Below are 168,843 nucleotides of genomic sequence, written 5' to 3' on the forward strand. Positions count from 1 at the left end.
CCCCTACCCCTTCGCCTCTGTATACGCGCGGCCGTCGACTTCTCATTGGGGCCCTGCGTCGGGAAGTCTTGCCCCCCCTGGAAGGAGCGCGGGGGTTTTGTCCTGTCCCCCAACCCCAGCCCGGCCCCCGCCACGAGCGCACGTCAGATCCGCGCCCCGTGGTCCCCCGGGGTGTCGTCGTGGACGATCAGCGGGTCGCCCTCGAGCCCGCTGCCGGGCGGCGGGGTCGGGTCCTCGACCTCGGGGTTCGCGTCGTCGGCGTCCAGCAGGACGTCGTCCGTCGCGGCCGGGGACTCGACCGGGTCCCACGCGGGGGTCTCGGGACCGGTCCACGTGGGCGTCTCGCCCTCCGTGCTCAGCGCGACGGGCGCGAAGGCGGGCGGCTGCTGGTCGGCCGCGGGCGACACGGGCTCGACGTCGGCGACCACCGGCACGGAGTCGATGACCGGCACGTCCGCGGTCGTCGCGGCCGGCTCGGGCGGCAGCTCCGGCGAGTCGTCCTTGCGCGCGGCGGCGAACACGGCGGTCGTCGCGGCGGCGACCCCCACCCCGACGGCGGCGGCGACCTTGCCGGACACCCCGGCCTTGCCGGAGTCGCTCCCGGTCATCGCGGCGTCGGCGGTCGTCGGTCGGACGTCGGCACCCTCGTTGACGGACCCGCGCCACGCACCCGTCGCGCGGCCCTCGGACTCGATGAACGCCTTGAAGCGCTCGAGGTCGCCCTCGGCCTGCTTCTCGACGATGTCGAGGCGGTCGCCGATCTTCTCGACGAGACCCTCGGGCTCGTACTCGAGGTGCAGGTGCACGTGCGTGCTCGTCGGGCCGGCGGGCTCGAACGTCACGGAGCCGGCGTTCGTCGCACCCTCGGTCGCAGCCCACGCGACCTTGCGGTCGGGCACCTGCTCGAGGATCCGCGCCTCCCACTCGCGCCGGACACCGGCGATCTCCGCGACCCACTGCAGGCGCTCGTCGGTGAGCTGCGTGACGGACTGCACCCCGCTCATGAAGTGCGGGAACTCCTCGAACTGCGTCCACTGGGCGTAGGCGACGCTGACCGGCACGTCGACCACGACCGACCTCTCCACGACCGTCGTCATGACTCTCCCTCCGTCGGCACGGACGGGGCGGCGTCGCCCCGTGCTCGCGGTCCCCAGGATCGCCCGGGACGCGGCTTCCCGCGCGCGGAGCGCAGGCCGGCTCCTCGGCGCCCGAACCGTCGTCGCGTGGCCGCGCGGTGGGCGGCACCGCAGTCGTCGGGACGCGCGTCCCGCACCCGCGGGCACGGCGCGTGCGCGGGCGTCGACAACGCGGTCGGCCCCCGACCGCCACACTGTGCGCGTGACCGACCTGCGACCCACGGCCGACGCGGCCCCGCCTGCCCGGACCACGCACCCGAGTGCACCGACAGACGTCGAGCGTGCCGGAGCGACCTCTGCCCCGGTGGCCGGGAGCGGTCAGCGCCCGATCGCCCTGCCCCTGATCCAGACCGTGGCGACGGCGGTCGCCGCGGCCGTGGTGGATCGCCTCGTCGGCGTCATCCAGGCGGTGACGCACGCCGGGCCCGGTCTGACGATCCCCGTGTTCTGGGGGCTGCTGCTCGTCGCGCTCGTCGGCGTGGGCACGCTCACCCGCGTGGGGTCCCCGCTCACCCTCCGGCCGCTGCCCCGGGTCGTGTGGGCGGTGCTCGTCGTCGCTGTGGGGTGGACGGCGTCGCTCGCCTCCCACGTCGCGCTCCTGCGGTACGCGGACGGCGCCCTCAGTGGCGGTGTCGTCGAGCTCTGGCTCTGGGGGCTGTCCTTCGGCGTGGTGGCGGCCGTCCTCAGCGCGCACCGCGCGCTGCTGCTGTGGGCGCTCACGGTCATCGTCGCCGCGTCGGTCGCGGTCGCGCTGCTGGGTCCCGGGGAGGCACCGGCGCCGGCCGGCGCGCGTGCGACGGTGACGAGCTCGAGCCGCTGAGCCGCAGACCTCCGGACCCTCGACGCCCTGGTGGGCGCGGCGGCGGGCTCAGCGGCGCCGGAGCCGGCGGCGCTGCGCGTCCGCGTACAGCCGGGCCCGGCGGTTGCCGCCGCGGCGCGCGATCGCGTCGAGCAGCGCCGTCAGGGAGCGTTCGACGGCCGCGGCGTCCGGGTCCCAGCCGCGCCGCTCGCACTCCTCGAGCCACTCGACCGCCGACCGGTGACCCCGTTCGGCGTTGCACCGGCGGCACGCCGCGACCTCGTTCTCGAGCCACGACGGCCCACCCTTGGCCCGCGGCACGAGGTGCTCCCGGGTCGGTGCGACCAGCCCGGTGAACGGCCGGCCGCACCACACGCAGTGCGCGCCGTCCCGGTCGATCGCGAGGCGCAGCCGCTCGGCGGCCCCCGGCTGGTGCCGGCCCTCGACGGTCATGGGCCGACGCTACGGGGCGGCCCCGACCTCCGCAGGGCCGGGACGTCACCACCTGCCACCCGCCCGCCCCGCCACCGGCGCCCAGTCAGGCCCCGCCACCGGCGCCCGGTCGGGCCGCCCGGCGACGCGCCCTCGGGTGCCGCTGGTGAGGAGCCGGGGACGACGACGGACCGCCCGGCCCGGCGCGCTGCTCGCGTGCCGGACCGGGCGGCCCTGGGTCGTGCGGTGGTGCTGGTCGTGCGCGGCGGGCCCCCGTCGGTCTGCGGCAGGGGGCTCGCCGGCGTCAGTCGCGCGGCTTGCCGAACCCGGTCGCCGCGAGCCCCGCCTCGGCGGCCCGCATCGACGGGCCGGACGAGTCGAGCCGCCAGTCGTTCGTGGTGCGCCCCTCGCCCTCGCCACCGGAGGTGACGGCCAGGCTGAACCAGCCGATGCCGATGATGTCGGCGTTCTCCGGGCGGCCGATGCCCTCGAACAGGCTCGTGATCCACTTCGCCTTGTTGCCGCCCTCCTCGGTCGCCCCGATCTCCGCGAGGAAGATCGGCTTCTCCGGGGCCGCGGCGCGGAGCAGCGGGAGCGTCTGGCCGTACGTGTCGTCGAACGTCGGCTGCGGGTCGCCCGGGCGGTAGTAGCCCGACATGCCGATCCAGTCGACGTACTCGTCACCGGGGTAGAAGGCGACCGGGTCCGGCTGGCTCGGGATCTTGTTGACGCGGTTCGGGGCCCAGAGCCACGCGACGTACTGGTTCGCGCCCTCCTGGGTGAAGATGTCGTGCACGTGCCGCCACATCTGCACGTACTCGCCCCTCTTGTTCCCGTTGATGCCCTTGCCGTCCCACCCACGGACCTCGGACCACGGGTACCAGGTCCCGTTCATCTCGTGGTTGAAGCGCAGGACGAGCGGGAGGCCGGTCGCGGCGATGTCGCGGGCGTACTTGCGCAGGTACTCGTCGTGCTTGCCGTTGATGATCGAGCCGAGCGAGTACTCCGGCGCCTCCGCGGAGATCGCGCCGACCTGGCTCTGGCTCTCCCAGGTGAGCAGCGGGATCTGGCCGCGGCTCCACGCCTCCTGGACGGCGTCCGGGCGGAAGTCGGTGTCCCACGACTGGAAGTAGCCGCTGACGTCGGCGTTGCGGTTCACGGCAGCCTGCACGCCGTTGAACTCGCCGTAGTCGAACGGGCTCTGCGTCGTGTAGAGGCCGAACAGCTGGCTCGCCGCGACGATGTCCGCCTTGGTCATCGACGCGGTGACCGGCGGTGCCTGGTAGCCCTTGGGGTTCTGCACCTTGTAGTTGAGCTCGCCGAGCTGCTTCTTCAGGTCCGCGATCTGCGCCGTGGTGACCTTGCTCGCGGCGTTCTGGCGCTCGCGCGTAGCCTTGAGCGTGCCGTTGACGAGGTTCGCGGCGTCCTGCTGCTTCGCGGCCTCGGACTCGGCGCGGCCCAGCTCCTGCTGCGTCTGCTCGAGCTTCGCCTCGAGCTCGGTGATCTGCTTCTTCAGGTCCTCCGCGCGAGCGAGCTGGACCTTGTCACCGGCCTGGGGGCGCGGCGCGGTGAGCTTCGCCTCCATCTCCTCGAGCTGGGAGCTGAGGTCGCGCGAGCGCGCCTGCTCCGTCTGGAGGGCGACCTCGGTCGCGCTCGGCCCGTTCCACACGTACTGACCCTGCGGCGACAGCAGCGCGACGGCGCCGACCGCAAGAAGTGAGACGGTGATCACAGAAGCGAGCACGCGATGGCGGCGCGTGAACTTGAACGGATAGTCGGAAAACATCTGCGGGTGCCTCCACGGCGATGGTCTTCACGGCGCGCCCGGGAATGCTGTCCGGACTGCGTGCGGGTCGTGAGCACGGGTGCTCGTCGGGCGTGAGCGCAGTCGCACGGGTGTGCGGCCGTCGCGTTCGACATCGCCGTGGAGCCCCTCCCGGGGTCCCGGCCGTGCCGGAGCGCGACGTCCGTGTCGCTGTGCGTGTCCTGCTCCAGCACGGTGACACCGTGCTGACCTGCGACGATGGGTGAGAGACAGCGTCGTCGCGGGCTACCGGGGCCGTGGGGGTGTTTCCGTGCCGGGTCGCCCTGCCCGGTCGTGCGGCGGCGACCGCGCCAGACGGCCCAACCTCGGCGCCGGCGTGCGGCCCCGAACTCGGTTCCCCCCGGAAGCCCTGTGCGGTAGGCCCTCATGGTGCACAGGAATCACTCGAAAGAGCAAGAACCCTGCACGGATCACGGTCGTATATCCGAATTGCCCGGGTGCACGCCAGTCACGGCCGGTGCGCACCAGCGTCGCATTGGTCCGCTTTCTGGGACTGGATTAACACGATCAGCGGACGTACGCTCGTCGAGTCCACGAAAAGGCAAACCTGCCGCAAGGCAGCGACGCAAAGCCATGGGGCCCACGCGGTCCGCCAGGCTGCCGAACGACAGGGGATCCCCGTGCAACGCCGCCTCCCGGGGCAGGGCCGTGCCGTGCCCGCGCCCAGCTCCACCACCCGAGCCCGCGCCACCCGCTCCGGCGCGACCGGTGCCGCTCGTCGCCGCACCGCACGCGCGGTCCTGGCCACCGCTGCTCTCGCGGGGCTGCTCACGGCCGCCGCAGTGGCGCCGTCAGCCGCCGCCAGCCGCCAGGTCGTCGAGCCGAGCCCCACGGCGTCGCCCACGCCCTCGCCGACGCCGAGCCCGACGCCGACGCCGACGGCCCTGCCCACGCCCGGACCCACCGCCGAGCCGACGCCCGGCCCGACGCCGGAGCCGACGCTCAGCCCCACCCCCTGGCCGTCCACCGAGCCCACCCCCGACGCGTCGCCCCGGCCCGGGGCCGCGAACGACTGGGCCGAGGACGCCCTGACCCCCGACGACGGCCTGCTGTTCGGGGCGTCGGTCGCGAAGGGCACCCACGCGAGCGTCGACGCCGCCGTCTCGGCGTTCGAGGCCGGCATCGGGCGCAAGCTCGACGTGCACCGCTGGTACGCCCTGTGGGACGAGCTGCCGTCGACGCCGCTGGCGACGACCGTCCAGCGCGGCCGCACGCCGCTGCTCTCGGTGTCCTCGAAGCGGATCGACGGCACCAAGATCTCGTGGGTCGCGGTCGCGAGCGGCGCCCACGACGCGCAGATCGTCCAGCACGCCCAGGCCGTCAAGGCGCTGCGCGTCCCGATGTACGTGTCGTTCCAGCACGAGCCCGACTACTCCCCCGGCTTCGGCGACCCGGCCGACTACCGTGCCGCGTTCCGCCACTACGTCGAGGTGTTCCGCGCGCAGGGCGTGACCAACGCCGTGTGGACGTGGATCGTGACGCCGACGCCCTTCGCGCCCTCCGCGGCGGTGAGCGCCGACGCGCTCTACCCCGGCGACGACGTCGTCGACCAGGTCGCGCTCGACGCCTACAACTGGTTCGGGTGCTCGTCGAACGGGCAGGCGGCGTGGTCGTCGATGTCGCGCGCCGCGTCGGCGTTCCGGGCGTTCGGGCAGGCGCACGGCAAGCCGCTCGTGATCGCGGAGTGGGGCTCGGTCGAGGACCCCGCGGTGCCCGGCCGCAAGGCCGCGTGGCTGCGCGAGTCGATGGCGACCCTCGAGTCGTGGCCCGAGGTCACGGCGGTCCTGTACTTCCACCACCACGGCAGCTGCTCGTGGTTCGTCGACTCGACGCAGAGCGCGCTCGAGGCGTTCGCGGACGTCGCCGACTCCCCCGCGGCGCACACGCGGGCGTCGGCGTTCCTGCAGACGTCGACGACGCACGGGACGGCGCCCCTCACGGTCACGTTCGACGCGTCCCGCTCGTCGGGCGCCGGCGGTGGCGCCGGCGAGCACCTCGCGAGCTGGTCGCTCGCGTACGGCGACGGGACCACGGAGAGCGGCGCGGGGGCGCCGCCGGCGGCGCTCACGCACGTGTACGGGCCGGGCGACCGCAGCGCGCGCCTCACGGTGACCGACACGGCGGGCGGCACGAGCACCGACTCCGTCGCGATCACCGCGGCGGAGCCGCCGACGGGGACGCTCGACCAGAAGGACGTCACAGACACCTCGGCGTCGCTCTACGCCTGGGTCGACCTGCACGGGTACGCGGGCAGCGTGCGCTTCCAGTACGGGCGGACGCTCGAGTACCTCGGGGGCGACTCGACGGTCGCCGTGCCGGCCGTCTCCTACGTGAAGACCACGAGCCAGCCCGTCGCCGGGCTCCAACCGGGCACGACGTACTACTGGAAGGCGACCCTCACGTCGCCGGCCGGCACCACCGAGCTGACCCGGACCTTCGAGACCGCGGGCGCGCCGACGTCGTCGAACCAGTTCACCGCGAGCTCGACGGCGACGTCGACGACGTTCAAGGCGCAGGTGCACCCGCACCGGCTCACGACGACGGCCTGGATCGAGTGGGGCCCGACGACCGCGCTCGGCGCGTCCTCGCCGGCGACGACGCTGACCGCGCTCACGTACGAGAAGACGATCGCGAGCGACGTCGTGACGGGGCTGGCCCCGCGCACGACGTACTACTACCGGGTCGTCGCGCGGAACTCGCTGGGCACGCTGTACGGGCCGGTGCGCTCGTTCACGACGCCGCGCTGAGCAGGGTCAGCGGGCTCAGCGGGGCCGCAGCTGGCTCGCCGGCACGATCTCGGACGCCTGCGACGCGCTCGACCAGCGCAGCTGGATGGTCGCGTCGAGCCGGTCGTCGAAGTACTCGAGCCGCACGGGGACGGCCCGCCCCGCGGTCAGCGCGACGGTCCCGGTGTCGACGCGCGGTGCGTGCCGCGTCCACTGGTCGATGACGAGCCGCCCGTCGACCCACAGCCGGACGCCGTCGTCGCTCGTCGTCGCGAACGTGTACGTCTGGGTGTAGCGGGGCACGACCGAGCCGGTCCACCGCACCGAGAACGTGTCCGCACCGATCCCGGCGACGGGCGCGGCGGCACCCCAGCGGAAGCCGACCGTCGGGTCGACCCGGGTGACCGTCGTGCCGGTGAGGTCGGCGTTGTCGAAGTACGTGCCGAGCAGCCCGCGCTGGGTGAGGGTCGCCGTCAGGGTCGTCGCCGTCGCGGGGGTCCGCCAGACCCGGTCGGCCGCGGTCGAGCCGTCCGACCAGCGGTCGAGCACGTACGGGGCGCCCTGCGCGTCGGCCTGCGCCGGCACACCGAGCCGCAGGTCGAAGCCTGCCCACGAGGTCAGCGTCGTCGGCCCCGTGACGGCCTGCCCGTTGACGGTGAGCGTCCGGCCGGCGGGCGAGGTCGCGAGCGTCACGGCGACCTTCTGCGGCTGGAGGTCGCGCGTGACGGTCGTGGTGACGCCCTGCGTGTCCGTCGCGGTCAGGCTGACCCGCAGGTAGCTGTTGGCCGCGGCAGCGAGGTCCTCGGGCCCCGGCGCGACGAACGAGACGTCGTTGCCGGTCACGGGCCCGAGGAACGGGTGCGTGTGCTGGTCGTGAACCCGCACGATCGTCCAGCTGAGCCGCGACGCGGGCAGCGTGCCGTCCTGGGCGTCCGCCCCCGAGCCGCTCAGGCGGTAGGTGCCGCCGACCGTGAACGTCGCGCCCGCCGCCGGCGAGGTGATCGTCGCGGTCGGCGCGGTGTTCCCCGAGCTGATCCGCACGGTCACGGGGGCGGACGTCCCCCCGGCCGCGTCCCGGACGCGCAGCGTCGCCGTCCACGTGCCGGCCGCGTACGTGTGCCGGACGGTCGGGCTCGTCGTCGTCGCGTCGGCCGTGCCGTCCCCGAACGACCACAGGTACGTGAGCGTGCCGCCGTCGGGGTCGCTGCTGCGCGACCCGTCGAGCGTGGTCGCGAGCGGTGCCGCGCCGGTCGCCGGGGACGCCGACACGACCGCCGTCGGGACGCGGTTCGCCGTGCCCGTGTACGCGATCCGCCGGATCTCGCCGCCGTTCGCGTAGGTCGTGTAGTACAGCGCCTGGCTGCCGGCGTACGGCCCGAACTCCAGGTGCACCGCGCCGCCGAGCCCTGTCGCCAGGTCCGTGCGGGTGCCGCCGACGAGCATCATGATCTTGCCGCAGACGTAGTCCGCGAACAGGTACGCCGAGTCGTACGCGGCCGGCCAGGCACCGTTCGGCACGAACGCCCCGCCGGTGATCGAGCCGCAGCCCGTCGGGCGGCCGTAGTCGTGGACCGGGTTGGTCATCCCCGCGGGGAGCGGCCCGCCGCAGCTCGTCGTCGAGCCCGTCTGCGCGCAGTGCCCCTCACGCACCGGCCACCCGTAGTCGGCGCCCGCGGTCCCGAGGTCGATCTCCTCCCACGAGTTCTGGCCGACGTCGTTGACGTGGAACACCGTGCCCGCGGCGTCCGGGTCGAACGCGAAGCGGAACGGGTTGCGCAGGCCCCACGCGAACGTCTCCTGGCAGATCGTCCCCGCAGGGGCCGGGCCGAGCCGGCAGCTCGCGGTGCCCGCGCCCAGGAACGGGTTGCCCGGCGCCGGAGCACCGGACGTGCGGTCGACGCGCAAGATCTTGCCGAGCAGCACGTTCCGGTCGCGCGCCGCGTCGTTGTTGCCGCCGCAGCCGCTGTCGCCCGCGTAGTCGCAGCCGCCGTCGCCGACCGAGACGTACAGGTAGCCGTCCTTGCCGACGTGCACGTCACCGGCGTTGTGGTTGTTCGCCGACGAGGTGATGCCGTCGAGCAGGATGCGCTCGCTCGCCGGGTCGACGGTGCTGTCGTCGCGCAGCACGAAGCGGGAGACGCGGTTCACCGGGGCACCCGCCGGGTTCGCCCCCTGGCTCGACGGGCACGTCGAGCTCGTGCCGCGAGCCGTGTAGTAGACGTAGATCGCGCGTGTCGCCGGGTCCGGGTCGACCGCGACGCCCAGCAGGCCGCGCTCCCCGTTGGTGCAGATCCGGCCCGCCAGGTCGAGCGCCGGGGTCGCGAGCAGCTGACCCGCCGCGGTACGCACCCGCAGGCGCCCGGCCTGCTGCGTGACGAGCATGCGCCCGTCCGCCGTGAACGCGATCGCCGTCGGGTTGTCGACGTCCGCGACGAGCGCGTCCGTGAACCCTGCCGGCACGGTGGCTGCGCTCGCCGGCGCCCCCGCGAGGGCCGTGAGCCCCGCCGCGACCAGTGCTCCCACCACGACCGGCACGACGCGCCGCATGCGGTTCATCGAGGTCCCCCGTCTCCGTCGACGCCCCTCCGAGGCTCCGAGCATGGCCTCGCGGCCCGGGTCCCGCAAAAGATCGGCGACCCGGAGCGGTTCGGGCTCCGCGGCCCCCGCGCTCGAGGCGCCCCGGCGGTCGGCCTACTTCGCCTCCGCGTAGCTCTCGACGACCGCGACCTGCAGCGCGAAGTCCACCGGCGAGTCCCCGAACAGCAGCCGCCCGGCCTCGGCGGCGGAGTCGGCCACCGCGGCCGCGACCTCGCCCGCCACGCCGGCCGGGGAGTGCACCATCACCTCGTCGTGCAGGAAGAACACGAGGTGCGGCCGGCCCTCGATGCCGCGGAGCCGCCGGCGCAGCGCCGCCATCCAGCACAGCGCCCACTCCGCGGCCGTGCCCTGGACGACGAAGTTCCGCGTGAACCGCCCCCAGTCGCGCCCCCGCCGCCGCGCCGCACGGACGTCCTCGGCGTCGGCGCCCTCCGCTGCGGCGGCTACGAGCTCGGCCTGCCGGGCGGCGTCGGGTCGGGGCGACGAGCGCCCGAGCCACGTCGAGACCACCTCGCCCCGCTCCCCCGCCCGGGCCGCCGCCTCGACGAGCCCCACCGCGCGCGGGTAGGCCCGCGTGAGCTGCGGCATCACCACGGCGCTCGCCCCCGTGGTGGCGCCGTAGATCGCGCCGAGCATCGCGTACTTCGCCTGCTGCCGGGTCTCGACGATGCCCGCGTCGACGATGCCCTGGTAGAGGTCCGCCTGCCGCCCGGCGGCGGCCATCGCCGCGTCGCCCGACATCGCCGCGAGCACCCGGGGTTCGAGCTGCGCGGCGTCGGCGACGACGAGCCGCCACCCCGGGTCGGCCCGCACCGCACCGCGGACCACCGCGGGCAGCTGCAGCGCACCGCCGCCGCTCGTCGCCCAGCGCCCCGTGACGACGCCGCCCGGCACGTAGTCGGGCCGGAACCTCCCGCCGTGCACCCACGCCTCCATCCACGCCCAGCCGTTCGCGGACAGCAGGCGCGCGAGCTTCTTGTACTCGAGCAACGGGGCCGTCACCGGGTGGTCGAGCGCCCGGATCTCGTACGTCCGGGTCGACGTCACGTCGAGCCCCGCGAGCCGCAGCCCGCGCAGCAGGTCCGGCTGCGAGTCGAGGTTGAGCGACGGCTGCCCGAGCCCCTCCCGGACCTCGTCCGCGAGCGCCTCGAGCCGCGCGGGCCGCCCGCCGCCGCGCGGACGCTCCCCGAGCAGCCGGGTCAGCAGCGCGTCGTGCTCGGCGACGTCCCACGGCATGCCGTCGTGGCGCATCTCCGCGGCGATGAGCGCCCCCGTCGACTCCGCGGCGAGCAGCAGGCGCAGGCGGCCCGGCTCGTCGGCACCGGCGACCGCGGCGAGCTGGCGGCGCAGCTCGTCGAGCACGTCGAGCGGGGCCTCGTCGTGCTGGCGCGGGTCGTCGAACAGGCTCACCTCGACCGCGCGCGGGGCGTCGGCGCTCGCGGGCGGCAGCCCGTCCCAGCGTCCGCGCGGCGCGCGGGCGAGGTCCGAGCCGGCGCTGAGCGCGCTGCCGCGCAGGATCGCGTGGCACAGGCGCAGGTCGTGGCAGCGCTCGACGCGGACCCCCGCGCCGAGCAGCGGCGGGTAGCGGCGCGAGGTGTCGTCCCACACCCACCGCGGCGGCTCGGGGGCGCGCTCGCGGTCGCGCACGGCGGCGGGCAGCCCGGCCGCCGCGACGCGGACCTGCGCTCCCGGCTCGCCGTCGGACGAGACGTCCTGCAGCACGACGGAGTCCCGGCGCGCCGGGTCGTCGGTCAGCAGCACGAAGGACACGGTCCATTCTTGCGGCCCCCGCCCACACGCACCGTCGGGCTCCCGGCGCAGGCCGCGGCGGCTCAGGTAGCCCACGTCGCGGCGGACGTCGACGCACCGGCAGTCGTCGTTTTCAGGGCCACGACGCACGCAGCCGCCCCCGCCGGCGAGGGCGAGGGCGGCTGCGGGGTGCGGGTCAGGTCAGCGCGCGACCATCGCCGCCCAGGTCAGACGGCCGACGATGCCGTCGGCGACCAGGCCGTGCGCGCGCTGGAACGCGCGGACCGCGGCCTGGGTGCGGGGGCCGAAGCGCCCGTCCGGGTTCGCGCCGACGATCCGCTGGATCACCGTGACGGACGAGCCGACGGCGCCGCGGGAGATGCCGCGGGCGATCTGGGCCGCCGGGATCGACGTCGCGGTCACCGGCGCGGAAGCCGTCCCGCCGTTGGCGGCGTCGACGATCGCAGCCCACGTGAGCGGGCCGACGATGCCGTCCGGCACGAGGCCGTGCGCGCGCTGGAACGCGATGACCGCGGCGCGGGTGGCGGCGCCGAAGCGACCGTCCGCCTCGACGCCGACGACGCGCTGGACGATCGCGACCGACTCGCCGACCGCACCGCGGCGCAGGCCCGCGCGGATGACGGACGCGGGGATGGCGTCCGGGGACAGGACCGGCGCGGCCGGGGCGGCGGCGGGCGGGGCGGCCGGGGCGCCGAGCGCGACGACGTCCCAGGCGTAGTCGAGCGCGCTCCAGCCGGCACCGCGCTCCACGACGACGCGGATCGTGTGACGACCCACCGCGAGCCCGGTGACCTCGAACGTGTTGCCCTCGACCATGACCGGCGACGCCGACTGGGCCTCGGGGTGCAGGTCGACGACGTAACCGAGCGCGTAGTCGCCCTCGTCCACGTTCACCGTGAACCGCGCGGTGGTCGACGTGGTCGACGCGGCGGGCGTGGCGGCCCAGGAGATCGCAGGCTTGGGGGCGTCGAGGGCGACGAGCGACAGCGTGCCCTCGTTGGACTCCTGCTGCTCCTCGACGCCCTCGGTCTGGGTGTACGCGACGTAGTGGAGAGTGCCGGTGCCACCCTCCCAGGCGGTCAGCGTGAGGATGTACGTGTCGTAGTCGAAGCCGACCTGGATGTCGCCCGCCTCGCCCCAGATGTCGATGGACTGGAGGGTTCCGGTGCCCGGGGTCACGAGCTCGGAGAGGTCGACCTTGAGCGTCTCGCCGGCGGTGAAGGTCAGCTCCTTGTCCTGGACGGTCGGGGGCACGCTGTCGGGAGCCTGCTCCTCGACGGGCGCCTCCTCCTCGACCGGGGCCTGCTCCTCGACGGGCGTCTGCTCCTCGACGGGGGCCTGCTCCTCGACCGGGACCTGCTCCTCGACCGGGACCTGCTCCTCGACCGGGACCTGCTCCTCGACCGGGACCTGCTCCTCGACGGGGGCCTGCTCCTCGACAGGCGTCTGCTCCTCGACCGGGACCTGCTCCTCGGCCGGGGTCTCCTCGGCCGGGGTCTCGGGGGCGGCCGGCGACTCGACGCCGGTCTCGACGGGACCCTCGACGGGCGTCGCGGCGGCGGCACCGACGCTCCCCGCGGTCAGGACGGTGGCGATGACTCCGGCAGCGACGAGACGACGCGCCCGGGGAGCAGACATGCGTGCAGACATTCGACGAGCGCCTTCCGTAGCGGACCGTCCTCGAGCAGGACGGTCTCGCGTCCTCTATCGGCCACCGCGAGCAGGACTTTCGGTCCTCGCGGGAAGCAGTCTGGACATCCGTCCGGGGCGGCGGGCGAGCGACCTCGCCACGGACCCGGCCAGGGACGGCCCGTGCGCGGCGCTCGCTAGGCTCGCCGGATGATCGGACGCGTCGACGAGGTCGTCATCGACTGTGCGGACCCGGGCCTGCTCGGGCGGTTCTGGGCGGAGGTGCTGGGCGGTGAGCACCGTGTGCGCGACGACGACTGGCACACGCTGCGCTCCCCCGGCTCCCCCGACCTCGCGTTCCAGCGCGTCCCCGAGGGCAAGACGGTGAAGAACCGCCTGCACCTCGACGTCCTGGTCGAGGACGTCGAGGCCGCGACGATGCAGGCCGAGGCGCTCGGCGCGGTCCGGCAGGGCGAGGTGCACCACGACGTCGCCGGGTCGTTCCAGGTGCTGCTGGACCCCGAGGGCAACGAGTGGTGCGTGGTCCGCTCGAACGCGTGACGCCCGGGCGTCAGCGCGAGGCGACCGGGTTCGGGTCCCCGATGTGGCCGGGCGCGTTGGCTGCGAGGACGCGCTCGACGAACGCCGCGTACTCCTCGACGTAGTGCCGCAGGAACTCGGCGGTCGCCTCGTCGCGGACCTCGCCGTCGGGCCCGTACGCGCCGGGGTCGAACGTGATGTACGCCTCGGGCGAGTTGAGCTGCGGCGCGTCGAGGAAGCTCAGCACGCTGCGCATCGACGACTGCATGACCGCCGTCCCGACGCGGCCCGGGGACGCGCCGATGATCCCGGTCGGCTTGCGCGCGAACGAGTTGGTGCCCCACGGGCGCGAGCCCCAGTCGATCGCGTTCTTCAGCGCCCCCGGGATCGAGCGGTTGTACTCGGGCGACACGAACAGGATCCCGTCGCACGCCTCGATCGCCTCCTTGAGGGCCCGGCCCGCGGGCGGGAAGTCCTCGTCGAAGTCGGGGCTGTAGAGCGGCAGGTCGCCGATCGGGATCTCGGTGAACGTGAGCGTGCCGGGCGCGAGCCCGATCAGCGCCCGGGCGAGGGTGCGGTTGATGGAGTCCTTCGCGAGGCTCCCGACGAAGTAGCCGATGCGGTGCGTCATGACGTCTGGCCTCCCTGCCGACGGCCACGGCAGCGGCCGTCCTCCGAGCGTGCGCTGACGTCCTCATCGTCGCACCGCTCGAGCGCCCCGGCCCGGCCGGCGCCCGCGCCTGCGCGACCGGGCGGTGCCGCCCGCGGACCCGGGCGGTGCAGCACCCGGGTCCGCGGGAGGGTGCTCAGCGCAGCCCGGCGAAGAACGCCCGCACGTCGTCGACGAGCAGGTCGGGCGCCTCCATCGCCGCGAAGTGCCCGCCCCGGTCCAGCTCGGTCCACCGCACGACGTTGTTCTGCCGCTCGGCGATCGCCCGCAGCGTCAGGTCCCCCGGGAACAGCGCGACCGCGGTCGGCACCCCGGAGCTCACGAGCTCGGCGCCCCAGCTCTCCGACTCGCGGTACAGCCGGGCGGACGAGCCGATCGTCCCGGTGAACCAGTAGACGCTCACGTCGGTGAGCAGGGCGTCCCGGTCGACCGCCTTGTCGGGCAGCTCAATGCCGGGGTTCGTGTAGGTCGCGAACACGTCGACGAGCCAGGCGAGGAGCCCCGCGGGCGAGTCGGTGAGGGCCGGCGCGAGGGTCTGCGGGCGCGTGCTCTGGATCGCCGCGTACCCGCCGTGCGCCTCCCACCCGCCGAGCGCCGCGAGCCGCGCCTGGTCGCCCTCGGACCAGCCGCTGCCGTCGACGTCCCAGCCGGGCAGCGTCGTGAGCGCGTTCACGTGCACCCCGACGACGTGCTCGGTCGCGATCCGCCCGACCTGCGGCCCGACGACCGAGCCGACGTCGCCGCCCTGCATGCCGTACCGGTCGTAGCCGAGGCGGCGCATGAGCTCCGCGACCACCTCCGCGTACCGGTCGGTCGAGCCCTTCCCCGCCGCGCGCGTCGGCCCGGAGAACCCGAAGCCGGGCAGCGACGGGATGACGAGGTGGAACGCGTCGGCCGGGTCGCCGCCGTGCGCGCGCGGGTCGCTGAGCGGGCCGATCACGTCGAGGAACTCCACGACCGAGCCGGGCCAGCCGTGCACGAGGACGAGCGGCAGCGCGTCGGGCTCGGGCGACCGCACGTGCAGGAAGTGCACGGGCTGGCCGTCGACGTCCGTCATGTGCTGGGGGTGGGCGTTGAGCCGGGCCTCGTGCGCGCGCCAGTCGTACGCGGTCCGCCAGTGCTCGGCGAGCTCGCGCACGTAGTCGGTGGGGACCCCGTACGTCCAGCCCACGTCGGGCAGCTCGTGGGGCCAGCGGGTGCGCGCGAGGCGCTCGTGCAGGTCGTCGAGGTCGGCCTGCGGCACGTCGATGCGGAACGGGCGGATGCTCTCGTCGGTGGTCATGGCTCGACGCTAGGGACAGCAGCGGCCACTTCCTGACCGCTTCTCCGACGCTGCCCGGAGGTGCGGTCCTGACCGCCGTCCCGGGCACGGAGGGCGACCGGGCGGACCTGCGACGCGGCGTCCCGCCCCGGACGAGCACCGGCCCCGTGCGGCTCGGGGCTGCACGGGGCCGGCGATGCGCGCCCGGCCGAGGGGGGACCGGTCGGTGCGCGGGACCTGTCCTCCGCACGCTACCTCGCGCGGTGCCCGGCGACGAGGGGACGGACGGGCGCGCGTCGCCGGGCGCATCGTCGGGCGCCGTCGCGCACGCCGGCAGGTACGCCGTCGGGCGCCGCCACCCCCACGGCGGGCGCCCGGGTCAGCCGGACGTCGTGTGGTCCGTGAGGATCTGGTCGATCACCGCCCGGGTCACCGCCGCCGCGGCAGCGTCGGTCCCGAGCTCGTCGACGTAGACGATCAGCGCCTTCCACAGCGCCCACCCGCGCCCGCGGGCCCACGTGCCGCGGTCGACCCCGAGCCGCGCCCGGTACGCCTCCCGGCTCTCGCCGGCGAACAGCGTCCACGCGATCGCGAGGTCGCACGCCGGGTCCCCGACCCCGCTCGTGCCGAAGTCGAGCACGGCCGAGAGCACCCCGTCGCGCACGAGCAGGTTGCCGACCGCGACGTCCCCGTGGAACCACACGGGCGGGCCGTCCCACGTCGCGTCCAGCCCTGCCTCCCACACCTGGGTCGCGAGGTCGACCGGCACGAGGTCGCCGAGCGCCCCGAGCGCGCGCCGCGTCTGCTCGTCGTACGTCAGCAGCGGGCCGCCGCGGAACCAGTTGTGCAGCCCCGGCCCGGGCCCGTCCGCCGCGTCGACCTCGCGCAGCGCGACGAGGAACCCGGCCAGGTCCTCGGCGAACCCGGTCAGGTCACCCACGCTGTCGCGGCCGGCACGCTCCCCCTCGATCCACCCGTAGACCGACCACGGGAACCGGAACCCCTCGCCGGGCTCTCCCAGCGCGAGCGGGACCGGGATCTCGACCGGCAGCTGTGGGGCGAGCACCGGCAGCCACCGGTGCTCCTTCTCGACCGCGCGCGCGTACTCCGCGGCGGTCGGCAGCCGGACGGTCATGCTGTCGCCGAGGCGGAACGTCTGGTTGTCCCAGCCCCCGACCTCGACGGGTCGCACGGGCATTCCCGCCCACTGCGGGAGCTGCCGGGCGACGAGCCGCCGCACGACGTCCACGTCGACGAGGCGCCGGTCCGGCAGGGGGACGGTCGCCTCGGCGTCCTGCGCGGTGCCGGTGTCGGTGCGCACGTCGGCGCCGGTGTCCGGGGTCACGCGCCCAACGTCGCCGCACGGCGCCCGCGCGACAACCCTTTATCCGCGCGTCACAGGTCCGCGGGGTTCACCAGGAACTCGGCCGCGTCGGCGATCTCCCCGCCCACGGCCGCGTGCAGCGCCCGGGCGACGGCCTGCACCTGCGGCATCGCCCGCCCGCGCGCGACGCGGTGCTCGAACGAGGGGCGCTCGAGCTCGAGCTCCTCGATGTCGCTCGGCTCCCAGCGCACGCGGTAGGCGACGGCGCCGGCCTTCGCCCACGGCAGCTCGCGCAGCAGGGGCGGCAGGACCTCCTCGCCGTGCACCTCGATCGCGAGCAGCCCGTCGACACCGAGGTCGACGAGCGCGCCGTACCCGGTCTGCGGCGGGGGCTCGGCGAGCATCGCCCGGTCGTACGCCTCGGCCTCGGCGTGCAGGCGCCGGCGCAGGTCCTCGTCCTCGATGCCGTGGCGCTCGAGCGCGTCGCGCAGCCCCGCCCCACCACGCTCGGGGACGCCGAGCGCCGAGAGCCCGGGGCGGGCGTGCCGTCCGGCGTCGGGCGCGGGGCCCACCCAGGGCACGCCGTCCATCGCGAGCCGGGCCCGCGGCAGGACCTGCTGGACGACGGCGAGCATCTCCTCCGGCTCGAGCCACCCGCGCGTGTAGACGGTCAGGTCGATCGCGGCGTCGATGTCGGGCGTGAGCACGGTGCCGTGCTCCCCGGTGCGCACCGAACCGCCGAGGCGGCGGGCGACGGCCACGAGCCAGAGCAGCACGCGCTCCTCCTCCCGCACCGGGACCGCGTCGGGGAACGCGCGCTTGAGGCCGTCGCGGTCGCCGCCGGGGTACGGGCGCTCGCCGCGCTCCCGCGGGCACGCGGCGTCGTAGACCACGGCCGTCGACGCGGGCAGCCCCAGGCTCAGCGCCTCGCCCGGCTCGACCGCGAACGGGCCGGTCAGCGTCGAGAGCCGCGAGACCCGCAGCACGCCGGGCGTCGCAGCGGCACCCCGTGCCCCGCGCGCCCCGGCCGCCCGCGGCTGCGGTACGCCGGGCCGGGACTCCCACCGTGCGGCGGGGAACCGGGAGACCGCGAGGACCTCGACCTCGTCGGGCCCGATGCCCGCGGGCAGCGCGAGCAGGTGCCGGGTCCGCAGCCCGGGGTCGTCGAGCGGCAGGCGCGGGAGCACCGGGTCCACGCCGGCCACCTCAGACGTCCGTGCGGTGGAAGCTCTGCCAGGACCGCGACGCCGTCGGGCCCCGCTGGCCCTGGTAGCGCGAGCCGTACCGCTCGGAGCCGTACGGGAACTCCGACGCGGAGGACAGCCGGAAGAAGCACAGCTGCCCGATCTTCATGCCGGGCCAGAGCAGGATCGGCAGGGTCGCGACGTTCGAGAGCTCGAGCGTCACGTGGCCGGAGAAGCCGGGGTCGATGAACCCGGCGGTCGAGTGCGTGAGGAGGCCGAGCCGGCCCAGCGAGGACTTGCCCTCGAGGCGGGCCGCGACGTCGTCGGGCAGCGTGACCGCCTCGTACGTCGAGCCGAGCACGAACTCCCCGGGGTGCAGCACGAACGGCTCGGAGCCCTCGACCTCGACGAGCCGCGTGAGGTCCGGCTGGTCGGCCGCGGGGTCGATGAACGGGTACTTGTGGTTGTCGAAGAGCCGGAAGAACCGGTCGAGGCGCACGTCGATGCTCGACGGCTGGATCATCGCGGGCTCGTACGGGTCGAGCACGACCCGGCCGGACTCGAGCTCGGCGCGGAAGTCACGGTCGGAGAGCAGCACGGGGCCACGGTAACGGTCGTGGGAGCCCGCGTGCCGGGACCGACCACCGTCGGGCGGGCGCGCGCCCCGGTGATCGCCCGGACGCGCGCCCGACCGGCCCCGGACGTCACCCGGGAACGCGCTCGCCCGGCCGTTCCCCCGCGCAGGGGCGGCGGCTATGCTTCCTCCCGTGAGGTCGCATGGGAGCGCTCTCGCACCGACGTCACGCCGATCCCGACCGCCACCGCGAAGCCGCGGCGCGCACCCGGGGGCGGAGCGACACCCAGCACCCGAGAGGCGCACGCATGCGTTACGGCCACTTCGACGACGAGTCCCGTGAGTACGTCATCACGACCCCCCACACGCCTTACCCGTGGATCAACTACCTCGGGTCGGAGCAGTTCTTCTCGCTCCTGTCGCACCAGTCGGGCGGGTACTCGTTCTACCGCGACGCCAAGATGCGGCGCCTGACGCGCTACCGCTACAACAACATCCCGACCGACGCGGGCGGGCGCTACTTCTACGTCAACGACGGCGGCGACGTGTGGACCCCGTCGTGGATGCCGGTCAAGGCCGAGCTCGACCACTTCGAGGCCCGGCACGGCCTCGGCTACTCGACGATCACCGGCGAGCGGAACGGCCTGTCGGTCCAGACCCTGTTCTTCGTCCCGCTCGGCGAGAACGCCGAGGTGCAGAAGGTCACGCTGACCAACACCTCCGCCGCCGCGAAGACCGTCTCGCTCTTCTCGTTCGTCGAGTTCTGCCTGTGGAACGCCCAGGACGACCAGACGAACTACCAGCGCAACCTCTCGATCGGCGAGGTCGAGGTCGAGGCCGACGGCCCGACGGGCACCGCGATCTACCACAAGACCGAGTACCGCGAGCGCCGCGACCACTACGCCGTCTACGGCGTCAACGCGAAGGCCACGGGCTTCGACACCGACCGCGACACGTTCGTGGGCGCCTACAACGGGCTCGGCGAGGCGGCCGTGCCGTTCGCCGGGAAGTCGGAGAACTCGGTCGCCTCGGGCTGGTACCCGATCGGCTCGCACTCGCTCGAGGTCACGCTCGAGCCGGGCGCCTCGACGTCGTACACGTTCGTGCTCGGGTACCTCGAGAACCCGCAGGACGAGAAGTGGGCCGACGACGACCTGCAGGTCGTCAACAAGAAGGGCGCCCACGAGCTGCTCGCGCGGTTCGCGACCGAGGAGCAGACCGACGCCGCGTTCGAGGCGCTCCGCGCGCACTGGACGACGCTGCTGTCCGGCTACTCGGTGTCCAGCACCGACGAGAAGCTCGACCGCATGGTCAACGTGTGGAACCAGTACCAGTGCATGGTCACGTTCAACATGTCCCGCTCGGCGTCGTACTTCGAGACGGGGATCGGCCGCGGGATGGGCTTCCGCGACTCCAACCAGGACCTCCTCGGGTTCGTGCACCTCATCCCCGAGCGCGCCCGCGAGCGCATCCTCGACATCGCCGCGACGCAGTTCCCCGACGGGTCGGCGTACCACCAGTACCAGCCGCTCACGAAGCGCGGGAACAACGACATCGGCTCGGGCTTCAACGACGACCCGCTGTGGCTCATCGCCGGCGTCGCCGCGTACATCAAGGAGTCGGGCGACTTCTCGATCCTCGACGAGCAGGTCCCGTTCGACAACGACGAGTCGCTCGCCGAGCCGCTGTTCGAGCACCTGACCCGCTCGTTCCGGTTCACGGTCGAGAACCGCGGCCCGCACGGCCTGCCGCTCATCGGGCGGGCCGACTGGAACGACTGCCTCAATCTCAACTGCTTCTCGACCGAGCCCGGCGAGTCCTTCCAGACGACCGAGAACCAGGCGGGCGGCGTTGCGGAGTCCGTGTTCATCGCGGCGCAGTTCGTCCTCTACGGCGCCGAGTACGCCGAGCTGGCCGAGCGCCGGGGCCTGACCGACGTCGCCGCCGAGGCACGTGCCGCGGTCGAGGAGATGCGGGCTGCGGTCCTGTCCCACGGCTGGGACGGCGACTGGTTCCTGCGGGCGTACGACTTCTACGGCAACAAGATCGGCACCGACGAGAAGCCCGAGGGCAAGATCTGGATCGAGCCGCAGGGGTTCGCCGTCATGGCGGGCATCGGCGTCGAGGGCACGGACCCGACCACGCCCGAGGCGAAGGGCAGCCCGGCGATCAAGGCGCTCGACGCGGTCAACGAGCACCTCGCGACCGACCACGGCATGGTCCTCCAGCACCCCGCGTACACGAGCTACCAGATCGAGCTCGGCGAGGTCTCCACGTACCCGCCCGGGTACAAGGAGAACGGCGGGATCTTCTGCCACAACAACCCGTGGGTCATCATCGGCGAGACGGTCGTGGGTCGCGGCGCGCAGGCGTTCGACTACTACAAGCGGATCACCCCGGCGTACCGCGAGGACATCTCCGACGTGCACAAGCTCGAGCCGTACGTGTACGCGCAGATGATCGCGGGCAAGGAGGCCGTGCGGCACGGTGAGGCCAAGAACTCGTGGCTCACCGGCACCGCCGCGTGGAACTTCGTGGCGGTCAGCCAGTACCTGCTCGGGGTCCGCCCCGGGTACGACGGGCTCGTCGTCGACCCGCAGATCGGCCCCGACGTCCCGGAGTTCACCGTGACCCGGGCGGCGCGCGGCGCGACGTACGAGATCCACGTGACGAACTCCGGCACCCCCGGCGCCCGCGGCACGCTCGTCGTCGACGGCGCGCCCGTCGAGGGCAACACCGTCCCCTACGCCCCGGCCGGGTCCACCGTCCGGGTCGAGGTCACCGTCTGACCCCCCGGGGTCACCCGACGGTGCGGTAGGAGGACACTGCGACGATGCGGTACGGCTACTTCGACGACGACGCGTGCGAGTACGTCCTCACGCGCCCGGACACGCCGCGGTCCTGGAGCAACTACCTGGGGTCGCGGCTCTACGGGGGCATCGTCACGCAGAACGCGGGCGGCTTCTCGTTCTTCCGGTCGGGAGGGACGGGCCGGCTGCTGCGGATGCGCTTCAACGGCGTGCCGCAGGACGAGCCGGGCCGGTTCGTCTACCTGCGCGACGACGCCGACGGGGCCTTCTGGTCCGCGTCGTGGCAGCCGGTCGGCACGCCGCTCGAGGGACCGGACCCGTACGTCGCCCGGGTGCGGCACGGGCTCGGCTACTCGGTGTTCGAGTCCGACCACCGCGGGATCCACACCGAGATGACGACGTTCGTGCCGCAGGGCCAGGCGTTCGAGCACTGGTCCGTCGAGGTCACGAACACGGGGACGACGCCGCGCACGATCTCGCTGTTCTCGTACGCCGAGCTGGCGAACGAGTGGAGCCACCAGCAGGACCTGCTGAACCTCCAGTACAGCCAGTACGTCGTGCGCGCGTCGTACTCCGACGGCTTCATCCACCGCCGCAACTCGACGCGCGACGTGTTCAGCGAGTGCTGGTTCACGGTGACGGGCGCCGACGTCGTGTCGTTCGACACCGACCGCGACCTGTTCCTGGGCCCGTACCGCACGCCGCGCGACCCGGTCGCCGTCGTGCGGGGCAGGTGCTCGGGGAGCGAGACGGTCGGCGACAACGCGTGCGCGTCGCTGCACGTGCGCGTCGAGCTCGCGCCCGGCGAGACCCGTCAGGTCGTCTACACGCTCGGCGTCGGCTCGCCCGACGCCGAGTGGGGCGACGGCACGGTGACCGTGCGGCCCGGGCGCGAGTCGGTCGCGGAGTTCGCGACGCCCGAGCGGATCGCGACCGAGCTCGCCGCGATCCGCGCCGAGTGGGCCGGGCACCTCGCGCCGCTGCAGGTCAGCACGCCGGACCCGCAGCTGGACTCGATGGTCAACGTCTGGCACGCCTACCAGACCCACATGACGTTCAGCTGGTCGCGCGGGGTGTCGCTCATCGAGACCGGCGGCCGCGACGGCCTCGGCTACCGCGACACGGCGCAGGACATCCTCTCGGTGGTCCACTCGATCCCCGAGGCCGCCCGCGAGCGCCTCGACCTGCTGCTCACCGGCCAGACGGCGGAGGGCGGCGCGCTGCCGCTCATCAAGCCGCTCACGCACACGCCCGGCAAGGAGCCGACCCCGGCGCTCGAGGACTACCGCAGCGACGACGCCCTGTGGCTGCCGCTGTCCGTGGCGGCGCTCGTCGACGAGACCGGCGACACGTCCTACCTCGACACGGTGCTCCCCTACGCCGACGCCGGCGAGGACACCGTGCTGGGCCACCTCGTGCAGGCGCTGCGGTTCTCGCTCGAGCACCGCGGCGCGCACGGCCTGGTCCAGGGCCTCGACGCCGACTGGAACGACTGCATCCAGTTCGGCACCGAGGGCGAGTCGATGTTCTCGACGTTCCTGCTGGCCAACGGCCTGCGCCAGGTCGGCGAGCTCGCCTCGCTCCTCGAGCGCACCGAGGTCGTCGCGTGGTGCGCCGAGCAGCTCGAGCTGCTGCTCGAGGACGCCGAGAAGGCGTGGGACGGCGGCTGGTACATCCGCGGGATCTCCGCGGTCGGCGCGCCGCTGGGCACCGCGACCGCCGACGAGGGCCGCATCTACCTCGAGCCGAACGTGTGGGCGGTGATCTCGGGGGTCGCGAACCCGGGCCGCGCGCGCCAGGCGATGGACTCGGTGCACGAGCACCTCGCTTCCGAGCACGGCATCGCGCTGTGCGACCCGCCGCACACCAAGCCCATCGAGGGCATCGGCCTGTCGCTGCTCGTGTTCCCGCCCGGGCACAAGGAGAACGGCGGCATCTTCTGCCACGCGAACTCGTGGGCCGTCGTCGCCGAGGCGATGCTCGGCCGCGGCGACCGCGCGTACGAGTACTACCGGGCGTACCTGCCGGCGCGGTACGAGGACGACGCCGAGACCCACCAGGTCGAGCCGTACGTGTACAGCCAGTTCACGCACGGCCCCGCGTCGCCGCGCTTCGGCCAGTCCCGCAACCCGTGGCTCACCGGGACCGCGAGCTGGACGTACGTGGCCGTGACGCAGCACCTGCTCGGTGTCCGGCCCACCGCCGCGGGCCTGCGCGTCGACCCGTCGATCCCGTCCGCGTGGGACGGCTTCGAGGTGCGGCGCCGGTTCCGCGGGCGCGACGTGACGGTCCGGGTCACGAACCCCGACCACGTGTGCAGCGGCGTGGCCCGGCTCACGGTCGACGGGACCGCGGTCGAGGGCGACGTGGCACCCGAGTGCCTGCTGCTGGACGGGTCGGTCGTCGACGTGGTGCTCGGATGAGCGTCACGACCAACAGGTCTCCTGCGCGCACCGCGGGGGCAGAGGGCACTGCGACGACGGGGACCGTCCCGTCGCCGACGACGAGCCGGGGGGCCGACGTGACGACCACGACGAGCACGAGCACGAGCACGCACGACACGGTGCCGGCCACGAGCCTGCTCACGGCGCTCACCGAGCCCGAGCCGGCCCCGCTGCCCGTCGACCCGCGCGTCGTCACGCTGCGCTCCGGCACATGGGAGCTCGGCGTGCTGCCCGGCACCGGCGGGTCGCTCGCGTTCGGCCGGGTGCTCGTCGACGGGCAGTGGCTCGACCTGCTCCGCCCCGCGCGCCCGACCGTCTACGGCGCCCCGGAGAAGTGCGCGAGCTTCCCGCTCGTGCCGTGGTCCAACCGCATCCGCGACGGGGTCCTGCGCTTCCGGGGCCGTACGTGGACGCTCGCGCACAACGCCGCCGACGGCACCGCGATGCACGGCGCCGTCGCGTACTACACGTGGCGCGTCGTCGACCGGACCGCTGCCCGCGTCGAGCTCGAGCTCGACACCCGGGACCTCGTCGGCGTGAACTTCCCGTGGCGGTTCCGCTCGCGCCTCGTCTACGAGCTCGACGGCGCGGACCTGCGCGTCACGACGACGGTCGAGAACGTCGACACCGAGCCGTTCCCCGCCGGCTTCGGGCACCACCCGTACTTCCAGCGCCGCCTCACGCCGGCCGCGTACACGACGCCGCCCAGCGTGGCGGAGGAGGCCCTGGCTGCTGCGGTCGCCGAGGGTGACGCCGCCGGCGAGCTCCGGACCGGCACGGACGGCGCTCCCCTGCCCGGCGCACCGTCCGCTGTCGAGTCGTCGGGCACCGGGTCCGCGTCCGGCTCCGACGCCGTCCTGCACGTCCCCGCCGAGCGCGGCTACGCGCTCGAGTCCGCGATGGCGGTCGCGCCCGCCGGGGCGGTCCGGGCGCGCGCCGACTACCGGGAGCCGCGCCCGCTCGGCACCGCGTTCGTCGACGACGTCCTCACCGGCCTGCGCCCGGGCGAGCCCGTGCGCTGGACGTACCCGGACCACGGCGTCGAGGTCCGGCTCGGCATGGACCCCGTCTACTCGCACCTCGTGGTGTACCTGCCGCGGCGTCGCACGCACTTCGCGGTCGAGCCCGTGACGAACGTCAACGACGGCTTCGCGCTGCACGACGCGGGCGTCGAGGGCACCGGGGTCTTCGTGCTCGAGCCCGGCGAGTCGCGGTCCGGGACGTTCACCGTGTCCGTCGGGCGGACCTGACCGGCGGGTGCCGCGCGCGGCCCGGACCGGGGATTCGACGGAACGGGCTGCGTCGGTATGATGGGGCGCGCGCTGGCGCAGGGGCCTCTCCGGAGGGCTCGATCCAGCGCAGCGCGGGTGTAGTTCAGTGGTAGAACTTCAGCTTCCCAAGCTGATAGCGCGAGTTCGATTCTCGTCACCCGCTCCCAGCATCACCGCAGGTCATCACGACACACGCTCCCTGTCAGACTGCTCACAACGCGCCTGCGGGCACGGAGGCGCCGCGGCGCGCCGGAGTGACGTGCACAGCGCCGGGTCGAGCGGTCCGCCGCGACCGTCGACGCTGCCCTGCTGCTCGCCAGCCTCACCACCCGAACACCGCCGGCCACGTCCCCGGGGAATCCAGACCAGCACAGCAACAACGGGTCCTGAATCACATCTGAGTCATACCCATCGGGTAGCGCTATGAATCAGATACGATGCACAGATGACGGACGCCCGAGATGACTCAGAAACGATGCGTCGCCGGTACTACCGCGCACGCACCACCCGAGCCCTCGCGGACGCCGTCCGAGCGGTGCGGACCGCCAGCGGGAAGAGCCAGACCGGCCTCGCCGAGCTGATCGGCTCCTCCCGCCCGACCATCTCGCGGATGGAACGCGGGCAGCCGACCGCCACCGGCACGGTCGTCGACGCGCTCACCGCCTGTGGGTACGAGCTCGTCGTGGTCCCTCGTGGCTCCCTGGTCACCGTGGTACCCGCGTGACCTCCACCCTGCACGTCTGGCTGCGCGGGCAGTCTCTCGCCGAGCTCGACCAGCTCCGCAACGGACGGCTGCGTCTGCGGTACTCCGCCGAGATCCTCGACACCTACGGCGTCGGCGCACGACCACTGAGCCTGTCACTGCCCCTGACGGACACACGCGTTCACGGTGACCGGCTCGAGCGGTTCCTCGACAACCTCCTGCCCGAGGGCAGCGCGCGAGGCGCCCTCGAGCGCGAGCACCGGCTGCGCCCCGGAGACACCTTCGGGCTGCTCACCCACATCGGTCGCGAGTGCGCCGGTGCGATCCAGCTCACGGTGGACCCCGAACCGCCGGGTCAGGGGCGCCTGGTCGAGCTCAGCGAGGACGAGGTCAACCAGGTCGTCGCCCAGCTCCCCACGCTGGATCCCCCACCCGGACAGGTCGTCAGCGCCTCCCTCGGTGGCATCCAGGCCAAGGTGCTCCTCACCCGGACGGCGACCGGCTGGGCGTGGCCGGCGGACGGGGCTGTGTCCACCCACATCATCAAGCCTGAGCCGACCTCGGACATCGCCGTGCCCGACCTCGTCCGGTGGGAGGAGTGGGCGCTGCGGCTGGCTCGGACGGCCGCCCTGCGAGCCGCGCGCGCCGAGCTCGCCGACTTCGACGGGCGTCTGGCACTGGTCGTCGAGCGGTTCGACCGGCACGAGGGCAAGCGCACCCACCAGGAGGACTTCACGCAGGCGCTGGGGATCTCCGCGCGCGACAAGTACGAGACGACGACCTCCGAGCAGCGCTTGACAAGCGTCGCGCGAGCAGCCGGCGCGGAAGCGGTCGAGCCCGACGAGCTCGCACGGGACCTGCTGGCCCAGGTGACGTTCAACCTGCTCGTCGGCAACGGGGACGCTCACTCCAAAAACTACTCCCTGTCGATCAGCCAGGCCGCGACATACTCCATGTCGCCGCTGTACGACGTGGCGCCGGTCTTCCTGCTGAACCAGGTCTTCCAGAACTTCGGGCACAACCTCGACGGACAAGGGCGCCTGCGATACCTGACGGCGACTCACCTGCGCGACGAGGCCGGCGCCTGGCGGCTGCGCGACGAGGTGGTCGCAGAGACGATCGCCTCGGTCGCGACCCGGGTGCGTGACGCCCTGCCCGCGTGCACGGCCGACGGCATCGACGTCGAGAAGGTAGCGGCGCTCGTCGACGAACGCGCCGCAGCCGCCCTGCAGGTGGTGACCTGACCGCGCCCGGCCTCGCCATGAGCCCGGACGTCGCGGCCGCGGTAGGCATCGATGTGGGCCTGCCCCGACGGCGTCGGCGTGGTGGACGCCCGGCCTGACCCGCCGGGCGGGCCCCGTCCAGCGGCCCGCCCGGCGGCTCTCCCCGCAGCCGCTACGGGATGCGCACCGTCATCGTCGCCCGCCCCACGTCGCGGGTCTCCGGGAACCCGGTCCCGCGCCAGTCGCTCTCCGTGTACGCGGCGACGCCACAGCGGTAGGCGTAGGACGTGGGCAGGGCCACCGGGATGACCCAGGTCTGGCCGCGTGCCGGCGGCGGGCCGATCCACTCGTCGGTCCCGAACGAGCCGGTCGGCAGCGTCCCCGGCACGGGCTCCCCGTTCAGGAGGCGCTGCACGGCGACGCACGACGCCGTCACGAACTGGGTCCCGACCGGCCACGACGTGAGCGCGAGCTCCGCTCCCCCCTGGGCGGCCGGCGTCCAGCTCCCACGCAGCCCTGTCCCGCCGGTCTCCACGACGCGGAACGTCTCGACGGCGAGGGGCGCGCCGGACCCGTCGAGCGCGGTGACCGTGCACAGGTAGACCCGGCCGACCGTCGACATGGGGTCCGCAGCGCGGTGCCAGTCCACGCTCCACGCGCCGCCCCCGACGTAGCTCGCGGCGAGATAGGCCTCCCCCTGCATCTGGTTCGCTGGGTGCACGTCGGAGGTGGCGTTGCAGGCAGGCCGCGCCCCACGCTCGCCCGTCGCGGTGCCGGCCGGCATCGCGCCCAGCCGGAGCTCGACGTGCTCGGTCCGGGTGGTGTCCGTGACCCGCTCCGTGACCTGGCCGGTGACCTCGATGCCGGACGGCGTCCCGGACAGGCGGCGCAGGTACGCCCCGATCAGCGGCGCGGGATCCTGGCCGGCGGGGACCGGGAGGTACGCGCCGCCCATGGAGTCGGCGATCTCCGCGATCTGGTGGCCGAGGTACAGCGGTTCGAAGCCGACCCCGTCGACCCGGATGCCTTCGGAGCGCGCGAGCGTCGTCGTGTCGCCCCCCGGGGACGAGCAGCCGCCGCCGCGGTCGGCGATCTTCCGCGACGCGCGAGGCGCTACGGGTTCACCTTCGCGTCGAGGTCGTCCTTGACGTCGGTCTCGATCCGCAGCGCGTCGGCCTCGCCCTCGAGGTCCACGTACGTGGCGGCGATCGCGGCGTTCGCGGCGGCAGCCGTGTCGCGGACGGCGGTCTCGGCGGCCGCGGGCGCGGGCCGCTTGGCGCCGGCGAGCTTCTTCCACGCGGTCAGGAAACCCGTCAGCGCGGCGTCGACCTGCTCGAGCTGGGTGCGCAGGGCGGCCTCCACGGCCGTCGGTCGCGGGAGTGCCTTGAGCCGGTCGACGTGCGGGCGCACGCCCTTCGACTGCCACGTGGTGAGGATCGCGACGTGGGACCCGGCCGCGCGCACGGTGGCCTTGCCGTCGCCGACCTTGCCGAGGACCTCGACGGCCGCCGAGTGGTCGACGAGGAACTCCAGGAACTCCTTGTGGACGCCGTACATCACGTCGAACATGCGCCGGGCGTGCGCCGTCTGGTCGGCGTCGAGCGCAGCGGGGAACGTGGCCTTCTTGACGGCTTGGACGACCTTTGTCGGCATCTTCGTGGCGGCGGCGATCTGCGGGACCGTCCTCCGCTGCGCGAGCTGGTCCCGGATGACCAGCACGTCCTGGTCGGCGTGGCGTGCCTCGTGGTAGATCGTGCCGACGATCTCGGTGACCTCGTCGATCGTCAGGTCGCCCAGGAGCCTCGGCGCCGGCGTGCGGGCGCTGAACGCCGCCGTGTTGATCTTGACCGTCCAGATCCGGGAGTCGAAGACCCCGAGCGCCCCCGATCCGCCGACGAAGGTCCACGCGATCTGCGGGACCTTGAGCGTCGTGAGCTCGGCCCGGACCTTCGTCAGGAGCGCCGTCGCGAAGGCCTTGAGCGTCAGGTCCTTGCGCGACGTCCAGAGCCGGTACGCCTCCGCGACGTACGGGCCCTGCGACGTCGGCAGGTCGAGACCGTAGGGGGCGCGCTGGACGACCGGCGCCGCGGTCCGGACCGGCGGCCCGGCACGCACGAGCCTGCGCGCGACGCGGTTGCCGGCGGTGCGCTGGATCCCGAGGACCGCCGCGCGGCTGACGTGCCCGTGCACGGGCGCAGCGACGGCGGGGCGACCCGTGCCCCGCGCGGGGCGGCGGTCGTCGGCGGGCTCACGGGCTGTGTCGATGCGGTGCTGTCGCACGGTGGGACCTTCCGGCTGACCCTCTCGGGGAGCAGAGAACGGCGACCGCGCCAGGATACGTCCGGGGGCAGGAATCCCCATGGACCTCGCGTCGGCCCCCGGCCACACTGGTTCCCGGCCCGGGCGGGCCGACGGTCGTCGATCACCGGATCCGGGAGTCGAGGGTTCGATCCCCTCCGCCGCTCAGCGGCGTAGCTCAGACTGGTAGAGAGCGCCGGACAACCTCGGCGACCCCCATCCCGCCCGCCCGGGCCTCGGATAATCCCTGGTCACGCGCTGTGTAGACCCCTACCGTCGTGTTCGACAACAGAACACGGGAAGGTTCGGGTGGGCCGGCGGCTGTCGGTTACCACAGGGTTGCGGGTTCGAGTCCCGTCGCTGCCCTCGGGTGGCGTAGCTCAACGGCAGAGCGTCCGGCGTCACTCACACGCCCACCCGAACCTCCCGACGAGCGGGCCGAACGGCCCTCGGTTACCTGGTAGACGGCAGTACGGGTTCGACTCCCGGCCCCCCGGGGCACTGCCCGGCGGCGCGAGCCGCCGTCCCGGGGGCCACCCCCACGCCCGCTCACCCACCACGACGACGGTGGCGGGCCGGCGCGGGTCGGTTACCCCTCTCACGGATGACCCCGGCACGCCGGGTCACACCCGGCCCGCACACCACGCCCGCCACCGCCGTCGACCACCGAGAAGAGGAACCACCCATGGACGTCCTGCGCACGCTCGGCCTGCGGCGCACGCCGCAGAGCGAGCGCGCCGACCCCCGCCAGGTGCCCAACAGCGCCGGCGGCCACACCTTCGTGCTCGACGACGACGCCGCGCGCCTGCGCCGCTTCCTGACGCTCGGCGTCGACGGCGGCTCGTACTACGCCGCTCCGCGCGAGCTCGCGCGGGAGAACGCCGAGGTCGTCGGCCGGATGGCCCGCGAGGACCCCGAGACGCTCGTGCGGACGATCGTCGACGTGTCGACGCGCGGCGCCGCCCCGAAGCAGGACGCGGCGCTGTTCGCGCTCGCGTACGCGGCGTCGGTCCCCGAGTCGGCGCAGCTCGCGCTCGCGGCGCTGCCCCAGGTGGCGCGCACGGGGACGCACCTGTTCCTGTTCGCGGGGTACGTCGAGACGTTCCGCGGGTGGGGCCGGGGGCTGCGGCGCGCGGTCGGTGGCTGGTACACGGCAAAGGACGCCGACGCCCTGGCCTACCAGGTCGTCAAGTACCGGCAGCGTGAGGGCTGGTCGCACCGCGACCTTCTCCGGCTGGCGCACCCGCAGGCGGTCACGCCGGAGCTGCGGGCGACGTTCGAGTGGGTCGTGCGGGGCACGGTGGGCGACGCGACGCCCGCGCTCGTCGAGGGGTTCGTCGCGGCGCAGTCCGCCACGGACGCCGCCGCGTGGGCCGCGCTGGTCCGCCGGCACCGGCTCTCGTGGGAGATGCTGCCCGACGCGGCGCTCGGCGAGACGGCGGTGTGGGACGCGCTGCTCGACGTGGGCGTGCCCCAGACGGCGCTGATGCGTCAGCTCCCGCGGCTGACCCGGCTCGGGATGCTGCCGGGCCTCGGCGGGCGGACTGGCGACGTCGTCGCGCAGCTCGTCGACCCGGACCGGCTGCGGTCGGCACGCGTGCACCCGGTGAACGTGCTCGTGGCGCAGCGGACGTACGCGTCGGGTCGCTCGGCGCGCGGCGCCGGGACGTGGACGCCGACGCAGGCCGTCGTCGACGCGCTCGACACCGCGTTCTACCGCGCCTTCGGTGCGGTCGAGCCGTCGGGCACGCGGACCCTGCTCGCGGTCGACGTGTCCGGGTCGATGGGTGTGCCGATCTCGGGGATGCCGGTGACGGCCCGTGAGGCGTCGGCGGCGCTCGCGCTCGTGCAGCTCGCGACGGAGCCGTCGGCCACGGCGGTCGGCTTCACCACGGCCGACGGGGGCGCTGCGTCGTGGGGTGGCCGGGACTGGCACCGCTCCGCGCTGCGGCCGCTCGCGATCTCGCCGCGGCAGCGCCTCGACGACGCCCTGCGCGTGGTCGACGCGATGCCGATGTCGGGCACCGACTGCGCGCTGCCCATGGTCTGGGCGCGTGAGCAGGGGCTCGAGGTCGACACGTTCGTCGTGTACACGGACAACGAGACGTGGGCGGGGAAGGTGCACCCGCACCAGGCGCTCGCCGAGTACCGGCGCGCGTCGGGCATCGCGGCGAAGCTCGTCGTCGTCGGCATGACGGCGAGCGAGTTCACGATCGCGGACCCGGGCGACCCGGGGATGCTCGACGTCGTCGGGTTCGACGGCGCGGTGCCCTCGCTCGTCACGGAGTTCGCGCGTGGGCTCTGAGGGACCGCATCCGCCCGCCAGGGCGGCCAGGGGCGGCACCGGTGACGGTGCCGCCCCTCGGCGCGCGCGGGCAGCGGGCACCTCGGACGCGCGGGCCGGCCGTGCGCGCGAGCTCCACCGCAAGGCCGCCGAGGCCGACGAGCTCGCGGCCCGCTACCGCGCCGAGCGCGACCGGCTGATCCTCCAGCTCCGCGCCGAGGACCCGGAGCGGTGGACGTACACCGCGATCGCCGCGGTGCTGGGCTGCAGCCGCGAGCTCGTCGCCCTCGTCGTGCGGCGCGGGCGCTGACGCCCGGTCAGGCGAGCGTCGCCGTGTCGATCACGAAGCGGTAGCGCACGTCGGACGCCAGGACCCGCTCGTACGCCTCGTTGATCCGGTCGGCCGAGATGAGCTCGATGTCCGCGCCCAGACCGTGCTCGGCGCAGAAGTCGAGCATCTCCTGGGTCTGGCGGATGCCGCCGATCATCGACCCCGCGTACGAGCGCCGGTTCGCCAGGAGCGAGAACACGTTGACGCTCATCGGCTCCGCGGGGGCGCCGACGTTGACGAGGGTCCCGTCGACCGCGAGCAGCCCGAGGTAGGCGTTGACGTCGATGCGCGCGCTGACGGTGTTGACGATGAGGTCGAACTCCCCCGCGAGGTCCTCGAACGTCGCCGCGTCGCTCGTCGCGAAGTAGCGGTCGGCACCGAGACGCAGCCCGTCCTCCTGCTTCTTGAGCGACTGGGACAGCACCGTGACCTCGGCGCCCATGGCGTGCGCGAGCTTGACGGCCATGTGCCCGAGCCCGCCGAGACCGACGACGGCGACCTTCTTGCCCGGGCCCGCACCCCAGTGGCGCAGCGGCGAGAAGGTGGTGATGCCCGCGCACAGGAGCGGCGCGGCGGCGGCGAGGTCGATGCCCTCGGGCACGCTCAGCACGTAGTCCGCGTCGACGACGACGTGCGTCGAGTAGCCGCCCTGCGTCACGGTGCCGTCGCGGTCGGTCGCACCGTACGTGCCGACCATGCCCTCGAGGCAGTACTGCTCCTCGCCCTTGCGGCAGTTCACGCACGCGCCGCACGAGCTGACCATGCAGCCGACGCCGACACGGTCGCCGACGCGGTGGCGCGTCACGTCCGCCCCGACCTCGGCGACGGTCCCGACGATCTCGTGGCCGGGGACCAGCGGGTACTGCTGCGGGCCCCAGTCGCCGCGCACGGTGTGGATGTCGGAGTGGCAGATGCCGGCGAACGCGACGGCGATGAGGACGTCGTTCGGCCCGACGGCCCGGCGCTCGATGGTGGTGGGCTCGAGCGGCTCGGAGGCGGCCGGGGCGGCGTAGGCGTGCACGCGCATGGGTGTGTCCTTCGGTTCGGGTGGGGTTCGGGACGAGTCTTCATCACACCCCCCGGGCCGGCGCGGCGGGAGTCCCTGCCGAGGGGTGTACTGCGAGGGCACCCCTCGCGGACCGAGCGGCGGCTCAGGTCTCCTGGCGCGCGTCGAGCCCGAGGCGCTCGAGCTGCTCGGTGCGCCCCCACGACGCCAGCAGGCGCAGCCGCTCCGCCGACGCGGACCCCGGCTCGGCGGTGTAGACGAGCAGGACGTGCCCGGGCTCCGCGGTGATCGCCAGCTCCTCGTACGCGAGCACGAGCGGGCCGACCACCGGGTGCGTGAAGTGCTTGGTGCCCGAGCCGTGCGTCCGGACGTCGTGGGCGGCCCACAGGCGCCGGAAGGTGTCGCTGCGGGTCGACAGCTCGCCGACGAGGTCCTGCAGCCCGCGGTCGTGCGGGTCGCGGCCCGCCTCGGAGCGCATGACCCCCACGCACATCTGCGCGAACCGGTCCCAGTCCGGGTAGAAGTCACGCGACGCGGGGTCGAGGAACTGGAACCGCGCGAGGTTCGGCGTGCGCCCGCCGTCCCCGATCACCGGGGAGTAGAACGCCCGCCCGAGCGCGTTGGTCGCGAGCAGGTCCTGCCGGGGGTTCCGGACGAACGCGACGCCGTCGGTGATCGCGTCGAGCGCCCACTGCAGGCTCGTGCGCGTGCCGGCCTGCTTCGCGGGACGCCGCCGCGGCCGCCCCGACGTCGGGATCCCGTCGGCCGTGCGGGCCAGGTCCAGCAGGTGCGCGCGCTCGGTGTCGTCGAGCTGGAGCGCGCGGGCGACCGCGTCGAGCACCGACGCCGACGCACCGGCGATCGCGCCCCGTTCGAGCTTCGCGTAGTACTCGACACTCACGCCGGCCAGCGCGGCGACCTCGGTGCGGCGCAGCCCCGCGACCCGCCGGTTGCCGCCGCCCACGAGGCCCGCCTGGTCCGGCGTCACCTTCGCGCGGCGCGAGACGAGGAACTCGCGGACCTCGGATCGGTTGTCCATGCCGTCAGGCTAGGTCGGGCCGCGCGGCCGAGGGAGACCCTGCGGGTACACCTCTCGCCGGCAGCTGCGGCGGGCTCCCCGCGTCACGGGACCGACGGGGGCCAGCGTCGACGCCGCCACTCGTCCCACGTGGCGCAGCCGGCCGGCGGGTCGTCGAGCGGCTCGGTGCCGTCGACCTCGCCCGGCGTGGGGACGTCGAAGGCGACCGCCCACGCGCTGAGCTCCGCGTCGGACATGGGCCACGTCGTGTGCGGCTCCTCCGCGTGGCGCCGGTCGAGCCGTCGGCGCTGCTCCTCGACCGTGAGCGCGAGGTACCGCACCTGCGCGACCGCACCGACGTCGGCCGCGGCGCGCCGCAGGGCGGAGCGCTCGTCGCGGGACCACAGCCCGAAGTCGAGGACGACGTGAACGCCGAGCGTGAGCGCGCGCAGCGCGACCTCGACGAGCCGCCCCTCGATCACGTCCGTCGCGGACGGCGGGTTCGCCTGCCCGTACAGCGCCTTGACCCACTCGTCCTTCGTCAGGCGCAGCGCGTGCTCCTCGGCCTCCAGGCGCCGGGCCTCGGTCGTCTTCCCGGTGCCCGGCAGCCCGACCATGAGGAACAGGGTGGGTCGCGTCGTCATCCCGCCATCGTCGCGGGTCTGGCGCCCGGCGGGCCGCCGTGCTGGGGTTGTGGGCGTGGAGGCGGCCGCGATCGCACGACGGTTCGGCCTCGGCCGCGCGGTCGCGCTGTCGGACGGGCCCGTGGCGCGAGGCAAGCAGGGTGCGGTGTGGCGCCTCTCGACGTCCGACGGGGTCTGGGCGGTCAAGGTCCCGCGCGAGGCACCCACGGAGACCGAGATCGAGCTCGCCGCCCGGGCGCAGGAGGCCGCGCACCGCGCCGGGGTGCCGACGCCGGAGGTGCGGCGCACGCCCCAGGGTGAGGTGCTGGCCGACGTCGGCGGCGCCCGGGTCCGCGTGTACGGGTGGGTCGACCTGCTCCCGCCCGACGCGCGGCTCGACCCCGCGCTGGTCGGCAGCACGCTCGGCCTGCTCCACCGCGTCGCGGCGCCGCACCCCGGCCCCGTGCACCCCTGGTACACCGAGCCGGTCGGCGCCGCGGGCTGGGACCGGCTCGTCGCCGAGCTCCGCGACGCGGGTGCTCCGTTCGCCGAGCGGCTCGCGGCGCTGCGCGACGAGCTCGTCGCCCTCGAGGCGTGGATCGAGCCGCCCGGCGAGCTGCGCGTGTGCCACTGCGACCTGTGGGCGGACAACGTGCTGCCGGCCGCGGGCGAGGGGCTGTGCGTCATCGACTGGGAGAACGCCGGGCCGGCGGACCCCCGCCACGAGCTCGCGTGCGTGCTGTTCGAGTTCGCGCGCGACGACCCCGGCCGGGCGCGGGCGCTGCAGGACGCCTACGCCGACGCGGGAGGTCCGGCCCGGCTCACGGGCACCGGCGACCTCACGATGCTGGTCGCGCAGCTCGGGCACATCACGCAGGCCGCCGCGACCGACTGGCTGACGCCGAACGCCCGCTCCCCCGAACGGGCCGACGCGGCGGCGTGGGTGGGCGAGGTGCTCGACGACCCGCACACCCGGGTGCGGCTGCGGGAGCTGCTCGACGCGGTGCGGTGACGCGGGAGGGACCGCGCGCCGTCCCCCGCGGTGCGCCGGTCGGCGGCTGGGTCCGCCACCGGGACCACGGAGCCGCGCCACCGGCGCCGCAGGTCCGCGCCGCGGCTCAGCCGACCCGTGCCCCGACCTCGCGCAGCACCGGCAGCGCCCGGTCGAGCATCGCCGACGTCGCCGTGAGGCTGATCCGGAAGTGCCGCGGCCGCCCGAACACCGTGCCCGGCAGCACGTAGACCCCGCGCTCCGCGAGCGCCGCCGTGAACGCCGCCGCGTCCGCGCCGGGCGCCTCGCCCCACAGGTAGAACGTGCCCTCGGGGACCGTGAGCGCGTACCCGGCCTCCCCGAGCGCGGCGACGGCCCGGTCGCGGCGCCCCTGCAGCGCGGCGACGTCGATCGACACCGTCTCCAGGGCCGGCGCCGCGTACTGCATGAGCGCGTCCGGGAACCCCCAGCCGAGCGCGAGCTGCAGCGGCAGGATCGCGTCGCGTAGCTCGTCGCGCACCGCGGCCGGGATCAGCGGGGACAGCGCGAGGTAACCGAGGCGCTGGCCGGGCGCGAGGAGCACCTTGCCGTAGGAGTAGTCGACGAGCGTCCACGGGTAGAGCTCCGCGGGGCTCGTGAAGGCGATGCCGTCGAACCGGATGCGCCGGTACGGCTCGTCGGACAGCAGCCAGATCCGCCGGCCGTGCCGCGCCGACGCCTCGTCGAGCACCATCGCGAGCTCCGCGAGCCGCTGACGTGCGTAGACGCGGCCGGTCGGGTTGGCCGGGGAGTTCACGACGACGATCCGCGTCCGCGGGGTGATCGCACGGGCGACCGCCTCGACGTCGAGGTCGAAGGTGCCCTCGGCGAGGGAGGCGCGCACGGGGAGCATGTCGGCGGCGCGCAGCATCGGGGCGTAGAACCAGCCGGGCTCGGGGACCACGACCTCGTCGCCGGCGTCGGCGACCAGCCGGAACGCGAGGGCGATCGCACCGAACGCGCCCTGCGTCATCGTGATGTCGGCCGCTGCGAAACCGAGCCCGAGCTCGGCACGCAGCCCCGCGGCGACCGCCTCCTGCGCCGGCGCGAGGCTCGTCTTGTACGCGAACCAGTCCACGGCGCGGGGTTCGAGGTTCGCCCGGATCGCGTCGACGAGCGCCGGGAGCGGCATCTCGTGCGGGTCGCCGAACGTGAGGTCGACGACGTCCGGCTGCCCGTCCATCGCCCGCAGCGACAGGAAGAACGACGTCACCGGCTCGATCGCGTCGCCCGCCGCCCGGGCCCGGTCCGACAGCTCCATCTCGACGCGCCTCCTCACCGGTCGGCCGCGCGCTCGCGGTCCCGACCATGATCGGTCGCGGGGTGCCGGGCGTCACCGGAACGGGAGGCCGGGCGAGGGGTGCCGCCCCAAGGGGAGGACCCGGGGCCGGCCCCGGTCGCACCGGCCCCGAGGGCTCCCCGCGCGGTGGGCGGGCCTCGGGACGCCGTCGCGGTCAGCCGAGCGGCCCGAACACCTCCGCGGGGGACACACCGTCGTCGAGCACCCCGTCGAGCACGTCGAGCAGCCGGCGCTCCTCGTAGCGGAAGTGCGTCGTCATGACCGCCTCGACACCGTCGAGGTGCCGCAGCTTCTCCTCGGTGCTCGCGTCGAGCCGGATCGCCTCCGTGAGCCCGCCGAGCAGGTGCTCGATCATGTGGTGGTCCTGGACGAGCTGCGCGACGACGGGCGCGAGGTCCGGGTGCTGCTCCGTGAGTCGCGGGAACAGGGCGGTGTCCTCGCTGCGGTGGTGGCCGCTCAGCGCAGCGCAGAAGCCCCAGCAGTAGAGCAGCGGGTCGGTCGCCGGGGCGTCGGGAGAGTCGGCGTCCTCGAGCTGGTCGCGGGCGAGCTCGAGGGCCTCGCGCAGGCGCACGTGCACCCGGCGCATCTCGTCGGCCCACGCCCGGACGCGCGCGCTCGGGCGGGTCGCGGGGTCCGGGGCTGCGCCGGGGCTCGGCCGCGGGCCGGGGTCCGGCCGCGGGGTGGGGCTCGGTCGTAGGGTGGGGCTCGGTCGTGGGCTGGGGCTCGGCCGCGGGCTGGGCATGGGCGTCGGGCGGGGTCGGTCGGCAGGGTCGTGCGCGAGCTCGGTGATGGGGGTCGTCCTCCGGGGTCGGCGCCTCCATGCCTGACGCAGACCGCCACCGGCACGCGACGCTGCGGACGACCGTAGCGGGACACCGGCGTCACGTGGCACCCCTGCCGGGAACGCCGCTGCGGTCGACGGCCGCCGTACGGTACGTCCGTGACCCGAGCCGACGACCCGTCCGACCTCGCGCACCTGTACGGCGGGGTCCTGGTCGGGGTCGCCCGGCTCGCGTGGCACGAGGCCGGTGGGACGCCCGATCCGACGGTCGGCCCCCTGCACCTGGAGCTCGCGCAGGACGGTGGGCTCGTCGTCGACACCCGGAGCGACTGGACGGTCGGCTGGTCGCGGACGAGCGGCGGCGACGCGTGGGTGGCGCCGTACCGCTATGACGTCGACGGCAGCCGGTGGGTGCTCCGCGACGCGTCCGCCGAGCCGGCCTTCCGCGCGTTCGTCGGCTCGCGGGTGGTCGGCGTCGGACTGCTGCGGGACGCCGTCGGCCAGCTCGTGGGGCTCGATGTCACCTTCCCCGCCGGGCGGCTCCGGGCCCGGATGCGGGCCGGGGACCTAGCCGTCTGACCGGCGACGCCGCGGCCGGCTGGTAGGCGCCGGACCGTGCGCTCCGAGCGAGGATCCTGGGCGCGCGAGCCCGAGGTCGGCGCCCGGCGCCCCACCCTCCTCAGGACGCCCCGAGCTCGACCCCGGACTCCGTCAGGTACGCCCGCGCCTTCACCAGCGCGGCCTGCTGCACGGGCCGCAGCGCCTCAAGGTACGGGCGCGCCCGCTCGATGTAGGCGAGCTGCGCGGCCGCGTCGATCTCCGCGAGGCGCGGCACCACGTCGAGCTGCTCCTTGCACGCGACGTCGAGGAGCCCGACCCGCACCTGCTCGTCGAGCGGGGCGTCGAGCACGCCGACCGGCACCATCACGCCGTCGTCGACCGGGGGCGTCGCCACCCCCTGCTCCGCGAGGCACGCCGCCCACTCGGCCGCGACGGTGCGGCCCGCGTCGGTCCGCAGCGCCGATGTCCAGCCCTCGGGGGCGAGGGACTCGAAGCCGGACGGGTCGTACGTCAGCCCCGCGTCGAGCGCGGCGCCGTGGCACGCGCGCGACGCCGCGAAGAACTCCTCGGGCGGCGGTGGACGGTTGCCGCCGGTCCCCTGGTCGTCGGACGTCTCCACGAGGTCCTGGTACCCGCGCGCCTCGACGTCGGCGCGGACCCAGACCCCGTAGTCGACGAGACCCCGTCGCACCGGCCGCAGCCCGCTGAACGACGAGTGCTCGCCGTACCCGGCGGCCTCCAGGCAGCGGTCCGCGGAGTGCTCGGCCGCGGCGACGAGGACCGCCTGGTCGGCCGCGTCGATCAGCCAGTCGTCGAGCGGGAGCCGGACCGTGCCCGCGTCGAGGTCGACCACCGGGTACGCGGGGACCGCGCCCGCAGTCGGGTCCGCCGCGGACGGCGACGAGGACGGCGTCGGCCCCGCGGGAGTCGGCCCCGCGGGCAGCGCCGCCTGCCCCGGCCCGGGCAGCGCCGAGACGCCCAGGGCCACCGCGACCACGAGCACGAGCGTCCCGACCGTCGCCCCGCCGGCCCGGGCGAGTCGGCGCCGCCGGCCCGAGACGAGCACCGCCCGGTGGTCGACGGTGACCCGCGGCGCCGTCGCTGCGACGTCACGCAGGTGGCGGGTGAACGCGTCGTCGGTGCTCATCGCTGCTCCTCGAGGTGTCCGGGCTCCGTGGCCTCGCCGAGCAGCACGCGGAGCTGCCCGAGCCCGCGCGCCGCCGTCGACTTCACCGTGCCGACCGAGATGTTCAGGTCGTCCGCGACCTCCCGCTCCGAGAGGTCCATGAGGTAGCGCAGGACGACGACGCGGCGGCGCTGCGGGCTGAGCCGGGCCAGCGCCCGGGCGAGGGCGTCGCGCTCGGCGTGCACGTGCGCGGTCGCGTCGGCCCCGTGCCCGACGGCTCGCCCGGGGAGCTCGTCGGGCGGGAGGAGGACCTCGCCGTGGTGCTTGCGCCACGTGTCGATGCGCAGGTTCGTCAGCACCCGGCGGGCGTACGCGAGCGGGTCGCCGCGCCGGGCGCGCGGCCACGCGACGTAGGTGCGGACGAGCGCGTGCTGGACGAGCTCCTCGGCGCGGTGCACGTCACCGCACAGCAGCCAGGCCATGCGCCCGAGCAGCGGCTCGGCCTCGGCCATGAAGGCCGTGAACTCGTGGTCCCGACCGGCGCCTGACACGCCGGTCACCGCGCACACCGCGGCGACCTCACCTGCGTGCGCGTCCACCGCGGCCCCTGCCCTCGACATCGACACCGACATGCGAGGAACACGGACCGGGTGCCCGGAAGGTTGCTCGCGCGCCGCACATGATGCCGCCCGGGTCGGCGCACGACCCCCGCCGCGGGCGCCGCGGCACCCCCCGTTCGCCGTCCCGTCGGGTCCCGTTCACCGGCGCTGGTTACGGTCGGAGGGAGTGGGCCGTCACGGTCGCGGCCCGCGCACGTCCGCACGCCCTCGTCGACCGCCCAGGCAGGAGCCGTCTCGCCGTGACCACCCCGTTGTCCTCGGCTGCGCACTCGCTCCAGGCCGGTGACCGCGCGCCGACCCCCCGGACGCTCGTCGACGTGTTCGCGAGCACGGTCTCCCGGTTCCCGGACGCCCTCGCGATCGACGACGGCGACGAGGTGCTGACGTACCGCGCGCTCGCGCAGGCCGTCGAGGCGCGCGCGGCCCGGCTCGCCGCCGTCGGTGTCCGGCGCGGCGACCGGGTGGGCGTGCGCGCGGCGTCGGGCACGGTGGGGCTGTACGTGTCGGTGCTCGCGGTGCTGCACGCCGGGGCGGCGTACGTCCCGGTCGACGCGGACGACCCCGACGAGCGCGCGCACCGGGTGTTCACGGACGCGGGCGTCGTCGCGGTGCTCGGCGACGGCCCCGAGCCGCTGCGGCCCGACGGCACCCCCGCGCCGCGCGTCGGTGCCCGGCACGCCGAGGCGCCGGGGCTCGACGACGGCGCGTGGGTCATCTTCACGTCCGGGTCGACGGGCCGGCCCAAGGGCGTCGCGGTGAGCCACCGGAGCGCGGCGGCGTTCGTGGACGCGGAGGCCCGGCTGTTCCTGCGGGACGCGCGGGTGGGCCCGGGCGACCGGGTGCTCGCGGGGCTGTCGGTCGCGTTCGACGCGTCGTGCGAGGAGATGTGGCTCGCGTGGCGGCACGGCGCGACGCTCGTGCCCGCGCCGCGCGCGCTCGTGCGGGCCGGGTCCGAGCTCGGGCCGTGGCTGGTCGACCGGGACATCACCGTGGTGTCGACCGTGCCGACGCTCGCGGGGCTGTGGCCGGCCGACGCGCTCGCGGCGGTGCGCCTGCTGATCTTCGGCGGCGAGGCGGTGCCGCCCGAGCTCGCGACGCGGCTGTGGGCCCCGGGGCGCGAGCTGTGGAACACGTACGGGCCGACGGAGGCGACGGTCGTCGCGTGCGCCGCGCTGCTGCTGCCCGAGGAGCCCGTGCGGATCGGGCTGCCGCTCGACGGCTGGGACCTGGCCGTCGTCGACACAGAGGGCCGCGAGGTGCCCGAGGGCGGCACCGGGGAGCTCGTCATCGGCGGTGTCGGCGTCGCGCGGTACCTCGACCCGGAGCTCGACGCCGCGCGGTTCGGCCCGCACGAGGGCCTGGGCTGGGACCGCGCGTACCGGACCGGCGACCTCGTCGTCGCGGACCCCGACGGGCTGCTGTTCGTGGGGCGGGCCGACGACCAGGTCAAGGTCAACGGCCACCGCATCGAGCTCGCCGAGGTCGACACCGCGCTCCAGGCGCTCCCCGGCGTCGCGGGTGCCGCCGCGGCGGTCCGGCGCTCGACGGCGGGCGGCACGGTGCTCGTCGGGTACCTCGCCCCGCGGGACGGCGAGCGCCTCGATCTGCACGACGGGCTGCGCCGCCTGCGCGAGACGCTGCCGGGCTCGATGGTGCCGCTGCTCGCGGTCGTCGAGCACATCCCGACGCGCACGTCCGGCAAGGTCGACCGCGACGCGCTCCCGTGGCCGCTCGCGGACGCCGGGGACGGCGACGCCGCACCGCTCGACGGCCTCGCCGGGTGGGTCGGCGAGCAGTGGGCCGCGGTCGTCGGGGTCCGCCCGCAGCACGAGGACGACGACTTCTTCGCCCACGGCGGCAGCTCGTTGACCGCCGCGCAGCTCGTGTCCGCGCTGCGCGCGCGCTACCCGGAGGTCACGGTCGCGGAGGTCTACGACCACCCGAGCGTCGGCGGGCTCGCGGAGCACCTCGCCGTGTCGTGGCCGTCGGACGGCGACGGTGGGGACGGCGCCGGTGCTGCGACCCCGGCCCGGACGCGCACCGTCGCGCCCGTGCCCGTCGCGAGCCAGGTGGTCCAGCTCCTCGCGCTGCTGCCGCTGCGCACGCTGGTCGCGCTGCGCTGGCTCACGGTCGTCGCGGCGGTCGCCGCCGTGCTGCACGCCGTGTGGGGCGTCGCGTGGGCGCCCGCGGTGCCGTGGTGGTGGCTCGCCGCCGGCTGGCTGCTCACCGTCAGCCCGCTCGGACGGCTGGGGGGGTGCGCGCTGGGCGCCCGGCTCCTGCTCGCGGGCGTGCGGCCCGGCTCGTACCCGCGCGGCGGCCACGTCCACCTGCGGCTGTGGGCGGCCGAGCGGCTCGTCGACGGCTTCGGCGCGGTGACGCCCGCGAGCGCGCCCTGGGTCTCGCTCTACGCCCGTGCGCTCGGCGCGGACGTCGGCCGCGACGTCGACCTGCACTCGGTGCCGCCCGTCACCGGGTTCCTGACCCTCGGCCACGGCTGCGCGATCGAGCCCGAGGTGGACCTGTCCGGGCACTGGGTCGACGGCGACGTGCTGCACATCGGGCGCATCCGCGTCGGTCCCGGCGCGACCGTCGGGGCCCGCAGCGTCCTGCTCCCCGGCGCCCGCGTGCGCGGCGGCACCGACGTGGCCGCGGGGTCGGCAGTGCACGGCACGACGGGGTCCGACGAGTTCTGGTCCGGCTCCCCCGCGGTCCGCCAGCACGAGGCGCGCCACCCGTGGCCGACGACCCGGCCGCCCACCTCGCGCGCCGGCTGGACCGCGGTGTTCGCCGTCACGGGAGCGGCCGTCAGCGCGCTCCCGTCGCTCGCGGCGCTGCCCGCGCTCGCCGTCCTGGGTGCCGCGCTGGCGCCGACGCCGTCGCTCGCCGCCGCCGTCGGCCCGGCGCTCGCGTGGACGCTCGTCGCCGTCCCGCTCGCGTACCTGACGTACGCGCTCCTCGTGCTCGTGGGCGTCCGGCTGCTGGCCCGCGGGCTGCGTGAGGGCTGCCACCCGGTCCGGTCCGGCGCCGGGGTGCGGGCGTGGGCGGTGTCCCGGCTCATGGACGCGGCCCGCACGGCGCTGTTCCCGCTCTACTCGTCGCTGCTCACCCCGGCGTGGCTGCGGCTGCTGGGCGCGCGGGTCGGGCGCGAGACGGAGATCTCCACGGTCGTCGGGCTGCCGTCGATGATGCAGGTCAAGGACGGCGCGTTCCTCGCGGACGACACGATGGTCGCCCCCTACGAGCTCGGCGGCGGGTGGCTGCGCGTCGCGACCGCGAAGGTGGGCCGGCGCGCGTTCCTCGGCAACTCCGGCATGACGGCGCCGGGCCGCACGGTCCCGAAGAACGGGCTCGTCGCGGTCCTCTCGGCGACCCCGAGCCGCACGCGGGCCGGGTCCAGCTACCTCGGCAGCCCGCCGGTGCTGCTGGCCCGCGCGCCCTCGGTCGACGACGGCGAGCGCACGTACACGTCGACCCCGGCGCTGCGCCGGGCGCGGGGCGCGGTCGAGCTGTGCCGCGTGGTCCCGCTGCTGGTCCTCGGGCTGCTCCGGGTCGGCGCCGGGCTCGCGCTCCTGGCGCTCGCCGCGACCGGTGGCTGGCTGCTCGCCGCCGCGGCGGGCGGCGTGGTGCTGCTCGCCGTCGGGGTGCTCGGGGCGGCCGTCACCGTGGCCGCGAAGTGGGCGCTCGCCGGGCGGTTCCGGGACGCCGAGCACCCGCTGTGGAGCGCGCCGGTGTGGCGCGGCGAGCTCGCGGACACCTTCACGGAGGTCGTCGCCGCGCCCCTGCTCGCCGACCCGGTCACGGGTAGTGTCGCGCTCGTGTGGTGGCTGAGGAGCATGGGAGCGCGCGTCGGCCGCGGCGTCTGGTGCGAGACGTACTGGCTGCCCGAGGCCGACCTCGTCCGGCTCGGCGACGGCGCGAGCGTCGGGCCCGGCTGCGTCGTGCAGACCCACCTGTTCCACGACCGGGTCATGAGCCTCGACACGGTGACGCTGCGCGAGGGCGCGACGCTCGGCCCGCACGGCGTGGTCCTGCCCGCGGCGCTGCTCGACGAGGGCGCGACCGTCGGCCCCGCGTCGCTCGTGCTGCGCGGCGAGACGGTCCCGGCCGGCTCGCGCTGGGTCGGCAACCCGATCGGGCCGTGGCGCGCGCCCGTCGGGGCCTCGTGAGGGAGCCGGTCCCGGCCGCCGGCGACCCGTACGCCTACGGGCACGGCTCGCGCGCGTTCCACGTCGAGCACTACGACCTCGAGCTCGACTACCGCGTCCGCACCAACCGGCTCGCCGGGGTCGCGCGGCTGCGGGTCCGGGCGCTCGAGCCGCTGCACGAGCTCACGCTCGACCTGGGCCCGCTCGTCGTCCAGCAGGTCACCGTCGGGGGCACCGCGCCCGCCCGGCACCGGCACCGCGCCGGCCGGCTCGTCGTGCGGCTCGTCGCGGAGGTCCCGGCGGGCACGCAGCTCGACGTCCTGGTCCGCTACGCCGGGACCCCGCGGCCCGTGCGCAGCCCGTGGGGCGAGGTCGGCTGGGAGGAGCTCGAGGACGGGGTCCTCGTCGCGAGCCAGCCGACGGGGGCGCCGTCGTGGTTCCCGTGCAACGACCGGCCCGACGACAAGGCGACCTACCGGACGTCGGTGACCGTCGAGAACCCGTACCGCCCGCACGCGCACGGCACCCTCGTGCGCCGCACCGGCCGGTCCGGCGCCACGACCTGGGTCTTCGAGGAGACCCGGCCGACGCCGCCCTACCTCGCGACCGTGCAGATCGGCCGGTACTCGGTCGTCGAGCTCGCGTCGGAGCCGGTGCCGCAGGGGGCGCTCGTCCCGCCGCGCCTCGCCGCCGCCGCCCGGACCCGGCTGGCCCACCACGGCGACATCATGCGGCTGTTCACCCGGCTCTTCGGCCCCTACCCGTTCGCGACGTACACGCTCGTGGTGACCGACGACGCGCTCGAGATCCCCGTCGAGGCGCAGGGCATGTCGGTGTTCGGCTCGAACCACCTCGGCGGCCTCGGCACGGACGCGGGCGACGAGGGTCAGCGTCTCGTGCCGCACGAGCTCGCGCACCAGTGGTTCGGGAACTCCGTGTCGGTCGCCGGGTGGCAGCACATCTGGCTCAACGAGGGCTTCGCCTGCTACGCCGAGTGGCTGTGGTCGCAGGAGTCCGGTGGCCCGTCCGCGGACGTCCTCGCCCGCCGGCACCACGCCCGGCTCGCCGCGCTGCCGCAGGACCTCGTCCTGACCGACCCCGGCCCGGCGACGATCTTCGACGACCGCGTCTACAAGCGCGGGGCCGTCACGCTGCACGCGCTGCGGATCGTCCTCGGCGACACGGCGTTCTTCGACCTCGTCCGCGACTGGACCGCCCGGCACGCCGGTGGCAGCGCGAGCAGCGACGACTTCCGTGCGGTCGCCGCGGAGCACGCCCGCCGCGGCGGGGGCGACGCGCTCGCCACCACGGTGGCCGGGATGCTCGCCGCGTGGCTCGACGCACCCGCGCTGCCGGACCTCCCGGCCGGACCTCCCCGGGGCGCCCCGACGCGCACGCGCCGCCTGGGTCAGCTCCTGAGGGCGTCGAGGACCGACCTGCCGTCCTGACGGCGGACGACGAGGCCCGACGCCCCAGGCGCGAGCACCGCGACGGCCCCGGCCAGCCCGGGCCCGAGGTCGAGGTCGGCGAGGAGCGCGCCGCCGGGTGCGACCGCGTCGACGCCCCGCAGCCCGGGAGGCGGCGACCCGAGCGACCAGCCCGACGGGTCCGCGGCGAGGCCGGTGCCGAGCGCCTTGAGCGCCGCCTCCTTGCGGACCCACGCGCGGGCCAGCGCCGCCCCCGCCGCGTGCGCCGGGAGCGCGCGGCGGGCGGCGAGCTCCGCGGGCGAGAGGACGACGTCGGCGACCGGCGCCGCGGACACCGCGGACACCGACTCGGTGTCGACCCCGACCGGGCCCGCGACCGTCAGCGCGACCGCCACGAGCGGGCCCGACCGCGTGAGGCCGACGTGCGGGGGGTGCGCGCCGCCGCGCGGTCCGACGAGAGCGACGCGACCGTGGGCCCCGCCGCACCGCGCGCACCGCACCTGCAGCCCGACCGCCGCCGCGGAGCACCCGAGCCGCTGCGCCAGCACGGCGCGGAGCAGGACCCGCCCGAGCACGAACCGCTCGGCGACCGCGGGCGGGAGCGCCCCGGCCCGGGCACGCTCGGCGCCGTCCAGCACCGCCGCCGTCGCGGGGGGCACCGCCGTGCCGGCCGCGACCGTCCACACGTCCACGACCACCGGCTCCGCCACGGCTCGATCCTCGCAGGGCCCGGGGCCGACGCCGACCGCCCCGGTCGCGCCCCACGGACCCCGGTGCGAGCATCGAACCGGACGGGCAGCCCGCAGCCGGGCACCCGTCCCCGCACGCCACGACCCGCACGTCCACCCCCGCCGTCGCGCCCACGGGCGTGCCCGCACCCCGTCCCCGGAGGCGCACGCATGGCACGAGGCACCGCGAGCAGCAGGGTCGTCGTCGTGCTCGGCGCGTCGAGCGGCATCGGCCGGGCGACGGCCCACGCGCTCGCCCGGCGCGGCGACACCCTCGTGCTCGCGTCGCGGTCGGCCGACGCGCTCGCGGACGTCGAGCGCGAGTGCCTGGCCCTCGTGCCCGGCTCGGCGAAGCACCCGCACGTGGCCCCTGCGGGCGGGCCCCCCGTGCTCGTCGTCCCGACCGACGTGAGCGTGCGCGAGTCCGTCGACCGGCTCTTCGAGCGGGCGGTCGAGAGGTACGGGCGGGTCGACGCCGTCGTGCACGCACCCGCCGTCGTCGGGTACGGGCGCTTCGAGGACATCCCCGCCGAGGTGTTCGACCAGGTCGTCGCCGTGAACCTGCTCGGCACCGCCAACGTCGCGCGCGTCGCGCTGCGGCTGTTCCAGCGGCACGGCGGCGGGCACCTCGTGCTCGTCGGCTCGCTGCTCGGCAAGATCGCGACGCCGTGGATGAGCCCGTACGTGACGAGCAAGTGGGCGGTGCACGGCCTCGCGCGCACGATCCAGGTCGAGGCGCGCGAGACCCCGGGCGTCGACGTCTCGCTCGTCAGCCCCGGCGGCGTCGACACGCCCATCTACGCGCAGGCCGCGAGCTACGTGCGCCGCGAGGGGCGCCCGCCGCCGCCCGTGGACCGGCCCGAGACCCTCGCGCGGGCGATCGTGAAGACGCTCGACAAGCCCGTGCGCGAGCGCTCGGTCGGGCTCGCCAACGCGACGTGGACCGCCGGGTTCCGGTTCCTGCCGGCCGTCTACGACGTGCTCGTCGGCCCCGGGATGTCGCGGCTGGGCCTGTCGGGGACGGCCCGTGAGCCCGGCGCCGGGAACGTCTTCGCGCCCCTGCCCGAGGGCGAGAGTGTCACCGGGAAGTGGGGTCGGCACTGGCTGCGCGGCGCCGGGCTCGTCGCGGTCGCCGCGGGGGCCGTGGGCGTCCGGCGGGTGCTCGCCGGGCGCTGAGCGGCCCGGCACCCGGAGCGCCCCGTCAGCGCTCGTGCAGCACGCGCGCCCACACCGTCCGCGTCAGCAGCCGCCGCACCTTGCTGGTCCGGCTCGCCGACCCGAGCGCCGCACGCGCCGCGTTCCAGCCCGGCGCGCCGTGCACGCCGCCGCCCGGGTGCGCCGAGGCGCTCGCGAGGAACAGCCCGTCGACGGGGGTCTCGGGGCGCCCGAGGCCCGGCGTCGGGCGGAAGAAGAGCTGCTGGTGCACCGCCGACGTCCCGCCGTTGACCGCGCCCCCGACGAGGTTCTCGTTCGCGGCCTCGAGGTCGGCCGGGGACTGCACGTGCCGCGCGAGCACCGCGTCGCGGAACCCGGGGGCGACGCGCTCGACGGCGGCCTCGACGCGCTCGACCTCCGCCGCGACCTCGTCGGGCGTCCACCGCACGCCGTGCGGCACGTGCGTGTACGCCCACGCCGACTCCGTGCCCGCCGGGGAGCGCGTGGGGTCGGACGTGGTCATCTGCCCGAAGAGCAGGAACGGCCGCTCGGGGATGCGCCCGGTCGTCAGGTCCGCGGCCATGTCGACGAACCCGTCGGAGTCGACCCCGAGGTGCACCGTGCCGGCGCCGCGCGCCCCCGGCGCGGTCCACGGGATCGGGCGGCCGACCGCCCAGTTGACCTTGAACGTCGGGTGGTCCCACTGGAAGCGGTCGAGGTCCCGGCGCATCCGCGGGGGCAGGTGCCGCAGCCCGACGAGGTCCCGGTAGAGCGCCGGCGCGGTGACGTCCGCGACGACGGCGTGCCGGGCCCGGACCACCGAGCCGTCCTGCGTGCGGACCCCGACGGCCCGGCCGCCCGAGACGTCGATGCTCGTGACCCGCTCGCCCGTCTCGATGTGGCCGCCACCTGCGACGACCCGCGCCGCGAGCGCGTCCGCGAGCGCCCCGGCGCCACCCTCGGGCACCGGGAAGCCGACGTCCTGGCCGAGCATCGCGAGCAGGTACCCGAACACCCCGCTGCCCGCGGCGTCCGGCGGCACGTCGGAGTGCATCGCGTTGCCCGTGAGCAGCAGCCGCCCGCCCTCACCGCGGAAGTGCTCGGACCCGAGCCGCCGCACGGGCAGCACCGCGAGCCGGGCGAGGTCGATCCCCCCGGCGACGCCGACCCGGCGCAGCAGCCGCGCGACCGAGACCACGGGCGGGAACGGCGTGAACAGCGCGTCGAGCAGCGGGTCCCGGATCGTGCGCCACGACTCGACCATCCGCAGCCACGCGTCGCCGTCCCCCGGCGCGAACTCCTCGAGCCCGGCGGCCGTGTCCTGCGCGCCGTGCCGCAGCACCGCGGCGCGGCCGTCGTCGAGCGCGTGCGCCAGCACGTCCGGGGCCTTGACCCAGCGCAGCCCGTGGTCCTCGAGGTGCAGGCCGCGGATCAGCGGGGAGCCGGCCGCGAGCGGGTAGAAGGCGCTGAACAGGTCGTTCCGGAACCCTGGGGCAGTGACCTCGGCGGTCCGCACCGCGCCACCCACGGAGTCCTGCGCCTCGAGCACGAGCACGTCCCACCCCGCGTCGACCAGGGCGTTCGCGGCGACGAGCCCGTTGGGGCCGGCCCCGATGACGACGGCGTCCACCGTGCGTGCGATCACGCGTCCTCCAGGGTGTCGTGGGTGCGTCCACGCTCGCACCCGGCCCGGGGCGGGGCAACCGGCCGGGTGTCCTCGCGCGTGTCGGCGCGGGCTGCCACGATGCGCGCATGGACACCGAGGCGTACTGGCAGCTCGTCGACGAGGCACGCACCCGCGCGCGGAAGGGTGCGGACACGGCGCCCGACGCCGACGACGTCGCGGACTCCCTGCGCGCCGTGCTCGTGGAGCGCGGCGTCGAGGTCGCGCGCGAGGCGGACGCCGCGTACGACGACCTCGTCGCGACCGTGCACGGCCCGCGGCTGTGGGGCGCGGCGTACCTGGTCAACGGCGGCAGCTCGGACGACGGGTTCGACTACTTCCTCGGCTGGCTCGTCGCGCAGGGCCGCGAGGTGTTCGAGCGTGCGGCGCAGGACCCGGACTCGCTCGCGGACGTCGTCGACGAGGACACCGAGGCCGAGTGCGAGGACATGCTCGCCGCCGCCTGGGACGCGTACGAGGAGCTCACGGGCGAGGAGTTCCCCGAGGACGACGAGCCCGCCGAGGACGCCGAGGAGGAGGCGGACGGTGACGAGCCCGCCGCCGAGCCGTTCTGGGACTTCGACGACGACGCCGAGATGCGCACCCGCTACCCGCGGCTCGCGGCGATGTTCCTGGAGGACTGAGCTCCTGGAGGACTGAGCCCCTGGAGGCCGGAGCGGGACCGGGTGGCGCGTCGACGTGAGGCGCGCCACCACCGGGCCGGTCAGCGGTGCCCCGCCCCGCGGTCGCCGGTGCCCCGCCCCGCAGTCGCCGGTGCCCCGCCCGGCGGTCGCCGAGGCCCTCGTGCCCGGCCCCGGTTGCAGCCCCCCGTCCCGCGGTTAGCGTGGACGGATGACTGCCATGCCGACGACCCGGACCCCGAGAACACGCCCGGCCTCGAACCCGGCGGCGGCGTGATGCCCGGCGACACCCCGCCCGGCGAGGCGAGCACGTCCGGCGTCTCCCACCAGGAGCCGGGGCTGCCGTCGGGCCGCAGCCAGAAGCTCGTGTACGGCGTGATCCTCGGGTTCGCGGCGCTCGTCGTCGTGATGCTCGTGGGGTACGCGGTCGGCATCGGACGCTGACCGCGCGGGTCAGCGTGTCGGCGTCCGCGTCGCGCAGGACCCCGTGCTCGATCCCAGGCCGCTCGGGTCCCGCGGCGGCGCTCACGGCCGCGGGTTCACGCGCGTCCACGGGCGCTCGTCCCGGCGCGCCCCCATGCCGGCCGCGCACCGCGGGCACACGCGCGCGACCTCGTCCGCGTCGCGCCCGGTCGCGGGCTGCACGTCCGCCCAGGTCACGTGGGAGAACCGCCCGAGCGCGGAGCGGTGCAGCGGCAGCCCGCACACGGTCTGGTTGGTCCCGCGCTCCCAGGCGTGGACCTCGCCTGCCGGGAGCCGGACGCCGTCCGGGTCGGTCCAGCTGCTCGACGCGGCCACGGCGGCGTTCTTGAGGGTATTGGGCACCGGACCTCCTCGGGACCGCGCGACGCCGGTCCGCCGCGTCGTCCCAGGATGCGACGGCCGCCCCCAGCTCGCACGACGACCGCCGCGAGCCGTCGCCGGGCCCGGACGCGCCGTGCGGCACGCGCCCAGGACATGATGGGGTGGCCCCTCGACCGTCGAGGCGCGCCCACGCACCGGGAGGCAGCAGAGCATGACCGACCTGCTGTCGTCCGTGCGCGCGCCCGCACCCGACTCCCCCGGGTCGCCCGGGTCGCCTGATTCCCCCGGGTCGCTCGGGTCGCCCGACCGGTCCGCGACGGCCCGCCGGCCCGACTGGTCGTGGCTGCCCGACACCGCGGACGCGCCCACCGAGTCCGACCTCGCCCGGTACCGCGACGCGACGGACCGCCTGCTCGCCGACCACGGCGTCACCTACGGCGGCACGCCGCCCGTGCGCGCGGAGGGCGGCCCGGCGCCCGCACCCGCCGGCGAGCCCGACGCGTCCGACGCCGAGCCGCAGAGCTGGCGGCTCGACCCGGTCCCCGTGATCGTCGACGAGCAGGAGTGGTCGGCCCTGGACCGCGCGCTCGTGCAGCGCACCGAGCTCCTCGACGCCCTGCTGCAGGACGTGTACGGCCCGCGGCGGCTGCTGGGCGACACGCTCCTGCCCCCCGAGCTCGTGCTCGCGCACCCCGGGTACCTCCGCGCGGTGCACGGGCTGCGCCTGCCCGGGCCGCACGAGCTCGTGCTGACCGCGACCGACGTCACGCGCGACGCGTCGGGCGCGTGGACCGTCGTCGCCGACCGGACGCAGGCGCCGTCGGGCGCCGGCTACGCGATGGAGGACCGGCGCGTCGTCGCGCAGGTGCTCGCGGGGGTCTACCGGCAGGCGTCGATCCAGCGCATCGGCCCGTTCTTCCACGCGCTGCGGCTCGCGCTCGCGCAGGTCGCGCCGCCCGGCGCCGAGTCGCCGCGGATCGTGCTGCTCACCGCGGGGCCGCAGAGCGAGACCGCGTTCGACCAGGCCTACCTGTCCTCGATGCTGGGGCTCCCCCTCGTCGAGGGCAGCGACCTCGTCGTGCGGGAGGGGCGGGTCTGGATGCGCGGGCTCGACGAGCTCGAGCCGGTCGACGTCGTCCTGCGCCGCGTCGACGCCGACTTCTGCGACCCGCTCGAGCTGCGCTCCGACTCGCGGCTCGGCGTCCCCGGGCTCGTGCGCGCGCTCCGGGCGGGGACGGTGAGCGTCGTGAACCCGCTCGGCAGCTCGGTGCTCGAGAACCCGGCGCTGCACGCCTACCTGCCACGGCTCGCGCGCACGGTGCTCGGCACGGACCTCGCGCTGCGGGCGCCCGAGACGTTCTGGTGCGGGGACCCGGCCGCGCTCCGGCACGTCCTCGCGCACCTCGACGAGCTCGTGCTCGCCCCGACGTACCGCGGGATGCGCTCGGGCACCGTGCACGGCTGGACGCTCAGCGCGCGCGAGCGCGAGGAGCTCGGGGCGCGGATCGCCGCCGACCCGCTCTCGTGGGTCGGCCAGGAGCCCGTCGCGGGCGTCCCCGTGCCCGGGCCGGACCTTGCGGGCGGAGGCCCGACGGCCGCGGTGCTGCGCACGTTCGCGGTCGCGCGGCGCGGCTCGTACCAGGTCATGAGCGGCGGGCTCGCGCGCGTGTTCCTCGACGAGGCCGGCGAGGGCGCGGCCGATCCCGGCACGGGCGCCGGCCCGCGCGCGTACGCCAAGGACGTGTGGGTCCTGTCCTCCGAGCCCGACGCGGTGCGGGACCCCTGGCTGCACGCCGAGCAGCCCGCGCAGCGCGTCCTCACCGGCATCTCCCCGCGAACCGCGGAGAACATGTTCTGGATGGGTCGCTACGCGGAGCGCGCGGGCGACAAGGTGCGGGTGCTGCGCGCGGTCGTCGACCGCTGGGACGACTACCACCGCTCCCCGCGCTCGGCGGGCGGCCGCGCGCTCGCGGCACTGCTCGCGTCCGTCGGTGCGGACGAGCCCGCGTCGTGGGGCACGGACCCGACGGGGACGGACCTGCGTGCGCTGCTGCTCGACCGCGGCCGGCCCGGGTCGGTCGCGAGCGCGGTGCGCCGGCTCGCGGAGGCGTCCGCCGCGGTCCGGGACCAGCTCTCGAACGACACGTGGCTCCCGCTCGCGAGCCTCGACCGGGCCCTCGCGGACGAGCGCCGGCTCGTCGCGGCCCGCGACCGGCTCGACGACGCGCGCTCCACCGGGCGGGTGTCCGGGCAGCGCACCGGGCCGGCCGAGACGGTCGGGATGCGCGCCGTCCTCGACCGCATGCTCGAGGCGCTGCTCGCGGTCGCCGGGATCGGCGCCGAGAGCATGGTGCGCGACCTCGGCTGGCGGTTCCTCGACGGCGGCCGGCGGCTCGAGCGTGCGCAGTTCCTCGTCGACACGCTCGCAGCGACGCTCACCACGCAGCGCTCCGAGGACGTCGACTCGCTCGTGCTCGAGTCGCTGCTCATCCAGCACGAGTCGGTCATCACGTACCGCCGCCGCAACCAGGCCGGCGCGACGGTCGCGACCGTGCTCGACCTGCTGCTGCTCGACCGCACCAACCCCCGCTCGCTCGGCTACCAGCTCGACCGGCTCCGCGAGGACCTCGCGGGCGTCCCGGTGCCCGTCGGCCCGGCGGGTCACGTCCGCTCGCCCGAGACGCGCGACCGCCTGCTCCAGGACCTCGCGGACCTGCTCACCGAGCTCGACACCGCGACGGTCGCCGCAGCCGTCTCCGAGGAGGGGCACCGCGACCGCCTCGCGGAGGTGCTCGACTCGATGCGCTGGCGCCTGCGCGCGGTCGGCGACGAGATCGCCCGCGTGCACCTCGTGCACCCCGCGCCGAGCCGGTCGCTCGACGACGCCTGGGGCGCGGAGAACGCGCACGCCGGAGGCGGTGAGGGCGATGAGGACCGCCAGTCCGGTGCGGACGGCCAAGCCGGCGCCTCGACGCCCGACGCCTGGCACCGGTCCGGGGGTGCGGCGCCCGACGCGGTGCCGGGGACCGGTACGGCGCGGCCGTCCGGCGACGGCCGGGAGAGCGCATGACCGCCCCGGCCACGCCCGCGACCGGGCGCACCTACGACCTGGTGCACCGCACGACGTACGCCTACGACCACCCGGTGACGACCTCGTACGGCCGCACGGTCCTCACGCCGCGGGACCTGCCCGACCAGCGGTGCCACACCTCCACGCTCGACATCCAGCCCGCACCGGCGGACACCGAGGCGCACGTCGACTACTTCGGGAACCGGTCGACGTACTTCGCGGTCACCGACGAGCACCGCCGGCTCGTCGTCACCTCACGGTCGACCGTGACCGTCGCGCGCGAGGCCGCGACCGTCGCCGGGCTGCCCGTCGTCGCATGGGAGGACGTCGCCGAGGCCGTCCGGACCGGGCGCGGGCTCGACAGCGCCGCACGGCCCGACGAGGTCTGGGACGGCGTGGTGCACGACGACGTGGCCGAGCTCCCGGACGAGCTCGCCGAGCCGGACGAGCCCACCGACCCCACCGCCGCGGCGACCGACGGCATCGGGCTCGTCGCGCTGCGTGAGGCGCTGCTGCCGTCCCGGCACGTCGCGCTGACCGACGAGGTGCGGGCGTGGGCGGCGCCGTCGTTCACCCCGGGGCGCGGGGTCGCCGAGCTCCTCGCCGACCTGGCGCACCGCATCCGCACGGAGCTGACCTACCGCTCCGGCTCGACGACGGTCGGCACGACGCAGGCCCAGCTCCTCGCGCAGCGCACGGGCGTGTGCCAGGACTTCGCGCACCTCATGGTCGCCGCGCTGCGGCTGCACGGGCTGCCCGCGCGGTACGCGAGCGGCTACCTCGAGACGATGCCCGCACCCGGCCGGGAGAAGCTCCGCGGCGCGGACGCCTCGCACGCGTGGGTGTCGGCCTGGGTGCCAGGGGCCGGGTGGGTCGAGGTCGACCCCACCAACGACAAGTTCATCGACGACCGCTACGTCGTGCTCGGCTGGGGACGTGACTACGCCGACGTCCCGCCGCTGCGCGGGGTCATCTTCACCGAGGGGTCCGGGTCGCGGCTCACGGTCTCCGTCGACCTGGTCCCGGCGGGCTCTCCCCCGCTGCCCTGACCCGTGGGCGCTGCCGGGCGGACGGCGCTGGGCGGGCGGCGTCGGGCGGGCGGTGCCGGACGAGCGGCGTCGGGCGAGCGGGCGGGCGGCGTCGGGCGGGCGGTGCCGGGCGGGCGGCGTCGGGCGAGCGGGCGGTGCCGGACGGGCGGCGTCGGGCGAGCGGGCGGGCGGTGCGGGCTGTATCGGATCGGGCACCGCACGCTCAAGGGGCATATCGGGTGGCTTGCGGTCCACAGTGTTGTCCACAGGCTGAGGAGCGCGTTCGCGGGCCGACCACAGCCCTGTGGACAACATCTGTGGACGACACGCGCGACTCAGCGGGACGTGCTCGCCGCCCGAGCCGTGAGCTCCGCGTCGTCGACGAGGTACCCGTCGCTGTCGACCACCGCGCCGCCCGCCGCCCGCGCGAGCGCCGCCACCGCGCGCGCCACGTAGGGCGCGATCCGTCCGCGGGCGATCGCGTGCAGCGGCGTCACCGAGTCGCCGCGGTACTCGGCCTCCTCGGGCGGCAGCCACGCGACGCGGTAGGCGAACGGCCCGTACTCACGCCAGTCGAGCGCGGTGAGCACGACGGGAACCTCGCTGGACCGCGCGAACCGCAGCCGCACCTCGCCGTCGTAGGGGTACGTCGCCACGAGCTCGTACGGGGCCGGCGCCGCCGGCGAGCCCGGGCCGTCGTCCCCGGGCGAGTCGCCCGGCTGCGCGGGGAGCCCGGCGCGCACCGCGACCCGCGAGCCGCTGAGGAGGGGTCGCACGAGCGGGACGACGGCCTCCGGTGCGAGCGCGACGGCCGACCACAGGGTCAGGTCCACGCTCGACCGCGGGTCCGGGACGACGGGGTGCGAGCGGTCCGCGGGCAGGATCGCGCCGGCCGAGCGCCGCGCGGCCGCGCTCATCCACGCCAGCACGCCAGGGTCCGCGACCGGCCGGGAGAGGTCGTCGTTCGGCACGACCGCGTACAGGTCGTACCCGCGCGCGGGCAGCCCGAGGGTGTGCGCGGCCTCCGCCGCGAGCGGGTACGGTCCCCGCGCGGACACCTCCCAGGTGAGCCGGAGCTCGCCGGGCTGCGGCTCGGGGTCGGCGACCATGCCGCGGAAGCGGGCGCCCGACATGGGCCTCGCGCGGGACCGCGCCTGCGCCGCCGTGACCGGGGCGGTGAGCCAGTCCGCCTGCGCGAACCAGGCCGCCGCGAGGGTCAGCAGGTCGGTCGTGTCGGGGACGGCGAGGACGTGGTGGCCGTCCACAGCGAGCGGCAGCGTGCTCATGGCCGCGGACGGTAGCGCCCCGATGCTGCCGTCATGTTTCCCGCGCGTGAGAGGTCCGGCGGGTCCGGGCGGACGCGCCGCCGTTCTCACGCAGATCTCACCGCACGGGTCGCCCGGGGGTACCCGTTCGCTTGCACCGGACCGTCTGTCCACAAGCTGCGTCCACAGGGAGGTCCACAGGGTGAGGCACAACTTCTGCCCTGTGCACACCGGTGTGGATACAACCTGTGGGGAGAAACGGACACGCGGCGCCGCACCGGTCCGGGGCGACGCCGCGTGCGTGGACCGCCGGTCAGGCGCGCACGTCGTGCAGGTGGTGCAGGACGTCGTGCAGGTAGTACGCACCGAGCGTCCGGGTGGTGAACACCGAGCCGTTCGAGCGCCGGCCGGGCCGCTCCCACGCGTCGTCCGGCACGCCCCCGAACCGCACCGCCGCCTCCTCCGCGGCCTGCGCGAGCTCGACGGCGACGACCGCCGGGTCCTGCAGGTCGTAACGGTCCTCGACCGCGGTGGCGTCCTGGTCCCAGTTCGGGAACTGCGGGTCGTCCTCCTCGAGGATCAGCCGCAGCCGCTCACCGAAGATGCGGTGCACGTCGCGCGTGTGCGCGCCGTACTCGAGGACCGACCACGTCGACGCGTCGGGGCGCTCGCGGGCGTCGGGGCGCGCGAGCGCCTCGCTCCAGCGCGGGACCGACGCGCGCAGCGCTGCGGGGATCCCGGCGGGGTCGACGTCGGAGGCGAGGAAGCCGCACTCCGGGCACGCGCGGTCGAGGACCCAGGTCCAGTCCTTCGTGTCGGGCTCGAGGGGAGTCGTCATGCGTCGCACCGTAACGACTCTGCGCGCGCGGGCGCTCGCGCTCTCACGGGGTCGGCGCGGCGTACGCGGACGTTGTCCGGATCTTGGCGCCGGGCGCGGGGTCGGAGGGGTCGCCGGGCGCGGGGCCTGAGGGGTCGCCGGGCGCAGGGCCGGGGCGCGACGCCGGCCGACGGACCGGGCCGGGCGCGGGTAGGGAGGGCCGGGACGCGACGCCGGCCGACGGACCGGGGCCGGGTGCGGTGCCGGAGGGCTGGGCGCGACGCCGGCCGACGGACCGGGGCAGTGCGCGCTGAGCGCGAGTGGGAAGCGGGGCCAAACGGCGAACGGCCCGGGACCGGAGCCGTCGTCCGCCGGGGTGGAGCCCCCCATGGCTCCACCCCGGCGCACGACCCCCTGCTCGGTCCCCCGTGCCAGGTCTGGCCTCCCGGGCTGGTCCGCACCACGCCCCTCCCGCGGTGCGATCCCTTCCGGGAGTGCGCTCACCGTAGGGAGCCCGACGTTGCAGAGGCGTTGCAGCCGTCCACGCTGTGGGTGGGTCAGTCGCCGGGCTGTGGGTGGGTCAGTCGCCGAGCTGTGGGTGGGCCAGTCGCAGCGCCGTGGGCAGGTCAGCACGGAGCCGCCGTGCACTGTCCCCGACGAGCCCGCCGGACCGGTCAGCGCGCGGGGCGCCGCACCCCGTGCCCGAAGGACCGGCCGAGCCGCTCGAGCCGCCCCCGCGCACGCACCCACGGCGGCGACCCGGTGGTGCACAGCGACATGAGGTGCTGCCACGCGTGCCAGTCCTCGGTGCCCTCGTCGGTCGCGACCCAGCGCTCGACGGCGACCGCGTCGCTGCTCGCGAGGACCGCCGAGCGCAGCTCCGCGCACAGCTCGTCGCGCAGCTGCTCGACGCCCGGCGCCACGGACCGCGGCAGCACCGGCCCCACGTACTGCGCGAGAGCACCCAGCAGGTCGCCGCGGGCGAGCGCACGCCGGACGTCGTGCACGTCGGTCGTCACGGGGGCAGCCAGCCGGTACGGCCGCGACGGCCCGAGCAGCGGCCCGACGACGCGGCGCAGGCGCGAGACCTCGGCCCGCACGGTCACGTCGCTCAGGTCGCCGGGGTGCAGCAGGACCGCGAGCTCGTCGACCGAGAGCCCGCGCGGGTGCGTCGCGAGCAGCAGGAGCATCTCGGCGTGCCGCAGGCTCAGCTGGTGCCCGCCGTCGGCCGCGCGGTGGTTGCCGCGCCCCGCCGCCGCCCAGGCACCGGCGCCGTCGAGCCGCACGGCACCGCCCTCCGCGCCGGCGCCGAGCGCGGCCGCCTCGACGCCGAGCCGGAGCACGCCGCCCGCGGTGCCGAGCACGTCGAGGCGCGCGAGCTCGGGCGGGCGCACGCTCGTCGCACCGCGCTCGCGGAACCGGCGCGGCGGCGCGCCCTCGGCGGCCCGGGCGGCGGCGAGCTCGAGCTCGACGGCCATCACGGTCGCCGTCACGAGGCGCAGCACGAGCGGCGAGGCGAGGTGCTCGCGGCCGGTCACGTCGAGCACGCCGAGCACGCGTCCGGTGCTGGGGTCACGGACCGGCGCGGCCGTGCAGCTCCACGGGTGCACGGATCGCGTGAAGTGCTCGGCCGCGAAGACCTGGACGGGGCTGCGGGTCGCGAGCGCCGTGCCCGGCGCGTTGGTGCCGGTCTGCTCCTCGCCCCACGACGCGCCCTCGACGAAGCCGACGCCGTCGAGCTGGCGGCGCACCGCGGGGTCGCCGTCGACCCACAGGAGCCGGCCGTTCTCGTCGGTGAGCGCCGCGACGATCCCCTCACCCACGCCGCCCTCGACGAGCAGGCGGCGCACGATCGGCAGCGCGGCGCCGAGCGGGTGGTTGCGGCGGTGGGCGACGAGCTCGGCGTCGGTCAGGTCGACGGTGGGCGCGGGGGACTCGGGGTCGACGCCGCTGCGGGCGCTGCGCACCCACGAGTCGGCGACGACGGTGCGGATGCCGCGAGGCAGGGTCCCGGTCGTCACGAACGTCTCGTGCGCGGTGCGCAGGCTCGCCGTGAGCACCGACGGGTCCGAGCCCGCCGGCCACGCCGGCCCGTTGCCGTGCATGCGGTGACCTCCCGACCGCGCCGTCGAGCAGATGCGGCCGAGTCTAGGTGCGTGCACCCGAGCCGGGTAGTGGAGCCCGGGTGGTGGAGCGGCGAACTGACAGATCGTGCGAGGATGTCAGCATGCCGAAGATCATCGGAGGCTCCCTCCACGAGCACCGCGCGCAGACCCGTCAGAAGCTGTTCGCCGCGCTCTCGAGCCTCATGGCGGACCGCGGGTTCGACGCGATCACGCTCGCCGACATCGCGTCCGCCGCCGGCATCGGGCGCACCGCCGTCTACAACCACTTCCCCGACAAGGAGTCGCTGCTCGTCGGGTTCATCACGCACGAGACCGAGCAGTACGTCGCGACGCTCGAGCGCTCGCTGCAGGACGTCGAGGACCCGGTCGAGCAGCTCCGCACCTACGTGCGCGCGCAGGCGCAGCTCAAGCGCGTCTACCACCTGGCCCCGGGGCCGGACCTGCGCTCGGTGCTCTCGCGCGCGACCCAGCAGCGTGTCCGCGAGCACGTGCACCTCGTCGAGCAGATCCTGCGGCGCATCCTCACCGAGGGCGTCGAGACCGGCGCGTTCCCGCCCCAGGACGTCGACACGACGGTCCCGCTCGTCAACGCGTGCCTGTCGAGCCGCGGGGTGCCCGACGACGGGCCCGAGCGCGACCACGCCGTCGAGGCGACCGTGACGTTCGTGCTGCGCGCCGTCGGCGCCCGCCTGCCCGTCCTCGCCTGAGTGGCCCCGCACCCGCGGCCGGCCCGCGCCGACCGCCCCGAGCCCCAGCCGCGCCGGGGCCGCCCGACCCGCGGTCGTGACGCCCGGGCGACGACCGCGCAGCGCGGCGACCGCCGTCCGGACCGCCGCCCCGCACCCGCCCGCACGCCTGCGACGCACCGCATCGAGGTCACGTTCCTGCCCGGCCTGGCGGACGTCGTCGCGGCCGAGGTCACCGAGGTCCTCGCGCCGGCCCGACCGCCCGTCCCGGTCCCCGGGCGCGACGACACCCTGACGTTCGTGCACCGCGGCCCGCTCGACGACCCCCGCCTGCTCGCGCTCCGCACCGCCGTCGCGGTGTTCGCGGTCCTCACCTTCGACGTGCCGCGGCCCAAGTCGCTGACCAGCGGGGAGCACCTGCCGCGGATCGCCGCCGCGCTCGACGCCTCCGCACGCCTCGGGGCCCGGCGCACGTTCCGGTTCGAGGCCGCGGGACGCGAGTCGAGCGTCTTCCAGCGGCTCGCGGCGCTGCTCTCCGAGGCCAGCCGCATGGACCACCACGCCGACGACGGCGAGATCCTCGTGCGGTTCCGCCGCACCCCCGGGTCGCGCACGGGCGGTGCGGGAGGCGCGGGCGGCGCGGGCGGTGCAGGCGGTGCGCGTGGTGCCGACCGCGCGGGCGGTGCGCGTGGTGCCGACCGCGCAGGCGGCGCACGAGGTCCCGACGGCGCCGGTGGCGCGGGTGGCGCCGGCGGCGACTCCGGCTGGGACGTGCTCGTCCGGCTCGGCGGGCCGCCGCTGTCCGCACGCGCCTGGCGGGTCGCCGACTACCCCGGAGCCGTCAACGCGACCATCGCGGCGGCCATCGCCCGGCTCGCGGGCGTCCGGGCGCGCGACCGGGTCGTCAACCTCATGTGCGGGTCGGGCACGCTGCTGGTCGAGCGCCTGCTCGCCGGCCCCGCCGCCGTCGCCCTCGGCGTCGACGTGTCCGCCGAGGCGGTCGCCGCGACGCGCGAGAACGTGGCCGCCGCCGGGCTGACCGACGACGTCCGGCTCCACGTTGCGGACGTGCTCGCGCCGGGCGGGACGTGGCGTGACGCCGGACCGTTCGACCTCGTGCTCGTCGACCCGCCCTGGGGCACGACGCACGGCTCGCACGCGACGAGCGCCGCTGTGCACGCCCAGCTGCTCGAGGCGGCCCACGCGGTGTGCGCGCCCGGCGGGCGGCTCGTCGTGCTCACCCACGAGATCACGGTCATGGAGCGCTGCCTGCGCGTGGCGTCCGGGCTGTGGCAGGAGCGCGCCGCGGTCCGCGTCTTCGCCAAGGGGCACCACCCGCGGATCTACCTGCTCGACCGCCGCTGACCTGCGACGACCCGCACCGGCCGCCCGCCGCGCCGCGCCGCGCGCCTGCGCACCGACCGGGCCCGTCCCCGCGACCGTCGCGGATCTGGACGCCGGACCGGGATCTTTCACCCGAACGGTCCGTACGGCCTTGCGGACGGGTCCGCGTGCCGGATGATGGCGACGTGACGCCTGCACGAGGACGAGCTGCCGGAGCCCCCGCCGCACCCGCGACCAGCGGGGTGCGCGGCCTGGGCCTCGCCGCGCACCGGCTCGAGCGCTGCCTGACGCTGTCCGAGGTCGCCGAGGTCGCCGCCGCGATGGCCCACTCGCTGCTCGACGCGCGCTCCGCGGCGTTCTGCCGCATCGAGCAGGAGACGTGCACGGTGCTCGCCGTCGAGGCCCTCGAGCCCGACGACCGCGAGTCCGTGCTCGCCCGGACCGCGTTCCGCGCCGAGGAGCGCCCCGCGCTGCGCGGGCTCATCCGTGACCGCCGGAGCTGGGTCGCGCACGTGCGCGACGACGTGGACGACGTCGAGCTCACGGGCGACCCCGTCGAGGTCGCGAGCCTGCGCGCGCTCGACCGGATCAGCGCGCTCGCGAGCCCGATCGTCGTCAACGGGCAGGTCTGGGGGCAGGTCTACGCGAGCCGCGACGCCAGCGGCGAGCTGTTCGGCGTCGACGACCTCGCCGCCGCGGAGGTGCTGTGCGCGCTCGCCGCCGGTGCCGTCGCGCGCGTCGACCTCGAGGACCAGGTCCGCCACCTCATCGCCGACGACCCTCTCACCGGGCTCGGGAACCGCCGCGTCGCGGACCACGCCGCGGACCAGGCGCTCCAGACGGGCCTCGAGACGTGCATCGTCATGTGCGACGTCGACGGCCTCAAGCGGGTCAACGACGAGCTCGGGCACGACGCCGGCGACGACCTGCTGCGCTCGGTCGCGGACGTGCTGCGCCGCGTGCAGGACCAGCTGCCCGGCTCGACGGCCGCGCGGCTCGGCGGCGACGAGTTCTGCGTCGTCACCGCGGGCATCCCGCGCTCGCAGGTCAGCCAGGTCATCTCCGCGACGGTCAAGGGGTTCCCGCTCGCCCACGGCGCCGCGATCTCGTGGGGCATCGCGTCGAGCGCCGGTGGCCGCGTCGAGCAGCCCCGGACCCTGTTCCGCCGCGCCGACGCCGCGCAGTACCAGGCCAAGCGCAGCCGGGCGCGGGCAGCCCTCGCGAAGCGCCGCGAGCTCGCCGAGAACGCCGTGACGGTCGACCGGCTCATCACCGCGGGCGTCGCGGCCATCGTCGGCGCGCAGACCGGTGCGGTCACGCGCCTGTGCGCACTCGCCGCCGCCGCCACGAGCGCGCTCGGCGGTGCGACGTGGACCGTCCTGCGCGACGCGGGCGACGGCGTCCCGGCAGCCATCGCCCGCGGTGGCACGCCGTCCGCGGACTCGACGAACGTGCGCAGCGTGACGGTCGAGCACTCGCCGTGGTCGGTCGAGGTCGAGACCAGCGCCGACGGGCCGACCGACGAGGCCATCGCCGACGCGCTCCAGGCCCTCGTCGACGTCGCGGTCCACGGGGCGCGCTGACGCGACGGCACTCCGTCGGTCCGCCCGGGCGGGTGGCTGCGGTGGCAGGTGAGCGACCGGATGACGAGTGCGCCCGACGAGCGCGCCCCGCTGCGCTGACCGTCCGACCGGTCCCGACGCCTTAATCGAACAAGTGCGCTCCCCACGCGCGTCCCGTGTTCCGGCGCGCCCTCGCCCCTCCCTACGCTGCGCGGGCCCGGCGTCGTCCCGCGTCGCCGCGGCGGCAGTGACCGTCTCCGAGGGTTTCGCACGAGCAGGGGAGCATCGATGAGGAAGCCGACCGCACAGCAGACGTCAGCACCCGGACCGCGCCGGACGGGCGCCGGAGGGGGCGCCCGAGGACGTGGACGACGGGCGGTCGCACTCGCCGCCACCGCCGCGACCCTCGCCGCCTCGGCGGTGGCCGTGGGCGCGTCGGGGGCCAGCGCCGGCGAGGTCGACCGGGCCGGGCGCGGCGGCCCGCGGACCGTGTGCGCCGACGAGAGCCTGCTGTTCTGCGAGGACTTCGAGCGGCTGCCCCTCGGCGGCGCCGCGAGCATGCGCTGGGGCATCGACACGCGGGCCGGGACGCTGACCGTCGAGAAGGTCCGGACGGCTGAGCAGCCGGGGCCGTACGGACGTCACGGGCAGCGCGGGCGGCAGGCGAACGCGCTGCGCGTGCACACCGCGGACAACGGCCGGGCGTTCATGGTCATCCGCGTCGACCCGCCCGACAACAGCTTCTACGGGCGCATCCGCGTCAAGGTCGACGCGTTCCCGACCGCGCCCGACTGGGCGCACTACACGCTCGTCGAGGCGTCCGGCGAGGGTGCCGGGGTCGTGCGCCCGATCGGCGGGCAGTACGCGCCGACCGTTCCCGGGGTCTTCTGGGGCGTCGGGTCCGACGGCGGGCCGACCGGCGACTGGACGAGCTGGCAGGAGTCGTCGCCGTCCGTGGCGGATCGCTGGCAGTGCGTCGAGTGGCAGCTCGACGCGTCGGACAACCGCGTGCAGGTCTGGATCGACGGGGACCTCCAGGAGGAGCTCACGGTCGACACGGAGACCGCGGGCGGCGCCGACGTGCCGTTCGTCTTCCCGGACTTCGGCGAGGTCAAGGTCGGCTGGCAGCTCTACCAGGGCGGCGCGACGCCGGCCGAGTTCAACCTGTGGCTCGACGACGTCGCGTTCGGCACGCAGCCCATCGGCTGCGACGCCTGACGGGTACGGCGGCGGCGGCGCTGCGGTGACGGGTCGGGCGGGTCGCGCACGTGCGCGGGCCGCCCGACCGCTGCCGGAGCGGGCCAGGCACCCGACCCCCGCCGGGCGGGAACGAGTCGCGCGAACCCGCACCGGGCGGGAGCGGTCGCCCGGACCCGCGCCGGGCGGGGGCGGGTCGCCCGGACCTCCGACGGCGAGGGCCGGCGGACGGGCAGCGACCGGTGCCGGTCAGCCGTGCAGCGGGAGCGTGAGCGTCGCGGGGCCCCCGTCGACGAGGCGGACCGGGACGCCCCAGTCCTGCGCGTTGAGGTGGCACGCCGGGTACTCGATCGCCGGGTCGGCGTCGCAGCTCGCCGCGTGCGCGGTCACGTGCAGCACGCCCTCGGGCACGTCCGGGTTGAGCCGCAGCACGCGCTCGAGCGGGACGTCGTCGCCCGCGCCGTCGAGCAGCAGCTCCGGGGGTGTCGAGGCGACCTTGAGCCGGGTCGAGGGGCCGTACCGGTCGTCGTACTTCTGCCCGGCCGCGGGCGTGAACACGACGTCGAGCCGGACCTCGCCCGCCGCGAGCTCGGTCACCGGGCGCTGCGTGCGGTGCGCACCCGAGTCCAGGATCTGGCCCGCGAGCGCCGCCGGCAGCGCGACCCGCGTGAGCCGGTGCGCCGCGGACTCGACGACGAGGAGCGAGAGCCCCGACCCGCCGTCCTCGGGGGCCAGGACGACGATGCCGCTCGGCTCCGCGAGCCCGGTCGCGAGCGTCGTGACCTCCCCGACCGCGCCGTCGCCCGCGGGCGGCACGTAGCGGCGGACCGCCCCGTTGTAGGTGTCGGCGACGGCGACCGAGCCGTCGGGGAGCACCGCCACGCCGAGCGGGTGCTGCAGCAGCGCCTGGTCCGCGGCACCGTCGCGGTGCCCGAAGTCGAACAGCCCCGCCCCGACCGCGCTGTGCACGGTCGGGCTCGCAGCGTCGGACGCCGGCCCGCTGTCCGTGCCGGCGCTCGCGTCGGCCCACGGCTCGACCCAGCGCAGCGCCGACGTCTCGGCGTCCGCGAGCCACAGCCGCCCGTCCGGGCCGACCGCGAGGCCCGACGGCTGCGCGAACCACGCGTCGGCGAGCGGGCCGTCGAGCAGCCCCTCGTTCATCGTGCCCGCGACGTGCGCGACCGAGCCGCGCTCCGCGTCGAACGTCCACAGCGTGTGGTTGCCGGCCATCGCGACCACGAACGTGCCGAGCGGGGCGTACCAGGCGACGTCCCACGGCGAGGAGAGCTTGTGGCGGCGGGCGTCGGGCAGAGCACCGGCCGCTCCCCGGACGTCGGCGGCGGCGGCCGGGTCCGCGGCGCGCGCGGCGTCGGCGGCGTCGAGCACGTTGTCGACCGCGCCGACCATGTACTGCTCGCCGGTCCCGGCGACCGTCGTCACGTGCCCGTCCGCGAGCCGCACCCCGCGCAGCGCGTGATTGACCGTGTCGGCGACGAGCACGTCGTAGCCGACGCGCTCGCGCAGCTCGTCGGGCACCAGACACAGGCCGTTGGGCTCGCTGAACCGCGCCTCGCCCGGCCCGCCGTCGAGGAGCCCGCGCTCGCCCGAGCCGATGCGGCGCACGAGCGTCTCGCCGTCCGGCGCGAGCTCGGCGAGCCCGTGGTGCCCGGCGTCGGCCACCAGCAGGTTCCCGCCCGGGAGCGTCAGGGCCTTCGCGGGGAACCGCAGCGTGCCGGACGTCGGCTCCGGCGGGACGTACGGGCCGCTCCCCCGGTGCAGCGTCCCCTTGGCCTCGTGCTCGGCGACGAGGTCGCGGACGAGCACCTCGACGTTGTGCTGGTGACCCTCGCCGGCCATCTGCGCGACGATGTAGCCCTCGGGGTCGATGACGACGAGCGTCGGCCACGCACGCGCGGTGTACGCCGACCACGTGGTGAGGTCCGGGTCGTCGAGGACCGGGTGGTGCACCTCGTAGCGCTCGACCGCCGCGGCGAGCGCGACCGGGTCCGCCTCGTGCACGAACTTCGGGGAGTGCACGCCGACGATGACGAGGACGTCGCGGTGCTGCTCCTCGAGCGCGCGCAGCTCGTCGAGGACGTGCAGGCAGTTGATGCAGCAGAACGTCCAGAAGTCGAGGATCACGATCTTCCCGCGGAGCTCCGCGAGCGTCACGTCGCGGCCGCCGGTGTTGAGCCAACCGCGGCCGGTGAGCTCCGAGGCGCGGACTCGGGGGAGGCGGGCGGTGCTCTGCGTCATGGTCCTAGTGAACCTGACGCCGCGACGGTCCACGGAACCGTCCGCGAAGCGATTCGTCACGTTGACCCGGCCGTCGGGCGGACCGGAGCCTGATGGGGTCGCGTCCGGTGGGCCGCCCCACCGCACCCCGGTCGCGACGTCCGGAGCTCGTGGCCCGGCCGGCACCCCCCTCGTCCGGCCGAGGACCGCAGCGTCGCCGCCCACGGGCGGGTGACCGGGCGAGGGGCGGTGGTCCGTCCGGTGGCGCACCGGGCGGACCGCCGTCCGCACGGGGTCGGCGCGGCCGGGCACGGGCAGGGCCGCTGGCACGGTCGCCGGTCGAGGTGCGGTCGCGCTCGCCCCGCGTGCGCGATCGGGCCTCCGCCCGAGAGCCTGCTCGGGCCTCCGCCCGCGTGCCTGCTCGGGCCTCCGCCCGCGTGCGTGATCCAGCCTCAGCCCGCGTGCGTGATCCAGCCTCAGCCCGCGTGCCTGCTCGGGCCTGAGCCCGCTTTCGCCGTCGGCTCAGCCCGCGTGGCGGCTGCGGCGTACCGGCTGGGCGTGCACGGGTCCGGTGACGCGCACGCGTACGTCGACGCCGTCGACGTGCGCGGGGACGGCGGCCCGGTGCGCCGCCTGCGTCACGTTCACCTGGACGCCGTAGCCGTCGGCGCCGCGCGAGATCCCGATCCCGGTGATGCCGTCGCGCCCCGCGAGGGTCTGTCGTAGCCGGTCCTTCGCTGCGCGCGCGTGCTCGAGATCCGTCACCGGGATACCGCCTCTCGCGTGACCGTCGCGCCGGCGAGGGGGCCGGGGGTGAGCGGCGCGCGGGGGGACTACTGCGCGAGCTCCGCCCCGAGTGCGGCGAGGACGGTGTCGATCGGGTTGAGGTACGTCAGCCCGGTGCCATTGTCGCCCCCCGTCTCGCTCCCCGCAAAGAGCAGACCGAGGGCGATCCCGTCCTGGGTGTACACGAGCGAGCCCGAGTCCCCTCCGCGGGAGAACGGCCCGGGGCCCGTGGACTCGACCTCGATCTGGTCGTCGAAGCGCAGTGCACCCAGCTCGTCGCCGTAGCCGACGACGATGTCGTCGAGCTCGATCGCGGTCACCCGACCCGTCGTCACGGCCGTGGTGCGGCCGATCTTCTCGACATCCTCACCCCCGAGTGCGACAGCCGTTCGGGTGACACGGCCGACCGGGTACTCGAGGTCGACCTCCTGCTCGTCGAGCACCGCGAGCGCCGCGTCGACCGTCGCGGTGCGGCCGCGTCGCATCGGGACCATCGAGGAGAGCGTCCCGACACGGTCGCGCGGGGCGCGCCCGCCGTCCGCGGGGCCGGGCTGCACGACGACGTCGCCGATCTCGGCGGTGGGCGAGCCGGCCAGCACGTGGTAGTTCGACAGCGCGTGGAGCACCCCGTCGACCCGGACGAACGCACCGAGCGTCCCGGCCGTGACGTCGACGTTCGCGATCGAGACGCCCGGGCGCAGCGGTCGGACCCGGGACGTCTCCCCCGCGGCGAGCGCCGTGACGACGGGCGGACGCGGGCCCTTGCGGTGCGGGGCAGCTCCGTCCGAGCCCGGGCTGCCGTCCGCCGAGCCGTCGCCCGGCAGCGGCACGGGCTGCGCGAGCGGACGGATCCGCCCCGTGCGGCGCACGTCGGCGCCGACCGGCCCGATCTGCTCCGCGACCCGTCGGGCGATCGCCCGCACGCGCGGCGACCCGAGCCAGTAGCGCACCGCCAGGGCGTAGCTGCCGTCGCCCTTCGGCGCCAGGCCGAGCCCGAGCGTGGGGACGATGTCCGTCGCGACCCCGGAGGCGTGCACCTCGCGCTGCGCGAGGTCGTGCACGTAGTCCGCGAGCTGCGACTTGATCTCGCGCGCCTCGTCCCTGTCCATGGTGTGCCCCCTTCCGGCGGCGGTCCCCCTGCAGGACGCCGTCCGCCAGCGCGGACCCGGCTGCACCTTCGGGCAGTCCCGCAGTTCGCGACGTCTTCCCAGTGTGCCCGCCGCCACCGACGCGCACCCGGCGACTGCGCCCGGCGACCCACCGGCACCGTCGCCGACGAACCGTTTAGGTGCGTTGACGCCCCCGACGGCCCCGCCGAGCCTGGACCCCTCACCACGCACACCCCCGCCCGACCGCCACGCACGTCCTCACCCGCACGCCTCTCGTCCGGCCACCCCTCGCACGCTCCCGCGACCGGGGCCGACGCCGCACCGTCGCCGCGTCCGCCACGGCCGGACGACAGGCCGCTCGGCCCCACGGCGCCCACCTGGCGCCGCCGTCCCGCCACAAGGAGCAGTCATGTCCCTCGGAAGACACACGTTGCGACGCCTCGCGGTCGCCTCCGCCGCCGCCGTCGGAGCCGCGCTGCTCGTCGGCCTGCCGGCGTCCCCGGCCGCAGCGCACGGCGGGCTCACGTACCCCGCGACGCGCACGTACGCCTGCTACGTCAACGGTGTCGAGAACGGTGCCGGCGGCGGCCTGAACCCGACGAACGCCGCCTGCCAGAACCTGCTCGCGGAGAACGGCAACTACCCGTTCTACAACTGGTTCGGGAACCTGCTCAGCAACGCCGCGGGTCAGCACCGCAGCGTCGTGCCCGACGGCAACCTGTGCGGCCCGCTCGCGACGTTCAGCGGCGCCCGCGCGGCCCGCACCGACTGGCCGACGACGACCCTCCAGGCCGGCTCGAAGATCACGATGCAGTACAACGCGTGGGCCCGGCACCCCGGCACCTGGTCGCAGTACGTGACCAAGGACGGCTGGAACCCGAACAGCCCGCTCAAGTGGAGCGACCTCGAGGCCGCGCCGTTCAACGAGGTCACGAACCCGCCGCTGCGCGAGGGCGGCCCGCAGGGCGCCGAGTACTACTGGGACGCGACGCTGCCGAACAAGAGCGGGCGCCACATCATCTACTCGATCTGGACGCGCTCGGACAGCCCCGAGGCCTTCTACAACTGCGCGGACGTGATCTTCCAGGGCGGCACCGTCACCCCGACCCCGACCCCGACCCCGACGCCGACGCCGACGGTCACGCCCACCCCGACGCCCACCCCGACGCCCACGGTCACCCCGACCGCCACGCCGACCCCGACGGCGACGCCCACCGCGACGCCGAACCCCACCTCCGCACCCGGTGCGTGCTCGGTGAAGTTCGACACCTCGAACGCGTGGAACACCGGCTTCACCGGCCAGGTGACCGTCAACAACGGCGGCACCTCCGCGGTGAACGCGTGGGAGCTGCGCTGGACGTTCACGAACGGCGAGAAGGTCACGCAGGCGTGGAGCAGCACGACGACCCAGTCCGGGACCACCGTGAGCGCGAAGGGTGCCGCCTGGAACAGCTCGATCCCCGCGAAGGGCTCGGTGCAGTTCGGGTTCAACGGCTCCGGAGCCCCGAAGGCCCCGACCGCGGTGACGCTCAACGGCGTGAGCTGCACGCTGAGCTGAACCGACCCGGCCTGACCTGACCCCGTCCGCCCGACGGCCCGACCGCGGCCCCGCGCCGCCACCGCAGCAGCAGAGCCCCCACCGGCGCACTCCGGTGGGGGCTCTGCCGTGCGTGGGCGCGCGACCGACCGCGGGGCACCCCTCGGCGTGCGGGCGGTCGGTCGACGCGCCGGTTCACCCCTCGGCCGGCGGGCGTGCGGGCGGGCGGTCGACGCGCCGGGGCACACCTCTCGGCCGCCGGCTCGGACGGCGCCCCGGGGGACGGGCGCGCGATGATCGGGGCATGGACTTCCAGGACGTCGTGCGACGCCGGCGCATGGTGCGGACCTACACCGACGCGCCCGTCGAGCGCGCGGCGGTCGACCGCATGCTCGCGAACGCGGTGCGGGCGCCCAGCGCGGGCTTCAGCCAGGGCTGGGGCTTCCTCGTGCTCGACACCGCGGTCGACGTCGCACGGTTCTGGGACGTCACCGCGCCCACCGGCCCGGCCAGCCGCTGGCTGCGCTCGATGCGCGTCGCGCCGGTCGTCGTCGTGCCGCACGCCGACGCCGCGGCGTACCGGGCACGCTACGCCCAGCCGGACAAGCGGCGGGACGCGGCGACGCCCGGCGGGGCGGCGGAACCCCGGGGTGGCGCGACGGACGGCGGACGGGACACCGGAGCCGCCGCGGGGACACCGGACGGGTTCGCGACCGCGGGACACACGCCTGAGCCGCACCCCGACGGCAACCCGGCGCCGGGTCCCCGCACGGACCCGGACGGCGGCGTCCCGTGGGCCGTCCCGTACTGGTACGTCGACGCGGGCATGGCGGCGCTCCTCGTGCTGCAGACCGCGGTCGACGAGGGGCTCGGCGCGTGCTTCTTCGGCATCCCCGCCGAGCGCACCCCGGCCTACCGGGAGGCGTTCGGCGTCCCGGAGCACCTCGAGCCGGTCGGCGCCATCACCGTGGGGCACCCTGCGCCCGTCGAGCACCTCCCCGGCTCCGCGGCCCGGCGCCCGCGCCGCGGCGTCGAGGACGTCGTCCACCGCGGCCGCTGGACACCGAGGGCCTGACCGCCGACCTGCGCGCAGGACCGGCCCGGTCACCGCGGACCTCACAGCGCTGAGGCAGGTCGCGCCGGACGCGGGTCGCCCGCACAACGACGACGGCGCCCGTCCCCCCGTGAGGAGGACGAGCGCCGTCGTGGCCGTGCGTGCGCCGGTCACCTCGCGCTTCCCCGCGAGGTCCGGCTCGTCGAGCGAGGTGCCCGGCCTGCCGCTCAGTAGGTGGGCGGCGGCGGGGCGGTGCCGTCGTGACGCTCGACGACCGTGTGGTTCGTCGTCTTCTGACGCTGCGCGTTCAGGGCGAGCGTGAGGATGAGCGCGAGGATGCCCGCACCGAGGCAGATGTACCCGATCATGGTCAGGTCGATCCCCGAGATGCTGTCCTGGACGGCGAACGCGAGGATCGCGCCGATCACGATCAGGGTGATGCCACCACCGATTCCCATGGTCACTCCTCCGGTCGCGCCGGGCTGGTCCGCCCGGTTCTTGACCCGACTATGGCGCGGACCGGGCACCTGCGCGCGTCGAGACGGGGTGAGACGCGGCCCGGCGGGGTCACCCGTCCGTGGCGCGTCACGCACCGAACGCGGCGAGCAGGCCGTCGAGCACGAGGTGCGCGGCGGCGGGGCCACCCCGGGTCGCCCACGCGGAGCCGTCGACCACCGAGACGTGACCGGCGGCGACGGCGGGCAGCGCGCGCGCGGCGGAGGACTCCATCGCGGCGTCGAGCGCCTCGCCGTCGGGCCCGAGGGCGTCGAACGCGAAGACGAACAACCAGTCGGACGCCGGCAGCTCCGCGACGGGGGTCACGGGACCGGGCAGGCTGTCGGCCGGAGCCGCGCCCCCGGCGGCGGCCGGCGTGCCCGCGACCGTGAGACCCACCGACTCCGCGACACCCCCGGCGAACGACGTGGCGTCGAGGACGACGGGGCCGTCCTCGGTCCAGAGGGCCAGCGTGACGGACCGCCCCGCGTTGCCCGCCTCGGCGATGACGGTCCGCGCCCCCTGGGTGCGCCACTCGTACCCGCCGATCCAGGTCTCGGCCTGGTCCTCGCGGCCGACCGCCACCCCGACGGCGCGGAGCATCTCGGTCCAGCCGGCGTCGTCCCGCGCGACGAACGTGGGGGCGATCGCCTCGAGGCCCGCGAGCACGTCGGGCGCCGTGGCGTCGCCCGTGACCACGAGGTCGGGCTCGGCGATGAGCACGGCGCCGACGTCCGGGGAGTCGGGCAGACCGGCGTTGACGAGGTAGGTCAGCTCGGGCTTGCGGTCCTGGAGGTACGCGGCGGCGGTGCGCTGGTGACGTCCGAGGCTGATCCCGACCGGCTCCACGCCCAGGATGAGCGCGGCGTCGAGGATCTCCTCGTTGAGGACGGCGACGCGCTGCGGGAGCTCCGGGACGACGACCTCGCGGCCCACGTCGTCGAGCACCGTGCGCGTCGGGACGTCCGCGGCGGTGGTCTCGGGCGTGGCCGACACGGCGGCCGACGTGGCGGGCGGCTCGTCCGCCGAGCAGGCCCCGAGCACCAGGGACGAGCTCACGAGCAGCAGGGCGAGGGTGGTCGGGGAGGGTCGAGGATGCATCAGGACCTCTGTCAGGACGGGCGGGTCGTGGCACGCCGAGCCGGCGGATGTGACAGACCGCGCAAAAGTGAGTAACCTCTCATTTGCGACACCCCTGGCGCGCGCCGATCCTGCCGACCCGAGAACGGGCCGGACGTGGACAGCACGAGATCCCCCTGAGGCACACCTGTGGCGCCGCGCGACCCCGAACGGGTGCGTGCACGGCGGAGTGCACGCCGCACCGGCGGCGGTCGGACGCAGGCTACCGCCCTCGACTCACCCGGACGGCCGTCGTCCATCTGGGGGACCGTCCAGGCCCGCGGGTGACGCCGGCGGGCCGGTGCTAGGTTCCGAGCCGCGGCTGCGCACGGCAGCCGGACGACCCCCGGCTGCGGGTGGGCGACCGACCGGTGGGAGGCGACGATGGCCGCGTCACCCACCGACCTCCCGGCGCTCGCGGCCGCCGGGAGCGCGGTCCACCTCGTCGACGTGTCCCCCTCCCCCACGCCGACCACGACGACAGCGCCGACGCCCGACGCCACGGAGACCGCCGAGCCGTCGCCCGAGCCGACGACCACGGCGGACGAGAGCGCGCCGGGCCCGGTGCCGACGCCCACCTCGTCCCCGTCGGAGACGCCGGCCGGCACACCGACCGCGCCCGGCCCCACGCCGACGCCGACGCCCACCGGGTCGCCCACCGAGACCCCGGCCCCCGTGCCGACGTCGATCGCGCCCGTGTGGACGGACCAGCCGAGCGCGGCGGCGTCCACCATCCCGACCGGCACCCTCGTCACCGCCGCCCTGGTGCTCGTCGTCGTGCTGGCGGCCATCACGCTCGCGATGCTCGGCCGGCGCCGACGCGCGGGCACCGGCGAGGCCCTGCACGCGGAGGCGCCGCCAGCGGGTCCCCCGGCGGCGGACGCCCTGCCGGCCGACGCCCTGTCCGCGGGTGCCCTGCCCACGAGTGCCCTCCCGGCCGGCGCGCTACCGGCCGACGCCCTGCGGGCCGACGCCCTCGTGGCGGTCCCCCCGGCGGTCCCCGGCGCACCCGACGACGTGGAACGGCGCGCGGAGACCGTGCGCTTCCTCATGGTGCTGGGCGAGGCGATGATCGACTCGAGCGTCCCCGTCGCGCAGGTCACCGAGACCCTCGAGCGCGTCGCCGCGGTCAACGGTGCGCCCGAGGTCGAGATCGTCGCGCTGCCCACGGCGCTGCTCGTGTCCGTGCCGGGCGAGGTGCACCCGCAGACGGCGGCGTCGTCCACGGGGGTGCGTCAGCTGCGCCTGCACCAGGTCCAGGACGTGCTCGAGGTCGCCGAGCTCGCCGAGCGGGGCGACCTGACTCCCGCGGAGGGGACGGCGCGGGTGCGGGCCGCGGTCGACGCACCGCCGCTCTACCACGGGCCGGTGCGCGTGCTCGGGTACATGGGGGTGTCGGCAGGCCTCGCGATGATCCTGGGCGGGAGCCTCGTCGACGTGCTCGCGGCGGCCGCGCTCGGGACCGTGATCGCCGGGGCGGTCGTGGCGGGCACGCGCGTCGCGGGGGCGTACCAGGCGCTGCTGGTGCTGGGGTGCGCGTTCGTGGTGTCCGTCGCGGTGTTCCTGCTCTCCCGCACCGGGGCGGACGTCGGCATGCTCGCGCCGCTCGTCGCGCCGCTGGTCAGCTTCCTGCCGGGCGCCCTGCTCACGACCGCCGCGATCGACCTCGCGACCCGGCAGATGGTCGCGGGCTCGGCCCGGCTCGCGGCGGGCGGCATGCAGCTGGTGCTGCTCGCGCTCGGCATCACCACGGCGGCCGCGCTCGTGGGCGTCCCGGCGTCCGACGTCGGGTCCGCGCCGTACCACCCGCTGGGCTGGGCCGGGCCGTGGATCGGGGTCGTCGTGTACGGCGTCGGCGTCGTCTTCCACAACTGCGCCCGGCGGTCGACGCTGCCGTGGGTCCTGCTCGTGCTGACCGTCGCGTACGCGGGTCAGGTGCTCGGCGGCCTGTTCTTCGGCGGGGTGTTCTCCGCGTTCGTCGGCGCCCTGCTCATGACGCTCGTCGCGATGTACGCCTCGACCCGCCCGACCGGGCCTCCGACGCTCGTGGGCTTCCTGCCCGGCTTCTGGCTGCTCGTGCCCGGGGCGCTCGGGCTCGTCGGGGTCACGTCGATCCTGGGCGACGACACGCGCGCGCTCGCGACGGTCGTCACGGCCGCGACCACGATGGTCGCGATCTCGTTGGGCGTGCTCGCGGGGCTCGCCCTCGGGACGGCGCTGCGGCACCGGGGCGGGGTGCTCGCGCGCAGCTGAGCGCGACTCGTCCTCGGCGCCGGGTCGGTCGCCATCCGCCCCAGCCGGGCCGGTCGCCCCGCGGCACGACGAACCCGGTCGCCCCGCGGCACGAACCCGGTCGCCCCGAGGCGCCGGACCGGTCGCCCGGCCCGGCGCCGCGCGGGTCAGCCCAGCAGCTCGGGCAGCGCGGGCGCGTCGTCCCCCGTGAGCCCCAGGACGTGCTGCGCGAGGAACGCCTCGACGACCTGGTACCAGACGACCGCGTGCTGCGGCGTCAGGATCCAGTGGTTCTCGTCGGGGTAGTACAGGAACCGGTGCGGTGTGACGCCGTCGTCGTCCGCGGGCAGCCCCGAGTGCGCGACGAGCTCGTACCAGAGCCGCAGCCCCTCGCCGATCGGCACCCGGTAGTCCTTGTCGCCGTGGACCACGAGCATCGGGGTGACGATCTGCTCGACGAACCGGTGCGGGGAGTTCTCGAGCGCCATCTCGTCGGTCATCTCGCGCGCCCAGTAGTACGCCGCGTCGGTCGTGGGGCCGAACTGGTCGAGCGCCCACAGGCTCGCGTGCGTGACGACCGCGCGGAACCGGTCGGTGTGCCCCGCGACCCAGTTCGCCATGTAGCCGCCGAACGAGCCGCCCATCGCCGCGGTCCGCGTCTCGTCGACGTCGGGGCGGGCCTCGGCCGCGTCCGTCGCCGCCATGAGGTCGGTGTACGGCGCGGCGCCCCACGAGCCCCAGCCGCGCTGCACGAACTCCTGGCCGTACCCGGTGGACAGCGCCGGGTCGGGCAGCAGGACGGCGTACCCCTGCGCGACGAGCAGCCACGGGTTCCAGCGCCACGACCACGCGTTCCACGAGCCGAGCGGGCCGCCGTGGATCCACAGCAGCAACGGCGCCGGGTTCTCGGCCGAGGCGCCCTCGGGCAGCGCGAGCCACGACCGGACGCGCACGCCGTCAGCCGCGGTGGCCTCGACGTCCTGCAGCGTGCCGGGGAGGGCGGGCGTCGCAGCGGGGCTGCGGAGCGCGGTGGCGGCGACGGGCGTGCCCGACGCGAGCGCCGCGGCGAGGTCGACCCGGACCGGGTGCGCGGGGGCGAGGTAGGAGGCCCGCAGCGCGTACAGCGTCGCGCCGTCGGGGCTGACCTGGAGGTCGGTGAACGCGGCGTCGTCGCCCGTCACGCGCGCCACGGCGCCCGAGCCGAGGTCGACGTGGAAGACCGGCGCACGCCCGTCGTCGTCGGCCACCACGAGCAGGCCGCTCGAGTCCGGGAGCCACGTCGCGCCGTGCGGCCAGCGGTCCCAGTCCGGCGCCAGGGTCCGCGGCTGGCCCGAGCCGTCGAGCGCCACGACCTGGAGCGACACCGCGGGTGCGCGGTGCGGCGTCGAGATCGTCTCGCGCTCGTACGCGACCCAGCGCCCGTCGGGCGAGACGACCGGGGACCCGAGGTCGGCCGCGGCGTCGTCCACGAGGACCCGCCGCTCGCCGGTCGCGACGTCGATCGCGACGAGCCGGCTGCGGACCGCGCCGCGGGCCTGCGGCACCGACCAGCCGGTGACGACCGTGCCGCCGTCGGGCGACAGCGCGTACCCCTGCTCGACGAGCGCCGCCGCGGCGCCCGGCGTGAGGTCCCGCAGCTCGGGGCGCTCGTCGGGCACGCCCGCGTGCAGCTTCTCGAGGCCCGAGACGTCGTCGGCACCCACGTCGCTCGTCGCCGCCGCGGGCAGCGTCGCGGCGAACAGGTGCGGGGTCGCCGGGCCGAGGTCGTGGTCCCAGTACCGGACCGGGTACGTCGAGTGCAGGATCGCCGCGACCTTCTTCTCCTTGCGGGCCTTGCGGAGCCGGTCGTCCTCGGCGCCGTCGACCGCGCGCGGCAGGACGTCCGAGCCGACGAGCACGACGGGCGCGCCGGCGGCGACCTTGATGCCGCCGAGGCCCGCTCCGCGCGCCGCCACGACGCGCGCCTCGCCGCCGCGCGCGGGCAGGAGCCACAGCGCCGGCGCGGGCTCGTCGTCGGCGCCCTCCTGCGGGTCCGGGTCGGGGCGCGCGCTCGTGAACAGCAGGTCACCGGTGGCCGTGAACGCCGCGCCGGACTCGCCCTTGGCGCTGCGGGTCAACCGGCGCGCCGGCTCGCGGCCCTCCGGGTCCACCTCCCACAGCGCGGTCAGGTACGTGGTGCCCTTCGGGTCGAGCCTCGCGACCGAGGTCACGAGGCGGGAGCCGTCGCGCGAGAGGGCGAGGCCCGACACGCGCGGGAGGGCGATGTAGGCGGCGAGGTCGTGGAACGGGGTGGCGGGGGCCGGCGGGGCGTCGGACGCGGGTGTCGCGCCGGGCGCGCCGGAGCCGGAGCTGGTGTCGGTGGTCACCCCCAGTGGTCTACCACCCGAGCGCCGGTCCGCGCTGCCGACCCGGGCGGCGTGCCCCGGCGCGCGCGGCTCAGCCGGCTCGGCCGCCGCGGGAGTCCCGGTCCGCGAGGCGCGTGAGCATCGCGTTGTACTCGTCCATCTCGGTGTCCCCGTCGCGGTCCACCGCGCGGTCCCGGCGCCTCGCGACCCGCTCCTCCGAGCGCGACCACGCGACGATGACCGCGATCGCGAGCACGAGCGTCGGCAGCTCCCCGATGCCCCACGCGACGCCGCCGCCGCGCTGCTGGTCGGCGAGCGCCGGCGGTCCCCACTCGCGCCCGAGCAGCCCGAACCAGTCGGCCACGAGCAGCGCCTCACCGCTCATGAGGGCGACGCCGAAGAACGCGTGGAACGCCATCGTCGCGAACAGCAGCAGGATCCGCTGCGCGTACGGGGGGCGGCTCGGGCCCGGGTCGACCCCGACCAGCGCGTTCGCGAACAGGTACCCCGCGAGCGAGAAGTGCACGACCATCGCGACGTGCCCGACGGGGTTGCGCAGCGCCCACTCGAACGCGCCCGTGTAGTAGAAGAGCACCATCGACCCCGCGAAGTTCGCGGCGGCGACGAGCGGGTGCGCCAGGAAGGTCCCGACGTGGCTGTGCACGAGCGTGAGCAGCCACTCGCGCGGCCCCCGGGACAGGTCCCCCCGCAGCGTCGTCGACCGGGCAGGGATCGCGCGCAGCGCGAGCGTGACCGGGGCGGCGAGCGTGAGCAGCAGCGGGATCACCATCGCGAGCACCATGTGCTGCACCATGTGCGCGCTGAACAGCACGTGCCCGTACATCGCCGGGCCGCCCGACGTGGTCCAGAAGAAGATGGCGAGCCCCGTGACCCACATCGCGGTCCGCTGCCACGGCCACGTGTCGCCGCGCCGGTGCAGCCGCCGGACCCACCGCACGTAGACGACGACCCCGGCGACCGCGGCGCTCGCGAACATCAGGTCCCAGCGCCACTCGGTGAACCAGCGCAGCAGGGTCGGCTCGGGCGGGAGGGCGTGGCCCGTGACGATCTCGGCGGGCGTCGGGCTCGTCGGCGGCTCCTGCGGCACGGGCGGCGCGGTCGACGACAGCGCGACGGCGACACCGGAGACGGCGCCCATGACGGCGATCTCGACGGCGACGACGCGCCAGAACAGCCACCCCGCACCGGGACCGGCGCCGGGCTCCGCGAGCCGGGGCAGCGCCGCGCGCCGGTGCGCCGCGCCGAGCAGGCCGAGGACGACGAACAGCGCGGCCTTGACCAGCACGAGGACCCCGTACCGCGACCCGAGCCCGTCGAGGCCGCCGAGCCGGATGACCGCGTTGACCAGGCCGGAGACGGCGACCAGCACGAAGCACCAGCCGGCGATCACGGAGTAGCGCTCGACGCTCGGGCGCAGGTCGTCCCCGAGCCGGCCGGCGAGCACCGCGAGCGCGGCGAGCGCACCGATCCAGACGGCCGCGCCGACGAGGTGCAGGAACATCGAGCTCGTCGCGAGCTCGTGGCTCGTCGCTCCGGCGGCGTGGCCGCCCTGAGCCTGCTGCCACAGCGCGACGACCGTGAGCGCGGCGCCCCAGGCGGCACCGGTGGGGGTCTGCACGACGAGCGCGACCGCCGTGACGACCGCCGCGATGACGACGATGCCGAGCTGGTTGCGGCCCAGGTCGACCTGCGTGACGTAGAGACCGAGCTCGTCGCCGAACGTCGACGAGCCGAGCGGTCGCCCGGACACGCTCGCGTAGCGGAGCACGAGACCCGCGACGGACAGGACGGTCCAGGTACCGGCGGCGACGGCGGCGAGGACGAGGCTGCGCGCGTACGGGGTGGGCGCGGATCCGGTGGAGGCGCGGCCGATGAACGCGGGGCCGGTGGGGGCGGGGCCGGTGGGCGCGCGGCCGGTGGGGGCGCGGCCGGTGGGGGCGGAGCCGGTGGGCGCGCGGCCGGTCGGCGCGCGGCCGGTGGAGGCGGAGCCGGTGCCGGCCGGACCGCCCGTGGCCGCCCGGAGCGGGAGGACGCCGACCGCGAGCACGAGCGCGCCCAGCGTGAGCGAGCCCGCGAGCTCGACGAGCGTCGTGGTGACCGGCAGCCCCCAGCGGACGAGCGCGCCCGGGTCCGCCAGGACCGTCGGCAGCGCGGCCCGCGAGAACCACACGCCGAGCACCGCGGCCACGGCACCGGCGAGCGCCAGGACGCCGAGCCGCACGACCGCGGTCCGCTGCGTCGCCGGGGCGTCGGCGGCGGGGCGCACGGTCGCCGGGGCGCGCGTCGAGGTCACCCCTCCATCATCGCCCTCGGCGGCGGGCCCGCGAGCCGCGGGAGACGTGAGGTGCACCGCTCCGGCGCCCGCCGCGACCGAGCTCGCCGACGACGGGTCCGAGCCGACGGTCGTCGGGTGCTGCGACGTGCACGACGCCTGCACCGAGGGCCGGGCGCCGGGGCGGGTGCTGGGCGCCGGGTGCTGGGCCCAGGGCGCCGGGGAGTGCGGAGTTGCACCTTCCGTAGCGTCATGTGGTCCGGTGGACCCACGACCCACCCCCCGAGGAAGGCCCGCACCCATGTCTTCGGCTCTTGTCCCGCCGCGTCAGGTGACGATCGGCGACGCCGCCGCGTTCGCCGGCACCACGCCGCGGGCGATCCGTCACTACCACGCGATCGGCGTGCTCCCCGAGCCCGAGCGCGGCAGTGACGGGCGCCGCCGCTACGGGTACGAGCAGATGATCCGGCTGCTGTGGGTCCGCAGGATGGCCGAGGCCGGCATCGCCCTGGACGACATCCGCGACGCCTTCGCCGACGCGCCCGGTCCGGGTCCGGTTACCGGTCCGGGTGCCGGAACCGGCCCCGGTCCCGATGCCGCCAGCGACCACGAGGTCGCGGGCATCCTCGAACGGCTGGAGAGGACCCTCGCGGCCCGGGAGGCGGAGCTGCAGCGGCAGCGGGCCGCGGTGCAGCGCATGCGCACCCGGGGCAGCAGGCTGGGCCTCCTCTCCGACGTCGTCGCGGGCCGCTTCGACGACCTGCCCGAGGGCTCCGTGCGCCAGGCCGACCTGGACAGCCTGCTCGTCGTCGAGCGGATCTTCGGCCCGCTGGGTGCGGCGGTCCACGCCTCCCGCTACGTCGCCGTCGCGACCCACCCGGGCCTGCAGGAGGAGTCCGACCGCGTCGACGCCGCCGAGGAGGCGCTCGACGACACGATCGCGGTCGACGACCCCCGCGTGGCACGGGTGGCAGCCGAACGGCACGCCTTCGAGCTGGCGCTGCACGCCGTCATCGAGGACTCGGGCCTGGCGCAGGACGACGACGCGCTCCTCGACGCCTGGGACGAGCTGAACCCCCCGGGCGACGTCGCGGGCGGGTCCTCCGGCACGGGGCACGAGTCCATGAGCGCGCTCACCGCCGTCGGGAAGATGCCCTACGACTTCTCCCCGGCCCGCCTGCGCTGCATGGAGCTGGCCGACGAGCTCGCCGCCCACGGCTCACTCGACGCCGAGCGAGCAGGTCGACCCGACGCGCCTGTCGATTCCGGCGTGGCTCGTCCGTCAGAGTGAGGACGGGCCGCACGGGCGGCCGGGCAGGAGGAGCGACATGACGCAGTACGCCATCTACTTCCACCAGCAGTGGGTCGGTGACCACCCGGCCGAGTGGTTCCAGAGCCGCGTCGAGCCCAGCACGGCGGTCGTCCGTGACATGGAGGCCGCGGGGGTCCTGGTCTTCGCGGGCGGTCTCGAGGAGGACCTGGCCGACGCGTTCAGCGCCGACGCGACGAGCGGGACGGTCACGATCACCGACGGCCCCTTCACCGAGACCACCGAGCAGCTGGGCGGGATCACGATCATCGACGTGCCCGACGTGGCGACGGCCCGGATGTGGGCGGGCAGGCTCGCCGAGGGGTGCGGCTGGCCGCAGGAGGTCCGCGTCATCAGGTAGGCGCGACGAGGTGTGGCCGCGTCGGGGAGCCGAGGCGGCGCTGCGGGAATAGTGTCGTGAAGCAACTAGTTGCGTTCACGGCTGGACCCTGGCCGACGCCCCGCACCGTTCCCGACCGACCGTCCGGGACACACCCACCCCGCGCTCCACCGAGAGGCCCGTGTTGTCCACGACCCCAGCTCCCCGTGTCGCACCGCCCGCCACGGCGTCCGTCCCCGCGTCCGGTCCGACGCACCGCGAGATCGTCACGATCCTCGCGGGGCTCATGCTCGGGATGTTCCTCGCCGCGCTGGACCAGACGATCGTCGCGACGTCGATCCGCACGATCGGCGACGACCTGCACGGCCTGTCGCTCCAGGCGTGGGTCACGACCGCGTACCTCATGACGTCGACCATCGCGACGCCGCTGTACGGCAAGCTCTCCGACATCTACGGGCGCAAGCCGTTCTACCTGCTCGCGATCAGCCTCTTCGTCGTCGGCTCGCTGCTCTGCGGCACCGCCGACTCGATGTACCAGCTCGCGATCTACCGCGGGGTGCAGGGCCTCGGTGCGGGCGGTCTCATGGCGCTCGCGATCACCATCCTCGGGGACCTCGTCCCGCCGCGTGAGCGCGCCCGCTACCAGGCGTACTTCCTCGCCGTGTGGGGCACGTCGTCGGTCATCGGGCCGGTCATCGGCGGGTTCTTCGCCGGGGCGGACACCATCCTCGGGATCGACGGCTGGCGCTGGATCTTCCTCGTCAACGTGCCGCTCGGGGCCCTCGCGATCGCCGTCGTCGCGCGCGTCCTGCACCTGCCGCCCGTCCGCCGCGTCCAGCACCGGATCGACTGGCCCGGTGCGCTCATGCTCGTCGTCGGTCTCGTGCCGCTGCTGCTCGTCGCCGAGCAGGGCCGTGAGTGGGGCTGGACGTCGCCGCGTGCGCTGCTCTGCTACGCCGTCGGGGTCGTCGGGCTCGGGCTGTTCGTGGTCGCCGAGGTCGTCGCCAAGAAGGACGCGCTGCTGCCGCTGCACCTGTTCCGGAACCGGACCTTCTCGGTCGGTGCCGGCGCGAACGTCGTCATCGGGCTCGGGATGTTCGGCGGGCTCGCGACGCTGCCGCTCTACCTGCAGATCGTCAAGGGCCTGAGCCCGACGCAGGCCGGCCTCACGCTCATCCCGTTCACGCTCGGCATCATGACCGGCTCGATCATCACCGGGCAGCTCACGTCGCGGACCGGCCGCTACAAGTGGTTCCCCGTCATCGGCACCGTGCTGATGGGCGTCGGCGCGCTGATGTTCTCGCGCCTGACGCCCGACACGATGCTCCCGGAGGTGTTCGCCGACTCGATCGTGTTCGGGCTCGGGCTCGGGTTCACGATGCAGCCGCTCGTGCTCGCGGTGCAGAACGCCGTCCCGGTGCAGGACATGGGGGTCGCCACGTCGTCGTCGCTGTTCTTCCGGCAGGTCGGCGGGACGCTCGGGACCGCGGTGTTCCTGTCGATCCTGTTCTCGACCGTCGGGGAGAACATCCGCGACGCGTTCACGAGCCTCGCCCGCACGCCCGACTTCCAGGCGGCGCTCACCGACCCGGCGGTCGTCGCCGACCCGGCGAACGCGCCGGTGCTCGGCATGGTGCAGGGCGGGGGCGGCGACATGCCGTCGCTCGACGACTCCTCGTTCATCAACGCCCTCGACCCGCGGCTCGCCCGGCCGTTCCTCGACGGCTTCTCCGCGTCGATCAGCACGGTGCTGCTCATCGCGGCCGCGGTCATGGTGCTCGGCGTGATCCTGACGCTGCTCCTGCCCGAGCTGCCGCTGCGCAACGTCTCGGGCATCCAGGGCCGGCTCGCGGACGAGGCCGCGGCGGACGCGGCGGAGGCGGAGGCAGCCGACCTGACGGCGGCGGTCTCGGGGTCCGGTGCGGTCGCGGCTGCGGCGCCGACGGCGGCCGGGGGTGCCGGCACGGTCGGGGGTGCGGCGGACGGCCGGGTCACGGCGGACGACGCCGCGCCGCGGACGCTCGACGGCGTGCTCGACGCCGGCACGGACGACCGCCCGCGCTGACCGCGCGCCCGCTCGACCGACGGCCCGTCACCCCCGTGGTGGCGGGCCGTCGCCGTGCGGCGGGCGGCTGCGGCCGGTCGATCAGGCGCGGGCGGAGGTCCGGACCTGCTCGCCGTCCGCCACGACGCGGTTCTTGCCGCCGAGCTTCGCAAGGTAGAGCAGCCGGTCGGCGACGCCCACGAGCTCCTCGGGGTCGGTCGGCCGGTCCACGTGCGTCACGCCGATGCTCACCGTGACGGCGAGCCCGGACGCGCGGTCGCCCAGGTCGAGCGCGGCCGCGCCGGCGCGGATCCGCTCGCACAGCGCGAGCGCGTCCTCGACGGAGGTCGAGGGCATCGCGATGACGAACTCCTCGCCGCCGACCCGCGCGACGACGTCGTCGGCGCGACCGAGGGTCTGGAGCATGCGGGCGACCTCGCGCAGCACGAGGTCGCCGACGGGGTGACCGAACCGGTCGTTGACGCCCTTGAAGTCGTCGATGTCGAGCACCGCGACCGCGAGCCCCGCCGCGTCGGGCGTCGCCGCGAGGTGCAGCAGCGCCTCGTCGAGCGCGCGCCGGTTGTTGAGCCCGGTCAGGGGGTCGCGCCGCGACAGCACGCGCAGCTGCGCGGCGAGCTCGTGGGAGCGGCTGAGCGCCTCCTCGAGCTCCTCGGTGCGCGCCGAGACGCGCGACTCGAGGTCCTTGTTGACCTCGGCGAGGTGCCGCGCGAGCTCCTCGGCGCGGACCTTCTGGTCGACGGCGGACGTGAGCGCCGAGTCCATCGCGGCGCGCTGCACGACCGCCGTGAGCGCGGTGACGCACGCGATCGCGACGCAGTAGACGGCGAGCTGGTCGGGTGTGATGGCGGCGAGCCGCCAGCCGAGCACCCGCGCGAGCACCACACCCTCGGCGATCGCGGCGACGAGCACCACCGGGACCCAGCGTGCACGCACGAGCGCACCGGCGATCGTCACGAACACGGCCATGAACAGCGGCGAGTAGCTGCCGTCGCGGCCGTGCACCGACGGCACGACGAGCACGCCGAGGAGCTGCACGATGAGGAGCGCGGTCGCCACGCCGAGGTGCCCGCGCCGTGCGACGAAGGCCGCCGTGAAGCTCAGCGCCGACGCGGCGAGCAGCGTCACGACGGTCGCCTCGGCGTACGGGAGCACGGTCACGACCGGCGTGAGCAGGAGCGCGAGGATCCCGAGGCCCGTGCCGACGGCGACCACGAGCGACGCCCGGCTGCGGCGCACGAGGTCGGGCTCGGGCACGACGAGGACGCGCCTCACCGCGGCGACGACCCGACGCACCCGTCCTCCCTCCACCTGCACGTGCCTGTGCCTGTGCCTGTGCACGACTGATCGGCACGGCCCGGCCGTTGTGAGCACTCCGCAGGGTGGGCCGGGCCACGTCAGGATCACAGCCGCGACCCACATGCGCAGCGCGAGCGGCGGCCCGGGCGGCCGCGGGCGGGGAGGCGGGTCCGCCTCCCGGGGTCAGTCCCGGGCGCCGACGCCCGCGAGCCAGGCGCGCGTGCCGCCGAGGACGTCCTGCCCGTAGTCGAGGTTGACCTGGCCCGCCAGGTGGGCGACGGTCACCGCCGCGAGCGACTCGCGCCACGCGTTCTCGGCGGCGTACATGGTCCGGGCGATGACGCACGGCGTCGCGCACGCCTCGGGCGCGGCGGCGCGCGGGCCGCGCTGGCGGATCTCGGTGCACACGAAGGCCGACCCGCTGCCGTCGATCGCCCGCACGACGTCGTAGACGCTGATCTCGGACGCCGGCCGCGTCAGCACGTAGCCGCCGGACGGCCCCTGCGTGGAGCGCACGAGGCCCGCGCGGGACAGCGCCTGGAGCTGCTTGGCGAGGTAGCTGGCGGACACGTCGTGGAGCTCGGCGAGGCGGGCGGCCGGGACGGGCTCGTCGGCGACCGTCAGCACGACGCAGCAGTGCAGGGCCCACTCGACCCCTCCGGACATCTTCACGGGCCCAGCCTACTTGACTCGGACAATCTATGTCCGAGCAGCATCCCGGACAACGGATGTCCGAGATAGGCGTCCCCGTCACGAGGAGAAGACCATGCGCATCGTCGTCATCGGAGGAACCGGGCTCATCGGCTCGCGGCTCGCGCCCCACCTCGTCGCCGCCGGCCACGAGGTCGTCCTCGCCGCGCCCAGCACCGGCGTCGACGTCCTCACGGGCGCAGGTGTCGACGAGGCACTGACCGGCACCGACGTCGTCGTCGACGTCTCCAACTCGCCGTCCTTCGAGGACGCGGCGGTGCTCGACTTCTTCACGCGCGCCGGGCGCACCCTCGCCGCCGCCGAGGCCCGCGCAGGCGTCCGGCACCACGTCGCCCTCTCGATCGTCGGAGCCGAGCGCTCGCCCGACAGCGGCTACCTGCGCGCCAAGGTCGCGCAGGAGGAGATCGTCCGCACCTCCGGGACGCCTTACTCGATCCTGCGTGCGACGCAGTTCTTCGAGTTCCTGCGCAGCATCGCGAACGCCTCCACGCTCGGCGACGAGGTCCGGGTGACCGACGCGACGCTCCAGCCCGTCGCGGCGGACGAGGTCGCGTCGACCCTCGCCGAGGTCACGCTCGGGGAGCCGATCGGCGACCACGTCGAGCTCGGCGGGCCCGAGCGGCACGGCCTCGACGTGCTCGTGCGCCGGGTCCTGGAGGCCGACGGCGACGCGCGCCGCACCGTCGCCGACCACGCCGTCGGCTACTTCGGTGCCGTGATCGACGACGCCTCGCTCACCACCGCCCCCGGGGCGCGGCTCGGCACGACCACGCTCGAGACGTGGCTCCGGACGAACGTGGCCGTCCGGTGAGCCGCACCGGCACCCCGGCGCCGGAGGTCGCGGCGCGCCGGGGACCAGCGCCCGTCCGGGTCGTCGTCGTGGGCGGCGGGTTCGCCGGGTTCTTCGCGCTGAAGCACCTCGCGCGCCACCTGCCGCCGGGGACCGCGGAGCTCGTGCTGGTCACGCCGACCGACCACCTGCTCTACAGCCCGCTGCTGCCCGAGGTCGTCACCGGCGTCGTCGAGGCCCGCCACGTCGCGGTCTCGCTGCGCCGCGCACTCCCGGGCGTCCGGCTCGTGCTCGGCCGCGTCACGGCGGTCGACCTCGACGCGCGCACCGTCACCGTCACCGGCACCCGCGCCCGTCCGGACGCCCGGCGCGGCGCCGTGCACGAGCCGCAGGTCCTGGCGTGGGACCACCTGGCGCTCACACCCGGCGCGGTCAGCCGCGAGCTCGGCATCCCGGGCGTCGCGGAGCACGGGCGCGGGCTCAAGACGCTGACCGAGGCGGTGTTCATCCGCGACCACCTGCTCGAGGAGCTCGACCTCGCGGACGCCGAGCCGGACACCCCGGAGGGCAGGGCGAGGCGCCGGGCCCGGCTCACGGTGGTCGCCGTCGGCGCGGGGTACACCGGCACGGAGGTCGTCGCGCAGTCGCAGCGCTGGCTGCGCACCATCGAGCGGCGCTGGGACCACACGCGGGCCGACGACGTCCGGTGGGTGCTCGTCGACCTCGCCGCGAGCGTCCTGCCGGAGCTCGGCCCGGTGCTCGGCGGGCGCGCTCTCGGGGTCCTGCAGCGGCGCGGGGTCGAGGTGCGGCTCGGGGTCAGCGTCGCGTCCGTCGACGCGGACGAGGTGCGGCTCACCGACGGGACGGCGATCCCGTCGCGCACGCTGCTCTGGGGCGCGGGCGTGGTGCCGAACCCGCTGGTCGCGTCGCTCGGGCTGCCCACCCGGCGGGGCCGGCTCGCGGTCGACCCCGACCTGTCCGTCCCGGGAGTCCCCGGCCTCTGGGCCGCCGGCGACGCCGCCGCCGTCCCCGACCTCGCGTCGCGCACACCCGCACCGGGCGGCGTCGTGGCGGAGCGGCCCGACACACCCCCGACGGCGCAGCACGCGCAGCGGCAGGGCGCGACGCTCGGGCGGAACATCGCCGCACGCCTCGGGGTGGGTCGCACGGTCCCCTACCGGCACCGCGACCTGGGCCTCGTGGCCGACCTCGGCGGGTGGGACGGCGTCGCGCGACCGCTCGGCGTCCCGGTCAGCGGCCCGCTCGCCAAGGTCGTGGCCCGCGGCTACCACCTCGCGGCGCTCCCGGCCTGGTCGAACCGCGTGCGCGTCGCGGCGGACTGGCTGTTCGCCACCCTGCTGCCCCCGGACTCGACGCAGCTCTCGGTCGTCCGCGCGGAGGACGCGCGTGTCGCGTCGGCGCAGGCGACGGACATCTACGCGCGGGAGGACCGGCCCGGGGGTGACGCGGCGCGGGCGGGGCGGTGAGGACAGGGCACGCCGGTGAGGCAGAGCAGGGCGGTGAGGACAGGGCAGGTCGGTGAGGGCGGGGAGATGAGGGTAGGGCAGGGCACGGCAGTCAGGGCGGTGCGGGCAGGGCACGGCAGTCAGGGCAGGGCGGGCGAGGCAGGTCGGCGAGAGCAGGACGGCGGCGCAGGGCCGCGGGCGGGCGCGGGCGGGCGCGGGCCGGCACGGCGAGACGCGTGTTGACGTCACCCGTTCGTGCGCTACCTTAGCCAAGCCTTACTTAGGAGAGCCTCACCAACTCTGCGGCCGTCCGCCGCTGCCTGCCCTCACCCGCCAGTCCCTCACCACAGGAGCACCTGCGTGCACGAGCTGCTGTCCGCCGCGACCGCCGACCACTACGCCGCGACGATGCGCGAGACGGTCGACCTCCTCGCGGACCGGTTCCGCGAGACCCGCCGCCCGTTCTCCGGTGCGAGCCGCGAGGAGCTCGGCGCGCTCGTCGACGCCGTCGACCTCGACGCCCCGGGCCAAGGCACGGCGGCGGCGCTGCGCGAGGTCGACGCGCTGTTCGTGCGGAACGCCGTCTGGTTCCACCACCCCGACTACGCGGCGCACCTCAACTGCCCGGTCGCGGTCCCCGCGGTCGCCGCCGAGGCCGTCGTCGCCGCCGTCAACGCCTCGCTCGACACCTACGACCAGTCGACCGCGGGCACGCTCATGGAGCGCCGGCTCGTCGCATGGACGGCGGCCCGGATCGGCTTCGCCGGGGGCGACGGCATCTTCACCTCGGGCGGCACGCAGTCCAACCTGCAGGCGCTGCTGATCGCCCGCGACCACGCGCTCGCCGGACCCGGTATCGCCGCCGGCGGGCCGGCGGGCAGCGCGACCGGCACCGCGCCGACGCTCGACCGGCTCGTCGTCCTCGCGACCGCGTCGAGCCACTTCAGCGTGCAGAAGTCCGCGCGCCTGCTCGGCCTCGGCGAGGACGCGGTGCTGGCCGTCGCGACGGACGAGCTCGGCCGGATGCGCCCCGAGGTCCTCGCCGCGACGCTCGACGCCGCGCGCGCCGCCGGGCGGGTACCCATGTGCGTCGTCGCGACCGCCGGCACGACCGACCGCGGCTGCATCGACCCGCTCGGCCCGATCGCCGACGCGTGCGACGCGGCCGGGGTCTGGCTGCACGTCGACGCGGCCTACGGGTGCGGGCTGCTCGTCTCCCCGACGCGACGGCACCTGCTCGACGGCATCGAGCGCGCACGGTCCGTGACCGTCGACTACCACAAGAGCTTCTTCCAGCCCGTCTCGTCGAGCGCGCTGATCGTGCGTCACGGCGCAGACCTCGCGCCCGTCGCCTGGTACGCGGACTACCTCAACCCCGAGGGCAGCGGCGAGCCCAACCAGGTCGACAAGTCGCTGCAGACGACGCGCCGCTTCGACGCGCTCAAGCTCTGGGTCACGCTGCGCGCGCTCGGCGCGGACCGCCTCGGCGAGATGTTCGACGCGGTCGTCGACCTCGCCGCCGCCGCGCACGACCTCGTCGAGCAGGACCCCGACCTGCGCCTCGTGGGCCGGTCGCAGCTCAGCACCGTGCTGTTCCGCTACCAGCCGCCCGGCGTGCCGGACGCCCGGGCCGACGCGCTCGTCCCGCTCGTGCGCCGCGCGCTGTTCGACTCGGGCCGCACGATCGTCGCCAAGACCGTCGTCGACGGCCGGGCCTGCCTCAAGCTCACGCTGCTCAACCCCGACTCGACCGTCGAGGACGTCCGCCGCGTGCTCGGTGCGGTCCGCGACGCCGCAGCGGCGCTCGACGCGGGGCGCGAGCTCGCGACCGGCCTCGACCGCGAGCTCGACGCCGTGCTCGACGGCGACCTGGACGGGGCGCTCGCATGGTGAGCGCGCCGGCGGGCGGGCTCGGCGCGGTCGGCGGGTCCGGCGCGATCAGCGGGTCCGGGGCGGTGGGCGCGTCCGGCGCGGCGGGCGGGTCTGGCGCGGCGGGCGGTGGGCACGTGCACGACGTCGTCGGCATCGGCATCGGCCCGTTCAACCTCGGGCTCGCGTGCCTGAGCGCGCCGCTCGACCTCGACGCGGTGTTCCTCGACGCCGCGGACGAGTTCCGCTGGCACCCCGGCATGATGATCGACGGCGCGACGATCCAGGTCCCGTTCCTCGCGGACCTCGTGACGATGGCCGACCCGACGTCGCCGTACTCGTTCCTCAGCTACCTCAAGGCCACGGGCCGGCTCTACGCGTTCTACATCCGCGAGAGCTTCTACCCGCTGCGCGCCGAGTACGACGCGTACTGCCGGTGGGCCGCCGACCGGCTCGACTCGCTGCGCTGGGGCCGTCGCGTCGTCGCGCTCGAGGTCGACCCCGCGGACCCCGAGCTGTGGCTGGTCCGGGCGGTCCGGGTCGGCACCGGCACCGGCACCGGCACCGGCACCGGCACCGAGGAGACCTACCGCGCACGCCACGTCGTGCTCGGCACCGGCACCTCGCCGGTCGTCCCGGCCGCGCTGCGCGGCCTGCTGGGGGCCGAGGGCTCGGGCGGCGTGGGCAGCCCCGACGGCCGGGCGGCCGCCCTCGCGGTGCACAGCGCCGACTACCTCCCGCACCGCGAGCGCCTCGCCGCCGCGCCGTCGGTCACGGTGATCGGCAGCGGGCAGTCCGCGGCGGAGGTGTACCGCGACCTGCTCGGCACGCTGCCCGGGCGTGCCGCGCGGCTCGACTGGGTCACCCGCTCCCCGCGGTTCTTCCCGATGGAGTACACCAAGCTGACGCTCGAGATGACGTCGCCGGAGTACACCGACCACTTCCACGGGCTCCCGCACGAGCAGCGGCGCACGCTCGGGCGTGAGCAGCGGTCGCTGTACAAGGGCATCAGCGGCCCGCTGATCGACGAGATCTACGACGCGCTCTACCGGCTGAGCCTCGACGGTCCGGTGCCGACGACTCTGCTCACGGACACCGAGCTGCTCGCGGCCGACCGGGACGACGCCACCGGCGAGTACGTGCTGCGCCTGCGGCACGCCCAGCTCGACGAGGTGCACGAGCGGCGCACCTCGGCGCTCGTGCTCGCGACCGGGTACGCCGCGCAGGTCCCCGACTTCGTGCTCGGCGTGCGCGACCGGCTCGACTGGGACCCCGACGGGCGGTTCGCCGTCGCACGCGACTACTCGGTCGACGGCGGCCGCGGGCGCGTGTTCGTGCAGAACGCCGAGGAGCACACGCACGGCGTCACCGCGCCGGACCTCGGCTTCGGGGCGTGGCGGAACTCGTCGATCCTCGCGTCGATCACCGGGCGCGAGGTGTACCCCGTCGAGCGTCGGATCGCGTTCCAGGAGTTCGGCGTGCCGGGCGACGCGCGCCGGGTCGCCCGCGCGGCGGGCGCCCGGTGAGCGCGCCGGTGGGCGCACCGCGCGCGACGGCGGGCGGGCCGACGGGCGGGGCGACGACCGTCCCGAGCGCCGCACCCGCAGCGCGTGCCGGGGCGGCCGGTGCCGTGCCCGCACGCGGCACGTGGACGGCTCCCCCGTCCCCCGTCGGGCACCTGAGCCTCGCCCGCGTCGACGCGGGGACGGACGCCGCCGTGGTGCACGCGTGGCTGTCCCACGCGGCGTCCGCGTTCTGGCAGATGACGCACCTGTCCCTCGACGACGTGCGGGACTACCTCGCGGGCGTCTCGGCCGACCCGTACCAGAACGCGTGGCTCGGGAGCGTCGACGGCGTCCCCACGTTCTTCGTCGAGACCTACGACCCCGGGTGCCTCCTGCTGACCGACGTGCCGGAGGTCGAGCCGGGCGACCTCGGCATGCACCTGCTCGTCGCCCCGCCCGGCGAGGCGCCGGTGCACGGGCTCACGTCCGCGGTGATGGCCGCGACCGTGCGGTTCTGCTTCGAGCGCCTCGGGGCGACCCGCGTCGTCGTCGAGCCCGACGTGACGAACACCCGCATCGCCGCGAAGAACGCCGCGGCCGGCTTCCGCGTGCTGCGCGAGCTCGAGCTGCCCGGCAAGCGCGCGCACCTCGCCGTGTGCACGCGCGCCGACTTCGACGCCAGCCCTCTCGGACGGAGCGCCGCATGACCCTGACCGACACGACCACGCCCGCAGCGGGAGTCCACCGCCTCGACCCCGCGGCGCACCTACGCCCCGAGACGATGGCCGTCGCGCACCGCCACCTCGTCGCGAAGGCCCTCGCCGAGTTCTCGCACGAGCGGCTGCTCGCCCCGGCGCCCGGCGACGCGGCCGGGACCTACCGCGTCACGCTCGACGGCGACCGCGTCGTCTACCGCTTCCGCGCGCGCCGCACCGCGCTCGAGCACTGGGCGATCGACGAGGCGTCGCTGACCCGCGACGTCGGCGGCACGCCGGCGCCCCTCGACGCGCTCGACCTCGTCCTCGAGCTCCAGCCGCTGCTCGAGATCCCCGACGCCCTGCTCGCCGTCTACCTCGAGGAGCTGTCCTCGACGCTCGCGAGCGCCGCGTACAAGGCGCACCACGGCGGCCCGGCCGTCGCCGAGCTGCTCGGCGCGGACCTCGCGACCGTCGAGCGCGCGATGACCGAGGGGCACCCGGGCTTCGTCGCGAACAACGGGCGCATCGGCTTCGGCGTCGCGGAGCACGCGGCGTACTCGCCCGAGGCCGCGGCGCCCGTGCGGCTCGTGTGGCTCGCCGTGCGGCGCGAGCCGAGCCACCTGGCGCTCGGCGCCGGGATCGACGAGGACGCGTTCTACCGCGCCGAGCTCGGGGACGCCGCGCTCGACCGGTTCGCGGGGCGCCTGCGCCTGCTCGGGCTCGACCCCGCGGGCTACCGGTACCTGCCCGTGCACCCGTGGCAGTGGGAGCACCGCGTCGCGATCACGTTCGCCGCCGACGTCGCGCGGCGCGACCTCGTGCTGCTCGGCGAGGGCGACGACGACCACCAGGCGCAGCAGTCCATCCGCACGCTGCTCAACCGCTCGCGCCCCGACCGGGACTACGTCAAGGTCGCGCTCGCGATCCAGAACATGGGGTTCCTGCGCGGGCTGTCCCCCGCGTACATGCGCGCGACCCCGGCGATCAACGACTGGGTCGCGGAGCTCGTCGCGGGCGACCCGACGCTCGTCGAGGCCGGGTTCCGGGTGCTGCGCGAGCACGTGTCGATCGGCTACACCGGCGACGTCTACCACCGCACCGCGCAGCCGAGCGCGCACCGCAAGATGCTCGCCGCACTGTGGCGGGAGAGCCCGGTGCCGCGCGTCGAGCCCAATCAGCACCTCGCGACGATGGCCTCGCTGCTGCACCGCGACGCCGCCGGGGACGCGTTCGTCACGGCGCTCGTCGACGCGTCGGGCCTCACCCCGCACGCGTGGGTCCGCCGGTACCTGCACGCCTACCTGCGCCCGCTCGTGCACTGCCTGCGGGCGCACGACCTCGCGTTCATGCCGCACGGGGAGAACCTGATCCTCGTGCTCGACGGCCACGCGGTCGCGGGGGCGTTCATGAAGGACATCGGCGAGGAGATCGCCGTGCTCAGCGACCGCCCGCTGCCCGACGACGTCGCGCGCGTGCGTGCGGTCGTCGACGACGACGAGAAGGCGCTCGCGATCTTCACCGACGTGTTCGACGGGTTCCTCCGGCACCTCGCCGCGATCCTCGACGCCGACGGCGTGCTGCCCGAGGGCGAGTTCTGGGCGCTCGTCGGCGAGTGCGTCGACCGGCACGCCGCCGACCACCCCGGCCTCACGAGCGGCGTCGACCTGCGCGCCCCGCGGTTCGCGCACTCGTGCCTCAACCGCCTCCAGCTCCGCAACACGCTGCAGATGGTCGACCTGACCGACCAGTCGGGGTCGCTCATCTACGCCGGGACGCTCGCGAACCCGATCGCGCGCGACGCGGTGGTCGCCGCGTCATGACCGCCGAGCTGTTCCGCGACGCGTGGGGAGTCCCGCACGTGCGCGCCGCCGACCACCTCGAGCTCGCCGAGGCGCAGGGCCGCGTCACCGCCCTCGACCGCGGCTGGCAGATCGAGGTCGACCGGTGGCGCGCCGAGGGCCGGCTCGCGGAGCGCGTCGGTGCAGCCGGGCTGGCGTGGGACCGGTTCGCGCGGCAGGCCCGGCTCGCCGACACCGCGCAGCGCGCGTACGCCGCGCTCGACGACGACGTGCGCGCGTGGGTCGTCGCCTACGTGCGCGGCGTGAACGCGGGGCTGGACGCCGCGCCGCGCCCGGTCGAGCTCGCGGCGCTCGACGAGCGGTTCGGGTCGCCGACCCCGCACGAGCCGTGGCCCGCGTGGGCGCCGCTCGGCGTGATGCTCGTCGCGCACGCGCTGTTCTCGACGTTCCCGCGCGTGCTGTGGAACGCGCACGTCGAGCGGGCGCTCGGGGCCGCCGGGCTGGCCGTCCTGGGCGGCGCGGACCCGGCGGAGGCGCGGGGCGCGGGTGCTGTCGCGGGGTCCGCTGCGGGTGCCGCGACGGGGCTGGGCGACGGCGCCGCGCCCGACGACCCGACCGAGGCCGGCGGCGTCCCGACGTCCGGCAGCAACGCGTGGGCCCTGCACGGCTCCCGGACCGCGAGCGGCCGGCCCCTCCTGGCCGGCGACCCGCACCGCCTGCTCGAGCTCCCCGGCGTCTACCAGCAGGTCCGCCTCGCGTGCCCCGGGATCGACGTCGTCGGCCTGACGTTCCCCGGCGTCCCCGGCGTCCAGCACTTCGGGCAGACCCCCACGGCGGCGTGGGGCATCACGAACGCGATGGCGCACGGCGTCGAGGTGGCCCGCGAGCGCGTGCGCCTGCGCGGGGACGGCGTCGAGGCGCTCGGGCCCGACGGGTGGGAGCCCGCCGAGCGGCTCGTCGAGCGCATCGGGGTGCGCGGCGGGGCGGACGTCGAGGTCGAGGTGGTCGAGACACCGCGGGGCGTGGTGCTCGCAGTGGAGCCGCTCGACCGGGTCTCGACGGCGGTCGCGGTGGGGACGACGGGCGCCACGGCGGGGACGACGGGCGCTATGGCGGGTCGGACGGCTGACGCGGCGACGGGCGCGACGACGGATCCGGTGCACGGGGCGACGAGGGAGCTGACCGCACCCGAGGGTGTCGTCGTGCACAGCGTCCGGTTCCCGGCGCGGGCCTCCGCCGACCTCGGCTTCGCGTGCCTCCTCCCCCTGCTGCGCGCCCGCACGGCGCACGACGTCGTCGGCGCGCTCCGCGGCTGGGTCGACCCGGTCAACCGCGTGCTCGCGGCCGACGCGGACGGCACGGTGCTGAGCGCCACGGTGGGCCGCGTCCCGGCCCGGGCCCGCGGCGAGCGACGCCTCCCCCAGGACGCCTGGGCACCCGCCGGACGCCCCGCCCCGTGGCTCGACCCGCCCGAGCCGGTCGAGGTCGCCGAGGTCGCGGTCGACGCGAACGAGCGACCCGGACGCGCGGAGGTCGACCTGGGCCTCGCCTACGCGCCCCCGCACCGCGCGCACCGCATCCGCGCGCTGCTGCACGAGCGCCGGGCCGAGCGCCTCGGCCCCGCGGACATGAGCGCGATCCACGCCGACACGCTGCTCGGCGGGGCGGCCGCGCTGCTGGCGTGGATCGAGGCGGCCGACGACCTCACGCCCGGGGCGGACCGGCTGCGTGCCGGGCTCCTCGCGTGGGACCGGCACATGGACGCGTGCAGCGCGCCCGCCGCGACGTTCGCCGCGTGGCGCTCGGCCCTCGTCCGGCGGCTCGCCGCGCACCCGGCGCTCGGACCGCTGCACGCCCCGCACCCGCACGGGGACGCGCTCGACCCGTGGTTCTCCGTCGCGGCGCGCGTGGCCGACGCCCTGCCCCGGCTGCTCGACGACACCACGCTCGGCATCGACGCAGCGCACGAGGTCCACGCGGCGCTCGAGGAGGTCGCGGCGAGCACGACGGTCGACGACGCCTGGGGCGACCGGCACCGGGTGCTCGCGTCCCACCTGCTCGACGAGATCCCCGGCTGCGCCGCCCCGCCGGTCCCCGACGTCCCGCTCGCGGGCGACGCGGACTGCGTGCGGTGCACCGGCACGACCCCGTCGCTGACCGACCGGGCGTGGCGCGGCTCGGTCGCGCGCTGGGTCTGGGACCTCGCCGACCGCGACCGCAGCCGCTGGTGCGTGCCGTTCGGCGCGAGCGGCGACCCCCGCAGCCCGCACTTCACCGACCAGAACCCCCTGTGGGCCCAGGCGGCGACCGTCGAGGTCGTGACCGACTGGGACCGGCTGACCCCCGAGGAGCTCGTGTGACCACCGCACACCCGTCCGCCCCTGCGGACGCATCCACTCCCGCCGGCGCTTCCGTCGGGGCAACCGCCGCCGCTGCCGCCGAGGCAACCGCTGCCGCCGGCGCGGCTGCCGGAGCCGGTGCCGCGGTGGTCGGCCACGTCCGTCTGCTCGCCGGCCCGCGCGGCGCGGTGGTCGACGAGCGCGTCGTCGAGCCCCTCGGCCCCCTGCGCACGACCGTGCTCGACCCGGTCGCCGACCTCGACACGATCCACGCGTGGGTCACGCAGCCGGGCACCGAGTTCTGGGGCCTCGGCCACCTGACCCGCGAGGAGCTCAGCGAGCTCTACGCGTACGTCGACTCCCTCGGGACGCACCACGCGTTCGTCGTCCGCCGGGGCGACGAGCCGCTCGCGCTGCTGCAGACCTACGACCCGCACCACGACCCCGTCGGCGAGTGCTACCCGGTGCAGCCGGGTGACGTCGGGCTGCACCTGCTGGTCGGCTCGCGCGGGAGCGCGCCGGCGCCCGGCTTCACGTCGCACCTCATCCGGTACCTCACCGACCTCCTGCTGGGTCAGCCGGGTGCCCGGCGGCTCGTCGTCGAGCCCGACGTCCGCAACGAGCGCGCCGTCGCCCGGATGGTCCGCTCGGGCTTCGAGCTGGGCCCGGAGATCGACCTCCCGGACAAGCGCGCCCGCCTCGCGTTCCTCACGGCCCCGGCGCCCGATCCCGGCGCGCTCCCCGTGCCCGGCGCTCCCTCGGCGGCTCACCCCACGCCCGCCGGCGACGCCGACACCCACCCCGGCCCGGCCACCGCGCCCGCCGTCCTGCCCTCGCCCACCACCCGCTGACCGGAGACCACCCGTGCCCACGATCACCGTCACCCACGCCCCGAGCGGCCTCGTCACCGCGCACGTCGAGCGCACGCAGCAGATCAGCCCGCACGTGGTCCGCGTGACCCTCGGCGGGGAGGACCTGCGCCGGTTCGAGCGCCGCGGGTTCGACCAGTGGTTCCGCCTCGCGGTGCCCGTCGACGACCACGCGCGCCTCGACAACCTGCCCTCACGACTCGACACCCGCGGCTATCTCAGGTACCTGACGCTGCCGCGCGCGACCCGCCCGGTGATCCGCAGCTACACCGTGCGCGAGCTGCGCCCCGAGGTCCCCGAGCTCGACATCGACTTCGTCGTGCACGGCACCGACGGGGTCGCGGGCCCGTGGGCGCAGCGGACGCCTCCGGGCGACGAGGTCGCGCTCATCGACCAGGGCTGCGGGTGGGCGCCCGTCCCGGCCGACTGGACGCTCCTCGTCGCCGACGAGACCGGCCTCCCCGCGGTCGCGGGCATCCTGCGGGACCTGCCGCGCGACGCCGTCGGGCACGCGCTCGTCGAGATCCCCGACGCCGACGACGCGCAGCACGTCGACGCCCCCGACGGCATGGCGGTGCACTGGGTCGTCCGGGCACCCGGTGACCGGCCCGGTGCGCGTGCGCTCGAGCACGTCCGGGAGCTGTCGTGGCCGTCGGGCGTGCCGTACGCGTTCGCCGTCGGTGAGTCCGGGCTCGCGACGGGGGTGCGCCGCCACCTCGTCGGCGAGCGCGGCGTCCCCAAGGCCAACGTCACGTTCTGCGGCTACTGGAAGCTGGGCAAGAGCGCCTGACCCGCGGCTACGACGCACGCCGGTCGTCGACTCGGACCTCGGCCCGGAGGCCCGCGGCCCGGAGGCCCGCGGTGCGGCGGTGCGGCGGTGCGGCGGTGCGGCGGTGCGGCGGTGCGGCGGTGCGGCGGTCTGGCGCCGCGCCCGCCCGTCCGCGCTCACCCGGATGCCGCACGCCCGGCCGGCCGCGAGCTGCCCGGGTGCAGGATGGAGGCCGACCGGCCCGCCGACCCGTGAGGAACCCATGACGAGCACGGGTGCGAGCACCGCCGAGTACGACGCGTTCGGCCCGTGGATCGACGAGGTCCGCTCCCCGCAGGACGTCCCGCGGCTCTTCCGCGCGCACCCCCTCGACCTCGACGCCGCACACCTCGTGCTCAAGGTCCCGCGCAACATCTCCCGGCGCGACGCGACCGCCGACATGGACCTGTACGACCACCTCGTCGTGCTGGCCGACGACGAGCTCACCGTGCTGAGCCGGCTCGAGGCTGTGACCGACGCCGGCGAGCCGACCCCGTCGGCGTACGACGAGGCGCTCGGGTACCGGACGTGGTCCTCACGGCCGACCGACGTCGTGGCGATGCGCGACGTCACGAGCATGCTCGACGCGCGGCTCGACCTCCTCACGCAGGACGGCCGCGCACTGACCCTGCGGTACAACGGCTCGGCGGCCGAGGGGGTGCAGCGGCTCGTCGACGCCGTCCGCGCCGCGCACGACGCGAGCACCGCGGGGGATGCGGACTCCGTGCCGGTGACGCTCGCGAAGCGCGCAGCCGTCGCTCCGCCCACCGGCCACGTCCCGACGTCAGCCAGCGCCGCGCAGCCGCGGGACCCCTCGCTCGCCCCGTCGGCCCTCGGTCCGGACGACGTCGGCCTGGTCAACTCCTACCGCGACCTCGCCCGGCGGCTGCCGGACCTGCGGCTGCTCGCGCTGCACCCGCGCCGACGCGTGCACCCGCCGTCGTCCGACGCCGTCGCGCAGGTGCTCCACGCGGTGTCCCCGGCGACGCTGCACGGCGCGGTCGTCGGCCAGGACGAGCGGTGGCTCGAGGTCCTCGGGCGCCGCGCGTGGCTGACGCGGGGCCGGGCACCCGACCACTCGCGCTCGCGGCTGACCGTCGCGCGCTCGGCGATCCGGGGCGCGCACGCGGCGCCGCACCCGGTCTACGGGGGCGTGACGCTGCTGACCCTCACGCTCGTGCTCGGCGGGCCGGGCGTCGAGCTCGCCGTACCGACCGGCTCGGACGCGGAGCGGGCGCTGCTCGCCGGTCGCTGAGCCGCGGGGCTGGGGTCCCCGGGAGGTGCCTGCTCACACGTCCGGCGTCACCGCCGGTGCCAGGTCGTACGTGATCCACGGCGTCGACTCGGCGTGCTGGTCGTACAGCGCCCGGGCGCGCGCGTTGTCCGCGGACGTGATCCAGCGCACCACGGTGAGCCCCTCCGCGGCGGCGTAGCGCTGCAGGTGCCCGAGGATCGCCGTGCCGACACCCTCGCGCCGGCGGTCCGGGTGCGTCACGAGGTCGTCGAGGTAGAGGCCGGTGGACGCGGCGAGCGGGCGGGCGAACCGGCGCACGTGCGCGAGGCCGCCGAGCCCGCCGTCCCCGTCGGTGGCGACCCACGCCTCGAGCTCGTGGGCCGGGTCCAGCGCCCACGCCCACACGGTGTCGAGCGCCGACTCGTCGTCGGGCACCTCGTAGAACTCGCGGTACGCGCGGTACAGCGCGCGCCACGCCTGCTCGTCGGCGGGCGTCACCCGGCGGACCGTCCACGTGCTCATCCCCAGACGAGTCCCTGCGCCGGGTCCTCGAGCACCTTCGCGACGTCCGAGAGCACGCGCGCGCCGAGCCCCCCGTCGACGAGCCTGTGGTCGAAGCTCAGGGCCAGCTGAGTGACGTGCCGGACGCGGATCTTGCCCTTGTGCACCCACGGCTGCTCACGGATCGCGCCGAACGCGAGGATCGCCGCCTCGCCGGGGTTGAGGATCGGGGTGCCGGTGTCGATCCCGAAGACCCCGACGTTCGTGATCGTGATCGTCCCGTCGCTCATGTCGGTCGGGGTCGTCTTCCCCGCGCGCGCCGTGGCGGTGAGCTCGGCGATGCCGACGGCGAGCTCCTTGAGGTCCATCCGGTGCGCGTCCTTGATGTTCGGGACGACGAGCCCGCGCGGCGTCGCGGCGGCGATGCCGAGGTTCACGTAGTGCTTGTAGACGATCTCCTGCGCCGCGTCGTCCCAGCTCGCGTTGATCTCGGGGTGCCGGTCGACGGCGAGGATCAGGGCCTTCGCGGCGACGAGCAGCGGCGTGACGCGGACGTCCGTGAACTCGCGGTCCTCGCGCAGCCGGGCGACGAGCTTCATGGTCCGCGTGACGTCGACCGTGTGGAAGACCGTGACGTGCGGTGCCGTGAACGCGCTCGCGACCATCGCCTCCGCGGTCCGCTTGCGCACCGACTTCACCGGGACGCGCGTCTGGCGGCCGTCGTCGGACACCGTGCCCTGCGCGAGCCACGGGGCGTCGTCGCCCGCGTACGTCGCGAGCGCCCGCGGCTGGGCGCTCGCCTGGTAGGCGACGACGTCCTCGCGCGTGACGATGCCGCCCGGACCCGTCGGGTTCACCGATCCGAGGTCGATCCCGAGGTCGCGCGCGAGCTTGCGGACGGGCGGCTTCGCGAGCGCACGCTCGGACGCGGCGGCCCGGGCTGCGGTCGCGCCGTTCGGCGCACCACCGGCGGTGCGCGCGGGGGCCGGCGCCGGACGCTGCGTGGTGGCGGGGCCCTGGGCCGACGACGCGGCCGGCGCGGACGTCGCCGTCGGCGCGACCGGAGCGGGCGCCGCGGGAGCGGGAGCGGCCGAGGTCGGAGCCGTCGGCGCGACGGACGCAGCAGCCGGAGCGGCCGTCGTCCCGGACGCACCGGCGGCACCGGCCGACCCGGCGGGACCCGCGCCACCAGCACCCTGCGCGACCCGGGGGCGCCGGGCGCTCGACGCGTCCGCGACCCCATAGCCGACGAGCACGGCCTGCTTGCCCTCGGGCGCGCCGGCGGCGTCGCCACCCGCCGCACCGGCAGCCGCCGCACCGGCAGCCGCAGCACCCACGGCCCCAGCACCGGCGTCACCGGACGGGCCCGGCGCGGGCGCCGCGGCACCCGACGGGTCGACGTCGACCACGATGATCGGCGCCCCGACGTCCACGGTCGTCCCGGGCTGGACGAGGATCTCGACGACCACGCCCGCGTACGGGCTCGGCAGCTCGACGAGCGACTTCGCGGTCTCGATCTCGACGATCGTCTGGTTGAGCTCGACCGTGTCGCCGACGGCGACGTGCCACTCGACGATCTCGGCCTCGGTCAGGCCCTCGCCGGCGTCGGGCAGGTGGAACGTCTGGTGCGTGGGCACGTCGGTCTCCTCAGAACGCCAGGCGGTCAGAACGCGAGGGTGCGGTCGACCGCGTCGAGAACGCGGTCGAGCCCGGGCAGGTACTCGTGCTCGAGCTTGGACACGGGGTACGGGCTGTGGAAGCCGCCGACCCGCAGCACGGGCGCCTCGAGGTGGTAGAAGCACTCCTCGGTGACCCGGGCCGCGACCTCGGCGCCGCTGCCGTAGAGCGTCGGGGCCTCGTGCACCACCACGCAGCGGCGCGTGCGGCGGACCGACTCGACGACGGTCGCGGTGTCGAGCGGGGAGATCGTGCGCAGGTCGACGACCTCGACGCTCGTACCCTCCGCCTGCGCGGCCGCGGCGGCCTTGAGCGCGACGGCGACCGCCGGCCCGTAGGCGACGAGCGTCACGTCGGTGCCGCTGCGCACGACCTGCGCGCGGTCCAGCCCGGTCGCCGCGGACGCGTCGTGCGGGGCTCCGACCGCGGCACCGAGGTCGACCTCGGCCTTGTCCCAGTAGCGGCCCTTGGGCTCGAAGAACAGCACCGGGTCGGGCGAGGCGACGGCCTGCTGGATCATCGTGAACGCGTCCGCGGGGTTCGACGGGCTGACGACCCGGAGCCCGGCGGTGTGCGCGAACAGCGCCTCGGGCGACTCGCTGTGGTGCTCGATCGCCCCGATCCCGCCGCCGTACGGCACGCGGATGACGACGGGCAGGTTCAGCCGGCCGCGCGAGCGGTAGTGCATCTTCGCGAGCTGCGTCGTGATCTGGTCGAACGCCGGGAAGATGAACCCGTCGAACTGGATCTCGCAGACCGGGCGGTACCCGCGCAGCGCGAGCCCGATCGCGGTGCCGACGATGCCGGACTCCGCGAGCGGGGTGTCGACGACGCGGTCCTTGCCGAAGTCCTTCTGCAGCCCGTCGGTCACCCGGAACACACCCCCGAGCGCCCCGATGTCCTCACCCATGAGCAGCACCTTGGGGTCCTGCTCCAGGGCCCGGCGCAGCCCGACGTTGATCGCCTTCGCGAGCGAGATCTTCTGGACGTCGGCGCTCATCGCGCGCTCCCCTCGGTCGCACCGGTCACGAACGACGCCTCGTACCCCTCGAACCAGGCACGCTCGGCGTCGACGACGGCGTGCGGGGTCGCGTACACGTGCTCGAACAGCGTCGACGTCGGTGGTGCGGTGAACCCGTGCACCGTCGCCCGGACACGCTCACCGAGCGCCGCCGCCTCGGCGTCGACCTCGTCCAGGAAGTCCTGCGGCAGCTCGTCGGTCGCCGTGAGGTGCAGGCGCAGGCGGTCGATCGGGTCGCGCTGGCGCCAGTACTCCTCCTCCGCGGCGGAGCGGTACCGGGTCGGGTCGTCGGACGTCGTGTGCGCGCCCATCCGGTACGTGAACGCCTCGACGAGGGTCGGGCCGCCGCCGGACCGGGCGCGCTCGAGCGCCTGCAGCGTCACGGCGTACGACGCGAGGACGTCGTTGCCGTCGACCCGCACGCTCGGCACCCCGAAGCCCTTGCCGCGGTCGGCGATCGGGACGCGCGCCTGGTGCGTCGTCGGCTCCGAGATGGCCCACTGGTTGTTCTGGCAGAACAGCACGAGCGGGGCGTTGTTGACCGCGGCGAACACGAGCGCCTCGTTGACGTCGCCCTGCGCGGTCGCGCCGTCGCCGAAGTAGGTGACGACCGCGGTGTCGCGCTCGGGGTCGCCGGTGCCGACCGCGCCGTCGCGCTGCACGCCCATCGCGTACCCGGTCGCGTGCAGCGTGTGCGAGCCGATGACGAGCGTGTACAGGTGGAAGTTGTGCGCCTCGGTGTCCCAGCCGCCGTGGTCGATGCCCCGGAACTGCCGCAGGATGTCCGTCAGGTCGAGGCCCCGCACGTGCGCGACGCCGTGCTCGCGGTACGACGGGAAGACGTAGTCCTGCGGCCGGAGCGCGCGGCCGGAGCCGACCTGCGCGGCCTCCTGGCCGAGGCTCTGGGCCCACAGGCCGAGCTCGCCCTGGCGCTGGAGCGCGGTCGCCTCGGAGTCGAACCGCCGCACGAGGACCATGTCGCGGTACATGCCGCGCAGGTCCTCGGGCGTGACGTGCGCGACGAGGGGGTCGTAGGTCGTGTCGTGGACGCGCGCCCCGGTGGGGGTCAGCAGCTGGACGAGTCCGTCATCCGTCAGAGGGCCGTTCGGGCTCACGCGGTGACTCCTTCGTGCGGGGCGAGACGGGGGCACGAGCGCTGGTCGTAGCAACCTACGTCAGCGTAGGCTACGTGACCGTAGGTTGGCGGGGGACCCCCCGACAACCGTCGCCGTGCCGGATTGTCGGTATCCCACACCCCGGGGTGCCGGCCCGCACGGCGAAGAGGCGGGCACGTGCCACCGGCGATCCGGAGCGCGGGCCCGCCTCTCGTGCGTCCGGGGCCCGCCGCCGCTCTCGGCCCGCCACCGTCCTCGGCCCGCCACAGCGCTCGGCCCGCCACCGTCCTCGGCCCGCCACCGCGCTCGGCCCGCAGCCGCGCTCGGCCCGCCGCATCCCGCGGCCCGCCCTCCCGGGGGCCCGCCCTCCCGGGGGCCCGCCCACACCGGCCGGCTCGATCTCACCCGCGCGAGACGTGCGTCTCCCCCGCACGCGCTCACGACGCGCCCGCACGCGCCGATGACTCAGGCACAGGCACCCGCGCACACCTCCACCCTGCGCGGGCACGGACGACAAAGGCAAACCCGTCGCGAGGCGGGGACGCAAAGCCATGGGGCCCCCGCGGTCAGCCAGGCCACCGAACCACGGAGCACACGTGCACATCAGCCCAGCCGGCTCGCCGGCACGTCGACCGCGCACTCCCCGGCGCCGGCCGGCGGACCGTGTCACCCTCCCGTCGAGCGGCCGGGCGGCGGCCCGGCGCGGGCTGCACGCGCTCACGACCCTCGCGCTCACGACGGCTCTCGTCGCCACGGCACTGACCTCCGCGCCCGCGGCGGAGCGCACGGACGGCCGTGCTGCCGTCTCCGCAGCCCCCTCGGCTACGACGAAGTCTCAGACCGCCGCACCGGGCGGCGCGGAAGGCACGACGACGGTGGACGGCCCGGTCGCGGCTGCGGCCGGCGGACTGCCCGACGGGGGCCTGGTGCGCGGCGAGCCGGCCGACGCCGCGCGGCTCCTCCGCACGGTCCTGCCCGCCACGGGACCGGCGACGACAGCCACGTCGACGGCGGTCGTCGCGGGCCTCACGTCCGCGACGTCCGTCCCGGCCGCACCCGCACCCGCACCCGCACCCGCAGCACCGTCCAGCGCCGCCCGCCTCTCGACCTCCGTCTCCGGCGCCGCACCCGCGCCGCGCGTGGCGGGCCTCGTGCGCGAGACCGTCCGGCCGGTCGGCGGACCCGACCCGTCGCTGGTCTCGCTCGAGGGCAGCGTCCGGGTGAGCCCGCGGACCGCGGACGTCCGTCGGGCCATCCCGCCGACGAACTCGGTCCGGCGCCCGACCCCGACGCCGAAGCCGGTGCTGCCCGTCCGACCGACCCCCACACCGACGCCGTCGGCCACCTCGACACCCACGCCCACCCCGACCCCGTCGGCCACCCCCAGGCCGTCCACCACCCCGACGCCCACCGCTGCACCGTCGCCGACACCGTCCGCCGCACCCTCGCCGTCGGTCACGCCCAGGCCCTTGCTCACCCCCACGGCCTCCGCGACCCCCACGGCCACCCCGACCCCGTCGCCCGCCCCCACGGTCACCCCGACGAGCTCGGCCACCCCCAGGCCCTCCGCCACGCCCACGACCTCGGCGAGTCCCAGCCAGACGCCTCTGCCGTCCGTGACCCCCACGCCGTCGGCCACCCCGAGGCCCTCGGCGAGCCCCACGACCACCGCGACACCGTCGCCCACCCCCACGCCCTCCCCGACCGCGAGCCCCGCACCGCCCACGCCGACCACACCCCCGGTCCTCACCGCGTCGCAGCAGCTCACGCCCGCCCAGGGGCTGCTGTTCGGCGCGTTCGCGGGGACGCGGGACGCGCCGGACACCGAGACGGCCATGCGTGACCTGGAGAGCCTGATCGGGCGCAAGCTCGACCTGCACCGCTGGTACTCGATCTGGGACGACCCGATGCCGCCGGTGTCGGTGCGGCAGTCGGTGGAGCGTGGCCGCACGCCGGTCCTGTCGATCCTGCCGAAGCTCCGCAACGGCACGAAGCTGCCGTGGGCCGAGGTCGCGAGCGGCGCGCACGACGCGCGGATCCGCGAGCAGGCAGCGGGCATCCGCTCGCTCGAGGTCCCGCTGTACCTCGTCTTCCACCACGAGCCCGACTACTCCCCCGAGTACGGCTCGCCCGCCGACTACCGCGCGGCGTACCGGCACTACGTCGAGGTGTTCCGCACCGAGGGCGTGACCAACGTGGCGTGGACCTGGGTCATGACCCCGGCCGCGTTCAACAGCCCGCCGACGACCCCGACGAAGGTCGGCGCCGACGACCTGTACCCCGGCGACGACGTCGTCGACTGGGTCGCGCTCGACCCGTACAACTGGAACGGCTGCACGACGGGTGTGCCGCAGCGCTGGCGCACGATGTCGGAGATCGCGAGCCCGTTCCGCGCGTGGGGCGTCGCGCACGGCAAGCCGCTGATGCTCGCCGAGTGGAACTCGTTCGAGGACGCGCTCGACCCGGAGCGGAAGGCGAGCTGGTACCGGGAGACGATGTCGACGCTGGCCTCGTGGCCGGAGGTCAAGGCCGTCACGGTCTTCAACACGACCGGCAACTGCGAGTGGTGGATCACGTCGTCGGAGCGGGCGGTCGCCGGGTTCGTCGACGCCGGGGCGCGCCCCTCGGCGCACGGGCGGGCCTCCGCGTGGCTCGTGCCGTCGAGGCTCGCCGGCCCGTCGCCGCTCACGGTGACGTTCGACGCCTCCCGCAGCACCGGCAGCGGCCACACGAACGGGACCGGCGTGACGCGCTGGACGCTCGACTTCGGGGACGGCACGTCCACGGGCGGGGAGGGTCAGCCGCCCGCGGCGGTCCCGCACACGTACGCCGGGGGCTCGTTCCAGGCGGTCCTGACGGTGACCGACGCGGCGGGCACGTCGAACGTCGACCGGCACACCGTCACGTCGGCGGCCGCACCGAAGGCGTCGACCGCGGTCCGGAACGTCACGACGACGTCGCTCGAGCTCAACGCGTGGGTCGAGACGGGGGGCATCGTCGGGCACGCCCAGATGGAGTGGGGCCCGACGCCCGCGTACGGCAGCACGAGCCCGGTGATGGACCTCGCCGCTGTCACCGGCAAGACGCAGGTCGCCGTCACCGCCCCGAACCTGCAGCCCGGCACGACGTACTACTGGCGCCTGACGGTGACGACCGCCGTCGGCACCACGGTCCTCGACCTGACCACGTACACGGCGGGTCCGCCGACGACGACGTGGGCCGGCGCGACCCTGGTGACGGCCGGGTCGGCCGAGCCGTACGCCGGCGTGCACCCGCACCGCGCCGTCACCACGGCGTACCTCGAGTGGGGGACGACGCCGGCGCTGGGCAGGGTCACGGCGTCCCAGGACCTCGAGGCGCTCACGTACGAGAAGACGCTGCGCTACCCGCTGACCGGCCTGGCGCGGGGCACCACGTACTACTTCCGGGTCGTCGCGACCAACGAGCACGGCACGCTCGTCGGCCCGACGAAGACGTTCCGGACGGCGTCCTGACGGGTGCGGGTGCGGCCCGGCCTCAGCCCGTGAAGGTGACGTCCGCCGTGTCGACGACGCCGCCCGAGCGGCCCGGCGCCGACTGGTCGCTCCAGTACAGGTTGGTGTGCGCGATGACCTGGGCGGGCGGCGGCGCACCCCACGCGCTCTGGTCGTCGGTCGTGTGCGCGTCGCCGACGAGCGTGACGTCGTACCCGCGCGTGAGCGCACCGTGGATCGTCGAGCGGATGCACGCGTCGGTCTGCGCGCCGGCGACGACGAGCCTCCCGACGCGCGCGGCGGCGAGCACCTCCTCGAGCTCCGTGCCCTCGAACGAGTCGCCGTAGAGCTTGTGCACGAGCGGCTCCGCCTCGTTGCGCACGAGCTCCGGCACGTACTCCCACGGCTCGCTGCCCAGCGGCAGGCCCTCGTCGGAGTGCTGGACCCACACGACCGGCACCTGCTCGCCGCGCGCCCGCTCGACGAGCGTCGCGATGCGCCCGACGACCGCGTCACGCTCGTGGGCCTCGGCGACGACGCCCTTCTGGACGTCGATGACGACCAGCGCGGTGGCCGGGCGGTCGGTGAAGGTGGTCATGGGAGCTCCTCGGACGCGCGCCAGTGGTCGCGCCCACCGTAGGACGACCCGCCGACACGCACCGGCGAGGTCCACCGGCTCGCGCTCACACGCAGGTCCCCGGGTCCTCGCTCGTGCCGACGAGCGTGAACAGCATCCGCCGCAGGGCCGCCACCTCGGCGCCGCTGAACGCCGCGAGCGCCGTGGACTCCGCCTGCTCGGCGTCGGCCGCGACGGCGCGACGTGTCTCGCCCCCGGCCGCCGTCAGGGCGAGCACGCGCGCCCGCCGGTCACGGGGGTCGACGCTGCGCTCGACGAGCCCGGCGCGCTCGAGCCGGTCGAGCTCGCTCGTCAGCGTGGTCTTGTCCATGCCGAGCGCGCGCCCGAGCTCGATCTGCGTCAGACCCGGGGACATGTGGAGCGCGCTCAGGACGATGTGGTCGCGGAGCGAGCGGCCGTGCTGCTGCGCAGCGGCTCCGGTCGCCGCGCGCATCCTCTGCGCGGCCCGGTGCAGCAGCCATGTCATCTCGGCGTCCGGCCCGGGTCCGAGAGCCGGCGGGCTGCTCTCCGGGGCCGACCTCGGGCTCACGGTCGCACACCCGCGTCGGTGGTCCCCAGCACGGGGATCGGGTCGTACGCGGAGACGTCGTGCGACGGGACGAGGTGCACGACGTCGCGCAGCGCGATGCTGCGGTCCAGCCCGGTCCGCACGAGGTCGGCGTCGACGTCCGCCAGGAGGCGCAGCAGCCACGGGCGCTCGGCGTGCCGCTCGATGCCGTCGAGCTGCCACGTCAGGTCCCCGAGGAACCCGTACCGCTCGCCCGTCGGGAGGCTGACGAACACCACGACCGACCCGGGGGTGTGCCCGCCGGCACGCGCGACGACGACGGACCCGTCGCCGTGCACGTCGTGGCTCGCCGGGAACCCGAGGTACGGGGGCCCGTCGAGCGTGTACTCCCGGATCTCGTGCCGGGCGGACACGGCCCGGAAGACCGCTCCGTGGGGGTCGGTGACGCCGTACTCGCGTTCCTCACGGGTCAGCCAGACCGGCACGTCGAGCGAGTCGAGGCCGCTGACGTGGTCCCAGTGCACGTGGGTGACCAGGACCCCGAGGAGCCGGTCGACGTCGTAGCCGGCGGCGTCGAGCTGCTCGCGGACGGTCCGCCCTCGCGCGTGCGGTGCGCGCTCGATCCGGGGCAGCAGGCGGACGTGCTCGTCGAGGTGCGCACCGAACCCCGCGTCGATCAGGAGGTCGCCGGCGGGGTGCTGGACGAGCACCGACGTGGCGGCGAACCGGCGACGGTCGCGGAACCGCCCGCCCGTGACCGCGAACGCGGCCCGCGTCTCGTAGGTGCCCGTCGGGAGCTGGTGCACCCGGAGGGTGGAGGGCGGAGCGGCCGGTGGCAGGGGGCCGGACCAGGGGTCGAGCGTCACGGTGCGGGTCACGAGCGCGACGGTACGACTTCAGATGATCCGACACAAGAGCGTTTTAGCGTCCGGGTCGCGCACTGCGGGCCGTCTCCTCGGCCGTCGAGGTCGCCGAGGCTCGCGCACCCGCAGGCGGCGGGGCAGCGTTCCCGACGACGGACTCGTCCTGCACAGGTCGAGCGTCGGCACCGGGCCGGGCCGTCCGCGCCGGCCGACCGACCGACCGACCGAGGGTCGACGGCCGCCGGCGCGGGACACGCCGTCAGCGCCGGAACGACTCCGCGACCTCGAGCAGCACCTCGGTCGCCTCGGGCTCGCCGACGCTGATCCGCACCCCGTCGCCCGCGAAGGGCCGCACGAGCACACCGGCCCGCGTCGCCTCCTGCGCGAACGCCGCCGCGCGCTCCCCGAGCGGGAGCCACACGAAGTTGGCCTCGCTGTCCGGGACCGTCCAGCCCTGCACGCGCAGACCCGCGAGCATGCGTGCGCGCTCCTGCACGACCGACTCGACGCGCTCCAGCAGCTCGTCCTTGGCGCGCAGCGACGCGAGGGCCGCCATCTGCCCGACGTGGGAGACGCCGAACGGCGTGGACGCGGCGCGGATGCCCGCGGCGAGCCGGGGCCGGGCGACGGCGAACCCGACGCGCAGGCCCGCGAGGCCGTACGCCTTCGAGAACGTCCGCAGCACGACGACGTTCGGGTGCTTCGCGAGGACCGCGAGCGCGTCGGGCACGTCCGGGTCGCGCACGAACTCCACGTACGCCTCGTCGAGCACCACGAGGACGTTGCCCGGGACCTGCTCGAGCAGGTGGGCCAGCTCGTCGGCGCGCACCGCGGGACCCGTCGGGTTGTTCGGCGTGCACACGAGCACCGCGCGGGTCCGCGGCGTGACGGCCGCCGCCATCGCCGGGAGGTCGAGCCTGCCGTCCTCGCGCACCGGGACGGGGACTCCCTCGGCGTGCGCGAGCGCGACCGCGATCGGGTACGCCTCGAACGAGCGCCACGGGTAGACGACCTCGTCCCTCGCGTTCACCACGGCGTTGAGCACGTGGTTCAGCACCGCGACCGAGCCGGTACCCGTGACGACCTGCGCGGGGTCGACGCCCAGGTCCGCCGCGATCGCCTCGGTGAGCTCCGTCGCGTACATGTCGGGGTACCGGTTGACGTCCTGCGCGGCGTCGCAGATCGCGGCGACGACCGAGGCGAGCGGCGGGAACGGGTTCTCGTTCGACGAGAGCTTGAACGCGGCGGCACCGACCGGCACGCGCGCACCGGGGACGTAGGCCGGGAGGTGGGCGACAGCGGGACGGAGCGGGACCTGGGTCACGGTGCCCAGCATGCCAGCCGGCGCCGACGCACCCGCGTGCACGCGCGGCCGCGTCTCCCCCGGCGCACGCAGCCGCGGTGGCAGGATCGCGCCTATGGGTTTTGTGCTGCGGGTGCTCATCAACGGCGTGGCGATCTGGCTCGCGACGCTCGTGCTGTCCGGGCTGACGGTCGTCGGGGGTGACACCGCGGCCGAGCGTGCGGGCGTCATCCTGCTCGTCGCCCTGGTCTTCGGGATCGTCAACGCGGTCGTGAAGCCGATCGTGGCGCTGCTGTCCTTGCCGCTCTACGTCCTGACCCTCGGGCTGTTCACGCTCGTGGTCAACGCCCTGATGCTCATGCTGACGGCGTGGATCACGGAGCAGGCGAGCTGGGGCCTGCGGATCGACGACTTCTGGACGGCGCTGGTCGGCGCGCTCATCGTCTCGGTCGTGAGCTTCGCGCTCAGCGTCGTGGTCCCGAAGAGCCGCGACTGACGCTCACGGGTCGCCCCGTGCACCCCGAGCCTCGCAACCGACCCTCATAAGCCGCCCGTGGACCCCGGACCTCCGGCCGACGCTCACGAGTCGCCCGTCGACCCTGACGCCGCGACGGACCCTCACGGGTCGCCCGGTCCACCCCGAGCCTCGACCCGCACCGCGTCGGGCGGCACCGGGTCATCGCGCAGCACGTTCGTGCCCTGGTACTCGGTGACGGTCGCCGTGCTCTCCCCTGCCCCGAAGACCTGCGCGACGGCGGACGCGTCCCAGTCCCGCAACGACGCGTGGCCGCCGGCGTGCTCCGCGATCCTCGCCGCCGACCGGACGTAGACCTCGGTCTCGTGCGCACCGGCCACGCCCCGTGCGGCGAGGCGGTCCTCGACGTGGGGTGACTGCGCGAGCTCGACGCGCACGGTGGTGCGGTGGGGCGTGTCCGGGTTCGGCGCCCCGTCGAGAGCGGGCACGGCGTCGTTGGTGTGCTCGATGCTCAGCACCCGCACGTCGGCGGGGACCGCCATGCCCGCGACGGGCGACCCCGCGGTGAGGACGTGGGTGATGCTGTACCGCGCCCGCACGGCGGGGTCCGCCGCGACGCGCATCGCCGCCATCCCGCCTTGGCTGTGCCCGGCGAGCATGACGGGCTCGCCGGCGCCCACGCCGGCGCGGGCGAGCGCGACGGTGACCAGCGCGGCGGACGCAGCGGCCTGCGCGGCCATGAGCCGCAGGTTCGACTCGTCGTTCAGGGGGTTGCTGGTCCCGAGCCGGTGGTCCTCCGTCCCCGGGATCGCGACGACCCAGGACCGCGTGCCGTCGGGGTGGTCCAGCCGGGTCACGGCGACCGTCCCGGGTTCGCCCTCGTAGCCCGTGCCCACCGCCCCGAGCACGTCCTCGATGCTGCGCGGCGGGGCGCCGGTGGTCGGGCCGGAGCTGCTGAGCAGCGGCACGACGATCGGCGGGAGCGTCGACCCGATGCCGAGCCGCTCGGCGAGCGGGAGCACCGGGACGACGGGGGTCACGCGCACCTTGCCGGTCCCGAGCAGGCGGGCGAGCGGGGCGACGGCGTCGCCGACGGGTGCACGCACGGGGAGCTGGAGACCGGGCCGCAGCGCCCGGAGGTAGGTCGCGACGCCGTGGAGCATCGTCTCCGCCGCGCCCGAGCGCACGAGGTCGCCGGGCCCGACCCAGCGTCCCGTGCTGCGGTACGCCGCCCCCTCGAGGACCAGCCCTCCCGTGAGCCCGGCCACGACGACCTGCCCGACGAGGAACCGCAGGGGCGTCTCCGCCAGGAGGGTCGCCCCGACGGCGGTGAGCCCCCGGACGGCACGCTGAGCGTCGCTCTCGGCAGCCGCGTAGGTCTCCGCGACGCGGTCCAGCGACCGGGCGAGGTCCCGCACGCGCGCCGCCGTCGCCGCCGGGGTCGTGGGCCCACGACGCAGCGGTGCGAGCGCCGCACGCGCGTGCTGACCGGCCGTGAGCGCGTCGGGGCCGGCCCACGTCACGCGCTCGGCGCTCGCGAGGGTCGCGGTGGCGTCGTCGAGCAGGTCGGCGGCGGAGCGCAGCTCGACGGCGGCCCGGCGGAGGTCCTCGAGCCGGGCCACCGTGCCGCCGTAGCCGCCCGTGACCCGGATGCCGGCGGGCTCGGCGGGCTCGGCGGTGCAGCTCGGCGTCAGGTCGGAGCCGTCGGCGGCGGGGTCGTTGGCGGCAGGGTCGTTGGCGGCGGGGTCGTCCCGGTCAGCCCTCACCACGCACCGCCGGGGACACCGGCCGCCGTCGCGGCGGCCCTCGCCGCCGCGAGCGCCTGCACGGCCGTCGCGCGGTCGACCGCGCGGACGTCCTCGAGCGCGCCCTCGACGAGCGCGCCGGTCGCGAGGACCTGACGGTGCGCCTCGTCGAGCGCCTCCCGGTAGCGCGCGGCGGCGTCGGAGACCCAGTCGACCTGCTGTGCCGCGACGAGCCGGCGCGCGGCGTCGTGCACCGTCCCGGCAGCGCGCGCCACGAACGGCGCGACGGCTCCCGCGCCGCCGCCGGTCCACCCCGCCGGCGGCCCGCCGCTCCACCCGGACCCACCCCATGCCTCTGCCATGCGCGGGACGCTAGGGCGGCGCACGCAGCCCCCGTGCGGCGGGCCCGTGCACCGCGCGAGGGCCGGTCGCGCGCGTGGGCTGGGGTCGGCCGGCACCGCGTCCCACACCCAGCACCCGCCACTCCGCCGGTCTCGCGCCCGGCCACCCCGCCGACCCCCGGGTCGCGCCGCGTCCCCGCCTCACGTCCGATGTCGCCCCGGACGGCTACCCTCACCCGGTGTCCCGTCCTTCGGCGCCGCTCGGCGTCCTGGCCGTCGTCGTCGGCTCGTTGTTGTTCGCGGTCAACGGCACGGTCGCCAAGATCGCCATGCAGGCGGGCCTGAGCCCGACGCGGCTCGTCGAGCTGCGCTGCCTCGGCTCCGCCGTCCTCCTCGTCGCCGCTGCGCTGCTGGTCTCGCGCGGCTCGTTGCGGCTGCGCGGGCGCGAGCTCGCGGTCATGGCGGTGCTCGGCGTCGTCGGTGTCGCGCTCGTGCAGTGGTTCTACCTCGTCGCGATCTCCCGCCTGCCCGTCGGTCTCGCGCTGCTGATCGAGTACACCGCTCCCCTGCTCGTGGCGCTGTGGGCGCGGTTCGTGCTGCACGAGCAGGTCCGGGCGCGCGTGTGGTGGGCGCTCGCGGCCTGCCTCGGCGGGCTCGCGCTCGTCGCCCAGGTCGGCGACGGCGTCGTGCTCGACGCCCTCGGGCTGCTCGCGGCCGCCGGCGCCGCGGTGTCGCTCGCGTGCTACTACCTGCTCGGCGAGCGCCTGGTCTCGCGGCGCGACCCGCTCGCGACGCACGCGTGGTCGATGGGGTTCGCGGCGCTGTTCTGGATCGTGCTGCAGCCGCTGTGGACGTTCCCGGTCGGCACGCTCGGGGAGGGCGTCGCGATGCCGGGCCCGCTCACCGGTGCCGAGCCGCCGATGTGGTTGCTCGTCGCGTGGATCGTCGTGCTCGGGACCGCCGTGCCGTACCTGCTGTTCCTCTGGGGCATCCGGGCGCTCGGTGCCGCTCGGGCGGGGCTGCTCGGCATGACGGAGCCCGTCGCCGCGTCGGCGGCGGCGTGGCTGGTGCTCGGCGAGGCGATGACCGCGGTCCAGCTCGTCGGAGGCGCGATCGTGCTGGGCGGCATCGTGATGGCCGAGACCGCGCGGCCGCGCGACACCGGCGAGGTCCGTCCGGACGGCGCCGGGGTGCTCCCGGAGAACGTGGTGCCCTGACACGCTCGTGGAGCGCGCCGCCGGGTGACCCGCCGCCCGCCGCGGCCTCGGCGCACGCCTGACGGGGCTGCGGGCTTCAGCCCACGCCCTGGAGCGCCGTCGGGACGAAGGGCTGGAGCTCCTCGTGCCCCGCGCGGACCGCGATGCACGTGGACTCCGGGACCTCACGCCACGCGCCCTGCAGGTCGCCCAGCGGCTCGGAGACGACGAGGCGTGCGTCGTCGGAGACCTTGGCGAGCACCGGGCTGTCCGGGTGCTGCTGGCGCAGGGTGGCCGCGTCGGTGCTGTGGAAGAGCGACCGGGACCGCCCCTCGCTCGAGTACCGGAACGCCCACAGGGTCTCGCCGTCGGTCGTCGCGACCGTCATCTGCACCGGGTACGGCACGCCGAGGCGCTGTGCGGTCGCCTCGATCACGCCGACCGCCCGCGCGACCGCCGCCGGGGCGTCGTCCATCAGGCCGTAGGTCAGCGCGAGGTAGAAGAACGTCTCGGTGTCGGTGGAGCCCTCGATGTCCGCGTACAGCGCCGGGTCGACCGCGAGCGCCAGGTCGCGCTTCATCGCCGCGAAGCCGTTCAGGTACCCGTTGTGCATCCACAACCAGCGGCCGTGCCGGAACGGGTGGCAGTTCGTCTCCTGCACCGCCGACCCGGTCGACGCCCGGATGTGCGCGAGCACCATCGGTGAGGAGATGTGGGCCGAGAGGTCGCGCAGGTTGCGGTCGTTCCACGCCGGCTCTGTGCTGCGGAAGCGTCCGGGCGTCTCCTGGGCGCCGTACCAGCCGAGGCCGAAGCCGTCGCCGTTGGTGGGCTCGGCGCCGAGCTGCGAGTGCAGGCTCTGCACGATCAGGGAGTTCTTCGGCATGTACAGCAGGTCCTCGATGAGGACCGGGGACCCCGAGTACGCCACCCACCGGCACATGAGCGCACCACCTCTCGTCGCTGACCGCAGGTCCGGGAGCGTCCAGCGTCGCGGGTCACGCGGGACCCGTCGTCATCCGCAGCGCATGACGCCCGGAGCGGGCGCACGTCCTCCCGGGCGGAACGCCCCGACACGACCGCCGTGCGCACCGACCGCACGACCAGCGCGGCGCCCGCTCGTCCGTCGGGGATGAGCCGTCGACCGGCCGCGAAGGGCTTGACTCGGGCCACGCGCGGTGCGCGGCCGGCCGCGTGGGCCGGTGCGGGCCGAGCGCTCCGACCTCCACCCGGGGTCCTCGAGCGGCGGGGAGGGACGACGCGGATGGCACAGCAGGCGACCGTGCAGGGCGAGGGCGACGTCCGGCCCGACGGTCAGGAGCCCCGTCGCCCGCGCGTCCGCCTCGACCTCCTCGTCGCCGTCGTGCTGTCCGTCGCCGCGCTCATGACCGCGTGGTCGGCGTACCAGAGCGCCCGGTGGGGTTCCGTCCAGTCCCTGTCCTACGGGGCGGCGACCGCGGCGCGCCTCGAGAGCAGCCGGGCGTCGACGCTCGCCGGGCAGCAGACCATCATCGACGTCGAGCTCTTCACGAGCTGGCTCGAGGCGATGGACGAGGAGGGTCGGCCGGTCACGGCCGCGTACGCGCCGGACCCGGAGTCGTACTCCGGGTTCGTGTTCGCGCGGTTCCGGGACGAGTTCCGGCCCGCCGTGCAGGCCTGGCTGGCCGAGGAGCCCGTCACGAACGCCGACGCGCCGCCGAGCCCGTTCGCGATGGACGAGTACGTGCAGTCGGCCCGGGGTGACGCGCAGCGCCTCGAGGACCGGGCGAGCGCGAGCTCGGCCGACGCCCTGACCGCGAGCGAGCGCAAGGACAGCTACGTGCTCGTGACCGTGATGTGCTCGAGCGTCCTCTTCCTCGGCGGCGTCGGCTCCAAGCTCGCGTCGGCCCGCGCCCGCACGGTGACGCTCGGGCTCGCGGTGGTCGTCCTCGTCGCCACGGCGGGCGTGCTGGCGAGCTTCCCGGTCCGGGTCTGAGCCGGGGGCGGCGATGAACGTGCTGCTCGGGGCGCTGGTCGCCGCCGGCGTCACCGCGGTCACGGTCACGGCGATGCTCCTCGTGCGGCGCGGCGCGCCCGCGGGGAGCCGGTTCAGCGACGGCGACCGCGCGTCCGGCGTCTTCGGGGTGCTGGCCACGGGCTTCTCCGTGCTGCTGGGCTTCATCATCTTCCTCGCGTTCGAGTCGTACGACGAGGCGCGCTCCGGCGCCGAGGACGAGGCCCGGCTGGTCGCCCTCCAGCTCCAGACGGCGCAGTTCATGGCGCCCGACGTCGCGGGCGAGCTCAGCGGGCAGCTCGAGTGCTACGCGCGCTCGGTCGTCGACCAGGAGTGGCCCGCGATGGCGGCGCGCACGCTCGGCGACGCGGTCAACCCGTGGGGGGTCGAGATGTTCAGCACCCTGCGCGGCGTCGTGCCCGCCACCGACGTCGAGCAGTCCGCGTACGACCGCTGGATGGACCAGTCGGACGAGCGGCAGCTCGCGCGCCAGTCGCGGGTCCACGGTGCCGAGGGGCTCATCCCGCTGCCGCTCTGGATCGTCCTGTTCGCGGTCTCGGCGGTGATCTTCGTCTACATGCTGTTCCTGGCCGACTCGGCGGAGCGCGCGGTCTCCCAGGGCGTGCTGATGGGCAGCGTGACGCTCGTCATCACCCTGCTCCTGCTGCTGCTCGCGTTCTTCGACCACCCCCACGGCGACCAGGTCGGCAAGCTCCAGCCCACCGCGATGCAGCGCACCCTCGTCCTCATGGACGCCCAGGCCGGTGCGGCGGGCATCGACGTGCAGGTCCCGTGCGACCGCTCCGGGACGCCGCGCTGACGCCCCGATCCCTCGGCGTGCGAGATCGCGGCACACGGGTTGGATGGGCCTGTGACCAGGATGCTCTCCCCCGCCGCGCTCGGGCTCGTCGCCGGGCTCGTCTCCGGTCTCGCGCTCGCGCTCGGCGGCTGCTCCGCGACGATCCCCACCGACCCGGACGGGACGCTCGACTCGCTGCGCGGCGGCGTCGTGCGCGCCGGCGCGTCGGTCAGCCCGCCGTGGACGGACGCCGAGGCCGGCGCGCCGAGCGGGCTCGAGGTCGACCTCGTCGAGGACTTCGCGGAGACGCTCGGCGCGCAGGTCGAGTGGACCGTCGCGGGCGAGGAGGAGCTCGTCGCCGGGATGGAGCGCGGTGAGCTCGACGTCCTCGTCGGCGGCCTGACAGCGACGTCGCCGTGGGCCGACAAGGTCGCGCTGACCTACCCGTACCTGACGGCGACCGGGCCGGAGGGCGAGAAGGTGGCCCACGTGATGGCCGTGCCGTCCGGGGAGAACGCGCTCATGACCGAGCTCGAGCGGTTCCTGCTCGACCAGGAGGTGCAGCAGCCGTGACACGCTTCGGGCACACCGAGCTCCCCGACGAGCAGGAGCGCGCGCTGCGCCGGGCCAAGGTCCTGGCGTGGCTGACGATCGGGTTCCTCGTGACCGCCGTGACGGTCGTGTACGTGACGATGGGCAGCTCGCAGGCGATGAAGGCCGCGTGGGCGGAGGACCTGCTCTCGTTCATCCCGCCGGTCTCCTTCCTCGTCGGGGCGCACCTCGCGAGCCGCCCGCCGAGCCACCGGCACCCGTACGGCTACCACCGGTCGGTCGGCATCGGGCACGTCGTCGCCTCCACCGCGCTCGTCACGATGGGCGCGTTCCTCGTGTGGGACTCCGGCTCGGGCCTGCTCAAGGGCGAGCACCCGCCCGTGGGGACGATGGTCGTGCTCGGCCACCCGGTGTGGTCGGGCTGGCTCATGATCGCGGCGATGGTCTACACGGGCATCCCGCCGGTGCTGCTCGGCCGCGCCAAGCTGCCGCTCGCGGCGCAGCTCCACGACCGTGTCCTGTTCGCCGACGCGGACATGAACAAGGCCGACTGGATGACGGCCGCGGGCGGGATCGTCGGGATCCTCGGCATCGGGGTGGGGCTGTGGTGGGCCGACGCCGTCGCGGCCCTGTTCATCTCGGGCAGCATCCTGCACGACGGGGTGCGCAACATGCGGGTCGCCGTCGCGGCGCTCATGGACTCCCGCGCGATGACGGTCGACGGCCAGGACGAGCACCCGCTCATGGGCGAGGTCGACGCGGCGCTCGGGTCGCTCCCCTGGGTCGCCGAGGTCGGCTCGCGCGTGCGCGACGAGGGGCACGTGTTCCACGTCGAGTCGTTCGTCGTGCCCGTCGAGGGTCACCAGGTGTCGCTCGCCGAGCTGCGCGAGGCCCGGGAGCGGGCGATCCGGCTCGACTGGAAGGTGCAGGACATGGTGGTCGTGCCCGTCGAGGCCCTGCCGGAGCAGTTCCTGCCGGGGCTGCGGGACGCCGAGGACGACGCGCCGGCGGGGATGGGTGCGGGTGCGGGTACGGCGGGACGCGCGCCGTAGGTGCCGGCACGGGCGGGACACGCCCGGTCAGGCGCCGGGAACGCCGCGAGGGCGCGCAGCCGCTGCCGCGCGCCCTCGCCGTGTCCGGTCAGCCCGTCAGCGCGTCGCCCACCGCTGGTTGGCGCCCGCGTTGCACGTCCACAGCACGACGCGCGTGCCGTTCGCGGTGCCCTTCGCGTTCACGTCGAGGCACAGGCCCGACTGCTGCGCGACGACGGAGCCGTTCGCACCCGGCGCGAACCTCTGGTTGGCCGCACCGCTGCAGCCCCAGATCACGAGCGCGGTGCCGGCCGCGGTGCCGCCGTCCTTCGCGTCGAGGCACATCGTGCCGCCGAACGTGCGGAGCTCGCCCGCGGCCGTGAAGGTCCACGCCTGGTTCGCGGCGCCGCCGCAGTCCCACACCTGGACGCCGGTGCCGTGCGCCGACGAGTTCCCCGCGACGTCGAGGCAGCGGCCCGACTGCGCACCGACGAGCTGGACCGTGCCCGTGGGCGCGGGGGTCGGGGCGGTCGTGGGGGCCGCCGTCGGCGTCGGGGCGGGCGTCGCCGGCGGCGTCGTCCCGCCCGGGACCGTGATGTTCGGCCACGGCGCGGCGGGCATCCGGTCGCCGAGGAAGAACGAGGGGTGCGGCGGCTGGTTGTAGGCCGTGTTCTGCCAGGCCAGCGCCTCGCGGTACTGCAGGTCGTGCAGCAGCGTCGGGATGCGCAGGTCCGTCGGCGCCGAGGTCGTGTAGATCCGCAGCGCGGTGTTGTCGGTCGTCGGCCAGATGATCTCCTCGCGCCAGTCGCCCAGGATGTCGCCGGACAGCGAGGGCGTCTGCTTGGTCGAGTTGTTCGAGTGCACGCCCGACGCGGTGAGCAGCCGGGTGTCGCCGGTCGGCGTGTACTTGTCGACGCGCGTCGCGTCGACGAGCTCGCGGACCGCGTCGCCGTCCCACCACGCGAGGAAGTTGTGCGCCGACGGCTTGCGGCCGACGTCGACGCCCTGGGTGTTCTTCAGCTGGCTCACGGCCGACGACCACGACTCGGCGCCCGGGCTGCCCGCCCAGATGTCCGCCGAGACACCGCGCCCGTTGTCGCTGCCGCTCGCGGTCTGCCACAGGACCTGCCCGGTGCGCGCGTCCGCCATGAAGGACCCGGGCTTCGCCTTGTCCTCGTCGACCTTGAACAGCTCGAGGCCGGGCCGCGACGGGTCGAGGTCCCCGACGTGCATCGCGTCGCCGTGCCCGAGCCTGGTGTTCCACAGGCCCTTGCCGGTGTCGTCGAGCGCCATCGCGCCGTAGACGATCTCGTCGCGCCCGTCGGCGTCGACGTCCGCGACCGACAGGTTGTGGTTGCCCTGGCCCGCGTAGGCGGTGCTGCTGTTCGAGTCGAACGTCCACCGCTTCGTGAGCTTGCCGTCGCGGAAGTCCCAGGCGACGACGACCGAGCGGGTGTAGTAGCCGCGGGCCATGACGATCGACGGTCGGGTGCCGTCGAGGTACGCGGTCGCGGCGAGGAAGCGGTCGACGCGGTTGCCGTAGGAGTCGCCCCACGACGAGACGGTGCCGCGCGGCGGCTCGTAGCTCGCGGTCGCGCGCGCTGCGCCGGTGCGGCCGTCGAAGACGGTCAGGAACTCGGGGCCTGCGAGGACGTAGCCCGCCGAGCTGCGGTGGTCGGCGGACGCGCTGCCGATGGTCACGCCCTTGCCGTCGACCGTGCCGTCGGCCGTCTTCATGACGACCTCGGCGCGGCCGTCGCCGTCGTAGTCCCACACCTGGAACTGCGTGTAGTGCGCGCCGGCCCGGATGTTCTTCCCCAGGTTGATGCGCCACAGCCGCGTGCCCTCGAGCGTGTACCCGTCGACGTACACCGGGTCGGTGACGCCGGACTGCGAGTTGTCCTTCGCGTTCGCCGGGTCCCACTTCAGGACGATGTCGAGGTCGCCGTCGCCGTCGAGGTCGCCGACCGACGCGTCGTTCGCGGCGTACTGCGAGCCCGGCGGGCTGATCTTCACGTCCCGGTAGCCGGGGCCGAAGTCGAGCGCCGTCGCGGCCGCCTGCTCGGCGCCGTCGACGACCGCGCGGACCGTGTACGTGCCGCTCGTCGAGCCCGCGTGCAGGTAGTTGGTCGCGCCCGTGACCGGGGACGACGTGACGCGCGTGCCGTCGCGGTAGACGTGGAACGCCACGTCCTTCGGGTCGGTCCCCAGCAGCCGCCAGGTGACCAGCGTGCCGCTGCCGGAGCGGACGCTCACGGCTCCGCGGCCGAGGTTCTCGAGCTGCTTGGGGCTCCCCGCGGCGGCCGCGGGGGCGGCGGCGAGCGGGGCGAGCGCGCCCGCGACGAGCGCGGCGGCGAGGGCCACGGGCAGGGCTCGCGACAGCGGACGACGCCGTCGCTGTGCGGGGTGTGGCAGGTGCAGCAGGGACACGGGATCTCCTCCAGGCCGTCGGCCGTGCGGGGGCACGGCCGTGCGGGTGCCGGTGTCGGCATGCACCGGGGACAGGTCACCTCCGCGCCGCGGCGTGCCCACGGGGGCGGGCACGACGGTGTACGACGATGCAGAAGGACGGTGCACCGCGACGCTAGGCGACCCCGGCGCGCCCCGCGGGCGGTTCCGGATGAGAGTCTTCTCGCCGCGTCTGCGGGTCGACGACCCAGGTCGCCTTGGCCGACCCGGTCGTCGCTCTCCGCCTGCCTGCCGTCGTCCGTGGGCTGCGGCTACCCCTCGCGCGGGCGGTGCGCGCCCACCCTGCTGACGCGCGTCTCTGGGAGCGGATGCGGCGGTCCGGTGCCGCGCCGCTCTGGGATGATGGGTGCCATGCCCGCTGACGCCTCGACGCCTCACGCCCGGACCTCGCTCGCCGAGGTGCAGCCGCCGATCGCGCTCGGCCCGCTCGACGGCCGGTACCGCGCGGCGGTCGCCCCGCTCGTCGACCACCTCTCCGAGGCCGCGCTCAACCGCGAGCGCGTGCACGTCGAGGTCGAGTGGCTGGTGCACCTGGCGACGCAGCGGGTCCTGCCCGGCGCCCCGGTGCCGTCCGACGCCGACATCGCGTACCTCCGCTCGGTCGTCACGGGCTTCGGCGCCGCGGACGTCAAGGAGCTCGCCGCCATCGAGCGCGTCACGGTCCACGACGTCAAGGCCGTCGAGTACTTCCTCAAGGAGCGCATCGCCGCGGCGCCGTCGGTGCTCGGCGAGGGCACGGTCCTGCCGGCCCTGAGCGAGCTGGTGCACTTCGGCTGCACGAGCGAGGACGTCAACAACCTGAGCTACGCGCTCATGGTCCGCGGCGCCGTCCAGCACGTGTGGCTGCCGGCCGCCCGCGCGCTCGTCGACCAGCTCGCCGCCCTCGCGCGCGAGCACGCCGAGGTCCCGCTGCTCGCGCTCACGCACGGCCAGCCCGCGACGCCGACGACGCTCGGCAAGGAGCTCGCCGTGCTCGCGCACCGCCTCCGCCGCCAGCTCCGGCGCATCGAGTCCGCCGAGTTCCTGGGCAAGCTCAACGGCGCGACGGGCACGTTCGGCGCGCACGTCGTGGCGGTCCCGGGCGCGGACTGGCCCGAGGTCAGCCGGACGTTCGTCGAGCACCTGGGCCTGACCTGGAACCCGCTGACGACGCAGATCGAGTCGCACGACTGGCAGGCCGAGCTGTACAGCGACCTCGCGCGGTTCAACCGGGTGCTGCACAACCTGGCGACCGACGTGTGGACGTACATCTCGAACGGCGTCTTCGTCCAGATCCCGGTCGCCGGGGCCACGGGGTCGTCGACCATGCCGCACAAGGTGAACCCGATCCGCTTCGAGAACGCCGAGGCCAACCTCGAGCTCTCGAGCGCGCTCCTCGACACGCTCGCCTCGACGCTCGTGACGTCGCGGCTGCAGCGCGACCTGACGGACTCCACGACGCAGCGCAACATCGGCCCCGCTTTCGGGCACTCCCTGCTCGCGATCGACAACGTGCGCCGTGGGCTCGGCGGGCTCGCGGTGGACCGGCAGCGGCTCGAGCGCGAGCTCGACGCCAACTGGGAGGTCCTGGGCGAGCCGGTGCAGTCCGCGATGCGCGCCGCCGCGGTCGCCGGGGTCTCCGGGATGGAGAACCCGTACGAGCGCCTCAAGGACCTCACGCGGGGTCGCCGGCTCACCGCGGAGGACATGCGGACCTTCGTCGCGGGCCTCGGGCTGCCCGACGACGTCGCCGCGCGCCTCGCCGCCCTCACCCCTGCGACGTACACGGGGCTGGCGGCGCAGCTCGTCGACTACCTCGACAACTGACCGAACGGTCGACATCGCCGCAGGTCAGGGCGTGTGAGAGCCCTCTCACCTGGTGTTCGACCCGTTTCGCGAGGACACAGCCCCTCGGTAAGCGCCACCCGACGGGCTAGGGCGAATGGGTGAAACCTGGACAACCGACCGGTTCGCCTGCACAATCGTGACTCGATCCGGTTCGTCCGGTTACATCCGATTCTCGGCGAGGTTGCCCACGTGACGCTCATGCAGAAGGCGATCACCCCCGCACTGACCCGCGCTCACCTGAGCGTCGGTCACGACCGGGTGGCTGGCTACGTGGTCCGGGCTGACGACGTGGCGTTCGCCACGACCCCCGCGCAGCTGTTCGAGGTCCACGGCCTCGGGTACCCGGGGACGCCGTTCAGCCCGTACGCACCGTCGATCGACGTCCTCCGGTTCGAGTCCTCGCCGCAGCTCCAGTACCGCGACGTGCCGGGGTACATCGTCCCGCTGTGGTGGCTCCGCCACTCCCGCATCCCCCCGGGCGCCGAGCTCGTCCGCGTCTTCGCCGACGGCACCTCGATCCTCCTCGGCCGCTACGGCGACGTGGGCACCGGCTGGAGCGTCACGCAGATCGGCGCCCACCGCCCCGCGCTCGCGTCGCTGTCGCGCTGCGTCGGCCCCGTCGCCAAGTGGCACGGCGCCTACCTCGAGGCCGACGTCATCGACGAGGGCCGCACGGTCACCCTGGCGCTCGCGAACCCGCCGCTCTCCGAGACCGGTTTCCAGCAGGCGCCCTCGGGCCGCTGGTTCCGCCGCGTCCCGCGCGAGGACGTCAGCGAGCTGTTCGAGCTCGACCTGACGGCGCGCTGGAACGGGCTCGAGGTCCGCGTCGTCGACCAGTGGCAGGACGCCCAGCGCTACGTCGTCGCCCGCATCTCGCACCTCGGCGACGACATCGAGCGCGCCGAGCGGCTGCGACTCGACCGCATCGAGGCTGGCGTCTACGAGGCGATCGTCTATGCTGCTGAACTGACAGATATCCAGACAAACCAGGTCGTCCCCGCGACCTGGGCGCCCGGCCCCGCACAGCGCGCGTGGGCATGAGAGCGTTCATCTAGCGGCTCTCGCCGCACCCCCCGAACCGCGCGCCGGGCCTGACTCCCCCCCGTTCAGGCCCGGCGCGCACCTCGTTGTCCAGGACCCCGCGACTCACGTACCCGCACGTGGACGTCGCCAGGAGGACCCGGACACCGGCAGCCACCGAGATCCCGGGCGCAGCTGCTGCGGCCGGGATCACCGGGTCAAGCCACGCACGCCGGCACGCCAGGTCAGCGCCCAGGCCGGGCCACGACCGCCGACCGGCCACCAGCCCAGGCCGGCCCCCGCCGCACATCCACCGGCTCAGGCCAGCGCCCATCGCAAGCCGACCACCAGCCCAGGCCGACCCGCCGCACGCCGGCCAGCGGCTCAGGCCGACGCCTCCTGCGGGCGGAAGACCCCGGACACGTCCGGCACGGGGATCCCGGCGAGCTCGGCGAGCGCCGCCCGGTACGCCACCTCGTCCCCCGCGCGCGCGGCCTCACGCGCGCGGACGGTCGGCCCGTGCAGCGCGGCGCGGGTCCGCCGGCGCAGCGAGCGTGCGGCCCGCTCGTCCAGGGCGACCGCCACGTAGGGCGCGACGTCGGGCTCACCGTCGTCGGCCCCGAACGACGCGGCCGGCACGTCAGGCTCCTCCGCACCGGCGCGCGACCGGGCGTCGAGCCGGACCGCCGCCCGGGCCAGGGCCCACGCCGCCGCCATGGCCTCGGCCTGCTCGGCGCCGTCCACGAGCGCCTGGTCGAGCCCACCGAGCACGCGCCGGCGCTCCGCGACGACCGCGGGGTTCCACTCGCGCACGCGCCGCTCGGCGTCGAACTCCGCGGCGGTCCGCTCCACGATCGCGCGCGCCGCCTCGACCGGGGCGGAGTGCTCGCCGGGCGCGTACTCCGCGACGGTGGTCAGGCTCACGAGGCGCACGCCCGGCAGGTCACCCACGCCGGGGTCGACGTCGTGCCGCAGCGCGAGGTCGACGACGGCGAGCGGACGGTCGACGCCCGCGCGCGCGGCACCGAGCGCCTCGACCTCGAGGACCGCCCCGGCCGCGCCGCTGCACGCGACGACGAGGTCGACGTCCGCGAGCTCGTCGTGCAGGTCCTGGCTCGTGACCGCGCGCACCCCGCGGGCGGTGGCGAACGCGCGGGCCCGGCCGCTCGCCGAGTACACGCGGACCTCACCGCACCCGCGCGCCTTGAGCGCTGCCAGGCTCGCGCCCGCGTAGGAGCCGGTGCCGATGAGCACGCAGCGCACGTCGGGCCAGGCCGGGAGGCCGTCCTCGACGAGGTCGAGCGCGACCGAGACGACCGACCTCCCCGCGGCGCCGAGCCCCGTGGTGGCGCCGACCGCCCGGGAGGCGCGCGAGGCGGCCTGGAAGAGGGCCTCGAGCGCCGACGTCGTGGTGCCGTCGCGCCGGGCCGCCGTGAGGGCGCGGCGGACCTGCCCGGCGATCTCGCGCTCCCCGACGACCATCGACTCGAGGCCGGACGCGACGGAGAAGAGGTGCTCGGCGACCTCGGCGCCCGTGGCGGCGTGGACCTGGCCGGCGACGCGGTCGGGCGCGTACCCGGAGCGGGCCGCGACGACCTGCGCGGCACCCGAGCGGGCATGGTCGAGCGCCTCGGCGTCGTCGACGTCGAGGTACAGCTCGAACCGGTTGCACGTCGCGAGCACGACGGCACCGGACACGGCGGGGCAGCCGGCCACGATCTCGCGTCCGACCGCATGCGTGTCGGCTGAGAGCCGTTCCAGCACCGAGAGGTCGAGGTCGTGGTGGCTGGCGATCAATGACAGCAGCACCACGAGTCACGATTGAATCACCCTCGGGAATGTCCGGCACAATCGAGGGGTGACTCTCCCCTCGACACACCCGCTCGTGGACGGCCGCACCACGAATTCCGCGCTCGTGAGCGCATTCTCCGGGCGGCGCCCCGAGCGGCCGCCGGTGTGGTTCATGCGGCAGGCCGGCCGGTCGCTGCCCGAGTACCTGCGGGTGCGCGAGGGCGTCGCGATGCTCGACGCGTGCCTGCGCCCCGAGCTGGCCTCGGAGATCACGCTGCAGCCGGTCCGACGGCACGGGGTCGACGCGGGGATCTTCTTCTCGGACATCGTGGTGCCGCTGCGCCTCGCCGGGGTCGACGTCGACATCGAGCCCGGCGTCGGGCCGGTGCTCGGCTCGCCGGTGCGCACGGCCGACGACGTCGCCCGGCTGCGCGAGGCCGGCCCGCTGACCGCCGAGGCGCTCGCGCCCGTGAGCGAGGGCGTCGCGCTGACGGTCGCGGAGCTCGGCTCGACGCCGCTCATCGGCTTCGCGGGCGCACCGTTCACGCTCGCCGCCTACCTCGTCGAGGGGCGCCCGTCGCGCGACCACCTCGGTGCGCGCACGCTGATGCACGCGGACCCCGGCACGTGGCGGGAGCTCACCGAGTGGGCCGCGGACGTCACGGGCGCGTTCCTGCGCGCCCAGGTGCTCGCGGGGGCCAGCGCCGCACAGCTCTTCGACTCGTGGGCCGGGTCGCTCTCGCTCGCGGACTACACCCGGCACGCGGCGCCGTCGTCGGCCCGGGCCCTCGCGTACGTCGGCGGGCTCGGGGTCCGGACGGTGCACTTCGGGACGGGGACGGGCGAGCTGCTCGCAGCGATGCGGGACGTCGGCGCGGACGTCGTGGGCGTCGACTACCGGGTCCCGCTCGACGAGGCGAACCGTCGCCTCGGGGGGCGGACGCCGCTGCAGGGCAACATCGACCCCGCGCTGCTCGGGGCGCCGTGGCCGGTCCTCGAGGCGCACGTGCGCGACGTGGTCGCCCGCGGGTCCGTCGCACCCGCGCACGTCGTCAACCTGGGCCACGGTGTGCCGCCCGAGACCGACCCGGACGTGCTGACCCGGGTCGTCGAGCTCGTGCACTCGCTCTGACGGGCGGCGTCGTGGAGCACCGCGGGTCGCCGGGGTCGGGGATCGGGGCTGCGGCCGCGGACACCGGTCGGGACGCCGACGCCCCGGTGGCGTCGCCGACCTGGGGTGCCGTCGTGGTCGGTGGGGGCGTCGCCGGCCTGGTCGCCGCGCGGGATCTCGCGCGCGCCGGCGTCGCCGTGCTGGTCCTGGAGCGGGGGCACGCACCGGGGGGTGCGGTCGGGGCGCACGAGGTCGCCGGGCTCACGCTCGACACCGGGGCGGAGTCGTTCGCGACCCGCGGGGGGTCGGTCGCGGAGCTCGCCGGCGAGCTCGGGCTGGCCTCGCGCGTCGTCCTCCCGGAGCCGCTCGGCGCGTGGGTGCAGCTCCCCGGGCTCGCCGGCCCGCTGCCGCGCGCGGGCCACCTCGGCATCCCGGCCGACCCGTGGGCCGAGGACGTGAGGCGCACGATCGGCCGGGCGGGCGCGCTGCGGGCGAGCCTCGACCGGGTCCTGCCCGCCTGGTGGGCGCCCCGGGGTGACGCCGCGACGCTCGGTGCGCTCGTCCGCGCGCGGTTCGGTCGCCGGGTCCTGGACCGCCTCGTGCGCCCCGTCGTCGCGGGCGTGATGGCGGCCGACCCCGACGACCTCGCGGCAGACTCCGCGTCGCCGGGGCTGCGCGCCGCGCTGGCCCGCGAGGGGTCGCTCGGCGGCGCGGTGCGGTCGCTGCGTGCCCTCGCTCCTGCGGGGTCGGCGGTCGCGTCGTTCGACGGCGGCATGCACGTGCTGGTCGACGCGCTCGTGGCGGACGTCGTCGCGCACGGCGGGGTCGTGCGGACGGGGGCGGACGTGACGGGGGTGCGGCGCGCCGACGCGGGCAGCGACGGGCTCACCGGGGCGGGCGCCGAGCGGGAGACGACGGGGGCCGGCGGAGGCACTGCGCCTGGCTCCGCCGGAGGGGCAGGTGCCGAGCAGCGGGAGCCGACGGTGGCCCACGACGCCATGGCGCCTGACGCTGCCGGAGGAGCGGACGTCGATCTCGGGGGCACCGCGTTCGAGGTCGTGCTGCGCGGGGAGCCGCCGGTGAGCACCGCGCGGCTCGTGCTCGCGACGCCCGCCGCGCCGGGGCTGCTCGCGGCCGGCCTCGCGCCGGGGCTCGCGGGCCACCGGCCCGACCCGGGTGCCGACGTCGTGCTCGCGACGCTCGTGCTCGACGCGCCGGAGCTCGACGCGGCGCCGCGCGGCACGGGCGTCCTCGTGACGCCGGACGTGCCGGGGGTGCGGGCGAAGGCGCTCACGCACGCGTCCGCGAAGTGGGGGTGGGTCGCGCGCGCGGCCGGCCCCGGTCGCCACGTCGTGCGGCTGTCCTACGGTGTCGCCGGCCGCGCGACCGGGTCCGTGGCGGACGACCCGCGCGACCTGGACGCCGACCGGCTCACGGCCCTCGCGCTGCGGGACGCCTCGACGCTGCTGGGGGTGCCGTTGCGACCCGAGCAGGTCCTCGGCGCTGCCCGGGTCGCGTGGTCGCAGTCGCTGCCGCGGCCGAGCGCGGCGCACCGGGACGTCGTCGCGCGGGTGCGGGCCGACGTCGCGGGGCTGCCCGGGGTCGCGGTGTGCGGGGCGTGGGTCGCCGGGAACGGGCTCGCGTCCGTCGTGCCCGACGCCCGGCGCGCCGCGCGGTCGGTGCTCGGGAAAGGGCCCGCGGAAAAGGCGTGACGCGTGCCACACTGGCGCTGACGAGAATTGTTCTGACAGTCGGTCAGCAACGAGTCACATTCTCCGCGCAATTACCGCGACGCCGCCGCGGGATTTCGCCGGCAGCGCACGGCCGCCCCCACTTTTCGACAACCCCCGCCGGGTGGACGACACTGGGGCCATGCCCTCGACCGTTCGTATCGGCACGCGCGCGAGCACCCTGGCGCTCACCCAGACCGGGCACGTCGCCGACGCGCTGGCCCGGCTCGGCGGCTTCGACGTCGAGATCGTGCACGTCCGCACGGAGGGCGACCGGCTCACCGGCTCGCTCGCGACGCTCGGCGGCACGGGCGTCTTCGTCACCGCGCTGCGCGACGCCCTGCTCGACGACCGGTGCGACGTCGCCGTCCACTCGCTCAAGGACCTCCCGACCGGCCCTGCCGACGGGCTCGTGCTCGGCGCCGTCCCGCCCCGCGAGGACCCCCGCGACGTGCTGTGCGCGCGCGACGGCTGGACGCTCGCGACCCTGCCGCCCGGCGCACGCGTCGGCACCGGCTCCCCGCGCCGCGCTGCACAGCTCCGGGCCGCCCGGCCCGACCTCGACGTCGTCGACATCCGCGGCAACGTCGACACCCGCCTGCGCCGCGTCGCACCCGGCGACCTCGACGCGGTCGTGCTCGCGCGCGCCGGGCTCGCGCGGCTCGGCCGGCTCGACGCGGTCACGCAGGAGCTCGACCCCGCGGTGATGACGTCCGCCGCCGGCCAGGGGGCTCTCGCCGTCGAGGTCCGCGCGGGCGTCACCGACCCGCAGCTCGCAGCCGCGCTCGCCGCGCTCGACGACCCGGCCTCGCGCCTCGCGGTCGCCGCGGAGCGCGCGCTGCTCGGGCACCTCGAGGCCGGCTGCGCGGCCCCCGTCGGCGCCCTCGCCCGCCTCGACGCCGCCCCGCCGGACGACCCGTCCGCGGCCGACGCGCGGCTCGACGGCGCCCCCGGTCACGTGCTCACGCTCGACGCCGTCGTGGTCCGCACCGACGGCTCGCAGCAGCTGCGCCGCTCGGCCCGCGCCACGCTCGCGCCGGAGTCCCCGACCGTCGACTCCGTGACCGACGTGCCGGCGGACCCGCGCGGCACCGGGCGGCTCGTCGGGCACGTCGACCCCGAGCGCCACGCCGCCGCCGAGACGCTGGGCCGCACGCTCGCCCAGGAGCTCCTGGACGCGGGCGCGGCCGGCCTCGCCGAGCTCGGTCCCCGCTGATGCCGGGCCGCATCCCCGACGGGGTCCTGCGCACCGACGTCGACCCGGCGCGCCTCGCCGGACCGCTCACGGGCACGCGGGTGCTCGTGCCGCGCGCCGACGACGGGGCCGACCCGCTCGTCATCGCGCTGCGGGCCGCAGGCGCCGAGCCGGTGCCGGTCGCGCTGATCCAGACCGTGCCGCCCGAGGACCCGACGGAGCTCGACGACCTGCTGCTCGCGCTCGGCTCGGGCTGGTACACGTGGCTCGCGATCACGAGCGCTGCGGCCGTCCCCGCGCTGGTGGACCGCGCCGAGGAGGTCGGGACGCCGCTCGCCGAGCTCGTGCAGGGCACGCGCGTCGCCGCTGTCGGGCCCGCCACCGCGCGGGCGCTGCGCGCGGAGGGCGTCGAGGTGGACCTCGTGCCGTCCGGCGCGTCGTCGGCCGCGACGCTGCTCGCCGTGTGGCCGGCTCTCCCGTCGGCTGCAGGCGACGGGCCCGACGCCCACCCGCCGGCGCTGCCCTCGCCACGGACGTCCCCGGACGACGGCTCGTCCGACCCCCACGCCGCCGCGGACCACGACCCCGGCCGCGTCCTCGTGCCGCACGCCGACCTCGCCGCGCCGACGCTCACGACCGGGCTGCGCGCGCGGGGGTGGGAGGTCGACGACGTCGTCGCGTACCGGACGGTGCGCGGTCCCGACCCCGATCCCGTGGTGCACGAGGACTGGACCGCCGGGCGGGTCGGCGCCGTGCTCCTGACCTCGGGCAGCACCGCCCGGAACCTGCTCGACCTGCTCGGCGAGCCGCCCGCGGGCACGCTCGTGTGCTGCATCGGCTCGTCGACCGCCGCGGAGGCCGCCCGCCTCGGGCTGCGGGTCGACGCGGTCGCCGAGGAGCAGACGCCGGCCGGCCTCGTCGCCGCGCTCGTGCGCGCCCAGGCCGCGACCCGGGCCGAACTCGGCGCGACCCGGTCCGGCCTCGCCGCGTCCGGGCACGACCCCGCCACGACCGGGCCCGGCCTCGCCGCGGACGGGTCCGGCCTCGCCGCGGGCGGGTCCGACCCCGCCGGCCCACCCACCCCCAGCCGACCGACCGACTCCCCGTCACCCGAGGTGACCGCATGACGCAGCCGACGACCCCGCCCCTCCCGACACCGCCCGCCCGCCCCGTCTCCGTCCCCGCCCGCCCCGTCCCCACCCCCGGCCGCACGCGCCTGCGCCGCCTGCGGCAGAGCCCCGCGATGCGCCGCCTGGTCGCCGAGACCCGCGTGCACCCCGCCGAGCTCGTGCTGCCGGTCTTTGTCAAGGAGGGGCTGACCGAGCCGCGGCCGATCACCTCGATGCCCGGCGTCCAGCAGCACACGCGCGACTCGCTGCGCCGGGCCGCTGTCGAGGCCGCCGAGGCCGGGCTGGGCGGCGTGATGCTGTTCGGCGTCCCGGAGCACCGCGACGCGACGGGCACCGGCGCGACCGACCCCGACGGCATCCTCAACGTCGCGATCGCCGACGTCGTCGCCGAGGTCGGGGACGCGCTCGTCGTGCAGGCCGACCTGTGCCTCGACGAGTTCACCGACCACGGCCACTGCGGCGTGCTGACCGCGTCGGGCGCCGTGGACAACGACGCGACGCTCGTCCGGTACGCGGAGATGGCCCTCGCGCAGGCCCGGGCGGGCGCCCACCTCGTCGGGCTCAGCGGGATGATGGACGGCCAGGTCGCGGTCGTGCGGGACGCGCTCGACGGCGAGGGCTTCCTCGACACCGCGGTGCTCGCGTACGCCGCGAAGTACGCGTCGGCGTTCTACGGCCCGTTCCGCGAGGCGGTCGAGTCGACGCTCGAGGGCGACCGCCGCACGTACCAGATGGACCCGGCGAACCGCCGGGAGGCCGCGCGCGAGGTCATGGTCGACATCGCCGAGGGCGCGGACGTCGTCATGGTCAAGCCCGCGCTGGCCTACCTCGACGTGCTCGCGGACGTCGCCGCGACGTCGGCCGTCCCCGTGGCCGCGTACCAGGTGTCCGGCGAGTACGCGATGGTCGAGGCGGCCGCCGCGAACGGCTGGATCGACCGTCGGCGCGCCGTGACGGAGTCGGTGCTCAGCATCCGGCGTGCGGGTGCCGATCATGTCCTGACGTACTGGGCGGTGGAGCTGGCCGGGTGGCTGGCGGAGGAGAGCAGATGAGCGAGCAGGCGCCGGAGACCTCCGAGCGGTACTTCGCGCGGGCGCGCGGCGTCATCCCCGGGGGTGTGAACTCGCCGGTCCGCGCGTACGGGGTCGTCGGCGGCACCCCGCGGTTCATCGCGTCGGCGAAGGGCCCGCACGTCACCGACGTCGACGGGCGCGAGTACGTCGACCTCGTGTGCTCGTGGGGGCCGGCGATCCTGGGCCACGCGCACCCGGCGGTGCTCGACGCGGTGCACGCCGCCGCCGACCGGGCCCTGTCGTTCGGGGCGCCGACGCTCACCGAGGTCGAGCTCGCCGAGGAGATCCGCAACCGGGTCCCGGCCGTCGAGCGCCTCCGGCTCGTCTCGACCGGCACCGAGGCGACGATGACCGCGATCCGGCTCGCGCGCGGCGCCACGGGTCGCGACCGCATCATCAAGTTCGCGGGCTGCTACCACGGGCACGTCGACTCGCTCCTGGCCTCCGCGGGGTCCGGGCTCGCGACGCTCGCGCTGCCCGGCTCGGCCGGCGTGACGGCCGCGGTCGCCGCCGAGACGATCGTGCTCCCGTACAACGACCTCGCCGCGGTCGAGGCCGCGTTCGCGGAGCACGGCGACAGCATCGCCGCGATCATCACCGAGGCGGCGCCCGCGAACATGGGCGTCGTCCCGCCGCTGCCCGGGTTCAACCGGGCGCTCTCACGGATCGCGCACGACCACGGCGCGCTGCTCATCCAGGACGAGGTGCTCACCGGGTTCCGCGTGAGCCCGTCGGGCTGGTGGGGCCTCGAGGGTTCCGTCGAGGGCTGGGACGCGGACCTGTTCACGTTCGGCAAGGTCGTCGGCGGTGGTCTGCCCGTCGCCGCGGTCGGGGGCCGGCGCGACGTCATGGAGGGCCTCGCGCCGATGGGCCCCGTCTACCAGGCCGGCACCCTCTCGGGGAACCCGGTCGCGACCGCCGCCGGGCTGGCGACGCTGCGCGCGGCGGACACCGCGGTGTACGGCCGGGTCGACACGGTCGCCGCCGTGCTGCGGGGCGCGTTCACGCAGGCGCTCAGCGCCGAGGGCGTCCCGCACGTCGTGCAGTGGGCCGGGAACCTGTTCAGCACCTTCTTCGGGGAGGACGCGGCCCAGCACGGCGCGCGCGACTACGCGCAGGTCCAGGCCAGCGAGTCGTGGCGCTACCCGGCGTTCTTCCACGCGCTGCTCGACCACGGGGTGTACGCGCCGCCGTCGGGCTTCGAGGCGTTCTTCGTCTCGGCCGCGCACGACGACGACGCGGTCAACCGGGTGATCGACGCGCTCCCGGCGGCGGCGAAGGCGGCTGCGGCGGCGACGGCCCCGGAGCACTGAGGGTCCGGCCCGGCGCGCTCGGCCGACGTCGGCCGACGACGGCCGACGACGGCTCAGAACCGGCCGCCGCGGGGCGGTAGCCTGCCGGACGTGAATCCGCCGGCGACCGACACCCAGGCGGACCTCGAGGACGAGCTCGACGACGAGCGCCGGTACCTCGCCGACGCCCGCGCGGCGCTCGGGCGCATGCGGGACCGCGCGGAGGCGCTGCTCGACGTCGGGGCCGGCACGGTCGGGGACGCGTACGCCGCGGAGCGGCTGGGGGTGGCCCTCGTCCGGCGCGTCCGGGAGCTCACCGTCGACGAGGACACGCCCCTGTTCTTCGGGCGGCTCGACCTCGCGGAGCCTGCCGAGGACGACCCCAGCGACGACTCGACGCGCTTCTACATCGGCCGCCGCCACGTGACCGACGACGTGAGCCACCCGCTCGTGCTCGACTGGCGGGCGCCGGTGTCGCGCGCGTTCTACCGGGCCAGCGTGCGCGAGCCGCTCGGCGTGCTGACGCGGCGGCGGTTCGGGTCGTCGGGCGGGGCGCTCACGAGCTTCGAGGACGAGCACCTCGACCGCGGGAGCGCCGCTGCGGGCGGCGAAGCGGCGGACGGCGGGGCGGCGGCCGGCGGGGCGAGCAGCATCCTCACCGCCGAGATCGAGCGCCCGCGCGTCGGGCCCATGCGGGACATCGTCGCGACGATCCAGCCCGAGCAGGACGAGCTCGTGCGGGCCGACCTGGCGGTGTCGCTGTGCGTGCAGGGCGGCCCGGGCACCGGCAAGACCGCCGTGGGTCTGCACCGCGCGGCGTTCCTCTTCTACACGCACCGCCAGCGGCTGCGGCACGCGGGCGTCCTCATCGTCGGGCCCAACCGCACGCTCATCCGGTACATCGCCCAGGTCCTGCCGTCGCTCGGCGAGCTCGACGCCGAGCAGGTCAGCGTCGGCGACCTCTACCCGCTCGACGCGCGCGCGACGGACCCGCCCGAGGTCGCGGTGCTCAAGCACGACGTGCGCCTGGCGACCGTGCTGCACCGCGCGCTGTGGTCGCGCATCGCGCGCGCGGCGACGCCGGTCACCGTGCCGCACGGCTCCTACCGCTACACGCTGTCCCCGTCCGCGCTCGACGCTCTCGTCGACGAGGCGCGCGCCCAGGCGACGACCTACGGCGGCGGGCGCGAGCGGCTGCGGTCACGGATCGCCGCCGCGCTGATGCGGACCGTCGAGAACCGCAGCGCCGAGGCGCCCAGCGAGTCGTGGTTCCGCAGCACGAGCCGCAGCCGCCCGGTCACCCAGGCGCTCGACGCGGTGTGGCCGGCGACGACCCCCGAGGCGCTCGTGCACGGGCTGCTCTCGGACCGCGCCGCGCTCGCCGCCGCGGCCGACGGCGTCCTCGACGACGCCGAGCAGGAGCTGCTGCTGTGGCCGAGGCCGGCGCGCACGCCCCGGGCCGTGCGGTGGAGCGAGCACGACGCGGTGCTGCTCGACGAGGTCGCCGGGCTGCTCGACCGGCCCCGCGGCTACAGCCACCTCATCGTCGACGAGGCGCAGGACCTGTCCCCGATGCAGTGCCGGGCGCTCGCCCGCCGCAGCACCCACGGGTCCGTGACCGTCCTGGGTGACCTCGCGCAGGGCACGACCCCGTGGGCGGCCCGGAGCTGGCAGGACACGCTGACGCACCTCGACAAGGCAGGCGCCGACGTCGTCCCGCTCACCACCGGGTTCCGCGTGCCGCGCGTCGTCATGGAGTACGCGAACGGGCTCGTGCCGTCGCTCGGCCTCGACCTTCCGGTCACGACGTCACTGCGGCAGGACGGCTCGCTGCGGGTGCGGCAGGTCGACGACCTCGTCGCCGGTGCGGCGGACGAGTGCCGCGCGGCGCTCGGCTTCGAGGGGTCGATCGGGCTGATCGTGCCCGACTCGCTCGTCGAGGACGCGGCGCGGGCGCTCGACGCCGCCGGGCTCGCGTGGGACCGCACCGACGCCGAGGAGCCGACCGGCCGGGTCACGCTCGTGCCCGCGTCCGTCGCGAAGGGCCTCGAGTACGACCACGTCGTCGCGGTCGAGCCCGCGCGGGTCGTCGCCGAGGAGGCCCGGGGCCTGCACCGGCTCTACGTCGTGCTGACGCGTGCGGTGTCCCGGCTCGTCGTCGTGCACCGCGAGCCGCTGCCCGCGGAGCTGGGGGCACGCGACGCCGCGTGAGCCCCCCGGGCCCGGCGACGTTCTCGCGCAGGCGCGCGACCGACGAGCGCTGATGTCTGACGGCGGCGGGCAACGGACTCAGGTCGCCGTCCACCTACGTCCCCACATCGGAGCGGTGCTGCTCGCGGCGCTGCGGACAGACGAGCACGACGCCGCGACGAGCAAGGCCGAGCGGTGTCACACAACTCGTCGGGACAACCTGAGAAGGCTCAGCAGTTGAGTGCGCGAGATGTGAACACCACGAGAGACTGGCACGGCGCTGAACTGCGGTGATGCACTCGAACGGTGGCTTAAGTGCAGCTTTTGGCGCTCGGCGTCCCGCGGGGTGACCGAGTGACCTGGCCGGAGATCGGACACGCCGCGACCTGCAGCGAAGCCGCTCCACGGTCGAACACCGCTGAAACCGGTCGGTCAGACCTGGTTGTCGATGTCCCACAGAACGGCCCGTGTCATCGCCCACGCTGCCGGTGGCGGACAGCAAGACCGCATGACGTCGAGAACGCCGGGATCGGCGCCCGCACCTCATCCATTGCGACCTGAGCGGCGTGAGAGCAACGGGAGTAGCGCCTCGTCGACGATGCGCTCAAAGTCGGCGCGATCGATGGGGTGGCCGGTGATGTGGGGCAGGCCGGTCAGGAGCCCGACGACCACGGCCAGGTCGATCGATCCCTTCGGCCATTCGGGGTCGGCCGGGTCGTGCGCGGCCACCCTCATGGCTGCAGCCGTGGCGTCGATGAACCTGATGCGTAGCGCGTCCACGAGTTCGGTCTGGTCGAGGCCGGTGCTCAGGAGGGCGCTGATGATGCGCTGACGACGGGGATCCATGCATCCCGAGGCGGCGATGATTCCCTCGACGAGGTCATCTCGCAGATTCCCGGTCACCGGGGCGGCGCTGGCGAAGGTGATCGTGTCGACCGCGTCAGCGAGCAGGTCGGTCAGGGTGCCCCAGCGCCGATACACCGTTGACTTGCCGACGCCTGCGCGGGCGGCGACCGCTTCCATGCTGATCGCCGTCGGGCCTTGTTCACTGATCAGGTCGAGGGCGGCTTCGAGGATCTGCGTGTCGCGCCCGAGATCGCGCGTGCGCCCGACGGTGCCGGCGGGGCGCTGGCGCTGAGGCGCGATGGGTTCAGCGGCAGACATGGTCTCTCCAGAGTACGTCGGTGACGCGGCAGTCATGCTCCGCCTCGAGTGTGCGGTACAGCACCGTATCGATACGGTATCGTTTCGATACGGTAGTGTACCAATCCACGCAGGGCGACCTGCTCCCGGCGCTCACGCAGAGTGCCGGTCCACCGACGCGAGAGATACGACGCCATGACTGAAAAGACCAAGAGAGTGCTGGTGACCGGGGCCACCGGGCTGCAGGGTGGTGCCGTTGTTCAAGCGCTCCTGCGTGGGGGCCACACGGTGACGGCGTTCGTGCGCAACCCTGACTCGGACTCGGCCCGAGTTCTCGCCCGGCAGGGTGTCGCTATGGCGACGGGGAATCTGGACGACATCGCATCGCTGGAGGCCGCCAGCGCCGGGCACGACGCAGTCTTCTCCGTCCAGCTCGCAGGCGTCGACCCCACCAACCCCGGCGTCGAGCGACGCCAGGCCCTCAACATCGCCACCGCAGCCAAGCGCGCCGGCGTAAGTCAGATCATCCACACGTCTGTGTCGGGAACCGGATGGCGAAGCCAGCACCCTGGCTACGTGCAGGGAGACATGTTCCAGGCGTACTGGGAGCAGAAGGAAGCCGCGGAAGACGCCGTGCGTCAGTCGGGCGTCGCCCGATGGACGATCCTCAAGCCGGCGTTCTTCATGGACAACTTCCTCCCCGGCGACAACAAGAATCTGTTCCCCGAGCTCCACCACCTGCCTGAGGGAAGCCTGGCGACCTCGGATGGACCCCAGACGGTTCTGGCACTCATCAACACCGACGACTTCGGGGCTGCGGTAGCCGCCGTCGTGGCTGACCCCGATGGGTTCCACGAGGCGGAGATCGAGTTCGCCGGAGACGCGATGACACACACGGAGATCGCCGAGGTCATCTCCGCAATCGCTAACCGCAACGTCACGGCCGTCTTCCGCAACCCTGAGGAGTGGGAGCAAGTTCGCGGAGCAACCCAGAGGGGCGAGCGAACCTGGGACGACCTCGTCGGCTACCCCGCGCGCCCCCACCACGCCGCGCGCTACGGCCTGAGCACCACGACCTTCAGGCAGTGGGCAGCACGCCAAGACTGGCGCATTCCCACCTCCGAGAACTGATCTTCACCCGCTGGGATCGCCGGGTCGTGTCGCTCTGGCTCGTCGCGTGGTTGACGCGGTGTGGAGAGTGCGACGCGCGGCCCACCTTGGTCGACCGTGACGGGTCGCGCGACACCGCGTCGACCAGGTGTCTCCATGGACTCCGTTGACACGCGCAGCGGCTGGCGGCCACGGCGGCGACCGCGAGTCGCGCCACAAAACGTGCTGGCAGAGACGCCGGGGATGATGGCGCGGCGGCAGAGCACTCTCCCGCGCCCTCATTCTCCACTCAGACAGTTAGGAGACACGCCCTAGCTCGAACAGCGGCCCGCGGGGGCGGCCCGCGTACATGGACGCAAACGTTCGTTTAGGTACACGGCGCGTCGACGGTGCGGCGCAGGGCTCAGCGGCCGGGGAGGTAGCGCTCGAGCTCGGTCTCAGCTGCAGCCTGTAGTTCCGGCACGGGCCGGCCCCAGCCGGCGGTCCACTCGTCGGCGAGACCGATGAACGGGCCTAGATCGAGGTCGGGCTCTGCCTCACCAAGCCGCGCGAGCATCACGACCGCACCGGCAGTGTCACGGTCGCGCTGCCACTGCGCGGCGACGTAGCTGGCGACGATGTTCCGGACAGCCAACGGTTCTCGCGGCGGCTCGACCCGAGCCTCATCAAGGGCGTCGCGCAGCAGCTGCTCGAGCGTCCAAGGGTCGTGGCCGGCGTGACCCGCGAGCATCCGCACCGCCTCGGTGTCGACGAGATCGGCGGCCAACCAGCGCGCTGCCAGGCCAGGGAGCTGATCCGTCCTGATCACTCCGACCGTGTGCAGCACAGCGGTCTCGCTGAGATTGGGCAGCGGGCTCCCGTCCGAGTGCATGCCTTCATCATCCCGGCGCCCGAGTGCATGCACTCAAACGATCGTTTGGGTACATGGCCGCAAGCTTCTTGAGGAGGTCGCCTTGGCGTCCTGTACGGCTCGACGGTGCTTCGTTCACGGCCGAAGTGGCTCCCTGCACCACACGGCTGGCCACGGTTAACGCATGCAGGTACGTTTACGTGTGAACGCAAACCGTGAGCAAGGAGGTGCGCAGGGTGAAGACACTCCCTGACCTGCCCACCCACCCGTTCACGCCAGCGGACGCTGCTGCTGCTGGAGTGACCGAGTGGATCTTGCGGCAGCGAGTCCGCGACGGCGAGATCATGCGCGTCGGCCGTGGCCTGTATCAGCGCACCGACACCGAGCCGGTGGACCTCGACCTCGTGCAGGCCGTGCAGCGCGCGCCGCGCGCGACTTTGTGCCTCACGAGCGCGCTCGCACATCACGAACTCGTCGACACGATCCCGCGCACCATCGACCTTGCGCTCCCCCGCGGGTCCCGGCGACCGGCCCTCGACCGACCCATCACCTGGCACTTGTTCGACGTGGACACCTTCGACCTCGGCCGTGAGGACACACCGATCCACGGCACCCCGTACCGCATCGGCGTGTACAGCGCGGAGCGCTCCATCGTCGACGCCTTCCGCCTTCGTGACCTCGTCGGGTATGAGGCGGGCGTTGAAGCGCTCCGCACGTGGCTTCGCCGGCGCGGGTCGAACCCAGCGAAGCTGCTCGCGATAGCCCGAGAGCTTCCCCGCGCGCAGGCGCCTCTGCGCAACGCGCTGGTTCACCTCGCATGACCGGGCCGGTCGACCCGCTCACGCTGCGTCCGACGCAGGTCCTCGCCCGCCTTCTGCAGCTCTCCCGCGCGACGAGGCGGCCGGCGCAGGAGGTCTACACCCTGTACGTCCTCGAGCGGGCGTTGGACTGACTTAGTCGCACGACGTACGGACAGAGCCTGCCGATCGTGGAACGGGATCTGCCAGAGTCGTTCGTCGGGCTCGCCGAGGACGAGCAGGACCGACGGATCGACCTGGCCTTGTCGGTCGTCTGGCGCTGGGCCACAGCGGAGGGCGCCGACCACATGCGGGTCGAGGTCGTGCCGAGCGACGCCGACCTTGCTCGGCAGGCCGGCCTGGAGGCGACCGGTAGCACGGTCTGTGCTTCGTCGGTCCGTTCAGCGTGGCGGTAGGCATCGAACTCTTGGCGGCGAACCCCGAGCGGGTGTGGGTGTGGGCCGGAAACCGGCCCCTGGTGTTCGTGTACGAGACCTGGGACACGGTCGTCGTCCAGCTCCCCGAAGAGCAGGTCGAACGGTTCTCAACCCAGTTCGCAGCCGCCCTCTCGTAAGCACTCGAACTGCCGAGCCATCCGGCTGCCGCAGCGCAGCCCGCCATCGTTTGAGTGCACCCTCGCTCGTGGCAGGGGACTGCTTCACCTCGTGGCGGCGCTCCGCAGGCCTCGGGCTCAGGGGATGCTGGGGCGCGTGACTGTTGAAGGTGGCGCCCCGGGCGTCGACGCTGCGCTGCGGGCGGTGTACGGGCAGAAGCAGCCGGATGTCCGCTGGGTGACGGAGCACCGCTGGCACGACGGGGGCCCCGATCCGTTGGACGAGGTCCTCGTCTACACCCGGACCGAACCCGTGCCGCACTGGCACTACGTCGCCGTCGGCCTGACCTCGACCGCCGTCGGCCCCCCAGACGCTCGCCATGTCCTCGACGATCCCGAGGACGGTCGCGGTTGGACTTTCGAGCTCACCGCCCGCCTGGCCCGCACCGACAGCCCCGAGCACGAGCACCCCCCGGTGTTCATGGCGAACCTGCTGCAGAACCTCACGCGCTACGTCGTGGAGACGTTCACCCCGTTCGGGCCCGGCCACACCATGGACCTGTACGGCCCGATCCAGCAGGGCTCGAGCACACCCGTCGGGCACGTGCTGTTCATGGAGGACCCCGAGCTCGGGCGCGGCCCTCGCGGGGACACCCGAGAGGCCGGCGCGGACGCGATCGACTTCCTGCAGGTGGTCGGCCTGACCGCCGACGAGGCTGCCGCGAAGAAGACCTGGACCGACACCGGTTTCGCTGCGCTCTACGAGCAGTACTACCCGCTCCTGGTGACCCGGCTCGACCGGGACTCGATCCTCACCGACCCGCGCGCGCTCGCCGCGGTCGAGGCCGGCCGTGCCACAGACGGGTCCTCCCTCGGAGGACTGGTCGTCGAGCAGCTCACCGTCACCCAGGCCGGCCGCCTCGCACGGTTCCGACGGCGAGCACCCCTGACCGTCACCCTCGGCGCCAACGTGGTGGACACCCTGCGCGCCACGCTCCCCCTGCGCATCGGCGCCGGAGACGACTTCTCCCTCGAGAGCGAGCACGCCCGCGTGACGTTCACACCCCAGGCGCACGGGGACCCGCACGAGCACGAGCCCGGCCACTGGGTCATCGGCCTGACCCCTCAACAGGCCCACGCCGTAGCCGCGCAGCTACTCCCCCGAGCCGGTACCTACCGGGCGGCCGAGCTGCCCACTGTCGACTTCCTCGTCGAGCGCACCACCGTCCGCGACCACGACGACACCCCGCTCCGCACCATCGGCTGAGCGTTACATGCACCTGAACCCTCGTTTACGTACACGTCCCTGCGCGGGGCGGCGGACCGAGACCGCCGGCCCGGCGAGGTGGCGTGACGACGCGGAGGTAGCAGGTGCTGGACATCGACTGGGAAGAGCCCGCGTCGCAGGCGTGTCCCGACTGCGGCGGCCGGCGTCAGCTGGTCACTGGCCAGGTGTTCAACGACGGGACGAGCTCCGCTGCGTTCCTCGCCTTCCTCTACAACCATGAGAGCGGCCGAGAGGTGTACCTCGACCTCATCATCGGCACCTGGGAAGACAACGGCGCCCCCTCGACACGGCTCACCTTCTCCACCCGCACCGGCCCGACGGAGGGTGGCGTCATCGGCTCCACCCTGCTCGACGGGCGCGCCAACTCACCGGACTACGGCATCGTTGGCAAGAAGGTCTCCCGCGATGAGGGGCTGAACCACCCGCTGCTGCCCATCGTCCGGCGCTGCAACGACACCGTCCTTGCACAGATTCCGGCCGTCGCCCAGCACCTCACCGGGCCACACACGCATGAGTCGCGGCGGCGTCGCTGGCCCTGGCACAGGGCCCAGATCTGCCCGTCCCACCTCCACGCCCCGGGGTACGTCTACCCAAACGATCGTCGCAGTTCGCGCGCTGACCCACTCGGCGTCTGTGACGGCCGTCAGACGCGTTGGTCTGCTGAGCTCGCCGGTCGTCCGCGCGGAACCCTCTTTCGCAGGCGAACGACGAGGTACTCCTTCGCGTGTGCGTTCGTCTGGAAGGTGTCGGCGAGGCGACGTGCCTCGTCCTCGGAGATGAAGGGCGTCGCCTGCGACTCCCATCCCCAGCGCTCCAGCGGCCGGCCGCGGCTGTCTCGCTGCTCGGGATCGCGGTAGTAGTAGGCGCCGGAGCCGTCGGCCAAGCGCACGACGATGCCCCACTCCGCGATCTGCTCTGCTCGGCGCGCGGGCTTGCGCTTCTCCCTCGGCACTACGCTTCCCTTCTCGTGCGGAGACAAGATCGAAACACCCCTCGGCCGTCCTGTCCTCGCCTTCCCCTCGTTCCGCTGCGGCGGGAGGCCGCGTCGTGACGGCAGACGACGGGCGTTCGCGCGCGACCGTGAAGCGGCGCATGCGCGAGCTGAGCCGACGGCTCGACCAGTGGGATCCGATCGGTGTCTACCGATACGAGGACGGGCCACCGCCAGGCGAGTATGACCATCTCGTCGCACCGACCTTCAGCCGGCTTCGCAACGGCGCTACCGCCGAGGCGATCGCGGCCGCGCTGGCACACGAGCTCGTCGACCACTTCGGGCTACAGCCATCAGCCCGACCCCTCGCCTTCGCCGAAGAACTGCGCCGGTGGTGGGACAGCGAGACGCACGCCGACCACTGACGCCTCCGTACATGTACTCAAGCCTTCGTTTGAGTACATGCTGCTGCCGACGATGGACACGTGCGGCATCAGCCAGCCGTGGCCGGCATCGGTACGCGAGACGTCGTCGCGATGGGTCGCTCTACGTGAACGACGCCGGACGGCTGGACGTGCCGGTCCGGTTGCTCGACGGCGTCCTCAACGCGATGTCCCGTCCCGGATGGTCCGCCGCCCCCGCCCAGCGGTACGCCTACGCAGACGGCCTGCGGTTCAAGCTGCGCTGGGCGCCGCCTGCTCGGGACCGACGATGCGGCCATCTGGCGCTCAGGGCCCGAACGTGAGCACCTCGAGGCCGCCGGCGCGCTGCTGATCGCTCCCGACGAGCGACGCGGCCTGCAACCCGCCGACATCGCCACCATCCGCACGTGGCTCGAACCACCGCCCACCCGCGAAACGTGATCTGACGCTGCGAGTACGTGGACACAACCGTTCGTCCAGGTACGCGCACAGCCGAGCCCATCAGCCCGGTGGACTCTCCGACGATCTGCGACGCGCTGGTCCGGCTCAGCTCGCCGGCCGCCGCCCAGGCCGGCGAGGCCCTGGCACAGCGCCAAGACGCCCGAGTGATCCCGGTCGCGCTCGACAAGCTCTCCCACGACGACGTCGCGGACCTGTGGGTACGGAGCGCCGCTCGCACCTTGGCCCGACCGTGCGTTCCTGCCCGTGCTGCTCCGCCGGCGCGACACCGGATGGCCCGACCGACCCGACGGACCCGGCCTCACCATCGAGCGCGAGCAACAGCTCGCCGTCCTCGACGACGCCATCACCGCCGCACGGACGGCGTGACCGGGACGCACGGCCTCCCCTTCCGCCACGCCGGGGCGACGTGCATGTGCTCGAACGTTCGTCTGAGTGCACCCGTCGGGCGTCCGTGCGGTGGATGCGCGCAGCGCACGGTCATGCCGCTGCGCGGTCCACCGGAACGCGGGGCCGCCGGCGCTTCCGTGCGCGTGGTGCCGGGTCTACGGTCCAGACATGGTTCACGACGATCGCCCTCGGTTTCGTAGCCGAGCCGTCGCGGTCCTTCGCTCGGAGGCTCTGGTCTGGGCCGTGGTTCTCGGATGCCTGTCGGCGCTTGCCGCCGCCTCCGGGGCGCTGAGCGACTGAGGCGAGAGGGACCCGGACCTGTCACGTGCTCCGGGCGCACTTCGACGCGCGCTCATGCTGCTGCGGTCGACCCGGAGGGCGCACGCACATGACCGGAAGCGTCTGCGTGGGGACGGCGTCTGGCGCTCGTCCAGGTGATGGCCGGACGTGCGGGCTGGCCGCTAGTGTCGCTCGGGGGTACCGACACGGGGGACGCTGTTGGCGGGCTTCGCCGAGGTGTGCGGGTTGCTCTGGGGAATGGCATCGTGCGGAAGCCCCGATGGGGATGGTCGTATGCCTGACGAGATGACTCCACCTGCCGGAGTGCTCGACGCGATGGCAGAGGACTGGCGGCGATCGCTGCCTGCTCGCGAGGACGGCGCGAACTCCGGGTCGCCGAAGGTGTCGACGTGACCCCGCACACCATCCGATGGGCTGGCCCGAACGAGCTGCCCGAGGAGTGGGGCGACTGCGCCTGGCACGAGGTGGCGCGGTAGGGCATCGAACCGTCCAGACACCCAAGACCATGGCTCGCGCCGCAGCCGACGTCGCGCTCCCCAGGTGTGCGTGGACGATCGTTCGAGCACGTGTCCGGGTCCGACGATGCGGTCTCATCGGGAAGGGACGTGGCGCCCGTCCCCGTGGACTACGTTCTCGGGGTGCGCCGAAGTTGGATCGGTCAGATCTCCCCTGGTGAGCTGGCGTGAGCCGGGTCGCCGCGGAGAGCTACGTGCGGGTCGACGGCGAGTTCCGCCCGATCCGTGAGGCCGGGCGTCATGACAACAGCTGTCTCTACGTGCCGGGTGCGATCAGCCTGATTGTGGACGGGGTCGAGCTGCTGGGCGTGAAGCTGTGGGACGACGTGAACCTGTTGTGGCCGTTCGTCGTGCAAGCGCTCGATGAGTGCCGGCGGTCAGGTTCAGGACAGAGAGCGTTCCCTGACCAGCCGATCCATGTGAGCGCGGAGACGCTGCAGCGAGGGGGCGATGTCTTGGTGAGGATCACGACGCCGGACAGAACGATCGACCGGAGTGCCGTCGTGCCGGCAGACGAGCTCTACGCCGTGGTCGCCCGCGCGGGCATCCAGTTCTTCGAGGAGCTGCGACGGTTGTGCGGCCCGAGGCGTTATCCGTCCCAGGAGGAGGCAGCGCTCCGACGATGGCTCGCCGAGCTGGACCTGCCGCCCCACCCCGACGGAGCCCCGAGCGCGACACCGGGCGACGAAGCGTTGCCATGGTGGGCCTGAACGGCCTTCGGCCACGATGGACCGGTGCCACGCGCGCAGTGTGGGCGCGGATCACGTCCGGCATTGTTTCGCCGGCCACACGGAGTGCTCACCCTCTCTCCTGGGCGACTACGCGGTCTCCGGGCGGACGGTGCATCGGTGACCTGCTCGGACGCGTGCGCAGGTGGGAGCGCACTGCGGCCCCTGGTCGGCCAGAGGGTCGAATCGGCGACCGTGCGCGGGGGCGGCTTCCGCATCCTCTTCGAGGATCGGTCGGTCGTCGACGTCCTCGACTCCTCCACCGAGACGAGCCATCAGCTTCAGCTCGGGACACTCCTGACTCTCGTCTGACCCGGCCACCGGACCGCCCGACCCGGCCAGCCGTCACCCTGCGACACGTACGCACACGAGCGTTCGAGAGCACCCTCGCGCTGCGGACGAGCGCGCCAGGCGCGTTCACGAGGGAGCTCGACGCGATCGCACCCGGTCCTCGTCGACAGACCCGGGGCCGAGTGGCTGAGCAGCGCGGCGGCGCGCGCTGCTCACGCACGGCCGCGGCCCCGTCTACCGCTCGAGAGCTTGTGGCTGCTCGCCCGGGACACCGACGCGGCGTGCGGGAGGCAGTGATCTTCGACGCCGAGGTGCCGACAGCGGGGCTCGAGGGGAGCGCGGACGTCGGCTGGGCGAGAAGGCCGGGACCGCGCCGCGACGCTCACCAGCACGGCCGCGGCGGGTTCTCCGCGCAGGAGAGGATTAGCGCACCTTCGACGGCTGGGTCTTGACCTTCGACTCGGGTCGAAGGTTTACGGTCGTGGCATGAGCTACCGGATAGCGGAGGCGGCGCAGCTCGTCGGGGTACCGGCGACGACGCTGCGCTACTACGAGGACATCGGCCTGATCGAGCAGCCGGCGCGGGGCGCGAACGGGTACCGGTCCTACGACGAGGCGGACCTGGCGCGGCTGCGGTTCATCACGGCGACGAAGAACCTCGGGATCCCGCTCGCGGACGTCACCGAGCTGGTCAAGGCGTTCGACGTGGAGGACTGCTCGACCGTCGCGCACCAGGTCGTGGAGATGGTCGCTGTCCGGCTGGCCGAGACCCAGACCCGCATCGGGGAGCTCGTGGCGCTGGCCGCCCAGCTCCAGGGCGTGTCGGCACGGCTCTCCGACGCCCCCGCGTCAGGCCCCTGCGGGGACGGGTGCCCGTGCGCGACCGCGGCGCCCGCGCCGCTGGCCGACCGGCGCACGTTCGTCCCCCTCACCCGCGGCCCGGTCGTCGCCGCGTCGGCCGCCCCGGCGATCGCGTGCTCGCTCGACGCCGGGTCCGTCCCCCACCGGATCGGGGACTGGCAGGCACTGCTGGCGCGAGCGGTGCGCCGTGAGCCGATCGACGGCGGTGTGGCGCTGACGTTCGTCGCCCTGCCGGAGCTGGCCGCCGAGGCCGCTCGGCTGGCTGCCGCGGAGCAGGACTGCTGCACGTTCTTCACGTTCACCCTCCGCCTGACGACCGGCCACCTCCGCCTGGAGGTCCAGGCACCCGAGGATGCCGCGGACGCCCTCGCGGCCATGTTCGGCACCGCGTCCTGAACCCCTGCTCGACCCGCGGCCGGTACCGAGCGGTTCCGGCCGTGGTCCCTCTGCCCCGCACACCACCAAGGAGAACCATGAGCACCCCGTCCGTCCGCGACCTCACGATCACGAAGGCCCCCGCCGGGCTCCTGGCCGGAGACGCGCACTCCGCCGCGTCGGACGGCGCACCGCCGAAGCGCAGCAGGGTCACGGCCGGACTCGCGGCGCTGGCCTGCGTCGCCTGCTGCACGCTGCCTCCGGTCCTGATCGCAGCCGGGGTCCTCACCGGTGCGGCCGGTGCCCTGGCCGAGAGCGTCCTGCTCGCCGTGTCCGGCGTGCTGCTGGTCGCCGCTGCCGCGATGTGGTGGCTGCACCGGCGCCGGGCCGCCGCAGCGACCGCGTGCGACGTCGACTGCGGCTGCGGCGGCGGCTGCTGACCGACCGCACGCGCACCGTCGTCGTGCACTGCTCGGGGCCGGGCTGCCGGCGCTCGACGGCGGCCGCCAGGGCCTTGACCCGCGCCGGGTGCACCGACGTGCGGGTCTACCCCGGGGCAAGGCCGACGGTCCGCCGCGGGCCTGCCGACGGAGCGTGCCGCGGTCGCGAGCTGACCCGGGCGAGACTGCACCCATGACACCGCTCCGGTCCCTGGTCCTGTTCGCCGTGGCCGCCCTCGCCGAGATCGGCGGGGCGTGGCTGGTCTGGCAGGGCGTGCGCGAGCACCGCGGCGCGCTGTGGGTCGGCGCCGGGGTCCTCGCCCTCGGCGCGTACGGGTTCGTCGCGACGCTGCAGCCGGACGCGAACTTCGGGCGCATCCTCGCCGCGTACGGCGGGGTCTTCGTCGCCGGCTCGCTCGCCTGGGGCATGGTCGTCGACAGGTTCCAGCCCGACCGCTGGGACGTCACCGGCGCCGCCATCTGCCTGCTCGGCGTCGCGGTCATCATGTACGCCCCACGCACCTAGGAACGCGGTCCACGCGCTGGTGGCGCGCGGTCAGCCGGCCCCGCCGACGGGCGTACGGGCTGCCGCGTCACCAGGCTCCGCGGTGGTGGAGCAGGGCTCCGGACACGGCGCCGCCCGGACACGTCGGCCGGCGAGGTCGCCTCAGGTGAGCCGGGCGAGCCGGTCGACGAGGCGGTCGACCAGGTCGTCGGGCCAGGGGAAGTGCGGGGCGGCGGGCTGGAGCTCGGCCAGACCGTGCAGGGCTGTCCAGAGCGCGACGGCGTCGCCGAAGGGATCGGTGCTGGCGGAGCGGCCCGCGGTGGCGCAGTCGCCGATCACGGCGACGAGGATCCCCAGCGCCTCGGCCCCGACGAGCGAGGTGTGCTCGTCAGCGACATCAGGGGACTGCGGTGCGGCAGGGCGGGGTGTCCACGTCCCGCTGAACATGGCGCGGTAGCGCCTCGGCCACCGGGCGGCGAAGTCGACGTACGCGCGGCTGACCGCGCGCAGCCGGTCGACCGGGTCGGGTGCGGCTCCGGCGGCAGAGCCGACGTGACGCTCGAGCGCGGCGAAGGCGTCCTCGACCACGGCCAGCACGATGTCCTCGCGCGTGGGGAAGTGCGCGTAGATCGAGGGCGCGGCGATGCCGACCTCCCGGGCGACCGCGCGCAGGGTGACGGCCTGCTCCGTGCCGTGCTCCTCGAGCAGCGTCGCGGCGGCCTCCAGGATCTCGCGGCGCAGCTGCGCCCCGTGGCCGCGCGGGCTGCGAGCCCTGCGCCTCGTGCTGGTCGGCGGGTCCTCGCGCTCCGTACTCACACCCGTCACTTTACATGCGTAAGCACATCTGCAATGCTTACGGTCGTAAGTTTACGAGCGAAAACCTTGGAGGACCCGTGCTCACGTCCGACCCCCGCACCAGCACCGCCCACCGCACCGGACCGCGGCGCCACCGACGCGCCCTCCTGGCGGCGACGGCCTCCGCCGTGATCGTCCTCGCCGGCTGCACCGCGCCGGACGTCGACGGCCCCGGCACGAGCCCGAGCTCCTCGGCGCCGTCCGGACCGGCGGCGACCGCGCCGGTCGAGGAGCTCGTCGAGCAGTGGGCCGACGCGTGGACCAGCGGCGACGCCGACGCCATGGCCGCCCTCTTCACGCCCTCGGGCACCTACGACGACGTCGCGTTCCAGGCCTCGTTCACCGGACCGGAGGGGGTTGCCACCTGGGTCGGGATGACGCACGAGGCGATCGCCGACGCCGGCGTCGACGTGGAGGAGATCGTCGAGACCCCCGATCGCGCGGTGGTGCGCTGGTCGTTCAGCGGGCACTTCGTCGGAGCGCCCACGCCGTTCTCCGTCCCGGTCCTCACCCTGATCGAGATCAGCGACAGCAAGATCTCCGCCGTGACCGACTACTACAACCGCGCCGACGTCCTCGCCCAGTCCGGCCTGCCCGCGGACATGGTCTTCGAGTGACCCGCAGCACCCACGTCCCCACCGAGATCGGAACGCGCATGACACACATCGACACCCCTCCCAGCACGGTCGACGAGACGGCCCCCGTCGTCGTCCGGCGCGAGGCTCGCATCGAGGCCCCGATCGACCTGGTGTGGCGCCTGCACACCGACGTGGCCGGCTGGCCGGCATGGCAGACCGACATCGCCACCGCGCAGCTCGACGGCCCGCTGGTGCCCGGCGCGACGTTCCGCTGGACCACCCACGGGCTCGACATCGCCTCGACCGTCTACGCGGTCGACGCACCTCGGCGCATCCTGTGGGGCGGGCCTGCACAGGGCATCACCGGCGTCCACGAGTGGACCTTCACGGCCGACGGGGACGCGACGATCGTGCGGACCGCGGAGTCCTGGGAGGGCGAGCCGGTCCGCGCCGATCCCGACGCCCTGCGCACGGCGCTCGAGGCGTCCCTCGGCTCCTGGCTCGACTCCCTGCGCACGACGGCCGAGGCCGCCACGCGTGCGACGTAGGGCACGCCGCCGTCGGTTCGCTCAGGCCCCCTGCCCCGACCTCACTCGCCCTGACCCATGTCTCGTCCCGTCCGCGCACGACCTGCGGGGCGGACACGGTAGGTCGACCTGCTCGCCCCTGAACAGATGCGTCGCCCGGCCGCGGCCGGGCCGGAGAGGAACCACCATGCCCGTCGCCCGCCGGAGCGCTGCTCCCCGCACCGAGTCCGCGTCCGAGAAGACCGAGCCTGCCCGAGGGACGAGGGCGGTGATCGTGTCCGCCTGGGCGGTCGCCCTCCTCGTCCCCGGAGGGTTCGCGATGCTCGCCGTCGTCCCGGTCGTCACCCTGACGGTCAGGACCCTCCGTGACGCCCGGCTCCGGGCGCTGCGCTGGTGGGCCGTCGCCGTCGCGGCGGCCTACGCGAGCGGCCTCGCGGCCTGGGCCGTCAGGCCCGACCGAGCGGCGAGCCTGTCCAAGGACCTCCACCCGGTGCACGCGGCCGCGATCGTCGCCGCCTCCCTCGCGTTCGCCTTCCGATACCACCTCCTGCGACGCCGCGGCTGAGGCGCGACCCGGGCCGCTCTTGTCCCGTAACTCCGTACGGCGTACGGTTTCGAGCTCGAGGTCGAGGTCGAACGCTCCCCCGCGTTCGCCGGACGGCGAAGGGATCGCACCATGGACGTGACTGCGGGCTACGAGGCCGACGCGCAGCAGAAGAAGGAGATCGCCGCCTGGTTCACGGAGTACGACACCCTCGTCGCCGAGGGCGACGTGGAGGCCATGGCCGACCGCGCACTCTTCCCGCTCAACGAGGTGACCGACGACGAGCATGGCCATGGCCTGGTGTCCGCGACCGGCCGGGACCGCTTCGTGGCGCAGATGCGCGAAGAGGGCGTCGGGGCGGGCGAGGTCGAGATGCGCTCGGTCCGCACCCCGTTCTTCCTGAGCCCGGCGCTGGTGTTCGTGGTCACCGACGCGGTCTTCGGGTCGGGCGACGAGGCCACGACCATGCGCTACGGCGACCTGCTCGTCCGCACCGCCGAGGGGTGGCGCTTCCAGACGATGGTCGCGGGCGGCTGGGCGGGCGAGATCTGAGGACGGGTCGACCGGGACCTTGGACCCGGTCCAGGAATACCCCCAGGGGGTACCGTGTTGGGGAGGACGACGGTACCGACCAGGGGAGCGCTCATGCACGGCTACACCGGCGACAAGGACGACTACCTCAAGCGGCTGCGGCGCATCGAGGGCCAGGTCCGCGGCATCGCCCGCATGGTCGACGAGGACGTGTACTGCATCGACGTCCTCACGCAGGTCGCCGCCGTGACCAAGGCGCTCCAGGCCGTGAGCATCGGGCTCGTCGAGGACCACCTCGCGCACTGCGTCGTCGACGCGGCACGCCAGTCCCCCGAGGAGGGCGCCGCGAAGGTCAAGGAGGCCGCGGACGCCATCGCCCGCCTCGTCCGCAGCTGACACCCCCCACCCCCGAGAGGACCCCTCCCATGAGCCAGACCACCACCACCACCTTCTCCGTCGACGGCATGACGTGCGGCAACTGCGTGCGCCACGTGAGCGAGGAGCTGCAGACCATCCCCGGGGTGCGGGACGTGACGGTCGACCTGCACGCCGGGGCGTCGTCACCCGTGACGGTCGTGCACGACGCGCCGCTGACCGACGACGCCGTGCGTGCGGCCGTCGAGGAGGCCGGCTACGCGGTGACCCCGAGGAGGTCGCTGCTGTGAGCGCGCCCAGCACCGCACGCCCCGAGCCGGCCCGTGACCTGCCCGTCGCGACCGTCGACCTCGCGGTCGAGGGCATGACCTGTGCGTCGTGCGTCGCGCGCGTCGAGAAGCGCCTCGGGCGGCTGCCCGGGGTCACCGCGACCGTCAACCTGCCGCTGGAGTCGGCGCACGTCGAGATCCGCGTGGCCGGCGACGGCACCGCGGCTGACGAGGCCGCGCTGGTCGAGGCCGTGCGCAAGGCCGGGTACGACGCACGGGTCACCGGGCGGCGCCCGGGCCGCACGAGCGAGCGGCCCGCGACCGCGGCACCGGTGACGGCGACCTCCGCGACCGACCGGCACGCGCCGGACGCCTCGGGCGCCCTCGGCAACTCCGCCGAGCGCACCGCCGCCGTCGCGCACGACGCCCTCACCGCCAACGACGCCGTCCCGCCGGCCGAGACCGTCCCCGCGCCCGCGCACCACGGCGACCACGCCGCGGCGCACGGCGGCGGCACCCACGCCATGGACCCGTTCGAGCACGCCCTCTCCGGGCACTCGATGGGCGAGGGCCACGACATGGACCCCGGCGCCGACATGTCCGCGCCGACGCCCGACCGCGGCGCCGACCTGCGGCACCGGCTCCTCGTGTCCGCCGTCCTGTCGCTCCCGGTCCTCGTGCTCTCGATGGTCCCCGCGACGCAGTTCCGCGGCTGGCAGTGGATCGTGGCCGCGCTCGCGCTGCCCGTCGTCACGTGGGCCGCGTGGCCGTTCCACCGGGCCGCCGCGAAGGCCGCACGGCACGGCGCGTCGACGATGGACACGCTCGTGTCCATCGGCATCGTCGCGGCGACCGGCTGGTCGCTGTGGGCGCTGCTGCTCGGCGGCGCGGGGACGCTCGGCATGCGCATGGAGCCGGCGCTCTTCCCGGCCGACGCGGCCGGGATGGGCATGGCGATGCCCGAGCTGTACTTCGAGGTCGCGGCGATCGTCACGACGTTCCTGCTCGCGGGCCGGTACGCCGAGCACCGCTCGCGCCGCCGCGCCGGGGACGCGCTGCGCGCGCTGCTCGACCTCGGCGCCAAGGACGTGGCGCTCCTCGTGACCGGCTCCGACGGCCGGCGCACCGAGCAGCGCGTGCCGGTCGACCGGCTTCAGCCCGGCGACGAGTTCGCCGTGCGGCCCGGCGAGAAGGTCGCGACCGACGGCGTGGTGGTCTCGGGGACGAGCGCGGTCGACGCCTCGCTCCTCACCGGTGAGCCCGTGCCGGTCGACGTCGGCCCCGGGGACGCCGTGACCGGCGCGACCGTCAACACGTCCGGGCACCTCGTGGTGCGCGCGACGCGGGTCGGCGAGGAGACGCAGCTCGCGCAGATCGGCCGGCTCGTCGCCGCCGCGCAGACCGGCAAGGCGCCCGTGCAGCGGCTCGCCGACCGGATCTCCGCGGTGTTCGTGCCGATCGTGCTCGTGCTCGCCGTCGCGACGTTCGCCGGGTGGGTCGTCACCGGCGGCGGCGTGCAGGCCGCGTTCACCGCCGCGGTCGCGGTCCTGATCATCGCGTGCCCGTGCGCGCTCGGGCTCGCGACACCGACGGCGCTGCTGGTCGGCACCGGGCGCGGCGCGCAGCTCGGCGTGCTCATCAAGGGCCCGCAGATCCTCGAGGAGACCCGCCGCGTCGACACCGTCGTCCTCGACAAGACCGGCACGATCACGCAGGGCCGCATGCGGCTCGTCGACGTGGTGCCCGCCGAGGGCACGACCGCCGCGGACGTGCTGCGGTACGCGGGTGCGGTCGAGGGGATGTCGGAGCACCCGATCGCCCGGGCGATCGCGGACGCGGCCGGCGAGGCAGCGACCACCGCCGCGGCAACCTCGCGGACCACGGCGGCGTCCACCGGCTCGACGCAGGTCGGCGCCGACGGCGTCGAGATCGGCGCCGACGAGGTCCGGGAGTTCCGTAACGAGCCGGGACGCGGCGTCGCGGGCGTCGTCCGGACCGCCCACTCGGGGCTCGGGCTCGCGCGGCGGGTGCTCGTCGGTCGCCCGGCGTGGCTCGAGGAGCAGGGCGTGCGCACCGAGGCCCTCGCGGAGCGGTTCGCCGCGTTCGAGACGGACGGCGCGACGGCGGTCATGGCCGCGTGGGACGGCTCGGCGCGCGGGGTGCTCGTGCTCCGCGACCCGGTCAAGGACACGTCCGCCGACGCGGTCGCCCAGCTCCGGGCGCTCGGGCTGCGGCCCGTGCTGCTCACCGGCGACAACGCGGGTGCGGCCCGTGCCGTCGCCCGCACGGTCGGCGTCCCCGAGGGGGACGTGGTCGCCGAGGTGCTGCCGGCCGACAAGGTCTCCGTGGTGCAGCGGCTCCAGGCCGAGGGCCGGCGGGTCGCGATGGTCGGCGACGGCGTGAACGACGCCGCCGCGCTCGCCGCGGCCGACCTCGGCCTCGCGATGGGCACGGGCACCGACGTCGCCATCGAGGCGGCGGACGTGACCCTCGTGCGCGGCGACCTCCGGTCCGCGGCGCAGGCGATCCGGCTCTCGCGCCGGACCCTGCGCGTCATCCAGCAGAACCTGTTCTGGGCGTTCGCGTACAACGTCGCGGCGATCCCGCTCGCCGCGTCCGGGCTGCTCAACCCGATGATCGCGGGCGCGGCGATGGCACTCTCGTCGGTCCTCGTCGTCGGCAACTCGTTGCGGCTGCGCACCTTCGCCTGAGCGTCACCGTCCCGGCCCCGTCGTGCTCCCGCGCGGCGGGGCCGGGCCGTGTCGTGGACCGCCCGCCGCGCGCTCCACCCGGGTGAACCCGTCATCGGGCGTGGGTGAAAGCCGATGGGTCGGTCACGGGCGAGGACGGACGGACGAGGGCGGACTGTGGCACGGACGACGGGTGGGCACGAGGGACGCCCCGTCGTGCCCGCGCTCCAGACCCGCCGCAACCGGGCCAACGCCTCCGCCTCGCGGGTGCTCGCGCGCGTGCCGCTCCCCCTGGCGTTCCTCGGCACGCTCGTCGTCGCCCTCCCCGCGCTGCTCGCGCTGCACGCGCACGGCTGGGTCCTCGGCTCCCCGTGGGTGCTGACCGGCCTCGTCCTCCTGCAGGTCGTCCTGCTGAGCGAGCGCGTCGAGCAGCTCGCCCGCCGGACCACACCCGACGGGCACCCCCTCGCGACCCTGCTCGGCGCGTTCGCGCTCGTCGCGGCGTTCTCCTGGACCGCCGGCTGGACCGCGCTCGTGCCCGGCACGGCGCTGCTGGTCGCGGTCGCGCACGTGCAGCGGTCCGCCAGCACGGTGTGGCCGCGCGCCGGGGTCGCCGTCACGGTCCTCACGCTCGCCGGCCAGGCCGGCACGCAGCTCGGCTGGGTCGCGAGCACGCTCCCGGTCTGGGCCAGCCACGTCGCCGCCGGGTGGCTGCTGCTGGTCGCGTGGCTCACGCTCGCCGACGTCGGGCTGTCCGTCGCCGCCGACGCGTCCGTGACCGACGCGCTCGCGCGCACCGAGGCGCGGCTGCGCGCGCTCATGGACTCCGCCACCGACGTGCTCACGGTGAGCGACGCGGACAACGTCCTGACGTACGTGAGCCCCGCGGTCGAGCGCACGACCGGTCACCCCGCGGAGGCCCTCACCGGCACCTACCTGCTCGACCTGGTCCGCCCCGAGCACCGCGCGACGGCCGCCCGCCAGCTCCGCGAGGTCATGGCCGTCGCGGGTGCACGCCGGACGCTCGACGTGCCGCTCACCCACGCCGACGGGGAGTCCCGCTGGTACGAGTGGAACGTGCACAACCTCCTGGCCGACCCGCTCGTGCAGGGCCTCGTCGTCGACCAGCGCGACGTGACGGACCGGCGCTACCAGGAGGAGCAGCTCACGCACGCCGCGTCGCACGACGACCTCACCGGGCTGCCCAACCGGCGCGAGCTCCTGCGGCTGCTCGGGCTCGGGCTGCGCGCCGTCGGACCCGGCGCCGCGCTCGCGGTCCTGTTCGTCGACCTCGACCGGTTCAAGGCCGTGAACGACACCTACGGGCACGCCGCCGGGGACGAGGTGCTCATCGAGGTCGGCCGGCGGCTGCGCACGCACCTGCGCCACGGGGACGTCCTCGCGCGCCTCGGGGGCGACGAGTTCGGCGCGGTGCTCGTCGAGGTGCGCGGCCACGTCGAGATCGCGGAGCTCGTCGAGCGGCTCGAGGCGGTCGTCGCGCAGCCGATCCGTGTCACGGGCGGCGTCGTGAGCGTCGGGGTGAGTATCGGCGCGGCGATCACGACCGACCCGTCGACCGAGCCGACGTCGCTGTTCACGCGCGCGGACACCGCGATGTACCGGACCAAGCACGACCACCGGACGGCGCGCGAGGCCGGCGAGGCGGGGACCCCGATCGCGTCCTGACCGGCCGGGCACCGCACTGCAGCGGCACACCGCGGCACACGCGGCACAGCGGCCGGACCGGTGCGGGTCAGCCCACCGCGGGCGACGGCGGCCGCCCGCCGCCGTTCACGGCGACCCGGTCCCGGCCGCCGGTCTTCGCGCGGTAGAGCGCCTCGTCGGCCGCGGAGTACAGCGCCCGCAGCGTCGTGACGCCGTCCCGCGCGTACGCGACGCCGACGCTCACCGTCAGCGCGAGCGGCCCCTCGGGCGTCGGCAGGGGGTGGGACCGGACGAGCTGGGCGACGTCCTCGGCGAGCGCCTCCGCGCTCCCCCCGCCGCCCCCGGTCACGAGCACCGCGAGCTCGTCGCCGCCGAGGCGGCTGAGCACCATGCCGGGGCGCTCGCGGCTGCGCAGGAGCGCCGCGACGTGGGCGAGCACGTCGTCGCCGACGGGGTGCCCGCGACTGTCGTTGATGGTCTTGAACCGGTCGAGGTCGAGCACGAGGAGCGCGGTCGTCGTGCGGCCCTCGCGCGCGAGCGCGGTGCGCGCCGCCTCGTCGAGCACGCGCCGGGTCGCGAGGCCGGTCAGGGGGTCGATCGCCGCGAGCGTCGTGAGCCGGCCCACGAGCGCGTCCCGCTGCTCCCCCGAGACGACGAGCAGCGCGGTCATGACCCCGAGCGTCGCGCCGACGAACGCGACGTCCGTGACCGCGCGCTCGAACGGCAGCAGCGCGAGGGCGAGCACCGCGTCGGCCGCCACGGTCAGGACCGTGATCCCGACGGCGGCGCGGCGTCGCAGCTGCGAGCTCGCGAACAGCACGGGGAACGCGAGGAAGACCTGACCGGCCGCGCTCGCGTCGTCCGTCGCGAAGTCGAGCGCCGTGATGAGGACGACCCCGCCCGCCGGCAGCACGACCCACAGCCAGGTCGGCGCGCGGTGGCCCCGGCGGTACAGCAGCGCGGAGCACGGGATCGCCACGGCGGCCGCGGCGAGCACCGCGACGCGTTCCCAGCCGGACTCGAGGCTCGGGTCGACCGCGGCGAAGGCCAGGATCACGACGGCGCCCACCAGGATGAGCACAGCGGCGGACCGGGCAGCGGCGACCCGGTCGCGCGGCTCGCTCCAGTGGCCGGACGACACACCTGATCATCGGCCGTCCGGGCGCCGACCTGAACACCTGACCGCGCGTCGCGGTCGGGCGTGTCGGGTCACCGGAACCGGCGACCCTCGTCCCGCCGGTACGCCGTCACGGCCAGCACCGAGAAGAGCACCGTCCACCCCAGCAGCACGGGCAGCGCCAGGACGTACGCGGGGTAGCCGGTCGCGACCTCGATCACGAGGTCCCGCGCCGCCCGGGTCGGCAGCGCGCGGGAGATCGCGTTCATCCAGCCGGGGAACACCTCGGGCGGCATGAACAGCCCGCCGGCGAACGCGAGCGGGAACAGCACCGCCTGCACGACCGCGATGGCGGCCTTGTTGCTCAGCGCGTAGCCGATCGCGAGCCCCAGCATGAGGAACGGCAGCGCGACGAGGGGCACGCACCCGAGCGCGAGGAGCAGGCGCTGCGGGGTGATCGTGGCCTCGGTGAAGACCACGGCGATCGCGATGAGCGGCACGAGCGCGAGCAGGCACCAGACGATGCCGTTGACGACGCGGCCCGCGAGGCGGGGTGCCGCGCCCGCGGGCAGCGTGCGCAGGTACGGGTCGAACGGCAGGGCACGGTCCTCGGCGACGCCCGCGCCGAACGAGAACAGGCACGTCGAGATGATCGCGAACGTCGCGAGCTGCGCCGCCGCGGCCGTCGCGATGCCGGGGTTCTGGGACACCTCGGGCTGCGGCACCACGAAGAAGAACATCGCGAGCGACGGGAACAGCAGGTTGCCGATGACCGCGATGGGCACGCGGACCGTCTCGAGGAACTGGAAGCGCGCGTGCAGGAGCGTGAGGTGCAGCGCGGTTCGGGGGGCGAGCGTCGTGGTGGTCATCGCGGGGCTCCCTGGGTGACGGCGTCGGACGTGGTCGCGTCGCCGGGGGTGAGGGTCGCGCCGGACGGGCCGGCGGTGCGGGCGGCGTCCCGGACGGGCTCGCCCCCGGTGAGCGCGAGGAACGCCTCCTCGAGCGAGGCGCCGCGGACCTCGAGCCCGCTGAACGGCACGTCCGCGCGCACCAGGGCGCGGACCACGGCGTCGGCGTCGGACGCGAGCAGGGTCCAGCGGTCGCCGTCACGCTCGGCGCCGACGACCCCCTCGGTCCGCGCGAGGTCCGCAGCGGCGTGCTCGGGGACGGAGACCAGGACGCGCCGGACGGCCACGAGGTCGAGGACCGCGGCGAGCGAGTCGTCGGCGAGCACGCGGCCCTCGCCGATCACGACGACGCGCTGCGCGAGCGCCTCGATCTCCTCGAGGTAGTGGCTCGTGAGCACGACCGTCGCGCCGTCCGCGTGGTACTGCCGGAGCGCGTCCCACAGCACGTGCCGGGCCTCGACGTCGAGCCCGGTGGTCGGCTCGTCGAGCAGCACGAGGCGGGGGCGGCCCACGAGCGCGAGCGCGACGGCGAGGCGGCGCTTCTGGCCGCCCGAGAGGCCGCCGGTCTGCCGTCCCGCGAGATCGCCGATCCCGAACCGCTCGAGCACCTCGCCCCGCGGCATCGGGTCCGGGTAGTGCCCGGCGACGAGGTCGACGACCTCGCCGACCTTGAGCGTCGGCGGCAGCCCGGTCTCCTGCGGTGTCGTGCCGAGGCCGAGGCGCGCGGCAGCGTCGCGGGGGTCGCGACCGAAGAGCCGGATCCGGCCCGCGTCGGGCTTCCGGATCCCGCTGACGAGGCTGAGCAGGGTCGTCTTGCCCGCGCCGTTCGGCCCGAGCAGCCCGACGAGCTCGCCCTCGTGGACGTCGAGCGACACGTCGTCGAGCGCGGTCACGGCACCGAACCGGCGCGTGACCCCCTCGACCTGCACCACGTGGTCCGTGACTGCGCTGTTCATCACTGCGCTCCCTTGAGGAGGTCGGTGAGCCGGCGCGAGTAGCGCTCGAACGCGTGGCGTCCGGTGCTCGTCAGCTCGAGGTAGGTGGCCGGGGTCCGGCCCTCGTGGGTCTTGGTGACCAGGACGTACTCAGCCTCCTCGAGCTTGCGCACGTGGGTCGAGAGGTTGCCGGCGGTCATGTCGAGGAGGCGCTGGAGCTTGGGGAACGAGACCCGGTCGCCGCGCGACATCGCGGCGAGCGTCGCGACGACCCGCAGGCGGGACTGCGCGTGGATGACCGGGTCGAGGTCGTCGTCGATCACCAGCCGCCCCTCCGCCGGGAGACGTGCGCGAGGGCCGCCGCGACGAGCATCGCGCCTCCGCCCGCGAGCGCCATGAGGAGGTAGACGTCGGGGAGCCCGACGAGCGCCCCGACCCCGCTGACCACGGCGATCCACGCGCCGAGGACGAACATCCGCCAGTCCTCCCACTGCGCGGCCCCCGCGCAGTAGAGCACCCCGACGACGAACGTGGGCAGCGAGTTCCAGCCGAGCGACAGCACCTCGGCGTTGGCCCCGGCCCGGGTGAGCCCGGCCATCACGAGGGTGACGCCGAGGAACGCGACGGCCCAGGTCGTGCCGTACATCGCGCCGGCGCGGGCGCTGGCCCCGCGGATGCCGGCGACCCGGCGCGCGAGGTGCGACATCGTCGCCGCGAGCGCCCCGGAGATGCACACCCCGAACACGACGAACGCCCAGCCGGCGGGCTCGTGCTCGGTCGAGGTGCGGGCGGAGGACCACAGCACGAGGTACCCGACGAGCCACGCGACGCCCCAGGTGCCGAACATCACGCGCGGGTCGGGGCCGACCTGGTCGAGCACGCGGTCGCGCTGCGCCCGGATGATCGCGAGGCTCTCGGCGAGGTCGAGCGGCTCGTCGGACGTGTCGTCGGGCGCCATCGGTGATCTCCCTCGGTCCGCAGAGTGCTTTGCGTTGCAAACTACTCTGCCGGCCGGCTGCGCCGCAAGGGGTGCGACCGCCCCCCACGGGCACGACGAGGGCCCCGCCGCGCCCGCAGGTGCGAGCGGCGGCGGGGCCCGGGGTCACGCGACCGACGGAGCCCGGCGCCGGGGCCCGGGCCCGGACCCGAGGGGCTCGTGGGACGAGCGCCCGGCGACCGGGCGCCCGCGTCAGGCGGTCTGCTCCGCGTGCTCGCCCTCGCCGATCTCCTCGACGAGCTTGGCGTTGAACGCCGGCAGGTCGTCGGGCACGCGGCTGCTCACGAGGCCGGAGTCGACGACGACCTTCTCGTCCACCCACGTCGCACCCGCGTTCGTCAGGTCCGTGCGCAGGCTCGGGTAGGACGTCAGGGTCCGGCCGCGGACGACGTCGGCGTCCGTCAGGATCCAGCCACCGTGGCAGATCACGCCCACGGGCTTGTGCTGGGCGAACACGTCGCGGACGAACGCGACGGCCTTCTCGTCGAGGCGGATCGTGTCGCCGTTCGCGACACCGCCGGGCAGCACGAGCGCGTCGAAGTCGGTGGCCGCCGCGTCCGCGGTCGTCCGGTCGACCCGTGCCTCGTGGCCGTTCTTGCCGGTGATCGTGCCGCCGTCCGACGACACGAGCACCGCCGTCGCGCCGTGCTCGGTGACCGCCTGCCACGGGCTCGTCAGCTCGCTGTCCTCGAAGCCGTCCGTGGCCAGGAACGCGACCGTCTTGCCGGTGAGGTGGGACATGCGTGCGGCTCCTCTCGCTGGGGTGTGCGGTCCCTCGACGGTAGGCGCGCCCGCGCGGGACGGCACCCGGAGCGGCACCCCGGCCGGCCACTACCCTCGGAGCATGACGACGGGACCGGGCGCCGCGCCCGCACCGTCGTACCCGGCGCTCCGGCGCCGGCTCACGACCGAGGTCTGGATCGTGCTCGGCCTCTCGCTCGGCCGCTCGGGCGTCTACGCGCTCGTCAACATCGTCGCGCGGCTCACCGAGGGCACCCCGCTCGCCGAGCAGTCCGCGACGCTCAACGCGAGCCGCTCGCCGCGCCCGTACCTCGACCTGACCTACCAGCTCCTGAGCATCGGCTTCGCGCTGCTGCCCGTCGCGCTCGCGCTGTACCTGCTCTCCGCGAACGGCCGCAGCGCGGTCCGGCGCATCGGGCTCGACCGCACGCGACCCGGGCGCGACCTCGGCGTCGGCGTCGGGCTCGCGGCGCTCATCGGCATCCCGGGCCTCGCGCTGTACGCCGCCGGGCGCGCGCTCGGCGTGACCGTCGAGGTGCAGGCGTCGGCGCTGAACGCCGCGTGGTGGACCGTCCCCGTCCTCGTGCTCGCCGCGCTGCAGAACGCGCTGCTCGAGGAGGTGATCGCCGTCGGCTACCTGACCGAGCGCCTGCGCGAGCTGCGCTGGCGGACGCCCGCGATCATCGCCGCGAGCGCCCTGCTGCGCGGCTCGTACCACCTGTACCAGGGCTTCGGGCCGTTCGTCGGGAACGTCGTCATGGGCGTCGTCTTCGCCGAGTACTACCGGCGCAGGGGGCGGGTCATGCCGCTCGTGGTCGCGCACACCGTGCTCGACGTCGTCGCGTTCGTCGGGTACGCGCTCGTGCCCGCGCAGTGGCGGGACGCGCTCGGGCTGAGCTGACGGACCGGCCCGTCAGCCCTGACGGCGGACCATCTCCCCGATCCAGGCCGGCGCGTACGGCGACGTGCAGCCGGGCGGCGTCGGGTAGTCCTTGAGGACCTCGAGCCGCTCGCCGATCGCGAGCGCGCGGGCCCGCAGCGCCGGGTGCTGGATGCCGATCATCGCGAGGCACTCGTTCATGGCCCACTGCAGGTTCGCGGGCGCGTCCTTCATGTGCGCCTCGACGAGGTCGAGGAGCCCGGGCAGGTCGAGGCCGTCGGGCGCCCGGGCGACGCGGTCGCTGGTGAGCGCCCAGCCCGAGCCGGCGACCGCCGGGTCGGGGTCGTCGAACCACGCGGTGCGCAGCTCCTCGACGTGCGGGCTCTTCTTCACCACGTACCCGACGAGCCAGTCCCGCACCTTCGGCACCCGCGCGTCCCGGAGCATCGAGTCGAGCTCGGCGGCGGAGAAGCCCTTCGGGCGGCAGACCAGGATCGCGACGAGACGGGCCGCCGTGTCGCCGGTCGCCCAGAGCTCGAGCGCGAGGTCGTGCTGCGTCCTCAGGCGCTTCGCGACCGCGCGGAGCTGCGTGAGGTTGACGCCGTGGTCGTCGCCGTGGCGCTCGTTGACCGCGCGGATGCGGGGGTCCTCGAGCGCCGCGAGCTCGGCGCGCACCTCGTCGACGCTGACCTGCGGTGGTGCGGGGCTTGCCGCCACGGTGACCTCCTCGTGCTCGGGTGTGGTCCCAGCATGCCGGGCGGCGCGCCCCGCGGGCAGGGGCACGCCCGCGGGGCGCCTCGGTCGGCGCTGCGGATCGGTCGGCGCTGCGGACCGGTCGGCGCTGCGGACCGGTCGGCGCTGCGGACCGGTCGGCGCTGCGGATCCGCCGCGCGACCGGACCCGGCTGGCGGAGCCTGCGCACCTGCCGGCCGGGGCGAGCACGTTCGGGTCGGCCTGCGCAGGCGCCCCGGTCAGCCGAGGCGGCGTCGCAGCCGCGCGACGCCCACGAGCGCCCCGCCCACGGTGATCATCCCGAGCCCGACGAGGCCCGGGGTGGTGTCGGCTCCCGTGCGCGCGAGCGCCGGGGCGCGCCCCTCGCGAGCCGACCGTGCGCGGGCGCCCGGGTCCGGCCGGGACGCGGACGGCGCGGCAGGACGGGCTGCGGGCGCGGCGGGGTCGACCGGCGTCACGGGGGCCACGGGCACCCCGGGGCCCGCGACCGGGTCCGCCGGCACGACCGGGGGCGCCGGGTCCTGCGGCACCGGGACCGGCGCCGGCTCCGGGGCGGGGACCACCACGACGACCGACGTCCGCGCCTCACCGGGCACGTAGGACCACAGGTCGAGCCCCTTCGCGTCACCGAAGCTGCCCGTGCACTGCGTGTTCGTGTTGGCACCGCCGCCCGCGCCCGCCCCGAAGGCCCGCTGGGTCGAGGTCGTGTCGAAGCCGGCGTCGGGGTCGGCGAACGCGACCGACGGGCGAGAGCCGGCGCCCGCGCACAGCAGCTCGCCGGGAGTGCCGACCGTCACGCCCGCGCTCGTCACGTACCCGCGGTCGTCGTAGAACGCACGCGTGCAGTTCGTGCCCGTGCTGACCTCGCCCGTGAACGGGCACACGCCGCCCGGGGGGTTCTCGAGCGTGATGCTGGGACCGCCGCGCAGCGAGCTCTCCACGTCGAGCATCGGTGCGTGGTACTCCCCGCCGCGCAGCGTCGCCCGCACCGGGTACAGCCCGGCCGGGAACGCCGCGCCTGCGTTGTCGAGGCCGTCCCAGGGAATGTCGTGCGTCCCGACGTCGACGAACCCGCGCAGCACCCGGTTGCCGGGCGCCCCGGGGTCGAGGTCGACGCCGTCACGCGAGAGCACGATCTCGTAGGCACCGGCCGTGGCGGTGGTGAAGCGGAGGCCGCCGCCCTGGCCCTCGAAGGCGACATCGCCGCCCGCGGACCCGGCGAACCCGAGCGGCCCCATCGCGGGCTCGGCGCCCTGCGTGGGGATGCCGAGCGCGGCGAGCGTCTCGGGCGCGAGCGGCTCGACCGACACGGGGTACTCGGCCCGGGCCAGCCGGACGCCGCCGAGCGTGCTCGTGAGCGTCTGCTGGTTGCTGCCCGCGCCGAGCACGTCGCGGTGCAGCGGGGTCACGCCGTCGGCGTCGTAGAAGCCGACGGGGTTGCCGTAGAAGACGAAGCCGAAGGGGTCGAACGACCGGGTCGAGACCCGGTAGCGGAAGCCGTCGGTCGTCGTGAGGTAGGTCGAGAAGTCGGTGGGGCGGTCGCTGCCGCCCGTGAAGCCCGCGTACACGTAGGTGAAGACGCGCCCGGGCACGTCGGCGGTCGAGCCGGGGGCGGCCGGTCGGACGGTCAGGTCCCACGCGGCGACGGTCGTGGAGCTCTCGGCCTGCGCGACGACGTCCGCACCCACCTGGGCGCGCGTGGGCACGCCGCCGGAGAGCGCTCCGCCGGGGCCGACCGAGCCGTAGAACGCGACACGGTGCAGGCCCGTCGTGGTGACGGTGTGGACGCAGGGCGCGTAGCCGTCCGGGTTCCCGGTGCCGTCGACGGACCGCGCGCCGGCGAGCTCCTGGGTGCGCGTCGAGATCAGGCCGAGCGCGGGGTCGCCACTCGCCTCGCGCTGCGCCGCGCAGCTCGACGCCGGGGCGGGCAGGGTCGCCGCCTCGGTGTCCGTGACGACGCCGGGCTCCCACACGGCGACGTCCGCGAGCCCGGGCGCGACACCCAGCGCCGACGAGCCGAGGAGCAGCTGCTCGCCCTGGCGCGCGAACACCGTGAACAGCGTCCGGCGGACGATGTGCGTGCCGTCCGCGGGCCCGTAGGTCGCGACGTTCCACTCGATGGGCGCACGGCACCCGGCGCCGGTCCCGGTGCCGCACGGGGCGTCGTCGGGGAACAGGTCCCCGCTGCCGACGGCGGTGGCCGGGGCGGCGGTGAACGCGGCGCCGAGGGGCAGCGCGAGGGCCGCGAGGGTGAGCAGGAGCCGGTGCCGGCGGGGGTGTCGAGGTCGGGGCATGCCCCACCCTCACCCGGCCGACCGAATCCCGTCCAACCGGTCAGTTGTCCAGGTCAGCGGCCTGCGGCACGCCGACCACCCCGGTGAGCCGCGCTCAGCCGACGCGGGAGAACCGCGATCCGCCGTACTTCTTGTGCACGGCCTGCTTGCTCACGCCGAGCATCGTCGCGATCGACGCCCACGGGATCCCCGCGACGCGCGCCCGCCGCACGACGAGGGCCTCACGCCGGTCCGCCTCGCGCCTGAGCTGCGCGAGCGCGGCCAGCGCCTGCAGCGGGTCGTCCCCGTCCGCCTGCCGCACGAGCATGCTCATGTCGACCTCCTCCACGTCCGCCTCCGGTCGGTCGTCAACCTGGATTGACGTTGACGACGCTAGACCGGGAACGCCGACTCGTCAACCTGTGTTGACGCGACGCCGCACCCTGCCGCCGCCGCGCGCCAAGCGACGAGGAGCCGATCGGGCGCGCCGCCGCCGCTACCGTTGACAGCATCCTGTCAAGCGAGTAATTTGACAGTACGCTGTCAACCAAGGAGACGACATGGGAACCGTGGTGCTGTACGGCCTCGACACGATGGCCGACTGGGAGTACGCATACCTGACCGCCGGGCTGACCGTCGCCGCCGAGCAGGGCGACGACCGCTACCGCTTCGTGACCGCCGGGCCGACCGGCACGACGCAGGTCACGACGACCGGCCGGCTCCGCGTGCTGCTCGACACCGAGCTCGACGGGGTCCCCTTCGACGACATCGCCGCGCTCGTGCTGCCCGGCGGCGAGTCCTGGGGCTCCGGGCACGAGCAGGTGCTCGACCTCGCCGGCCGCTGCGTCGAGGCGGGCGTCCCCGTCGCGGCGATCTGCGGCGCGACGCTCGGGCTCGCTCGCACCGGCCTGCTCGACGACCGCGAGCACACGAGCAACGCCGCCGACTTCCTCGCTCCGACACCCGGGTACGCCGGGCACGCGCTCTACCGCGAGGCGCGCACGGTCGTCGACCGCGGCGTCATCACCGCCCCCGCGACCGCACCCGTCGACTTCGCCCGTGCGGTCTTCGAGGCCCTCGACCTCTTCCCGCCGGCGATCACCGAGGCCTGGTACGGGCTCTACACGACCGGCGAGCGGCGCTTCTACGACCAGCTCACCGGCGCGGGCGCGTGACGCGACGCGCCCCGGACGGCGACCGGGCGCCGGGGCACCGGCCCGAGCCCGCCGACGCGGCGACGGCCACGGCGGCTGCGGCTGCGGCTGCGCCGACCACCGCGGACGACCGGGACGCGGACGCGCCGTCGGGCCGCTCTCCCGCGGGCGACGCGCTCACCGCGCTCGTCCTGCCCGTGTTCGAGCTCGACGGCGAGCTGCTCGCCGCCGCGCGCGACATCGCCGAGCCCGCCGGCCTGACCCCCGCGTGGTGGCAGGTGCTCGGCGCGACGCTCGACGAGCCGCTCACCGTCTCGGACGTCGCCCGGCGCGTCGGCCTGGGGCTCGCCCGCCAGAGCGTCCAGCGCACCGCCGACCTGCTCGTCGAGAAGGGCTGGGCCCGCTACCTCGACAACCCCCGGCACGCGCGCGCCCGCCTCCTCGAACCGACGCCGCGGGGCCGCGAGACGCTGCTCCTCCTGCGCGAGGCGCAGCACGCCTGGGCCGACGCGGTGGGGGCCGCGGTCGGCGCCGAGGAGCTGCGCGCGTTCCGGTCGACCGCGAAGCGCATCGCCGCGGCCTCGCGGGCGTACCGCGCGCGACGGGGCGCCCCGTAGGGCCCGGTCGCCTGGTCGTACCCGAGCGGGCTCGGGAGCGGCGCACCGCACGGCACCGGGCCGCGCGTCGCGCTCCCCGCGGAGCCCGCCCCCCGCCGGAGCCCGTGCGTCCACGGTCCCGGCCCCGAGTGCCCGACCCTGAGCCGACCCCGAGCGCACCCCGCCCGGGGTAGTCCCTGGGACCGACCCAGGTCGCGCCGCCGTCCTCCTCCGGGCGCAACTTCCCCGGCGCACGTGAGAACGCCGGGGAGAGGCCGGGCCCGCTGCCTACACTCGCCCGTATGCCCGAGCTGCCGACGACCGCGCGCCTCGGTCTCGGCCCCTCCCCCGACGACGACACCGACCGCCTCGCCGGCGTCGAGATCGTCGACACCCCCGCGGTCCGCGTGCACCACCCGAGCGACCTGCTGGGCGTCGTCGTGAGCACGCTCGGGATCGCGCTCGTGCTCGTCGCCGCGACCTACGCGCAGAACACCACGACCGGCGTCGCGGAGGACGTGCAGGGCTTCCGGTCGCTGCTCGGGCAGATCCTCATCTTCCCCGTGACGGTCCTCGAGATCGTGGTCGTCGTGCTCGCGCCGGTCGCGGTCCTGACCGAGCTCGCGGTCCGGCGGCTCGGTCGCCAGCTCCTCGAGGCGCTCGCGGCGGCGCTCGGCGGGCTCCTCCTCTGCATGGTGCTCGGCTGGGCCGTGCAGACCTTCGGGCCGGACGCGCTCGTGACCGGGACGTCGGTGCGGCTGCGCAGCGGCGAGTGGGTCGTCACCATCCCGCCGTACGTGTCCCTCATCGCGGCGCTGCTCACGACGTCCGGCCCCCGGACCCGGCGCAGGACGGTCGCCTGGTCGTGGAACCTGCTGTGGGTCTGGGTGGGCGTCGTGCTCATCACCGGCGCGGTGTCGCTGCCCGGCCTGGCGGTGGCGCTGCTCGTCGGCCGCGTTGCCGGGCTGGGCGTCCGCTACCTGTCCGGGGTGCGCTCCGAGCGCGCGTACGGCGTGAGCCTCGTCGACGGGGTGCGGCGTGCGGGCTTCGAGCCCGTCCGGATCGCCCGGGTTCCGGACGCGGACACCGAGGGCACCGGCACCGCCGTGGCCGACGCGCCGACGACCGCCGCCCGGGCGATCGCCCGGTACTCCGACCACCGGGTCTACGAGCTCACGACGGCCGACGGGCAGGACCTCGACGTCGTCGTGCTCGACGGTGACCGCCAGGTCGTCGGCATGCTGTCGCGGCTGTGGCGCTCCCTGCGGCTGCGCGGGCTCGACGGGCGCTCGGTCGTGTCCCTGCGCCAGGCCGCCGAGCGCGCCGCGCTGCTCGCCTACGCCGCACGCGCGGCCGGCGTCCGGACCCCCCGCCTGCTGAGCATCTCCGAGGCCGACGACTCGATGCTGCTGGTCCAGGAGGCGCCCGGCACCGCGCGCCCGCTCGCGGACCTCGATCCCGAGGACATCACCGACGAGATGCTCGAGGAGGTCTGGGCGCAGCTGCGGCTCGCGCACGGCGCCGGGATCGCGCACCGGGCGCTGACCAGCGACGTCGTGCTCGTCGACGTCGTCGTCGGGCGGCCCGTCGTGTGGCTCGTCGGGTGGGAGCAGGGCGACGTCGCGTCCTCCGAGCTCGCCCGGCGCATGGACGTCACACAGCTCGTGGCCCTGCTCGCGCTGCGGGTCGGTGCGACGCGCGCCCTGGAGTCGGCGTCACGGGTGCTGCCCGACGAGGACATCGCCGCGGTGGGCCCGCTGCTCCAGACGATCGCTCTCCCCCAGCGCACCCGTGACGAGATGCGCGCGCACAAGGAGGTCCTCGCCGAGCTCCGGTCCGCCCTCGTGCAGCGGCTTCCCGAGGCGGACGTGCACCCCGAGCAGCTCGTGCGGTTCGGGGCCCGGACGCTCCTGACGATCTTCCTGACGACCGTCGCGGTCGTCGTCGTCCTCACCACGATCAACGTCGACGAGATCACCACGGCCGTCAGCGAGAGCGACTGGCGCTGGAGCCTCGTCGCGTTCGGCCTCGGCCTGCTGACCCTGGTCGGCGCAGCCCTGGCGTTCGTCGCGTTCTCGCCGGTGCGCCTGCCGGTGTGGCGCGCGATCCTCGTGCAGACCGCGGCGACGTTCGTCGCGCTCGCCGCCCCCGCCGGGATCGGCCCCGCCGCCCTCAACCTGCGGATGCTCACCCGGCGCGGCGTCTCGACGGGGCTCGCGGCCGCGACCGTGGCGCTCGTGCAGGTCTCGCAGTTCGTCGTCACGATCCTGCTGCTGCTCGGGCTGTCCGTCGCGTCCGGCACCCGGCAGGCGTCGCCGCTGCCCGCGTCCCCGCAGATGTTCCTCGCCATCGGCATCGTCGCGGTGATCGTCGCGTCGACGCTGCTCGTCCCGGCGGTCCGCGTGTGGGTCGCCTCGAAGACGCTGCCGATGCTGCGCCAGACGTGGCCGCGGCTCATCGAGGTCGTCGGGCAGCCGCGCCGGCTCGCGCTCGCCTTCGGCGGGAACGTGCTCATGACGATGGGGTACGTGCTCGCGTTCGACGCGGCGCTGCAGGCGTTCGGGCAGCACGTCTCGCTCGTCCAGGTCGCGCTGCTCTACCTCGCCGGGAACACCGCGGGCTCGCTCGTGCCCACCCCGGGCGGCCTCGGGACCGTCGAGCTCGCGCTGTCCGCCGGACTGACCTCCGTCGGCATCAACGCCGGTGTCGCGGTGTCCGTCGCGTTCCTGTTCCGCGCCCTGACGTTCTGGCTGCGGATCCCGATCGGCTGGGCGGCGATGCGGTACCTCCAGCGCAAGGGCGAGCTGTAGCAGCCGCGGGGCGGCTCCGCCGTGGTGCGCGTCGGACCCCCTCGCTAGCGTCGGGAGCCCGAGGGCGACCGACGAGGCAGGAGCAACCATGGCGCTCGAGTTCCAGGTGACCTTCGACGCGGCCCGGCCGCGCGAGCTCGGCCAGTTCTGGGGCGAGGTGCTCGGCTACGTCGAGCAACCCGCGCCCGAGGGGTTCGCGTCGTGGGACGCGTTCCTCGACGCGCAGGGCGTCCCCGACGACGAGCGCGACTCCGCGTACTCCGTCGTCGACCCGGCCGGGACCGGCCCCCGCCTGCTGTTTCAGCGCGTGCCCGAGGGGAAGACGGCGAAGAACCGCGTGCACCTCGACGTCACGTGCGGCGGCGGGCGGGGCGTCCCCCTCGACGAGCGGCGGCGCCGGGTCGACGCGCGCGCGGCGGAGCTCGTGGAGCACCACGGAGCGCGGCGGACCGGCGACGGCGCCGAGCCGGGCGGCTACTGGGTCGTGCTGCAGGACCCCGAGGGCAACGAGTTCTGCCTGCAGTAGGTGCCGCTCAGGCGGCGACGACCTCGCCGTCGACGACCTCGACCGCGAGCTCCGCGAGCGGCTCCTCCGCCGGGCCCGTCCGCACCGAGCCGTCCTCGGCCGAGAACACCGAGCCGTGGCACGGGCACACGAGCACGTCGCCGTCGGCCACGACGGTGCAGCCCTGGTGCGTGCAGACGGCGACCAGCGCGACCACGGTGCCCGCTGTGGGCTGCAGCAGGATCAGCGGCACGTCGTCGGGTCCCGTGACCGCGAGCGCACCGCCGACGGGGACGTCCGCGAGCTTCGCGAGGACACCTGAGCCGCTGCCGGCCGACGTCGAACCCGCCGGGTCGGTGGGCTCCTCGTCCGAGTCGGACGGACCGGCGCAGGCGGCCAGCACGAGTGCGGCGGCCCCGAGGGAGACGGCGCCCGCGCCGCGCAGCACGCTGCGGCGGGTGAGCCCGTGGCACGCCGTGCCGCACGCACCGGCGGGGTGCGCGGCCCGGTCGGCGGCCGGCTCGGTCGACGTGGGGTGGGTGGTCTGCGTCATCGTCGGGCTCCTTCGCGCGGTGGGCTCAGGGGTACCCAACCACGGGGAGGCGGCCGCGGAGACGACTCAGGGCAGCACGCGGGTGCGTGCTGCCCTGGACCGGGAGAGGAGCGGGGTGCGCTCAGGCGGCGTACTCGCGCTGCGTCGGCACGAGATCGTGGCGCGCGGAGCGGACGGCGGCCATGCGGGCCCACGAGGCGAGGCGCGCGGCGGGCGCGGTGTCGCGGTCGGGGCGGGGGGAGTCGGTGTCGGCGGGCTCGTACTGGCCGAAGAATCCACGCTGGTCCATGAGGCACATCCATTCGTTCGGTAGCCCGGCTGACCTGCGTGGGTCCCGTGGCTTTGCGTCCCCTCTTTGCAGAGGGTTTGCCTGTTCGCTGACAGAGGAGACATTAGAGGACTATGAGAGCGCGTGGAAGCCCCTCGTGCCACTCGAAGCCGGACATAGCCCCGTTTCACCCGCTCGGCGCACGGCGCGCCTGCGTGACGTGCGACAACGATGTCGCCCGGTCGTGGAGTCGTTCTCCGTGTGACTCATGTCACACGGGGGTGACTGTGAGACGGGGTGCCGTGCCGGAGATTCCTGGGTGTGGGGCCGCTCGGCGCGGTCCGACCGGGGATGTGGTGGGGGGGGGGAGAGGGGGGGGGGGGGGTAGCCAGAAGACCCCCCCCATCCCACCCCACACCACCACCCCCCCCACCACCCCCCCCACCCCCCACCAGGTCAAACCCCGCCC

Annotated in this window: 142 protein-coding genes, 1 tRNA gene and 3 riboswitches; of the genes, 80 read left to right on the forward strand and 63 right to left on the reverse strand. The window is 75.2% G+C overall.

Features of this window, described 5'->3' with window-relative positions:
* Positions 1–143: 143 nt before the first annotated feature.
* Positions 144–1,097, reverse strand: a complete 954-nt coding sequence (locus tag ACWFNE_RS01170; protein ID WP_452120623.1) for an SRPBCC family protein — start codon at positions 1,095–1,097, stop codon at positions 144–146.
* A 241-nt stretch (positions 1,098–1,338) separates the two neighbouring features.
* On the opposite strand from ACWFNE_RS01170, the gene ACWFNE_RS01175 reads away from it, so the two are divergent.
* Complete coding sequence (locus tag ACWFNE_RS01175) at positions 1,339–1,956, forward strand: hypothetical protein (RefSeq protein ID WP_452120624.1); 618 nt, start codon at positions 1,339–1,341, stop codon at positions 1,954–1,956.
* A 48-nt stretch (positions 1,957–2,004) separates the two neighbouring features.
* On the opposite strand, the gene ACWFNE_RS01180 is transcribed toward ACWFNE_RS01175, so the two are convergent.
* Together ACWFNE_RS01180 and ACWFNE_RS01185 are read right to left on the reverse strand one after the other, a co-directional pair.
* A complete protein-coding gene (locus tag ACWFNE_RS01180; RefSeq protein WP_452120625.1) occupies positions 2,005–2,388 on the reverse strand; it encodes an HNH endonuclease in 384 nt (127 codons plus the stop codon).
* 283 nt (positions 2,389–2,671) lie between these two features.
* Positions 2,672–4,153: a glycosyl hydrolase gene (locus tag ACWFNE_RS01185; protein WP_452120626.1), complete on the reverse strand. Its 1,482-nt coding sequence runs from the start codon at positions 4,151–4,153 to the stop codon at positions 2,672–2,674.
* Positions 4,154–4,722: 569 nt separating this feature from the next.
* Positions 4,723–4,797: riboswitch (cyclic di-GMP riboswitch) on the forward strand.
* 48 nt (positions 4,798–4,845) lie between these two features.
* Between ACWFNE_RS01185 and ACWFNE_RS01190 the strand changes: the two genes are divergently transcribed.
* The gene (locus ACWFNE_RS01190; RefSeq protein WP_452120627.1) at positions 4,846–6,939 is read left to right on the forward strand and encodes a hypothetical protein; all 2,094 of its coding nucleotides are present in this window, start codon (positions 4,846–4,848) and stop codon (positions 6,937–6,939) included.
* Positions 6,940–6,954: 15 nt separating this feature from the next.
* Here the strand turns inward: ACWFNE_RS01190 and ACWFNE_RS01195 are convergent, their stop codons facing one another.
* The 3 genes from ACWFNE_RS01195 to ACWFNE_RS01205 form a co-directional block, all read right to left on the reverse strand.
* Entirely contained in the window at positions 6,955–9,474 is a 2,520-nt protein-coding gene (locus tag ACWFNE_RS01195) for a PQQ-dependent sugar dehydrogenase (RefSeq protein ID WP_452120628.1), read from the reverse strand.
* Positions 9,475–9,609: 135 nt separating this feature from the next.
* On the reverse strand, positions 9,610–11,286 hold the full coding sequence (locus ACWFNE_RS01200) for a bifunctional 3'-5' exonuclease/DNA polymerase (protein ID WP_452120629.1): 1,677 nt from the start codon (positions 11,284–11,286) through the stop codon (positions 9,610–9,612).
* Between the two features lie 180 nt (positions 11,287–11,466).
* Entirely contained in the window at positions 11,467–12,924 is a 1,458-nt protein-coding gene (locus tag ACWFNE_RS01205) for a peptidoglycan-binding protein (RefSeq protein WP_452120630.1), read from the reverse strand.
* Between the two features lie 201 nt (positions 12,925–13,125).
* On the opposite strand from ACWFNE_RS01205, the gene ACWFNE_RS01210 reads away from it, so the two are divergent.
* A complete protein-coding gene (locus ACWFNE_RS01210; RefSeq protein WP_452120631.1) occupies positions 13,126–13,476 on the forward strand; it encodes a VOC family protein in 351 nt (116 codons plus the stop codon).
* Positions 13,477–13,486: 10 nt separating this feature from the next.
* On the opposite strand, the gene ACWFNE_RS01215 is transcribed toward ACWFNE_RS01210, so the two are convergent.
* The 5 genes from ACWFNE_RS01215 to dcd form a co-directional block, all read right to left on the reverse strand.
* Positions 13,487–14,086: an NADPH-dependent FMN reductase gene (locus ACWFNE_RS01215; RefSeq protein ID WP_452120632.1), complete on the reverse strand. Its 600-nt coding sequence runs from the start codon at positions 14,084–14,086 to the stop codon at positions 13,487–13,489.
* Positions 14,087–14,261: 175 nt separating this feature from the next.
* A complete protein-coding gene (locus ACWFNE_RS01220) occupies positions 14,262–15,407 on the reverse strand; it encodes an epoxide hydrolase family protein (protein WP_452120633.1) in 1,146 nt (381 codons plus the stop codon).
* Positions 15,408–15,765: 358 nt separating this feature from the next.
* Positions 15,766–16,731: an aminoglycoside phosphotransferase family protein gene (locus ACWFNE_RS01225; protein WP_452120634.1), complete on the reverse strand. Its 966-nt coding sequence runs from the start codon at positions 16,729–16,731 to the stop codon at positions 15,766–15,768.
* 50 nt (positions 16,732–16,781) lie between these two features.
* Positions 16,782–17,906: a hypothetical protein gene (locus ACWFNE_RS01230; RefSeq protein WP_452120635.1), complete on the reverse strand. Its 1,125-nt coding sequence runs from the start codon at positions 17,904–17,906 to the stop codon at positions 16,782–16,784.
* A 10-nt stretch (positions 17,907–17,916) separates the two neighbouring features.
* Positions 17,917–18,492, reverse strand: a complete 576-nt coding sequence (gene dcd / locus ACWFNE_RS01235; protein WP_452120636.1) for a dCTP deaminase — start codon at positions 18,490–18,492, stop codon at positions 17,917–17,919.
* Between the two features lie 284 nt (positions 18,493–18,776).
* Here dcd and ACWFNE_RS01240 point away from each other — a divergent pair, with 284 nt between their 5' ends.
* From ACWFNE_RS01240 to ACWFNE_RS01265, 6 genes are all read left to right on the forward strand, one after another.
* A complete protein-coding gene (locus tag ACWFNE_RS01240; protein ID WP_452120637.1) occupies positions 18,777–21,257 on the forward strand; it encodes a GH36-type glycosyl hydrolase domain-containing protein in 2,481 nt (826 codons plus the stop codon).
* 44 nt (positions 21,258–21,301) lie between these two features.
* Positions 21,302–23,701: a GH36-type glycosyl hydrolase domain-containing protein gene (locus tag ACWFNE_RS01245; protein WP_452120638.1), complete on the forward strand. Its 2,400-nt coding sequence runs from the start codon at positions 21,302–21,304 to the stop codon at positions 23,699–23,701.
* A gap of 98 nt (positions 23,702–23,799) precedes the next feature.
* Positions 23,800–24,972: an aldose epimerase family protein gene (locus ACWFNE_RS01250; protein WP_452120639.1), complete on the forward strand. Its 1,173-nt coding sequence runs from the start codon at positions 23,800–23,802 to the stop codon at positions 24,970–24,972.
* Between the two features lie 113 nt (positions 24,973–25,085).
* Positions 25,086–25,156, forward strand: a tRNA-Gly gene (locus ACWFNE_RS01255).
* 282 nt (positions 25,157–25,438) lie between these two features.
* Complete coding sequence (locus ACWFNE_RS01260; RefSeq protein WP_452120640.1) at positions 25,439–25,717, forward strand: helix-turn-helix domain-containing protein; 279 nt, start codon at positions 25,439–25,441, stop codon at positions 25,715–25,717.
* A complete protein-coding gene (locus tag ACWFNE_RS01265; RefSeq protein ID WP_452120641.1) occupies positions 25,714–26,940 on the forward strand; it encodes a type II toxin-antitoxin system HipA family toxin in 1,227 nt (408 codons plus the stop codon). Before ACWFNE_RS01260 ends, ACWFNE_RS01265 begins: the two co-directional genes overlap by 4 nt.
* A gap of 151 nt (positions 26,941–27,091) precedes the next feature.
* Here ACWFNE_RS01265 and ACWFNE_RS01270 read toward each other — a convergent pair whose 3' ends face one another.
* Positions 27,092–27,874: a hypothetical protein gene (locus ACWFNE_RS01270; protein ID WP_452120642.1), complete on the reverse strand. Its 783-nt coding sequence runs from the start codon at positions 27,872–27,874 to the stop codon at positions 27,092–27,094.
* 158 nt (positions 27,875–28,032) lie between these two features.
* The gene (locus tag ACWFNE_RS01275; protein WP_452120643.1) at positions 28,033–29,199 is read right to left on the reverse strand and encodes a hypothetical protein; all 1,167 of its coding nucleotides are present in this window, start codon (positions 29,197–29,199) and stop codon (positions 28,033–28,035) included.
* A 703-nt stretch (positions 29,200–29,902) separates the two neighbouring features.
* Between ACWFNE_RS01275 and ACWFNE_RS01280 the strand changes: the two genes are divergently transcribed.
* Complete coding sequence (locus ACWFNE_RS01280) at positions 29,903–31,522, forward strand: TROVE domain-containing protein (RefSeq protein ID WP_452120644.1); 1,620 nt, start codon at positions 29,903–29,905, stop codon at positions 31,520–31,522.
* Entirely contained in the window at positions 31,512–31,811 is a 300-nt protein-coding gene (locus ACWFNE_RS01285; protein WP_452120645.1) for a hypothetical protein, read from the forward strand. Before ACWFNE_RS01280 ends, ACWFNE_RS01285 begins: the two co-directional genes overlap by 11 nt.
* A gap of 7 nt (positions 31,812–31,818) precedes the next feature.
* Here the strand turns inward: ACWFNE_RS01285 and ACWFNE_RS01290 are convergent, their stop codons facing one another.
* The 3 genes from ACWFNE_RS01290 to ACWFNE_RS01300 all read right to left on the reverse strand — a co-directional run bounded on the left by ACWFNE_RS01290 (position 31,819) and on the right by ACWFNE_RS01300 (position 34,500).
* Entirely contained in the window at positions 31,819–32,859 is a 1,041-nt protein-coding gene (locus ACWFNE_RS01290) for an NAD(P)-dependent alcohol dehydrogenase (RefSeq protein WP_452120646.1), read from the reverse strand.
* A 124-nt stretch (positions 32,860–32,983) separates the two neighbouring features.
* The gene (locus ACWFNE_RS01295; protein WP_452120647.1) at positions 32,984–33,877 is read right to left on the reverse strand and encodes a helix-turn-helix transcriptional regulator; all 894 of its coding nucleotides are present in this window, start codon (positions 33,875–33,877) and stop codon (positions 32,984–32,986) included.
* An 83-nt stretch (positions 33,878–33,960) separates the two neighbouring features.
* Positions 33,961–34,500 (reverse strand): AAA family ATPase, encoded by a 540-nt coding sequence (locus tag ACWFNE_RS01300; RefSeq protein ID WP_452120648.1) that lies wholly within the window; start codon positions 34,498–34,500, stop codon positions 33,961–33,963.
* 55 nt (positions 34,501–34,555) lie between these two features.
* Here ACWFNE_RS01300 and ACWFNE_RS01305 point away from each other — a divergent pair, with 55 nt between their 5' ends.
* Positions 34,556–35,491 carry a phosphotransferase enzyme family protein gene (locus ACWFNE_RS01305; RefSeq protein WP_452120649.1) on the forward strand — a complete coding sequence of 312 codons (936 nt, stop codon included), beginning with the start codon at positions 34,556–34,558 and terminating at the stop codon, positions 35,489–35,491.
* A 106-nt stretch (positions 35,492–35,597) separates the two neighbouring features.
* On the opposite strand, the gene ACWFNE_RS01310 is transcribed toward ACWFNE_RS01305, so the two are convergent.
* Together ACWFNE_RS01310 and ACWFNE_RS01315 are read right to left on the reverse strand one after the other, a co-directional pair.
* Positions 35,598–36,770, reverse strand: a complete 1,173-nt coding sequence (locus tag ACWFNE_RS01310) for an aminotransferase class I/II-fold pyridoxal phosphate-dependent enzyme (protein WP_452120650.1) — start codon at positions 36,768–36,770, stop codon at positions 35,598–35,600.
* A gap of 193 nt (positions 36,771–36,963) precedes the next feature.
* Entirely contained in the window at positions 36,964–37,395 is a 432-nt protein-coding gene (locus tag ACWFNE_RS01315; protein WP_452120651.1) for a hemerythrin domain-containing protein, read from the reverse strand.
* 354 nt (positions 37,396–37,749) lie between these two features.
* Between ACWFNE_RS01315 and ACWFNE_RS01320 the strand changes: the two genes are divergently transcribed.
* Positions 37,750–38,169 carry a hypothetical protein gene (locus ACWFNE_RS01320; protein WP_452120652.1) on the forward strand — a complete coding sequence of 140 codons (420 nt, stop codon included), beginning with the start codon at positions 37,750–37,752 and terminating at the stop codon, positions 38,167–38,169.
* A 100-nt stretch (positions 38,170–38,269) separates the two neighbouring features.
* Here ACWFNE_RS01320 and ACWFNE_RS01325 read toward each other — a convergent pair whose 3' ends face one another.
* Complete coding sequence (locus ACWFNE_RS01325) at positions 38,270–39,298, reverse strand: hypothetical protein (protein ID WP_452120653.1); 1,029 nt, start codon at positions 39,296–39,298, stop codon at positions 38,270–38,272.
* A complete protein-coding gene (locus ACWFNE_RS01330) occupies positions 39,295–39,837 on the reverse strand; it encodes a SigE family RNA polymerase sigma factor (RefSeq protein WP_452120654.1) in 543 nt (180 codons plus the stop codon). The genes ACWFNE_RS01325 and ACWFNE_RS01330 overlap by 4 nt, the downstream gene beginning before the upstream one ends.
* A gap of 299 nt (positions 39,838–40,136) precedes the next feature.
* Here ACWFNE_RS01330 and ACWFNE_RS01335 point away from each other — a divergent pair, with 299 nt between their 5' ends.
* Together ACWFNE_RS01335 and ACWFNE_RS01340 are read left to right on the forward strand one after the other, a co-directional pair.
* The gene (locus tag ACWFNE_RS01335; protein ID WP_452120655.1) at positions 40,137–44,063 is read left to right on the forward strand and encodes a Pls/PosA family non-ribosomal peptide synthetase; all 3,927 of its coding nucleotides are present in this window, start codon (positions 40,137–40,139) and stop codon (positions 44,061–44,063) included.
* The gene (locus tag ACWFNE_RS01340) at positions 44,060–45,490 is read left to right on the forward strand and encodes a M1 family metallopeptidase (protein WP_452120656.1); all 1,431 of its coding nucleotides are present in this window, start codon (positions 44,060–44,062) and stop codon (positions 45,488–45,490) included. The genes ACWFNE_RS01335 and ACWFNE_RS01340 overlap by 4 nt, the downstream gene beginning before the upstream one ends.
* On the opposite strand, the gene ACWFNE_RS01345 is transcribed toward ACWFNE_RS01340, so the two are convergent.
* Positions 45,451–46,179, reverse strand: coding sequence for a 4'-phosphopantetheinyl transferase family protein (locus tag ACWFNE_RS01345; RefSeq protein ID WP_452120657.1), 729 nt, complete (start codon positions 46,177–46,179; stop codon positions 45,451–45,453). The two genes, ACWFNE_RS01340 and ACWFNE_RS01345, sit on opposite strands and share 40 nt — an antisense overlap.
* Before the next feature lie 189 nt (positions 46,180–46,368).
* On the opposite strand from ACWFNE_RS01345, the gene ACWFNE_RS01350 reads away from it, so the two are divergent.
* Positions 46,369–47,373, forward strand: coding sequence for an SDR family NAD(P)-dependent oxidoreductase (locus ACWFNE_RS01350; protein WP_452120658.1), 1,005 nt, complete (start codon positions 46,369–46,371; stop codon positions 47,371–47,373).
* Positions 47,374–47,398: 25 nt separating this feature from the next.
* Here the strand turns inward: ACWFNE_RS01350 and ACWFNE_RS01355 are convergent, their stop codons facing one another.
* Positions 47,399–48,997 carry a phytoene desaturase family protein gene (locus ACWFNE_RS01355; protein ID WP_452120659.1) on the reverse strand — a complete coding sequence of 533 codons (1,599 nt, stop codon included), beginning with the start codon at positions 48,995–48,997 and terminating at the stop codon, positions 47,399–47,401.
* A 107-nt stretch (positions 48,998–49,104) separates the two neighbouring features.
* Here ACWFNE_RS01355 and ACWFNE_RS01360 point away from each other — a divergent pair, with 107 nt between their 5' ends.
* Positions 49,105–49,659 (forward strand): DUF4240 domain-containing protein, encoded by a 555-nt coding sequence (locus ACWFNE_RS01360; protein ID WP_452120660.1) that lies wholly within the window; start codon positions 49,105–49,107, stop codon positions 49,657–49,659.
* 108 nt (positions 49,660–49,767) lie between these two features.
* Positions 49,768–50,100: a DUF6480 family protein gene (locus tag ACWFNE_RS01365; RefSeq protein ID WP_452120661.1), complete on the forward strand. Its 333-nt coding sequence runs from the start codon at positions 49,768–49,770 to the stop codon at positions 50,098–50,100.
* A gap of 81 nt (positions 50,101–50,181) precedes the next feature.
* Here ACWFNE_RS01365 and ACWFNE_RS01370 read toward each other — a convergent pair whose 3' ends face one another.
* On the reverse strand, positions 50,182–50,481 hold the full coding sequence (locus tag ACWFNE_RS01370; protein ID WP_452120662.1) for a hypothetical protein: 300 nt from the start codon (positions 50,479–50,481) through the stop codon (positions 50,182–50,184).
* A gap of 190 nt (positions 50,482–50,671) precedes the next feature.
* Here ACWFNE_RS01370 and ACWFNE_RS01375 point away from each other — a divergent pair, with 190 nt between their 5' ends.
* Together ACWFNE_RS01375 and ACWFNE_RS01380 are read left to right on the forward strand one after the other, a co-directional pair.
* Positions 50,672–53,530, forward strand: coding sequence for a circularly permuted type 2 ATP-grasp protein (locus ACWFNE_RS01375; RefSeq protein ID WP_452120663.1), 2,859 nt, complete (start codon positions 50,672–50,674; stop codon positions 53,528–53,530).
* Complete coding sequence (locus tag ACWFNE_RS01380; RefSeq protein ID WP_452120664.1) at positions 53,527–54,579, forward strand: transglutaminase family protein; 1,053 nt, start codon at positions 53,527–53,529, stop codon at positions 54,577–54,579. Before ACWFNE_RS01375 ends, ACWFNE_RS01380 begins: the two co-directional genes overlap by 4 nt.
* A 314-nt stretch (positions 54,580–54,893) precedes the next feature.
* On the opposite strand, the gene ACWFNE_RS01385 is transcribed toward ACWFNE_RS01380, so the two are convergent.
* The 3 genes from ACWFNE_RS01385 to ACWFNE_RS01395 all read right to left on the reverse strand — a co-directional run bounded on the left by ACWFNE_RS01385 (position 54,894) and on the right by ACWFNE_RS01395 (position 58,745).
* Positions 54,894–55,844 (reverse strand): hypothetical protein, encoded by a 951-nt coding sequence (locus ACWFNE_RS01385; RefSeq protein WP_452120665.1) that lies wholly within the window; start codon positions 55,842–55,844, stop codon positions 54,894–54,896.
* A 292-nt stretch (positions 55,845–56,136) separates the two neighbouring features.
* The gene (locus ACWFNE_RS01390; RefSeq protein WP_452120666.1) at positions 56,137–56,661 is read right to left on the reverse strand and encodes a DinB family protein; all 525 of its coding nucleotides are present in this window, start codon (positions 56,659–56,661) and stop codon (positions 56,137–56,139) included.
* A gap of 653 nt (positions 56,662–57,314) precedes the next feature.
* Positions 57,315–58,745, reverse strand: coding sequence for a GAF domain-containing protein (locus tag ACWFNE_RS01395; protein ID WP_452120667.1), 1,431 nt, complete (start codon positions 58,743–58,745; stop codon positions 57,315–57,317).
* A 122-nt stretch (positions 58,746–58,867) separates the two neighbouring features.
* Here ACWFNE_RS01395 and ACWFNE_RS01400 point away from each other — a divergent pair, with 122 nt between their 5' ends.
* The 4 genes from ACWFNE_RS01400 to ACWFNE_RS01415 all read left to right on the forward strand — a co-directional run bounded on the left by ACWFNE_RS01400 (position 58,868) and on the right by ACWFNE_RS01415 (position 63,576).
* Positions 58,868–59,473, forward strand: coding sequence for a TetR/AcrR family transcriptional regulator (locus tag ACWFNE_RS01400; protein ID WP_452120668.1), 606 nt, complete (start codon positions 58,868–58,870; stop codon positions 59,471–59,473).
* Positions 59,474–60,817 carry a methyltransferase gene (locus ACWFNE_RS01405; protein ID WP_452120669.1) on the forward strand — a complete coding sequence of 448 codons (1,344 nt, stop codon included), beginning with the start codon at positions 59,474–59,476 and terminating at the stop codon, positions 60,815–60,817.
* 164 nt (positions 60,818–60,981) lie between these two features.
* Entirely contained in the window at positions 60,982–62,379 is a 1,398-nt protein-coding gene (locus ACWFNE_RS01410) for a diguanylate cyclase domain-containing protein (protein ID WP_452120670.1), read from the forward strand.
* Between the two features lie 267 nt (positions 62,380–62,646).
* Positions 62,647–63,576 carry a hypothetical protein gene (locus ACWFNE_RS01415; RefSeq protein WP_452120671.1) on the forward strand — a complete coding sequence of 310 codons (930 nt, stop codon included), beginning with the start codon at positions 62,647–62,649 and terminating at the stop codon, positions 63,574–63,576.
* Between the two features lie 228 nt (positions 63,577–63,804).
* Here the strand turns inward: ACWFNE_RS01415 and ACWFNE_RS01420 are convergent, their stop codons facing one another.
* From ACWFNE_RS01420 to ACWFNE_RS01430, 3 genes are all read right to left on the reverse strand, one after another.
* Positions 63,805–65,811, reverse strand: coding sequence for an NHL domain-containing thioredoxin family protein (locus ACWFNE_RS01420; RefSeq protein WP_452120672.1), 2,007 nt, complete (start codon positions 65,809–65,811; stop codon positions 63,805–63,807).
* A gap of 501 nt (positions 65,812–66,312) precedes the next feature.
* The gene (locus ACWFNE_RS01425) at positions 66,313–66,555 is read right to left on the reverse strand and encodes a hypothetical protein (RefSeq protein WP_452120673.1); all 243 of its coding nucleotides are present in this window, start codon (positions 66,553–66,555) and stop codon (positions 66,313–66,315) included.
* Between the two features lie 68 nt (positions 66,556–66,623).
* Positions 66,624–67,685 (reverse strand): hypothetical protein, encoded by a 1,062-nt coding sequence (locus ACWFNE_RS01430; protein WP_452120674.1) that lies wholly within the window; start codon positions 67,683–67,685, stop codon positions 66,624–66,626.
* A gap of 409 nt (positions 67,686–68,094) precedes the next feature.
* Between ACWFNE_RS01430 and ACWFNE_RS01435 the strand changes: the two genes are divergently transcribed.
* Both ACWFNE_RS01435 and ACWFNE_RS01440 read left to right on the forward strand, forming a co-directional pair.
* On the forward strand, positions 68,095–69,243 hold the full coding sequence (locus ACWFNE_RS01435) for a lytic polysaccharide monooxygenase (protein WP_452120675.1): 1,149 nt from the start codon (positions 68,095–68,097) through the stop codon (positions 69,241–69,243).
* Between the two features lie 283 nt (positions 69,244–69,526).
* Complete coding sequence (locus ACWFNE_RS01440; protein ID WP_452120676.1) at positions 69,527–70,297, forward strand: nitroreductase family protein; 771 nt, start codon at positions 69,527–69,529, stop codon at positions 70,295–70,297.
* A 206-nt stretch (positions 70,298–70,503) separates the two neighbouring features.
* Here ACWFNE_RS01440 and ACWFNE_RS01445 read toward each other — a convergent pair whose 3' ends face one another.
* Positions 70,504–70,734, reverse strand: a complete 231-nt coding sequence (locus ACWFNE_RS01445; protein WP_452120677.1) for a DUF6458 family protein — start codon at positions 70,732–70,734, stop codon at positions 70,504–70,506.
* 127 nt (positions 70,735–70,861) lie between these two features.
* Entirely contained in the window at positions 70,862–71,872 is a 1,011-nt protein-coding gene (locus ACWFNE_RS01450; protein WP_452120678.1) for an ABC transporter substrate-binding protein, read from the reverse strand.
* A gap of 402 nt (positions 71,873–72,274) precedes the next feature.
* Between ACWFNE_RS01450 and ACWFNE_RS01455 the strand changes: the two genes are divergently transcribed.
* A complete protein-coding gene (locus tag ACWFNE_RS01455; protein WP_452120679.1) occupies positions 72,275–74,143 on the forward strand; it encodes a threonine/serine ThrE exporter family protein in 1,869 nt (622 codons plus the stop codon).
* A gap of 146 nt (positions 74,144–74,289) precedes the next feature.
* On the opposite strand, the gene ACWFNE_RS01460 is transcribed toward ACWFNE_RS01455, so the two are convergent.
* Positions 74,290–76,488 carry an alpha/beta fold hydrolase gene (locus ACWFNE_RS01460; RefSeq protein ID WP_452120680.1) on the reverse strand — a complete coding sequence of 733 codons (2,199 nt, stop codon included), beginning with the start codon at positions 76,486–76,488 and terminating at the stop codon, positions 74,290–74,292.
* Between the two features lie 70 nt (positions 76,489–76,558).
* Positions 76,559–78,781, reverse strand: coding sequence for a cytochrome c oxidase assembly protein (locus ACWFNE_RS01465; protein ID WP_452120681.1), 2,223 nt, complete (start codon positions 78,779–78,781; stop codon positions 76,559–76,561).
* Positions 78,782–79,061: 280 nt separating this feature from the next.
* Between ACWFNE_RS01465 and ACWFNE_RS01470 the strand changes: the two genes are divergently transcribed.
* From ACWFNE_RS01470 to ACWFNE_RS01480, 3 genes are all read left to right on the forward strand, one after another.
* Positions 79,062–80,051 (forward strand): MerR family transcriptional regulator, encoded by a 990-nt coding sequence (locus tag ACWFNE_RS01470; protein ID WP_452120682.1) that lies wholly within the window; start codon positions 79,062–79,064, stop codon positions 80,049–80,051.
* Between the two features lie 37 nt (positions 80,052–80,088).
* A complete protein-coding gene (locus tag ACWFNE_RS01475) occupies positions 80,089–80,430 on the forward strand; it encodes a YciI family protein (protein ID WP_452120683.1) in 342 nt (113 codons plus the stop codon).
* 160 nt (positions 80,431–80,590) lie between these two features.
* Positions 80,591–82,474 (forward strand): MDR family MFS transporter, encoded by a 1,884-nt coding sequence (locus ACWFNE_RS01480; protein ID WP_452120684.1) that lies wholly within the window; start codon positions 80,591–80,593, stop codon positions 82,472–82,474.
* A gap of 81 nt (positions 82,475–82,555) precedes the next feature.
* On the opposite strand, the gene ACWFNE_RS01485 is transcribed toward ACWFNE_RS01480, so the two are convergent.
* Both ACWFNE_RS01485 and ACWFNE_RS01490 read right to left on the reverse strand, forming a co-directional pair.
* Positions 82,556–83,767 (reverse strand): diguanylate cyclase, encoded by a 1,212-nt coding sequence (locus tag ACWFNE_RS01485; protein ID WP_452120685.1) that lies wholly within the window; start codon positions 83,765–83,767, stop codon positions 82,556–82,558.
* A gap of 186 nt (positions 83,768–83,953) precedes the next feature.
* The gene (locus ACWFNE_RS01490; RefSeq protein ID WP_452121124.1) at positions 83,954–84,436 is read right to left on the reverse strand and encodes an RrF2 family transcriptional regulator; all 483 of its coding nucleotides are present in this window, start codon (positions 84,434–84,436) and stop codon (positions 83,954–83,956) included.
* Positions 84,437–84,536: 100 nt separating this feature from the next.
* On the opposite strand from ACWFNE_RS01490, the gene ACWFNE_RS01495 reads away from it, so the two are divergent.
* The 10 genes from ACWFNE_RS01495 to ACWFNE_RS01540 all read left to right on the forward strand — a co-directional run bounded on the left by ACWFNE_RS01495 (position 84,537) and on the right by ACWFNE_RS01540 (position 97,879).
* Positions 84,537–85,292: an SDR family oxidoreductase gene (locus ACWFNE_RS01495; protein ID WP_452120686.1), complete on the forward strand. Its 756-nt coding sequence runs from the start codon at positions 84,537–84,539 to the stop codon at positions 85,290–85,292.
* Positions 85,289–86,758 (forward strand): NAD(P)/FAD-dependent oxidoreductase, encoded by a 1,470-nt coding sequence (locus tag ACWFNE_RS01500; protein ID WP_452120687.1) that lies wholly within the window; start codon positions 85,289–85,291, stop codon positions 86,756–86,758. The genes ACWFNE_RS01495 and ACWFNE_RS01500 overlap by 4 nt, the downstream gene beginning before the upstream one ends.
* A gap of 339 nt (positions 86,759–87,097) precedes the next feature.
* Complete coding sequence (locus ACWFNE_RS01505; protein ID WP_452120688.1) at positions 87,098–88,630, forward strand: pyridoxal phosphate-dependent decarboxylase family protein; 1,533 nt, start codon at positions 87,098–87,100, stop codon at positions 88,628–88,630.
* Positions 88,624–90,132, forward strand: coding sequence for a lysine N(6)-hydroxylase/L-ornithine N(5)-oxygenase family protein (locus tag ACWFNE_RS01510; RefSeq protein WP_452120689.1), 1,509 nt, complete (start codon positions 88,624–88,626; stop codon positions 90,130–90,132). Before ACWFNE_RS01505 ends, ACWFNE_RS01510 begins: the two co-directional genes overlap by 7 nt.
* A complete protein-coding gene (locus tag ACWFNE_RS01515) occupies positions 90,129–90,818 on the forward strand; it encodes a GNAT family N-acetyltransferase (RefSeq protein WP_452120690.1) in 690 nt (229 codons plus the stop codon). The genes ACWFNE_RS01510 and ACWFNE_RS01515 overlap by 4 nt, the downstream gene beginning before the upstream one ends.
* Entirely contained in the window at positions 90,815–92,629 is a 1,815-nt protein-coding gene (locus ACWFNE_RS01520; protein WP_452120691.1) for an IucA/IucC family protein, read from the forward strand. The genes ACWFNE_RS01515 and ACWFNE_RS01520 overlap by 4 nt, the downstream gene beginning before the upstream one ends.
* Entirely contained in the window at positions 92,626–94,968 is a 2,343-nt protein-coding gene (locus ACWFNE_RS01525; protein ID WP_452120692.1) for a penicillin acylase family protein, read from the forward strand. Before ACWFNE_RS01520 ends, ACWFNE_RS01525 begins: the two co-directional genes overlap by 4 nt.
* A 125-nt stretch (positions 94,969–95,093) precedes the next feature.
* On the forward strand, positions 95,094–95,798 hold the full coding sequence (locus ACWFNE_RS01530; protein ID WP_452120693.1) for a GNAT family N-acetyltransferase: 705 nt from the start codon (positions 95,094–95,096) through the stop codon (positions 95,796–95,798).
* A 13-nt stretch (positions 95,799–95,811) separates the two neighbouring features.
* A complete protein-coding gene (locus tag ACWFNE_RS01535; protein WP_452120694.1) occupies positions 95,812–96,606 on the forward strand; it encodes a siderophore-interacting protein in 795 nt (264 codons plus the stop codon).
* Between the two features lie 241 nt (positions 96,607–96,847).
* The gene (locus ACWFNE_RS01540; protein WP_452120695.1) at positions 96,848–97,879 is read left to right on the forward strand and encodes a hypothetical protein; all 1,032 of its coding nucleotides are present in this window, start codon (positions 96,848–96,850) and stop codon (positions 97,877–97,879) included.
* Between the two features lie 33 nt (positions 97,880–97,912).
* On the opposite strand, the gene ACWFNE_RS01545 is transcribed toward ACWFNE_RS01540, so the two are convergent.
* The 5 genes from ACWFNE_RS01545 to ACWFNE_RS01565 all read right to left on the reverse strand — a co-directional run bounded on the left by ACWFNE_RS01545 (position 97,913) and on the right by ACWFNE_RS01565 (position 104,009).
* Positions 97,913–98,380, reverse strand: coding sequence for an N-acetyltransferase family protein (locus ACWFNE_RS01545; protein WP_452120696.1), 468 nt, complete (start codon positions 98,378–98,380; stop codon positions 97,913–97,915).
* Entirely contained in the window at positions 98,377–99,996 is a 1,620-nt protein-coding gene (locus tag ACWFNE_RS01550) for a dihydrolipoamide acetyltransferase family protein (RefSeq protein ID WP_452120697.1), read from the reverse strand. Before ACWFNE_RS01550 ends, ACWFNE_RS01545 begins: the two co-directional genes overlap by 4 nt.
* Positions 99,997–100,022: 26 nt before the next feature.
* The gene (locus tag ACWFNE_RS01555; RefSeq protein ID WP_452120698.1) at positions 100,023–101,036 is read right to left on the reverse strand and encodes an alpha-ketoacid dehydrogenase subunit beta; all 1,014 of its coding nucleotides are present in this window, start codon (positions 101,034–101,036) and stop codon (positions 100,023–100,025) included.
* Positions 101,033–102,172 carry a pyruvate dehydrogenase (acetyl-transferring) E1 component subunit alpha gene (gene pdhA / locus ACWFNE_RS01560; protein WP_452120699.1) on the reverse strand — a complete coding sequence of 380 codons (1,140 nt, stop codon included), beginning with the start codon at positions 102,170–102,172 and terminating at the stop codon, positions 101,033–101,035. Before pdhA ends, ACWFNE_RS01555 begins: the two co-directional genes overlap by 4 nt.
* Positions 102,173–102,680: 508 nt before the next feature.
* A riboswitch (cyclic di-GMP riboswitch) is annotated at positions 102,681–102,755 on the forward strand.
* 252 nt (positions 102,756–103,007) lie between these two features.
* On the reverse strand, positions 103,008–104,009 hold the full coding sequence (locus ACWFNE_RS01565) for a hypothetical protein (RefSeq protein WP_452120700.1): 1,002 nt from the start codon (positions 104,007–104,009) through the stop codon (positions 103,008–103,010).
* Between ACWFNE_RS01565 and ACWFNE_RS01570 the strand changes: the two genes are divergently transcribed.
* Positions 104,008–105,666, forward strand: coding sequence for a PKD domain-containing protein (locus ACWFNE_RS01570; protein ID WP_452120701.1), 1,659 nt, complete (start codon positions 104,008–104,010; stop codon positions 105,664–105,666). The two genes, ACWFNE_RS01565 and ACWFNE_RS01570, sit on opposite strands and share 2 nt — an antisense overlap.
* Before the next feature lie 22 nt (positions 105,667–105,688).
* Here ACWFNE_RS01570 and ACWFNE_RS01575 read toward each other — a convergent pair whose 3' ends face one another.
* The 4 genes from ACWFNE_RS01575 to hisC form a co-directional block, all read right to left on the reverse strand.
* The gene (locus ACWFNE_RS01575) at positions 105,689–106,243 is read right to left on the reverse strand and encodes an isochorismatase family protein (protein ID WP_452120702.1); all 555 of its coding nucleotides are present in this window, start codon (positions 106,241–106,243) and stop codon (positions 105,689–105,691) included.
* Between the two features lie 85 nt (positions 106,244–106,328).
* On the reverse strand, positions 106,329–106,748 hold the full coding sequence (locus ACWFNE_RS01580) for a MarR family winged helix-turn-helix transcriptional regulator (RefSeq protein WP_452120703.1): 420 nt from the start codon (positions 106,746–106,748) through the stop codon (positions 106,329–106,331).
* A gap of 59 nt (positions 106,749–106,807) precedes the next feature.
* Positions 106,808–107,668, reverse strand: a complete 861-nt coding sequence (locus ACWFNE_RS01585; protein WP_452120704.1) for an MBL fold metallo-hydrolase — start codon at positions 107,666–107,668, stop codon at positions 106,808–106,810.
* A gap of 244 nt (positions 107,669–107,912) precedes the next feature.
* Positions 107,913–108,989: a histidinol-phosphate transaminase gene (gene hisC, locus ACWFNE_RS01590; RefSeq protein ID WP_452120705.1), complete on the reverse strand. Its 1,077-nt coding sequence runs from the start codon at positions 108,987–108,989 to the stop codon at positions 107,913–107,915.
* An 82-nt stretch (positions 108,990–109,071) separates the two neighbouring features.
* Between hisC and ACWFNE_RS01595 the strand changes: the two genes are divergently transcribed.
* Positions 109,072–109,452, forward strand: a complete 381-nt coding sequence (locus ACWFNE_RS01595) for a phage holin family protein (RefSeq protein ID WP_452120706.1) — start codon at positions 109,072–109,074, stop codon at positions 109,450–109,452.
* 122 nt (positions 109,453–109,574) lie between these two features.
* Here the strand turns inward: ACWFNE_RS01595 and ACWFNE_RS01600 are convergent, their stop codons facing one another.
* The gene (locus ACWFNE_RS01600) at positions 109,575–111,197 is read right to left on the reverse strand and encodes a hypothetical protein (RefSeq protein ID WP_452120707.1); all 1,623 of its coding nucleotides are present in this window, start codon (positions 111,195–111,197) and stop codon (positions 109,575–109,577) included.
* Positions 111,194–111,538: a hypothetical protein gene (locus ACWFNE_RS01605; RefSeq protein WP_452120708.1), complete on the reverse strand. Its 345-nt coding sequence runs from the start codon at positions 111,536–111,538 to the stop codon at positions 111,194–111,196. Before ACWFNE_RS01605 ends, ACWFNE_RS01600 begins: the two co-directional genes overlap by 4 nt.
* A 218-nt stretch (positions 111,539–111,756) precedes the next feature.
* On the opposite strand from ACWFNE_RS01605, the gene ACWFNE_RS01610 reads away from it, so the two are divergent.
* Positions 111,757–112,734: a DMT family transporter gene (locus ACWFNE_RS01610; RefSeq protein WP_452120709.1), complete on the forward strand. Its 978-nt coding sequence runs from the start codon at positions 111,757–111,759 to the stop codon at positions 112,732–112,734.
* A 76-nt stretch (positions 112,735–112,810) separates the two neighbouring features.
* On the opposite strand, the gene ACWFNE_RS01615 is transcribed toward ACWFNE_RS01610, so the two are convergent.
* Positions 112,811–113,653: a class II glutamine amidotransferase gene (locus ACWFNE_RS01615; protein WP_452120710.1), complete on the reverse strand. Its 843-nt coding sequence runs from the start codon at positions 113,651–113,653 to the stop codon at positions 112,811–112,813.
* 321 nt (positions 113,654–113,974) lie between these two features.
* Here ACWFNE_RS01615 and ACWFNE_RS01620 point away from each other — a divergent pair, with 321 nt between their 5' ends.
* From ACWFNE_RS01620 to ACWFNE_RS01635, 4 genes are read left to right on the forward strand one after another with little or no spacing between them, the layout of a single operon-like run.
* Positions 113,975–114,685: a hypothetical protein gene (locus ACWFNE_RS01620; RefSeq protein WP_452120711.1), complete on the forward strand. Its 711-nt coding sequence runs from the start codon at positions 113,975–113,977 to the stop codon at positions 114,683–114,685.
* Positions 114,686–114,698: 13 nt separating this feature from the next.
* On the forward strand, positions 114,699–115,523 hold the full coding sequence (locus ACWFNE_RS01625) for a bestrophin-like domain (RefSeq protein WP_452120712.1): 825 nt from the start codon (positions 114,699–114,701) through the stop codon (positions 115,521–115,523).
* A 60-nt stretch (positions 115,524–115,583) separates the two neighbouring features.
* Complete coding sequence (locus tag ACWFNE_RS01630; protein WP_452121125.1) at positions 115,584–116,075, forward strand: transporter substrate-binding domain-containing protein; 492 nt, start codon at positions 115,584–115,586, stop codon at positions 116,073–116,075.
* Positions 116,072–117,106, forward strand: coding sequence for a cation transporter (locus ACWFNE_RS01635; RefSeq protein WP_452120713.1), 1,035 nt, complete (start codon positions 116,072–116,074; stop codon positions 117,104–117,106). The genes ACWFNE_RS01630 and ACWFNE_RS01635 overlap by 4 nt, the downstream gene beginning before the upstream one ends.
* Positions 117,107–117,202: 96 nt before the next feature.
* On the opposite strand, the gene ACWFNE_RS01640 is transcribed toward ACWFNE_RS01635, so the two are convergent.
* Complete coding sequence (locus ACWFNE_RS01640; RefSeq protein ID WP_452120714.1) at positions 117,203–119,515, reverse strand: rhamnogalacturonan lyase family protein; 2,313 nt, start codon at positions 119,513–119,515, stop codon at positions 117,203–117,205.
* A gap of 390 nt (positions 119,516–119,905) precedes the next feature.
* Here ACWFNE_RS01640 and purB point away from each other — a divergent pair, with 390 nt between their 5' ends.
* Positions 119,906–121,360, forward strand: a complete 1,455-nt coding sequence (purB, locus tag ACWFNE_RS01645) for an adenylosuccinate lyase (protein ID WP_452120715.1) — start codon at positions 119,906–119,908, stop codon at positions 121,358–121,360.
* A 219-nt stretch (positions 121,361–121,579) separates the two neighbouring features.
* Positions 121,580–122,422 carry a hypothetical protein gene (locus tag ACWFNE_RS01650; RefSeq protein WP_221196469.1) on the forward strand — a complete coding sequence of 281 codons (843 nt, stop codon included), beginning with the start codon at positions 121,580–121,582 and terminating at the stop codon, positions 122,420–122,422.
* A gap of 363 nt (positions 122,423–122,785) precedes the next feature.
* Here the strand turns inward: ACWFNE_RS01650 and ACWFNE_RS01655 are convergent, their stop codons facing one another.
* Positions 122,786–124,210 (reverse strand): glutamyl-tRNA reductase, encoded by a 1,425-nt coding sequence (locus tag ACWFNE_RS01655; RefSeq protein WP_452120716.1) that lies wholly within the window; start codon positions 124,208–124,210, stop codon positions 122,786–122,788.
* Between the two features lie 49 nt (positions 124,211–124,259).
* Between ACWFNE_RS01655 and hemE the strand changes: the two genes are divergently transcribed.
* From hemE to ACWFNE_RS01690, 7 genes are all read left to right on the forward strand, one after another.
* Positions 124,260–125,324, forward strand: coding sequence for a uroporphyrinogen decarboxylase (hemE, locus tag ACWFNE_RS01660; RefSeq protein ID WP_452120717.1), 1,065 nt, complete (start codon positions 124,260–124,262; stop codon positions 125,322–125,324).
* 86 nt (positions 125,325–125,410) lie between these two features.
* Positions 125,411–127,015: a protoporphyrinogen/coproporphyrinogen oxidase gene (locus ACWFNE_RS01665; protein ID WP_452120718.1), complete on the forward strand. Its 1,605-nt coding sequence runs from the start codon at positions 125,411–125,413 to the stop codon at positions 127,013–127,015.
* A gap of 160 nt (positions 127,016–127,175) precedes the next feature.
* Entirely contained in the window at positions 127,176–128,249 is a 1,074-nt protein-coding gene (gene hemC, locus ACWFNE_RS01670) for a hydroxymethylbilane synthase (protein ID WP_452120719.1), read from the forward strand.
* A complete protein-coding gene (locus tag ACWFNE_RS01675; RefSeq protein ID WP_452120720.1) occupies positions 128,249–129,355 on the forward strand; it encodes a uroporphyrinogen-III synthase in 1,107 nt (368 codons plus the stop codon). The genes hemC and ACWFNE_RS01675 overlap by 1 nt, the downstream gene beginning before the upstream one ends.
* The gene (gene hemB / locus ACWFNE_RS01680; RefSeq protein WP_452120721.1) at positions 129,352–130,410 is read left to right on the forward strand and encodes a porphobilinogen synthase; all 1,059 of its coding nucleotides are present in this window, start codon (positions 129,352–129,354) and stop codon (positions 130,408–130,410) included. The genes ACWFNE_RS01675 and hemB overlap by 4 nt, the downstream gene beginning before the upstream one ends.
* Entirely contained in the window at positions 130,407–131,744 is a 1,338-nt protein-coding gene (hemL, locus tag ACWFNE_RS01685; protein ID WP_452120722.1) for a glutamate-1-semialdehyde 2,1-aminomutase, read from the forward strand. Before hemB ends, hemL begins: the two co-directional genes overlap by 4 nt.
* Positions 131,745–131,834: 90 nt before the next feature.
* Positions 131,835–133,934 (forward strand): HelD family protein, encoded by a 2,100-nt coding sequence (locus ACWFNE_RS01690; RefSeq protein WP_452120723.1) that lies wholly within the window; start codon positions 131,835–131,837, stop codon positions 133,932–133,934.
* A gap of 522 nt (positions 133,935–134,456) precedes the next feature.
* Here the strand turns inward: ACWFNE_RS01690 and ACWFNE_RS01695 are convergent.
* Positions 134,457–135,077, reverse strand: coding sequence for a TetR/AcrR family transcriptional regulator (locus tag ACWFNE_RS01695; RefSeq protein WP_452120724.1), 621 nt, complete (start codon positions 135,075–135,077; stop codon positions 134,457–134,459).
* Between the two features lie 174 nt (positions 135,078–135,251).
* On the opposite strand from ACWFNE_RS01695, the gene ACWFNE_RS01700 reads away from it, so the two are divergent.
* Complete coding sequence (locus ACWFNE_RS01700; protein ID WP_452120725.1) at positions 135,252–136,187, forward strand: NmrA family NAD(P)-binding protein; 936 nt, start codon at positions 135,252–135,254, stop codon at positions 136,185–136,187.
* A 382-nt stretch (positions 136,188–136,569) separates the two neighbouring features.
* On the opposite strand, the gene ACWFNE_RS01705 is transcribed toward ACWFNE_RS01700, so the two are convergent.
* Positions 136,570–137,037, reverse strand: coding sequence for a hypothetical protein (locus ACWFNE_RS01705; RefSeq protein ID WP_452120726.1), 468 nt, complete (start codon positions 137,035–137,037; stop codon positions 136,570–136,572).
* 194 nt (positions 137,038–137,231) lie between these two features.
* Here ACWFNE_RS01705 and ACWFNE_RS01710 point away from each other — a divergent pair, with 194 nt between their 5' ends.
* The 10 genes from ACWFNE_RS01710 to ACWFNE_RS01755 all read left to right on the forward strand — a co-directional run bounded on the left by ACWFNE_RS01710 (position 137,232) and on the right by ACWFNE_RS01755 (position 145,892).
* Entirely contained in the window at positions 137,232–137,837 is a 606-nt protein-coding gene (locus ACWFNE_RS01710) for a type IV toxin-antitoxin system AbiEi family antitoxin domain-containing protein (RefSeq protein WP_452120727.1), read from the forward strand.
* Positions 137,834–137,968 carry a hypothetical protein gene (locus tag ACWFNE_RS01715; protein ID WP_452120728.1) on the forward strand — a complete coding sequence of 45 codons (135 nt, stop codon included), beginning with the start codon at positions 137,834–137,836 and terminating at the stop codon, positions 137,966–137,968. Before ACWFNE_RS01710 ends, ACWFNE_RS01715 begins: the two co-directional genes overlap by 4 nt.
* Positions 137,969–138,004: 36 nt before the next feature.
* Positions 138,005–138,229, forward strand: coding sequence for a hypothetical protein (locus tag ACWFNE_RS01720; RefSeq protein ID WP_452120729.1), 225 nt, complete (start codon positions 138,005–138,007; stop codon positions 138,227–138,229).
* Between the two features lie 294 nt (positions 138,230–138,523).
* A complete protein-coding gene (locus ACWFNE_RS01725) occupies positions 138,524–139,633 on the forward strand; it encodes a suppressor of fused domain protein (protein WP_452120730.1) in 1,110 nt (369 codons plus the stop codon).
* Positions 139,634–139,737: 104 nt separating this feature from the next.
* Complete coding sequence (locus ACWFNE_RS01730; protein ID WP_452120731.1) at positions 139,738–140,511, forward strand: hypothetical protein; 774 nt, start codon at positions 139,738–139,740, stop codon at positions 140,509–140,511.
* 190 nt (positions 140,512–140,701) lie between these two features.
* Positions 140,702–141,010 carry a hypothetical protein gene (locus tag ACWFNE_RS01735; protein ID WP_452120732.1) on the forward strand — a complete coding sequence of 103 codons (309 nt, stop codon included), beginning with the start codon at positions 140,702–140,704 and terminating at the stop codon, positions 141,008–141,010.
* Positions 141,011–142,838: 1,828 nt separating this feature from the next.
* On the forward strand, positions 142,839–143,381 hold the full coding sequence (locus tag ACWFNE_RS01740) for a hypothetical protein (protein ID WP_452120733.1): 543 nt from the start codon (positions 142,839–142,841) through the stop codon (positions 143,379–143,381).
* Positions 143,382–144,176: 795 nt separating this feature from the next.
* Positions 144,177–144,947: a MerR family transcriptional regulator gene (locus ACWFNE_RS01745; protein ID WP_452120734.1), complete on the forward strand. Its 771-nt coding sequence runs from the start codon at positions 144,177–144,179 to the stop codon at positions 144,945–144,947.
* A 77-nt stretch (positions 144,948–145,024) separates the two neighbouring features.
* The gene (locus ACWFNE_RS01750; RefSeq protein WP_452120735.1) at positions 145,025–145,366 is read left to right on the forward strand and encodes a hypothetical protein; all 342 of its coding nucleotides are present in this window, start codon (positions 145,025–145,027) and stop codon (positions 145,364–145,366) included.
* Positions 145,367–145,559: 193 nt separating this feature from the next.
* Complete coding sequence (locus tag ACWFNE_RS01755; protein ID WP_452120736.1) at positions 145,560–145,892, forward strand: YnfA family protein; 333 nt, start codon at positions 145,560–145,562, stop codon at positions 145,890–145,892.
* Between the two features lie 141 nt (positions 145,893–146,033).
* Here ACWFNE_RS01755 and ACWFNE_RS01760 read toward each other — a convergent pair whose 3' ends face one another.
* The gene (locus ACWFNE_RS01760; RefSeq protein WP_452120737.1) at positions 146,034–146,687 is read right to left on the reverse strand and encodes a TetR/AcrR family transcriptional regulator; all 654 of its coding nucleotides are present in this window, start codon (positions 146,685–146,687) and stop codon (positions 146,034–146,036) included.
* A gap of 77 nt (positions 146,688–146,764) precedes the next feature.
* Here ACWFNE_RS01760 and ACWFNE_RS01765 point away from each other — a divergent pair, with 77 nt between their 5' ends.
* The 8 genes from ACWFNE_RS01765 to ACWFNE_RS01800 all read left to right on the forward strand — a co-directional run bounded on the left by ACWFNE_RS01765 (position 146,765) and on the right by ACWFNE_RS01800 (position 153,926).
* Entirely contained in the window at positions 146,765–147,343 is a 579-nt protein-coding gene (locus ACWFNE_RS01765; RefSeq protein WP_452120738.1) for a nuclear transport factor 2 family protein, read from the forward strand.
* Positions 147,344–147,381: 38 nt separating this feature from the next.
* Positions 147,382–147,852, forward strand: a complete 471-nt coding sequence (locus tag ACWFNE_RS01770) for an SRPBCC family protein (protein ID WP_452120739.1) — start codon at positions 147,382–147,384, stop codon at positions 147,850–147,852.
* A gap of 247 nt (positions 147,853–148,099) precedes the next feature.
* Positions 148,100–148,396 (forward strand): hypothetical protein, encoded by a 297-nt coding sequence (locus ACWFNE_RS01775; RefSeq protein WP_452120740.1) that lies wholly within the window; start codon positions 148,100–148,102, stop codon positions 148,394–148,396.
* 111 nt (positions 148,397–148,507) lie between these two features.
* Positions 148,508–148,927: a hypothetical protein gene (locus tag ACWFNE_RS01780; RefSeq protein ID WP_452120741.1), complete on the forward strand. Its 420-nt coding sequence runs from the start codon at positions 148,508–148,510 to the stop codon at positions 148,925–148,927.
* Between the two features lie 93 nt (positions 148,928–149,020).
* Positions 149,021–149,302: a metal-sensitive transcriptional regulator gene (locus ACWFNE_RS01785; protein ID WP_452120742.1), complete on the forward strand. Its 282-nt coding sequence runs from the start codon at positions 149,021–149,023 to the stop codon at positions 149,300–149,302.
* 29 nt (positions 149,303–149,331) lie between these two features.
* Positions 149,332–149,571 (forward strand): heavy-metal-associated domain-containing protein, encoded by a 240-nt coding sequence (locus ACWFNE_RS01790; RefSeq protein WP_452120743.1) that lies wholly within the window; start codon positions 149,332–149,334, stop codon positions 149,569–149,571.
* 74 nt (positions 149,572–149,645) lie between these two features.
* Entirely contained in the window at positions 149,646–152,261 is a 2,616-nt protein-coding gene (locus ACWFNE_RS01795; protein WP_452121126.1) for a heavy metal translocating P-type ATPase, read from the forward strand.
* A gap of 195 nt (positions 152,262–152,456) precedes the next feature.
* Positions 152,457–153,926: a diguanylate cyclase domain-containing protein gene (locus tag ACWFNE_RS01800; RefSeq protein ID WP_452120744.1), complete on the forward strand. Its 1,470-nt coding sequence runs from the start codon at positions 152,457–152,459 to the stop codon at positions 153,924–153,926.
* A 67-nt stretch (positions 153,927–153,993) separates the two neighbouring features.
* On the opposite strand, the gene ACWFNE_RS01805 is transcribed toward ACWFNE_RS01800, so the two are convergent.
* The 6 genes from ACWFNE_RS01805 to ACWFNE_RS01830 form a co-directional block, all read right to left on the reverse strand.
* The gene (locus tag ACWFNE_RS01805) at positions 153,994–155,046 is read right to left on the reverse strand and encodes a GGDEF domain-containing protein (protein ID WP_452120745.1); all 1,053 of its coding nucleotides are present in this window, start codon (positions 155,044–155,046) and stop codon (positions 153,994–153,996) included.
* A 68-nt stretch (positions 155,047–155,114) separates the two neighbouring features.
* A complete protein-coding gene (locus tag ACWFNE_RS01810; RefSeq protein WP_452120746.1) occupies positions 155,115–155,891 on the reverse strand; it encodes an ABC transporter permease in 777 nt (258 codons plus the stop codon).
* Positions 155,888–156,886 (reverse strand): ABC transporter ATP-binding protein, encoded by a 999-nt coding sequence (locus ACWFNE_RS01815; protein WP_452120747.1) that lies wholly within the window; start codon positions 156,884–156,886, stop codon positions 155,888–155,890. Before ACWFNE_RS01815 ends, ACWFNE_RS01810 begins: the two co-directional genes overlap by 4 nt.
* Positions 156,886–157,188 carry a transcriptional regulator gene (locus ACWFNE_RS01820; protein ID WP_452120748.1) on the reverse strand — a complete coding sequence of 101 codons (303 nt, stop codon included), beginning with the start codon at positions 157,186–157,188 and terminating at the stop codon, positions 156,886–156,888. Before ACWFNE_RS01820 ends, ACWFNE_RS01815 begins: the two co-directional genes overlap by 1 nt.
* Positions 157,185–157,823 (reverse strand): hypothetical protein, encoded by a 639-nt coding sequence (locus tag ACWFNE_RS01825; RefSeq protein ID WP_452120749.1) that lies wholly within the window; start codon positions 157,821–157,823, stop codon positions 157,185–157,187. Before ACWFNE_RS01825 ends, ACWFNE_RS01820 begins: the two co-directional genes overlap by 4 nt.
* Positions 157,824–158,054: 231 nt before the next feature.
* A complete protein-coding gene (locus ACWFNE_RS01830; protein WP_452120750.1) occupies positions 158,055–158,603 on the reverse strand; it encodes a type 1 glutamine amidotransferase domain-containing protein in 549 nt (182 codons plus the stop codon).
* A gap of 103 nt (positions 158,604–158,706) precedes the next feature.
* Here ACWFNE_RS01830 and ACWFNE_RS01835 point away from each other — a divergent pair, with 103 nt between their 5' ends.
* Complete coding sequence (locus ACWFNE_RS01835) at positions 158,707–159,504, forward strand: CPBP family intramembrane glutamic endopeptidase (RefSeq protein WP_452120751.1); 798 nt, start codon at positions 158,707–158,709, stop codon at positions 159,502–159,504.
* 12 nt (positions 159,505–159,516) lie between these two features.
* Here the strand turns inward: ACWFNE_RS01835 and ACWFNE_RS01840 are convergent, their stop codons facing one another.
* From ACWFNE_RS01840 to ACWFNE_RS01850, 3 genes are all read right to left on the reverse strand, one after another.
* The gene (locus ACWFNE_RS01840; protein WP_452120752.1) at positions 159,517–160,200 is read right to left on the reverse strand and encodes a DNA alkylation repair protein; all 684 of its coding nucleotides are present in this window, start codon (positions 160,198–160,200) and stop codon (positions 159,517–159,519) included.
* Positions 160,201–160,454: 254 nt separating this feature from the next.
* Positions 160,455–162,509, reverse strand: a complete 2,055-nt coding sequence (locus ACWFNE_RS01845) for a hypothetical protein (RefSeq protein WP_452120753.1) — start codon at positions 162,507–162,509, stop codon at positions 160,455–160,457.
* Between the two features lie 94 nt (positions 162,510–162,603).
* Positions 162,604–162,822: a hypothetical protein gene (locus ACWFNE_RS01850; protein ID WP_452120754.1), complete on the reverse strand. Its 219-nt coding sequence runs from the start codon at positions 162,820–162,822 to the stop codon at positions 162,604–162,606.
* Between the two features lie 226 nt (positions 162,823–163,048).
* Here ACWFNE_RS01850 and ACWFNE_RS01855 point away from each other — a divergent pair, with 226 nt between their 5' ends.
* From ACWFNE_RS01855 to ACWFNE_RS01870, 4 genes are all read left to right on the forward strand, one after another.
* Positions 163,049–163,663: a DJ-1/PfpI family protein gene (locus ACWFNE_RS01855; protein ID WP_452120755.1), complete on the forward strand. Its 615-nt coding sequence runs from the start codon at positions 163,049–163,051 to the stop codon at positions 163,661–163,663.
* Positions 163,660–164,259, forward strand: a complete 600-nt coding sequence (locus ACWFNE_RS01860) for a MarR family winged helix-turn-helix transcriptional regulator (RefSeq protein ID WP_452120756.1) — start codon at positions 163,660–163,662, stop codon at positions 164,257–164,259. Before ACWFNE_RS01855 ends, ACWFNE_RS01860 begins: the two co-directional genes overlap by 4 nt.
* Positions 164,260–164,540: 281 nt before the next feature.
* Complete coding sequence (locus ACWFNE_RS01865) at positions 164,541–167,048, forward strand: lysylphosphatidylglycerol synthase domain-containing protein (RefSeq protein WP_452120757.1); 2,508 nt, start codon at positions 164,541–164,543, stop codon at positions 167,046–167,048.
* 88 nt (positions 167,049–167,136) lie between these two features.
* Complete coding sequence (locus ACWFNE_RS01870; RefSeq protein ID WP_452120758.1) at positions 167,137–167,574, forward strand: VOC family protein; 438 nt, start codon at positions 167,137–167,139, stop codon at positions 167,572–167,574.
* 7 nt (positions 167,575–167,581) lie between these two features.
* Here the strand turns inward: ACWFNE_RS01870 and ACWFNE_RS01875 are convergent, their stop codons facing one another.
* Together ACWFNE_RS01875 and ACWFNE_RS01880 are read right to left on the reverse strand one after the other, a co-directional pair.
* Entirely contained in the window at positions 167,582–168,106 is a 525-nt protein-coding gene (locus ACWFNE_RS01875; RefSeq protein ID WP_452120759.1) for a Rieske (2Fe-2S) protein, read from the reverse strand.
* A 121-nt stretch (positions 168,107–168,227) separates the two neighbouring features.
* Positions 168,228–168,395, reverse strand: a complete 168-nt coding sequence (locus ACWFNE_RS01880) for a hypothetical protein (RefSeq protein WP_452120760.1) — start codon at positions 168,393–168,395, stop codon at positions 168,228–168,230.
* A gap of 16 nt (positions 168,396–168,411) precedes the next feature.
* A riboswitch (cyclic di-GMP riboswitch) is annotated at positions 168,412–168,487 on the reverse strand.
* Positions 168,488–168,843: the final 356 nt, after the last annotated feature.

It is taken from the genome of Cellulomonas sp. NPDC055163 (assembly GCF_053607065.1).

What these genes read in the sequence shown, in the direction of transcription:
- ACWFNE_RS01400 (WP_452120668.1), top strand. Translation starts at nt 58,868, where the DNA reads ATGCCGAAGATCATCGGAGGCTCCCTCCACGAGCACCGCGCGCAGACC.
- purB (WP_452120715.1), top strand. Translation starts at nt 119,906, where the DNA reads ATGCCCGCTGACGCCTCGACGCCTCACGCCCGGACCTCGCTCGCCGAG.
- ACWFNE_RS01555 (WP_452120698.1), bottom strand. Translation starts at nt 101,036, where the DNA reads ATGAGCGCCGACGTCCAGAAGATCTCGCTCGCGAAGGCGATCAACGTC.
- ACWFNE_RS01745 (WP_452120734.1), top strand. Translation starts at nt 144,177, where the DNA reads ATGAGCTACCGGATAGCGGAGGCGGCGCAGCTCGTCGGGGTACCGGCG.
- ACWFNE_RS01700 (WP_452120725.1), top strand. Translation starts at nt 135,252, where the DNA reads ATGACTGAAAAGACCAAGAGAGTGCTGGTGACCGGGGCCACCGGGCTG.
- ACWFNE_RS01605 (WP_452120708.1), bottom strand. Translation starts at nt 111,538, where the DNA reads ATGGCAGAGGCATGGGGTGGGTCCGGGTGGAGCGGCGGGCCGCCGGCG.
- ACWFNE_RS01385 (WP_452120665.1), bottom strand. Translation starts at nt 55,844, where the DNA reads ATGAGCACGCTGCCGCTCGCTGTGGACGGCCACCACGTCCTCGCCGTC.
- ACWFNE_RS01615 (WP_452120710.1), bottom strand. Translation starts at nt 113,653, where the DNA reads ATGTGCCGGTGGGTGGCGTACTCGGGGTCCCCGGTCCTCATCGAGGAC.
- ACWFNE_RS01380 (WP_452120664.1), top strand. Translation starts at nt 53,527, where the DNA reads ATGACCGCCCCGGCCACGCCCGCGACCGGGCGCACCTACGACCTGGTG.
- ACWFNE_RS01415 (WP_452120671.1), top strand. Translation starts at nt 62,647, where the DNA reads ATGAGGAAGCCGACCGCACAGCAGACGTCAGCACCCGGACCGCGCCGG.
- ACWFNE_RS01525 (WP_452120692.1), top strand. Translation starts at nt 92,626, where the DNA reads ATGACCGCCGAGCTGTTCCGCGACGCGTGGGGAGTCCCGCACGTGCGC.
- ACWFNE_RS01785 (WP_452120742.1), top strand. Translation starts at nt 149,021, where the DNA reads ATGCACGGCTACACCGGCGACAAGGACGACTACCTCAAGCGGCTGCGG.
- ACWFNE_RS01705 (WP_452120726.1), bottom strand. Translation starts at nt 137,037, where the DNA reads ATGCACTCGGACGGGAGCCCGCTGCCCAATCTCAGCGAGACCGCTGTG.
- ACWFNE_RS01440 (WP_452120676.1), top strand. Translation starts at nt 69,527, where the DNA reads ATGGACTTCCAGGACGTCGTGCGACGCCGGCGCATGGTGCGGACCTAC.
- ACWFNE_RS01455 (WP_452120679.1), top strand. Translation starts at nt 72,275, where the DNA reads ATGGCCGCGTCACCCACCGACCTCCCGGCGCTCGCGGCCGCCGGGAGC.
- ACWFNE_RS01880 (WP_452120760.1), bottom strand. Translation starts at nt 168,395, where the DNA reads ATGGACCAGCGTGGATTCTTCGGCCAGTACGAGCCCGCCGACACCGAC.
- ACWFNE_RS01395 (WP_452120667.1), bottom strand. Translation starts at nt 58,745, where the DNA reads ATGCACGGCAACGGGCCGGCGTGGCCGGCGGGCTCGGACCCGTCGGTG.
- ACWFNE_RS01245 (WP_452120638.1), top strand. Translation starts at nt 21,302, where the DNA reads ATGCGGTACGGCTACTTCGACGACGACGCGTGCGAGTACGTCCTCACG.
- ACWFNE_RS01750 (WP_452120735.1), top strand. Translation starts at nt 145,025, where the DNA reads ATGAGCACCCCGTCCGTCCGCGACCTCACGATCACGAAGGCCCCCGCC.
- ACWFNE_RS01780 (WP_452120741.1), top strand. Translation starts at nt 148,508, where the DNA reads ATGGACGTGACTGCGGGCTACGAGGCCGACGCGCAGCAGAAGAAGGAG.
- ACWFNE_RS01430 (WP_452120674.1), bottom strand. Translation starts at nt 67,685, where the DNA reads ATGGACAGGGACGAGGCGCGCGAGATCAAGTCGCAGCTCGCGGACTAC.
- hisC (WP_452120705.1), bottom strand. Translation starts at nt 108,989, where the DNA reads ATGCTGGGCACCGTGACCCAGGTCCCGCTCCGTCCCGCTGTCGCCCAC.
- ACWFNE_RS01270 (WP_452120642.1), bottom strand. Translation starts at nt 27,874, where the DNA reads ATGGGCGGCGCGTACCTCCCGGTCCCCGCCGGCCAGGATCCCGCGCCG.
- ACWFNE_RS01630 (WP_452121125.1), top strand. Translation starts at nt 115,584, where the DNA reads ATGCTCTCCCCCGCCGCGCTCGGGCTCGTCGCCGGGCTCGTCTCCGGT.
- ACWFNE_RS01715 (WP_452120728.1), top strand. Translation starts at nt 137,834, where the DNA reads ATGACCGGGCCGGTCGACCCGCTCACGCTGCGTCCGACGCAGGTCCTC.
- ACWFNE_RS01865 (WP_452120757.1), top strand. Translation starts at nt 164,541, where the DNA reads ATGCCCGAGCTGCCGACGACCGCGCGCCTCGGTCTCGGCCCCTCCCCC.
- ACWFNE_RS01290 (WP_452120646.1), bottom strand. Translation starts at nt 32,859, where the DNA reads ATGCGCGTGCACGCCTACGCCGCCCCGGCCGCCTCCGAGCCGCTCGAG.
- ACWFNE_RS01325 (WP_452120653.1), bottom strand. Translation starts at nt 39,298, where the DNA reads ATGAGCACCGACGACGCGTTCACCCGCCACCTGCGTGACGTCGCAGCG.
- ACWFNE_RS01280 (WP_452120644.1), top strand. Translation starts at nt 29,903, where the DNA reads ATGGACGTCCTGCGCACGCTCGGCCTGCGGCGCACGCCGCAGAGCGAG.
- ACWFNE_RS01795 (WP_452121126.1), top strand. Translation starts at nt 149,646, where the DNA reads ATGACCTGTGCGTCGTGCGTCGCGCGCGTCGAGAAGCGCCTCGGGCGG.
- ACWFNE_RS01870 (WP_452120758.1), top strand. Translation starts at nt 167,137, where the DNA reads ATGGCGCTCGAGTTCCAGGTGACCTTCGACGCGGCCCGGCCGCGCGAG.
- ACWFNE_RS01835 (WP_452120751.1), top strand. Translation starts at nt 158,707, where the DNA reads ATGACGACGGGACCGGGCGCCGCGCCCGCACCGTCGTACCCGGCGCTC.
- ACWFNE_RS01510 (WP_452120689.1), top strand. Translation starts at nt 88,624, where the DNA reads ATGGTGAGCGCGCCGGCGGGCGGGCTCGGCGCGGTCGGCGGGTCCGGC.
- ACWFNE_RS01180 (WP_452120625.1), bottom strand. Translation starts at nt 2,388, where the DNA reads ATGACCGTCGAGGGCCGGCACCAGCCGGGGGCCGCCGAGCGGCTGCGC.
- ACWFNE_RS01435 (WP_452120675.1), top strand. Translation starts at nt 68,095, where the DNA reads ATGTCCCTCGGAAGACACACGTTGCGACGCCTCGCGGTCGCCTCCGCC.
- hemB (WP_452120721.1), top strand. Translation starts at nt 129,352, where the DNA reads ATGACGCAGCCGACGACCCCGCCCCTCCCGACACCGCCCGCCCGCCCC.
- ACWFNE_RS01695 (WP_452120724.1), bottom strand. Translation starts at nt 135,077, where the DNA reads ATGTCTGCCGCTGAACCCATCGCGCCTCAGCGCCAGCGCCCCGCCGGC.
- ACWFNE_RS01185 (WP_452120626.1), bottom strand. Translation starts at nt 4,153, where the DNA reads ATGTTTTCCGACTATCCGTTCAAGTTCACGCGCCGCCATCGCGTGCTC.
- ACWFNE_RS01300 (WP_452120648.1), bottom strand. Translation starts at nt 34,500, where the DNA reads ATGACGACGCGACCCACCCTGTTCCTCATGGTCGGGCTGCCGGGCACC.
- ACWFNE_RS01620 (WP_452120711.1), top strand. Translation starts at nt 113,975, where the DNA reads ATGGCACAGCAGGCGACCGTGCAGGGCGAGGGCGACGTCCGGCCCGAC.
- ACWFNE_RS01310 (WP_452120650.1), bottom strand. Translation starts at nt 36,770, where the DNA reads ATGGAGCTGTCGGACCGGGCCCGGGCGGCGGGCGACGCGATCGAGCCG.
- ACWFNE_RS01540 (WP_452120695.1), top strand. Translation starts at nt 96,848, where the DNA reads ATGACGAGCACGGGTGCGAGCACCGCCGAGTACGACGCGTTCGGCCCG.
- ACWFNE_RS01770 (WP_452120739.1), top strand. Translation starts at nt 147,382, where the DNA reads ATGACACACATCGACACCCCTCCCAGCACGGTCGACGAGACGGCCCCC.
- ACWFNE_RS01520 (WP_452120691.1), top strand. Translation starts at nt 90,815, where the DNA reads ATGACCCTGACCGACACGACCACGCCCGCAGCGGGAGTCCACCGCCTC.
- ACWFNE_RS01315 (WP_452120651.1), bottom strand. Translation starts at nt 37,395, where the DNA reads ATGCGCCGGGTGCACGTGCGCCTGCGCGAGGCCCTCGAGCTCGCCCGC.
- ACWFNE_RS01790 (WP_452120743.1), top strand. Translation starts at nt 149,332, where the DNA reads ATGAGCCAGACCACCACCACCACCTTCTCCGTCGACGGCATGACGTGC.
- ACWFNE_RS01350 (WP_452120658.1), top strand. Translation starts at nt 46,369, where the DNA reads ATGGCACGAGGCACCGCGAGCAGCAGGGTCGTCGTCGTGCTCGGCGCG.
- ACWFNE_RS01570 (WP_452120701.1), top strand. Translation starts at nt 104,008, where the DNA reads ATGCGTGACCTGGAGAGCCTGATCGGGCGCAAGCTCGACCTGCACCGC.
- ACWFNE_RS01445 (WP_452120677.1), bottom strand. Translation starts at nt 70,734, where the DNA reads ATGGGAATCGGTGGTGGCATCACCCTGATCGTGATCGGCGCGATCCTC.
- ACWFNE_RS01855 (WP_452120755.1), top strand. Translation starts at nt 163,049, where the DNA reads ATGGGAACCGTGGTGCTGTACGGCCTCGACACGATGGCCGACTGGGAG.
- ACWFNE_RS01545 (WP_452120696.1), bottom strand. Translation starts at nt 98,380, where the DNA reads ATGAGCACGTGGACGGTCCGCCGGGTGACGCCCGCCGACGAGCAGGCG.
- ACWFNE_RS01205 (WP_452120630.1), bottom strand. Translation starts at nt 12,924, where the DNA reads ATGTCTGCTCCCCGGGCGCGTCGTCTCGTCGCTGCCGGAGTCATCGCC.
- ACWFNE_RS01475 (WP_452120683.1), top strand. Translation starts at nt 80,089, where the DNA reads ATGACGCAGTACGCCATCTACTTCCACCAGCAGTGGGTCGGTGACCAC.
- ACWFNE_RS01595 (WP_452120706.1), top strand. Translation starts at nt 109,072, where the DNA reads ATGGGTTTTGTGCTGCGGGTGCTCATCAACGGCGTGGCGATCTGGCTC.
- ACWFNE_RS01210 (WP_452120631.1), top strand. Translation starts at nt 13,126, where the DNA reads ATGATCGGACGCGTCGACGAGGTCGTCATCGACTGTGCGGACCCGGGC.
- ACWFNE_RS01220 (WP_452120633.1), bottom strand. Translation starts at nt 15,407, where the DNA reads ATGACCACCGACGAGAGCATCCGCCCGTTCCGCATCGACGTGCCGCAG.
- ACWFNE_RS01875 (WP_452120759.1), bottom strand. Translation starts at nt 168,106, where the DNA reads ATGACGCAGACCACCCACCCCACGTCGACCGAGCCGGCCGCCGACCGG.
- ACWFNE_RS01390 (WP_452120666.1), bottom strand. Translation starts at nt 56,661, where the DNA reads ATGACGACTCCCCTCGAGCCCGACACGAAGGACTGGACCTGGGTCCTC.
- ACWFNE_RS01830 (WP_452120750.1), bottom strand. Translation starts at nt 158,603, where the DNA reads ATGTCCCACCTCACCGGCAAGACGGTCGCGTTCCTGGCCACGGACGGC.
- hemC (WP_452120719.1), top strand. Translation starts at nt 127,176, where the DNA reads ATGCCCTCGACCGTTCGTATCGGCACGCGCGCGAGCACCCTGGCGCTC.
- ACWFNE_RS01810 (WP_452120746.1), bottom strand. Translation starts at nt 155,891, where the DNA reads ATGACCACCACGACGCTCGCCCCCCGAACCGCGCTGCACCTCACGCTC.
- hemL (WP_452120722.1), top strand. Translation starts at nt 130,407, where the DNA reads ATGAGCGAGCAGGCGCCGGAGACCTCCGAGCGGTACTTCGCGCGGGCG.
- ACWFNE_RS01825 (WP_452120749.1), bottom strand. Translation starts at nt 157,823, where the DNA reads ATGGCGCCCGACGACACGTCCGACGAGCCGCTCGACCTCGCCGAGAGC.
- ACWFNE_RS01575 (WP_452120702.1), bottom strand. Translation starts at nt 106,243, where the DNA reads ATGACCACCTTCACCGACCGCCCGGCCACCGCGCTGGTCGTCATCGAC.
- ACWFNE_RS01580 (WP_452120703.1), bottom strand. Translation starts at nt 106,748, where the DNA reads ATGACATGGCTGCTGCACCGGGCCGCGCAGAGGATGCGCGCGGCGACC.
- ACWFNE_RS01450 (WP_452120678.1), bottom strand. Translation starts at nt 71,872, where the DNA reads ATGCATCCTCGACCCTCCCCGACCACCCTCGCCCTGCTGCTCGTGAGC.
- ACWFNE_RS01360 (WP_452120660.1), top strand. Translation starts at nt 49,105, where the DNA reads ATGGACACCGAGGCGTACTGGCAGCTCGTCGACGAGGCACGCACCCGC.
- ACWFNE_RS01240 (WP_452120637.1), top strand. Translation starts at nt 18,777, where the DNA reads ATGCGTTACGGCCACTTCGACGACGAGTCCCGTGAGTACGTCATCACG.
- ACWFNE_RS01170 (WP_452120623.1), bottom strand. Translation starts at nt 1,097, where the DNA reads ATGACGACGGTCGTGGAGAGGTCGGTCGTGGTCGACGTGCCGGTCAGC.
- ACWFNE_RS01675 (WP_452120720.1), top strand. Translation starts at nt 128,249, where the DNA reads ATGCCGGGCCGCATCCCCGACGGGGTCCTGCGCACCGACGTCGACCCG.
- ACWFNE_RS01850 (WP_452120754.1), bottom strand. Translation starts at nt 162,822, where the DNA reads ATGAGCATGCTCGTGCGGCAGGCGGACGGGGACGACCCGCTGCAGGCG.
- ACWFNE_RS01755 (WP_452120736.1), top strand. Translation starts at nt 145,560, where the DNA reads ATGACACCGCTCCGGTCCCTGGTCCTGTTCGCCGTGGCCGCCCTCGCC.
- ACWFNE_RS01650 (WP_221196469.1), top strand. Translation starts at nt 121,580, where the DNA reads ATGCAGAAGGCGATCACCCCCGCACTGACCCGCGCTCACCTGAGCGTC.
- ACWFNE_RS01295 (WP_452120647.1), bottom strand. Translation starts at nt 33,877, where the DNA reads ATGGACAACCGATCCGAGGTCCGCGAGTTCCTCGTCTCGCGCCGCGCG.
- ACWFNE_RS01215 (WP_452120632.1), bottom strand. Translation starts at nt 14,086, where the DNA reads ATGACGCACCGCATCGGCTACTTCGTCGGGAGCCTCGCGAAGGACTCC.
- ACWFNE_RS01195 (WP_452120628.1), bottom strand. Translation starts at nt 9,474, where the DNA reads ATGAACCGCATGCGGCGCGTCGTGCCGGTCGTGGTGGGAGCACTGGTC.
- ACWFNE_RS01375 (WP_452120663.1), top strand. Translation starts at nt 50,672, where the DNA reads ATGACCGACCTGCTGTCGTCCGTGCGCGCGCCCGCACCCGACTCCCCC.
- ACWFNE_RS01845 (WP_452120753.1), bottom strand. Translation starts at nt 162,509, where the DNA reads ATGCCCCGACCTCGACACCCCCGCCGGCACCGGCTCCTGCTCACCCTC.
- ACWFNE_RS01495 (WP_452120686.1), top strand. Translation starts at nt 84,537, where the DNA reads ATGCGCATCGTCGTCATCGGAGGAACCGGGCTCATCGGCTCGCGGCTC.
- ACWFNE_RS01470 (WP_452120682.1), top strand. Translation starts at nt 79,062, where the DNA reads ATGTCTTCGGCTCTTGTCCCGCCGCGTCAGGTGACGATCGGCGACGCC.
- ACWFNE_RS01625 (WP_452120712.1), top strand. Translation starts at nt 114,699, where the DNA reads ATGAACGTGCTGCTCGGGGCGCTGGTCGCCGCCGGCGTCACCGCGGTC.
- ACWFNE_RS01490 (WP_452121124.1), bottom strand. Translation starts at nt 84,436, where the DNA reads ATGTCCGGAGGGGTCGAGTGGGCCCTGCACTGCTGCGTCGTGCTGACG.
- ACWFNE_RS01260 (WP_452120640.1), top strand. Translation starts at nt 25,439, where the DNA reads ATGACGGACGCCCGAGATGACTCAGAAACGATGCGTCGCCGGTACTAC.
- ACWFNE_RS01420 (WP_452120672.1), bottom strand. Translation starts at nt 65,811, where the DNA reads ATGACGCAGAGCACCGCCCGCCTCCCCCGAGTCCGCGCCTCGGAGCTC.
- ACWFNE_RS01565 (WP_452120700.1), bottom strand. Translation starts at nt 104,009, where the DNA reads ATGGCCGTCTCGGTGTCCGGCGCGTCCCGCGTCCCCGCGAACGCGCCG.
- ACWFNE_RS01815 (WP_452120747.1), bottom strand. Translation starts at nt 156,886, where the DNA reads ATGAACAGCGCAGTCACGGACCACGTGGTGCAGGTCGAGGGGGTCACG.